The sequence below is a fragment of the Candidatus Pseudomonas phytovorans genome, assembly GCA_029202525.1.
GTDB classification, from domain to species: domain Bacteria; phylum Pseudomonadota; class Gammaproteobacteria; order Pseudomonadales; family Pseudomonadaceae; genus Aquipseudomonas; species Aquipseudomonas phytovorans.
In genome coordinates this window covers 4,953,463-5,184,148 of record CP119325.1, presented here as the reverse complement: position 1 = coordinate 5,184,148, position 230,686 = coordinate 4,953,463, and the positions used below count along the sequence as shown (strand labels likewise).

Here is a 230,686-nt window from a genome sequence, read left to right as displayed (position 1 = left end):
GTCCGCTACCTGTGCGCCGAATACGGCACAGAGCAGGGCTGGTATCTGGAAGACCCGCGCCAGCGCGCACTGGCCGACAAGTGGATGGACTGGACCACGTCGTCGTTCGCCGCACCGTTCCGCCCGCTGTTCTGGGGCCTGCTGCGCACCCCGGAAGACCAGCGCGATTGGGTGGCAATCAATGCCGCGCACAAGCAATGCGCCCAGTTGCTGGCCATTGCCGACGAAATCCTGGCCAAACAGCCTTACCTTTCCGGTGACCAGATCGGCATGGGCGACATCCCACTGGGTAGCTTCGTCTATGCCTGGTTCGAAATGCCCATCGAGCGCCCGGCCATGTACCACCTGGAAGCCTGGTACGAGCGACTGAAACAGCGCCCGGCCTACCAGGCTGCGGTGATGACTGCGCTGACCTGATCGAACACCACGGCTACTTCGATAGTCATTATCAATACACATGACTGTACTTGTGCGGCCCAGCCTTGCACCATGGCCGCACTCACTGCGCCAGTGATCTGCCCTGGCGTGTCCTGACCTTTTCACTCGGTACGTGACCCGCTATGAGTTCTGCCCTGTCCATTCGACAGCTGACCAAAACCTACGGCAATGGCTTCCAGGCCCTCAAAGGGATCGATCTGGACGTTGCCGAAGGCGACTTCTTCGCCTTGCTCGGCCCCAATGGCGCCGGCAAGTCCACCACCATCGGTATCCTCTCTACCCTGGTAAACAAGACCAGCGGCACGGTCAACGTGTTTGGCCATGACCTGGACCGCGAGCCTTCGGCGCTCAAGCGCTGCCTGGGCGTGGTGCCGCAGGAGTTCAACTTCAACCAGTTCGAGAAAACCTTCGACATTGTCGTGACCCAGGCTGGCTACTACGGTATCCCGCCCAAGCTGGCCAAGGAGCGCGCCGAGCAGTACCTGACCCAACTGGGGTTGTGGGACAAGCGCGACGTGCCGTCGCGGTCGCTGTCCGGTGGCATGAAGCGTCGCCTGATGATTGCCCGCGCCCTGATTCACGAACCACGCCTGCTGATCCTCGACGAACCCACCGCCGGTGTGGACATCGAGCTGCGCCGCTCGATGTGGAGTTTCCTCACCGAGCTGAACCAGAAGGGCATCACCATCATCCTCACCACCCACTACCTGGAAGAGGCTGAGCAGCTGTGCCGTAACATCGGCATCATCGACCACGGCACCATTGTCGAGAACACCAGCATGCGTCAGCTGCTGGGCAAACTGCATGTAGAAACCTTCGTGCTCGACATCAAGCAGGACCTGGCCAGCGCGCCGGTGCTGCAAGGCTATCCGTGCCGGTTGCTCACCCCGCACACCCTTGAGGTGCAAGTGGAAAAGGACATCGGTATTACCGCGCTGTTCGGCCAGCTGGCGCTGCAGAACATTGAGGTGCAGAGCCTGCGCAACAAGACCAACCGACTCGAGGAGCTGTTCGTGTCCCTGGTGGAAAAAAACCTGTCGAAGGTGGCCGTATGAGTGTGGAACTGCGCACCAACTGGGTCGCCCTGAATACCATCGTCTACCGCGAAGTACGGCGCTTTCTGCGCATCTGGCCGCAGACCCTGCTGCCGCCGGCGATCACCATGGTGTTGTACTTCGTCATCTTCGGTAACCTGATCGGCCGGCAGATCGGCGACATGGGTGGCTTCACCTACATGCAGTACATCGTGCCGGGGCTGATCATGATGTCGGTGATCACCAACTCGTACGGCAACGTGGTGTCGAGCTTCTTCGGCAGCAAATTCCAGCGTTCCATCGAAGAGCTGATGGTGTCGCCGGTCTCGCCGCACACCATCCTTGTCGGTTATGTGCTGGGTGGCGTGCTGCGCGGTTTGGCGGTGGGGGTGATCGTGACCATCCTGTCGATGTTCTTCACAGACCTGCAGGTGCATCACCTGGGCGTGACCGTGGTCGTGGTGCTGCTGACGGCTACCATCTTCTCGCTGCTGGGCTTCGTCAACGCGGTATTTGCGCGCAACTTCGATGACATTTCGATCATCCCGACCTTCGTGCTGACACCGCTGACCTACCTGGGCGGGGTGTTCTACTCGATCAACCTGCTGCCGCCATTCTGGCAGACCGTGTCGCTGGCCAACCCGGTGCTGCACATGGTCAACTCGTTCCGCTACGGCATCCTAGGGGTGTCGGATATCAGCATTGGCACGGCGATTACCTTCATGCTGGTCGCCACTGCGGTGCTCTACACGCTGTGCGTCCGGCTGCTGGTCAGCGGCCGCGGCATGCGTGCATAAGCAACGGAGCTTGCGCCGGCGCCACTGCCGGCCGATCCACCAGCGCCAGTACAGCAGGGTGGTGAAGTAGGCGGCCACGCCCAACACCACCCCGCATACCACCGAGCCTAGCAAGAACGGCTGCCAGACTGTCGCCAGCTGGTCGGTGATCCATTCGAAGGTCAATTCGTCAGGCAGGGTGCGCGGTGGAACCTGCATCAGCCACGCCCCGGTCATGTAGGTGACGAAGAACACCGGCGGCATGGTCAGCGGGTTGGTCAGCCACACCAGGCTCACGGCAATCGGCAGGTTGCCACGTACCGGAATCGCCAGCGCCGCCGCCAGCAGCATCTGCATGGGGATGGGGATCAGTGCCGCGAACAGGCCCACGCCCATGGCCCGTGCCACCGAATGGCGGTTCAGATGCCAGAGGTTCGGGTCGTGCAGCAACTTGCCGAAAAAGCGTAAGGACTTGTGTTCCCGAATGCTGGTCGGGTCCGGCATGTAGCGTTTGAAAAGTCGGCGCGGCATGTAGGCTCCCGGAGCGTTGATCCGGGCAGTATGCCCTGATTCCCGTTCAGCCTCGTTTAGAGTTTGTGACAATTATTGAGCAAGGTTTGCCGGTAATTGGGCTATGCCTCAGAAGGTGTTTTTGCTTCTGGAGCTCTACCTCATGCGCACAGGGATGTTTGCGCTCGCACTTGGGCTGTTGTGCCTGGGTTTTCTCCCCACATTGCCATCGGTCGGATGGCTGCTACTGCTGGCGGGCTGCGCCGTCGGCAGCCTGTTTACCCGAGTGTGGCCGCTGGGCATTCTTCTGCTGGGTTTGTGCTGGGCGTGCTGGTCTGCACAAGGGGCGCTGGATGATCGCCTTGCTCCCGCACTTGATGGCCGCACGTTGTGGCTGGAGGGGCGGGTGGTCGGCTTGCCGGCCCGAACTGCACAAGGTGTGCGCTTCGAGTTGGAGGCAGCGCACTCGCGCCGCGCCGAGTTGCCACAACGCCTGCAACTGAGCTGGTTCGACGGGCCGCCGCTGCGGGCCGGTGAGCAGTGGCGGCTGGCCGTGACCTTGCAGCGGCCGGGCGGGCTGCTCAACCCGTATGGGCCAGACAGAGAGGCGCAGTTGCTGGCGCGTCGCATCGGCGCTACCGGTACGGTCAAGAGTGGGCAGTTGCTGGCACCTGTAGACGGTGGTTGGCGCGACACGCTGCGCCAGCGCCTGCTGGCGGTCGAGGCCAATGGCCGGCAGGCGGCGTTGGTAGCGCTCGTGCTTGGCGACGGCGCGGGCCTGGCTCGGGAGGACTGGCAGGTGTTACAGGCCACCGGCACGGTGCACCTGCTGGTGATTTCCGGGCAACACATCGGCCTGGTGGCCGGTTTGCTGTATGGCCTGGTAGCCGGGCTGGCGCGTTGGGGGCTGTGGCCCGCCCGGTTGCCGTGGCTGCCTTGGGCGTGTGGCCTGGCCATGGCGGCGGCGCTGGCCTATGGCTGGCTGGCTGGTGCGGGTGTGCCGGTGCAGCGCGCCTGCCTGATGCTGGCGGTGGTGCTGCTGTGGCGCCTGCGTTTTCGTCATCTTGGGGCTTTTCTACCGTTGCTGTTGGCGCTGGTTACCGTGTTGCTGGTCGAGCCGCTAGCGGCATTGCTCCCCGGCTTCTGGCTATCGTTTGGCGCCGTGGCCACGCTTATCTATTGTTTCAGTGCCCGCTTGGGTGGGTGGCGGCCCTGGCAAGCCTGGACGCGCGCGCAATGGGTGATTGCCATCGGTTTGCTGCCGGTGCTGCTGGCCGTGGGTTTGCCTGTGAGCCTGACTGCGCCGCTGGCCAACCTGGTGGCGGTGCCGTGGATCAGCCTGGCAGTGTTGCCGTTGGCACTGCTGGGTACCTTGCTGCTGCCGCTGGGTGGGGCAGGGGAGCTGTTGTTGTGGCTGGCAGGCGGGTTGTTGGATGTGCTGTTCCGCGGGCTGGCGCTGGTGGCTCAGCAACGGCCGGCGTGGGTGCCGGCGGCCTTGCCATTATGGGCATGGTTGCTGGTCTGCCTGGGCGCATTGCTGGTGCTGCTGCCCCGTGGCGTGCCGCTGCGAGGATTGGGTGGGGTGATGCTGCTGGCCCTTTGGGTCCCCCGGGAGACGGTGCCGTTCGGGCAGGTCGAGGTCTGGCAGCTGGATGTCGGCCAAGGCTTGGCGGTGCTGTTGCGCACACGGCATCACAACCTGCTGTACGACGCCGGGCCGGCCAGGGGCGAAAGCGACCTTGGTGAGCGGGTGGTGCTGCCGACCTTGCGTAAACTGGGCGTGGCTAGCCTGGATCTGCTGCTGGTCAGTCATGCCCATGCTGATCATGCCGGCGGTGCTGCGGCCATACAGCGTGGTTTGCCAATCGGTCGGGTGATCGGTGGCGAAGCACTGGACGATGTCGAGCTGCAACATTGTGCCAGCGGCGAGCAATGGGAATGGGATGGCGTGCGTTTTTCGCTGTGGCGCTGGGCGGGTGGTCGGAGCAGCAATGACCGCTCCTGTGTGCTGCTGGTCGAGGCGCAGGGTGAGCGGTTGCTGTTGGCGGGTGATATTGAAGCCGGGGCCGAACGGGCCTGGCTGGCGGCAAACGATTCCCCTCGCGTCGACTGGCTGCAGTCACCGCACCATGGCAGCCGCAGTTCGTCCACCGAGGCGTTCATTCGCGCCACGGCGCCGCGCGGGGTGCTGATCTCGCGTGGGCGCAACAATAGCTTCGGGCACCCGCATGCGCAGGTGGTCGAGCGCTATCGTCGGCATGGGGTGAAGATGCATGACACGGCTGTGGAGGGCGCACTGCGGTTGATGCTGGGCGGGCAGGGAGAGATTGAAAGTGTGCGCGGACAGCGGCGGTTCTGGCGTGATGTTGTGGGTGGCTGACCTGGCCCTTTCGCGGGCTCGCCCGCTCCCACAGGTATTGCACTGAACCTGAGGTCGGTGCAGTACCTGTGGGAGCGGGCGAGCCCGCGAAAGGGCCGGCGCAGGTTGCAGGCCAATTCCCTGACCTCCGGCAGATGAGCCCTGGGCGCGCCTATGGTAGAGTGGCGGCCTTTTTCCGAAGGGGCGTTTACTGTGTGGGAATTGGTCAAGTCCGGTGGCTGGATGATGCTGCCGATCATTCTGAGTTCCATCGCCGCCATGGCTATCGTCGTCGAGCGCCTGTGGACCCTGCGCGCCAGTCGCGTCACCCCGCCGCACCTGCTGGGCCAGGTCTGGATGTGGATCAAGGACAAGCAACTGACCAGTGACAAGCTCAAGGCCCTGCGCGCCGATTCGCCGCTGGGCGAAATCCTCGCCGCAGGCCTGGCCAACTCGCGTCACGGTCGCGAAATCATGAAAGAGTGCATCGAGGAAGCCGCCTCGCGCGTCATCCACGAACTGGAGCGCTACATCGGTACCCTCGGCACCATCGCTGCCATGGCCCCGCTACTGGGCCTGCTGGGTACCGTACTGGGCATGATCGACATCTTCAGTGCCTTCATGGGCTCGCAGATGACCACCAACGCTGCGGTGCTGGCCGGTGGTATTTCCAAGGCGCTGGTTACCACAGCAGCCGGCCTGATGGTCGGTATTCCGGCGGTGTTCTTCCACCGTTTCCTGCTGCGCCGCATCGATGAACTGGTGGTGGGGATGGAACAAGAGGCGATCAAGCTGGTGGAAGTGATCCAGGGCGACCGTGAAGTGGAAGTGGCCGGAGGCAAGGCGTGAAGTTCCGGCGCAATCGCCAGCGCGAGAACGTCGACATCAACCTGGCGTCGCTGATCGACGTGGTGTTCGTGCTGCTGCTGTTCTTCGTGGTCACCACCACCTTTACCCGCGAGACCCAGCTACGCGTCGAGCTGCCTGAAGCCGCCAGCGCGGGGCAGGCGCCGGCCGACGAGGGCAAGCTGGTGGAAATCACCATCAGCGCCGAAGGCGTGTATTCGGTGAACAACCATCTGTTGCCCAAGAGCGACCTGGCCACCTTGAGCGAGGCCATCGAGCGCGAGTCGGGCGGTGACAACAAGCTGCCGTTGGCCATCAGCGCTGACGGCAAGACCCCGCACCAGGCTGTGGTTACCGCAATGGATGCCGCCGGCAAGCTCGGCTTCAGCCAGCTGCGCATGACCACCGTCGAGGCGGCCCAGGGCACGCCTTGATGGGTTTCGCCGACCGTTTGCTTGCCGCCTGGTACGCCGGGCACCCGGCATTGGCACTGCTGCGCCCGCTGGAGGCGCTGTACCGCCGGGTGGTCACGCGTAAGCGGGCACGCTTTCTCAGTGGCGAAAGCGCCAGCTACCGGGCGCCGGTGCCGGTTATCGTGGTGGGCAACATCACGGTCGGCGGCACCGGCAAGACGCCGATGATCCTCTGGCTGATCGAACACTGCCGCCAACAAGGGCTGAAAGTGGGCGTGGTCAGCCGTGGCTATGGTGCCAAGCCGCCACAGCTGCCTTGGCGGGTGCAGGCTGACCAGCCGGCCGATCAGGCGGGCGATGAACCGCTGCTGATCGTGCAGCGTACCGGTGTGCCGCTGATGATCGATCCCGACCGCTCCCGCGCCGTGCAGGCGTTGCTGGCCAGCGAACCGCTCGACCTGATCCTGTGCGACGACGGCATGCAGCACTATCGCCTGGCCCGTGACCTGGAGCTGGTACTGATCGACGCCGCCCGCGGTCTGGGCAATGGCCGCTGCCTGCCGGCCGGCCCTTTGCGCGAGCCCGCCGAACGCCTGCAGGGCGCCGACGCGGTGCTGTTCAATGGTGCCAGTGCCGATCGCACCGATGGTTTTGGCTTCTGCCTGCAGCCGTCCGTGCTCGTCAACCTGCGCAGCGGCGAGCGTCGCGCCCTCGACCATTTTCCCGCAGGTCAGCGCCTGCACGCGGTGGCCGGTATCGGTAACCCGCAACGTTTCTTCAATACCCTGCTGGGGCTAAACTGGCAGCCGGTGCCGCATCCCTTCGCCGATCATGCACAGTTCAGCGCCCAGAGCCTGGCCTTCAACCCGCCGCTGCCGCTGGTGATGACCGAGAAGGACGCGGTGAAATGCCGGGCCTTCGCCGCTGACGACTGGTGGTACCTGGCCGTCGAGGCGCAGCCCACACCGGCTTTCAGTGCCTGGTTCGACAGCCAGTTGCAGCGCCTGCTGCACAAGCCCTGAGCCCGTTTTCAATTTCCGGCCACCCGGCCTAAAGGAAGCCTCCAATGGACACCAAACTGCTCGATATCCTGGCCTGCCCGATCACCAAGGGCCCGCTCAAGCTCAGCGCCGACAAGACCGAGCTGATCAGCAAGGGCGCCGGCCTGGCCTACCCGATCCGCGACGGTATTCCGGTCATGCTGGAAAGCGAAGCGCGCACCCTGACTGACGACGAGCGCCTGGACAAATGAGCCTGGACTTCACCGTGGTGATTCCGGCCCGGCTGCGCTCCACGCGTTTGCCCGGTAAGCCGTTGTTGCTGATCGCCGGTAAGCCGATGGTGCAGCATGTCTGGGAGCAGGCGCGCAAGAGCGGTGCCAGCCGTGTGGTCATTGCCACTGATGACGCCAGTATCCTTGAGGCCTGCCAGGCTTTCGGCGCCGAAGTGCTGATGACCCGCGCCGACCATGAATCGGGCACCGACCGCCTGGCCGAAGTGGCCGCGCATCTGGGCTTGCCGGCTGACGCCATCGTGGTCAACGTGCAGGGCGACGAGCCGCTGATCCCGCCAGTGATCATCGACCAGGTGGCGGCCAACCTGGCAGCGCATCCGGAAGCGGGTATCGCTACTTTGGCCGAGCCGATCGTCGAGCCGGAAACCGTGTTCAACCCCAACGCGGTCAAGGTGGTGAGCGACAAGAACGGCCTGGCCCTCACATTCAGCCGTGCGCCGCTGCCTTGGGCCCGCGATGCCTTTGCCAAGGACCGCGACGTGCTGCCGGAAGGCGTGCCGTATCGCCGCCACATCGGCATGTACGCCTACCGTGTTGGTTTTTTGCAGGACTTCGTTGGCTGGGGCCCATGCTGGCTTGAGCAAACCGAAGCGCTGGAGCAGTTGCGAGCCCTGTGGCACGGCGTGCGCATTCATGTCGAGGACGCCATCGAGGCGCCAGCCGTGGGCGTTGATACCCCTGAAGACCTTGAGCGCGTACGGCGCTTGCTGGAGGCTTGATGCGCGTCCTGTTCGTCTGCCTGGGCAATATCTGCCGCTCGCCCACCGCCGAAGGCGTGTTGCGCCATCAATTGCAGGCTGCGGGGCTGGCTGACCGGGTGCAGGTGGCGTCTGCCGGCACCGGCGACTGGCATGTCGGCAAGGCGCCCGACAGCCGTACCTGCAAGGCCGCGCTGGCACGTGGCTATGACCTTTCGCCGCAGCGTGCCCAGCAGGTCAAGGCGGCGCATTTTGCCGAGTACGACCTGATCCTGGCCATGGACGAGAGCAATCTGAGCGATCTGCGCGCCCTGCGCCCGCACAGCGCGGTGGGTGAACTCGACCTGTTCCTGCGCCGCTATGGCTCAGTGCTGGATGAAGTGCCTGACCCTTACTACGGCGGTGCCGACGGCTTCGAGCAGGTGCTCGACCTGGTTGAGGTGGCGTGCCAGGCACTGGTGTTGGAAATCAAGGGGCGGCTATGAGCGTGCAGTGGCAGGAGCAGGTATCGCTGAAGCCGTACAACACCTTCGGCATCGACGTGAAGGCGCGCTACTTCAGCCAGGCGCAGGATGACCAGCAGGTGCGTCAGGCGCTGAACCAGGCGCAGCAGCGCGGCCTGTCGGTATTGGTCATTGGTGGCGGCAGCAACTTGCTGCTGACCCGCGATATCTACGCGCTGGTGCTGCACATGGCCAGCCGTGGTCGGCGGGTGCTCAGCGACGAGGGTGAACACATCGTGGTCGAGGCCGAGGCCGGTGAGCCGTGGCACGCGTTTGTGCAGTGGACACTGGCGCAGGGCTATTGCGGGCTGGAAAACCTCAGCCTGATCCCCGGCACCGTGGGCGCCGCGCCGATGCAGAACGTGGGCGCCTACGGGGTGGAAATCAAGGACGTGTTTGCCGGCCTTACTGCCCTGGACCGCGAGACGGGCGAGCTGCATGACTTCGGTTTGGCAGAATGTGCCTTCGGTTATCGCGACAGCCTGTTCAAGCGTAACCCCGGGCGCTGGTTGATCCTGCGCGTGCGTTTTGCCTTGAGCCGCACCCTGCAGGCCCATCTGGACTATGGCCCGGTGCGTCAGCGCTTGGCGGAGCAGGGCGTGGCCGAACCGACTGCACAGGCGATCAGTGATGCTATTTGCAGTATTCGCCGCGAAAAGCTGCCTGACCCGGTTGAGCTCGGCAATGCCGGGAGCTTTTTCAAGAACCCGGTGGTGTCGGCTGAGCAGGTCGAGCGTATTCGTGCGCATTATCCGGCAGTGGTGGCTTATCCTCTGGCCGATGGCCAGGCGAAGCTGGCGGCGGGCTGGTTGATCGAACAGGCGGGCTGGAAGGGCCATCGCGACGGTGATGCGGGCGTGCATCGCTTGCAGTCACTGGTGCTGGTCAACTACGGCCAGGCGAGCGGGGCGCAGATGCATGCGCTGGCCCGGCAGATCCAGGCGGATATCCTGGAACGGTTCGGCGTGGTGCTGGAGATGGAGCCTAACCTTTACTGATTCATTGCCTGTGCCGGCCCCTTCGCGGCTAAAGCCGCGAAGAGGCCGGCGCAGGCCAAACACCCGGCCAAGAAAAAGCCCCGCCAGTTCGCACTGGCGGGGCTTTTTATTCAGCCTTAGCTATCAACCGTGATGAGGCTTGTGCTCATCGGCGGCTTCGAGGGCTGGTTCGTCGGAGGCTGCAGCAGCTTCCTGTGCAGCTTTGGCAGCAGCCTCGGCCTCGCGCTTGCGGCGGCGCACTTCACGCGGGTCGTTCGGCGCACGGCCGTTGGCCAGCATGACGGTGGCAGCTTCTACCTCTACCTGGGCTTCGACCGGGGCAGGCTCAACCACTACCGGTGCAGGCTCGGCCACCACTTCTGGCTGGGCTTCGACAACTGGGGCTGGCTGCTCCGCAACCGGGGCAACTTCGATCACGGCCGGAGCCTGTTCGGCTTCACCGCCCTCGACAGCAGGGGCTTGCACCGGGGCTTCAACAGCCACGGGTTCGGCAACCACGATCGGCTCGACAACCGGTGCCTCTTCGACAACAGGCTGCGGAGCAACCTCGACTACTGGCTCGGCAGTTGCCTCGACCACGGCCACAGGATCGCTGACCGGTAGTTCGACCACTGGGGCCACGACAGTTTCTTCAGCCTTGGCTATAGCTTCTGGCTGCTCGACCTTTTCAGCTTGCTCGGCGGGTTGGGCGACTTCGCTGTTGTCAGTCTCGGCAACAGTGGCGACTTCAGCGGTGGCGCGCTCGGCCTGCTGGTTGGCCTGGGCTTCGGCATCGCTGCTGATGTTGCTGCTGGCAACGGCGGCAGTCACAGCCAGGCCTGCGGCCAGTTCGGCACCCAGCTCGGTGGCCTGGTGCTGTTGCGGCTGCTCTTCGCTGCCTTCTTCCTCGTCGCCGCCGTCGATCAGCTCGCCATTGGCGTTGCGCTGGCGCTCACGACGGTTGCTGCGACGACGCTGGCCACGGGAGCGGCGGCGCGGGCGCTCGCCATCGGTGCCTTCCTGTTCGTCTTGCAGCAGCTCTTCGTTCGGCAGTTGATCTTCGGCCACTTCGGCAGCCTGCTCGGCCGCTTCTTCGGCTACACGTGGCTGGCGCTCTTCACGCGGTGGGCGCGGAGCGCGTTCTTCGCGAGGGGCGCGCTCTTCACGCGGAGCACGATCTTCGCGAGGTGCACGCTCTTCACGCGGAGCACGATCTTCACGAGGTGCGCGTTCTTCACGTGGAGCACGTTCTTCACGGGCTACACGCTCCTCACGTGGCTGGCGCTCTTCGCGTTCAGCTGGCGGGGTGGCATCCAGCGGCTCACGCAGTTCGCGCACGCGCTCTTCGCCACGGTTGCTGCGGCGGTCTTCGCGCGGCTGGCGTGGGGTGCGCTCTTCGCGCGGTGCACGTTCTTCGCGTGGGGCGCGTTCTTCACGTGGCGCACGCTCTTCGCGCGGTGCACGTTCCTCACGTGGTGCGCGCTCTTCGCGTGGAGCACGGTCCTCACGTGGCTGGCGTTCTTCGCGCGGCGCGCGCTCGGCGCGTTCTTCACGCGGCTTGCGCTCTTCGTCACGACGGCCGTTGCGGTTGCGGGTCTGCTGGCGGCCGTTGCGGCGCTCTTCGTTGCGCGAGCTGCGCTCGGCGGCCGGTTTCTCGGCGACAACCGGAGCAGCAGCAGGCTCGTCCTTGCCGGCGAACAGGCTGACCAGCGACTTCACCAGGCCTTTGAACAGGCTTGGCTCCGGGGCGCTCGGGGCAGGGGCGGCCGGGGCGGCAGGTTGTGGCTCTTCAGCAACCGGGACTGGCGCGTTGGTACGGGCCGGTGCGGTCTTGACTGCTGCTTCCTGGCGAACCAGGGTGCGAGTGGCGGCCTGCTGCGGTGCCTCTTCGGTTTCGGTGGTGGCGATCTCGTAGCTGGACAGGTTGTTCAGCACTTCCGGGTTGTCGTCGCGCAGGCGCTGGACTTCAAAGTGCGGTGTTTCCAGGTGGTCGTTCGGCAGGATGATGATGCGCGCACGGGTACGCAGTTCGATCTTGGTGATCGAGTTGCGTTTCTCGTTGAGCAGGAACGCGGCCACCGGGATCGGCACTTGTGCGCGGACTTCAGCGGTGCGGTCCTTCAGGGCTTCTTCTTCGATCAGGCGCAGGATGGCCAGCGACAGCGATTCGACGTCACGGATGATGCCGGTACCGGAGCAGCGTGGGCAGACGATGCCGCTGCTTTCGCCCAGCGATGGGCGCAGGCGCTGACGGGACATTTCCAGCAGGCCGAAGCGCGAGATGCGGCCAACCTGCACGCGGGCGCGGTCGGCTTCCAGGCATTCACGCACACGTTCTTCCACCGCGCGCTGGTTCTTCGCCGGGGTCATGTCGATGAAGTCGATGACGATCAGGCCGCCAATGTCACGCAGGCGCAGCTGGCGGGCGATTTCCTCGGCCGCTTCCAGGTTGGTCTGCAGGGCGGTCTCTTCGATGTCGCTGCCTTTGGTGGCACGCGCCGAGTTGATGTCGATGGACACCAGGGCTTCGGTCGGGTCGATCACGATCGAGCCGCCGGACGGCAGGTCGACCACGCGCTGGAAGGCCGTTTCGATCTGGCTTTCGATCTGGAAGCGGTTGAACAGCGGTACGCTGTCTTCGTACAGCTTCACTTTGCTGGCGTACTGCGGCATCACCTGACGGATGAACGTCAGGGCCTCTTCCTGGGCGTCGATGCTGTCGATCAGCACTTCACCGATGTCCTGGCGCAGGTAGTCGCGGATGGCGCGGATGATGACGTTGCTTTCCTGGTAGATCAGGAATGGCGCGGCGCGGTCCAGGGACGCTTCCTTGATGGCGGTCCACAGTTGCAGCAGGTAGTCGAGGTCCCACTGCATTTCTTCGCTGCTGCGGCCCAGGCCGGCAGTGCGCACGATCAGGCCCATGTCGCCCGGCACGGTCAGGCCGTTCAGGGCTTCGCGCAGCTCGTTGCGCTCTTCGCCTTCGATGCGGCGGGAGATGCCGCCGGCACGCGGGTTGTTGGGCATCAGTACCAGGTAGCGGCCGGCCAGGCTGATGAAGGTGGTGAGGGCGGCGCCTTTGTTGCCGCGCTCTTCCTTCTCGACCTGGACGATGACCTCTTGGCCTTCGCTGAGCACTTCCTTGATGTTCACCCGGCCTTCGGGGGCTTTCTTGAAGTATTCGCGGGAGATTTCTTTCAGCGGCAGGAAGCCGTGACGTTCGGAACCGAAGTCGACGAAGGCGGCTTCGAGGCTGGGTTCGATGCGGGTGATCTTGCCTTTGTAGATGTTGGCCTTTTTCTGCTCACGCGCGCCGGACTCGATGTCCAGATCGTACAGACGTTGGCCGTCCACCAGGGCTACACGCAACTCTTCGGGTTGAGTTGCGTTAATCAGCATTCTTTTCATGTTGTACCGTCGGTTTCCGGGCTGCCGGAAACGGCGTTCGGCACACACGACGTATCACGGTCGGTGCCAAGGTGCGCAAAGGGTGGCCGGGCCACCCCCGTGTCGAGCGACGTTCGGCACCAGCCGGTTGCCCAGCCTGCCGTTGTCGCGACGACGCGTCCTGTTTGCTGCGGTGCCAACAAGGCCCCGGTGGCTTCGAATGGAGATCGAATCAACCAAGCGGGCCTTGTGCACTCAGTCAGGAGGAGGAATCAACCTTCAGCCGTGGACGCCCGGGGGCATCTGTTCAGGACCTTATCCGCTCGCCAACCGTCAGTGGGCTGGTGGCCGGACGCGGTGCTACACGGTCCGAGGGCTGTGCATCTCCACCCTGCACGTATCCCTGATAATTCGGGTGCTGCCGCGCGCTGAATCCGCAACGGGTTGCATTTTTCGCCAGCGCTGGTTCGACGCTGACGCCATTCATGTCCAAGGCAGGTATTTCCGAAGCATTCGCCGTGCGTTGCGTGGAAGCGACTTGCGGGCAGAGGGGCTGCGAAAAGAATCGGGTAAGCAGGTGAGACACCGCGCTTGTCGTTTTTTTTCGGTCTTCTCTACACAGCGCTGGTGGCGATTCCAGGCAATTCGGTAAACTGGCGAAAACCCCGTAGGACGGCCTCGCGTCCTGGAGAATTGCGAAGGTCAGGGACCGGCAAAGAGCCTGGTGCCGCTGGCCTGCCGCTTTTGGCGGCGTTCGCGACTATAGCAGCAATGATTAAGTGCTTCAATTCCATAAAAAATTGTTATGATCCCGCCATGACGACCAATACCCCTCCGACTTCCGGCGTTCAGCTGATCGAAGTCGCGCCGGAGCTTGCCGGCCAACGCATCGATAATTTCCTCATCACGGCCCTCAAGGGCGTGCCCAGAACCTTGGTCTACCGCATCCTGCGCAAGGGTGAAGTGCGGGTGAACAAGGGGCGGGTGAAGCCGGAGTACAAGATCCAGGCCGGCGACATCGTGCGGGTACCGCCCGTCCGCCTGCCGGAGCGTGACGAGCCGGCACCGGTGGCCCAGGGCCTGCTGCAGCGCCTTGAGGCAGCCATTGTCTACGAAGACAAGGCGCTGATCGTGATGAACAAGCCGCCCGGCATTGCCGTGCATGGCGGCAGCGGCCTGAGCTTTGGCGTGATCGAGGCGCTGCGCCAGCTGCGCCCGGACGCCAAGGAACTGGAGCTGGTGCACCGCCTTGATCGTGACACCTCCGGCCTGCTGATGATCGCCAAGAAGCGCAGCATGCTGCGCCACCTGCATGCCGCCCTGCGCGGCGATGGTGTCGACAAGCGCTATATGGCGCTGGTGCGCGGCCACTGGCCGACCGCGAAGAAGCAAGTGAACGCCCCGTTGCTCAAGAGCAACCTGCGCTCCGGCGAGCGCATGGTCGAAGTGAATGACGAAGGCAAGGAGGCTCTGACTCTGTTCCGTGTGCTGCGCCGCTTTGGCGAGTTCGCCACCATTGTCGAAGCCCGTCCGATCACTGGTCGCACCCACCAGATCCGCGTGCACACCCTGCATGCCGGGCACATGATTGCCGGTGACAGCAAGTACGGTGACGAAGACTTCAGTCGCGAAATCCGCGAGCTCGGTGGCAAGCGCCTGTTTTTGCATGCCTACGCGTTGACCGTACCGCTGCCGGACGGCGGTGAGCTGAAACTCGAAGCGCCTGTGGATGAAGTCTGGGCGAAAACCATTGAACGTTTGAGTGCGTCCTGATCCATGAACAACGGCTATGAGCTACTGATCTTCGACTGGGACGGTACCCTGGCCGATTCTATCGGGCGTATTGTCGAGGCCATGAATGCTGCCGCCGAGCGCGCCGGCGAGGCGCAGAGCAGCGATGACGCGGTCAAGGGCATCATCGGTCTGGCTTTGGGTGAAGCGATCCATACCTTGTACCCGCACCTGGCGCCTGTACAGGTCGAAGGCTTCCGTCAGCACTATGCCGATATCTACATGGCGCTGGACCAGCAGCCTTCGCCGCTGTTCGAGGGTGTGGTCGAATCGCTGGATGCCTTCCGTGCCGAGGGTTACCGCCTGGCGGTGGCCACTGGCAAGGCTCGTCGCGGGCTGGATCGGGTGCTCAAGGCCAATGGCTGGGAGCAGTTCTTCGACATCACCCGCGCTGCCGACGAAACCCGTGGCAAGCCGCACCCGTTGATGCTTGAGGAAATCCTCGGTCATTGTGGCGTCGAACCGGGGCGTGCGCTGATGATCGGCGATTCGGCATTCGACCTGCAGATGGCCAGCAATGCCGGCATGCATTCGGTGGCGGTGGGCTATGGTGCCATGTCGCTGCAGGCGCTGGCCGAGTTTGGTCCGCAGGTGTGCATCGATCATTTTTCCCAGTTGCGCGAGTGGCTGGATGGTTCCGCAACTCCACTTCCAAGGTAGGTGAGCATGGCAGATGAATGGAAAGCCCCCGAGGCCGAGCCGGAGGAGCGCGAAGAGCGCAAAAGCTGGAAGCTGCTGGAAAAGACCTTGCTGGCCAGCGTGCAGGAGCAGCGCCGGTCGCGGCGCTGGGGGATCTTCTTCAAGCTGCTGACTTTCGTCTATCTGTTCGGTGTCCTGGCCTTGTTCTCGCCATTGATGAACATGGACAAGGCGGCATCGCGTGGTGCCAGTCATACCGCGCTGGTCGAGGTGCGGGGGGTGATTGCCGATCAGGAGGCCGCCAGTGCCGACAATATCGTCAAGAGCCTGCGCGAGGCGTTCAAGGACAGCAAGACCAAGGCTGTGGTGATGCGCATCAACAGTCCGGGCGGCAGTCCGGTGCAGGCGGGTTACGTGTATGACGAAATCCGCCGCCTGCGCGCTGAGTACCCGGCCATCAAGCTGTACGCGGTAATCACCGACCTTGGCGCATCTGGCGCCTATTACATCGCCAGTGCTGCAGACGAGATCTATGCCGACAAGGCCAGCTTGGTGGGCTCTATTGGTGTTACTGCGGCCGGCTACGGCTTTGTCGGTACCATGGAAAAGTTGGGCGTGGAGCGGCGTTCCTACACGTCGGGCGAGCACAAGGGCTTCCTTGACCCCTTCTCGCCGGAAAGGCCTGAAGAGAAGCAGTTCTGGCAGGGTGTGCTGGATACTACCCACAACCAGTTTATCGCCATGGTCAAGCAAGGGCGCGGCGATCGCCTGAAGGACAAGGAGCATCCGGAACTGTTCAGCGGCCTGGTGTGGTCGGGCGAGCAGGCCAAGGATCTGGGTTTGGTGGATGGGCTGGGCAGTGCCAGCTACGTGGCGCGTGAGATTGTTGGCGAGAAAGAGCTGGTGGACTTCACTGTGCAGGAATCGCCGTTTGATCGCTTCTCCAAGCGTGTGGGGGCCAGCGTGGCTGAGCACTTGGCGATGTGGATGGGGTTCCAGGGCCCGCAGTTGCGCTGATTTGGGCTGAAAATGCTGGGGGCGCTTTGCGCCCCTTTCGCGACGCAAGGCCGCTCCTTCAGGTGATCGCGATTCCTTGTAGGAGCGGCCTTGCGTCGCGATGGGCCGCAAAGCGGCCCCAAAAATCTCAAGGAATAACCACCCCTTCCTTGGTCAGCATATCCACCAGTCGAATCAATGGCAGCCCGATCAGGCTGGTCGCATCGCACCCATGTGTGCTCTGAAACAAGCTCACCCCTAATCCCTCCGCCTTGAAGCTGCCGGCGCAATCCAGCGGCTGCTCCGTCGTGACATAGCGCTCCACGCGCTCCCGGCTCAGCTCGCGCATCGTCACAGTAAACGGCACGCAATCAACCTGGCACTGCCCGGTCGCGCTGTTCAGCAGTGCCAGCCCGGTCAGAAAGCTCACCTGCTGCCCGCTGCACTCCAGTAGTTGCTCACAGGCCCGCTCGAAGGTATGGGGCTTGCCCAGCACCTGTTCACCCAACACTGCAACCTGGTCCGAGCCGATGATTAAATGCCCGGGGTGGCTGCCTGCCAGCGCCTCGGCCTTTTGCCTGGCCAGGCGGCGCACCAGCTCTACGGCGGGCTCGTCATCCAGGCGCTGCTCGTCTATGTCGGGGCTTGCCCAGGTGAAAGGCAGGCGCAGGCGTGCGAGTAGTTCACGGCGATAGGCAGAGCTGGAAGCCAGTAGCAACGGAAGCATGGTAGACTCCTGATTCGGTTGAACTAATTCTATCACGCACGATGCCGCCTAATTTCCTTTGACAGGGGCGAGGGGCATCCCTAGAATGCTGCGCCTATGTTGAATGACCCGATTCCACCTCACGTTGACCCGCGCAAATTAGCCGATCGTGGCGTAACCCTTAACGGTTCGCTGCAACTCGCTGATTTGGAAAGACTCTGCGACCCGCTTTCCGACAATGTCGGTACGGTGCAGGCGAAGTTCGATTTTGAACGAGATGAACAGCACCTGGTGGTTATCCACACCGAGCTGAACGTCGAGGTCAAGATGGTTTGCCAGCGTTGTCTTGAGCTGGTCACCCTGCCGATCTACAGCGAATGTACATACGCTGTGGTGAAGGAGGGTGCGAATACCCAGTCGTTGCCGAAAGGCTATGACGTGCTGGAACTGGGCGAAGATCCTTTGGATCTGCAGGCATTGGTCGAGGAAGAGCTTCTGCTCGCCTTGCCGATTGTGCCTGCTCATCATCCGGAAGAATGCCAGCAGCCGGCGGGCGCAGACGAGCCCGATTCGAGCCAGGACGAGGTATCGCGGTCCAACCCGTTCAGTGTTTTGGCGCAGTTAAAGCGTGACCCAAACGTTTAGGAGTTAATCAATTATGGCTGTTCAGCAGAACAAAAAATCCCGCTCTGCCCGTGACATGCGTCGTTCGCACGACGCCCTGTCGGAAAACGCGCTGTCGGTAGAAAAAACCACCGGTGAAATTCACCTGCGTCACCACGTTTCGCCAGAAGGCGTATACCGTGGTCGTAAAGTGATCGACAAGGGCGCTGACGAGTAATCCTTGTCCGCTCAGATCATCGCGATCGACGCAATGGGCGGGGACTTCGGTCCCCGCAGCATTGTCCAGGCTAGCATTGCCTGCCTTTCGGCTACCCCCTCGCTGCACCTGACCCTCGTCGGTCAACCCTCTCTCCTAGAAGATCTTGTCAGTGGCCTTGCGGCTGCGGATCGTGCGCGCCTGCAAATTGTCGCCGCCAGTGAGGTGATCGGCATGGACGAGCGGCCATCCCAGGCGTTGCGGGGCAAGCCGGACTCGTCGATGCGCATCGCCCTCGAACTGGTGCGTGACGGCAAGGCCCAGGCCTGCGTCAGTGCTGGCAATACCGGGGCGCTGATGGCGCTGTCACGCTTTGTGCTCAAGACCTTGCCGGGTATCGACCGGCCAGCCATGGTGGCGGCCATTCCGACCCAGGCGGGTTACTGTCAGCTGCTCGACCTGGGTGCCAATGTCGATTGCACGGCCGAGAACCTCTATCAGTTTGCGGTGATGGGCTCAGTGGCTGCCCAGGCCCTGGGTGTGCATCGGCCGCGTGTGGCATTGCTGAACATCGGCACCGAGGACATCAAGGGCAACCAGCAGGTCAAGCTGGCTGCGAGCCTGTTGCAGAATGCCCGTGGGCTCAACTATGTAGGCTTCGTCGAAGGCGACGGGCTGTACCGGGGCGAGGCTGATGTGGTGGTGTGCGACGGCTTTGTCGGCAATATCCTGCTCAAGTCCAGCGAAGGCTTGGCGACCATGATCGGCGCGCGCATCGAACAGTTGTTCAAGGGTGGCGTGTTGTCGCGGGCGGCCGGGGCGATGGCCATGCCATTGCTCAAGCGCCTGCAGGCCGACCTGGCACCGGCGCGACACAACGGTGCGAGCTTTCTGGGCTTGCAGGGAATCGTCATCAAGAGCCATGGCTCGGCGGGTGTGCAGGGGTTTCAGAGTGCCATCCAGCGGGCGCTGATCGAGATTCAGGAAAATTTGCCGCAGCGCCTGCATGGCCGCCTTGAAGACCTGTTGCCTTAGGTATTTCGCCGATGAAGTGCTTAAATGTGACCGGTTGGTCTGCGTTTCCATCCAAGTTTTCAGATTCCGCGTCTGGCCTCGGGCTCGGCGCACTCTATCCGACGACAAGATCATAAGGGCTTGTTAAATGTCTGCATCCCTCGCATTCGTCTTCCCCGGTCAAGGTTCCCAGTCGCTGGGTATGCTCAAAGAGCTCGGCGCCGAGCAGCCAGTGATCATCGAAACCTTCAAGGAGGCGTCCGCCGCGCTCGGCTACGACCTGTGGAAGCTGACCCAGGAAGGCCCGGAAGAGCAACTTAACCAGACCGACAAGACCCAGCCGGCCATCCTCACCGCGTCCATCGCGCTGTGGCGCCTGTGGCTGGCAGAGGGTGGTGCCACCCCAGCCTTCGTTTCCGGTCATAGCCTGGGCGAATACACTGCCCTGGTTGCTGCTGGCAGCATCAGCCTGAAAGACGCCGTTCGCCTGGTCGAGCGCCGTGGTCAGTTGATGCAGGAGGCCGTGCCGGCAGGTCACGGTGCCATGGCTGCAATCCTTGGTCTGGACGACGCCGTCGTCGTGGAGATCTGCGCTGAAGCGGCTGAAGACCAAGTGGTCAGTGCCGTCAACTTCAACTCGCCAGGCCAGGTAGTCATCGCCGGCAACAAGGCCGCGGTGGAGCGTGCCATGGAGCTGTGCAAGGCCAAAGGTGCCAAGCGCGCCTTGCCGCTGCCGGTCAGCGTACCGTCGCACTGTGCCCTGATGAAGCCGGCTGCCGAGCGTTTCGCCGATGAGGTCAATGCCATCGATTGGAAGGCCCCGCAGATTCCAGTGGTGCAGAACGTCAGTGCCGCTATCGTAGTCGACCTCGATACGCTGAAAAAAGACCTGCTGGCCCAGTTGTATCAGCCGGTACGCTGGGTCGAGTGCGTGCAGACCCTGGCTGCCAACGGCGCGGTCAATCTGGTCGAGTGCGGCCCGGGCAAGGTCCTGGCTGGCCTGAACAAGCGTTGCGCCGACGGCGTGACCACCTACAACCTCAATACCCCTGACGCCGTTGCCGCCACCCGCGCGGCACTGGCCTGATTTGGAGAAGCTTGCATGAGCCTGCAAGGTAAAGTTGCACTGGTCACCGGCGCCAGCCGTGGCATTGGCCAGGCCATCGCCCTTGAACTGGGCCGCCAGGGCGCGACCGTGATCGGCACCGCCACTTCGGCGTCCGGCGCCGAGCGCATTGCTGCCACCCTGAAAGAGCACAACATCACTGGCACCGGCATGGAGCTGAACGTGACCAGCGCCGAATCCGTTGAAGCGGTGCTGGGTGCCATCGCCGAGCAGTTTGGCGCCCCGGCCATCCTGGTCAACAACGCCGGCATCACCCGCGACAACCTCATGCTGCGCATGAAGGACGACGAGTGGTTCGATGTGATCGACACCAACCTGAACAGCCTCTACCGTCTGTCCAAGGGCGTGCTGCGTGGCATGACCAAGGCACGTTGGGGTCGTATCATCAGCATCGGCTCGGTCGTGGGTGCCATGGGCAACGCAGGCCAGGCCAACTACGCCGCCGCCAAGGCTGGCCTGGAAGGTTTCAGTCGCGCCCTGGCGCGTGAAGTGGGCTCGCGTGGCATCACCGTCAACTCGGTGACCCCGGGCTTCATCGACACCGACATGACCCGCGAGCTGCCAGAAGCGCAGCGTGAAGCGCTGCAAACCCAGATTCCGCTGGGTCGCCTGGGCCAGGCCGACGAAATCGCCAAGGTGGTTTCGTTCCTGGCGTCCGACGGCGCAGCCTACGTGACCGGCGCTACCGTGCCAGTCAACGGCGGGATGTACATGTAACACTGCAACTCAATGTGACGGATTTCGTAAAAAAAGAGTCATACTGCGAGCCTAAAATCCGTTATAAAGCTGCAACCAGATTCCAGGCAGTGGGCAGGGTGTCTGCCTGAAAGTGCGTTTAGCTTGAAAAGCGAACGTCTTTCTATAAAATTAGCCACCGGCCAGCTGCCTGACATATGTCCATTAGGAGTGAAAACTAGGTATGAGCACCATCGAAGAACGCGTCAAGAAAATCGTCGCCGAGCAACTGGGCGTCAAAGAAGAAGAAGTGACTAATACCAAGTCCTTCGTCGATGACCTGGGTGCCGATTCGCTTGACACCGTTGAGCTGGTGATGGCTCTGGAAGAGGAATTCGAGACCGAAATCCCTGACGAAGAAGCCGAGAAAATCACTACCGTTCAAGCCGCTATCGACTACGTCAACAGCCACAAGGCCTAAGACGCTGTAGTCGTCGCTTCTTGACGAGAAAAACCGCACTGCCTTTGCCGGCGTGCGGTTTTTTCTTTGCGAACGCGCTGCTTTCTGGCGAGCCGGCTTCGCTCACCGCGCACCTAGAGCCTGTTGCCATTCCATTCCTGCGCTTGAATGTAATCGCAAGAGACTCTGTTATTAGAAAAGGAGAGTACTGTGTCGCGTAGACGCGTCGTGGTCACCGGTATGGGTATGCTGTCGCCACTGGGTACCGATGTACCGAGCACCTGGCAGGGCATTCTGGCTGGCCGCAGTGGCATTGGTCCGATCGAACACACGGATCTGTCTGCCTACTCCACCCGTTTTGGCGGCTCGGTGAAAGGCTTCGAGGTCGAGCAATACCTGTCGGCCAAAGAGGCCCGCAAGCTCGATCTGTTCATTCAGTACGGCCTGGCGGCCGGTTTTCAGGCGGTGCGTAATGCCGGCCTGGAAGTCACCGACGCCAACCGCGAGCGCATTGGCGTGGCCATGGGTTCGGGAATCGGCGGTCTGACCAATATCGAAGAAACCAGCCGCACCCTGCACGACTCCGGACCGCGTCGCATTTCGCCGTTCTTCGTGCCGGGTTCGATCATCAACATGATCTCGGGCTTCCTGTCGATCCACCTGGGCCTGCAGGGGCCGAACTACGCCATCGCTACCGCTTGCACCACCGGCACCCATTGCATCGGCATGGCCGCACGCAATATTGCCTACGGTGAAGCCGACGTGATGATCGCGGGTGGCGCCGAGATGGCTGCCTGTGGCCTGGGCATGGGTGGTTTTGGTGCTTCGCGTGCGCTGTCCACCCGCAACGACGAGCCAAGCCGGGCCAGTCGCCCGTGGGACAAGGGCCGCGATGGCTTTGTATTGTCCGACGGCGCTGGTGCCTTGGTGCTCGAAGAGCTGGAGCACGCCAAGGCCCGTGGTGCGACCATCTATGCCGAGCTGGTTGGCTTTGGCATGAGCGGCGACGCCTACCACATGACTTCGCCACCAGACACCGGCGAAGGCGCTGCCCGCTGCATGGCCAACGCCTTGCGCGATGCCGGCATCCAGCCGGAAGAGGTCAGCTACATCAACGCCCACGGTACCTCGACCCCTGCGGGCGACGTGGCCGAAGTGGCCGCGATCAAGCGTGTGTTTGGTGAGCATGCCTACAAGGTGGCGGTCAGCTCGACCAAGTCGATGACCGGCCACCTGCTGGGCGCTGCAGGTGCGGTGGAGGCGATCTTCAGCGTGCTGGCGATCAACAGCCAGATGGCGCCGCCCACCATCAACCTGGATGAGCCGGACGAAGGTTGTGACCTCGACTTCGTCCCGCACCAGGCGCGAAGCATGCCAATCGATGTGGTGTTGTCCAACTCGTTCGGCTTTGGCGGCACCAACGGCTCGCTGGTGTTCCGCCGGTTCGCCGGTTGATGCACAGCTGGGTCGATGGCCAGCCTGCGGCTGCAGTCAACCTGCAGAACCGCGGCCTGGCCTACGGCGATGGCCTGTTTGAAACCATCGCCGTGCGCGGCGGCCGGCCCAGCTTGCTGGACGGCCACCTTGCACGCCTGGCCCTGGGTTGCCAGCGCCTGAAGATCAGTGCCGACCTGGTGCTGGTGCGCGACGAGCTGCTGCGCTATGCCAGCCAGCTCGGTGAAGGTGTAGCCAAACTCATCCTTACCCGTGGTGACAGCCAGCGCGGCTACGCACCGGTTGCCGATGCCGCGCCGCGGCGTATCCTGCAGGGCAGTCCGTTACCCAGCTATCCTGTCGGGCATGCCGAGCAGGGCGTGCGCTTGTTCCAGTGCCAGACCCGGCTTGCGGAACAACCGCTGCTGGCCGGCCTCAAACACCTCAACCGCCTGGAGCAGGTGCTGGCCCGTGCCGAATGGCAGGACAGTGACCATGCCGAAGGCCTGATGTGTGACGGGCAGGGCAGGGTGATCGAAGGGGTGTACAGCAATCTGTTTCTTGTGCGTGATGGCGTGCTGTTCACTGCTGACCTTGGCCGTTGTGGTGTGGCCGGGGTGATGCGTGCTGCATTGCTGGAACAGGCCGCGCTGCTTGGCATCCCGGTACAGGTCGGTGACCTGTCTTTCGACGCGCTGGAGCAGGCAGATGAGGTATTTGTCTGCAACAGTGTTTACGGCATCTGGCCCGTGCGTGGCGTAGGCGCGCTAAACTGGTCGCCGGGCCCGCTCACCCGTAAACTGCAGGCCGTTGCCCGTACGTTACTGGAAACCTGAATTCGTGAGACGTAAATTCCTGCTACTGCTGGAAATGGGCTTGATCCTGGCCGGGCTGGCGCTTGGCTGGTCGGCCTGGAAGGTCAACTCGGTCCTGGAGCAGCCCTTGCACGTCACGCAGGAACGCCTGCTCGACGTGCCCAATGGCACCAACCCCAACCGCATGTTCTATCGCATGGAACAGGAAGGGCTGCTCGACGACGCCGTCTGGTTGCGCTTGTACTGGCGCTTCAACATGGCTGGCACTGCCCTGCACACCGGCGAGTATCGCCTTACCCCGGGCATGACGGTCGAACAGCTGTTCGACGCCTGGCGCCGGGCTGACGTGGTGCAATACAACCTCACCCTGGTCGAAGGCTGGACCTTCCGCCAGGTGCGCTCGGCGGTGGCCAGGCATGAAAAGATCAAGCACACCCTGGACGCCCTGTCCGATTCCGAGGTGATGGACAAGCTCGGCCACACCGGCGTGTTCCCCGAAGGGCGATTTTTCCCGGACACCTACCGCTTTGTGCGGGGCATGAGCGATGTCGAGTTGCTGCAGCAGGCCTACATGCGCCTGGACGAAGTGCTGGCAAAAGAGTGGGCCGAGCGCACCACCGACCTGCCGTATCGCGACCCGTATCAGGCGCTGATCATGGCCTCGCTGGTGGAAAAGGAAACCGGTATACCCCAGGAACGTGGGCAAATTGCCGGCGTATTCGTGCGGCGCTTGCGCCTGGGCATGATGCTGCAGACCGACCCGACGGTTATCTACGGCATGGGTGAGCGCTACAACGGCAAGATTACCCGCGCCGACCTGCGCGAACCGACACCTTACAACACCTATACCATCACCGGGCTGCCGCCCACGCCGATTGCCATGGTTGGCCGCGAAGCGATTCACGCGGCGCTCAACCCGGTCGGTGGCACCAGCCTGTACTTCGTGGCCCGCGGCGATGGCAGCCATGTGTTCTCCGACGACCTCGACGACCATAATTCGGCGGTGCGCGAGTTCCAGATCAAGCGCCGTGCAGACTACCGCTCCAGCCCCGCGCCGCAGCAGGAGGCGCAGCCCGGAACTGACGACGCCCAGCCCCCGGTGCCTGCGGCCGACGAGCCGGCTGCGCAGCCAGCACCCGAAGCGCCACCTGTGCAGGACGCCCCTGCAGGCGGCGCGCAAGCGGCCGAACGGCCGACGCCTGACGAACAACATTAAGGACTGCCTGTGAGCGGCTTGTTTATTACGCTGGAAGGCCCCGAAGGCGCGGGCAAGAGTACCAATCGCGACTACCTGGCTGCGCGCTTGCGCGAGCAGGGCCTGGATGTCGTGCTGACCCGTGAGCCCGGCGGTACGCCGCTTGCCGAAAAGGTGCGTGAGCTGCTGCTGGCCCCCAGCGATGAAAGCATGGCGGCCGACACCGAGCTGTTGCTGGTGTTCGCTGCGCGCGCCCAACACCTTGCGCAGGTCATCTGCCCGGCGCTGGCTCGCGGGGCAGTCGTGCTATGTGACCGCTTCACCTGCCGCCTAATTTCTCTTCTGAGTGGACGTAAACCTAGTCGGTTTTACTATAGCCCTTCTCAAGAAATGAGCGTTTTTGCCTGAAGCCCCGTAAATCAAGGGGTTTCGGTATCTAGATGGTTGAAACGTATAGATACTATGCATCAAATGCTCGAAAAATGTAAACCCCCACCTCTAAAACTCCATCGCGCATCCGAACGTAAACCCATTTAGCCCTGAAACCACTGGTGGAGCAGCCTTTGCCGTGTTGTCGACACGGCCAGGCCCAGTGAATACGGCAGCTGCAGGGTTTACGTTTTTCAAAATTCCGCTGTTTCGAAGGCTTAGGAGACTGAGGTGAGGAGCATTAGCTGATGCTATTTGAGCACCTTGGCGAGGTGTCGCTGCACGGTAGATTTCGACACGCCCAGCTCCTGGGCAATCTCAGAGTTCGACATGCCGGTCGCCTTCAAAAGGGGAGCACGTTCGAGTGCTTGCTGAACGTCGGGGGTAGCAGGTCGGCCACTGCGTCGCGCAGGCAGCGTAGTGATGGCCTCGATAGCACCATCCTGTTTGAGGGCGTCGAGCTTGGACGAGATCCGCTTGAGTGCTGCCTCGACAGTTTCGCCAGATTGAGCAGAGTGGGCGAGCAGGAGTAGGAGAGCGGCATCGACCTCGAGCAAGGAGGCCACGTTCGAAAGCGTCTCCATCGTCACGTTAGTGTTGCCACGCTCGATGCGATTTCTCGCTCTCCGACCGATCACGGTCAGATCGTCTTGCGTCATTTTTCGGCTTTGTCGCAAGGCTCTGACAACCGCCGCAAGGGCCTCGCTTAGTGACATGTTCGCCATCCGTAAAAGGCAGGATGTAGCCACATTGCGCCGACCCATAACACGCCCTATAATGCCCATTACGAATTGAAGGTAACTCCTCCGTACCCGCAAAAATCTTGCGAGGAAGCTCTGCACCCAAAATTTAGCTGGGTTAAACATATGCAATAAATTGACAAAAGTTGGATGCGGAGAAGTTGGTGCACTGCATCCGGGCGGTGGCGTCACGTAACAGCCTGGCAGCTTTGGCAGAATGGCGCGTTGCATTCATCGCTTAGTGATTGCTTTCGACTACGGTTTGCGTGTGCGAGTAGATAAACGGAAGGATAGGAAATATGTTCGTAGCTCATGAATCTTGGAGTTCAAGCGCATCTGCGCTGTTAGGCGAAGGCCACACATGCATGAGGATTGTGGAGTGGCAAAGCTTATATCACCTGTATCAAATAGTCGTGAATGAAGTGCAAAACGGAAAAAAGGTTGTGCGTCAATATTTTCTAAGTGATGTAGATGAGCTGGAAAACGTTCTTGAAAATCAGAGTGATGATTTTGAAGTGGCGGAGGTTTTGTTGCAGAGTCCTGGCTGGATGAATGGTAGTGGGGGCTGGGCTCTGAATAAGGTTCTGAGTTTGATCGTCGGGCGCGGGGAAAGCGGAGGTAAAGTCATCATGCATAAAGTAGGTGAGGGTGTGGTTTACACTTCGCCCGCTGGGGGTAAGATTGATACGCTCGAAGAAGAGGGCTTCAAAGTCCTTCTCTAAGTTTTGGTTAATTCGGTTGTGGTGGCTTTGCTTGGTTAACCGCTAGCGTTAAACAGCAGGCACGCTGCGCACGCTCGCGTGAAATTGCGAAATAGGCGGTGCCGTGAACGGTGCGAGACGAGATGCCGGATTCGGTTGGGAGTGCGTCATGAGTAGCTCAGTTCGACCACGGTTGATTAGCCCAAGCGATGTCGTTTTGTTTCTAGACTTTGACGGCGTACTTCATCCCGATGCTGCATTCCGTACCAAGTACGGGATCGAGTTGCGGGCAGCCGGGGAGTTGATGATGCATGCAGAAGTGCTGCAGGGCATTTTGGATGACTTCCCAAGAGTTCGTATCTCCCTATCTACATCTTGGGTTCGAATGCTCGGCTATCAGAGAGCGCGTGCGGCCTTGCCTGAGGGGTTACGAAATCGAACGGTATCCGCGACTTGGCATTCCCGAATGCGCGCTACGGCGAGGGAAGGGTATGACCTTTTTACTCGATATGAGCAAATTTGCGGTGCTGTAGCACGCGCTGGAATTACTCGGTGGGTCGCGATAGATGACGACCCAGATTTCAGTTGGCCTGATGGCGATCCTCGGTTGGTTCGTTGTGATCCTAATCAAGGGTTGGGAAATCAGTCGACGCAAGAAGAACTGCGAGCAAAGCTGGCGAAGCTGTTAAGCTGAACTCAATCGCACCAAGTAGACATTTCCTCCCTGTACAGGTGCTCGCTATCCTGTGCGCAGGGCGGCGGACTCAATCATGCTTTTCGAGGTTCCTGATGATCAAGAAGCGAGCTCCCCTTTCGACGCGTCATACGTTTGATGATCCAGCGGTCACAATGCCGCGCACCGTATCAAAGGCGATGGAAGCGAGTTTCGGAATTCCGATCACGGCATACCTGTCTGCAGCTGTATTCGGTGCAGGCGAGCTGTACATTGAGGGGTTCGTGTTTAAAGACAACGGTAAACGCTTCGATGATGGAGACAGGATTCGTACCTCAATCCTCATGTCGTCTCACACAGTCGAGGGTTACCTTGTTGTGCAGACTCTTAGAAGTACCTATGTGATTTGTGATTGGGCAGGCGTCCATGCAACTGATCAAACAGGACTCAAGCATTGATCAAGCGAATGCCTGCGTGGGGCTGGCTAAGTGATAGGTTCAAGCCAGCCGGCTTTCAGCCGTAGAAGCGATAGGTCAAATTACAGATGCTGCTGCATCACAAAGTACAGAGAAGATTTCTCAGAAACTCCTGACGACGGTGAATGCTTCCGAGGATCTTGTAATCGCGCTCGCAGTCCTGGCTAAGGCTGCCCGCATCCACCGAACCTAGGATATAGCCCTCGATTTTGTTCCTTGCCTGTCGGAGGTCAGATTCCGTTGTGCTGTTGTGAACATCATCAACAAGGCGTTTCCACCGGCGAACTTGGCTTTGGCCAGCCAAATCGTTAGAAAAACTAGGAGCGTGGAGCAATGTTTCGTAGTAACTCAAGACTGCTGGCGTGTTCAAGCGAGATCTCCACGAGATAAACGTGGAGCGATTTTATCATGCGTACACTCAATCGCCTGTAACTGCTCCGGCAAGGGCTGGCTCCTCTTGATTGGAAGCTCAAATCTGAGGATTGCGCGGTGGAGTCTGGTTAAGTTGAGACCGAAACGATGGAGCATTTGCGGAGGTAGATAATGAAAGTCACGCAAGCGGGTGAGCTCGATACGGTCATCGACGTGTTGTGCGATGTCTGCGGGATGTCTACACGAAAAGGCGAAGGCGAGCTTCAGTACGGCAAGATGCACGCCTCATGGGGCAGGGGCTCAACACATTGCGGCGAAATGTACGAACTTCATCTGTGCGAAACCTGCTTCTTTTCTCAAGTGGCGGAAATGAAGCGGAAGCGGTGGCTTGCCGTGATGTTCGATGAAGAAGGTGATGCGATTTTAGGTGATGAGGGTTACGGTCGGGTCATAGGAGCTACTCGAGATGGTGATGGCAAGCGTAGCTAACGGCTAAGCCGATCCTCATTAGGTCAAATTATGACTTGGCAATAATTATCGCTGAGGAATAATTTCTTCTAATTTTGGGCAGTGGGGCAATCGCCGACGGCCAGGATGCTTGAGAGAACTAGTGCGTGACCTACGGCACGGCTGTTGTGAACCGAGCCCAGGTTTACCTTGTCTCGGCCCTGCGGGCTTCCATCCTCACGCCTGCGCGCTCTGCTTGCTAGGCCGCTTCTCGGAGTAAGCGACCCTCTGAGCCTGGTGCAGTGTGGTCGTTATGGAAGCCAAGCGCAGCCTGCTCGCAAAGCGCCGCCCGGCTAACCGAATCCTCAGATCAACTGGATCAGTTTCCAATGCGCTCACGCTCATCAATCTTTCCAATCGTGGCATGGAGGTCGGCGATTCCAAGATCGAGAAGCGAAGGTGATATTGGTCTTCATCCGATGTTATGAAAGCTTTGTGTCATCTTCTTAATAACGCGCAATAGTGGGGAGCCGAGCCCGAGGAGAGACTGTGAAAAACAACACAGTGGAACCCATCCCATGCGCCTGGCCTCTTCTCGCCCTCTGACGCGCAGCTACTGGCTGCAGAGTTTGGAGGAAAACCTACAACCCACTTCGTCCTTGCAGGGCGAATGCAATGCCGACGTCGCTATCGTGGGCGGCGGTTTCGTGGGCCTGTGGACGGCGCTCACTCTTAAAGAGCGAGATCCCAACCTCAACGTCGTGATTCTGGAGCAGGACATTTGTGGCGGTGGGGCTTCCGGGCGCAACGGTGGGTTCGTCATGTCCTGGTGGCCCAAGATTGGCTCGTTGCTGAGTTTCTGCACCAGAGAACAGGCACTGTTCTTGGCAAATGCTGCTGAGCACGCCATTACGGAATTGGGTGAGTTTTGTGAGCAGCATCAGATCGATGCGCACTACGCTCGTAAGGGCTGGCTCTGGACGGCGACCACACCATCTCACATCGACAGCTGGAACAGCACGCTTGAAACGTGTGCTCGTCTTGGGGTCGCTCCCTTTGAGCGACTGCCAGGGGAATCTGTCGCCCATATGGCTGGCTCCGGCGTGCACTTGGCCGGGGTTTTTGAGCGTAGCAATGCCACGGTTCAGCCAGGTGCATTGGTTCGTGGTATGCGAGCGGTTGCCATCCGGGCCGGCATTCGCATCTTCGAACAGACGCCTGTTGAGAGCATCGAGCCGGGCAGCACGGTATGCCTGAAGTCCACCAATGGCCACGTGAACGCTCGTTCTGTGGTGCTTGCCAGCAACGCTTGGGCCGCATCGATCCCTGAGCTGGCCAGGCTGATCGTCCCAGTGAACAGCTCCATCGTGGTGACTGAGCCAATTCCATTGAAGTTGGAGCAGTTGGGGTGGACAGGACAGCAGTCGATCACCGACTCGCAGTTGATGGTGGACTACTACCGCACTACCCGTGATGGCCGGATCGCCTTCGGCAAGGGTACAGGAGCTTTGGCTTACGGGTCGCGAATTGACCACACCTTCAGTCAGCACGAAGAAAGCATAGCGCTAACGGAAGCTGACTTCCGTCGCACCTATCCGAGCCTAGCGTCGACTCCGCTTACGAGTTCCTGGTCAGGGCCGATCGATCGTACTTACGACAGCCTGCCGGTATTCGGCACCTTAGGCGGCAACCAGAACATCCATTACGGCATCGGTTGGAGTGGCAACGGCGTGGGCCCCAGTCGACTCGGTGGCCGCATCCTGGCGAGCCTGGCGCTAGGGATAAAGGACGAATGGAGTACTTGCCCACTGGTGGGGCGGAATTGCAAGACCTTCCCACCAGAGCCATTCCGCTACTGGGGCGGCAGCCTCGTCAGAAACGCCGTAATTCGCAAAGAGCGCGCTGAGATGAGCGGCGCTCGACCCTCGACCATTGACCGAATGCTGGCAGGGCTTGCCCCCGCCGGACTTGAAGACAAAGCCTGACCATACAGGAGCCAAAGACATGACCCCAATAGTAAAACGCCTTGCTGCCGATGCTGCGTTCTCAGCGTGGAAACCGGTCGCCCAACCCGAGGGTGACGTGGTCTCCCGAACCCGTCATGCACTTGATGAAGCAGTTGAAGACCCAGGTTTTTCGCTGGGTGTTTGGGAGTGCACGCCGGGCGCGTGGCGACGTCAGGTTCTGCAGGCGGAGTACAGCTACTTCGTTAGCGGAAAAGGCGTTTTCACGCCTGATGAAGGCGAGGTCATTCGCTTCCAGGCGGGTGACGCCGTTTACTTCGCGCCGAACACAACCGGTGTCTGGGAAATTGAGGAAACCGTTACCAAACACTACTTCATCGTCGGCTGAATGGCCTTCGCACCTCCCATAATTTCAATAAGAAAGGTCGCTATATGAGCGTGTTCGATATCATCGAGAATTCGCCCGTTTCCAAATTTCACCGCAAGTTACTGCTGGCTTGCTGCGGTGGCCCATTCCTGGACGGTTACATCCTCAGTCTGATTGGCATTGCGCTTATCGGTTTCGCCCATGACATCCCAGCCTCGCCAGTCGAGACTGGTCTCATCGGTGCCGCTTCGTTGTTGGGCATTTTTTTCGGTGCCACGGTGTTCGGAGCCGTCACCGACCGGATCGGTCGGGAGACAATGTACGCGCTGGATTTGACGGTATTGATCGTCGCCTGCGGTCTGAGTGCTTTCGTGACGGACGTTTGGCAGCTGATCCTCTTGCGATTCGTAATCGGCTTGGCTGTCGGTGCTGATTATCCAATTGCTACCTCACTGCTCACAGAGTTCACCCCGTCCAAACGTCGTGGCTTCATGATCGGCCTCTCGGGGCTTGCTTGGTCGGTCGGCGCGATGACTGCATTCGTGGTGGGTTATCTGGTAGTCAAATTCAGCGGCGATCACTCGCTGTGGCGCTGGATGCTGTTCAGTGGCGCAGTGGTCGGTCTGATCGTGGTGATCATGCGCCGTGGTATTCCGGAGTCGCCTCGCTGGCTTGCCAGCAAGGGACGAGTGCGAGAGGCGGAGGAGGTCATTCGCCAGGTGTATGGTAAGACGGTGAAGATCACTCAACATGACATTGATGAGCTCAATGATGGTGGGCGCCCACGCTCCATGCTGGCAGACCTGAAAATGATTTCTTCAGGTGGATATCTGAAACGCACGATCATGTGTGGTGTGCTCTATTTTGCTCAGATTACACCTCAATATGTGCTCTACACCTTCGGCGGCATGATCTTGATGTCAGCTGGTATCAAGGGTGTGAATGCGTCGACCTTGGGCGAGCTGCTGATCGCTACGCTGTTCGCTGTCGGCGTGATACCAGCGCTGAAGCTCGTGGAAACCTGGGGGCGTCGCCCTATGGTGCTAGTCCCGTTTGCGCTGATGGCTGTACCGCTTTTCGCGCTGGGGCTGTGGGCGGATGCGCCGGCCTGGTTCATTATCGGCGCTTTTGCGTTCTACGCCTTTGTGTCGGGTGGCCCAAGCATTCTGGAGTGGATCTACCCTAATGAGCTGTTCCCAACTTCTGTTCGGGCCACTGCGGTCGGTGTGGCGGTTGGTTTCAGTCGTATCGGAGCAGCGGCAGGCACATACCTGACGCCGGTTGGTATCGAGTCCATTGGCCTGCAAGCGACACTGATGATCGGTGCTGCAGTTACGCTGCTGGCATTCTTCGTTTGCCTAGCCTGGGCACCGGAAACCAAAGGCCGATCGCTGCAACAATCTGCGTCGCTGAACATGGCAACCTGATTGAACTCCTCAAGTACAGTTCTGGCTCGACGCCCAGCAGGCGTCGCTGCTAGGGTGGGATCTGAGTCCAGCGGTGTTGTTGGCAGCCTGTCATCAACGCCGCTGGGCGTTTCTGCATCCTCAGCCTGGCAGAGCATTACCATGTCTTTCAGCATTCAGGACATCATCGATAACGTATCGCTGCGCACACGTTTGCTGACGGGCATGGAAGGCACTCAGCGAACCTTGCGCTGGGCCCATGTATGTGAGCTGGCTGACCCAAGCGAATGGTTGGGGGAGGGTGATCTGCTGATGACCACGGGGATGGGCATACCCCGGGAGGTTGAGCAGCAGAGCGCCTATGTGACGCGAATATCCGACGCTAAAGTGGCTGGCATGATGATCGGGGAGAACATGCAGGCGCCGGATGATATCTCCGGTCTTCTAGATCAGGCATCGCTTTTGGGTTTTCCGGTGTTGATCACCCATTACTCCGTGCCCTTTTCCGCCGTCACGAAAGCCATTCTCGATGCCAGGCAGCAAACCGAAGATCAGCGTCGTCGTGCAGTGGTGCGGCTCTACGAGAGCGCTCGGATCGGATTACGACATCTCGGTTTGAACGGATTGTTGCTGAGGCTCTCTGCCGATGTAACAGCGGAGCTCTATCTGTTCGATACGCGCAGCTTGTGCCCATGGCAAGAGGGGCTCGAGTTCTTGCCGACGCGGTGGCACGAGGTGCTCAGCTCACGCGCACGACTCACCTATGATCTGACGCGCTGTCATGACGGTGACAGTGAAGCATTGGTCATGGCTCTCCCCGCGCTGCCAGAATGCGCGATCCTCGCAACGGGCGGCCAGTTGCTCGACTATGGCATCCTCCATCATATCGCCTCGGTGCTGGCAATCGAGCTGGAGCGTGTTCAGGGTGAGCACGAGCGGATGTTGCGACTGGGCTCAGAGTTGCTAGATGATCTTCTGAACATGCGGCTTACCGAGCGAGCAGCAATGGATCGTCTGGAGCAATTGAGCTGTCCGCCTAGCTCCTCGCACCTGGTACTTGCCCGGTTGGATCACGCCGCTCCGAACAATTGGCAGATGGAGCTGAGCCGGCAGAGCATGAAAATGCTGGCCAGGCAGGCGGGAGATGAACTGGTCATCTTGGTGGCCGATCCGTCAGTTTGCGAGTCGCTGCAAGCGATGCTGGGATGTAGCTTGGGCGTTAGTGCTGTGTTGGGGGCCGGGCTTAGGGCGCCTGAGGCACTACGAGAGGCTCGCCTTGCACTTGCACACTCTACGGTAGCTCGCAAAATCGTCGATTACGCCAATGCGTTGGACGAAGCATTCTGGCTACCCAGTGATCTGGAGCAAGCCAACAGGATGTACCGTGGAGTCATTGGTGGTCTGGCGGATTACGATGCGCAGAACGGTAGCCAGCTCATCCATACATTGCGGGTTTTCCTGGAGCAAAATCGCTCTTGGCAAAAGTCCTCGCAGATGCTGAACGTGCACAAACAGACATTGATCTATCGTGTGCGTCGGATCGAAGAAATTACCGGTCGATCATTGGACGACACAGAAGGGGTGGTGGCGTTGTGGATAGCGTTGCGGTCAATGGACATCGCAGTCGATGTCCAAATCGGCGCCATGAGCGCTACCACCAGGCTACAGCCCTGAAGCCAATTCGACTCGGAGGTGCAGGCGTCCTAGGGTCTAATGGCTCGTTTGTACACCGATTTCGATCTGCTCTTTGACCATGCGAACGCCGATCGGAGCTGCTTGGCTAAGGGTAGCCTAACGGCCTCGGCCGATTGCTTGCAGTTATTCAGACCAGCAATAACGTCGCAAGGACAACGCCGATGACGAGATGCTCGTAAAACCTACCAGTCATCTTTGAACCAGTGGTGGTGGCAGCGATGTTGGCTGCACCTCGCGCGGTTAAACACCACGCCTTTCCTGAGAGCGTGTTACTAGCGTGTAGCCCAGTAGCAGTGCACCGCATGCGTCCACTAAAGAGTCAATCCGCACCGTTTTGGTTCTTTTCTCGTTGTTGAGCCCTCCCTTTCCTAGCTAAGCGCGTGGCATCGGCTTGGCACGTGCTTTGCTATGTGATGATTGACCGAACGAACGTTCGAGCGGTTTCTACATTACTGAGCCATAGCACCGTGTCCTGGGAGATCTCAATGCCTACACCGCCAACCGTTGCCATTGTCGGAGCTGGGCCGTCTGGGTGCTTCGTAGCGCAGTTTCTAGAGAAGAAGTGGCCTGAAGCCGAGATTTCGATCTTTGAAGCTATGCCGGTGCCGTACGGGTTAGTGCGCTATGGAATTGCAGCTGACCATCAAGGTAGCAAAGGCGTTATTCAGCAGTTCGAGAGAATGTTTGAGAAGGGTAACGTCAAGTTTTTTGGGAACGTAAGCGTAGGGCGAGACATCGCTTTTCAAAAACTTGCTGAGTCTTTTGATGTTTTGGTTTTAGCAACCGGTTTGAAGCATGATGCGTCTCTGGACGTCCCCACCCACCCGCAGGCTTGTGTGATTGGCGCAGGGCAAATTCTGAAAGCGCTGAATGGATATCCTTTACATAGTCTGCCTAAAGATAATGATGGGCAGCTACGAGCACTTGGTCGCGATATTGCTGTGATCGGAAGTGGTAATGTAGCAATAGATTTTCTAAGGATGATTTCTAAGTCACGTCGCGAGTTTTCTGGCTCCGACGTGGCGGATGACATTCTTATGTCTCTGAAGGCATCAGGGTTGAAATGTATAAAGTTGTACAGTCGTTCTTCAGTTGCTCAAGTCAAGTGCGATAAGTCTATGCTTGAAGAGTTGTTAAGGCTTCCAAGTGTCAGTGTAAAATTCGCAGATGTACCTGACGAGGAAGGCGCTATACCTGATCTGCTTCGAGAATATAAGAGTAACTGTGTGGTTAATCAAGGGTCGCATATTGAAATTGAATTGATTTTTGATGTGCTCATGGAAGAAATAGACTGTATTGATGGGCGCACGATAATCAATAGTAAAGATAAAGTCACTGCAAAGCCACGGGTTGATGCATTCGATACGGTGGTGACCGCGATTGGATTCACCAACCCTGCCGGGCAAGACAAGTTAATTCCTGGGGATGAATGCGTAGGGGCCTCGGTATATAAGGTCGGCTGGCTGAAACGCGGGCCAAAAGGCACCGTGGCAGAAAATAGAAAAGATGCGAAGTCTGTGGTCGATCAAATCTGCCAAGATTACGAAGGCGGAATAAATAGAGCTGGAAAGACAGGCCGTGCCTCGATAATGCATGAGCTTTCACCAAACGTTGTTGATTATGACGGCTGGTGTCGTATTGATAAATATGAGCGAGAGAGCGCGGTTCAAGGGCGGTGTCGGAATAAACTTAGGGATCTGTTGACGATGATTAGAGTGGCGCGCGGCGATACTTGAGTGAGCCACGAGCGGAGAATGATTGGGAAGATCTGAATTAAAGGTGAATGTATGAACAACGTCCTGGTAACTTTTGGTACTGAAAGTGGCAATGCTGAAATGGCGGCTGATGACATCGCCGATATTCTCGGCGGTAAAGGTGTCGATGTATTGGTTCAGTCGATGGAAGATGTTAGCTCATCTGTATTGCTTGAGTACTCAACTGTCATTGTGTTGACCTCTACCTATGGTGAGGGCGATTTGCCTGAAACCACTATTCCCTTTTTTGACGTGCTGGATAACGAAAAGCCAGACCTCGGGAAAATTAAATTCTTCGCGTTTGGGTTGGGTGATAGCACTTACACCAATTACAATAATGCAATTAATATCATTTCCAATAAGTTGGTTGAGCTTGGCGCTACGCTTGGAGGGGAGGTCGGTCGTCATGATGCAGCGAGCGGCATGTCTCTCACTGCGGCAGCATCAGACTGGATTTGCAAGGTGTATCCATAACTAAATTTTGGAGATGACGTAATGAACATTACACATGAAGTTTTGCCTTGGGCGCATCCGGACTTTCGACGCAATCCTTACCCATGGTATGCCCGGCTGCAGCGAGATTATCCAATTTACCAAGAGAATGAACGGACTTTCGTTGTCTCTCGGTACGAAGATTACATAAAGTATGTTAAGCACCCGGCCATGAGTATGGTTGAACCTGACTGGGTGCAGCCTCATGTTTGGCATGTGTTCTTGGATACGATGTTGTTCTATGATCCACCCCAGCATACAACTATTCGGCGCCATACCAATAAATGGTTCACACCAAAATTGGTTAAGGAATGGGTAAAGCACACTGTTTATGTAACTGAGTTGGCACTTGAGGCAATCGGTGAGGATGGATATGTAGAAGCTCATCATCATATTTGCGTTGTCCCTACTCATGTAACCATGTGCAGAGTTTTAGGGGTTGCTGAAGATGACATTGATCTGGCTACTCTCAATTCTCTAAAAATCGTCGGAATGCAAACACCGGCAGCTACACAGGCTGACAAAGACCGGGCGAAACAAGGCTTCGAGTGGCTATTTGCAAAATGCCAATCGATGATTGAAGAAAAAAGGACGAAGCCAGGGGAAGGGCTTCTCGATGGGATGCTAAAGCTTGAGCAAGCAGGCGAAATGACCTACAAAGAGGTTATTCAGACTTTGGTATTGCTCTACTTCTCCGGATCTCCAAATCCAGCATACGTATTAGCTTCGATCCTGGAACACTTTGCAAGAGAACCTGCTCTGTACGATCTCTACCGTACAGAGCCTCAGTCCAGGGGGGCCATGATCAATGAGTTCATTCGCTTGAACCCACCTGAGCAGTCCTTTACACGCTATCCCACCGAAGAGGTAGAGATTCGAGGAGTGAAGATTCCTGCTGGGTCTTGCATTCGATTCATGACGGCGGCGGTGAATCGGGATGAGACTGTTTTCAAACGTCCTAATCGCTTCGACCACACAAGACCACAGGAAGCCAGTCAGCATGTTTCCTTTGGCATAGGCGTTCACGCGTGCGCTGGTCAGGTAATCAGTAGGGCGGAAATTGAGGCTACATTGGGTGTGATTGCTAGCAAGTATTCACGTATTGAGCTTGCTGAAGAACCTGTGACATTAAATGATGACCGCATTCGTAATTACATAACCCTGCCACTGATCTTCAAAATATAGGGTCTGGATCAGCATGGAAGCTTGATTTCTTATTCAAATGCTGGTTTTCGTGTCAATTATAAGGTGCGAAATGTGAAAAAGAATATCAAAGGCTGTCTGATATTTTTGAAAAGCTGCATAGCCGGTGTTACTGATATTTTGATTTCTGAAGTCTATGCAAATTTGCGGTGAAATAAATAATAACGTGGTGCCTCCTTTTCTGCCGAACTGACGTTAAATTTATACTTGTCGAGGATCGTTTTATGACGATAACTGCAGAGGTAGGGGGAGCAACTAGAGCTTCCGGTGAGGCGCGTAGTCGGCTAACGGGTCAAATGGGCGCTCTAAGTCTAGCGCTAACGGTGCTGGCTTTTTCTGCGCCGCTTACCACAGTCTCAGGTTACATACCTGTTGCGCTCATGTTTGGTGGTGTTGCAAGCCCGCTTGCATTTTTGCTTGTCACTGCAATGATACTGATTTTCAGTGTTGGGTATGTGACACTGAATACTACAGTTAAACGCCCAGGGGATTTCTATTCGTTTATAAGTCATGGCTTGGGTAAAGAAGCTGGGCTTGGATCTGGATTGATGGCTGCGGTTGCATATTTCCTGATTTTAACGGGAGTGGCTTCGTACTTTGGAGTGTCCTGTGCTGAGTTAAATCGCGAGATTAGTGGTGGAAGTTTACCGTGGTATTGGTATGCAATTGGGTGCTGGCTGGCGGTAGGAGTCTTAGGGTATTTAAATGTTGAGCTATCTGCAAAGGTGCTGACGTGGGTCATGATTGCCGAAGTTCTAGTGTGCTTAATTTTTGCCTTGAGTGTTCTCATTGGCGGGGAACCTAGTATTTCTCCAGCTGCTGCATTCGCGCCAAGTGAGCTCAACAAGCCAGATGTTAACTTGCCGTTTGCAATGCTTTTTGTGGTGTCTTTTTTCATGGGGTTTGAGGCTACGGCGTTATTTCGCGATGAGGTTAAACTGCCAGATACCACAATCCCAAAAGCGACCTATGGAGCTGTACTGTTCATTGGAGGGATTTACACACTTTGTGCGTTTGCCATGATTATGGCTTATGGAACCAGTGTCCAGAGTGTTGCATCTAACTCTCCTGCCTCGATGTTCACCGGCGCTTTTGCTAGGTTTTCTGAAGGGCCAGTGCACGTAATGATATCCGCCTTGATTCTCACTTCCTCATTTGCCTGTATTCTTTCGATCCATAATGTTCTTGCCCGGTACATGTATAATCTCGGGACGGACGGCGCACTCCCTAATTTTTTGGCTTCTGTTCACCCCAAGCATGGTTCGCCATACAAGGCTTCGTTTTCGGTTTCGGTGCTTGTTCTGATCGTCCTGATGCCATTCATCGCTTTAAGAGTAAATCCTGATCTTCTTTATGGTCAGCTTTCTGGTGTGGGCACAGCCGGCGTTATCTGTTTGCTGACCTTGGTCAATATTTCAGCTTTGATGTGGTATTTCACAAAGGGAAGATTTGCGAATGCAAGTTTCGTTAAGTCCTGCTTAGCTCCATCCATTTCAACTGTCTTCTTTGTGGGACTGATCGTCTTGGTGGCGGAAAACTTTGAGCTATTAGTCGGTGGGGAGCCTGGTGAGCGCGTATGGATGCTATATGGGATAATTTTCGTACAAGTAATGGGGATGGTTTTAGCTTCGTTCTATAAAAAAACTAAGCCAGAAACTTTTGCCAAGCTTGGTCGAGCCCACAATTGAAGGATTTGCCTCACGCTTGGGTGTGGGGTTTCACTCAGGCGTGATGTATGACTGGCAGTTGGTATGTGATAGTGTGCTAAGGTGAGTCGCGACTGTCTGAGCCGAGCACGATGGTAGGGAATTATGCGTAGCACTCAATATACTGTGAATATGCTAGAACGTCTCAAGGGTTACCTGAATACGTTCGACTGGAATGAGTTAACAAAAAGTAAGCAGGTTATCCTGGAGTCCTTCCTTAGAGTTGCTACGCTTGAGGGCATTTCTAATGTTTCCATGCGAAGTTTGGCTAGCGCAGCTGGCGTGAAACCTCCGACTATCTATTTCCACTTCCCTGAGGGGCGAGAGCAGATACTTTGTGCCGCGTTAAGGTGGCATTATAATAATTTCGCGCAAGCTTTGTGTGATGCAGTGCAAGAGTGCCGAACCCCTGAGGACTATTGGTCTGCACTGATCACGTTTCATGTTTCTCAACAATTGCGGCGCCCTGAGAACGATATGTGGGACGCGCTGATAGCGACTGATAGAATTGCTAAAGTTTTACCAGAAGCTCTTCGGTCTGAAGTCGACGATTGGGAAGATTTTTGTGATCACATGTATTTTGCCGTTGCGCAGGATCTGGTGGGCGCAGACTGTCCTAGAAACGCTCGCGCGCTGCGAAAGCTTGTAGATACTATAGGTGCCTGGTGGCACTGGGATGGAAGTGAAGAGGATTTAGATCGTGCGGTCGGCTATGTCTTAAATGCTTCTGAAAAGCTAATGAGGTAGTGTTTTTTTGTTTGGTTCTTCGATCGTGACTGTTAGTCAGGATGCCCATTTTAAGCGTCCTGACTAACAGTTGCCGTTTAACCAGAGACCACATTGGATCGCTTTTCTAGCAGTCGTGCTAGCGAGTAAATGAGGCATCCTGCAACCGCCATAGCTGCGCCCACGTAGCCCGTTGAAGTCCATCCCCATCCCGCATTGATCGCCTGACCGCAGATCCAAGGCCCTAAGGCGTTGGCGAAATTGAGCGCTGCATGGTTCGATGCCGCTACCAATGACTGGCCATGCTTGCTGATGTCCATGAGTCGCATCTGCAGGGCAGGCGTCAGTGCAACCATGCAGCCCAGCATGAGTGCACCGAAGATAATGCCGGTTACAGACTGGGACAGCAGTGGGAAGGCGAATAGAACTACAACGCTGAAAATCATCACCTGATTCACGGCGACGAATTTGTACTTATCGTATAGCCAGCCACCGGCATAATTACCGATCATGGTGCCCACACCGAAAACTGCGAGCATTGGTGCAATCCAGTTTTCGCCCAATTTGGTCACATGGAGCACGGTAGGAGCCAGATAGCTGTAGACACCGAACATGCCGGAGAAACCAATGGCGCCGATGGCCAGTGCGAGCCAAACCTGGGTGCTTTTGAACGAGGCGATCTCATTCCGGAAATTCATCCGAGCCTCTTGTTCCACCTCAGGGGCATGACGATACAGCAGTATCAAGCTCATTACGCTGAGGAGGGTAATGCTGCCGAATACCCACCGCCAGCCCATGGCTTGCCCGAGGAATGTGGCACCTGGTGCGCCTATAAGAATCGCTGCTGTGACCCCCATCAGAATCCTGCTGACTGCCTTGCCACGCTTGTTGAAAGGAGCCATGGATGCCGCAATCGTCGCAGCTACACCGAAATAGGCTGCGTGGGGGAATCCTGCGATAAGGCGCGAGAGCAGCAGTGTCTCGTAATTTGGCGCGAGCAGGCTGAGCGCGTTCGATACGGTGTAAATGCCCAGCAGGAACAGGATCAGATTACGTTTTTTGAGGTATACGCCAACCAGCACCATGATGGGAGCACCAATCACTACACCGAGTGCGTAGGCACTGATCAGATGGGCGACAGTTGTTTCAGGCTTAGCGAAGGCCGTGGATAGGTTTGACAGCAGTCCCATAACGGCGAACTCACCGGTGCATAACGAGAACACGCCGAGGATAAGGGCGAGCTCTACAAGCGCCTTCTGGCTTTTGAATATCGACAAAGTACACACCTCATACGGTAACGAGCAAAGCCGCACTCAAGAGATTGGATCTCTACGAGTACGGTTAGGTATTGGGTGCTAGCTGCCCCCCATCGCTCAAAGCTGGCTAAATAAATTAAGCGTGTTCCGGGCCTTGTCTGTTTTGTGCCTGTAACCTTTGCTCAGCGCGCACGTTAACATAACGAAAGGCATATATTGAAGATGTGATTGAAAAGTGACTGAACGGCATTTATTTTCAAGGCTGATAATGCGCTCTTATCAGAAATAATTTACCGGGTGTTTTTTGGGGCCGAGATTGCACAGTTAAATAATCTGGTTCTCTCGGCGTTTATTCTGTTGGAAGTTATATTAGGCGAATGGGGGTATCATATTTTCAGGTCTGCTTTCGATAGGCTGAGGTTGAGGATTTAAGCTTTCCTCAACAATCTCAATCCAATGCCTAACCGGTTTTTTTCGTGCTCCGCTGAGATGGGTCTGACAACCGATGTTGGCCGTGACGATCTCATCGGGATTGCCACTTTCAAGCGCTTTGAGCTTCTGGTCTCGCAGGCGCATTGATAGTTCTGGTTGTGTAATGGAGTAGGTACCGGCTGAGCCGCAGCACAGGTGGCCATCGGGTACCGAGGTCAATGAAAATCCAAAGCGAGTGAGAATGTCTTCCACCGCGCCACCTAATTTTTGTGCGTGCTGCAGCGTGCAAGGGCAGTGGAATGCGATGCGCTGACTTGCGCTTGGGTTCAAATTCTCAATCGACTCGGCCCTGATCACCTCAGCGAGGTCTTTGGTCAATGCACTGACAATTCGAGCTTTTTCGGCATATTCCTGGTCGTGCTCCAGCAAATGCCCATAATCACGGACGAATGCCCCACATCCGCTGGCCGTTTGCACGATCGCCTCAGCGCCCTGCTGGACTGCCGGCCACCAGCTATCTATGTTGCGCCGGGCACGTTCTAAGCCCCGTTCTTGCGCATTCAGATGGTAGTCCACAGCACCGCAGCAACCCGCTTCAGGCGCGCTTACCACCGAGATACCAAATTTATCGAGTACCCGGGCAGCTGCTGCATTGGTATTGGGGGACAGCGTGGGTTGAACGCAGCCCTCCAGCATCAGCACCTTGCGTTTATGGTGCCGGCGAGGCCGTTCTTTAGGCGGCTCGGGCAGCGGAGGGATTTTTCGCTTCAGGCTGCTTGGAAGTAAGGGTCTGAAAACCATCCCAGTCGAGCATAGTGCCTTGAACAAACTTGGGCGTGGTATCACCGTCCTGATGCCGGTTCTCAGCAGGCGCTGGGCAAGAGAGCGTGGAACCGCCTTCTCAACCACTTCACGACCGATATCTAGCAGGTTGTGGTATTGAACGCCCGATGGGCAGGTCGTTTCACAGTTCCTGCACGTCAGGCACCGATCAAGGTGTTCCTGTGTTTTGGCGGTTACTTCATTGCCTTCGAGAACTTGCTTAATCAGATAGATCCGACCGCGCGGCCCGTCGAGTTCATCGCCGAGCAACTGATAGGTTGGGCATGTAGCAGTGCAGAATCCGCAGTGCACACATGAACGGAGTATTTTCTCCGCCTCTTCTGCTCTGGGGAGCTCTTTGGCTTTTGGGCTAAGTACGGTTTGCATTGATTATCCTATGCCTCCGCGCTGATGCGGCCAGGGTTGAAGATGTTCTGAGGGTCGAACTGGTTCTTCAGATTCTTCTGATACTTCATCAGCGCCTTCGATACACGAGGGAGGGAATCATCACCTTGGGCGTAACACGTCGCATGCCCACCCGCTTGTTCGACTACTTCCCGGATCACCTGTGCACCCTCGTTAGTCTTGAGCCAGCGTTGAGCACCGCCCCAGTCCAGTATTTGCTTCCCTGGTAGGATGTAAGGCGAAATATTGCTAGGCAGAGAGATACGCCACAGCCCTTCCTGCCTCTTGAAAAAATCGGTGTCATGTTCGCGCAAGTCTCGCCAGTAGCTGTTCTCCAGCGACTCACCGCCCAGCATGCTCAGTGCCGACCTCACCGAACCTTCGCCACCCTCGATGCGTAGGTGCAGCAGAGAGCCATCGTGGCATGCAGCGCTGATCGGAATCGGTTGTTGTCCCCAGCGAGCGAGGTTCGCCAGAGCTTGCGCAGGATCCATGTCCAACGACAGGCTGGCACACGTACGCGGCTTGGGAAGTACTTTGAGCGAAACCTCGGTGATGACACCTAAGCAGCCAAAGCTGCCAGCCATGAGGCGGGAGAGGTCGTAGCCGGCTACGTTCTTCATGACCTCGCCACCAAACTTCAGGTGTTTGCCGTTCCCGATGATCACCCGGACGCCTAAGACGTAATCACGTACGGCGCCGGCCCAAGGGCGGCGAGGCCCTGAGAGCCCGCTGGCAACCATGCCGCCCACTGTGGCATCAGGGCCAAAATGAGGAGGTTCGAATGGGAGCATCTGGCCAGCGTGATCTAGCGCCGCTTCAATCTCCCATAGAGAAGTACCGGCGCGAGCAGTGATGACGAGCTCGGTCGGATCATAGTTAACGATGCCGCGATGGATACGGGTATCGAGGACTTCGCCCGCGACGTGCCCTCCCAGCATGTGCTTACTGTTGCTTCCCTGAATGCGTAGAGGGATATCCTCATTGAGCGCGTAGTTGACCTGCTCCAGCAGATCCGCGCTGTTGTCATGATCGTGCTGCATCAGAAGCGCTCCAACTCAGGGAAGGGCAGGTTGCCGTGGTGGATGTGCATCGAGCCGAACTCAGCACATCGATTGAGTGTTGGAATGTTCTTCCCTGGGTTGAGCAGGCCATGCTTATCAAAGGCGTGCTTCACCGCGTGCATCAGGGTGATCTCGTCCCCATTGAATTGAGCGCACATCTGATTGATTTTTTCTCGGCCAACCCCGTGTTCACCGGTGATGCTGCCGCCTACCTCCACGCATAGCTCAAGAATCTTTCCGCCTAACGCTTCGGCGCGTTCCAGCTCACCCTCTTGGTTGGCATCGAAGAGGATCAGCGGATGCATATTGCCGTCTCCTGCATGGAACACATTTGCAACGCGCAGCCCATAGGTATTGGAAAGCTCCTCGATTCCATTGAGAACTCGTGGAAGTTCACGGCGAGGGATCGTTCCGTCCATGCAGTAGTAATCGGGGGAGATGCGCCCCACAGCTGGAAATGCGTTTTTTCGACCTGCCCAGAAGCGCACGCGCTCTGCCTCATCCTTAGCCAGGCGCACTTCGGTCGCGCCGGCTAGCTCCAGGAGGGTTTTTACTCGGTCGCAATCTTCCTGGACATCGGCTTCTACTCCATCCAGTTCGCAGAGCAGCATGGCAGCAGCGTCTACAGGGTAGCCTGCGTGTATGAAATCCTCGCTGGCCCGGATAGAGAGGTTGTCCATCATCTCCAAACCGCCAGGAATAATTCCAGCGGCGATGATGTCCGCCACTGCCGCGCCCGCCTTTTTTACGCAGTCGAAGCTTGCCAGCAGCACTCGAGCGACCTGCGGTTTGGGGAGCAGTTTCACGGTCACTTCTGTGATAACGCCGAGCATACCCTCCGAGCCTGTGAACAGTGCCAGCAAGTCAAAGCCCGGGCTGTCCAAGGCATCGCTGCCTAGCGTCAGGGGTTCACCCTCGATTGTTAGTATCTCGACCTTGAGAATGTTATTGACGGTCAATCCGTATTTTAGGCAATGCACGCCACCTGCGTTTTCAGCGACGTTGCCGCCGATGGAGCAAGCGATCTGTGATGAAGGATCGGGAGCGTAGTAGAGACCATGGGATGCGGAGGCTTGAGAGATGGCCAGATTGCGCACACCCGGCTGTGCCCTCGCAAAACGCCCAAGAGGATTCACTTCGATAATTTGGTTGAAGCGAGCCATCACGAGTAGGATGCCTCGCTCATGTGGCAATGCACCGCCCGATAGACCGGTACCTGCCCCACGCGCTACGACGGGCACACGTAGCTCATAGCAAGTTTTCAGAATGGTCTGAACTTGATCGATCCTGGTCGGGATCACGACCAGCAAAGGCATGACTCGATAGGCCGATAGGCCGTCGCATTCGTAAGGTGTGAGCTCCTCGGTTGAGGAGAGTATTTCGAGGTCAGGCATGGCTCTGGACAGCTGGTCGAGCACCTGATTTTTGTCGATGTTGGGCAACGCACCATCGACACGCTCATCATGGAGAATGTTCATCGCGCACTCGTGTTCGGCTTTTGTTCTTGTGTGATTTCGGCCCCTGTTCGGAAGAAGTACATCAGGCAAAAACAGGAGTTAGTCCCACACTGCTCGGGTGCGACCAGCATGTCGATAAGAGAGCGATCTGGTACGACCAGTTTTTGAAGGCAACTGTCCGAAGTCCCTTTGGCTCAAGCCCTAGCAGGGATAGACTGAGGCACGTCTTCCTGCAACTTCAGGCTGGTAGTACCAGTTCATCAGGGGTCACGATGGAAAATTCGCACTCGGGCAAACAAGAAAAAACCCAAGTGGCAGACCAGGTCGCCGAACGTATTGAGCGGTTGATCGTGGATGGTGTGATCAAAGTAGGGCAGGCCCTGCCTTCCGAGCGCAGGCTCATGGCCAAAATGGGATGCTCACGTTCGGCATTGCGAGAAGGTCTACGGGTGTTGCGTGGTCGAGGTATCATCGATACGGAGCATGGGCGGGGCTCATTCGTTGCTGACCTTTCCAATACCTTGGCCACGCCACCGATGATGTACCTCTTCAGCTCTCAGCGTCGTACGCTGTATGACCTTCTGGAGGTACGGGCGCTACTTGAAGGTGAGTCGGCACGGCTCGCCGCGTTGCGAGCAACGGACGTGGATCGTTTGCTGATTCGCAAACGGTACGAGGAAATGCTGGCTGCTCACTCTGCCCCGCAAAACCATGACCCCAAAGAGCAGGCTACGCTCGACCATGCTTTCCATAGAGCAATCAGCGAAGCTTCTCACAACCCGGTGCTCGTCCATACGCTCCAGGGGTTGAGCGACCTGACCCTCAATACGGTTTTCGCGTCCGTGAATAACCTCTATTGCCGGCCTCCGCAAAAGCGGCAGATCGACAGGCAGCATTCTCGTCTTTATCACGCGGTAATTGAGCAACTTCCGGAGCAGGCTCAGCGTGCAGCACGCGACCATATCCACAGCATTAGGGACAGCCTGCGTGAAATCGAGGAAGAAGAGCAGAGGTTGGTGCGCTCGACGATGCGCCTGGAGGGATGGCACTGAATTGGCGTGCCTGGCAGCGTCTGGCGCGGTAGCGTGGTTTAAGAGAGCGGAATTTTAGGTCGCTTGGCTGAGCAGTAGCGCGGACTACTCCCCAGCCAAGCTGTCCCTTAGCGCTTATCGCGAATTGAGAAATTCGCCATATGCTCCAAGCCTTTGATCAACGCTGAGTGATCCCACTCGCCACCACCCAAAGCAACACAGGTGCTGAAGACCTGCTGTGCGTTCGAGGTGTTAGGCAGATTCAGACCCAGTTCCTTGGCACCTTGCAGAGCCAGGTTGAGGTCTTTCTGATGCAGGTTGATGCGGAAACCGGGGTCGAACGTCCCTTTGATCATGCGCTCAGCATGAACCTCCAAGATCTTCGATGAGGCGAAGCCGCCCATGAGCGCCTCGCGAACCTTGGCTGGATCTGCGCCATTTTTGGACGCAAACAGCAAAGCTTCGCTGACAGCCTGAATGTTGAGCGCGACGATGATCTGGTTGGCCACTTTAGCGGTTTGGCCATCGCCGTTGCCGCCGACGCGATTGATGTTTTTGCCCATTACGTCAAAGAGCGGATACGCCTGGTCGAATGCTGCTTGAGGGCCGCCGACCATGATGCTCAGGGTGCCGGCTTTCGCGCCGACTTCACCGCCCGATACTGGTGCGTCGAGATAGCTTGCACCTGTGGCGTTGATCTTTTCAGCGAATGCCTTGGTAGCAGTTGGAGAGATCGAGCTCATGTCGATCACGAGCTTGTTAGGGCTGATCCCTTCTGCAACACCGTTCTCGCCGAACAGGACGCTTTCGACCTGGGGCGTATCGGGAACCATCACGATGATGAACTCTGCTTCCTGGGCAACCTCTTTAGGGTTAGCCAGTCTGACTGCGCCGGCGCTGATGAGGTCATCCGGTGCGGAGCCGTGATGGGTCGATACGTAAATCTGGTGACCTGCTTTTTGCAGGTTCAAGGCCATGGGACGACCCATGATGCCGGTGCCAATGAAGCCGATCTTAGCCATGATTCATTCCTTGCATTTATGCAGTTCTGCATTTCAAGAGCGACGGCTCAGGCCGACCGCTCAATTGAAAGTGAATTGCTCAAATCACGTTATGGGTTTTCAGCCAGCTTAGGCCTGCCTCGGTGGTGGTCAGCGGCTTGTACTCTGCACCTACCCATCCCTGATAGCCGATTCGATCCAAGTGTTCGAACAGGAAGCGATAGTTGATCTCACCGGTACCGGGTTCATTGCGACCCGGGTTGTCAGCCAATTGAATGTGGTTGATCACGTTCAAGTTAGCTTCCATCGTGCTTGCCAGATCGCCTTCCATAATCTGCATGTGATAGATGTCGTACTGTAGGTACAGATTGTCACTCTGCACTTTGCTACGGATGTCGAGCGCTTGTTTGGTTGTGTTGAGATAGAAGCCCGGAATGTCTCGGGTATTGATCATCTCCATCACCAGGCGGATGCCAGCTGCCTTCAGCTTGTCAGCGGCATACTTCAGGTTGTTGATGAAGGTCATCTCCAACAACTCAGGGTCAATGCCCTGTGGCGCGATTCCCGCCAAGCAGTTGATTTGGCGGTTGCCGAGAACCTTGGCGTACGCGAGGGCGTTGTCCACACCGGCACGGAACTCGTCAACGCGATCAGGATGGCAAGCGATACCTCGCTCACCGTTGGCCCAATCGCCTGCTGGCAGATTAAAGAGCACCTGCGTAAGCCCGTGCTTTTCCAGCTGCTGCCAGATTTGCTCCGCAGGGAAGTCGTACGGGAACAGGTATTCAACGCCGGCAAAGCCGGCATTGGCTGCAGCACCGAAGCGTGCAAGGAAATCATGCTCGGTGAACAGCATAGAAAGGTTGGCTGCTAAACGTGGCATTTGGCTGTCCTCAAAAAACTCAGGAATTGCTCAGCGGCATGATCGAAGTCGGTGCATCGCTAGCGAATACCGCCAGCTCTTCGAACTCGTTGACTGCATCGATCTCTGTGCCCATGGAAATGTTGGTGACCCGCTCCAGGATCACTTCGACTACAACCGGCACGCGGTACTCTTGAGCCATGCGTTGTGCCTCTCTCAGAGCAGGGGCAATCTCAAACGGCTCGAACACGCGAATCGCTTTACAGCCCAAGCCCTCTACTACCGCGACGTGATCGACGCCGTAGCCATTGAGCTCTGGTGCGTTGATGTTCTCGAACGCCAGCTGAACGCAGTAGTCCATCTCGAAGCCGCGCTGTGCTTGACGAATCAGCCCCAAGTACGAGTTGTTTACCAAAACGTGGACGTACGGCAGATTGAACTGCGCGCCTACTGCCAGTTCCTCGATCATGAACTGGAAGTCGTAGTCACCAGACAGAGCGACGACTTGGCGACTTGGGTCAGCTTTAACTACGCCCAGCGCTGCCGGAATAGTCCAGCCCAGCGGGCCCGCCTGACCACAGTTGATCCAGTGACGCGGCTTGTACACATGCAGGAATTGAGCACCGGCGATCTGCGAAAGGCCAATGGTGCTGATGTAGCAGGTGTCTTTGCCGAATACCTGGTTCATCTCTTCGTATACGCGCTGAGGCTTGACCGGCACGTTGTCGAAATGCGTCTTGCGCTGCAGTGTGGCTTTGCGTTGCTGGCAGCTTTCCAGCCATGCCTGGCGGGACTTCAGCTTGCCAGCTGCTTTCCACTCGCGAGCGACTTCGAGGAACATGTCCAGTGCTTTGCCCGCATCGGAAACGATGCCAAGGTCAGGCGTGAAGACGCGGCCAATCTGAGTCGGCTCAATGTCGACGTGGACGAATTTACGGCCCTTGGTGTAGACGTCAACAGAGCCAGTATGGCGGTTAGCCCAGCGGTTACCGATACCAAACACGAGGTCGGATTCCAACAGGGTGGCATTGCCATAGCGGTGCGAAGTCTGCAGCCCCACCATGCCGACCATCTGTGCGTGGTCGTCAGGGATAGTGCCCCAGCCCATCAGGGTCGGGATCACCGGAACGCCAGTCAGCTCTGCGAACTCGACCAGCTTGTCACTGGCATCGGCATTGATAACGCCACCGCCGGAAACGATCAGCGGACGCTCAGCATCGTTGAGCAGGGCGAGCGCTTTTTCAGCCTGAATGCGAGTGGCACTTGGCTTGTGTACTGGCAGCGGCTCGTACGCTTCGATGTCGAATTCGATTTCGGCCATCTGTACGTCGAACGGCAAGTCGATCAGAACAGGGCCTGGGCGGCCAGTGCGCATCTCGTAGAATGCTTTCTGGAAGGCGTAAGGCACTTGGCCTGGTTCCAGAACGGTGGTTGCCCACTTGGTCACCGGCTTGACGATGCTGGTGATGTCGACGGCTTGGAAATCTTCCTTGTGCAGGCGGGCACGTGGAGCTTGGCCGGTAATGCAGAGAATAGGGATGGAGTCGGCAGCGGCACTGTACAGGCCGGTGACCATGTCGGTGCCGGCTGGGCCGGAGGTGCCGATGCACACGCCGATGTTGCCCGGGTTGGCACGGGTGTAGCCCTCGGCCATGTGCGAGGCGCCTTCAACGTGGCGTGCCAGCACGTGATCGATACCACCGACTTTCTGCAGGGCCGAGTACAGTGGGTTGATGGCCGCACCCGGAATGCCGAAAGCGGTATCGACTCCTTCGCGACGCATCACCAGGACGGCGGCATCGATTGCTCTCATTTTGGACATACTCTTTCCTCCAGGAAATCGATATATTTTTATAGGTAGCACCAGTCTGGATCAGCGGGATCCTCGGTTGAAGATCCCGAAATGAGTTTCTGTCGATATAAAAGGTATCGAATGGCACGTCTCACTGAGCTCCAAAGCTTCATTCAAATTGCGCAGAAGGGGAGCTTTGCGGCTGCTGCGTTGAGTGAGGGTGTAACGCCGGCGATGCTCGGTAGGCGGCTCGACTCCCTGGAAAAGCGCTTGGGCGTGAAACTGATGCATCGTTCAACCCGTGGCTTGCATTTGACAGAGCTGGGTGAGCAGCTATTGGAGCGTGCCAAGGATCTAGTGCGTGAATTTGATGAGATGGAAGCGAGCATCAGCAACAGCGCGAAACTGGTCAGCGGCAATCTCCTGGTTTCTGCCCCCGCTGCATTTGGTCGGCTGCACGTTGCTCCCCATGCGCTCGGGTTCCACCAGAATTTCCCCAACCTGAAATTGTCGTTCAACCTGACAGACAGCCTGGTCGACCTGGTAGGCGAAGGTTACGACCTGAGCATCCGGATCGGTTGGGTAACCGACCCGAACTACGTAGCGATCAAACTCTTCTCCAATCGCAGGGTGGTCTGCGGCACGCCGGAGTATTTCGAGAAGCACGGCAAGCCAACCCGCTTGGAGCAGTTGGTCGATCACAACTGCTTAGCCTTTACCTCGCAAGGTGGACAACCACGCGGCTGGACATTCCAGCGAGACGGTAAACAGATAGCGATGAGGGTAAGCGGAAGCATGGCCTGCAATGATGGCGAGCTGCTTTTCTCGTGGATGAGGCAGGGACTGGGGATCGGTTGGCGATCTACCTGGGAGATACATCGCGAATTGGAGAGTGGGGAACTCATAACGGTGCTGGATGAGTTTGCGTTGCCTGACTACGACATTCAGGCCGTGTATCCACAGCAACGCTTCCTTCCTGCCAAGGTGCGTCACTTCATCGATTACCTGAAAGAGGTCTATCAGAAGCCAGATTACTGGCTGTGAAAAAGGGGCGGATCAGATCCGCCCCGCACGCATTAATCCTTGAGCAGGAACGCGGCCTCAATCTCGACCGCCATGCCCGAAGGCAACGAAGATGCGCCAGTTGCTATACGCGCATGCTGGCCGGCCATGCCCAGTACTTTGGCAATCAGATCAGAGGCCGCATCCAGCACCTGCGAATGTGCCGTGAAGTCTTCCGCGCAGTTCACGACACCGGCCAAGCGTACAGCGGACACCACTTTGGATGGGTCATCACCTGTGGCATTTGCCAGATGGCTTATGATGTTGAGGGCGCAAAGCTTGGCGGCCTCTCGACCTTCCTCGATGGTGATATCTCGGCCTACTCGGCCAGAGTATTTCAGCTCGCCGTTCAAACGTGGAGCCTGGCCAGCAACGAAGAGGAAGTCGCCGGCTTTGATCGCAGGCACGTAGCTACCACGCGGCGGATTTACTGGAGGCAGCTCCAAGTTGAACTCACGCAGAGCTTCGGTGAAGGTTTTATAACTCATTTGATTTGTCTCCAGTCGCCTTGGTCGCCTTTCCAGTTGATAGAGTGGCCCATCGCACGCATCACGCTACCGCGCAGTGCTCTGACCATCCCTTCGTATTCGCGCATCGCGATGCCGTCATGAGCCGGCTCAGGCCCCATGAACATGCCATCAACACCGCCGTGAGCGATGCAGAGTTCGGTGCTACGGGTTTCAATTTCTGGTTCGTGGAACACAACCGGATTTTCCAGCAGAGCAGAAAGGGCTGCCACGATGCCGGTTGCACCCCAGTTCGAGATGTTGGAGATCACCAACCACTCTGCAGCTGTAACGGCACCTACGCCGCCACGACCTGGAATGCCGCAATCCACTGCTTTAGGTGAGAAGGTAGGCAGCTCCTTCTTGATGACACCCATCCCCAGTTCGTTACCGCCATCCCCGATAGCTAGGGTCATAAGCCCTTGCTTTTTGGCCGTGTTGAACAGGTAATCCAGGTCGCCGACCATGCCGTCCAGAGGGCGGCCACCTAGGCCGTGATACAGGCCGTTCACGTTGCAACCTGGGCGCTCGATGGAAAGCAGGAGCGAAGGTTGGGTGATGTTCAGAAGGTCATCGCTGGCTTGATGGCAAGCTTTCTTCTCCTTCGACACCGGTTTGATGTACACCGGACGCAGATACTCGATGTAATCGGCTTTACCCGACTCAGGCAGCAGGCGAGGGGCCAAGCCGGCGCCGCGACAGGTCGCCATCATCATCTCGACCCAATCTTCATCGATAACGATGACGGTCATCACGCCTAGACCCAGGAAAATAGCGCGGGCCAGCAAGGCCGCGCCGATAGGGCCATCGGTCTCTGGGACACCACCGCCTTCCGGGAACCCGGTTGCGATCGCAATCGGGCGATCCGGGTGAGATTTGGCAGCTTCGACGAGGCGCTCAGCGGCGCCCATGCAGCAGAAGCCTGGCTGATTTTTTTGCAGGGCTTCATACAGTTTGGAGATGAGACCGACGCCGGTGTAGTCGATCTTCATGAAGTCGTCGATGGTCTGCGCGACCCGTTGATATTGGGCGCTATCAGGCTTGAGCATAAGAGCTCCTTTCGCTTTTTAAGTGAATGCTTTAGTCGGCAGTGATGATTTCTGCGTAAAGCTCGGGGTCTACGTTGCCGCCGCTCAGCACGACTACGGTTGTACGGTTGCGGGTTTCAATACGCCCTTCAAGAACGGCGGCCAGACCTACGGCCCCGCCTGGTTCCAAGACGAGCTTCAACTTGTTATATGCAACCCGCATCGCTTTACGGACTTCGTCATCGGTGACGACCAAGCTGCCGGCAAGCAGGCGTTGGTTTATGTCGAACGTGAGGTCACCTGGGGTTACCACCTGCAGGGCATCACAGATAGATTTCGCACCTGGCGCGTTGCTTTCGCGCTTGCCGCTTGCCAACGAGCGAGCCAGCTCATCGAACCCTGCTGGTTCAACTGCGTAAACCTGCGTGCGCTCGTTTTTGGTACGAACAGCGGTAGCCAAACCCGCGATTAGGCCGCCACCGCTGCAAGCGGCGAGAACGCTGTCGGCCTCGATGCCCATCTCTTCGAGATCTTGCATGATCTCCAGGCCCACAGTGCCTTGGCCGGCGATGATGAATGGGTCGTTGTAGGGAGGAACCATGGTTGCGCCGGTGCGGTTAGCAATTTCGGCGCCGATGGCTTCACGGTCGTCCTTCTGGCGGTCGTAGAGAATGACAGTTGCGCCATTGGCCCGTGCACCTTTGATCTTGGCTTGTGGAGCATCAGACGGCATGATGATCGTCGCGGGGATGCTCAGGATACGAGCAACCGCCGACGTCGCAAGAGCGTGGTTACCTGAAGAGAAGGCAACCACCCCTGCGCGTTGTTGCTTTGCGGACAACTGAAGCAAACGGTTGCACGCTCCACGGAACTTGAAGGATGCAGTGCGTTGCAGAACCTCAGGCTTGAACAGCAGCCGACCGCCCACCAGCTCGTTCAGCTCTGGACTTTCCAGCAGGGGCGTTCGCGCCGCGTAATCTTGAATCCTGATTGCGGCTTCCTCGATGTCTTTCAATGTGGGAGGAAGCGGTCGGTCGCTGTTTTCAATACTGGACATGTCAATACCTTCTTATTTGTGAGCAAAAGCGCTCGCTCTCACGTTGGAAAAGAGTGTAAGAACGCGTTTCGAAAGCTGTAAATTAAAAAAAACTGCTCATGTTCGTTAAGGAAAGTTGAACAGATGTCCAGGGGTACTTATGAATACGAAGCTTCTTGAGACGTTTGTAGAACTGGCTCGCACGCCGCATTTGAGAAAACTCGCCGAGCGTCTACATGCCACGCCTTCAGCGTTGTCCATGAGGATGAAAAACCTGGAGGAGCAATTAGGGGTCGAGCTTTTCACCTCTGATAATAAAATGCTCTCACTGACCGAGGAGGGGAGGCGTCTATTGCCGTTTGCAGAAGCTGCGATATCGGCGCTGCAGGACTTTTTGGGCGCGGCTTCACAGTTGTCCGACATCGGCGGTGTGGTGCGGGTAGGGCTAATCGAGGCAGCTGTCTACACGTTGCTTCCCGAGCTCGTGAAGCGCACTAAAGCTGATCTCCCGAATGTCAACGTGACATGGGTGGTTGGGTTAACAGCAGATCTGATCGAGCAACTCAATCGAGGAGAGCTTGATCTGGTGCTTTCCTTGGACAAGCAGCCTCAAAACCCCTACGCGGTGGCGGAGCAACTGCTAACGCTTTCTACCAAGTGGGTCGGCAAGGCGGGTATTGCGAGCGATTTAGCTGACGAGTCGTTCATATTTTCGCACCAAATCTTAACGCCGATGAGCAATACGACGCCTTCTGACGACGCTGCTCGAACGGTACAGAAGCTCGCGTTCAAGTACGGGATTAGCCCTACCACCATCCAGCTGTCCTGCTCACCATCGATATCTGCGCTTATCACGTTGATTCGTAACGGAATCGGCATTGGTGTACTCCCTGCCATCTTGGTAAAAGAGCACCTAGCGAGCGCTGAGTTGGAGATCCTTCCGGTGACCGCGCCTCCCCCCATGATTATTCATCGATGGCACCTCACCAACGCAGGCCCGGCAACCCTGCGGGTTGCAGATCTGGCCTCAACCGTCGCTGCCGACCTGGAGGCGGGGCGGCGCGAGAGCTTGTGAACAGCTTCCGTATTAAGGGTGTACAGCGCGGTGATAGGGTGCGCAATTGTCTCTGATAACCACTCATTATCAGAGACAATAGGTAATGAAAATTTGACGTTATCGAAGGGTGGCGCGAGGATGATCTTCAGCGCGATGAGCACGCTCAACACGATGTTGGAATGTTGCATGGTAGGTTCGATTGACTCCGAACAGATCATCTGCATCTGTGTGCACTAAGCCGAGTATCCATCATAAAAACAAATTGTGGCGCTTCACTTGAGTAATCACTACTGCCGTTTACTAAAGTTGCGCTTACGAGTCGAGGAGAAAGGAAGAAATGGCTATGAGTATTGATGCTTCCGAAAGCGTCGGAGACGCTGCAGTCAGTCAGAAGAAATTGTCGGGTAACATGGGTGCGCTGAGTTTGGCTATGACTGTTCTGGCTTTCTCTGCACCACTTACTACAGTTGCGGGTTACATTCCGGTTTCTCTAGGCTTCGGAGGTGTGGCGAGCCCGCTTCTGTTTGTGCTGGTGGCTGCGGTCATGCTCTTGTTTGGTATAGGGTATATTGCGCTCAATAATATGGTTCGTAGGTCGGGTGATTTTTATTCATTTATTACTTACGGCTTGGGTAAGTCAGCTGGTCTTGGAGCAGGTTTAACAGCTGCGGTATCTTATTTTGTCCTTCTTGCAGGTATTACTTCTTACTTTGGCGTTGCATGCTCAGATTTCCACAGAAGCCTGACCGGGACAGCTTTCCCTTGGTATTATTATTCGTTAACCTGCTGGGCTGTCGTGGGTATCCTAGGCTATCTCCATGTGGAGCTTTCGGCCAAGGTTTTGCTTTGGGTTATGTTGTCTGAAATTGTGGTCTGCTTGGGTTTCGCGTTCGGTGTATTGAGTGTAGGTGGCGACACGGGTATGGCTGCATCGGCTCCCTTTTCACCGAGCGAGCTTTCCAAAGAAGGTGTGAATATTCCTTTTGCGATGCTGTTCGCTGTGTCGTTCTTCATGGGCTTTGAGGCGACCGCGCTGTACCGAGATGAAGTTCGAGATCCAGACAAAACCATCCGTCGCGCTACCTATGGCTCGATTATCTTCATCGGTGCGATGTACACCATCTGTGCTTATGCGTTGGTCACTGCATACGGGGATAGTGTGCAGCAAGTAGCCACCGAGTCTCCAGCCACTATGTTCTCACTGGCATTCAGCAAATACATTGATGGGCGATTCCAGGTAATCGTGACCATCCTGGTGCTGACCTCTGCCTTTGCCTCTTCTCTCTCTACCCATAACGTGCTTTCGCGTTACCTCTTCAACCTGGGTAATGATCGTGCGCTGCCGAAATTCCTTGGCAACATCCATGTGAAGCATTCCTCTCCGTTTGCAGCTTCGATGAGCGTGTCAACGATGGTACTTTGTGTTCTCATGCCGTTCATTATCATTGGTGCTAAGCCTGAGCTTCTCTACGGCCAACTCTCCGGAGTGGGTACCTCGGGTGTGATCATCCTGATGGCTGTGGTCAATCTCTCTGCTCTGACTTGGTTTGTGCGCAAAGGGCGTCACGATGGTGCCAGCTTTGCAAAGGCCTTCCTGGCCCCGATCATTTCGGGGGCCTTCTTCGTTGGCTTGGTGACTCTGGTGGCCTACCACTTTGACCTCTTGGTGGGCGGAGAGCCTGGTGAGCGCACGTGGATGCTGCTTTGCTTGATAGGGGTTCTTATTGCTGGTATGGGGCTGGCTCAATACTTCAAGGTCGCACGCCCTGAAGTGTATGAGCGATTGGGACGAAACCCGGCAGCTTGATGATGAAAAACGGAGCCCTAGGGCTCCGTTTTTTATACTCGCCAGTATTCCGCTGCTACCTTCTGTGCAAGCTGCGCAACCATCCTGTTGAGAGGCATATCTGCTCGCTCGATAAAGCTCGCAGTGAATGACATCACTGGCATCTCATGGGTTGAAGCTACAGTGTGAAGCTTACCGCTAGCGAGCTCATCAAACACGGCATGCTCTGGGATGGCTGCGATGCCGATGCCGTCAATCGTCATTTTTACGATCGAAGAAAGCGACGAGTTCGAGAAAAGTCGTACCTTATGAAGCCCTTTTCGGTCGAACATGTCCTTCAGCTGCCAGTACGGTCGAGTGTTTCTCGCGTAGGTGATGACTGGATACGATGCGATTTCTTCCAGAGTTAGTGGTTTGTCCCCCAGGTCTAGGTTGGGTGACTTGATCCAGCTCATCGGATAGCTACACAGCGGCAGATTCTCGGCGTTGCCGATGTTCACTGGGCCCATCAGTAAGGCGACGTCCAGGGTGCAGTCTGCGAGTCCAGTCGTCATGTTGGCCGTGCTGTCCACGACGACGTCCATGGTGATCTCGGGGTATTCCAGGCTCAGCTGCTTGAGCAGGTCGGAAAGCCAGGTATGAACAATGGTGTCGGAGGCTCCCAAGCTAACGCTGCCACTTAGCCCTTTACGACCTGCGACCGCTTCGACCATTTCGCTCTCAAGCGCAATCATGCGTTCTGCGTACGTGAGCAGCTCGCGCCCTTGAGCTGTGAGGAAGCATCCCCGCTTGTCCCGTTCGAACAATCGACCATTGAGTTGGCGTTCGAGCTGTGCAATCCGCGCTGACACTGCTGGTTGGGAGGTATGGAGCTTGTCTGCCGCTTTGTGAAAACCGCCTAGCTGCGCAACCGCGTAGAAGGTTTGAAGGCTTCGTAGATCGATCATGCCGCGCCTCTATCTTATTGTGTATTGCCGTGCGTGCGCCGCCGTAGACAGGTCGCCGTGCATCCCTCTGCTGATACGTTACCGCAGAAATCGAGGGAAATGCGCAGGGGCCGAGGCTTTTTTTGTAGGCCTCGTTCAGCCTCACCGATAAGAAGACGTTATCTCTGACAATCCGCAATCGCAATTGGACGTTATCAGCCTATCGCGAGACGATTGGGCTACGAGGCAGTCACTGCACCCTGGAGTCGCAAGCCTTCAGGACGCCCTCAGCGGTTGAGGGCGCTGGGTTGTGGCGCACAATAACGACAAGACAAGTTGCACTATTCAAATGAGGAGAAGTGGAATGTTCTCGCCGCATTTGCCCCGCGAGCGTTTGCTTGAAGCCTACCGCGCTATGCAAACGATCCGTAGCTTCGAAGAGCGTGTGATTAACGAGATGGGTACCGGTGATATCCCCGGCAGCACTCACCTCTATGCTGGCCAGGAGGCAAGTGCAGTTGGCGTATGCATGCACCTCACGGATGAAGACTACATCTCGTCGACGCATCGTGGTCACGGCCACTGTATCGCCAAAGGTTGCGATATCAACGCGATGATGGCCGAGTTGTTCGGTCGAGTAACCGGGACTTGCGGTGGCAAAGGTGGCTCCCAGCACATCGCCGATCTGCGCAAGGGCATGCTGGGTGCAAACGGTATCGTTGCCGGCGGCGCACCGATCACCTGCGGTGCAGCGTTGAGTTTGAAACTGCAGAAAACTGATCGTGTTGCGATCGCCTTCGCGGGCGACGGCGCCATGAACGAAGGGGCTATGGCTGAGAGCCTCAACCTCGCAAAAATCTGGATGCTGCCGATCATCTTCGTGATCGAAGATAATGGTTTTGGTGAAGCGACCGCTAACGAGTTCGTTTCCGCTGGTAGCTTTACCCGACGTGCCCAAGGTTATGACATCCCAGCTACCGAAGTAGATGGCACCGACGTCTTCAAGGTCTACACAATCGCCGGTGAGGCTATTGCTCGCGCCCGTGCTGGTGGTGGCCCGTCCCTGCTTCACATCAGTGTTCCTCGTTATTACGGTCACTACAGCGGTGACCCGGACACTTACCGTACGCCGGAAGAGAAGAAGATCATGCGTCAGGAACAAGACTGCCTGATCAAGTTCCGCGATAAGGTCGCTACTGAGTCCCTGGTGGACGTAGCTGCTCTGGACGAGATTGACGCAGAGGTGACAGCGGCTGTTAACGAATCCGTGGCGTTTGCACGCGCTTCCGAGTTCCCACCGCTTTCTGCTCTCACCACCGACGTCTACGTGAAGTATCTGTAAGGAGCGCACCATGGCTAAAATTTCTTTCCGTCAGGCGCTCAACGATGCTTTGCGCCTGGAAATGCAGCGTGATCCACGCGTAATCATGATGGGCGAAGACCTCACAGGTGGCGCCGGTGGTAACGGCGTTAAGGATGCTTGGGGTGGCGCGTTCGGTGTGACTCGCGGGCTGCTGGGCGAGTTCGGCCCAGATCGCATTCGCGATACCCCTATCAGTGAGACTGCCTTTATCGGTGCTGCAGCTGGTGCTGCGCTGACTGGTATGCGCCCGATCGCCGAGCTGATGTTTGTAGACTTCGCTGGTGTGTGTCTCGACCAAATCGTCAACCAGATCGCGAAGTTCCGCTACATGTTTGGTGGGCATGCTCGTTCGCCGCTTGTGATCCGTGCTACCTACGGGGCTGGTACCCGTTCTGCAGCCCAGCATACCCAAGCGTTCTATCCGATCTTCACTCATGTGCCAGGTTTGAAGGTGGTCATTCCATCTAACCCTTACGATGCAAAAGGGTTGCTGCTTCAAGCTATTCGGGATGATGACCCTGTCATCTTCCTGGAGAACAAGATGTTGTATGACACCATGGGTGAAGTTCCTGATGGGGCCTATACCGTCCCCTTCGGTGAGGCCCGAGTGGTACGCGATGGCAAAGATGTCATGATCGTAGCCATCGGCCGCATGGTTCACATTGCTGAGGAAGCAGCTCGCAAGCTGCAGTCCGAAGGTATATCTGCGTGTGTGATCGATCCGCGTACAACCTCGCCGCTTGATGAAGATACCTTGATGGACTTCGCCGAAGAGATCGGTCGGGTTGTCATCGTGGATGAGGCGAACCCGCGTTGCGGTATCGCTGCCGATATCTCGGCACTGCTGGCTGATAAATGCTTCGACTCGCTCAAAGCGCCGATCAAAATGGTCACTGCGCCGCACACTCCAGTGCCTTATGCCCCGAATCTTGAGGATGCATATGTGCCTAATGCCGAGGCGGTTATCCGCGCGGTCAAGTCGATCGTTAAGAGGTAAGCAGTATGTCGATTGAAGCAGTCACCATCCCCAAGTGGGGCATGACGATGACCGAAGGCATTGTCGCCGATTGGCTAGTAGCCGAAGGTGATGAGGTCTCCCGGGGCCAGGAAATCATCGAGGTAGAATCGACCAAAACCACCAATGCGGTGGAGTCGGCTGCAAGTGGCATTCTTCGTCGCATCGTCGTCCAAGTCGGTGATACCGCGCCGGTAGGGGCGCTTGTAGGCGTCATCGCCGATGCTTCAGTAAGCGATGAGGACATCGATGCCTTTATTGCTTCGTTCGCTGACGCCAACGGTGGAGCAGTTGAGGAAGATCCGAACGCGCCTGTCGTCAAGGGTGTAGACGTCGGTGACGGTCGTGTTGTGAACGTCCTGACCATGGGCGCAGAGTCGGACGAAAGCGTCGTCCTGATTCATGGCTTCGGAGGCGACCTCTCCACTTGGCTGTTCAACCAGGACGCGTTTGCGAAAGATTACCGTGTCGTCGCCGTAGACTTGCCTGGGCATGGCGCATCTACTCCGATCCAGGGCAGCAACGTCTTCGAGGATCTGGTAGGCGCCGTCGACCGTGCTCTCGAAACCGTAGCGCCGGGCAAGATGCACCTTGTAGCTCACTCATTCGGTGGTGCGGTTGCGGCAGCATTAGCTGCACGCCAGTCGGGTCGAGTGGCATCGCTGTCGCTGATCGCTCCTGTGGGCCTTGGTAAGCAGATCAACAAGACCTTCCTGGATGACTTCATCTCTGCAGAGCGTCGCCGTCCGTTGAAGGAAGTGCTTGAGCGTCTGCTGGCTGATCCGTCGAAGATCAGCAACGATATGATCGAGGGCACTCTGCGCTTCAAGCGTCTCGAAGGTGTGCCGGAGGCGCTCTCCGCTATCCGTGACACCATCGTTGACGCAGATGGCCAGCAGCGGCACTGGATTGCCGGCACCATCGCCGACTTCAATGGCCCGGTAGCCCTGATTTGGGGTCAAAAGGATCAGATTGTTCCGCTGCCAGGCGAACAGCAGATCCCATCGCGAGCCAAGCTGAAAGTAGTTAACGCCGTTGGGCACATGCCTCAGATGGAAGCCGCTTCGGAAGTTAATGCTCTGGTTCTGGATAACATCGCCCAAGCGAAGTGATCCACTACGCCATTGCTTCTGAGGGATGGCGTATATCAAATAATTCTTTATGAACGAGGTTTATATGACCGATCGTTTGGCGGGTAAGCTCGTCCTGTTAACAGGTGGCGTAGCTAATATCGGTTTGGCAATTTTGGAGTCCTTCGTTCAGGAAGGTGCAAAAGTTGCGATTGTTGATATTGATTCTGAGCGTGGTTCCAAAGTTGAACAGCGCTTCCCCAAGGCAGTAAAGTTTTTCCGTGCAGACTTGAGTAGCGAAACCGATATTCGTGCCGTAGTGGGTAAAGCGGCTGAGTGGATGGGCGGCCTCAATACGCTGTGCTTGAACGCAGGTATTCAGCTTTCGGGTAATGTTTCGGAATTTGCTACCGAAGCTTGGGATAAGGTTTTTGATATCAACGTACGGGCAAATTTCATTTTTGTTCAAGAAGCGTTGCCACATCTGCAAAAAGCCAAAAAGTCGTCGGTCGTCATGATGTCGTCCTTGGCTGGTAAGCGTGGTGCCCCCGGCCTCACTTGCTATTCGTCTTCCAAAGCTGCCGTAATTGGCATGGCCACTACCATGGCGATTGAGCTCGCCAAAGATGGCGTTCGCGTAAACGCCGTTTGCCCAGGATGGATTGATACCCCGTTCAATGGCCCTGTCATCGACTATATCGGCGGCAAAGAGAAACAAGAGGCGCTGATCAAATCCCTGATCCCGCTGGGGCGTCAAGCCACCGCTGATGAGGTGGCTCCGCTGTTCGTATTCCTGGCCTCTGACGAGTCTTCCTATGTAACTGCCCAGGCAATCAATGTCTGCGGCGGTGTTTACAGCTAATCCAAGGGAGAGACCAGATGATTATCAAACACGAACTCGCCATGGCAGCTTTGCAGGCCGGTATCAAACGCGCTAAGGAACTGGATCAACGTTCGTGCTTGTCGATCGTTGACGCGGGTGGTCACCTGGTCGGTTTCATTCGCGTTGAGGATGCTGCGTTCGGCACGATCGAAGTCGCTACCAACAAGGCCTACACCGCCGCTGCCTTGCGTAAGTCGACTGATACCTGGATGGCGATCACTCAGCCAGGGCAAGAGCTCTACGGGCTTGAGCGCTCCTGCGCGCGCCCCTTCGTGGTGTTTGGTGGTGGTCTACCAGTGACCATCAACGGAGAAGTGGTAGGGGGTGTTGGTGTTTCTGGTGGCCCAGAGGACGCCGACGTCCAAATCGCCCAAGCGATGGTTGATGTGCTGCAGGCTCAGTAAGCGACTGATTCGTACACGTAGGTGCCAGAATGGAACCAATTAAAGAAATGCAAGCGAAGTCTGCCGCTCAAGTGAGGCAGATGATCCGTGCTGGTGACCTAAGGGTTCCAACGAGCGGTTTCGCTGATGGCTTCATGCAAGCCAACTTGATGATCCTGCCCAAGCGTTTTGCGGATGATTTCAAAATCTTCTGCGACTTGAATCCCAAAAGCTGCCCGCTGGTTGCCATGGGCAAACCAGGCGATCCGTCTCTGCCACTCGCTGGTGAGATCGATATTCGGACTGATGTGGCGCGTTATCGTGTCTATCGTAACGGCGTGCATACCGAAACGGTTGATTCGCTGGTTGACCTGTGGCGGGATGATTTTGTGACATTTGCATTGGGCTGCTCGTTCTCGTTCGAGAACGCCATCCTCAATGCAGGCATTGAGATCCGGCATATCAGTGCGAATCGGAATGTGCCTATGTACGTCACGAATCTCCCAACTGAAGAGTACGGGCCTTTCAAAGGATCCATGGTTGTTTCCATGCGTGCCTTCCGCCCGAAAGACACCATCAAGGCGATCGTTCTGTCCGAGCGCTTCCCGTTGGCTCATGGTGCGCCGGTACACATCGGTGACCCTTCGCTGATCGGGATCACAGACATTGATCGTCCTGACTTTGGTGATGCACCCGTCTATCGCGAAGGCGACATTTTCGGCTTCTGGGCATGCGGTGTTACGCCTCAAATGGCGATCAAGCAAGCCGGCGTAGATATTGCTATCACCCACGAGCCTGGTTACATGCTCGTGACTGATCTGGCAGCAGACTCTCCCGATCTGTCTGTCGCTTAGTAGCACTGGAAGGGGGATTAGTGATGTCTGAGCATTTCGCAAAAGTCGTTTGGGCCGCAGTTGATCACAAAGAGAAGCCGGGTACCTATAGTCGTGACCTGGAAGTGATCTTTAGTGACACTGCAAAAGTTGAAGCTTCGGCGGCTTCAGATTATTTGGGCACAGCTGAAAAGGCGGATCCCGAGCAGTTGCTTGTGAGTGCTTTGGCCAGCTGTCATATGTTGTACTTCCTGGCCATATGCGAGGGGCAGGGATATGTGGTGTCCAGCTACAGCGATAATGCCAAAGGTATTGTAGCTAAGCGCGAAGAGGGTGGTTTTTGGGTTTCGGAGATTATTCTGAACCCTAAAGTAGAATTCAGCTCTGAGAAGCAACCGGATCGAAACGCCTTGGAGCGTTTACATCACCGTGCTCATAAAGGTTGTTTCATTGCCAATTCGATCAAGACTGTTGTTAAAGTCGAGATCGCCTAATAATCAAACGAGGAGTTAAGGAAATGGCAAAACTGTATGGTGTCGCTGTCACTCACTCTCAGCCGGGTAAAGAAGCCGAGCTCCAGAAGGCACTCCTGGGGTTGGTTGAGTACGCTAAAACCGAACCGGGTTTTGTGAAGTATGACCTTCACGTTTCCGAAGAAAATCCAGGCGTGTTTCTCTTCTATGAAATCTGGGATGATCAGAAGTCCCTGGATCTGCATGCTAACACCGATAACATGAAAGCGTTTGGTGAGAAGTATGGTCATTTGATCAAGTCCACCTCGTTCGCCAAGTACAAACTGCTGTAAATGCTTCGATTTGCCAACGTGATCTCCGATGGGTGTGCAGGCTAATGGTTAGAATCGATCTCAATAGCGACCTTGGCGAAAGCTTTGGCCCGTGGGCTATGGGCGACGATGCGTCAATGTTGGACATTGTCACCAGCGCGAACATCGCCTGCGGTTTCCACGCGGGTGATCCTGCGGGAATTCTTTCGGTGCTCAGAGAAGCTGTGAGTCGGGGCGTCACCATTGGAGCTCACGTTGGCTATCGAGACCTTGTGGGCTTTGGTCGCCGGATAATGGAGCCGTCCAGTTCCGAGTTGATAGGGGATGTCATCTATCAGATTGGCGCTTTGGAGGGGCTGGCCAAGGCTGCAGGTACGACCATCAGTTATGTGAAACCCCATGGGGCTCTTTACAACACGATCGCTAAAGACCGTCGTCAAGGCGCAGATGTGATTGCGGCCATCAAGGCGGTAGATCCGGAGCTGACATTGCTTGTCCTGGCTGGTGCTCCGATCGTTGATCAAGCGCGCGAAGCTGGACTACGTGTTGTCTGTGAGGCCTTTGCCGATCGTGCTTACAACCGAGACGGATCGCTGGTCAACCGTCGCATTACTGGTGCAGTGCTCCATGATCCTGAACTGATTACTCAGCGGATGCTGCGCTTGGTTCATGAGGGTGTAGTCGAGGCTGTGGACGGCAGCTTGGTGAAGTTGCAGGCTGATTCGATCTGTGTGCATGGGGACAACCCCGCCGCAGTGTCTACGGCCAAAGCTTTGCGAGAAGCTTTCGAAGCAAATAATGTCCTGCTGCGTAGTTTTGCAGTTGCGAGCGAGGGTTAATCGTATGTTCAAGACGCTGCAATTTCTTCCTGCGGGATCGAACCGCTTCATCGTTGAGCTTGATGATCTCGAATCGACCATCGCTCTCGGTGATGCGCTTCAATCTGCCCGCATTGAGGGCGTCATTGAAGTCATCCCTGGCGCAGTAACGCTCCATGTTTCATTCGATCCTTTCGTTACGACTGCACGGCAGTTGTACGCTCAAATTTCTTCCCTGACGCCACAAGCTGGCAGCAGTCGCTCCGGTGACCTGGTCGAGATCCCGGTGAGTTACGACGGCGAAGACCTTGAATTCGTTGCGGGGTATCTTGGCTGGTCGGTCGAGGAGCTAATTCGTCGCCACCGGGCCGCAACTTTCACCGTCGCCTTTACAGGGTTCGCGCCAGGGTTTGCTTACATGACCTGTGACGATCCTGAATTGGTTGTCCCACGTCGTGATAGCCCACGGGTACGTATCCCGGCGGGTTCGGTTGCGCTGGCTGGTCGCTTCTGTGGAGTTTATCCGTCCGACACTCCCGGAGGCTGGCAATTGCTGGGAACCACGGTAGTCCCGATGTGGGATGTGAACCGTGCGCAGGCCGCTCTGCTGAAGCCAGGTGATCGAGTTCGATTTACTGAGGCGACGGCGGATCAGGCACCAGGCGTCGTAGTGAAACCAAAGCCTTTCGCAGATGAAACTGTGGGTAACGGGTTCAAAGTCGTAGCTACTGACAGACCCTTGCTGTTCCAGGATTTGGGCCGTGCCGGTAATGCGCACCAGGGTGTTTCTCAATCCGGTGCTGCTGATTTGCATGCGCTTCGTCTTGCCAACGAACTGCTCGGAAATGACGAAGCAGCTGTTGCCCTAGAAGTAACCTATGGTGGTGCGACCTTCGAGGCAGAAATGCCTGTGACTCTGGCAGTGACCGGAGCACCAGTGCCTGTCGTTGTGACAACTGCACATGGTCGGCTAATTACCCTATCTACCGCTGTACCGATCGCTTTGGATGCAGGGGACACGCTAACGCTGGGTGTACCGCAGCAGGGTGTTCGTAGCTATGTTGCTCTGCGAGGCGGCTTGGCTGCGCCGAAGATCCTAGGTTCTGCCTCTACAGACACTCTGGCCAAAGTTGGGCCTGAGCCGCTCACTGCCGGCGCAGTACTCCAGGTTGCGGGTGATGTACGTGGATCGGTTTCTGCAGGACATTTGGCTGAGTCGAATCTCCCAGGAAGCGCCGATGTTGTCGTGCTCGATGTCGTGATGGGGCCGCGCACTGACTGGTTCACTCCTGAGGCCATCCGGACATTCACTGAGCAGGCCTGGACAGTCACGCCCGAATCAAACCGCATCGGTGTGCGACTTAATGGCGCCAGTGCGCTGACCCGGGAATGTGCGGATGAGCTGCCCTCTGAAGGTACATCCAGAGGTTCGATCCAAGTACCACGTAATGGCCAACCTGTGCTGTTCCTGGCAGACCACCCGCTCACAGGTGGCTACCCGGTGATTGCCGTGGTTGCCGAGCATCACCTTTCGCTGGCGGCGCAGATCCCGATCGGTGCACGCATCCGCTTTAACGCCATCACTGGCTTTGATCCGCAAGTAAAGGAAACAGAACGATGAAGAAGTTACTCATCGCAAACCGAGGTGAAATCGCAATCCGCATCATCCGGGCTGCGAAGGATTATGGTGTGACTTCCGTCGCTATCTATTCGGACGTCGACGCTTCATCCCTTCATGTAGAGCTTGCCGACGAAGCTTATGGTTTGGGGCCAGGCCGCCCAGCTGACACTTACCTCAACATCCAAAAAATTGTTGAAGTCGCCAAACGTGCGGGGGCGGATGCTGTACACCCAGGCTACGGCTTCCTATCTGAGCGAGCAGAGTTCGCACAGGCTGTGCTGGATGCCGGCTTGGCATGGGTTGGCCCATCGCCTGATGTGATTCGGGCGCTGGGCGACAAAGTTGAAGCACGACACATTGCCCAGGCTGTAGGCGCACCGTTGGTTAAAGGTACCCCTGGCCCGCTGGCAAACGCACGCGAAGCTATTGAATTCGCTAAAGAGGCAGGTTTGCCTCTCGCGATCAAAGCTGCATTTGGCGGTGGCGGTCGCGGCATGAAAGTCGCGCACAAGCTTGATGAAGTAGGTCAGCTGTTCGAGTCAGCGGTACGTGAAGCGACGGAAGCTTTTGGGCGCGGTGAATGTTATGCGGAGCAGTTCCTTGAGCAACCTCGTCACATCGAGGCCCAAGTGATTGCCGATACCCATGGCAACACCGTTGTGCTTGGCACGCGTGACTGCTCGCTGCAACGTCGTAATCAGAAACTGGTGGAAGAGGCGCCTGCCCCTTACATCTCTGAGACACAGCGCGCGTCTATCCATAAGGCTGCACGGGATATCTGCAGTAGAGCGGGTTACGTAGGGGCGGGGACTGTAGAGTTTCTGCTGTCTCGTAACGGTACGATTTCTTTCCTGGAGGTAAACACTCGCCTGCAGGTAGAGCACCCGGTAACCGAAGTCACTACCGGCGTTGACATCGTTGTCGAGCAGTTGCGTATCGCAGATGGACTGCAACTCTCAGTTCTGGAGACTCCGGAGCCTCGTGGGCATGCCTTTGAGTTTCGGATTAACGCCGAAGACCCTGGGCGTGGGTTCCTGCCGACCCCAGGTCGTATCGAAAAATTCCGACCGCCATCTGGGCCAGGCGTGCGCCTCGATACGGGTGTTGAGAGCGGTTCAACCATCCCCGGGCTGTATGACTCGATGATGGCAAAACTCATCGTCTTTGGTGAGACGCGTGAGGAGGCGGTTAAACGTGCCCGCCGAGCATTGTCCGAGTTTCAGATTGAAGGGGTGGCTTCGGTACTGCCTTTCCATCGGGCGGTTATGGAAGAAGAGAAGTTCAATGGCACCGCTGATTTTGGTGTTTACACGAACTGGATTGAAACAGAGTTTAAAGGGCTGCCTCCTGCAGGACGTGTAGATTACGTTGAGGATCAGTTGGTTCGATGTGTGGTTGAGATTGATGGAAAAATTCATCGCCTTGGCGTGCCGTCTGCCTTGTTCTCGTTTAACAAGACTGACAATACTGTCCCGGCTGTAACTAAGTCGGAGAATGCCAATTCTGTAGGCTCGCCTATTCCTGGGACGCTTCAGCAGTGGCTTGTTCAGGATGGAGATGCAGTTAGTAAGGGTGAAACAGTTGCGCTTGTCGAGGCGATGAAAATGGAAACGCAAGTGGTGGCCAAGCTGGATGGTAAAATAAAGATCTTGGTCGATGTGGGGTCTGCCGTTACACTCGGTGAAGAATTAGCGACAATTGAGCAAGATACTCACTAACTAACAGGTTAAGGTGATGCTGTGTAAGGCGGCATCACTAAATGAGATGTCCAGCATCTATTGAAGAATGCTGGGGTAGTTTAACAGAAGCAGGGCTTGATAATTAAACTCAGCCCTAGAGGAGTAAGGATCGTGAAAAAATATAATGTCGCACTGATCGGCACTGGCTTCATGGGTAAAGCCCATTCCATCGCTACTGCAGTAGTTCCAATCCTGTTCGGTGCCCCGGTCGAAATCGAGCGCAAAGTGGTCGTTGATATCGACGAAGAACTGGCTCAGAACGCTGCTAAGCAATATGGCTTCACCGAGTACGCCACTGACTGGCGTGACGTGGTGAACCGTCCAGACATCGACATCATCGATATCTGTACCCCGAACGATACCCATGCTGAGATTGCAATCGCCGCAGCTCTGGCTGGTAAGCACGTAATGTGCGAAAAACCGATGTCCATGACCGTTGAGGAAGCTCAGCGCATGCAGGAAGCCGCCCGGGAAACCGGCGTCGTTACCATGGTTTCCTACAACTATCGTCACACCCCAGCTGTTCAGATGGCTAAGCGTCTGATTGAAGAAGGTCGCATCGGTGACATCCTGAACTTCCGTGGCTACTACCTGCAAGACTGGGGCGCTGATCCTGAGCTGCCGCTGTCCTGGCGCTTCAACAAGGCCAAAGCTGGTTCGGGTACCCTGGGTGATATCGGTACTCATGTCATCGACGCTGCTCGCCTGCTGGTTGGTGAATTCGCTTCGGTTAACTCGATCGTGAAAACCTTCATTGCAGAGCGTCCTCTTCCAGCTGGTCGCTTCTTCGGCCCTGCTGGTCAGGCTTCGAGCGAGCGTGGCAAGGTTGATGTGGATGATGCTGCACTCACCATGATCAAGTTCGCAAACGGTGTATACGGCACTATCGAGGTGACTCGAAATGCGTGGGGCCACCACAACCAACTTGGCTTCGAAATCTACGGCACCAAAGGTTCGATCGCCTTCGACTATCAGCGCCTCAACGAACTGCGCGTTGCTTTCGCAGATGATCCTAAGGATGCTTTCGGTTTCCGCACCATTTACTCGGGCCCTCACCAGCCGTTCGGTGACAAGCTCTGGCCAGTTGCCGGTATGGGCCAAGGCTACATCGATATCAAATCGATCGAGTGGTACAACTTCCTGAAAGCCATTGCTGAGAACGGCAAAGCTTCGCCGAACTTCGATGACGGTCTGCAGATCGAGCGCATCGCAGACGCCATTCTGACCTCGGGTGTCAGTGGCGAGTGGGAGAACATCGAGCAGCCTGCTTGATATTGCACCGCTAGATTGAGGTGGGCGTGACTTGGTCACGCCTACCTTCTCCACCGCAAGATTTGACGCTGCAGGAGACTCTGAAATGAGTATCGCGGTTGGATTGATTGGTGCTGGTGTAATGGGTAAAGAGCATGGCCGCATCCTGTCCATGCATACCCCTAGTGCTCACTTGGCCGGCGTCTGCGATTTCGATCCTGACAAAGCTCGCGCCATTGCGGGGAAGGCGCGGATTTTTGCAGATCCCCTGGATCTGATAACTTCTAAAGAAATCGATGCGGTGCTGATTGCATCGCCTGACTCCACTCATGCTGACTTGGTTCAAGCGTGCATCGCCGCCGAAAAACCAGTTTTGTGTGAAAAGCCTTTGGCGATGAGCGCTGAGCAAGCGCGCCTGATCGTAGAGGCCGAGTGCCTTAAGGAAAAGGCTTTCGTTCAAGTCGGTTACATGCGTCGGTTTGATCCAGGTTACATCGAGCTCAAAAGGCTTTTTGAAGCCAATGCTGTTGGTAAGCCTGAAATTCTCCACAATTTCCATCGCAATCCGGTCGCTCCTGAATGGATGACCGGCGACATGCTCATCACCAATGCTTTCGTTCATGAGATCGATGTCATGCGTTGGGTCATGGATACCGAGCTTGAGGCTGTTCGCATCACGGTTGCGGAGAAAGGTGATCCGATGATGATCGTGACCCGCTTGGCGAATGGCGCGATGTCATCAACCGAATTGTACATGAACTGCAAGTTTGGCTATCAGGTACACGCCGAGTTAGTGGGTGAAGAAGGCACTATCTCTCTTCCTGAATTCTCAGCCCCAGTCATTAATAAATCAGGCCATCGGGCATCCCATGTGCCGCGTAACTGGATTCCTCGCTTTGTTACTGCCTATCAAGCTCAAACACGGAGCTGGATACAAAGTATTATTTCGGGCGTTCCGAACCATGGTGCGACAGCCTGGGATGGCTACATTACGACGCTAATCGCTGAACACTTGGCTGAGCGAAGTGGGACAGACCAGACCATCAAGCTCGAACTGCCACTTCGCCCTTCGCTCTACCGGTAAATATGATTATCTGAGTTGCGTTGGTGCTAAGCGGTTAGGCCGTTCTGTATTGCGCAGTTCTTCGAGGGTCTTAACGTGATTCGATATGCCGTAGTGGGAGCAGGCTGGATATCCCAGACTGCATTCATCCCCGCTGTCTCTCTATTAGAGAATTCCAAAGTAACAGCCATCGTTTCTGGTAGTCCGGAGCGTGCTCGTGAGTTGGCAAAAAAACATGATATTGATCATGTTTATGCTTATGAGGATTTTGATGAGCTGCTTGCAAGTGACATCGTTGATGCAGTGTACATTGCTGTCCCAAACCCACTGCACGCCACTTACGCGATCCAGGCAGCGAAAGCCGGGAAGCATGTGCTGGTCGAAAAGCCTATAGCCACATCTCTGCCCGATGCTGATGCCATGATATTAACGGCAAAAGCTGCAGGGGTTTCGCTGATGACGAGTTATCGACTGCACCATGATGTCGGCACCATTGCCGCATTCCAAGCCATTCGCGATGGGCGCATCGGTAAGCCAGTGTTCATGTCTGCGACATTCAGCTTCCAGAGCGATGCTGGAAATCATAGGCTGGACGTAGAGCATTGGGGAGGGCCATTGCAGGATATTGGCATCTACTGCATCAATGCTGCACGTCACATCTTTGAGGCTGATCCCATTGCAGTTTCCGCGATGAGTACCCGTCGATCTGACGACCCGCGCTTCGCAAATGTGGACGACTCTATCGCTGTCACGATGAGGTTCCCGGACAACCGTTTAGCCCAGTTTTACTGCAGCTTTGGTGCTTACCCAGTAGATAGTTACCAGATTGTGGGTACGGACGGGGTATTAAACATGGATCCTGGTTTCCGCTTCGAACAGTCCATGTCCATGGCTCTGAAAAGTCGGGATGAGAGCGAATACGTTCATTTCCCGCACTACGATCACTTCGCAGGTCAGATTGCTTACTTCTCGGATTGTATCGAGCAAGGAATAGAGCCGCAGCCATGTGGGGAAGAAGGTCTCGCCGATTTGGAGATCCTCTTCGCTATCGAAAGAGCAGCGGCTTCTGGTTTACCTCAGCAGTTGGCTCTCAAAAAGAGCAGGGCGCGCCCATCAGAAAAAACACTGCGGATGATCAAACGGGCAGTCGCCTGATCAATTCTTCATGCTATGAAGAATTTCTGAGTAAATAATAATAAGTGGAGAAGTTCCTTGTATATCGGAGTACCGTCGGAAACCGCTCACGGCGAATCGCGCGTCGCGGTAACCCCAGACACAGTAAAGCGGCTCGTAACGGCTGGACACCAAATCGTTGTCCAGAGCGGCTGTGGGCTGAAAGCTTCCATCACCGACAGCGCCTTTGAAACTGCCGGCGCCAAGATTGGTGAGGCTAGCGATGCTCTTGGGGCAGACATCGTTTTAAAGGTGGGTGCGCCTGCAGACCCTGAACTGGCTTTAATGAATGCGGGTAGCGTGCTCATCGGTATGCTCAACCCCTTCAACGATGAGCTGATTGGCAAGATGGCCGAACGCGGCATTACCGCTTTCGCCCTAGAAGCCGCGCCGCGCACCTCACGGGCACAAAGCCTAGACGTGCTGTCGTCGCAGGCTAACATCGCCGGCTACAAGGCGGTGTTGCTGGCCGCACACTACTACCCACGCTTCATGCCCATGCTGATGACCGCCGCCGGCACTGTCAAAGCTGCGCGCGTGCTGATCCTGGGCGCGGGCGTTGCCGGCCTGCAGGCCATCGCCACGGCCAAGCGCCTGGGCGCTGTAATCGAGGCGTCCGACGTACGCCCGGCAGTGAAGGAGCAGATTGAGTCGCTGGGCGCCAAGTTCATCGACGTGCCCTACGAGACCGACGAAGAGCGCGAGTGCGCCGAAGGCGTCGGCGGCTACGCCCGTCCCATGCCGGCCAGCTGGATGCAGCGTCAGGCACAGGCTGTCCATGAGCGTGCCAAGCAGGCGGACATCGTTATCACCACCGCACTTATCCCGGGTCGGAGGGCGCCTACTCTGCTGAATGCTGGAACCGTTGCGCAAATGAAGCCAGGTTCCGTGATCGTGGATTTGGCTGCCGCGCAGGGGGGCAATTGTCCTCTAACGGTAGCCGACGAGGTTATCCAAGAAAATGGCGTGACCATCATTGGCCCAACCAACCTGCCTGCCCAGGTAGGTGCCGATGCTTCGGCGCTTTACGCACGTAACCTGCTGGACTTCATGAAGCTGCTGTTCGACAAAGACGGCGCGCTGGTCATTAACCTCGAAGACGATATCGTCGCGGCCTGCTTGATGTGCCGCGATGGCCAAGTCGTCCGCAAGAACGGCTAAGGAGCACGACAATGGAAGACATGCTGATTTCCCATGGCATCTACAACCTGATCATCTTCGTGCTGGCCATCTATGTGGGCTACCACGTGGTGTGGAACGTCACCCCGGCGCTGCACACCCCGCTGATGGCAGTTACCAACGCCATTTCAGCGATTGTCATCATTGGCGCCATGTTGGCTGCCGCGCTGACTGTTACTCCTGCCGGGAAGATCATGGGTACCTTGGCCGTCGCTTTGGCTGCAGTAAACGTGTTCGGTGGTTTCCTAGTTACGCGCCGCATGCTGGAAATGTTTAAGAAGAAAACCAAAAGCGAAGGGAAGAAGTAACATGAGTATGAATTTTATAACGCTTCTCTACCTTGTCGCTTCGGTGTGCTTCATTCAGGCGCTCAAGGGGCTGTCGCATCCGACTACCTCACGTCGTGGCAACCTGTTCGGCATGATCGGCATGGGCATCGCCATCCTTACCACGGTTGGCCTTATCTACAAGCTGGGTGCAGGGATCGCGAACTCTGGTATGGCGTATGTGATTGGCGCCTTGCTGGTCGGTGGCACAGCGGGCACCATCATGGCCAAGCGCGTCGAGATGACCAAGATGCCGGAGTTGGTGGCCTTCATGCATAGCATGATTGGCCTGGCAGCGGTGTTCATCGCCTTGACCGGTGTTATTGAGCCTCAGTCCCTTGGCATCGTTGCCTCAATGGCGGATCCGATTCCTGGCGGCAACCGCTTGGAGCTTTTCCTTGGAGCGGCAATTGGCGCCATTACTTTCTCGGGTTCTGTGATTGCTTTTGGCAAGCTATCGGGTAAGTACAAGTTCCGACTGTTCCAGGGGGCGCCTTTTGTCTTCCATGGGCAGTTTAAGACCAACATGCTGGTGCTCTTCACCACCTTTGGTGTGGGTATCATCTACAGCACCACTGGTTTGATCGATGCCTTTATTCTCATGCTGATATTGGCATTCGTTTTGGGTGTCCTGCTGATCATCCCTATCGGTGGCGCGGACATGCCGGTGGTGGTGTCGATGCTCAATAGCTACTCGGGCTGGGCAGCGGCGGGCATTGGCTTTTCTCTCAACAACTCCATGTTGATTGTCGCCGGCTCCCTCGTGGGTTCCAGTGGCGCGATCCTGTCGTACATCATGTGTAAGGCGATGAACCGGTCGTTCTTCAGCGTGATTCTTGGTGGTTTTGGCGGTGATGCTGATGTTGGTGCGGAGCAGGGCACCAAGGAACAGCGCCCGGTAAAATCCGGTTCCGCCGATGACGCCACCTTCCTGCTGAGCAACGCTGACAGCGTGATCATCGTTCCAGGTTACGGTCTGGCGGTAGCGCGAGCCCAGCACGCACTGAAGGAGCTGACCGAGAAACTGACTCACCGTGGCGTTACAGTGAAGTATGCGATTCACCCCGTAGCGGGCCGCATGCCCGGGCACATGAACGTGCTGCTGGCCGAGGCCGAAGTGCCGTATGACCAGGTGTTCGAGATGGAAGACATCAACGCTGAGTTTGGTCAGGCCGACGTGGTTCTGGTGCTAGGTGCTAACGACGTGGTCAACCCTGCGGCGAAGAACGATCCAAAGTCACCCATCGCAGGTATGCCAATCCTGGAAGCGTTCAAGGCGAAGACCATTATCGTCAACAAGCGCTCTATGGCCAGTGGCTACGCTGGCCTGGACAACGAACTCTTCTACCTGGACAAGACCATGATGGTGTTTGGGGACGCGAAGAAGACGATCGAAGACATGGTAAAGGCTGTGGCGTGAGGTTAGGCCGTCAGTGCTGATAAGGAAAGCCTATCTAAAACCATCGTAAATGGCGATTGGACGCGTTCAGGTGGTTCGCTGATTATCAAGATGTCTCGCGGCGTCAGATATCAAGACGCAGTATGAACTTTGACGAAGAGAACTATATGAATAATTACAATGGTCGCGTAGTCATTATTACTGGTGCAGGCTCTGGTATGGGGAGGGCGATGGTTGAAGAGTTTGCCTCCCGCCAAGCATCAGTTGTTGCACTTGATATTAATCTGAAAGCCGCAGAAGAATCAGTTTCCAAAATTTCGAATACTGAACGTGGTTTTGCTTACCGCGTTGATGTCAGCGATCCTGTGAGTGTGCAGGAGGCTGTGGAGGCCGTAATTGCTAAGTGGGGACGAATCGATCTACTTTGCAATAACGCCGGTATTCTTGATGGGCATGCAACAGCGCATGAAGTGTCCATCGAGGAATGGAATAAAGTCATCGCCGTCAATCTAACCGGGCCTTTCTTGATGGCGCGGGCTGTCATCCCTCAAATGCTGAAGCAGAAGAAAGGCGCGATCATCAACACCTCCTCTACCTCCGGTTTCAGTGCTGCGGGTGGCGGGACTGCTTATACCGCCTCCAAGCATGGGGTGATCGGCCTGACTCGACAGTTGACCTTTGAATATGGGGCGAGTGGTATCCGAGTAAACACAATCTGTCCTGGTGCAACTGCTACTCCTCTTGCAATGGCAGATCCTGTAACCGCTCATTCGCCAGATATGCTGGCCGCCCTTGAGAAATTCCCTGCACGCCGTTGGTGTCAGCCTGGCGAGATTGCGAAGCTTGCAGCATTCCTCGGTGGCGATGAGGCAGATTTCGTTCATGGTAGTGAGTACGTAATGGATGGAGGCTGGCTGGCCGCTGCCCGAGATCCGTTCTAACAAACCGAGTATCCATTAGATTCATGCAAGGGTGAACACGATGTTTAGCAAGCGCGAATGGCCGGATTGCGGCATTGAAGGATTTCAGCGTGGTTTTGTGACCGTCGACGGCACGCGTATGCATTACGTGAGTGGCGGCAAGGAAGATGGGGAAGTGATGGTGCTGGTCTGTGGTTTCCCACAGAGCTGGTACGCGTGGCGGAAGGTGCTCCCAGCTCTCGGCAAGCACTTCCGCGTGATCGCGCCTGACCTACCTGGCCAGGGTGATTCTGATCGTCCAGCGAACTGCGATACCGCCAACATTGCTCGGCTGTTGCGGGGCATGATGGACAAAATCGGAGTAGATAAGCACTCCTTGATTACGCATGACATTGGCGCCTGGGTCAGCTACCCGTACTGCGCAAATTATGGTGACCAGGTGACTGGATGGGCCATCCTGGACTGCGGCATCCCAGGTATCAGCCTGCCGGATAACCTGCCGTGGGCTGGCAATGTGGCTTGGCGCACCTGGCACTGTGGCTTCCATAACCTCGTCGACCTGCCTGAAGCGCTGCTTGAAGGGCGTGAGCACATCTACCTGCAGTGGTATCTTCAACGTAAGGCCGCAATCCCTCAGATTTTCACCCAGGAGGATTTCGAAGAATATCTGCGCACGTTCAAACTTAATGGATTGAAGGGTGGGTTAGCTTATTACCGCGCGATGTCTGTCTCTGCAGAACAGAATCGTGAACTTGTGAAAAAAGGTAAGTTGCAAGTTCCAATCTTGGCCATGCGTGCGGATCAGGGATCAATGCCTGATCTTGTTACCGAGCTTCTGAACATTGCTACCAATGTCACTGGCACTATGGTTCAGAGTGGTCATTATATTCCGGAAGAGCAGCCGGAGCAGTTGGTTCACGAGCTCCTGAAGTATTTCGCCAAGTAGTACTCACAGTCTTTGTTGTCGCTCTTCGTTTGCTAGAAACCGGTTGGTTATCGGTTTCTAGCCTTTTTATTGCGCTGTCGATAGTCTGGCAAAAATCCCAATCTATGTATTGGCGCGTTTGGTCAGGTCGTATTGTCGTGCGAGCAAGCTTTGCTTTAGCTGTTTCCAGTGATCGCTTAATAATAATAACGGAGTGATAAATGAGAACTTTGAGGTTGGGCTCTATGAGTGGAGCGCTTTCGGCTGCGCTTCTGATGCCGGTCGACGCTTCGGCAGTTGAGTTTAATGGTTACATGCGTAGTGGTGTAGGAGGTTCTACATCAGGCGGTAAGCAAAGCTGCTTCATGCTCCCAGGTGCGCGATCTAAGTATCGACTCGGTAACGAGTGTGAGCAGTACATTGAGTTGGAGTTACGTCAGGATGTTTTGACGTTAGACGATGGGTCTGTTGTCAGCGTAGATGGTATGCTCCAAACGCAAACCAACTACAACCATACGCCCGCGTTCTCAGGCGACGATAGCTATACCCGGTTGAATCAGTCTTATATTGAATGGAGCAATATGCCTGCCTTGAACGGAGGCGCTCTCTGGGCTGGTCGAAGGTTCTACAAGCGTAGAGATATCAATATTTCGGACTTCTTCTATTGGGAGCAAAGCGCGACAGGCTTTGGTCTCGATCGTGTCCAGCTTGGCGATTACAAATATAGCTACGTATTTTCCCGGGAAGATAATGTCTTTCAGAAAGAGCTGATCACGCGCCAAGATTTCAACGTTGAGGGTTTTCAAACAAACCCAGGCGGAGAAGTAGAGGTCGGCGTAAGCTTTTTGAGAGCTCCGAGCAGAGAAAATACGCACGATGGATGGTCAGTTGCCATGCAGCATAAGCAAACTGACTTCCTCGGAGGTACGAATAAATTTGCTCTTCAATATGGTGAGGGGCCCGGTACGGCATTGGGTTTCACGGGGGATCCAGAGCTAGATGCCAGTAATCGAAGCTGGCGCGCAGTTGAGATTATTGATTGGCAAGTGACACGAAACTTTGGTGGGCAATTCAATATCCTTTATCAAAAGGACAAGCGCACTGACGATCAAGATCAGAACTGGCTTTCTGTTGGCATTCGACCAGTTTATGGGTTTACAGAGCATTTCAAGCTGGCCGTCGAGCTTGGTCGTGATCAAGTGACTGCGCCAGGAGGCACCAGAAAGCTGACCAAGTTTACCATCGCGCCCACTTGGTCACCATCAGGCCCTGGCTTCTGGGACACTCCAGAAGTACGTCTGTACTACACCTATGCTCGCTGGAACTCTGCGGCTCAACGAGCTGCGAACGAGATAGCGGCGGGCTCGGCGCTTTCGGATAGCGGCGCGTTCGGTAATGCTCTGCATGGTTCAAACTTTGGTGTACAGTTTGAATATGGGTGGGACTGATCGGAGTCGTAGTAACTTAAGCTATGAGTAGATTATAAGTTTAGCTCGTTACTATGTCGTGAGTATGAGCTGATATAAACATGGTCTAAAATTATCTCTCGGTTTTAATCGATGCCAGAGGCTAGCGTTCTTGTAGCCTCTGGCTTTGACGTTTCCAGTGGTGAAACCTCTGAGCTTTCATGTCTGATGTGAGCAAGGTCAGCTTAGGGATGTCATGAGCCTGGTGTTCTGATGCATTTCAGGGCACCATAGAAGTTTCATGTGGATGAGGGTTGATTAATTTATAAAATTCCTGCTAGTAGTCACCATGATTGATAATGTGAGGGAGTGCAATGCCAAATTGGAGTCGCTTGGAAATTAGTGATCATGATGATCCGCGCGTTTTAAAGGAGCAGTCTGTCGAAGATTACTCTCGCCATGTTGTGCCGTTGGCAGCTCGATCGGGGCGCTGGAGCTTGGCAATGGCGTCCTGGTCTGTGCTTAGCGCGTTATTTTATCTCTACATTAGTGTGGCTGTGGCGCAAGCGGTGGGGACGCAGAGTGCGATCATTGGTATAGGGTTATCAGTGCTTTTCTATGGCCTAATTAACTACATTATCTGCCAGAGGTCAATCAATAGTGGGCTTTCAGTCGCTTTGCTCTCAAGGGGCATATTCGGTAATTACGGTGCTGTAATTTCGTCACTGCTATTTGCCGTTACTGCGACTTACTACGCGGTTTTCGAAGGGTCGATTATTGCTGTTGCGCTTCAGCAATTCTTTTCACCGCACAGTGATATTCGATGGTGGTATTTATTGGTGGTAGTTTATGCGATGCCGCTTGTGTTAGGTGGGGTTCAGGCATGGATGGACAAATTAAACGGTGCTTTGCTTCCTCTATATATCGGTGGTCTTCTAATCGTAGTGGTGATGGCGGGCAGTCGTTTTGGATTCTCAACAAACTTTTTATTCATCCAGCCCTCAATTGATACCATAGTGCCGGGCTGGTTGTGGGCTTTTATTGTGTACATGGGTATCTGTGTCAATATGATGGTGACGGCAGAATTTTCTCGGTTTGGAAAGCCAGAGGATGCTAAGTTCCATGGTGTTGTAACATTTGGCCCAGTGTTTTATTTTGCGCTTTATGTGGTAAATGGGGTTGCCGGGATATTCATAATGGATACAGTATTCCCTGGCTTGAAAGCAAGCGAGCAAGGGATTGCCGAAGCAGTGCTTAAGTCATCCGGGGTGATTGGTCTGATTTTTATTATCATCAGCCAAACGCGAATCAATACTGCTAATTACTACATGGCTTCACTGAATATGGCTGGTTTTGCGGCCAGGGGTTTGAGGCTCAGATTGCCACGGGCTGTATGGGTTCTGTTCGTGGGCGCTTGCGTCTATTCATTGATGCTGACGAACGTCTTCAGTTATCTACTTAAAGCACTGGCTTGGCAGGGTGTTGCAGTGACTTCGTGGGTAGCTATTTTGATGACTCATTATGCCATTCATCGTGATTCAACCAGCGATGAGTTTCGTCCAGGTAGGGTGAAGTCGATGATGCCAGGCGCGTGGGCTATATTATTTTCTACCGGACTAGGTATCATCTTGATAGAGTTTGGTTCCAAAGGTACTTGGTATGTTGAGTTTGCCCCAATAATTATTTCTGTTGTTGCTGGGGCGAGCTACTGGTTGATTTCAAAGTCCGTACACAGCCAGAAACTCCGTAGGGCCACTGAGCCTAGAAATGAAGTGGCAGATGTATGGCATCAGCACATCAAGTGTCATGTGTGTGAGCGTTCTTACAGTGCCATCGAAATGGATGCTGATCCTTCAGCTAGCCAGCGGGCGATATGCATAGGGTGTGCTGAGGGCAATCAGGTATTTTTGCAAGCTGTTCAATCTGAGTCACAATCTCTAGCAGGGCTTTCTCAGGCTGTGCTTGATAAAAGAAATAGTTAGTATTTTAAAGTAGGGGCCTGATATTCAAGCCCCTGCTTGATTAATCTAAGTCTGTCCGAAGGCGTAGAGCGCTAGCTAGGATAATTAGTTACGTGATCCGGTTTCGCTTTAAGATAGCCTGTATGGCCAGAAGTTAAACCTGAGTTGCAGGCGTCAGCCACGACCGAAATTTTGAACAGCACCGTGGGTGTGATGAACCTTAAGTTCTGAAATGGTTGCCACACTGAAGTCGAGGCTTTTAGCTGGACTGCCTTATGGAGCATCGAGCGCAACTTTAATGATTATGGGATATTGAACCGCAAATTTTGGTGTCAGAGGGGCTGGAATGATCAAGGCGCGTTGATTATCGAGTCTCTGGACTGCGTGTTGATACCAGCGAATACCATGGCGCTGTCCAGCTTGATTTCATAGGCACCGCACTCAATCCAGCATTTTCGGCATCCCGCCGTGCACGTTTGAAGTAAATGAACAGCGCGGCAACGACTGTTTATGCAGGGGCATCGAAGAGTCACCCGTTTGGAAAGGCAGATTTAGAGGCGTCAGAGTTGAGGACGTAACTGGCTTGATGGTATAGGATGCTAAGTCTAAGTCAGCGAGGAACCACTATGTCACGTTTAGCCGAATACCGTCAGCTTGAGCAAAAACTGGCCCAGCAACTGGCTGAGCTCGAAGCCATGAAAGGCTCCGCTGAGCTCCTAAAAGAAATTGACTTCGAGACAAAGCTGCGTGATTTGCTTGCCAAGTATGGGTATAGCCTTCGTGACATCGTTGCTATGCTGGATCCGCAGGCTGGCCGCCGTACCGCCGCTCCCGTCACCGCTGAGAAAGCCCCTCGCCGGGCTCGTCAAGTTAAGGTCTATAAAAACCCGCACTCTGGCGAAGTTATTGAGACCAAAGGCGGTAATCATCGGGGCTTGAAGGAGTGGAAGGCAGAGTACGGCTCCGAAGTAGTTGAAGGCTGGGTAGCCAAGTAATAGCGATAGTTTGAGAAGACCTCCGCAACGCGGAGGTTTTTTTCAACCTGAGGATCGTCCAGGCCCAACCCAGACGGTTGGTGACGGGCTCGGATGCACGGCACCTGCTGCAGGCAGGGATTGCCTGTCTGGCGAGCGCCAAGGTTGCTCAGGTGCAGAGCAAGACAGTTTCCGTAGCTTAGCGAAGACGATGTCAGGGGTGAATTGTTCCGGAGCGAAGGAGCGAAGGAGGGATGGACTGGCGACGTCCGCAAATATTTTTCCAAGACTCCCTTTAAAATTTTTTTTGACGGACGGAGAATATATTTTGTAATCAACAAAAAGCAGCGAGCTCTCGGGCTCCCTCGCCATATCAGGCTTCACTGCTACCGCTTCCGCTGTTGCCATTCCTTCACGCTCTGAAATCCCTGTCTATTTTTTGATCATCAGCACGCGTTGAATCACCTGACTTTGGGTGGGAGGCTTGGTAAAAAAGTCGCTTTCTTCGGCCGTCAGGCCGGCTGGCTTTGCCTTCGTGCACAAATTTAGAGCTGCCCCCAATTTTTTGAGCTGAGACCGGGCAGGTTGCGATATGCAGGCGGCGCTGAAAACAAGTGGGTCGCACGAACGCAATTAGGTTGCTCGCATAGATCCCGAACAGCTTTGACAGTGCTTCTGCCCTGCAGGGAATCGGGTAGACGCCGGCGCACATGGAGGCCTTTTCATGCAGGACGACTACAAAACTCAGCTCACAAAAGCTACAGAAGGGCTGCACTACTGCGACTTGATCCTGACAGCCCAAGAGGCTGAGGATCTACGCGCGCTCGTGCAAGAACTGCAAGGGGCGGGGAGGTACCCTGGACTCAGCGGCGTGTTCAGAACGATCCTTGAAGAAACCTGGTGCAGTGACGAACCTTGGCCGACCATCTCATCACCAGCGACGCCCAGGCTTGATTGATGTCATTCCGGCTCCAGCGGGTGACTCTCAAGAATGCTGACTGTGATTCAGGCTATTGGAGAGCACATCAGAGCTAGCCAGGCCTAGGAAGCCAGCGGTATGCGCGATTCACGGGCAGACTGTTCCAAGCCCGGCATATCTCCATCGCGTTCCAATCTCTCAATTTCTGAGCGGAGGTCAATGAGTTCCGCTGCAGATCTACCAGACTCCTGGCTCAGGGTAAGAGTCAGCAATGTCAATGCGCTCAGTTCAAGCCGGTGGCTCACCTGTTCGAGTTTTTCCAGCGTTAGACTGGATCGGGCACCTTCCAATTTGGAAAGGAAAGTACGGCTGGTATCTCCGAAATCGCGCTGCGAGATTTTTCGCCTGGTGCGAAGCGTCCGCAGCACGATGGCGAATGATGACTTCAGTGACATGTACGGCTCCTCCGTATGACTTTCCTCAGTGATCTCGACACTGCAACCGCTGTTCACCTCGTAAGCTTCGCTGCCAGTTGGGCTAGGTGGCGCGTGAGTGGGCTCCATTCCGTCGAAGAACTGTTGATGCGTACAGTATAGCTCGCTAAGCTTGGCGGGAGAACATTTGTACTCTTGATGGTGGCGAGCGTGAACCTCGGAACACTTAAAGGCAACGATTTGTCGTGGTCGGTGTATCAGGTATGCCATGTTTTTCGATAGGTATGGGCCAGTCGCTCTATGAGGGTGTGTGCAGCAGGAGCAGGAGTGTTTGAGATCAACTGACCGGATGAAACATCGTGGCTATGGCTGCGCCTAATCGATGAGGAGTTTCGGGCAAAAGAAACTCGCTGCTGGGCGCGCAAGATCTATTACGGAGGGATGGCTTGATTGCCCCTATGAGGCCGAGAAATTGAGTGAAAGAAAAGCCTTCACCATATGATCTGAAGTAGCCATGCCCATTGGTAGCTGCGGTAGCTGCTCTGGGCTCGCGGCTCTAAGATTCTCCAGCAAATCGTCCCTGTTTTTGGTAGCCTCTTGCCACTACAATGCCCCTTCGAAAACGAGCACTGCGCCATGGAAGAGCAAGCCCCCCTGTATTGCGTTGCACTGCTAGGAACCGTCCCCGGGGGCCTAGCAGAGGAGCTCAAGAAAGAGATCGCAGTCCGCTTGAAAGACCTGGGTCTTAAGCTCGGCAAAGAAGTGAGTTTGTTCGAAGGCGACCTTGTTCGTTTCGACCCAGCCGTTGACAGGTGTAGCGCCGCTTTGTGCTTTAGCGCAAACGGAGGCGGCACTCCTCATAACGATGCCGCCGTTGGCCAACTGATCAAGCGTCGCGTCCCGCTTATCCCCGTAGCGACCTGTAAGGACAATTTCGCAGCTGAGTTTCCAGGAAAGCTGGGCGGCCTCAATGGCCTGGAAATGAAAGGTGGCTTGGGCAGCCTTGCTATGGCTCTGCTGGAGGGGGCATCGCTGCTTCCTAAACAGCGCCGGGTCTTCCTCAGCTACCGCCGCGTCGAGTCGACCAATGCTGCCCTGCAGCTTTACGCAGCCCTGTCAGCCCGTCAATACGACGTATTTCTCGACACGCATGACATTCTCCCTGGCGAACACTTTCAGGAGGTGCTGTGGCAGCGCCTGTGCGACTCAGACGTGATCGTCTACCTGGATACAAAGGAATACTTCGATAGCCGCTGGACAAAGCAGGAGTTCGCGAAGGCCACTATGCGAGGTTTGTGCGTGTTGCGGGTAGGTTGGCCAGGGGTTAGCTCGAAAGTAGAGCAAACGGCCTGTGGTGAAGTCCGTCTGTCCAGCAAGTCCCTGAATTCCTTCGGCCAGCTCGTAGACGCCAAGCTTACCCAGGTCATGGATATGGTCGAGATGCTGCGTACGAAAAGCGTTGCGCAGCGTTATTCCCGTCTCGTCAGTAAGCTTCGTAACTCGATCGAGGAGTACGACGGGGAAATCTTGGGCTATTCAGTACGGCGGAGTGTGATCGTGAAAGTCGCCGGTAAAAGGATTGTGGCCTACCCGGAGATGGGTGTTCCTACGAGCCATGCGCTGCATGAGGCGACCTTGGATTTCCATATGCTGCCTGTCGCCGTTGTTTACAACCAGGTGGGAATCAAGGATCGGAAGTGGAGAGCTCATATGGAGTGGTTGAACGAGTCAGTAACTGATCAGGTGCGATTGATCTCAACCGATGATGCTTGCTCGGAGTTCATTGAATGGCCTGACACCCATAACGTGGCTTGATCGTAGATCCGTGGAAAGCTGTGGATTTGACCAGCTCCTGTCGATCAAGCCTATGATGACTCATGACCAGTCAGAATTTATCGGAAACCATATATGAGCAGTATCTTCCTATCCGCCAGCGTCCCTAACATCGAGAGTCCCTATTACCTAAGATGCGATCCGGTACTGATCCAAGCCGCATTGCGCTCATTCCTATTCACGGTGATTGGCCGTAAGCACTTGGTTTTCGGTGGGCACCCGTCCATTTCGCCTTTGATCCTAGCCGTATGCGAAGATCTTGGGATCACCAATCAGAACGCGGTAACGATTTTCCAGAGCAAGCAGTTTTCGGGCGTCATCCCTGAAGATAATAAGAAGTTTGCCAATTTCATCGAAACACCCATTGGCAATGATCTTGGCCAAAGCCTATCCATCATGAGAGAGCAGATGTTTACCACTTATCGCTACGAAGCAGCGGTATTTATTGGTGGTAAAGAAGGTATCGTGACGGAGTACGAGCTTTTCAAGAAGCTCTGTCCAGACGCTAAGATTCTTGCGTTGAAAAGCCCAGGTGGCGCTGCGGCGGAAATTCAGAACATGCCTGCCAATGAAGACGATGAATTGCTCGATTATGTACGTGTATTCTCGGCTGGGCTTGGGCTTCATCATAAGCTGGATCGCCACCCTACTGTTCCCAAACGACGTGATTCTGGGACGCCTTCTCTAGGAGTATAAGTGATGCATTATGGATTTAATCTGAGCCTAGATCGTAATGATTTGGCAGTTTCGAAGGCGGTCGTTGAGGCACACACACAAAGTGTAGAAGCCAAGAGAGTTGATCTACGCAAATACCTGATGAGGGATGGCAGCAGCATCAGTGCTGAGTTGATCGCTGAGCACTTGTTTCCCAGGGTGAAGTGCGATGTCTTCATCTCTCATTCCTCAGATGACCAGGATATGGCGATTCAGCTAGCTTATGAGCTGAAGAAGAAAGGCATTGAAGCCTTTGTAGATTCCGTTGTGTGGGGTTCGGTATATGAGCTGCTTAGGGTAATCGACGATAACTACTCGAAAGTTGGTAGGAGTGAGAGTTACAATTACGAGCGCCGTAACGGGTCAACTGCCCATGTCTACATGACTTTGGTGACAGCTCTGCAAAAAATGATCATGCAGTCTTCGACTCTTTTATTCTTGAATACGGGCAACTCTATTTCTGTCAAGCACTCTGTTCAGGGTGAGAGTATGACCCACTCTCCTTGGATTCATATGGAGCTGATGTTTAGCCAGATGATGTGGGAGTTGGAGGGAGGGCCTATCTTTGATGCCGCAATGGAGTCGGCTACCGCTCCAGTTTTTCATAAAGCACCTACCTGGCATTTGAAAAGTGTGTCTTCGTCCAGATTTGTGAATTGGTTGAGAGAACGTCCCGAGTGGCAGAGTAAAACCGAGTTCAATAAGGCCATTCAAAGTCTCCACGCAAGTAAGAATTGAGTTTATAAATTGGATAGAAAGCTAAAACACCTGGAGTTCGTCCAGGGTGTTATCAATCGGTTGTCCACGAACTCCTTCCTCCTCAAAGGCTGGTCGGTGTTGCTGATTTCTGGACTTTTTGCGCTCGCAGCTGCTCAAGACAGCAAGGGTTTTGCTCAGTATGCTTTTGTGCCAGCCATAGCGTTGTGGGGTCTGGATGGCTATTTCTTGGCTTTGGAGCGTAACTATCGACGACTCTACGACAAAATCAGATTGCTTGAGCCGGATAACGTCGACTTTGCCATGGGGCTTGAAGTCAAAAATGGAAACATGGACTTCTTCAAGGCCGTTTTCTCCAAGACACTAATCATTTTTCATGGCTCTGTGTTCGGTTCGATCTTTGCTGCGACGCGCATCTTAGGGGCACCGGCAGCTTAGCAATCCGGATGGCTAAGAAATCAGTAAAGCCTAGCCATCCGGACAGCTTAGCAATGCCACCATTCTAAAAAATGAGTAGATACCGCTGACCCGTGTCGGCAACACCATAGGATAGCCAGCAATGCCCCTTGACCTTGGTACCTTACGATCTGCAGGCTCGCGCAGTCGTTATTACACCACCGCCTCGAACTCTCAGAATGCCCGTACGCTTGGCTACAGAACAGCGTTCTTGTGTCATAGCCATAAGGATCGAATAGCGGTTGAGGGGTTGCTGAAACTCTTCAAAGACCAAGGTCTCCATTTGTACGTCGACTGGATGGACAGCGAGATGCCAGAGCATACCAATGGCAACACTGCCAGGATGATCAAAAATAGGATTGTGGAGGCTGACCTGTTTCTATTCCTAGCAACCCCCAATGCCTTGGCGTCACGCTGGTGCCCGTGGGAAATTGGTTACGCTGATGGTGTAAAGAGCTATGACAGCATCTTCGTGATCCCCACCAAAGAACACGGGAAAACGTACGGAAATGAGTACGTCGATATCTACCGGCACATCGATGAGTCTCAACAGGGCAGCCTAGCTGCCTGGTATCCCGGAAGAACAAGCGGCGGTGTTGTCGCACGGTCTCTCTAAAACCGTGGCAGATCACGAACTAAGATAAGGACTATCCATGACGCCTAACATCTCCGAGTTTTCTTATGGCTATGCAGTGACCAACGAAGTTGTGAAGCTGCTGGGAAGCTCGATCGCCGCTGCACCGCAATTCCCGACGCTGTACGCTGAAGGTCAGGCGGGAGGAGGATATGATGTTAAGATTGTCGGTGGTATTCCGATTTTCTTGCAATTTAAGCTGAGTCATTACATGGCGCGGACAAATTGCAAAGAGCACGACCTGATGGGTGGGGCGTATTATCGCTGGCATCTGCATTCTCTCCAGCGATCAGATCAGCACAATTTACTCCTTGAGCTCGAAAGCAAAGGGAATCTTGTTGCCTACACAGCCCCGATTTTCCATGAGTGTGCAGAGTTAAATGCCCATTATCTGAATGATGCGATCCTCGATAATTCTATGGCATTTAAGCCTTCGGACATCGGGGAGATTACAGATGAAGAGAATCATTATGTCGTATTTAACCGGCGTGGCCCGGCATATCGCTGCTCAGATGATCCAGTCTCAGTCAAATTCAGTAAGTTGAGTGGGTTCCTCAATGGGCAGGTCAACATGCCTTCAACGGATCCTTTAGATGACGAGGGAGTGGTCAGGCTGGGGGAGGAAATTATTGAGGCGGTGGAGGGCGCGAAGGTGCGTCGGCTCAAGACTCAGTCAAGGCTGAAGGAGATCGACACCCAGGAGCTCAGCAGGGTTATCCGCGCACGCCCGTCGCTGGAAACGTTGTCGCTGATTTCTCGTACAGTCCTGGATTCTGAGTTGTTGATTGTCAATCCTCAATGGGGAAAATCCCGCTAAGCAGTGAGTGAAATGATGCTCATGCTTGAGGTAGATCCGCTCCGGAGTTAGCGGCAGGACTCACTAAGAAGCCCGATATAGAGCGTTTCGTGCCTTGATGAATTCAATTTGAGGTCGCCAGAATGGCCCATACTCAGTCCGACATCGTGCATGACGGTTATGCCTTTGGCAAAGCCTTGTATTACAGACTGAGGTGTGAGAGCGACCCAAGGCTTGCGCTTGAGAAAAATCGCTCTCGACCAATCGCCCAGCCACTTCAGTTCTGCTGGCAGTGTGCTACCTTCGATTTCTCTCACGGATGGTAAGGACGATAGCAATGGTTACAGGCAAGTCAATCAATAGTGTCAACAGAATCATTGCGCACTCGCATGGCGCCCACGAGATGCTGTTTGTGATCGAGCGAGACAAAGTCGATCAAGACGTTCAGGCGCGGCTGGCTATTGCTCACCTCGAAACAGACGGTGATTCGATCCTACCTGCGGTGATTGGAAAAATCAGCGAATTCAATGCTCGGGGCAAGGAGATCAAACGTCGAGATCTCCCGCTGATCAAAAAATCAGTTCCGCAATACCGAAGCTGGAAAGACTGGCATGGCCAAGAGCATAGCGGTGTGCAAATTCGAACAATGGATGTGTATCCCATTGACTTTGTTCGCCCGCCCATGGAGCACCTTTCTCTAAGCGTGATCGGTGGGAAGGAGTACATCGTGACTCGCCGGCTGAAAATCGATGAGCCGCCCGCAGAGCTGATTCACTTGGCGAACCTCATGCTCGAATTCTTCCAGGAATTTGAGATTTTCGACGTTGAGCGTCAGCGCATCGCTAAGGTGCAGGCACGTCAGTTGCAATGGGATCTGCTCCCCCCTGGGAAATACCCTTGGAAGAGTGCTGAGGCCATCGTAAAACCCTATCTGGCCGGTCTGCGGGCATCAGAGCAGGGGGTAATCGAACACCGGATAAGGGAGATCACTCGGTTCGAGCCTGATTTCTTTGCGACGGGCCGAGGGGGCTACCAAGGCTACTTCGTCTTCGGCTTTTCCACGCGTGGGATTTATCTCCTTGAAAGCTCACATCTGGATAACGCAACCTATAAGTTTGGTGAAGATTGGGAAGTCCTATCGACTCTGACCAAGGACGAGATCATTAACGGTGATCACGACCATCAACGTTTCATCCACGATAAAACCTGGGGGCGTAAGATCCGTCAGATGCTCGCCTACGCTTAGCGGGTGTTCGACCTCGTGCCATATCTTGCAACGGTTCGACCCCGAGTTGCCGTAATGGCCTTGAGGCCACTGGTCGTTGTATGTGGCCATTCGCGTCGGTAATGCTCGCGCGATCGCGTCCTCAGTGTTTTTGGTTGGGCTAATTGAGCGTTTGGATTGACATTGAAGCATATCGTCACCGGCACCGCTGACCTCACATGGAAAGGATTCTACTTTGAAGCTTCAGTTCGTTCGCATCTGTGGTTTTCAGTCGTTCGGTGCGGAACCAGTCACCGTTGATTTGGCCGACCTCACATTTCTGATCGGCCCCAACGGCTCCGGGAAGACAGCTACGCTCCAGGCGCTCTGTCGCCTCTTTTCGTTTGACCCCAATCAGCGGCGATTACGTAAGTCGGATTTTTTCGTCCCCCACGATGAAGTGGACGCTCCAGACCATCGAGCGCTTTGGATCGAGGCTGAGTTCACCTTCCCCGAACTCAGTGACGACGAGAACGAACACCCGACGATTCCAACGCACTTTGGGCACATGCGCCTCGATACCCCTGATGGTGTGCCTCGGGTCAGGTACCGCCTTGATGCAACGATTGGCATTGACGATGAAATCGAGCAGAGCCTCGTGTACGTTCTGGACGTGGATGAAGATGACGAGCCGGTCGACACCGCTCCGGTGCCCAGAGACGAGCGGAACTTCATTCAGGTTCACTACCTTCCGGCTCGTCGAGATCCGGCTGACCACATCGCCTATGGCGCGAACGCCTTGCTGGGGCGTTTGCTGCGAGCTGTGAACTGGTCGGAGCAGCGAGAGACAATCCAGCAACTCACCACAGATATTTCCCAGAGCCTTACTCAGAATGAATCGGTGCTCAGCCTCAGCGCAGGTCTGACCAAGACTTGGAAAGAGCTCCACAAGGGCCAGTTTTTCACGCAGCCGAGCGTGACCTTCATGGCCAACGAAATCGAGTCGCTGCTGCGCCATCTTTCGGTTTCGTTCTCCCCAGGGCATGGTGAGCAACTGGTCGATTTCTCACGGCTGAGTGATGGCCAAAAATCGATGCTTTACCTTTCGTTGGTTTTGTCGTCCCAGGCTGTCGGACGAGCGGTGCTGCATGGCAATGACGACTCATTTGACGCTGAAAAGCTGCGCCCTGCGGTGTTCACTATCGTTGCTTTGGAAGAACCAGAGAACAGCCTCTCTCCTCATTACCTGGGGCGGATCGTGTCATCCCTCAAAGGGTTGGTTGGCGACTCCAACTTTGCCGACTCTCAGGCACTCATAGCGACTCATGCCCCTTCGATGCTCCGGCGCGTAGATCCTTCGGCCATTAGGTATCTGAGGTTGGACGAGACCCGCTGCACGATGGTGACGAAGATTCGAATGCCACCCAATAAGAAGGGTGAGGCTTACAAGTTTGTAAGGGAGGCCGTACAGGCTTATCCGGAGGTCTATTTTTCCCGCCTGGTCATCCTGGGGGAGGGAGACAGTGAGGAGATAGTCCTGCCTCGGCTGTTGGCTGCAAAGGGGGTGATGGTTGACGAGGCAGCTATCACCATTACCCCGCTGGGTGGTCGCCATATCAATCACTTTTGGAGGCTGCTCAGTGGGCTCCAGATCCCCTACATCACTTTGTTGGATCTGGATGTGGCGCGTTTTGGCGGGGGATGGGGACGTATTAAATACGTTGCGACGGAGATGAAAAAGCACCGACCAGGTGATCTGTACATGACAGATGATGAGCTCAAAGACCTGCCAAATTGGAACGATTCCAAGATCAAGATTCTAGAGATCGAAAAGAATCCGGAATATGTATCCTACATTGCCGATCTGGAGCCTCTGGGGGTGTTTTTCTCAGCGCCAATGGATCTGGACTTTTCGATGCTCAAGGCTTATCCGCACGCCTATGGGTTGTCCCCTGAAGACCTAGTTGTCCCGAAACTGCCTCAGGTCAAATCAGTGCTCGGAGATAGCCACCATGATCGTTTTCAGTACTCTCTCAAAGAACGCAAGCATTTCATCGCTTACCACAAGCTTTTCAAGCTCGACAGCAAGCCAAAGTCGCATATCGAAGCGCTTTCAAAGCTGACAGATGATCAACTGCGAGCGGCCATGCCTGCTTCCCTAAATCGTCTAGCAGACTTCGTCATCGCCAAGATCGAAGGGCTTTCGGAATGATTTCCTCCGAGGACTGGAAACCCTCTGAGGGCATAATTTTGGAGCCAAATGCGGAGGCGGCGGTCAGGGAGATCAAACGGTGCGTGGCGCTGACAGCAGGCCCGGGCGCCGGCAAGTCTGAACTGCTCGCCCAGCGCGCTGACTTCCTGCTGACCACGGGGGCATGCCGGTACCCGAAGAGGATATTGGCCATTGCCTTCAAGGTGGACGCGAGCAATAACCTGAAGGAACGGGTGTGGCGGCGATGCGGGCCCGACTACGCCAGCCGGTTCGACAGCTACACGTTCCATGGCTTCGCGAAGCGGATTATTGAACGATTTCGCCCCGTTCTCACCGGCCACGATGCGCTAGACGCGGGTTTTCGAGTGGTGCCCAAAGGGAAGGCACACCCTGTCCAAACCGAGTTCGGACTTCTGATCCCGTTGGCTCTGAAGATCCTCGACGTCTATCCCATGGCAGTGAATGCCATCAGGCAAACCTACAGTGATGTGTTTCTCGATGAATTTCAGGACTGCACGGATGAGCAGTACGCGCTGGTCAGCAAGATTTTTGGTGGTACGGCGCGTCGGATCACTGCGGTTGGGGATGTGAAACAGAAAATCATGGGCTGGGCCGGCGCGCTTGACGGCGTATTCGGGAAGTTTGAAACGGATTTTTCTGCCACCCATCTCAACATCTACCGCAATTTTCGCTCGCAACCTCTGCTCCTCAGGCTGCAGAACGACCTCATCAAGGTGCTCGATCCCGGTTCTGAAATGCCCGCAGAGCTCTTGGGCGGTGAGGGGGGCGAGATCCTACTTCAGTCTTTCAAGGACTGCACCGACGAGGCCTTCAGCCTTGCCGATCAGATCAACACCTGGATCAACGTCGAAGGCGTTGCTCCCTCTGACATTGCAGTATTGGTTAGAAGCTACCCTGAGGCCTACACCGCCCGCTTAACCTCAGCGCTTGATGCTTTGGGTGTCGGTCATCGTAATGAAAATCAGATGCAGGACATCACCACCGAGCCCATTGCTTTGGTCATCGTGGATTTTCTGCTGTGCCTTTATGGCTCTCGTGAGCCGAAAGCCTGGACGAGGTTGCTGCGGCGGATCATTCCGGCTGATGACGACGAGCATGGTAGTTCCGTTCGAAACGATTGGAATCGGTTCATCAAGGAGGCGCGGAAGACTGCCGCAGCGGATCTCGCTGCGAAGAATTATGCTCAGAGGTGGACGCTGCTGAAGACGTTTCTATCAATGGTGGGTGTGAGCATGCTGACTGGCCTCTCCCATGATTACGAATCGCGTGATCGCTTGAAGGAAATCATCCGCGATCTCAAGAAATACATTGACGCGGCAATGGAGCAGGAGCCCGATTTACTCAAGGCTCTTGCGCAACTAGCTGATGATCGGTCGATCCGAATTTTGACTGTCCACAAAAGCAAAGGCCTTGAGTTTGATTCGGTCATATTGCTAGGTGTGGAGAAAGAGGCCTATTGGGGCAATGACACCCATGAAGTTCGATGCACTTTTTTCGTGGGTATTTCCCGCGCCAAGAGGCGTCTTGTGGTAACAACGGCAAAGACAAGAGACAAACTCGCCGACATAAGCAGTTGGAGAAACGTGCGCAGGCCACATGAAGAGTTTTTAGGCTACGTTGAGAAGTGGCAAACAGATGAAGGGTGAGCCGATCGACTAGGGCATAATTGAACTCTGTGAGTCAGATCGTATTGGAGAATATACGGAGTACGTCGTGATGTCAGTCGTTAAAATTTTCGAGTCGTAAGCACTATGCGATGGGTTCGTGAGAAAGAAGTTTCCCACCGAAGACACTGACGCTTGGCCGGAGACAACCGCTGAGTGCCATTATGATGACTCGCCTACCTAATGAACAAATGCTTTATCGCTTTATGTTTTCTGCTGACCTCGGCCTACACCCACGCTGGTGATTGGGAGGTATTCGGAGACTGGAAGGTCATGGCGCTTCATGGCGATATGGACACTGTCACCAAAGTTGTCGTTACAATCGGCTTCAACGATACGCCGAAGCTTGGATCACCCTTTGCCCCGAAAAATGATCTGACCATTGGATTCATCATTTACGGTGAACGGCTTGTGATCCTGAGCCCGTCCATTGGGTTCGTCGGTGAGATGTACTGGTCATCACGTGACTACGACCTTAGCAGCGTTTCGGTAGACGGGAAGAAAGCTGTTCGACTCACTCCAGTGGAAGATCCAGGGTCATGCAATAACGTCGCGAAGAATGGGGAAGCATTGCGACAAATGATGAATGACACGGCAGCTCGGATGCGGGTTGGATATACAGATGGGACGGCGTCCTTGAAGGGCTTCAAGGCCGCATGGGCCAGAGCCTTGAAGCTCAGTCGGGGATGAGTGTGATATCTCAGACCGATCATGATCACCCATGGCTCATCTCGCACAACCACACTGACGCCTAGATGAGCGAAGGCACTGCAGCAGGTTTCCTGTCTTAAGGGCCTCATGGTTGTAGAGGCCCACCTGGCAAACCTTGATCGCTCTGGGCCTAGGCGTTGCGCTTGCGAATCGAGTTTTCGATCCAGCGCTCCATGTTGGCATGGATGTCGGCGTACACGGCCTTGCTATCCCATCCTTGCGGCGTGATCAGCTCGACTTGGCTCGACAGCTTTCCTGTGCCGCAGTCGATCATATCGAACGGGTTTGGGCCGGGCCTGGATGGTTGGCTTTGAGTATCGAGAAGCTTGTCGATGCGGATACCGAGAACGCCCTTGCCAGCATTCCAGCCTTTGACGATCTCCTTAAGCACCCAAGGACGCTGAGCTGTCTCGGAGCCGACGAGAACCACGACGCAGCTTTTGCCTTTCATATTCTCATCGATCCAGGCCTCGATGGATGCTGCACCTTTGCGCTTGACCTCTTCCCACTCGTTGGGTCGGCAGACGTTCTGGCCTTGCAACGCGCCCATCTGGCGGATCTGGTGGGTGCGCCAGAAATCGTTGTTGAAGTGAAAACTGAAAAATACGTTTCTCGCCATCTGGTACATCCCTCGCAGTTAGGTGGTTAGTGAATGTACCCCGGCGCCTAAATGCTGGCAAACGGACATTTTTGTTGGAAGATCAAGCGAGCAGCGGTCGGCCTGGTTATGAACTGAACCCTATCTGCCGAACTTAAAAGGCTTGAAGTTGGCGGCACAAAAGCCGCTGGACGTCAGGCCTGCTGGCAGGCAAAGTCCGCATCACTTTAGTGGATACCTAATGAAGGGCAAGAGGCTGGATTATGGCATTTTTCACTCAGGCGGATGCGCGCGCTGCTGCGAAGCGTGCCCATGGCCATCGGAGCATCAAAGCGGTCATCACCGAGTCGCTGGAGTCCTACAAGGCAGCAACGAGCTTCGACATTTTCTTGTCTCATTCCAGCAGTGATGCGGAGCTGATAATCGGTATCAAAGCATTACTGGAGGAGAATGGGAAGCGCGTGTATGTGGATTGGGTGGACGATCCTGAGCTCGACCGCAGTCGTGTTACCAAGGACACGGCAGCCAGATTGCGCCATCGCATGGTGCAGTCAGAATCACTGTTCTATGTCGCTACAGATAACGCCACGAAGTCCAAATGGATGCCCTGGGAGCTCGGATTCTTTGATGGTTTGAAACGCAACAGGGTTCGGATCCTCCCAGTTCTAGCATCATCTAATCAGAGTTTCGATGGGCAGGAGTATCTGGGTCTTTATCCTGTCGTCTCAAAGGATGAGCTGGAGGTGGGTTCAAGTGCCAAGGATCTCAAGCAAGCGATGCGTATGCTGCAGGAGTCTGGCCGGTTCCCGCTGAGTGGAATTGGCAGGCCGCGCTTCTGAATTTGTAAGTGCTGCCCTATTGGAGGCCTTCCGCGAACTGAGAGCTTGGCGGGCCTTCAATGGAGGCCAATTTCAGCGAAATGAGGTGCAATCCAGATGCTCGACTCCGCCTCCATTAACATCGGCCGATCACAGTCAAACCTCAGCCAATAAGTATCGCAACCGCCAGCGGGTCATCAAAACGCCCTACGCTGACTGGTATGTCTCCCAGCGCGATCCTTCCTGATGCTCAGTCGATCTCGTCAATCCCCGAAGGGGCTAGTGCCGCTGTAAAATCCCTTGGAGGCAGTAACGGCCAGAACTGCCCCCAAGCGATTGCACAAATTTAAGGAGCGACACCTGGTGTTCAGGACGGTCATGGAATTGATTTTCTCAGTGAGCGTGGCTATGACGGTGTTCGCTGTCGTCTTGTTACCGTGCATCATCCTCTGCCTGGGAGTGCTGCTCGTACTAGGCATCGATGACAGATTTGTGAACCCTGTTGTGGCTTACGTCGCGTTCCCAGAGGCCGTTGTCATCAGCGGGTATCTGCTGCTTCGCTACTGGAGGCAAATCACCGAATTCGTGAGGTCGATTTCACCGTGACGCCTCTCGTGCTGATCCATCGATTGCTCGCGTTAGGCTCCCGCTGCGTCGAGTCAAGCTAATCGCTCACCTCCGCGATCATGAGTTCTACACAGGCGTCGCCAAAAATAGCGTATTAGAGGCTACGACTAGCAAATCAGATCTTCCGTTTACTTGTAATCGCCATATCATGATGATGATAAGATTTGCCTAAGCCTAAAAAGTATATTTGGGTGAGGCAGGTTAGCTGCCTCACAAGCCTCGGTGGTTGACAGAACTCAATTGGAAGCACTGAGTGCGATCAGTTACTGGAAAATGTCACCTCCGTGTTGTCGGTGTCGGTGTCGGTGGAAATGTGCGCAAAAACTTTACATCCGCTTGGAGGGGTTTTTTCCTCCCAAGAAGGTTTTCGTGAAGATGTAGTTGTAAGGCTGACATTGGAGAAGCGCAAGCCTTTTGGTGGGATTGATTCGCATGAAGTAACCCCGTACGCTTCAAGCGCTAATAATGAAAGAGTCAGATCAAATGGTGAAACTAATTCAAGCCCACTCCCAGGAAGATTCTCGAATTCACAAGAGTAATAAAATCCATACGTATCGATTTCGGAAGTCATCACGCTCACTAGCTTATCGCCACTAGTAACTGGGATTGGCTTAGTATTGCAAATTACCTTTACTTCCTTAGGTTTGTCTCGGGCGCCATTTACATACCAACTAGAAACCGTCCAGCCTCCTTTATTCCAAGCAAGCACAGGCTGCAAAATAGCCTTGTCTGTTGTGTTTTTGAGGCTGGTTTGTAATCCATTAAACAAAAAAATTACTTTCTGAGCGTCTTGTAGAGTAGGAGCCTCCGGAACAATAAGTTCGGAGCTAAAGCTGCTGATTCGTTCACTTGCTTGTGCACGATGTAGATCCAAGTCCCAGATAACTAATCCGGCGTAGCCATCCAGTTTGTAGCTTTCTTGTGAATTTTTTGAGAGTAACTGTTTAGGATTATCAAAAGAAGATTTTCCTGGGAACTCTGTGATGTTTTTCATCTGCGCCTCGTAGTTTAATTAAAGTCCACTAGAGAAAAGCCTGGGCTCAGAAAAACTCCCTGAGGACGAGGCTTGGCTATTGAAAAATAGTAGACGTTAAACCCAGAATGCAAAGTCCCCAAGGAGCAAAAGATGTAGTTACATAAGTCCTAGCTATCGAACTCTACAGGCTTAGTCGTATAATGGCTATATGTTATATAGCTAATGATTATTAGGGCGGCATTAATTAGATCTCACGCTTCACTGCACTTGTCAACCGAGCTGATTTTTTTGGGGCATGATTGTTATCAAGATCATTCAGGCGGGCTCCCCCAGTACGTGCCTTACGCCTTGATTCAGTTAGACATCGAATAGGTAAACTGAGCTGTCAGGTGATGCTCTGCTTTGAGGCTGGCAATAGACACTCAATGACCTAGTCTGTCGCGTTGGCGAGCAAATCAATGCGGTGATTCGAGATCCACGCTCATTAGAGTGCGTCATAGAGCTTGTGCTCATCTGGATTTAGTTTAGTGCCAATCGGCTGACAAGAATGATTACTTTTTGGATAACTGCTTGATTATATTGATAAATAGCGCTTTGCTGCTTCTCATCAAGCTTATTTCTTTTGGCTGAGACTCACTGACTCAATGAGCAGTTCTTGAAATTCACCCTTAAAACTACCCTGGCTTGCTTGACAGTCAGTTAGTGGTGGGCTAAGCCAGTAATGAGAAGTTCTGATCATCCTATCGCATAAGAGGCTACATTGATGACCACTCAAAAGAAAACCCCGAAAAAGCTGACTCGTAAGGAAGCTGAGATGGGCCTAGCCTATGACGTGGTGAAAAAATACGGATTGCCGCGTGGTGAGGTAGTCAAAATATTGAAAGAAAAGGGGGTTAATTCAAAAGTCATTGACGAACTGTCTACTAGGCTTGTCCCCTATGGTCATACACCTGTACAGCCGGGTGACAATTGACATGCTTTGGTCAAAAGAAAAAGCCCTATCTCATTATAATTATTTGTCGGGAGAATTAAATAATCCTAATGTTTTTTTTGAATCTAAAATAGGTGCAGATTTATGGATCGATGGCTACGATGCTTTGGCCTCAACGAATAGCATGCTGTTTTTGCACTACCTTGATATCTTTGAGAGTTTATATAAAGAGATTGCGCGAGCTGACGTCGAGCAAGCGACGGGGCTCTATAATGCTTTAGATAGCTTGCTGCTTGTATGTGCTGAGGCCGGTGAGGCAGAGTTTATGCACGCCTTGGCAGTGGGTATTTGCATAGCTAGTAGTCATGGTGTTGTTCCAAATATAGTTTCTAGTCAGGGAGTTATAATAAATGATACCGTAGTAACTCTGCTTAGCCCGAATTATCGAGCGATTCGTTTAGCGGCTTATAATTTGGGTGTGGTTATACGCTTTCAAGAAGAGCAAGACGACAGAAAGTTTTCCCCTCAAAGTTATAGGGTTTATTTTGGTCGGCCTTTGGCGGTCAAGGGGCGGTTATGGAAATGCCAATTTTATAACGTAGGGCACGAAGCCGGCCACATTGTATACTTTGGTGATGGCTACCTTTGCCGGTATGGTGATCAATACGAAACAGCCCAAGCATTTTTGGCCGCTGAAGAAAGTTTAATTGGTGTTGACTTGTTGATTTACTCAGAGTTAGCAAGATTTGGCCACAATCTACACTGCTTGAATGAATTCGGCGGCATAGACATTGCCACTGGAGAGCGTTTCGATCAGAGAGTGGCTATTGAGGTGGCCCAAGATAAAAACCTAACTCCCATCTTGCAAGATTTATTGCGACGAGTTGCTCTATTTGAGTTGGATGTACGTTTAGGTAGGTTGCCAAGTAAGGTTTGTCCCGATACTGAAGAGTTTGAAATCCTCGACAAATGGGTGGGGTATGCTGCTCGGCGTAAGCATATCGACGGCTCAATTGAGATGGCTGAAAATTTGTTCAGGAGAACTGATACTGAGTTTGGTGTAATTAGAAATATAAGGCTGTATCACTCAGATAATATGTCTCGCGCTCGAACCGATGTATTCCATCAAGGGGTGATTTACATGGATAGTGCTATTCCAGAAATAGACAAAAAAGCTAGGAAAAAAAATCTAGCACAGCACTCGAGAAGAAGGTCGCGAACTAAGGCTAATCCATAGAGGGAAAATTGTGGAAGTCTCAGAGGAGCTTGTATGGAAGATTGATTCAGTTGACGGTCATGTAGTGTCCGAGTGGAGGTTCAAGAATAGAGCAACTCCAAGTCGCACCTCTTTTTTTGGTTTTACTGAGTTTAATGCGCAGCCGGCTTTTATTAAGCTGGCGAATCCTGGTTCGCAGTATAATTCCACGCTAATTGAAAAAGAGATCGAAATCCTTAAAGCTCTAAATCACCTGAATGTCGTCAAGCCTCTTGCGTCGGGATGGCATAAATTTAGAACTATTTTGGATGATGTAATCAATGTCCCATATATTATTATGCCCGCGTATGCCTCTGATTTAGAAGATCTCATAATATCTAATGGCCTACGGAAGTGGGAGGATTTCATAATCATTGCACAGGAGGTTTTTGAATCTATAAAATATATTCATCAAGTCGGTGTAATACATGGTGATATCTGTCCTGCCAATATTCTGATTGGTGCTCAACCGCAGAAAGGCACTGCGAGTTTCAAGCTTTGTGACTTTGGTGCGAGTATAAAGATAGGTGAGTGTGTTTCGCTCCGTAGGGGCGCAATGTATTATCATACTCCACCAGATGAGCATTTGTCTTTTGGGTTTGATTGGTTTAGTTTTGGAGTATTGCTGTCGAGGCTGTCTTCGCGTGATGATATATGGCACTGGTTTATTTCGTCGCGAAATCAAGCGTTGACATTTCATCCATGGGTACCTGTCCCTGCCCAGGATGCGCTCACTGAGGCTATAAAATCTTTTACTAGCCATTGCCCTGGCGAAAGGGAGTCTTATTCGAATGTTTTTATAAGTTCAATTCGGGGCTGGAAGTAAGTCGTAACTCAAGGCGTGCACTCTGTAAATTAATTAAGCTATCCATGTGTGTTTTTATAAAAAGGTGGTGCTCGACTTCGTGAATAAATTGTAAAAGGGTGTGCTGTTGCGGTTTGCCTGAGTAGAAGCTGTAGTGGCAGCTAATTTGTGCCAGTAAATTCTTCGACAATGCGGGCGTGTTATGCATGCCGTTAAACTCAGGGGTTCCCGATAAAAGCAACGGGTCGTTCAGTTAGGCATTCCTCGCCACCACTACCTTGCCAAGCAGGCTGCGGTAAGCTAGTCAGCATTCATTTCACGCCATGGGTTTATTGGTTAGAAGTATATCGATCATTTTTCCCGACACTGAGTGCCGTTAGCCAGATTGCTCAGGCTGAGCTGGGCCTCGAGCTGCTGGCACATGAAGGGAGACGTCGTCGGTCAGCCCTTGATAACGCACGTTGAGGCCCTTGATCAAGTAGCGGTTAGTCCTATCAAAGTCCATGGCATCGTTCCCGCCATGGTTGCCAGAGCGGAACGTAATGAGGTTCATTTCCATAAGCAGGGTGATCGCAGGACTCACCGAGTGGCGACCCACACCCGTGTAGTCAGCGATCATGTCGTAGCTGATCACAGTCAAGCCGTCGCCCTTAGGATAGTCGCGGCGGCGCATGGCCAGTAGCAAGATGTAGATCTTGAGCGCCTGCAGTGAAACGCGCTTGTTGAAGCCAAAAGCCTTGAGCTTCACCAGCTTTGTTACCTTGTGCTCACTCGACTGATCTTGTTTCGGCCCACGGCCTTGGTAGAGCCAGCTTTTAGGGATCTTGGCGAACCCCTCATCCTCAAGCCATTTCTCGACATAGATCAGTGAGCCGTCCCTGGTCTTCCCAGTATCACGGCGAATGTACCCAAAGCTCTCAAGCACTTCGAGCGAGCGTGCAATCACATTCCGCGAATGTCCAACCAAGTCACAGAGCTCTGGATACGTCGTCTTGGCGATTCCTGTTTGGTAGTTCGCCCGGGTGCAGATGGCCAGATACACCTTCAGAGCAGCTAGGGAGGTGTTGACCGTCGCCAGGTCAACGTTCCCTTGGTCGTTCACCTCGCCGAACTTAACCAGTTCCTTAGACATCGCCCACCGATTAGGCATTTTTGCCCAGCGGAGATCAGGCTTTGGCGCACTCATTTACCGTTCCTCAACACTGCCAAGCTAAGGATCAATGTGACGCAAAGGGCCAAAATTAGTGGATTAGTCGAGTTAGCCGCCTCGACAAGGGCAATTAGGTTAGGCATGGCAATAGGCTCCGTTCCGTGATGAAGCAGAATTTACAGGGACGTGGCCGTCTGTATCTAGATATAGGCGCGTTTGTATGATGGCGTCTAGGCCACAGGATTAGCGGTTTCTAGAAGGCTATAGCGGAGGCCTATTAGTATTTTCTAAAGTGTTGCAATCAATCAAAAAATGCTTTTTGATGGCAAGGTTTTATTTTTGAAGTCGAAATCCAAGGATTGAAATGGCCGGCATCGATTTTCCTATCAACGAGCGGCAGCTGCAATTCCACCTAGAGGTGGCTGAGTGTGAAGTCCGAGTCTTGGCTCAAGCTGACGGCTACACCTTGCAGGTTGGGCATTCCGACCTAGCGCACACCCTGTTCACACAGCGCGGCAACCCTAGGGTGTTCAAGAATCTCACCACCGTAGCTGCCTTTCTGAAAGAGAGGGGGGTGAAGATCTTTTCGGTGATACTCGAGCAGATCGCGGCTGCTCCAGCCTCTGGAATCGAGGCCGAGTTCGAGAAGAGGTTTGTTGAAGCAATGAGTGGTGCCGAACCGCCCCGTCAGCGTCCGTCTCGTCGATCAATGGACTCGTTCAGCCTTGATAACGACTGGGAGGACGATGACGATCTGGTTTAGCAAGCTGCCGGCTTTCCCATGTGTGAGCAATCCCTAGCTAGGCAACAGACTGCGCCCGCACCTGGAAGCAGGCTATCGATTGCCCGTGGGCGATATAATGTGTAAGTCGCTAATACGGGCTCGAAGAAGCCGCCTATACCTTTACTCCAACAGGCTTCCTATCAGGATCATTGAAAGGACTCTATTAGCAAGTCGGTGCTCCGACAGAAAGCTACGCCGGCGTCGAATCGCGGATGTTCAGAAACATGAAACCGTGCCATGCAAGGCCAGAGGACGCTCTTGCCTCAGCTCAAGAGTATTGGTGTAATCCTCAACAGTTGTGCTAGCCTGAAAAGTTCTGCCGAGCAGGGCAAGCACGTACTAACGTGCTTCACCAGTCTTGATCCCAATATGAGCAGAAGTCGTCGCAAAACCCCGATACGCGGTATTACCTCAGCTGCAAGCGAGCGTTCCGACAAGCAAGCATGGCACTGTAGTTACCGTACAGCTGTACGCCGGCAGCTCGCGAATGATCCTGACTCTGAGCTCCCTCACCCTCGTCAATTTTCTGATCCTTGGCGCATGGCAAAGGACGGCAAATCCTATTACGGAGTGAGCCGACGCGACGAGAAGACTCTGAGGAAATGATCCTCGGCCCTGGCCTAGCCGCGCATTGATGGATTGTCGGCATTAGGAACGGATTGGTGCGGGGAGGGTGGGACGCGCTTAAAGGGCAGTTCACCGCAAGCCAACCGCAGAGTTACAGCAGGGTCTAAGGAATGATTTGGTTTCTCGGTGATGTGCATGGGCGTTTTGATCATGTCATTAGGCTGGTGAAGCTTCATCGCCCTGAGGCAGTGATTTTTCTTGGCGATCTTGAGTGCAGCTTGCCACTCGACACGATCCTGCGTCCGATCCGTGGTTTCACTGAGATCTGGTACATACATGGCAATCACGACACGGATCAATGGAGCTACTGGCACAATCTGCATGGCAGCGACTTCGCTGACCGTAGCCTGCATGGCCGTGTAGTGGAGATTGCTGGCCACCGCATAGCAGGACTAGGTGGCACCTTCGAGTCGCAAGTCTGGCTACCAGGTAGCCCTGATACCGGCGTCCAGAATTATGAGGACTTCCTCCAGCGCCTAGCTCTCAGGCCGCAGCATGCAGACATCGTTGCCACCAAAAAGCAGCACGCGCTTTCTGCTATCTACCCGGACGACTACTTCACGCTCGCTATGGAGAAAGCAGATATTCTGGTCTGCCATGAGGCCCCTAGCTGTCACCCATACGGCTACTCAGAGATCGATGATCTCGCCCAGGCAATGGGCGTGAAAATGGTCGTGCATGGGCATCATCATGATTCGCTGGACTACAAATCTGAGTGGCCCCGGCTAGGCTTCGAGGCGTATGGCGTTGCATTCCGGTCACTCATGGCAATCGACGGCTCGGTCATAAGCTGAGACATGAAGTGGTTTCCCGCTTCGTTGTAGCAATCGACGCTTCGGGCTCGCAGAGTCCGGCTGCTTCGTCTGCATTCCTTCTAGGCAGAGCGACCAGCGAGAGCAGCATACCGGATGCCAACCATTTAGCCGGAGGCTTTGTGCGATGGCCGAGTAGGGGCATGAAGAAACCCGCCGAAGCGGGTCTCATATTAATGTGGTTGTACCTACGGCTGGTAAACCCTCAGTCTTGCTCGTCGAAGACTTCTTCGTCTATGTCATCGTCAAGCTCGTTGTAATCTACATAATCAGTCATGGGCACGTCTTCCGTAGCGCAAGAAAAATAGCATAGACGGATTCTGTAGCTCGCGATAGCTTTCCCACTCCATCTTGAGGGCCCTTGGCGAGGGCGGATGGGCGCGTTCAGCGGTCTGCGCTACCTGTTCCCTTACCTCTTTTGAGCGGAAACAATGGGGGCGTGAGGTGCGACTGAATTTGCAGGCCCTTTCTCCCGGAGTAGCTGTGACGGGGAAGCAACGCCTCGAGTATTTGCGGTTCGGCCGGAGCCCTCTGGCGGGTGCTTGGACAAATCGAGCTCTAAAAGCCAGCTCTGATAAGGAACGTGGAATGACACTATGATCGCGGGATCCCGCCGCACCTCCTGTCACGAGCCTGGCAGCGGTGGACGATAATCGGGGTGTCCCTCGGTGCGCTCGCCGCAAGCAGAAGCCCAGAAGTATTTCGCATGATGCTTGTATACGTCAGTGGCGTCCGATAGGTCGAATGCCAGACCCTGAACCAAGCTCAACAGTAAACTCATGATTTCGAGATTGTCTTTGTAGAAGGACTCAATTTCGTCATCGGTCGCCCAAACCGACGGCCCACTGTCCTTGTCTTGTTGAGTCGGGGTATCTGATCCCACTATTGCTATCGGTGCATTTGGCAATTGCCGATGTGCGAGATGTTGGTGACGTAGAGTCCTTAGCCTCTGCAGAACCTCGTAGGCTGTTCCGTTCATGCTGTACTTATCGATCAGTTCAAGTACCTGATCCCGTTTGGGTGTGAGAGCCTCTCTCATGGCGTTAGGTGTGAATCTGGATTGAAGACCTATGCGGTCAGCTCGGAATTGAATTAGAGCTTCAAAGAATTTCTTATCTCGAAGGCGATCAGCGATCAGGCTCATCCTCACTGCTTGCTTGTTGGTGTCCCATACTCGCATCAGAGCCATTAGCAATTCACGACGTAGCGACAAACGAATGATCTCGAATGCATGTGCAGCATAGGAAGTACCGATGCGGGCATGAAGGGCGGTGTCATATGCAGCAGGCCGCCACGTCTCATGGAACATGACTGCCAGTTCGATCTCCTGCCTGGCAGTGTCGACACTACTCCTCACGCGCTCGATCTCTTGCTGGGTATCGTTCATCTCTGTCATCTATTAGCTAAATTATTCTGACCGAAACGCTCAAATATGACACAGTCTGGGCGATTTTTCGGAAACGCGGTCATGGGGCAGAAGCCCCAAGGGGGAGCGGCAAAGGTGGGTGAGGCGTTGCTGGAGTACATATGGGTCTAACGCCAAAGCTAAGGGGAGAGGGGGGCTGAAGTCGCCGTTTCGGCTCGAAGAGTCCGGCTCAGAACCGAGGGGCCTCGACGTGGGCCCCGGGTTGTTTACGTTGGCTTGAGGGCGACTAGGCCTCGCCATCATCCTCTTTCCAATCATCATCCTCGTCTTCATGAGTACCAGCCGCACTCATCAATTCATCTGACTCATCTAGGCCCTGGACGAAACGGCGCACCGTATGGGTAGGAGACTGAATCAGGTCTAAAGACTTCCCTTTGTAGACCATCATGATCACCCGAGCCATGTCGATGTAATACTTGTACGTCGTCTCCATCCTCTCATGTCCAAGCTGATCCATGATGACCTGTGCTGTAGCTGGGTACAGAACCTCCATTGGATCGGTAAGCAGCCTATCCCCAAATGTCGTAATGATGTGCTGTGTAGGCCACCAGTGTCTTGCCTGGTAGAAAACAATATGTGGCCGAAAGGCTTTGCCATCACTGATCAGTTTTTCCTTGGCGTCGTTCGTTCTTGACGCAATCATCTGCTCAGTGACCGGAATACCCTTTTTGTTCAAAAATAGAATGCTAGGAGGGCACTCATGCCCAAAGCGAGCCTTATAAAGCTTTTTCCGTACCACGTAATAGGGAATAATGTAGCTCTTTTCGAGTTCCTCTAGGTCTTCCATGTTGATAACGATGGAGCGATCCTTATTACCTTTGCTCTCCAAAACCATGTAATTGGTAGTAGGGCCCTTTTTGGTCATTTCTGAATAGGGGAGGATGTGTTTGTTGTCACCATTTCCTATGTAAGGAAATTTTATCAAATCCATTGGGCGCATTGCTGTGCCCAGTGCGAGCATGAACAAGCATGCGTAAACAGGGTCAGAGTATGCCTCAAGTAGCAGTTTGATCTCATCGTCAGTGATCAAAAAGTCGGAGCGGCGTTGACGGCTTTTTTTCTCGAGAACACGGATGTTGCTTGGGTCAATTTTAAGTCTGCTTGTTGCTTGGATGTAGCTCAGCATTTTCTCGGATCTAAAATTGGCCTGCCATGTTTTAAGCTGTACATCGACATTGCTTAGAAAGCCTTTGCCATTTAACCAATTGAAAAATATAAGCAGAAGCTTGGCGTCTTCCCAAGTGGTCTCAAGTGTCGGACTCAGTGCCATCTTGTCCAAGCGATCAGCCTGTCGTTGCACCTGCCAGCGCTCTATATCTGTGTTGTCGGCAAGCATATGGTACACGCCGAGTTCTTTTCCTTTCATCTTCTCCTGAGTCGAAAGAAAACGGTAGAACATAGATATAACTATGGCATATCGCCGAGATGTCTTTATGGATTGGCGGGTTTTCGCATAAAGGAACATATTTGGGTGGCTGAGTAGTACTTTTTTACCTTTCTGATGAGCGATCAGAATGCAATGTGTAACGTCGGCTGAGGTCGCGACGCTGTTGTACTCAATCAGCTTGGTGGAAATGGATAGCGTCATGGGAAGCCTTATGCACTTAGCGGAGGTTCAATCGCCCTGTTTGATTTTGTAAGTGACAACTGTGTCAAATCCCCACAACATATTGGGGGTGTCTGCAGTATCAGCACCTTTGATTTCCATAGGCGGAAGCGGAAATTTCTGGTAGATGAATACACGCTGGGCTTTCCGCTCGCTGTCTAAGCTTAAGTAGGGTGTATGGATGCTTTTTCTGAAGTCAGAGGGTAGATTCCGGATAAAGCTTTGAACCTCGCTACGGCTGAACAGAGGAAGCCTCACGATTAGGCTTAACTCTTCCTCTGTCGCTCTGTAACGATCAACAAAAGTTCTAAATCTTGAAATGTACCTGTCAGCGAAGATGACGACATGCACATTCGGGGTGTCCTGATATTTGTCGAGCTTTTCCCTAACCTTCTTGATCTCAGCAGATTTCGCTACCTCAAAATCCTCGAAGCTCATCCCCCGCTGGAAGGACACGCAAAGCGTTTCGATGTCCACGTCAAAGGCCAACTTGTCTTGCTGCGGCGTGCCGGACGTTTGAGCGCCGGTCGGGCCTCCAGGCAAGCTCAGCTTGAGTTCCAAGGCATGAATCTGCTTCAGCAACTCAGCGTTGTGCAGAGTCTGCTTCTCCAGCGCTATCCTCATCTTGTTGCTCTCCAGCAAGACCAGGTCAGCGTTCATTAGGGAGGTGATGTGCGAATTCTCAGCCTTCTCCAATGCTTTTACATGATCGACCATGAGCCGCTCGATACGCTCTAGGTACTTATTCTCCACAGCATTGATAGCCGTTTGGGTCTGGACTTGGGCCTTCTGTGCATTCCCGTTGGCAAGATCAGCCACATCACGCTTGCCCGCAATGTAAGGTTTCAAATCGCTGTAGTACCTATCCAGCGCTTGACGACTGATCCCTGCACGATCCGCAACATCTACCAGCTTCAGCCTGCCTCTGCCACCCGACAGATAGTGATCCAGGATGATATTCACGATCACCCCTCGACGATCGCTGCCATCACTACCAACAGACCCAACCCCGTCCAACCGGTTGCTACTCTCCTCAGTTCTGGGAAGGGCAGTGATGCTATTTGGCACATTTTTAAATGACACTAAGCGATTAGACATGCTGCACCTCAATAAGCTGCGACGCTGAATGACCAGTATCTTCTAGATTCTTAAGGTGGTATTGAATCGACGCGATGCGACGATGAAGTTCATGCTCCGCTCGCATATTTAGCTTACCCTGGGCCTTCTCAAGCACAGTCGTATAGAAGGTCGAGTTATCTTGCAATGCCTGCTTCGCGGTCTCCAATACAATTATTTTTCTGCAGTCAAGCTGGCAGTTAGATGGATCAGGCATGATCAGTTCACTTTCTACCTTCCTACCATGCAAGCAAGGCGGCAGGTTCATCTGGGTGAAATGTTCCCCTGTCAAGCAGTACGTACCCACTGCAGTCCTGCGCACAAACAGGGGCTCACCGGCTGCAAGAACGTGCGTGATATAGCTCATAAGCGAAAGCTTCAGTTGCTTCCCAGTAAAATCTTCAGGACGCTTGAAAATCTGCTCGTAAATCCGCTTTGCCGTATCGCCCGAATAACCGCCAAACTTAATGCCTGCCACAATTTCGTGGAACTCTCGGGTGTAGCTCTGCTCAATAGCGATGGCCACCGTCCGTACCATTAGGGGGTTTCGAGCAATGTAGCTTAGCGTCATGGCATAGCTTTTATGCCCAAACAGTGCCCGGATTATATCAATATTCCTCTCGTCGCGATTGATCAGGATCTCAGCAATCGTCTTTCTAAAGCGATGGCAGTGTAAACGCTCAATGGGTAACTCGGCCTTCAGTTGGTTTATCACTAAAATAACTATGCCAAGCACATCTTTTACGACGGATTTCGTAGAGGAGGTACTTTGGAATAAGTATCCAGCTTTGGCAAGATTACCAATATTTCGTGCGTCCTCGAATTTGCGAATCATATCCCCGACAAACTTCGGGATCGGTAACTTGTCTTCTTCTCCGTGGGTAGGGCTTGGCGCCGTCTTGCTGCGGATTATTCGAAGCCAATAGTCGCCCTTGGTATCCGTGGTTAAGTCAGAGAATTTCATAATTGCGAGCTCTGACTTTCGAGCTCCAGTAACCAGTGCGACAAGAATGAAAATAGCGCACCTGACTTTATCTAATGCTGCTGAGTAAGGTGCAACCCATGTGTAGCCGAAATTTTGTTTACCACCCTTCAGATGCTCTCTTATGTTGGGCTGCATGACGATCTTGTCGTCGATGATGATGGTCGTTTTATTTTCAAAATCTAAATCTCGGTTTGTTTTATTAATGAGGTTTCGATGGTGTAGTATTGTGCCGGACTCTATCAAATAATTTTTGAGGTCTATGAGTTTCGGTAGGGCTTCTTCTAGCCAGAACATTGAGTAATCGACTAGTACTTCAAGATCTTCCTCTGAGTAACTAACCCAAGCCTCCATCGTGCCTCTGAAGGCTTTCTGGAAGTACGTCTTCATGCGATCTCGAGACTCAATCTCCTCAAGCTTAACCTCTAGCCTGAGCTCTGCTGGAATGAGCCTGTGTTCGGATAGTTGTATCCACAGTCGGATAAGTTTGTAAAGCTCGAAAGCATGTGGGCGAGCACTAGCATCACTTGCGGCTTCAAGTGACTTAATGAGTATTGGTGCTGAGATCATTTTTATGTATTGAGGCTCAGCTGTAAGTTTGTTGGGCTCCAGGATGTACTGCTCAATCAGCCTGTAGTTTTGCCCGTAGCAATGAGTTGTTCGGTATGAGCGAATGAAACGAAATGGAGAGATTTCAGGTATTACGTGATATATCAAAGCCCGTTTCAAAGCGTTAGAGCCAGGAAGGATTCTATCGAATTTCACGTTGTTGGCGCCGGACTGTCTGCCGCGCTTTAAATGCCAGTTGGGATCAAGATAGTTGGAAGTATCACTAATCGGGAAATTTCCGTCTGTGGCTTCGAGCTTGTTCACAAGCGAGGTAGAAGGTACCAAAAGTTTGCATTCAGCCTCCTCCTGCAGAGCCTCAAGCTCTTCCAGCTCAGATTCCTCTTCATCATCATCCATATCTTGGAGTAGTAATTCATCGTCACTGAGATCTTCCGCGTCTTCAGTGAGGTCAGCGTCCTCTTCAATAGCAAGCGACTCGTCAAAAAGATGACCCTTTTTAGATGTCTTCATTTATTGCTCCACGCTTGCTAGTATTTTGGGTTGACGTGAGTTTGATGTTCTTGAGATGTGTGCTGAAGGGCAAGATGTTGCTTCACACATTGTAGTCTTCACTTTCGAAAATGATCTCAAGAATGCTCAGGTCGCTTGGCAGTAATGGGGAGTTATAACGCCTGTATCTCGCCGCAGCTTCGATTTCATCTTCATCGCCCCACTCGTCGAGAATAAACTGAATCACGTTTCGTTCAGCCGTAATGCGGGAGCTACCAGTATTAGTGTCACCATCCAAAAGCTCGCTCAAATGGGCCTCTCTTTCCATGAGGTAGGGCAGAGAATCCTCAAAGATGCGAATTTGGCTGCAAAAAATGCAGTGCTGGATAGCAAAGCACTTGCTGCCAGTGCTGGCAATAATTTCAGAGCCTAGCCAATCCGGATTTTCTTGATTGGCACACCCCCATAGCGGCTTATCTTTACCTGGGATGTGAAAGATCTTGAGCTTTGCAGATGCGTCAGCTTGAGCACGCTTTCCAAGTAGCCCCGTAAACTGTTTAGTGCGGAGCAGTGTAATTACTTCCTCAAGCTCTGAGCGCAAGCGCGATAGACGCTTTTCCTTGGCCGCGGCGGAGTTGTCGTAAAAGATGTCGGTGGTGTCGCGATCCTGATGGCCCATGGTCATCGAAAGCAAAGCTATAGGGTTATGCTTCTTTTTATACAGCAACCATGTTGGGCGCAGTCGGCCAGTTAGCTCAGATGTTCTGGTTAAACGTTTCCCATCCTCTGTAACCTCATACAGCTCAAGGAAGTGCTTCACGCCAAGGCCAAAAAAGTTTGGAAAAGCACTCGAGGTGTGTCGTCCTAGTCGGCACCACTCGCCCCAGCCCATCATGTGAAGGAATAAATAGTTGGGCCCCTTCATGGCTCCAGCTGGTGGTATTCTATCAAGTGGGTACTTGGCTAGCGGTTCGGAAAGCTCTCGCGCTATGTGAATTAGGTTGTAAAAACTAACCGGATCATCTGAGCGTGTTGGAAGGCTTATTCGCTTTGGAGCCTCGAACGGCTTTCCTTTGCCTTGCGAACGAAACTTTTCTGACCAGACTACTTTGATAGCTGATTCTACAGTGCCGGTCATGAAATGCTCAAAATCGTCTTTGTCGATATTAAGAGTCGTTTCTTTGTTCCAGCCGGATTGGAACATCATGAAAATCAGAATGGCGACCATGTCTACTCGGGTGGGGTAATACAGTCCCATCAAATCGTCAACGCTGCCCCGTTTGCCAGTAGCGTGCGGGTTATGGCCTAGGTATGCATGATACAATATCAGCTTGACGGGGCAGTCTTCGTGAACTGAATTAACGCCAGAGCTTTTATAGTTTTCTGTAATGTCTTTAAGGTCGTATTCGAAAGGGAAGCCATAATTAAGAAGAGTCTTTATAGCTCTCGGGTAGTCAATTTTCCAACTTGAAAATCCAATGGCAAACGGATTTTTATAACTTCCAAATGCGAAGTTGGAAATGTCTCGATCATAGATTTCCTTGAATGCACTAAAGTAGTATTTCTTTTCGCCGGCAGCGCGTAACTCAGGGTCGTCGCTTTCCTTTAGCCGTTTTTTAAGTAGTTCCTCGCCAAACCTTGTGCTTGGTGCGGGGTCATTGGACAAAAAATGCCTATACCAAGCGAAAATATTATGCTTAGTCGCTGGAGGCTTAACTGAATCCATGATTTCTTGAGCAGTGTATGGGAGAGCTGCTTCAGCTAACTTTCTGAACTCAAGCTTTTCTCGGATTTTTTCGACATGTGCAAGCAGCGCTTTCTCGAGCGTGTCAAACCCTTCGGGGCTTAGCGGAGGCCTTCCTTGTCGTTTACCGTTAGGTATTTTTGGTAGTTGAATCAGCGGGATTTTGCCGGTTTCTCTCGCGAAGCCCTGGATTGCGCCTTTCAACGCGACTACCGATGCTAGTGGGGTGCCTTGGTCTAAAATATAATTGATAAAGCCTACGAAGACCTCGACACTAAGATCGGATAGCGAATTTACTCGTAAAGGAGCGGGCTGGCCTTTATTGAATAGGTTTACGTAGTCCAGAAGGTGCTGAATCCCCGCCCTCAAAGTGTATGCCAATGTGGGATTGCGCTCAGGTGTGTACTCTCGGAAAATTAAGTCCAATGACTGACAAAGCGCTGAGTCGGCTCGATAGTTTGGGCTTAACACATAGCTGCAGGTAACCGATTTTCCACTTCGAGTGAGTACTGTGGGAAGCGTGGGCTTTTTGGAGCTGTCTCCTTCTCTATTGGAAACAGTTTGTTGGGAGTCGATTTGAAGCTTGTTGAACGCAGTCATCAGTTCTGTCCAAAAAATTACAATGGCTGGTTGATGACAGCATTAACGCTTGTTTGATGGCGTAGCCAGGCCTCTTCGACGCTCTTCTCTAAATCCCTCAGAGAACCATCGTTTACTATCAGTACATCCTCTGGAGGTTGCGCGATCCCATGCTCAGATGAGTGCTCATTGACCTTCTTGAGGTTCGGGCGGGTGATATGCCAGATTTGCCCGTTATGAGAGCGTAGGAACGCAGCCTCGTTCTCAAAGCGGATGTCTTTGAAAATGACCGTAGACGCTTCAGCAGGGATTTGGCCGCGTGGCTTGAGGGGTTCCACTGGGCGTGCATTTCGTCTCGAGTCGAAGTTAGGGTACATCTCATACGTATGGCGCTTGATTAGCTCTACAGCATCAGCAGGGGAGAGACCCCATACAGGATCTTGGATGGAAGATTTTTCCGCATCCAGTAGCTGCTCATCTGAGAGGTCGAAGAACGCTTTGGCCGCCAAGGTGAAAGGGCTATGGGCCTCTTTACCTTTCGCACCTGACGTTGAGCGGTGCTCGTCTACTGCCAGATGGGGAGGATTGATTTCACGATCTGCTCTCATCAGCCAGTGCTCTGGGTTATGATTGCGCATCCACTCGGTTCCAACGGTTTGGAAGAACTCTCTCGGCGAACGCCCCCACAACTCTATCGTTTTCTCCTTTAGGTCATCGCACCAGGTTTCCTCATCCGTCAAACCGAAGAGGGCTTGGCAACCGACTTTCAAGGGATCCGCCAGAGCGAAGGCGGCTACGCCTGGGTAGCTCAGGAGCATGGACGCTACGGTGTCTTTCCCTGACCTTGCCAGAGCCGCTAGGCCGATGATCGTTCTCACAGAAAACTCCTTGGTTCCGCGCCAGACCCCTGATTTTATTAGGGGTTAACGGCGTTTACGTTTTGTAGAAAAGGAAGATAACCCGACAGTGTTTACGTTTCAACAAAACCGAAAACAAGATGCCACCTATGCCTATCAGGGCGGTGGGCGCGGGTTGTCGGTCGAGCGTATCGCCACCCTGGAGCAATTCGTCCAGGGTGATCTGCGTCCGGACCTGACCTTGGTCTTCGACCTGCCGGTGGAGGTGGGCCTGGCCCGTGCTGCCGCCCGCGGTCGCCTGGACCGTTTCGAGCAGGAGGGCCAGGCGTTCTTTGAAGCGGTACGCCAGGCTTACCTGCAGCGCGCCCAGCGCGAGCCTCAGCGCTATACCCTGCTCGATGCAGCGCAAACGCTGGAGGCCGTGCAACGCGCCATCGATGTGCTTCTACCGGCGATTGTGGAGCGTTGCCGTGGCTGACGCCTACCCTTGGCAGCAGGCCCTTTGGCAGCAGCTTGCCGGCCGCAGCCAGCACGCGCATGCCTACCTGCTGCACGGGCCGCAGGGTATCGGCAAGCGGGCCATGGCCGAGCGCCTGATGGCCCGCCTGCTGTGCCAGCAGCCTCAAGGGTCGGATGCCTGCGGCGGGTGCAAGTCCTGCCTGTTGCTCAAGGCCGGCAGCCACCCCGATAACTTCGTGCTTGAGCCTGAAGAGGCCGACAAGCCGATCAAGGTCGACCAGGTGCGCGAGCTGGTGGCGTTCGTGGTGCAAACCGCGCAATTGGGCGGGCGCAAGGTGGTGCTGATCGAGCCTGTCGAGGCGATGAACATCAACGCCTCCAACGCGCTGCTCAAAAGCCTCGAAGAGCCTTCTGGCAATACGGTGCTACTGCTGGTCACGCACCAGCCAAGCCGCTTGTTGCCGACCATCAAAAGCCGCTGCCAGCAGGTCGCTTGCCCGCAGCCAAGCCCGGCCCAGAGCCAGGCCTGGCTGGCCGGTGCATTGCCCGACAGTGACGAGGCCGAGCGCGACGAACTGCTGACGCTGGCCGCCGGTTCGCCATTGATGGCGGTCAGCTTGCAGGCGCAAGGCGTGCGCGAGCAGCGGGCGCTGGTGACTGACGGGGTGAAGAAGCTGATCAAGCAGCAGCAATCGCCCAGCCAGCTGGCCGATGCCTGGAACGGCGTGCCACTGCTGCTGCTGTTCGACTGGTTCTGCGACTGGGCGCACCTGATCCTGCGCTATCAGTTGACCCAGGACGAGGAAGGGTTAGGCTTGGCCGATATGCGCAAGGTGGTGCAATACCTGGCGCAGAAGAGCCGCCAGGCCAAGGTGCTGGAGGTGCAGGCCTGGATTCTGCAGCAGCGCCAGAAGGTGCTGGGCAAGGCCAACCTCAACCGCGCCCTGCTGCTCGAATCGCTATTGGCTCACTGGCTGCAACTGCCGGGTACCCGTTGATTTTTCATTTTTAAGTGTGCTGTTATCCCATGCTCGTAGATTCCCATTGCCACCTCGACCGTCTTGACCTGAGCGCCCACCAGGGCTCGCTCGATGCTGCCTTGCAGGCGGCCCGTGAGCGCGGGGTCGGGCATTTCCTGTGTATTGGCGTCAGTGCCGAAAACGCCGGTGCAGTGAAGGCGCTGAGCGAGCAGTACGCCGATGTCGATTGCTCGGTGGGCGTGCACCCGCTTGACCTGGCGCCGGGCGAGACCCCTGCGCTGGAATGGTTGCTGCGTGAGCTGGCCCATCCACATGTGGTGGCGATAGGCGAAACCGGGCTGGATTATCATTATGAGCCGGAAGCTGCCGAGCTGCAGCAGGCTTCGTTCCGCCTGCACCTGGAGGCCTCGCGCCAGACTGGCAAGCCGGTCATCGTGCACACCCGTGCGGCACGTGCCGATACCCTGGCATTGCTGCGAGAGGCGAGCCTGCCGCAAGCTGGCGTGCTGCATTGCTTCACCGAGGACTGGGAGATGGCCAAGGCCGCGCTGGACCTGGGGTATTACATCTCGCTGTCTGGCATCGTGACCTTCCGCAATGCCGATGCCCTGCGTGAGGTGGCTCGTCAGGTGCCGGTCGACCGCTTGCTGGTAGAGACAGATTCGCCTTACCTGGCGCCTATTCCGCACCGAGGCAAGCCGAACCTGCCGCAGTATGTGCGGGAAGTGGCGGAGTATGTGGCTTCCCTGCGAGGTGCCAGCTATGAGCAGTTGGCGGAGCAGACTACGGCCAACTTCAAGCGGTTGTTCCCGTTGGCGCGGGTAGCCTGATGCTCGGCGCCTTGGTTGTGTGAGCGCCAGCAGGAAACACCCAAAAAAAACCCGGGTTCTGGGGGGGGAATCCGGGTTAAGACCATTAGGAGTAAAACAAAGGTACGCGGTCCCTGAGCACCTTTATCGGCGCGCCGCTCGGGGGGGATGCGCCGCACCAACACTTCAAGTATTGGTCAGGTTTGGCGCAGTGCCAGCCTATATTGGTCGTTTTTTAAACAAATTTGGAATACGCCGAGGTTTCAATCCTCCCGCAGCGTATGGCCGTAAGCATCGTGAAACACAGACATGCATGGATGATCCGTGCAATTTCTCGCAAGTTAGGCATAATAAACCGCTTCGATCGTCATCCAGTCCTTCCCATGCAGAAAGAACCTCGTAAGGTCCGTGAGTTTCGCCGTCGCGAACAGGAAATCCTCGATACCGCACTCAAACTGTTCCTCGAACAGGGCGAGGACAGCGTCACCGTCGAAATGATCGCCGACGCCGTGGGTATCGGCAAAGGCACGATCTACAAGCATTTCAAGTCCAAGGCGGAAATCTACCTGCGCCTGATGCTCGACTATGAGCGTGACCTGAACGAGTTGCTGCACTCGGCCGATGTCGACCGTGACAAGGAAGCCCTGTCACGCGCCTATTTCGAGTTCCGCATGCGCGACCCGCAACGTTACCGTTTGTTCGACCGCCTGGAAGAGAAGGTGGTCAAGGGCAATCAGGTGCCGGAAATGGTCGAGCAACTGCACAGCATCCGTGCCTCCAACTTCGATCGCCTGACCCAGCTGATCAAGGGCCGTATCAGCGAAGGCAAACTCGAAGACGTACCGCCGTACTTCCACTACTGCGCCGCCTGGGCGCTGGTACACGGCGCGGTAGCGCTGTATCACTCGCCGTTCTGGAGCAATGTGCTGGAAGATCAGGAAGGCTTCTTCCAGTTCCTGATGGACATTGGTGTGCGCATGGGCAACAAGCGTAAGCGCGACCCGGAACCGACCAACTGAAGCGTTCCGTCACTTCAAGTTGAAGCCGGCATTGTGCGGGGGCTTGCAAAAACCTGATTTATGAGTCAGGTTTCGCCTGCCCCTCATCATCCATGCCGGAGTCATTCATGATCGTCGATCGTCAAGGCAGGCGCTTTCGCAACCTGCGTGTCAGCCTGACGGCTGCCTGCAATTATGCCTGCACCTACTGCGTGCCAGACGGCAAGCGCCTGGTGGCGGCGCAGGACGAACTGTCGGCTGATGCCCTGGCCCGCGGCGTGGCTTACCTGATCGAAGCGGCCGGTATCGAGCGTTTGCGCATCACCGGTGGTGAACCGCTGGTCAGCCCGCGCCTGGATGCGTTCCTGGCCGCCGTGGCCAAGCTCGACCTCGACGATATCTCGCTGACCACCAATGGTCAGCTGTTGGCGCGCAAGCTGCCTCAGCTTCGGGCGGCCGGTATCCGTCGACTGAATGTTTCCCTCGACACCCTCGACCCTCAGGCCTTCCGCCACATTGCCAGGGGCGGCGACCTGGCCAGTGTGCTGGCAGGCATGGAGCAGGCCAGCTCGCTGGGCATGCAAATCAAGGTGAACATGGTGCCGATGCGCGGGCACAACCTCGACCAGGTGTTACCGCTGCTGGATTACTGCCTGCGGCGCGGCTTCGAGTTACGCTTCATCGAGCTCATGCGCATGGGCCACCTAGCCCGTGAGCACAATGCCTTTGTGCAGCAGTTCGTCGGCCTCGACCAGTTGCTGGCGCTGATCGGCGGCAAACATGGCTATGTACAAGTCGATGCACCGCTGGACGCCACAGCCTTGCGCTATCAGATCCCGGGCGTTGGTCACTTCGGCATCATCGCCAACGAGAGCGTACCGTTTTGCCGTACCTGCTCGCGCTTGCGCCTGTCCTCCACAGGCTGGTTGCATGGCTGCCTGTCCTCGGGCAATCGCCACTTCGTCGGTGACCTGCTGCAAAGACCACGTCATCAGGCATTGCCGGCTCTGCAGCGGCTGCTGGTCAAGGCGCTGGCAGACAAGCAGGACCTGGCGTTTTCCGGGGATGTGATGGTGATGAAAGTGATTGGTGGCTGAAGCTGGCGCAAAAGCTGCATCCGCCGGCTATTCGCCGGTTTTTCGTCGCCGGCCACTGGAGGAAAGATGCGTAGCCTGGTCTTGCTGCTGGCGCTGATGGCGCTGGGCGGCTGCATGAATGTCAGCGATATGGGCGAGGGCGTGCGCTACCACATGAGCGATGCCGGTCTGCTGGACCACAGCGATACCCGCCGCACCCTGTCGATCCGCCTGCAGCCCGATTCGTTCATCTTCATCGGCCAAGGTGCGTTCGTACCACCGGGCAAAGGGCCGGTGCCACGGCAAAACGCGGTGGCTGACGAGGCGTTCAAGAGCTTTGTCGAGTATTTCCCGCTGGTGCGCCGAGCCCAAGGCCCCCTGGGCCTGGAAGAAGCCATTGCCCAGGCGCGTTCGGTGGGTGCCGACTATGTGCTGTACACCCGCTTCGCCCGTACCGATGACCGCATCGGCAATGGCGATGAGTGGTATGACGAACAGGCCGTCGATCGCCTGGGCTGGGACAGTGGTGTGGTGCAGATGATGTTGATCGAAACCAATACCCGCTACCTGATCGACACCGCACGCATCAAGAGCCGTGGCGGTTTGTTGACGTTCCACGATAACACCCCGGAAGATTTGCTTGCTGCGCCGATGCGCGAGTACGCTCGTAGCCTTCTGGGTATGAGCGACTGAGGCAGGCGTGATGAGTGATTCCGGCAAGGCCAATGATCTTCTGGCACAGATCCCCAAGGCCCAAGGCCTGCCGCCGGTGCATCTGTGGAACCCGGATTTTTGCGGTGACATCGATATGCGCATCGCCCGCGATGGCACCTGGTACTACCTGGGCACGCCGATCGGGCGCAAGCCGATGGTGCGGTTGTTTTCCACGATCATTCGCCGCGATGGCGATGACTACTTCCTGATTACTCCGGTCGAAAAGGTCGGCATCCGCGTGGACGATGCGCCGTTCGTGGCTGTGGCGCTGGAGGTGCTGGGGGAGGGCGAGCAGCAAGTGCTGCGCTTTACCAGCAATGTTGAAGACCAGGTGGACGCCGGGCCGGATAACCCCCTGCGTGTGGTCATCGACCCCGTGACGCAAGAGCCGTCACCGTATGTGCTGATGCGCAGCAACCTGGAGGCGCTGATTCACCGCAATGTGTTTTACCAACTGGTGGAGCTGGCGGTGCCGCGTGATATCGACGGCGAGGAATGGTTGGGGGTCTGGAGCCAGGGCGTTTTCTACCCGATTGGACCTGGTAGCTGAGAGCTCTTTTGCCTGTACCGGCCTCTTCGCGGGCGCGCCCGCTCCCACAGGTACAGCGCAGCCCCAGAAGCCTGTGGAGAACTTGTGGGAGCGGGCGTGCCCGCGAAGAGGCCGGCACAGGCAGAATCGGCCTCCTGGTTTTTCTCCGGATTGGCCATTTGTCTCTCGCGCCCGGGGGCCTAACCTGCAGGTCATCGCCATTCAGGAGACGCCCCGCATGAAACGCCTAGCCATCTTCCTCTTCGCCCTGCTAGCCGCCCAAACCCCAGCCTGGGCCCACGGCGATGTTGCCGACCAGGTCAAAGTCCTGCAGCAACAACAACCCTCGAATGCCCCCGGCAAAACCGCTGTCATGCTTACCGTCAGCTACGCCCCAGGCGAAGCATCGCCCGCGCATCAGCACCCAGGCGCAGTCATGGCCTACGTGCTGGAAGGAGCAGTGGTATCGAAGCTCAACAACGACCAGGAAAAGACCTACAAGGCGGGCGAATACTGGTATGAAGCCCCAGGCACCGTGCACAGCGTGTCGCGCAACGCCAGCAAGACCCAGCCCGCCAAGCTGCTGGTCTGGAGCCTGGTGGACGAGGGCAGGCCAGTGACCGAACCACTGAGCCAATAAATCCGGCGCAACGAAAAAGCCCCCGGTTGCTTGCGCAACTGGGGGCTTTTCAGTGTTTGGCTCCGCGACCTGGACTCGAACCAGGGACCCAATGATTAACAGTCATTTGCTCTACCGACTGAGCTATCGCGGAATCTGCGCGTATCTTACTGACTGCCTGGGAGAAGTCAAGCCACTCCCAGGCAAATCAACAGGTTACAGCACTTCCACGATAGCCTTGGTCACCACGTGGATGTTGCTCTGGTTCAGCGCGGCAACCGCGATGCGGCCGGTGTCCAGCGCGTAGATGCCAAACTCGTTCTTCAGGCGTGCCACCTGTTCAACGGTCAGGCCCGAGTAAGAGAACATGCCCGCCTGGCGGCCAACGAAGCTGAAATCGCGGTTGGCGCCGTATTCGGCCAGCAGCGAAACCATCTGTTTGCGCATGCCGTGGATACGCACGCGCATCTCGCCCAGCTCGGCTTCCCACATCTGGCGCAGCTCGTCGCTGTTCAGCACGGTAGCCACGATGGTCGCGCCGTGGGTCGGCGGGTTGGAGTAGGTGGTGCGGATCACGCGTTTGACCTGCGACAGCACGCGAGTGCTTTCGTCTTTGTTTCCGGTGACGATCGACAGTGCGCCAACGCGCTCGCCATACAGCGAGAACGACTTGGAGAACGAGCTGGAAACGAAGAAGTCCAGGCCCGACTCTGCGAACAGGCGTACGGCGAAGGCATCTTCGGTGATACCGTCGCCAAAGCCCTGGTAGGCCATGTCGAGGAACGGCACATGGCCCTTGGCCTTGACCACTTCCAGCACGTTTTTCCAGTCGTCCAGGGTCAGGTCGACACCGGTCGGGTTGTGGCAGCAGGCGTGCAGTACCACGATCGAGCCGGATGGCAGGGCGTTGAGGTCTTCAAGCATGCCGGCGCGGTTGACGTCGTTGGTCGGCGCGTCGTAGTAGCGGTAGGTCTGCACCGGGAAGCCGGCCGATTCGAACAGTGCGCGGTGGTTTTCCCAGCTCGGGTCGCTGATGGCGACCACGGCATTGGGCGACAGGCGCTTGAGGAAGTCGGCGCCGATCTTTAGCGCGCCGGTACCGCCAACGGCCTGCACGGTGACCACGCGGCCAGCGGCCAGCAGTGGCGACTCGGCGCCGAAGATCAGTTTTTGCACGGCCTGGTCGTAAGTGGCGATGCCGTCGATCGGCAGATAGCCGCGCGAGGCGTGCTGGGCGGCACGCTGGGTTTCGGCTTCGATCACGGCGCGCAGCAGCGGAATGCGGCCTTCCTCATTGCAGTACACGCCAACGCCCAGGTTGACCTTGTCGGTACGTGGGTCGGCGTTGAATGCTTCGTTGAGGCCCAGGATAGGGTCGCGGGGTGCCAGCTCGACAGCGGAAAACAGGCTCATTGTTACCTTGGCTCTGATTGGAGAGTGATAGGACGTACACGCTCCAGCCGAATGCACTGAAGCGGTGCACAAACGGGGAGTCAGTATAGTGATACCGCCCGGTCACTGCGACACTCTGGCACAGCTTTTCCGGTTATTTGCGCAAATATTTTTCGACCATTGGTCCAATTGCCCGGTCCACTGTAACAAGCGCTGACAGCACGGCCTTGAAAGCGCCCCCGGATAGCCGCATTTGGGTATAGACTACTGGCTAAATTTACAGTTACTGCAGTACCGCGAGGTCCGACATGTCCGAGTTTCAGCTCGTCACCCGTTTTCAGCCGGCCGGCGACCAGCCCGAGGCCATCCGCCAGATGGTCGAAGGCATCGAGGCGGGGCTGTCGCACCAGACGCTGCTCGGCGTGACCGGTTCGGGCAAAACCTTCAGCATCGCCAACGTCATCGCCCAAGTACAGCGCCCGACGCTGGTGCTGGCGCCGAACAAGACCCTGGCCGCGCAGTTGTACGGCGAATTCAAGGCCTTTTTCCCCAACAACGCGGTGGAGTATTTCGTTTCCTACTACGATTACTACCAGCCCGAGGCCTACGTGCCGTCGTCGGACACCTTTATCGAGAAGGATGCCTCGATCAACGACCACATCGAGCAGATGCGCCTGTCGGCGACCAAGGCGCTGCTGGAGCGGCGCGATGCAATCATCGTCACTACCGTGTCGTGCATCTATGGCCTGGGCAGCCCCGAGTCGTACCTGAAAATGGTCCTGCATGTGGACCGCGGCGACAAGCTGGACCAGCGCGCACTGCTGCGCCGCCTGGCCGACCTGCAGTACACCCGCAACGAAATGGACTTTGCCCGCGCCACCTTCCGCGTGCGCGGTGATGTGATCGACATCTTCCCGGCCGAGTCTGACCTTGAAGCCATCCGCATCGAACTGTTCGATGACGAGGTGGAGAACATCGCCGCCTTCGACCCGCTCACCGGCGAAGTCTTCCGCAAGCTGCCGCGGTTCACCTTTTACCCCAAGAGCCACTACGTTACTCCGCGGGAAACCCTGCTGGAGGCGGTGGAGGGTATCAAGGAGGAACTCAAGGAGCGCCTGGAATACCTGCACAAGGCCAACAAGCTGGTGGAAGCGCAGCGCCTGGAGCAGCGCACCCGCTTCGACCTGGAAATGATCCTGGAGCTGGGCTACTGCAACGGTATCGAGAACTACTCGCGCTACCTGTCCGGGCGCCCGGCCGGGGCGCCGCCACCCACCCTGTACGACTACCTGCCAGCCGATGCACTGCTGGTAATCGACGAATCGCACGTCAGCGTTCCGCAGGTAGGCGCCATGTACAAGGGCGACCGTTCGCGCAAGGAAACCTTGGTCGAGTACGGCTTCCGCATGCCCTCGGCGCTGGACAACCGGCCGATGCGCTTCGACGAGTGGGAGGATGTCAGCCCGCAGACCATCTTCGTGTCCGCTACCCCGGGCCCCTACGAGGCCGAGCATGCCGGGCGCGTGGTGGAGCAAGTGGTGCGCCCGACCGGCCTGGTCGACCCCCAGGTCGAAATACGCCCGGCACTCACTCAGGTCGATGACCTGCTTTCGGAAATCCGCAAGCGTGTCGCAGCAGGTGAGCGGGTACTGGCGACCACACTGACCAAGCGCATGGCCGAGGACCTTTCTGACTACCTCGCCGACCACGATGTACGGGTGCGCTACCTGCACTCGGACATCGACACGGTGGAACGGGTGGAAATTATCCGCGACCTGCGCCTGGGTACCTTCGATGTGCTGGTGGGTATCAACCTGCTGCGCGAAGGCCTGGACATGCCAGAAGTGTCGCTGGTGGCGATCCTCGATGCGGACAAAGAGGGCTTCCTGCGTTCCGAGCGTTCACTGATCCAGACCATTGGCCGCGCTGCGCGTAACCTCAATGGCCGGGCGATCCTGTACGCCGACAACATTACTGGCTCGATGCAGCGGGCGATCGACGAAACCGAGCGCCGCCGTGAAAAGCAGATCGCTTTCAACGAAGCCAACGGTATCGTGCCCAAGGGCGTGGTCAAGGACATCACCGACATCCTGGAAGGTGCCACCGTGCCCGGTGCCCGCAGCAAAAAGCGCAAGGGTATGGCCAAGGCAGCAGAGGAGGCCGCCCGTTACGAGGCCGAACTGCGTACCCCGGGCGAGATCACCAAGCGTATCAAGCAACTGGAAGACAAGATGATGCAGTTCGCCCGTGACCTGGAGTTCGAGGCGGCGGCGCAGTTGCGCGACGAGATTACCCAGTTGCGCGAGCGGTTGATTACTAGCTGATCCCTGACGCCGTTCATTTGAACAACTGTTTTGCTCAAAATCTAAAAGTCGACGCGTTCCCTGTGAGAGCGGGCATGCCCGCGAACACCGGCTTTGCCGGTGCCATCCACCGAGTCGCCTTCTTCGCGGGCGCGCCCGCTCCCACAGGGGCTGCGTGGCTTGTAAGTCTGGCTTAATGAGCCTCCCCAGCCTTGAGCCCCTGCGGCAACTTGCGGGTCAACAGCACCGCCACCATGCTCACCGCCAACCCGATCCCGACAAAGTGAAACGCATCGTTGTACGCCATGATCATCGCCTGTTGGTGGGTGATCTCGCTCAATTTGCCCAGCGCCGCACTGTCATTGCCCAGCCGCTCCGCCAGTTGCGCCAGCCGCTCCGCCACCTGCGGGTTGCCAGGCACCACCGACTCCCTCAGGTAATCGAAGTACACCTTGGTCCGCGCATCCAGCAATGTAGCCAGCAATGCGATACCTATCGCCCCGCCCAGGTTACGCAGGATATTGAACAGGCTCGATGCCGACCCCGCATCCTGCGGCTGGATGTATGCAGTAGCGATCAGCGAAATGGTCACCATGATCATCGGCTGGCCCAGGGCGCGGATGATCTGAATATGGTTGAACTGTGGCCCGGCAAAGTCGGGGTTGAGTACCCCCGAACCGAAACTGGCGGCGCCGAACAGGCAGAACCCCAAAGCACACAGCAGCTTGGGTGACACCACCTTCATCAGTTGCGGCACCAACGGGATCAGGAACAGCTGCGGCACCCCCATCCACATGATCACTTCGCCGATCTGCAAGGCGTTGTAGCCCTGCACCTGCGCCAGGTACAGCGGCAGCAGGTAGATCGAGCCGTACAGGCCCACGCCCATCCCCAGGCTGGCAATGCTCGAAAGGCCAAAATTGCGGTTGCCAAGAATGCGCAGGTTGATCAGTGGGTGTGGCTTGGAAAACTGCAGGATGACAAACGTGATCAGGCTGACCAGGGCAACGCTGCCCAGGCCGACGATGAGGTGCGACTCCAGCCAGTCCTTGCGGTGGCCTTCCTCAAGAAACACCTGCAGGCAGCCCAATCCCAGGCCCAGGGTGACGATGCCGGCGTAATCGGTGCTTTTCAGCAGTTCCCAGTGCGCTTCTTTCTTCTCCAGCCCGTACAGCAGGCCGGCAATCATCACCAGGCCCGGCGGGATGTTGATGTAGAAAATGTACTCCCAGCCCCAGTTTTCGGTCAGCCAGCCACCCAGGGTGGGGCCGATGGAGGGGGCGAAGGTGGCGGTCATGGCGAACATCGCCATGCCTTTGGCGCGGTGGTGTTCGGGCAGCTTGATCAGTGTCAGGGTGAACGCCAGTGGAATCAGTGCGCCGCCGGTAAAGCCTTGCAGGGCACGGAACAGGATCATGCTCTCCAGGTTCCAGGCCATCGAGCACAGCAGTGACGACAGCAGAAACCCTGCGGAAACCCACACCGCCAGGCGACGCGCCGACAGCAACTGCACCAGCCAGGCAGTCAGCGGGATCATGATGATTTCCGCCACCAGGTACGAGGTGGAAATCCATGAACCTTCCTCCAGCGTCGCTGACAGTGCGCCCTGGATGTCTTTCAGTGACGAGTTGGTGATCTGGATGTCCAGCACGGCCATGAACGCGCCGAGCATCACACTCATCACCGCGATCCAGTCGCGCCGGGTGGGCTCGGCGGTGGGCCGCAGCAGTGTGTCACCGGCCATTGTGGCCTTCGCTTTCGCTGCGCAGGTCTATGGTGGCAGTCACCGACATGCCGGGGCGGATGCGCCCGTGCAGCGGGTTGTCGGCGCTGAAGGTGAGTTTGACCGGGATGCGCTGCACCACCTTGGTGAAGTTGCCGGTGGCGTTGTCGGGAGGCAGCAGGCTGAACTGCGCGCCTGAGGCGGCGAAGACACTGTCGACCCGGCCTTCGATGGGGGTGTCCGGGTAGCTGTCGAACAGCAGCTCGGCGCGCTGGCCAGGCTGCATATGGCCGATCTGGGTCTCCTTGAAGTTGGCCTGCACCCAGATGTCTTCGTCGGGAACGATCGACAACAGATAGGCACCGGCCTGCACCACCTGGCCATTGCGGGCACTACGCTGGCCGATGGTGCCGCTGATCGGTGCGCGGATTTCGCAGCGGGTCAGGTTCAGTTCGGCCTGGGCCAGGTCGGCGCGGGCATTGGCGATCTGTGCATCGAGGCGTTTGAGGTCGGCGTTCAGGGCGTTGACCTGCTGGCGCTGGCTTTGCAGGTCGGCGCGGGCCTTGTCGACCTGAGAGCCGGCGACATGGCTGTCTGCCGACAGGGTGGTGACCCGCTCTTCGGAGATGAAACCAGGCTTGCGCAGCTTTTCAGCACGGCTCAGGTCCACCCGAGAGCGGTCGAACGTGGCCTGGTTGGCTGCCACCTGCGCCTGCCCGGCGGCGATCAGGCTACCCTGCTGGGTCAGGCGGCTTTGCGCCTGTGCGAATTCCGCTTCGCGGGTGGCCAGGGTGGCGCGGGCGCGTTCAATCGCCAGGTCAAAGTCTGCTGCCTCCAGGCGCACCAGCAGGTCGCCTTTGTTGACGTGCTGGTTGTCCTCGACCGGCACTGCGTCGATACGTGCGCCCAGTTGGCTGGAGATACGGGTGATCTCGCCCTGTACGTAGGCGTTGTCGGTGCTCTCGTAATAGCGGCCCTTGAAGTACCAGTGGGCCAGGAAGGCGAGGGCGATGATGGCCACCAAGGTGAAGAAGACCAGCAGGCGGCGTTTGAGTTGGGCAGGCATGGGGACTATCGTTCCAGAAATGTAAGCAAATTTAACAGCTGCGCAGGGCTTGTCTACAAGTGACGTTCGCGCCATTGCTGGAGCCCGGTGCCTGCCTCCTGCTAACATCGCGCCTTTGTTTCATCTTCAGTTCGAGACCTTCCATGACCACCGTACGCACGCGTATCGCGCCATCGCCGACCGGCGACCCCCATGTCGGCACTGCCTACATCGCCCTGTTCAACTACTGCTTTGCCAAGCAGCATGGCGGTGAGTTCATCCTGCGCATCGAAGACACCGACCAGCTGCGCTCCACGCGCGAGTCGGAACAGCAGATCTTCGACGCCTTGCGCTGGCTCGGCATCGAATGGAACGAAGGCCCGGATGTGGGCGGCCCGCACGGCCCGTACCGGCAGAGCGAGCGTGGCGAGATCTACGCGAAGTATGCCAAGGAGCTGGTTGACGCCGGTCACGCCTTCTACTGCTTCTGCACCGCCGAAGAGCTGGATCAGATGCGTGCCGAGCAACAGGCCCGCGGCGAAACCCCGCGCTACGACGGCCGCGCACTGCTGCTGAGCGCCGAGGAAGTGCAGCGCCGCCTGGACGCTGGAGAGCCACACGTCATCCGCATGAAGGTGCCGAGCGAAGGTATCTGCGTGGTACCGGACATGCTGCGTGGCGATGTCGAGATCCCGTGGGACCGCATGGACATGCAGGTGCTGATGAAGAACGACGGCTTGCCGACGTACTTCCTGGCCAACGTGGTCGACGACCACCTGATGGGTATCACCCATGTGCTGCGTGGCGAAGAGTGGCTGCCGTCGGCGCCCAAGCTGATCAAGCTGTACGAATACTTCGGTTGGGAGCAGCCCAAGCTGTGCTACATGCCGCTGCTGCGTAACCCGGACAAGTCCAAGCTTTCCAAGCGCAAGAACCCGACCTCGGTGACCTTCTACGAGCGCATGGGCTTCATGCCTGAAGCGATGCTCAACTACCTGGGCCGCATGGGCTGGTCGATGCCGGACGAGCGCGAGAAGTTCTCGCTGGACGAGATGGTCGAGCACTTCGACCTGTCGCGTATTTCGCTGGGCGGCCCGATCTTCGACATCGAGAAGCTGTCCTGGCTCAACGGCCAGTGGCTGCGCGAACTGCCGGTCGAGGAATTTGCCGCGCGCCTGCAGAAGTGGGCATTCAACAGCGACTACATGATGAAGATCGCCCCGCACGTGCAGGGCCGGGTCGAGACATTCAGCCAGGTTGCGCCGCTGGGCGGGTTCTTCTTCGAAGGCGCGTTGAAGCTGGATGCCAAGCTGTTCGAAAGCAAGAAACTGTCGGCCGACCAGGTACGCCAGGTGATCCAGCTGATCCTGTGGAAGCTCGAAAGCCTGCGCCAATGGGAAAAAGAGCGCATCACCGGCTGCATCCAGGCCGTGGTCGAGGCGCTGGAGCTGAAGTTGCGTGATGCCATGCCACTGATGTTTGCCGCCATCACCGGCCAGGCCAGCTCGGTGTCGGTACTGGACGCCATGGAAATCCTCGGCCCTGACCTGACCCGTTATCGCCTGCGCCAGGCCCTGGACCTGCTGGGTGGCGTTTCGAAGAAAGAAAACAAAGAGTGGGAAAAGCTGCTGGCCTCCATCGCCTGATAAGGCCGTAAGCCGAACCCTGTGGGAGCGGGTTAACCCGCGAATGCTGCAATGAATTCACCATCGCATTCGCGGGTTAACCCGCTCCCACAGGTTCAAAGGGGCCTGAAGTAGCCGGGCAGGGCGGTAAGTGATTGTTATCTGTGAAAAAACTTTTGATTAATTTCAAAATTTCGTTTGACAGCCATGCAATCCGATCTTAATATGCGCCCCGTCCACAGCGATGAACGAAAATGAAACGCCAGGCACCCAGCCAGCGATTCAGTTCAGAGCGACATTGTGGGGCTATAGCTCAGCTGGGAGAGCGCCTGCATGGCATGCAGGAGGTCAGCGGTTCGATCCCGCTTAGCTCCACCAAATTCCGCTTGTCAGCCAAGGCTGATAAGCAAGACCGGGTCCAGCAACCGGGTCTTGAAGGTAAGAAGGTTCGTCCCCTTCGTCTAGTGGCCTAGGACACCGCCCTTTCACGGCGGTAACAGGGGTTCGAGTCCCCTAGGGGACGCCAGTTTTACACAAGCGATGTTTCATCATGTCGCTGGGCCGCGAGGCTAGAAATCCGGGGCTATAGCTCAGCTGGGAGAGCGCCTGCATGGCATGCAGGAGGTCAGCGGTTCGATCCCGCTTAGCTCCACCAATTTGCCGCGGTTCGCGTAAGCGGATCGGCACGAAGGTTACGTCCCCTTCGTCTAGTGGCCTAGGACACCGCCCTTTCACGGCGGTAACAGGGGTTCGAGTCCCCTAGGGGACGCCACTTTTTCCTGCGTTTTGCAGGGCTTAAAAAGGCTTGTCGATTATTGATGAGCCTTTTGTTTCGGGGCTATAGCTCAGCTGGGAGAGCGCCTGCATGGCATGCAGGAGGTCAGCGGTTCGATCCCGCTTAGCTCCACCATTTCTGCCAGGGTTCACGCATGTGAATCTTCGCGAAGGTTACGTCCCCTTCGTCTAGTGGCCTAGGACACCGCCCTTTCACGGCGGTAACAGGGGTTCGAGTCCCCTAGGGGACGCCATATTTACCCGCGTTTTGCGGGACTTTAAAGGCTCATTCGCTTATTGAATGGGCCTTTTGTTTTTTCTCTCTTGCAAAAAATTTCGCAGCTGACAAGCGGCGTGAAATTTCACTTGCCAAAAAAATATGATGAATATAATATTTCGATCATCATATTTTGATTGGCGAGTGCCTGATGAGCGACAAGAAGAGCAGAACCCGCGAGCGCATTCTGGAAGCTGCACGCAGTGCGCTGATCCAGCACGGCCCGGCCGAGCCCAGCGTTAGCCAGGTGATGGGGGCGGCAGGCCTGACCGTAGGCGGTTTCTATGCCCACTTCGACAGCAAGGACGAGCTGATGCTCGAAGCGTTCCGCCAGTTATTGGGCGAGCGCCGCGCCTTGCTCGCCCAGATCGACCCCAGCCTGGATGGTGCAGGGAGGCGGGCGCTGGCCAGTGCCTTCTACCTGTCGCGCAAACACCGGGATGCCGAAGTGCACGCTTGCCCGCTGCCGAATTCGCTGGGCGAGATGCAGCGCTTGCCGGAGGTCTTCCGCGAGGTATTGGCCGAGCACATCGAGCTGATGACCGCTGCCATGGTCGACTGTCCCGAAGATGCCGACAAGGCCCTGGCCGACCTGGCGCTGATGGTCGGCGGCCTTGCCCTGGCCCGTGCCTTGGGTACCAGTGACCTGTCTGACCGTATTCTGCGCGCCGCCAAATCGGCGGTGCTTTAACCCTGGAGCATGGCGATGACTACCCTGAGCTGGATTCGTGGTGTCAATGGCACCCTGGGCCGCCTGGCCCCCGAGCATGTCGCGGGCAAGATGCGCCGTGCTTTCATGACCCCACGCAATTTGCCGCCCCGGGATTGGGAGCTGCCCGTGCTGGCCAGCGCCGAGCGCATTACCCTGCGCTTCGGTTTGTCGGCCTTGCGCTGGGGCAAAGGCCCGACCGTGCTGCTGATGCATGGTTGGGAAGGGCGCCCGACCCAGTTTGCCGCCCTGATTGAAACCCTGGTCCTGGCCGGGCACACGGTGGTGGCACTGGAGGGGCCAGGGCATGGGCGTTCACCTGGCGAGCAGGCGAATGTAGTGCTGTTTGCCCGAGCACTGCTTGAAGCTGCCGCCGAGTTGCCGCCGCTGCGAGCGGTGATTGGCCACTCGATGGGCGGTGCCAGTGTGTTGCTAGCCTTGCAGATGGGGCTGCGCACTGAGGCAGCAGTCAGCATTGCCGCCCCGGCGCGGCTGCTGGGCGTGCTGCGTGGTTTTGCCCATCGCCTGGGGATGCCGGCGCGCGCGCGGGCGGCTTTCATTCGCCAGGTGGAGCGGGATGTGGGCATGCAGATCGCACGGCTGGATGTGACAGGCTACCAGCTGGAGTTGCCGGGGTTGGTGGTGCATGCTGCCGATGATGCTCTGGTGGCTGCCGATGAAGCTCAGGTAATCCATAAGGCCTGGTTCGATAGTCGCCTGATGCTGTTGGAGCAGGGTGGGCACCAGCGGGTGCTGTCCGATCCCCGGGTGGGTGACGCAGTGCTCGAGTTGCTGGCCCAGTCGGCTGCGCCAGCGCGGCAAAGCGCCTAGTTACAGGCCTGACGCGCTCCTACAGGGCCGCGTCAGTCTCACGGGGCTGGACATTACCCCACAGGTCGCTGCTAAATCCCCTTTTTTGCCAAGGAAGCGAACATGAGCTGGGACCTGGCAACACCCTTCGTCATCGACCTGCGCGTCGGCAGTGAGGATATCGACGGCCTCGGCCACGCCAACAACGCGGTCTACGTCACCTGGCTGGAGCGCTGCGCCTGGCGCCATTCCCAGCGCCTGGGGCTGGACCTGGCCGAGTACCGGCGCCTGGACCGGGCGATGGCGGTGGTACGCCACGAAATCGATTACCTGGCCGCCGCCTACGAGGACGACGAACTGCAACTGGCCACCTGGATTATCGACTGGGACCAGCGCCTGCGCATGACCCGGCGCTTCCAGCTCAAGCGCCCGCGTGACGGCGTAACCCTGCTGCGTGCGCAAACCACCTTTGCCTGCATCGAGCTGTCCAGCGGCAAAGCCCGGCGCATGCCAGCGGAATTCATCGACGGTTACGGCGCGGCGCTGATCGGCGCCTGAAACCCCGGCAATATTTGCTAGACTGCCGGCTTTTTCCGCCGAGACCCCGACATGCAAATTGCCCTGGCCCCCATGGAGGGGCTGGTTGACAACATCCTGCGCGACGTATTGACCCGCGTGGGCGGTATCGACTGGTGCGTCACCGAGTTCATTCGCGTGTGCGACCGCCTGCTGCCGGCGTCCTCGTTCGACAAGTTGGCGCCCGAGCTGCGCCAAGGTGCGCGCACGGCTGCCGGGGTGCCCATGCGCGTGCAGTTGCTGGGGTCGGACCCGGTGTGCCTGGCAGAAAACGCGGCGCTGGCCTGTGAGCTGGGTGCGCCAGTGATCGACCTGAACTTCGGCTGCCCCGCCAAGACCGTGAACAAGTCACGCGGCGGGGCGGTGCTGCTCAAAGAGCCTGAGTTGTTGCACGCCATCGTGCGTGAAGTGCGCCGCGCAGTGCCGGCGCATATCCCGGTGACCTCGAAGATGCGCCTGGGCTTCGACAGCCCCGACGGTGCGCTGGAATGTGCCACGGCGTTGGCCGAGGGCGGCTCGGCGCACCTGGTGGTGCATGCCCGGACCAAGGTCGAGGGCTACAAGCCGCCGGCGCACTGGGAGTGGGTGGCGCGGGTGCAGGATGTGGTCAAGGTGCCGGTGTTTGCCAATGGCGAGATCTGGACTGTGGATGACTGGCGGCGTTGCCGGGAGGTCAGTGGCGCTGAAGACATCATGCTGGGCCGTGGTCTGGTATCGCGCCCTGACCTGGGCCTGCAGATTGCCGCAGCGCGTGACGGTCGCGACTATCAGCCGATGAGCTGGGACGACCTGCTGCCGTTGTTGCGCGAGTTCTGGCGCCAGGCCCAGGCCAAGCTGTCGCCGCGCTATGCGCCGGGGCGGATGAAGCAGTGGCTGGCCATGCTGACCCGCAGTTACCCCGAGGCGGTGGTGTTGTTTGCCGAGTTGCGCCGGGAAGATGATTGCGCACGGATCAGCCGGTTGCTGGGGGTTGATGCAATGTCCTTCGAGGCTTGTGTTGCCTGATCCGGCCCTTTCGCGGGCGCGCCCGCTCCCACAGGTATCGCACCGGTCCTGAGGCCTGTGGTGATCCTGTGGGAGCGGGCGTGCCCGCGAAAAGGGCAACACCGATTTCAGATTTTTTCGGCTTGCCCCTTGAAAGCATTTCCCTCGGCCATATCTCTTGAGTACGCGATGCCGAAGTCGGGTCGCGTAATGACTTACTTGCTGAATCTCAGGAGTTTATGACCATGACTACCGCTTTCTCTCTCGCTCCACTGTTCCGCCATTCCGTTGGTTTCGACCGTTTCAACGACCTGTTCGAATCCGCGGCACGTAATGAGGCCGGTAGCAGCTACCCGCCCTACAACGTGGAAAAGCATGGCGAAGACCACTACCGCATTGTGGTTGCCGCAGCCGGTTTCCAGGAGCAGGACCTCGACCTGCAGGTCGAGAAAGGTGTCCTGACCGTGACCGGTGGCAAACGCGACAATGGCACCGCTGAAGTGACCTACCTGCATCAGGGTATCGCGCAGCGCGCCTTCAAGCTGTCGTTCCGCCTGGCCGACCACATCGAAGTGAAAGCCGCCGGCCTGGCCAACGGCCTGCTCAGCATCGACCTGCTGCGCATCGTGCCTGAAGAAGCCAAGGCCAAGCGCATCCCGATCAATGGCGACAAACCAGCGCTGAACTGATCGCGTAGCTGTGAAAAAGGGCATCCTCAGGGATGCCCTTTTTTGTGGCGCTGACGCGGTCAGTAATCCGCCGGTGCCTCCAGCAGCATCTTGCGAAACTCTGGCAACGGCAATGGCCGGCTGTGCAGGTAACCCTGGTACAGGTGGCAGCCCAGCCGTTCGAGAAACTCAAGTTGCTCGGTCAGCTCCACGCCCTCGGCAATCACGGCCAGGTCCAGGCTGCGGGCCATGGCGACAATGGCGCGGACGATTTCTGCGTCGTTGGGGTCGATCGGTGCATCGCGCACGAAGGTCTGGTCGATCTTCAGCGCATCGACTGGCAGGCGCTTGAGGTAAGTCAGCGAGGAATATCCAGTGCCAAAGTCGTCCATGGCAAAACTCACCCCGTAGCGCTTCAGTTCGCGCATCTTGCTGATGGTGTCTTCAAGGTTCTGGATGACGATGCCTTCGGTAATTTCCAGCTTGAGCATGTGCCGAGGCAGCTGGTAGTCGTCCAGGCTGCGCAGCACGCGCCCGACAAAGTCGTTCTGGCGGAACTGGCGTGGGCTGATGTTCACGCACAGGCTGAAATCATCAGCGTCGACCAGTCCGTCGTTCAGCATGCGTGCGCAAGCATCGCAGGCTTCGTCGAGTATCCAGCTGCCAACTTCCAGGATCAGGCCGCTTTCTTCCAGCACCTGAATGAATTGTGCGGGCGGTTGCTGGCCCAGTTGCGGGTGGTGCCAGCGCAGCAGCACCTCGGCACCGACGATGCGGTTGTCGCGGGCATCCACCTGTGGCTGGAAGTGCAGTGCCAGCTCGCCACGGGCCAAGGCAAGGCGCAGGTCGTTTTCCATGCGCAGGCGCTCGCTGGCGGCCTTCTGCATGGTGGTGTGGAACAACTGGGTGGTGTTGCGCCCGGAGTCCTTGGCCCGATAAAGGGCGATATCGGCACGCTTGAGCAAGTCGGCCGGGGTGGTGCCGTGGTCGGGGATCAGCGCCACGCCGATGCTGGGCGTTACCTGCAGGCGCTGGCCATCCAGTGACATGGGTTCAGCCAGCAGCTCACGCAGGGTGTCGGCCAGTTCGCGGACTTTTTCCTCCACCAGCTCACGGCTGCCCTCCAGGCCGCTGAGCAGTACCACGAACTCGTCTCCGCCCAGGCGGGCCACCGTGTCTTCCAGGCGCACACTGGCCTCCAGACGGGCGGTGATGATTTTCAGCACCGTGTCACCCACCGGGTGGCCCAGCGAGTCGTTGATGTGCTTGAAGTGGTCGAGGTCCAGGAACAGCAGGGCGCCGCGCAGGTTGTGGCGCTTGAGCAGGGCGATCTGCTGGCTCAGGCGGTCCATCAGCAGGGCGCGGTTGGGCAGGTTGGTCAGCGGGTCGTGGTAGGCCAGGTGGCGTATCTGTGCCTGGGCGTTCTTCAGCAGGCTGACGTCGCGGGCGGTCAGCAGCAGGCAGTCGACTTCGTTGAGGGTGATCGGCTCGACTGAGACTTCCACGGTAAGGATATCGCCGCGCTTGTTGCGCCCGAGCATTTCCCGGTGATGCACCCGGCCGCGTTCGCGCAACTCGGCCAGCAACGCGCTGCGCTGCTTGTCGTCGGCCCAGATGCCGATCTCGTACACCGTGTGGCCAACCACATCGCCAGCGCTGTAGCCGGTCAGGCGGCAGAAGCCATCGTTGATTTCCAGGTAGCGGCCGCTGTGGCGTTCGGTGATGGTGATGGCGTCGGGGCTGGAATGGAAGGCCTTGGCGAACTTCTCCTCGCTGGACTTCAGCGCCGCCTCGGCGCGTTGCTGCTGGGTAATGTCGCGCAGGGTGGTAACGCTGCAGGGCTGGTCGTCGACGGTGATCAGGCGGCTGGAGATCACACAGGTCAATGGCGCACCGTCGCGGTGGTTGACCACCACAGCGACGTTGCTCAGCGCCTGCTCACGGATGACCCGCTCGATACGTTGTGCACGCTCGATGGACTCGGCCCACAGGCCGATTTCCTCGGCGGTGCGGCCAATCACCTGGTCGCTGTCCCAGCCAAAGGTCTGGCTGAATGCCGGGTTGATCTCGATGAACTGGCCGGTATCCTGGCGGGTGACGCAGATCGGGTCGGGGCTGACCTGGAACAGGCTGGCAAACTTCTCTTCCGAGGCGCTCAGGCGCTGCTCACGCTCCACCTGGTCGGTAATGTCGAGCAAGGTGCCGGCCATGCGCAGCGGGTTGCCCTGCTCGTCGCGGTACAGCCGTGCGCGGCTTTCGATATAGCGCGAAATGCCGTTTTCCAGCTGCACCCGGTAGGTGATCTGGTAGTTGCCGGCGGGGCCTTCACGCAGGCTGCGGTAGGCCTGGCGCATCGAGTTGCGTTCCTGCTCCGGCACCCCCTCGAAAAACGCATCGAACGATTCGTGAAACGGCGTGGGCGGCAGGCCGTGCAGCTGCGCGGCGCGGGCCGAGCCGTAGAGCATGCCGCTGGGGATATGCCAGTCCCAGGTGCCCAGCTGCGCCGAGTCCAGGGCCAGGTCCAGGCGTTCCTGGCTGTCCTTCAGGGCCTGTTCGGCGCGCTTGCGTTCGGTGGTGTCGACGAAGGTGCTGATCAGGAAGGTCACGCCCTCCAGCTCGATGCCCTGGGTGCAGAGAATGCCGTCGTGCACCTTGCCGCTGGTGGCGCGGAACTGCACCTCCATGATCAGCGGGCCGCCGCTGGCGCGGGTCGACTCCATCACTTGGTGGCGTTGTTCGGGGTTGACCCACAGGCCCAGCTCCAGGCTGGTCTTGCCAATAACCTGGCTACCGGGCCAGCCGAACATGTCTTCGAAATGCTGGTTGACCTCGAAGATCATGCCGTCGTGGCGGCGGGTCAGCAGAATGGCGTTGGGGCTGAGGTGGAACAGCGTAGCGAAGCGCTTTTCCGAATTGATCAGCGCGGTTTCCCGCTCGCGCTGGCGGGTGATTTCGCGGATCACCCCGATCATCTGGGGCCGGCCATGCTGGTCGTGGGTCAGGCTGCCGTTGATCTCCAGCCAGTGCAGGCTGCCGTCCGGCCAGCGAATACGGTGGCGCATGGCCTGCTCCACCGGCTCGCCGTTGAACACCGCCTGGAACACCTGGCGCGTGCGTGCGCGGTCCTCCTCGGGCAGCAAGTCGAGGTAGTCGACATCGGCCGGCAACGGCCGCTGGGGGTCGAAGCCGAACAGGGCCTGGGTGCCCCGAGACCAGCTGACCCGGCCGCTTTCGATATCCCATAGCCAGGCCCCCAGGCGCGCGCCGTTGAGCGCGGCCAGCAGTTGTGGGGCGTTCTGCCAGGCCTGTTCCGACTCCTGGGGGTCGGCCGCAGGGATACGCGGCAGGCGCAAAAAGCGGTTTGCTGATTTGGGCATCGGTACCAGACCTTTGGCGTATGACGCGTCCTTGAATTGGAAATACCGGGCTGACGGCCGGTCAGGCGGGCCCTGCGTGGCTGTCGAGCAGGGCCATGAATGCCCTGGCCGCGTTCGACAGCGTACGCTCCGTATGCAGAATGTAGCCTAGCTGGCGCGACAGCTGTATGCCGGGCAAAGCGATGGGTGCAACCTGTTCGTCGAGCATAGTGCGCGGCAATACGCTCCACGCCAGGCCGATCGACACCATCATCTTGATGGTTTCCAGGTAGTTGGTGCTCATGGCGATGTTCGGCGTCAGGCCCTGGCTTTCGAACAGGCGCTGGACGATATGGTGGGTAAACGTGTTGCCGCCGGGGAATACCGCCGGGTGGCGGGCGACATCGGCCAGGCTGACCGCCTGGTTGTTGGCCAGCGGGTGCTCGGGGGCGGCGACGAAGTCCAGGGCGTCGTCCCACACCGGCACCGCCTTGACCAGGTGGTGCGGCTCGGGTGCCAGGGTGATCACGGCAATTTCGGCGCGGCCATGCAGAATCTCGTCGTAGGCCTGTTCCGAATCCATGAACTGAATATCCAGTGCCACCGCCGGGTATTCGCGGGTGAATGCCCGCAGCAGCGGCGGCAGGCGGTGCAGGCCGATGTGGTGGCTGGTGGCCAGGGTCAGGCGACCGCTCACAGCCCCGGTCAGATTGGTCAGCGCCCGTCGGGTATCATCAAGGACATTGAGAATCTGGTAAGCCCGCGGCAGCAGGGCGCGCCCGGCCTCGGTCAGGGTCACTTCGCGGCCCAGGCGGTCGAACAGCCGCACACCCAGCTGCTGCTCCAGCCCGGCAATGCGTTTGCTGATGGCTGGCTGGGTCAGGAACAGCCTCTCGGCAGCCCCGGAAAAGCTGCCGGTTTCGGCAATGGCAATAAAGGCACTGAGGTTGGCCAGGTCCATGAGGATGTATTCCTTTGGGTTATCCAAAGCATAAAAATTATGAATTTGAGTTATTCAATCTAACCCCATAGCATCGTCCATACAAGCCAAGGGGTTTTTGGCATAGAAAGACGCTGATGAGGAACAGTCTGATGGCTGGCAAAACGCTCTACGACAAACTCTGGGAAGCCCATGAGGTCAAGCGCCGTGATGACGGCTCGTCCTTGATCTACATCGACCGCCACATCATCCACGAAGTGACGTCGCCCCAGGCCTTCGAAGGCCTGCGCCTGGCCAACCGCAAACCGTGGCGCATCGACACCAACATCGCCACCCCCGATCACAACGTGCCGACCACGCCAGAGCGCAAGGGCGGGATCGAGGCCATCGTCGACCAGGTGTCGCGCCTGCAGGTGCAGACCCTCGACGAGAACTGTGACGAATACGGCATCACCGAATTCAAGATGAATGACGAGCGCCAGGGCATCGTTCACGTCATCAGCCCGGAGCAAGGTGCCACCTTGCCCGGCATGACCGTGGTCTGCGGTGACTCGCACACCTCCACCCACGGCGCCTTTGGTGCCTTGGCCCATGGCATCGGCACCTCCGAGGTCGAGCACGTGCTCGCCACCCAGTGCCTGGTCGCCAAGAAGATGAAGAACATGCTGGTGCGTGTGGAAGGCCAATTGCCGGCCGGCGTAACCGCCAAAGACATCGTGCTGGCCGTGATCGGCAAGATTGGCACCGCCGGCGGCAACGGCCACGCCATGGAATTTGCGGGCAGCGCCATTCGCGAATTGTCGATGGAAGGCCGCATGACCATCTGCAACATGTCCATCGAGGCCGGCGCCCGTGTGGGCCTGGTGGCCACCGACGCCATCACCGTTGCTTACGTTGAAGGCCGCCCGTACGCGCCGAAGGGGCAGCAGTGGGAACAAGCGGTCGAGTCGTGGAAAGACCTTGTGTCGGATGACGACGCTGTATTCGATACCGTGGTCGAGCTGGACGCTGCGCAGATCAAGCCGCAAGTCAGCTGGGGCACCTCGCCCGAGATGGTGTTGGCCGTCGACCAGCGCGTGCCAGACCCGGCTGCCGAGGCCGACCTGGTCAAGCGTGGTTCGATCGAGCGCGCCTTGAAGTACATGGGCCTGACCGCCAACCAGGCGATCACCGATATCCAGCTGGACCGGGTGTTCATCGGCTCGTGCACCAACTCGCGTATCGAAGACCTGCGCGCTGCAGCCGAAATCGCCAAGGGCCGCAAGGTAGCCGCTACCGTCAAGCAAGCCATCGTCGTGCCGGGTTCGGGCCTGGTCAAGGCCCAGGCCGAGCGCGAAGGCCTGGACAAGATCTTTGTCGAAGCCGGTTTCGAATGGCGTGAGCCAGGCTGCTCGATGTGCCTGGCGATGAACCCGGACCGCCTGGAGAGCGGCGAGCACTGCGCGTCTACCTCCAACCGCAACTTTGAAGGCCGTCAGGGCGCCGGTGGCCGTACCCACCTGGTCAGCCCGGCCATGGCTGCCGCTGCTGCGGTGACCGGCCACTTCATCGATGTCCGCGAGTTGATCCAAGGGAGCGCAGCATGAAAGCCTTTACCCAGCACACTGGCCTCGTCGCGCCGTTGGACCGTGCCAACGTCGACACCGACCAGATCATCCCCAAGCAGTTTTTGAAGTCGATCAAGCGCACCGGCTTTGGCCCTAACCTGTTCGACGAATGGCGTTACCTGGATGTGGGCCAGCCTTACCAGGACAACAGCAAGCGCCCGTTGAACACCGAGTTCGTGCTCAACCACGAACGCTACCAGGGTGCCAGCGTGTTGCTGGCGCGGGAGAACTTCGGTTGCGGCTCCAGCCGTGAGCACGCCCCGTGGGCGCTGGACGAGTATGGCTTTCGCAGCGTGATCGCGCCGAGCTTTGCCGACATCTTCTTCAACAACAGCTTCAAGAACGGCTTGCTGCCGATCATCCTCAGCGATGAGGAAGTGGACGAGCTGTTCAAGCAGGTCGAAGCCAACCCCGGCTACCAGCTGACCATCGACCTGCAAGCGCAGGCGGTGACCCGCCCGGATGGCAAGGTGTTGCACTTCGAGATCGATGCGTTCCGCAAGCACTGCCTGCTCAACGGCCTGGACGACATCGGCCTGACCTTGCAGGACGGCGATGCGATCAAGGCCTTCGAAGGCAAGCACCGCGCCGGGCAGCCTTGGCTGTTCCGTGATGCCTGAAGTATGTAGATGACAGTGCCGGCCTCTTCGCGGGCTCGCCCGCTCCCACAAGGGTTACGCGATCAATGTGGGAGCGGGCATGCCCGCGAAAGGGCCGGTACAGGCGACAAAAATCTAAAGGATTGAGACATGACCAACACCCAGCACACCGATGTGGTCCAACGCCAGTTCGGCGAACAGGCCAGCGCCTACCTCAGCAGCGCCGTGCACGCCCAGGGCAGTGAATTCGCCCTGCTGCAGGCCGAGCTGGCGGGGCAGGGTGCTGCCCGCGTGCTGGACCTGGGCTGCGGTGCCGGTCATGTCAGTTTCCACGTCGCCCCGCTGGTGGCTGAAGTGGTCGCCTACGACCTTTCGCATTCCATGCTCGACGTGGTCGCCAGCGCCGCCGCCGAGCGTGGCATGGCCAATATCACCACCGAGCGCGGCGCCGCCGAACGCCTGCCGTTCGCCGACGCTTCGTTCGAGTTCGTCTTCAGCCGCTACTCGGCCCACCACTGGAGCGACCTGGGCCTGGCCCTGCGCGAGGTGCGCCGGGTGCTCAAGCCAGGTGGCGTGGCGGCGTTCATCGACGTGATGTCGCCGGGCAGCCCGCTGCTCGACACCTACCTGCAAACGGTCGAAGTGCTGCGCGACACCAGCCATGTGCGCGACTACTCCGCCGCCGAATGGCAGCGCCAGGTCAGCGAAGCCGGCCTGCATGTGCGCAGCCACACGCGCCAGCCACTGCGCCTGGAGTTCACCAGCTGGGTCGAGCGTATGCGTACCCCAGAGCCGATGCGCGTGGCCATCCGCCAATTGCAGCAAGCCATGGGTGAAGAAGTACGGCAGTATTACCAGATCGAGGCCGACGGCTCGTTCAGCACGGATGTGCTGGTGTTGTGGGCCGAGCGTTAAGCACTTTTCGGTGGGGCCCGTTTGGCCGCACCGCGTGAATGGATAGAGGAAAGCATGAGCAAGCAGATTCTGATTCTCCCAGGTGACGGTATCGGCCCGGAAATCATGGCCGAAGCGGTCAAGGTGCTGGAGCTGGCCAACGACAAGTTCCAGCTCGGTTTCAGCCTGGCGCACGACGTGATCGGTGGCGCTGCCATCGACAAGCATGGTGTGCCGCTGGCCGACGAAACCCTGGAGCGCGCGCGCAACGCCGATGCTGTGCTGCTGGGCGCCGTGGGTGGCCCGAAGTGGGACAAGATCGAGCGTGACATCCGCCCGGAGCGCGGCCTGCTGAAGATCCGTTCGCAACTGGGCCTGTTCGCCAACCTGCGCCCGGCCATCCTCTACCCGCAACTGGCCGATGCCTCGTCGCTCAAGCCGGAAATCGTCGCCGGCCTGGACATCCTCATCGTCCGTGAGCTGACCGGCGGGATCTATTTCGGTGCCCCGCGTGGCCAGCGCGAGCTGGAAGGTGGCGAGCGCCAGGCCTACGACACCCTGCCGTACAGCGAAGGCGAAGTGCGCCGCATTGCCCGTGTCGGCTTCGACATGGCCCGCGTGCGTGGCAAGAAGCTGTGCTCGGTGGACAAGGCCAACGTCCTGGCGTCCAGCCAGCTGTGGCGTGAAGTGGTCGAAGACGTGGCCAAGGACTACCCGGATGTCGAACTGAGCCACATGTACGTCGACAACGCGGCCATGCAGCTGGTGCGTGCGCCCAAGCAGTTCGACGTGATGGTGACCGACAACATGTTCGGTGACATTCTGTCGGATGAAGCTTCCATGCTGACCGGTTCCATCGGCATGCTGCCTTCTGCGTCGCTGGATGCCGACAACAAGGGCATGTACGAGCCGTGCCACGGCTCGGCACCGGACATCGCTGGCCTCGGCATCGCCAACCCGCTGGCGACCATCCTGTCGGTGTCGATGATGCTGCGTTACAGCTTCAATCAGTCGGCTGCCGCCGAGGCGATCGAGAAGGCCGTGAGCCTGGTTCTGGACCAGGGTTTGCGTACCGGCGACATCTTCTCGGAAGGCTGCCGCAAAGTGGGTACGCAGGAAATGGGCGACGCAGTAGTCGCAGCGCTGCGGAATCTGTAATCTCTCTGGCCCGCCACCCCAAATTCCCGGTGGCGGCCCACTTTTAGCGAAGGTGTAGTTGCGATGAAACGTGTAGGTCTGATCGGTTGGCGCGGTATGGTCGGTTCCGTGCTCATGCAGCGGATGCTGGAGGAGCAGGATTTCGACCTTATCGAGCCGGTGTTCTTTACCACCTCCAATGTTGGCGGCCAGGGCCCGAACGTGGGCAAGGATACAGCGCCACTCAAGGACGCTTATTCGATTGAAGAACTCAAGACCCTCGACGTGATCCTGACCTGCCAGGGCGGCGACTACACCAACGAGGTCTTCCCCAAGCTGCGTGAAGCCGGCTGGCAGGGTTACTGGATCGATGCTGCCTCGTCCCTGCGCATGCAGGATGACGCCGTGATCGTTCTCGACCCGGTCAACCGCAAGGTCATCGACCAGCAGCTGGACGCCGGTACCAAGAACTACATCGGCGGCAACTGCACCGTCAGCCTGATGCTGATGGGCCTGGGTGGCCTGTTCGAAGCCGGCCTGGTCGAGTGGATGAGCGCCATGACCTACCAGGCGGCCTCGGGTGCCGGCGCGCAGAACATGCGTGAGCTGATCAAGCAGATGGGTGCCACCCACGCCGCCGTTGCCGATGACCTGGCCAACCCGGCCAGCGCCATCCTCGACATCGACCGCAAGGTTGCCGAGAGCATGCGCAGCGACGCCTTCCCGACCGAGAACTTTGGCGTGCCGCTGGCAGGCAGCCTGATCCCATGGATCGACAAGGAACTGCCGAACGGCCAGAGCCGTGAAGAGTGGAAGGCCCAGGCCGAGACCAACAAGATCCTCGGCCGCTTCAAGAGCCCGATCCCGGTCGACGGCATCTGCGTGCGCATCGGCGCCATGCGTTGCCACAGCCAGGCGCTGACCATCAAGCTGAACAAGGACGTGCCGATCGCCGACATCGAAGGCATGATCAGCCAGCACAACCCTTGGGTGAAGCTGGTGCCGAACCAGCGTGAAATCAGCATGCAGGAGCTGACCCCAACCAAGGTCACCGGCACCCTGAACATCCCGGTTGGCCGCCTGCGCAAGCTGAACATGGGCTCGCAGTACCTGGGCGCCTTCACCGTGGGTGACCAACTGCTGTGGGGCGCGGCCGAACCGCTGCGCCGCATGCTGCGGATCCTGCTGGAGCGTTGATCGTTCTGCTTTGACCAAAAACCCGCGCTGGCGACAGCGCGGGTTTTTTATTTCCTGAACGGCCTGCGGCCTGGGATTTTTTGTTTTGTAACAGCAGCGTCCTGCGATGGCAAAATGCCTAGATTAACGAGAAGTATTCTCATTATACTCGGCCTCCCCAGTTTGCCTGAGCATAGGAAAGTGCTGACGTGCTGGAACAACTCTTCAACGAACACGCCTCCACCTTGCACCGCTATCTGCTGCGCAAGAACTGCACGCCAAGCCTGGCGTCGGACATCGTCCAGGAAACCTTCCTGCGGTTGGCGCAGATGGATGGCGTAGAGCGGTTGCTCGCGACCCCGGCCTATCTGTTCCGCGTTGCCCACAACCTGATGATCGACCATCATCGCCGTTACGGCAGCAAGCGCTACGAAGCGGAGTCTGCGAGTATCTTCGATGGCTTGATCGATGAAGCCAGTTCGCCAGAGGACCAGGCCCTGGGTGCCCTGGAACTGGAACGCCTGCACGCAACCCTTGAGCTGCTGCCCGAGCGCACGCGCAACGTGTTCCTGCTGTGCCGGGTAGAAGGTATGACACACAAAGAGGCCGCCGAGTATTTACGGATTTCCACCAGCTCTGTACAAAAACACTTGGCCAGCGCATTGGCCAGGATTGGGCGAGGGCTTGAACCTGACCAGTAGACCAGGCACAAGCGCTGACCTGGCCGGGCTACCAGAAAAACACCAACAGGCAGCAAACACCGTACCGTGAACCCCTCAGAACCTGTTGACCCGATCGAGCGCAAGGCCGCCGATTGGGTCATGAAACACCGTCAAGGTCGCCTCGGCCCCGCCGAGCAAGCGGCCTATCGGCGTTGGCTGGAAGCCGACCCCCGGCATGCTGCGGTCGCTCAGCGCCTTGACCGCGCCTGGCAGGCCAGTGCAGCGCTGCGCCAGGGCTATGTGCGGCCACCGCGCCCGGCCCGTGCTGCCGGGCCGCTGGGCTGGCTACACGCTGTATGGCAGCGGCCCTGGGCCTGTGGTGGCGCACTTGGCGGATTGGCGATGGCCTGTTGGTTGTGGCTGGCGCCGCCATTCTGGGTGCAGGGCCTGGGCGCCGACTACCAGACGGGGTATGGCGAAGTGCGCCATGTCACGTTGGGCGATGGTAGCAAGCTTGTACTGGGCAGCCGCAGCATCCTCAGCGTTGCCTATGACGGCCAGCGCCGCACGGTGCGCCTCACACGCGGCGAGGCTGTCTTCAGTCCTTCACCCGTGGGTGAAACGGAGCCGCGCCCCTTCACCGTCAGCACGCCGGGGGCAAACATCACCGCCCGCGGCACTCGATACCTGGTTGCGGTCGACAAGGATGACCGCTCTGGCTGGGTCGGCGTGCTGCAGCACAGCGTCGAAATCAACCTGGTCTCCCGTGGTCTTGACGATGCGTCGGCGTCTGCCGTGCTGCAGCAAGGCGACAGCCTGTACTTCGGCCCGCATACCGGGCTCAAGCCCCTGGAGCAATCCCCGGAAGAACTCGCCAGCTGGCAGGAGGGCAGGGTGGTGCTGCGCCAGCAGACCTTGGCCCAGGCCGTCGAGCAGTTGGGGCGTTATCGCACCGGGTTGACGCTGGTGCGCGGCGAAGCGCTGCGGCGCCTGCCGGTGACGGCCGTGGCGCGGGTCGACCATGTCGATGACGCCCTCAAGCAGTTGGCCAGGCAGGCACATGCCCGGGTATTGGAGGTTCCAGGCGCATTGCTGATTTATTGATCTAAAAAAGTAATCTAATAGAACATATCGCTCTACTGCGTTTTCCGGCTTCGCACGTTACTGAATGCAAATAACTCTTATTTGTCTTTAGCTAGGGTGCTTGGAAACGATGTCAAAGGGAGCTTCAGGGCGTTTTGCCCATCAACGTGGAAAGCTGAGCCTGGGAATTCAGCTGGCACTGTTGGCTTGCTGCAGCGCCACGCCGGTACTGCCAGCCATGGCCGCCACCGACCCCGCTGCCGCTGCGCGCAGCCAGGGCGGCCAGTACCATCAGTTTGATGTGAAGGGTGGGGCACTTGAAGATGCCATGCTGCAGCTGGCACGCCAGGCGGGCGCCGAGCTCTACCTCACGGGTGATGCCTTCGCCGGCCTGTACGCCAACCCGGTGCAGGGCCGCTACTCTTTGGAAGGCGCGCTGCAGCAACTGCTCAGCGGCCTGCCGGTCAGCTTCAGCCTCAGCGGCGGTGCCGAGCGCCCGGTCATTCACCTGCAATCGGCCACCAGTGCCGGCAATGACGACCTGCACCCAACCTACGTCTACAGCCAGCGCGATGGCCGCACCCGGGACGAAAAGGGCTACAGCGACATCTACGATCAGGACATCTCCACCGTCTACGCCGGCAAGGAGCAGATCGAGCGCTACAAAGGCGCTGCGCCAGCCGACGTGTTCAAGGGCATGCTCAACGTGTACAGCGGCGATGCCCGCAACAGTGGCGCGCTGGACCCGAACGTACGCGGCATCCAGGGCCCTGGCCGGGTACCGCTGACCATCGACGGCACCGAGCAGGCGCTGACCGTGTACCGCGGTTACATGGGCGCCAACAACCGCAACTACATCGACCCTAACCTGATCGGTTCGATCAAGGTGATCAAGGGGCCGAATCTGGAGCGCAACGTCTACAGCGGCGTTGGCGGTGCGGTGGTGGCCAACACCCTGAGCGTCGATGACATTCTCAAGGAAGGCGAGGAGTTCGGCGGCGAGTTCAAGATCGAGGGTAGCAACAACTCGGTGTCGCCGAAGCTGCCAACCTTGATGACCGGGCAGATGCCGGGTGCGGACTACCAGTACATCCCGATCAACTCCTACTACGACCCGTCGCTGTACAAGCACCCACGCACCAGTAGCAGTAACGACTTGTTGTCGAGCGACGACAAGGCCTATCGACTGGCACTGGGTACCCGTCAGGAGCATTTCGACCTGATGGGCGCCTATGCGTATCGGGAAAAAGGCAATCACTACGCCGGCAAGAAAAAGAGCAGTTATTACTCCAGCGGCGAACTGGTCGACGGCAAATGGGACTATGTGCCGAACCTTGCCCGTATCTACAAACCCGGCGACGAAGTGCCCAACAGCTCCAGCAAGATGGAGTCGTGGCTGGGCAAGGCCACCTGGAAAATCGACGAAGGTCAGAGCCTGGAGTTTGGCTATCGCGCCACCGACTCGTTATATGGCGAGATCCTGCCGTCGCGCATTTCCTTCTTCACCCCGGGCAGTACTTACGATGCCGCGAACTATGGTGTGCCGCAGTGGCCGCTGAGCCATGTGGACAGCAAGGCCTATAACGTCGAGTACAAGCTCAACCCGGACGACAACCGTTGGGTCGACTTCTACTCCAACTTGTGGATGACGCGAACGGTCAGCGATACCTATAGCTCGGGTGGCGTGCCCAACGAAACGACGGCGCAGAACCGCGAGTTTCGCAATACGGCTGTGGCCAATGCCAAGCATGACCGCGCCGGCCTCACGGTCAGCAACAAGCTCAAGCTGCTGGACAGCCTGGACCTGACGTTGGGGGGCAGTTACCAGCATGAAAAACTGAGTTCGGGTGACGGCATGTTGGACCCGAGCACGTTAGGGGCAACTCGACTGTTTCCAAGGGCAGGGCGACGCGAGGAGCAGGAGTACAACTTCAACTTTGATTGGCAGCCGGTCTCCTTTGCACGGTTCACCGCAGGCGGGCGTTATTCCTCGTACTGGTCGTTCGACGACTTTCTCAGTAAGCGGCAGCGCGACACCGGTGTGACCACCCAGACTGTGGCAACCGGCAAAGAGCTCATCTATTACACGCGCAGAGACTTGTCCCAGGAAGAGTGGCGTGCAGCAGTGGATGAGAGCATCGCGGGGGACGCATGGATGTGGGACATGTTTGGCTTTACCGAGGAGCAGAAGCAGGCAGCCATTGAAGCGACTGAACGCGATACACCACGCTCGGTAGAGACCGAGCACAGGGCACACTGGGCACATGACGGAAAAGGGCGGTACCAGCGGAGTAATAACCCGTGCCTCGAGGCTGCGGCCACGGCAGATATCTATGGCTGTACCCCAAATTTGTATAGCGGTGCTGCAGATGCTGTAGACAGTGAAGGCAATCTGGTCAATCAAATCGAGGACACCTCGGCAAAGCATCGTAGGGACCAGGGTTGGGTGCCCAACCTCTCGGCTACGTTCTTTACCTCGGAAAATGGCCGGTTCTACTTGCGTTACAGCGAAGCGATTCGTTATCCGAGCATGTTTGAAAGTACCGTTGGCTTTTCTGCATCGCTGACGCCTTGGCAACTGGAGCCGGAACACGCCCATAACTATGAAGTGGCCTACATTCACAATCTGAGTGGTTGGCTCGGCAGTGAACAAGCGGATGTCAAGCTTACCTACTATCACAACACCACGGATAACGTCATCGAGCGCAGCCCGCAACTGGTGTTCTCCAATGTGGACAAGCAAACGACAGCAGGTATCGAGTTGCAAGGCAGGTACGACAATGGCGGTTTCTTTACCGACCTGAGCGTGGCGCATGTGCTTAAAAACAAAGTGTGCGATGAAAACTCGGCCATGCAACTTGATGCTACCGGCGGCATCGCTAATTGCGTCGATGATGGTTTTCTCGGTGGTTATCTGGTGGGCATGGCCATGCCTGAATGGTCTGCCAACCTGGCCTTGGGGGCACGGTTCCTGGATCGACGCCTGGAAGTCGGTGGGCGTGTCATTTATTACAAGGGGCACGACAGCAAATTTCATAACAACTACAGCGGCAATCCCATGGTTTCGTATTACCTGAATACGCCGTTGTCTTGGGATGACATTGTGACGTATGACGCGTATGTCAATTACAAAGTGACGGACGACGTCAGTGTCGAGTTGGTCGGCACCAATCTGAGCAATCTTTATTACCTGGACCCCCTCACGCGTTCGGCCATGCCCGCGCCGGGGCGAACATTGAAAATCGGTTTGACTGCAAACTTCTAAGGTGGAATGACTATGGACGGGTGAAAGCGCCGAAAGTCGGACGTGCTTTTGTGTTGGATACTATTAACTTATCAATGGATTATGAAATGAAAGCGTTCAATGTTTCCGTACTTGCAGTTGCACTCCTGGGCCTGGCTGGCATTGCGCAGGCTGACGTGTCCTCGGGGCAGAGCTACACGGGCTCCATCGTAGTGGGTGGTTCCCAAGGCAACTCTACCAATCACCCAGGTGAAGCGGGCGCGCCAGCCGTGGGTGTGACGGCATTTTACGGTGGTGCAAAAGTTGGTTTCAGCGGGCTCAAGAACATGGTTGCTGCTGATACCAATGGCGTAACCACCATTACCCCAGCCATGATGCCGCCTTCGCACTCTGCCCTCGGCAACTTCGACTTCAAGCAGGTTTCCACCCAGCAGGTCTACTTCGGCGAATGGTCGCAGAACGGCACCAACAACGACCCGACCCGTGTCGTCTACTACTCTGGCGACACCGCCGGGCGAGTACTGCCGACCACCAATGTTGCCTATGCAGTGCAGGGCATCAGCAACTACTCCGGTGCCAACATGATGTCGGGTGAGATGAATGCAACCTTTGGTGCTGCAGCGCCGAAACTCACGGGTTATGTCGGCAATAGCGCGCTGAGAGTCACTGTCGATGCCACCATCGACAAGACTAATGCATCCTTCTCGGGTACTTCCAAAGCCTCGAATCCTGCCAATAACGCGCAGCTGTCTGTGGGTACTACCCAAGGTAGCTTCTTCGGCGCCGGCGCTACTGCCTCCCTGGCCGGTATCGCCAAGTTCGCCGACCGCAACTACGATACCGCCTTCGGTGGCGTGAAGAAGTAAGCCGACCCGCTTGATGCTGGTCAGTTAAGTGCATCAGGGCCGCATTGCGGCCCTGATTGCTGCTATTTCAAGGCACCCCGAGAGCCGAGCAATGCCCCAGCCTTCACGCCTGCATTACCTGCTTCTGCTTTATCTCCCGCTTTCTCTCCCCTCCATCGCTCAGGCCGATCAGGACACCAACCTGCGCCTGAACCAGAGCATCGAGTACCGCGCCAACCGCCAGGAGCGCGAGCTGCTCAAGGACGAAATTGCCGGCACCACGCTGGTCATCGATGGCCAGACCTACCGGGTAGAAAACAACCTCGACGACCTGGGTCGCGCCCTCTATGTTTCGGTGCAGCGCCAGCAGTGGGCCGACGTGAACGCCTTCCGCGCCCGCTACGTCGCGTTGCCTGGCCACGACCCCATGCTGCTGGCCTACGCCGATGGCGCACTGGCCCGCTCGCGCGGCGATCTGGAGCAAGCCGAGGCGCACTACCGCCAGTTGCTGGCACTGCAGGGCAACTTTCTACCCGGCCAGCTGGAACTGGCCCGGGTGCTGTTCGAAAACCGCAAGGACCGCGAGTCTACCGAAGCCTTCCGCCAGATCAGCCAGAGCCTGGGCCCAGCCGATGCACGCAACCAGGGCCTGGGCAATACCGTCGACAGTTTCATCGACGCGCTGGACCACCGCGAAAGCTGGCAAGGCTCGCTGGCCATCGGCCCGACCTGGAACGACAACCTCAACCAGTCCTCGGAAAGCACCACCCACTACCAGCTGGAAACCAGCGACGGGGTGTACCTGGTCGAGCGCAAGATGCCCAAGGCGGTGTCGGCACAGGGCATCGACTACGAAGCCACGCTGAACAAGCGCGTTGCGCTGTCTGGCCACCATGGCGTGTTTGGCCGGGCGCTGGCCTATGGCCAGGCTTACGACAAAGAAGCCAAGTACAACGAAGACACCTTCATCGGCAACACCGGCTACAGCTATCAGGACGGGCGCAATCAGTACAGCCTGGGCCCACAGTTCGAATACAACCGCATTGGCAGCGACCCGATGTACTCGGCCTGGGGCCTGCGCGGTGAATGGATGCACAACCTTTCAGCTACCCGCATGCTCAAGCTGGAAGGCGAATACAAGGACATGGCCTACCGCCGCCAGGCCGCCGACACCTATGACGGCAGCGCGGCCTCGGTGTATGCGACCCTGTGGCAAGCGCTGCCGCAGCAGTGGGTGCTGTTCGGCGGTTTTGACCTCACCGACCGCAACACCAAGGATGCGACCGAGGCCTACTTCCAACGGGGCCTGCGCGTGGGCGTGGCCAAGGACTTCGACATCGGCCTGAGCACCGTGCTGTTCGCCTCCTGGCGTACCCGCCAGTACGACGCCTACAGCGCATTACTGGATGACCGGCGCCACGAAGAAGAACAGGGCTATACCTTTATCGTCAGGGCCCCCGCGTTGGCCTTCCACGACCTGGTGCCAAGTCTGACCTTCAAGTACAACAAGGTGAACAGCAACGTCGACTGGCTGTACAGCTGGGAGCGCAACAGCGTCAGCCTCAAGCTGGAAAAACAGTTTTGATGCGGGTGTTCGCCATGACATGTTCATCGCCTTTGAGATCGAGCGCCGCCCGCGCGGCGCTTCGCGGGGCAAGCCCGCTCCCACATTTGTTGCAACGTGCCATACCTGTCAGGCCATGGTTTTCAGCCTTGTCAGCCCGACCCGAACTCAAGCCTGGCGCCTCTACCGCTCCATCTGTCTCAAGCCCTGCACCAAGGCGGGGAACGCCTCTCCCACAGGCATGGCCACGTTGCAACAAATGTGGGAGCGGGCTTGCCCCGCGAAGCGCCGCGCGGGCGGCGCTCGATTTCATAGGCGATGCACATGTGATGGCGAACCCCTGCCAGCCCTGACGCAATCACCGTAGCCTCCCCCGACCAATGCGAGTAAAGTGCCGCTCCCGTTTCGCCTGAGGCAGCCAGCAGCATGAACCCTACATTCGATATCGCCGTCGTCGGCGCCACCGGCAGCGTCGGTGAAACCTTGGTACAGGTGCTCGAAGAACTGGCGTTCCCGGTCGCCACATTGCACCTGCTGGCCAGCATGGAGTCGGCCGGCAGCAGCGTGATGTTCGCCGGCAAGAAGCTCAAGGTGCGTGAAGTCGACAGCTTCGACTTTGCCCAGGTCAAGCTGGCCTTCTTCGCCACCGGCGCCGCCGTCAGCCGCAGCTTTGCCAACAAGGCGCTGCAGGCGGGCTGTACGGTCATCGACCTGTCCGGTGGCCTGGACGACGCCCTGGCCCTGGTGCCGGAAGCCAACGCCGAACGCCTGGCTGGCCTGGCGTTGCCGGCACGCATCGTCAGCCCATGCTCGGCCGCAGTGGCTCTGGCTGTCGCGCTGGCACCGCTCAAGGGCCTGCTCGACATCGAGCGGGTGCAGGTGATGGCATCGCTGGCGGTGTCCGCGCAAGGCCGCGAAGCGGTCAGCGAACTGGCCCGGCAAACCGCCGAGCTGCTCAATGCCCGGCCGCTGGAGCCGCGCTTCTTCGACCGCCAAGTGGCATTCAACCTGCTTGCCCAGGTAGGTGCCGTCGATGAGCAGGGCCATACCGCACTGGAGCGCCGCCTGGTCAGCGAGTTGCGCGTGCTGCTGGGCATGCCTGAATTGAAGATTTCCGTGAGCTGCGTTCAAGTCCCGGTGTTTTTCGGCGATAGCTTCAGTGTGGCCGTGCAGAGCCGTCGCCTGGTCGACCTGGAGGCGGTCAACCAGGCTTTGGACGCAGCCGATAGCGTCGAGTTGGTGGAGCGTGACGATTATCCGACTCCGGTTGGTGACGCAGTGGGCCAAGACGTGGTCTATGTTGGTCGTGTACGCCACGGTATTGACGAAGACCAGCAGCTCAACCTCTGGCTGACCACCGACAACGTGCGCAAGGGCGCCGCGCTCAATGCCGTGCAAGTGGCACAATTGTTGATTAAACAGATGCCGTAAAAGATACTGGCGAGCACTTTTGTCCTGCTCTGCTTGCAGGTTTCGGGACGATTCATACAAGGGAAGAGGTCATGCTTCGAATTCGCAAACTGGTTCTGGCCATGGCTGCAGCATCAGCGCTGTCGTCTGGCATGGCGAATGCGCTGGGCCTGGGGGAGCTGACCCTGAAGTCGGCACAGAATCAGCCGCTGGACGCCGAGATCGAGTTGCTCGACGTGCGCGACCTCAAAGCCGCCGAAGTGGTGCCGAGCCTGGCGTCGCCGGAAGAGTTCAGCAAGGCAGGGGTGGCGTTACCAACCTACCTCGAAGACCTGACCTTCACCCCGGTGATCAACCCCAACGGCAAGAGCGTGCTGCGGGTTACCTCCAGCCAGCCGCTGCCGGGGTCAGTGGTCAAATTCCTGGTCCAGGTGATGTGGCCGCAGGGCCGCCTGCTGCGTGACTACAGCGTACTGCTCGACCAGGCCAAGGCCCAGGGCGACAAACCGGCGGCGGGTAATGTTGCACCGGCGGTAACCGGTGCCAGCAACTACACCACCCAGCGCCGCGACACCCTCTGGCAGATCGCTGCAGGCAATACCCAGGGTGGCTCGATCCAGCAGACCATGATCGCGATCCAGGCGCTGAACCCGGACGCTTTCATTGGCAACAACATCAACCAGCTGAAGGTTGGCCAGGTGTTGCGCCTGCCCGACCAGCAGCAGATCCAGACCATTGCGCAGGGCGAGGCGAACAGCGAGGTGGCCGAGCAGTATGCCGCCTGGCGTGAAGGCCGCCGCCTGGGCCCGCGTGCCCGCCAGCTGGATGCTACCCGCCGCGGCGCCGCCGAAGCAGCCCCGGCGCGCATCGCCCAGGGCGACAACCTGCGCCTGGTCAGCCCGGGCAACCAGGCCGGTGCTGGCCAGGCCAAGGCGCTCAACGACAAGCTGGCAGTGGCCGAGGAAAGCCTGGACACCAGCCGCCGCGACAACGACGAACTCAAAAGCCGCATGACCGACCTGCAAAGCCAGCTGGACAAGCTGCAGCGGTTGATCGAGCTGAAAAACGACCAGTTGGCACGTCTTGAAGGCCAGGGCGCGGCCGCTCCGGCGGTGGCTGCTGCTACTCCGGCCCAGCCGGCAGCGGCAGCCCAGCCTGCGGTCAAGCCTGCACCTGCCGCCGCCGATACCGCGCCCAAGCCAGTGCCGGCCGCCAAGCCAGCGCCAGTCAGCCAGCCACACAGCGCACTTGACCAGGTGCTGAGCAACCCGTGGCTGCTTGGGTTGATTGCCGGCTCCAGCATCCTGGTGCTGGCCTTGTTGCTGTGGCTGCTGGCGCGCAAGCGCAAGGCCCAGCAGGAAGCTGAAAAGCACCTGCGCATGGCACGGGCGCTGGAAGAAGAGCAAGGCACAGGTTTCGACAACGATGCAGAGAGCCTCGACGGCGTCGAGGTCTCCGAGCCGAGCGTGACCCTGTCGCCAGCCGTGGTCGCCGCCTCGGCAGCCGCAGCGGTTGCTGCGGAAAAAATCGCAGAGCCTGAGCCTGAACCGCAAGCCGACCCGCACGGTGTGTTGCTGGCCGAAGTCGATCAGTGCCTGGCCGAAGGCCGCCTGAACCGTGCCGCCGAGCTGCTGGAGCCGGCTGTGGCTGCCGCGCCGGAGCGTGACGACCTGCGCCTGAAACTGATGGACGTTTACGCCCGCCAGGGTGACCAGAGCGCGTTCGTCGAACACGAACGCCAACTGCCGGCCAGCGAACAGAACACCGCTGAAGTCGCCGGGCTGAAAGAGCGTTACCCGGCCATGCTCGGCCTGGCCGCTGCCGGCCTGGGCGCGGCAGCACTGGCTGCCGAGATGGATGAGCAATACGTTCAGGAACTGCTGCACGATGAGCCTGAGGCGCCGGTGGTTGCCGATGTGGTGCCTGACGAAGTGCCAGAATTCGAACCGCAAGTCGAGGCGCAGCCGGAGGTTGTCGCGCAAGCGGAGCCCGAGATTGCGTTCGAGCCAGAGGCGGAACTGGATGCTTTCGATGAAGTGCCAATCCTCGATGTAGCTGGCCTGGAAGACCAGGGGCTGGGCGAGCAGGATCTGGGCGAGCAGGATTTGGACAGTGCCTTCGACCTGAGCCTGGGTGAAGACCTGCCCGAAGAAGACCCGCTGGCAGCACCGTTGTTTGACGAGCCCGCAGTGGCGGAACCTGTCCCCGATGAGCTGGTCATTGCCGAGCCTGTGCTGGACGAGCCGGAGCAGGAAGACGCTCAGCCTGAAGACGAGCCGTTCGCCGTGGATGCCGAACTGCAAGCCGACGCTGATGCCGATTTCGAGGCCATGCTTGCCCAGACCGAGGCGCAGCCTGCCGTAGACCTGTCTGATTTCGACCTCGATGTCAGCGAGCCGGTTGCACCGGCCGCCCCGGATGCAGTGGAAGAGGCCCCGGTGGACATCGCCGCCGAGCTGGCTGCATTCGACAGCGTGCCGGAGTTTGACCCGGTATCCGACTTCGACATGCCGTCAGACTTCGACCTGTCGCTGTCGCTGGAAGACGACTCGCCGGCCGCCAAGCGCTTTGCCTCGGAGCTTGATGACGTCAATGCCGAGCTGGACAAGCTGTCGCAGAGCCTCGAATCGCCCTCGCTGGAGCCGCACTTTACCAGCGAGGACGCAGCAGCCCAGCCGGAACCCGAGCCGCTGGACGACCTGGACTTCGACTTCTTCTCCGGCAGTGACGAGGTGGCCACCAAGCTCGACCTGGCTCGCGCCTACATCGACATGGGCGACAACCAGGGCGCACGCGACATCCTTGATGAAGTAGTCAAGGACGGCGACGACACCCAGCGCCAGGAAGCCGAGGACATGCTCTCCCGTTTGGTCTGAGGTAGCCTGCACCGGCCTCTTCGCGGGTAAACCCGCTCCCACAGGTCCTATACAGGGCTTGAATCTGTGAGGTCCCTGTGGGAGCGGGTTTACCCGCGAAGAGGCCCGCAAGCACGACACACATCCAACGGCAGCCCTACGAGGCTGCCGTTGTCGTTATAATCCCCGCCATTCCGTACACCCCACAGGTTTCATGCGCTTGGACATCATCGACACCGCTACCGCCGAATCCGCGGCCGCAGGCTACTCCCGAATCGCCCTGGGCGTGGAATACAAGGGCGCCCGCTACCGCGGCTGGCAGCGCCAGGCCAGCGGTGTGCCCAGTGTTCAGCAAGCGCTGGAAAAAGCGCTTTCCACGGTCGCCAACGAGCCGATTTCGGTCATTTGTGCCGGCCGCACCGACGCCGGCGTGCACGGCTGCGGGCAGGTCGTGCATTTCGACACCCGCGCCGTACGCGACGAGCGCGCCTGGACCATGGGCACCAATTTCAACCTGCCGCACGACATCAGCGTGGTCTGGTCGCGGCCAATGCCGGCGGACTTCCACGCGCGTTTCAAGGCCTGCGCCCGGCGCTACCGCTACGTCATCTACAACGACCCGATCCGCCCTGCGCACCTGGCCGAGGAAGTGACCTGGAACCACCGCCCACTGGATGTCGAACGCATGGCCGAAGCGGCGCAGTTCCTGCTCGGCACCCACGACTTCAGCGCCTTTCGCGCCAGCCAGTGCCAGGCCAAGTCGCCGATCAAGCACATCTACCACCTGCGCATTACCCGCCATGGCCAGATGATCGTGCTGGACGTACGCGCCACCGCCTTCCTGCACCACATGGTGCGTAACATTGTCGGTGTGCTGACGGCCATCGGCGCTGGCGAGCGCCCGGTGACCTGGGCGCGTGAAGTGCTGGAAGGGCGCAACCGCAGTGAAGGCGGGGTCACCGCCCATCCGTACGGGCTTTACCTGGTCAAGGTGGAGTACCCCGAGGCGTATGCGCTGCCCCAGCGTTACATCGGCCCACACTTTTTGACCGGCTACGACGCGTTGGCAGACTGACGGACGAAAAGTCATTTGCTAAGATCCGGCCTTTCACCGTAATCACCAGGGTTTGCGTTCCATGAGCAATGTTCGCAGCAAGATCTGCGGGATCACCCGTATCGAAGACGCACTGGCCGCTGCCGAAGCGGGTGCCGATGCCATCGGCTTTGTCTTCTATGCCAAGAGCCCGCGGGCTGTGGATGTGCGTCAGGCGCGGGCGATCATTGCCGAGCTGCCGCCGTTCGTGACCACGGTCGGGTTGTTCGTCAACGCTTCGCGCTGCGAGCTGAACGAGATCCTCGAAGTGGTTCCGCTGGACCTGCTACAGTTCCACGGCGACGAAACCCCGCAAGACTGCGAAGGCTACCACCGCCCCTGGATCAAGGCCCTGCGTGTGCGCCCGGGCGATGACCTGGAGGCCGCCTGCCAGCTGTACGCCGGCGCCCGCGGCATCTTGCTGGACACCTACGTGGCCGGTGTGCCCGGGGGAACCGGCGAGGCGTTCGACTGGTCACTGGTGCCGGCACACCTCAGCAAGCCCATCATCCTGGCGGGCGGGCTGTCGGCCGATAATGTCGGCCAGGCCATTGCCCAGGTGCGGCCTTACGCGGTGGATGTCAGCGGTGGCGTCGAACAGGCCAAGGGCATCAAGGACGCGGCGAAAATCGAGGCCTTCATGCAGGCGGTGAAACAGGCGTGATGGCAGATGTGACGGCTGGCTGCGCGCCATCGTCCATAGCTTTCGCAGCCCTGCGGGGCAGCCGCCTGTGGCGGCACAACAACCCATTAGCGGTGGAGTGGCACGCTGGCAGCCCCGGTGGCCGGTCCATCATCGTTACATAAAAGATTTTGAGCTCAAGGGCAGGGCAGGGCCGGTAACGCCGACCCCCGCTTGCCAATACTGGAGAAAGAAAGCATGAGCAACTGGTTAGTCGACAAACTGATCCCTTCGATCATGCGTTCCGAGGTGAAGAAGAGCTCGGTGCCTGAAGGCCTGTGGCACAAGTGCCCGTCCTGCGAGGCCGTGCTGTATCGTCCGGAGCTGGAAAAGACCCTGGATGTCTGCCCCAAGTGCAACCACCACATGCGCATCGGCGCACGTGCGCGCATCGATATCTTCCTCGACGCCGAAGGCCGTGCCGAGCTGGGTGCCGACCTGGAGCCGGTCGACCGCCTGAAGTTCCGTGACGGCAAGAAGTACAAGGACCGCCTGACCGGCGCCCAGAAGCAGACCGGCGAAAAAGACGCGCTGATCTCCATGAGCGGTACCCTGATGGGCATGCCGATCGTGGTCAGCGCCTTCGAGTTCTCGTTCATGGGCGGTTCCATGGGTGCCATCGTCGGCGAGCGCTTCGTGCGGGCAGCCAACTACGCCCTGGAGCACCGCTGCCCGATGGTCTGCTTCTCCGCCTCGGGCGGTGCGCGTATGCAGGAAGCGCTGATCTCGCTGATGCAGATGGCCAAGACCTCGGCCGTACTGGCACGCCTGCGCGAAGAAGGCATCCCGTTCATCTCGGTACTGACCGACCCGGTATACGGCGGCGTTTCCGCCAGCCTGGCGATGCTCGGTGACGTCATCGTCGGTGAGCCAAAAGCGCTGATCGGCTTCGCCGGCCCGCGTGTGATCGAGCAGACCGTGCGCGAGAAACTGCCAGAAGGCTTCCAGCGCAGCGAGTTCCTGCTGGAGCACGGTGCCATCGACCTGATCATCTCCCGTGGCGAACTGCGCCCGCGTGTGGCCCGCCTGCTGGCGCAGATGACCGGCCAGGACACCCCGGAGCAAGCGCGTGAGGCGGCTGCCGTCGCGTGATGAAACAACGATCCCTGGGCGAGTGGCTCGCCTACCTAGAGCAGTTGCACCCCTCGGCCATCGACATGGGCCTGGAGCGGTCGCAGAAGGTGCTTGCCCGGCTGGCGCTGGGCAAGCTGGCGCCACGCGTGGTGACGGTCACCGGCACCAACGGCAAAGGCTCGACCTGCGCCTTCGTGGCCTCGCTGCTGCGCGCCCAGGGGCTCAAGGTCGGCGTGTACAGTTCGCCGCACCTGTTGCGTTACAACGAACGGGTAGTGATCGATGGCCATGAGGCCAGCGATGAGCGCCTGTGCGAAGCCTTTGCCGCCGTCGAGGCGGCGCGGGGCGAAATTTCTCTGACCTACTTCGAGATGGGCACGCTGGCCGCGTTCTGGTTGTTCTATCAGTCGCAGCTGGATGCCGTGGTGCTGGAAGTCGGTCTTGGTGGCCGCCTGGACACCGTGAACGTGGTGGATGCCGACCTGGCCCTGGTGACCAGCATCGGCGTCGACCATGTCGACTACCTGGGCGATACCCGCGAGTTGGTGGCCTTCGAGAAGGCCGGCATCTTCCGCCCGGGCAAGCCAGCCCTGTGCGGTGACCTGGACCCGCCACAGCCGCTGCTGGACAAGGCCGCCGAACTGGCTGCGCCGCTGTTCCTGCGCGGCCGCGACTTCGACCTGGCCAGTGCCGATGACCGCTGGAGCTGGCGCGGTACTGCGGCGGATGGTGCGCAGGTAGCGCTGCATGACCTGCCTTTGCTCGACCTGCCCATGGAAAACGCCACGCTGGCCCTGCAGGCTTATCTGCTGATGGGGCTGCCATGGGATGCCGCGCAGGTTCGCCAGGCGCTGCTGGATACCCGCATCACCGGCCGCCTCGATCGCCGTCTTCTGACCTGGCAGGGCAAGCCGGTCGAGTTGCTGCTGGATGTGGGGCACAACCCCCATGCGGCAGAGTACCTGGCCCGACGCCTGGCGGCCCGTCCGCTCAAGGGGCGTCGCCTGGCGGTGTTTGGCCTGCTCGCCGACAAGGACCTGGATGGCGTTGTCGCGCCGCTGCAGGGCCTGGTCGATGACTGGGCTGTGGCGCCGCTGGATACCCCGCGTAGCCGCCCGGCTGCGGAACTGGCCACGGCCTTGACGAACCTCGGTGCTGCGGTGAAGTCTTATGCCAGCGTCGACGCCGCCCTTGAAGGGCAATGTGCGCAGGCGACGGCAGATGACCAGATCCTGCTGTTCGGTTCGTTTTTCTGTGTTGCCCAGGCGCTGGAATGGCTGGAGCGGCACGCCCAGGAGGGTGGAGTAGATGGCAGTGCTGGATAAAGGGATGAAACAGCGCATGGTCGGTGCGCTGGTGCTGGTGGCGCTGGCGGTGATTTTCCTGCCGATGCTGTTCACCCGCGAGGACGAGATGCGCCAGGTGCACGTCGAGGCTCCGCAGGCGCCAGCCATGCCAAGCCTGCCGGAAGTGAAGGTGGGGCCGGTCGCCGTGCCGGAGCCACAGGCCATTGCCGAAGAACCGCAACAGCCACCGGTGGTGGTCGACGAGTCCACTGCGCCGGCCGCTACGCCCAGCCAGCCAATCACGCCATCACCGCAGACCCAGGCGCAGGTACAGCCGGCCAGGCCGCAGGCGCCTGCACCCGCTCCGGCGCCCAAGGTAGAGGCCAAGCCTGCTGCCACGCCAGCGCCGGCTGCGTCGTCGAAAATCGACGTCAATGGCCTGCCGGTCAGTTGGTCGATCCAGTTGGCCAGCCTGTCCAATCGGGCCGGTGCCGAGAAACTGCAGCAAGCCCTGCGTAGCCAGGGCTACAACGCCTATATACGCGCGGCGGGCGGCATGAACCGGGTGTATGTCGGGCCGCTGATCGAGCGGGCAGAGGCCGAGCGCACCCGCGACGCCATCAACCGCAAGAACAGCCTCAAGGGCTTTGTGGTGCGCTTCCAGCCCGAGCGCAGCTAATTCAGGCTTTCGGCTTCTGCGCGATCCCTGTGGGAGCGGGCGCGCCCGCGAAGAATCCAGCGCGGTGCATGGCACCGGCTGCGCCGGTGTTCGCGGGCAAGCCCGCTCCCACAGGGATCGCGTCAGCTTTTAGATTTTGAGCAAGACAGTTGCCCTCACACCCAGATGGCGCTAATCGTCCGACATTCCGCTTACTCCCAGCCCGCCGCTCTGATAAAATGCGCCGCCTCAAACGTCTGCAGGCAGCACCGTGGCATTTACCTTGGTTGATTGGGCGATCATCGCGATCATCGCCGTCTCCACACTGATCAGTCTCAAGCGCGGCTTCGTCAAGGAAGCCTTGTCCTTGCTTATCTGGATCATTGCCGGTGCGGTTGCCTGGATGTTCGGCGGTTCGCTCTCGGTGTATCTTGAGAGCTATATCCAGACGCCGTCGATGCGCGTCATCGCTGGCTGCGCCATTCTTTTCGTCGCCACCTTGCTGGTGGGGGCCATGGTCAACTTCCTTGTCGGCGAGCTGATCCGTGTGACCGGGCTGTCCGGTACCGATCGTTTCCTGGGCATGGCCTTCGGCGCCGCGCGCGGGGCCTTGCTGGTAGTGGTGGCCATAGGCCTGATCAGCCTGGGGCCGGTTCAACAAGACACCTGGTGGCAGGAATCACGCCTGATACCACAATTTCTCTTGGTCGCCGACTGGTCGAAGAACCTGATCCTGGGTTTTGCCGGCCAGTGGTCGCCCAGTGGGCTGATCAGCGCTCCGGCTGATCTGCCGTTCAAGGAACAGTTGCTCGGGCCGGCAAAGCCCTGAGCGCTATTCACTCAAGTTTCGTCAAAGTAGGGGTTGCGTCGCATGTGTGGCATCGTCGGTATCGTCGGTAAGTCGAACGTCAATCAGGCGCTGTATGACGCGCTTACGGTCCTCCAGCACCGCGGCCAGGACGCTGCCGGTATCGTGACCAGCCATGACGGCCGGTTGTTCCTGCGCAAGGATAATGGCCTGGTGCGCGACGTCTTCCACCAGCGCCACATGCAGCGCCTGGTGGGCAGCGTCGGCATTGGCCACGTGCGCTACCCGACTGCGGGCAGCTCGACCTCGGCCGAGGCCCAGCCGTTCTACGTCAACTCGCCGTATGGCATCACCCTGGCTCACAACGGCAACCTGACCAACGTCGAGCAGTTGGCCAAGGAGATCTACGAGTCTGACCTGCGCCACGTCAACACCAACTCCGACTCGGAAGTGCTGCTGAACGTCTTCGCCCATGAACTGGCGGTGCGCGGCAAGCTGCAGCCGACCGAAGAAGATGTGTTCGCTGCTGTTTCCCACGTGCACAGCCGCTGCGTCGGTGGTTACGCCGTGGTGGCGATGATCACCGGTTACGGCATCGTCGGTTTCCGCGACCCTAACGGTATCCGTCCGGTGGTATTCGGCCAGCGTCACACCGACGAAGGCGTGGAATACATGATCGCGTCGGAAAGCGTGGCCCTGGACGTGCTCGGCTTCACCCTGATCCGCGACCTGGCGCCGGGCGAAGCGGTGTACATCACCGAAGAAGGCCAGCTGTTCACCAAGCAGTGCGCCGAAGCGCCAAAGCTGCAGCCGTGCATCTTCGAACACGTTTACCTGGCGCGCCCGGACTCGATCATCGACGGTATCTCGGTGTACAAGGCCCGTCTGCGCATGGGTGAAAAACTCGCTGACAAGATCATGCGCGAGCGCCCTGAGCACGATATCGACGTGGTCATTCCGATCCCGGACACCAGCCGCACCGCTGCGCTGGAGCTGGCCAACCGCCTGGGCGTGAAGTTCCGTGAAGGCTTCGTCAAGAACCGTTACATCGGCCGTACCTTCATCATGCCCGGCCAGGCCGCGCGCAAGAAATCGGTACGTCAGAAGCTCAACGCCATCGAGCTGGAATTCCGCGGCAAGAACGTGATGCTGGTGGACGACTCGATCGTGCGCGGCACCACCTGCAAGCAGATCATCCAGATGGCCCGCGAAGCCGGCGCCAAAAACGTCTACTTCTGCTCCGCAGCTCCGGCTGTACGCTACCCCAACGTCTACGGCATCGACATGCCGAGTGTTCACGAACTGATCGCCCACAACCGTACCACCGAACAAGTGGCCGAGTTGATTGGCGCCGACTGGCTGATCTACCAGGACCTGCCGGACCTGATCGACTCGGTCGGTGGTGGCAAGATCAAGATCGACCACTTCGATTGCGCGGTATTCAACGGTGAGTACGTCACCGGTGACATCGACGACGCCTACCTCGAACGCATCGAGCAGGCCCGTAATGACCTGGCCAAGGTCAAGACCCAGGCTGTCAGCGCGATCATCGACCTCTACAACAACTGATTCAGGGAGCGACGGCATGACGGATCAATGGGATGCCGGGCGACTGGACAGCGACCTCGAGGGTGTCGGTTTCGACACCCTGGCGGTGCGCGCCGGTCAAAACCGTACACCCGAGGGCGAGCACAGCGAAGCGCTGTTCCTGACCTCCAGCTATGTGTTCCGCACGGCCGCCGACGCGGCCGCGCGCTTTGCCGGTGAAACGCCGGGCAACGTCTACTCGCGCTACACCAACCCGTCGGTGCGTGCCTTCGAGGAGCGCCTGGCGGCCATGGAAGGCGCCGAACAGGCCGTGGGTACTTCCACCGGCATGGCAGCAATCCTGGCCGTGGTCATGTCGCTGTGCAGCGCCGGTGACCATGTGCTGGTGTCGCAGAGCGTGTTCGGCTCGACCATCAGCCTGTTCGAGAAGTACTTCAAGCGCTTTGGCGTGCAGGTGGACTACGTGCCACTGGTCGACCTCAATGGCTGGGAGAAGGCCATCAAGGCCAATACCAAGCTGCTGATCGTCGAATCGCCGTCCAACCCGCTGGCCGAGCTGGTCGATATCACCGCGCTCAGTGAAATCGCCCATGCCCGCGGTGCGATGCTGGTGGTGGACAACTGCTTCAGCACCCCGGCGCTGCAGCAGCCGCTGAAGCTGGGTGCCGACATCGTGTTCCACTCGGCCACCAAGTTCATCGACGGCCAGGGCCGTTGCATGGGTGGCGTGGTTGCCGGCCGCGCCGAACAGATGAAAGAAGTGGTGGGCTTCCTGCGTACTGCAGGCCCGACGCTCAGCCCGTTCAACGCCTGGATCTTCACCAAAGGCCTGGAAACCTTACGCCTGCGCATGCGTGCGCACTGCGAAAGCGCCCAGGCCCTGGCTGAATGGCTGGAGCAGCAGGACGGCGTGGAGAAGGTGCATTACGCCGGCCTGCCCAGCCACCCGCAGCACGAACTGGCCAAGCGCCAGATGAGTGGCTTTGGTGCGGTGGTCAGCTTTGAGGTCAAGGGCGGCAAAGAGGGCGCCTGGCGCTTCATCGACGCCACCCGGGTGATTTCCATCACCACCAACCTGGGTGACAGCAAGACCACCATCGCCCACCCGGCCACCACCTCCCACGGTCGCCTGTCGGTGCAGGAGCGTGAAGCCGCCGGTATCCGCGACAGCCTGATCCGCGTTGCCGTGGGCCTGGAAGACGTGGCTGACCTGCAGGCCGACCTTGCACGCGGGCTGGCTGCACTGTGATCGAAATCCGCGGCAGTACCCCGGGCCAGAATGGCCGGGTAGCCTTGGTTACCGGTGCCGCGCGCGGCATCGGCCTGGGCATTGCCGCATGGCTGATCTGTGAAGGCTGGCAGGTGGTACTGAGCGACCTGGATCGGCAGCATGGCGGCAAAGTGGCCAAGGCCTTGGGCGACAACGCCTGGTTCATCACCATGGACGTTGCCGACGAGGCCCAGGTCATTGCCGGGGTCTCCGAAGTGCTCGGGCAGTTCGGTCGGCTGGACGCGCTGGTGTGCAATGCGGCCATCGCCAACCCGCACAACCAGACGCTGGAAAGCCTGAGCCTGGCGCAATGGAATCGAGTGCTGGCGGTCAACCTCAATGGCCCGATGCTGCTGGCCAAACATTGTGCGCCGTACCTGCGTGCGCACAATGGGGCGATCGTCAACCTCACCTCTACCCGGGCGCAGCAGTCCGAGCCCGATACCGAGGCCTACGCGGCGAGCAAAGGCGGCCTGGTGGCCCTGACCCATGCCCTGGCCATGAGCCTGGGCCCGGAGATCCGCGTCAATGCCGTGAGCCCGGGCTGGATCGATGCCCGTGACCCATCGCAGCGCCGCGCCGCGCCGCTGACCGAGGCTGACCATGCCCAGCACCCGACGGGCAGGGTAGGCACGGTGGAAGATGTGGCGGCGATGGTTGCCTGGCTGTTGTCGCGTCAGGCAGCGTTTGTGACCGGCCAGGAGTTTGTGGTCGATGGCGGCATGACCCGCAAGATGATCTACACCTGAGTTTGGCGCTGTAAGGGAAGGGGACCGAAAAGGTCCCTTTCCTGTTTTTCCCTTTTTTGAAAAAAATTCAATGGGGCTATTGACTTAGCTTCGCCATCTGCGTAAATTTCGCGGCCTCAGCGAAGCAAACGCAACAAGCAACATCGCGAGGGTGATTAGCTCAGCCGGGAGAGCATCTGCCTTACAAGCAGAGGGTCGGCGGTTCGATCCCGTCATCACCCACCACTTCCTGAGATGTTCCTGCCGCTTGAGGTTTCGCAAGAAGCCGACAGCCAGAGAGGAACGCACTGCGCAGCGGTAGTTCAGTCGGTTAGAATACCGGCCTGTCACGCCGGGGGTCGCGGGTTCGAGTCCCGTCCGCTGCGCCATTTTATGTAACAGATGGGTGCCTTGCACCGGTCTGAGGCCACAAGGCAAATTGCCTGTGGCTGATCCCAGTTTCAATCGGGCGAAAGCCTGAACGATACGCAGCGGTAGTTCAGTCGGTTAGAATACCGGCCTGTCACGCCGGGGGTCGCGGGTTCGAGTCCCGTCCGCTGCGCCATCTTCGTTTCAAGGTCCCTAGAACACCTTGAAACAAACGCAAGAGAAGCGATCTAGTCATCGCTTTTTTTGTGCCTGCCCTGAGGCGAATTCGCCGGAAGGGTAGACCCAGGTTTCAATCGGGCGAAAGCCTGAACGATACGCAGCGGTAGTTCAGTCGGTTAGAATACCGGCCTGTCACGCCGGGGGTCGCGGGTTCGAGTCCCGTCCGCTGCGCCATCTTAGCCTCAAGGCCCTTTGAACGCCTTGAAGCACAAAAAAAGCGACCTTCGGGTCGCTTTTTTTGTTCCTGCGGCTGAGATTTCCCGGCCTTTACCCAGATTTACACCAACCTGACAGGTTCTTCACCGACCAGTGGTTCCTGTGCCTGCCTGCTGTGTTGCACAATAGGCACCTTCTCGACTTACCCGGAATTCGCAATGACCAGATCTTCCGTCTTTGGTGCGCTCGGGCTGGCCCTGGTGCTGGCGGGGGTGACCGGTTGTTCCTCGAAAAAAACCACCGTGTACGAACACGAGAACTTCGATGACTCGGGCACCTTCTCGCGCAGCTTTCCGGTGAGCGATGCCGGCTCTTGCGAGGCCGCCCGGCGTGCCTTGCTCAGCCAGGGCTACATCATCACCAACAGCGGCGCCAACCAGGTGGTGGGCAACAAGAGCTTCCAGCAGAACAGCGAGAACCACCTGCAGATCAGCTTCAACGTGACCTGTGCGCCGGATGTGAGCGACGAACAGCGCTCGACCATGTTCGCCAACGCCCTGCAGGACCGTTATGCGCTGAAAAAGTCCAACACCTCCGCCAGCCTGGGCGTGGGGGTGCTGGGTTCGGTATCGATGCCGATCGGCTCCAGCGACGACTCGATGGTCAAGGTGGCCAGCGAAACGGTGACTGCAGCGCAGTTCTATGACCGCTATTTCGCCCTGGTAGAGAGCTACCTGCCAAAACCCAAGCCTAAGAAGATAGAAAAGGCCAAGGTCGAGGCGCCCAAGGTCCAGAAGCCGGCGGTCGAGCTGGGGTTGCCTGAACAGGCAGCTGCGAGCCCGATTGCACCTGCTCCGGCTCCGGAAGCCGCACCTGTGGCGCAAGCCGCCCCTGAGCCTGCGGCGGCTGCTCCGGCCAGTGAGGCCGCCGCGACGTCGGTGGTGGATGACAGCCAGGGTTCGCAGCCGGTGGCGCCACCAGTTGAGGCGGCACCGATCCAGGTGCAGCAGGATGCCCAGCCAGCCGAGGCTGCGTCCCCCTCGCTTTGATGTGTCAGCGGTGCTGGCGGCTCACGCCCATAGTGCCAACAGGGCTGCCGCCAGCGCCGGAGGCATCACCAACATGCCGAGGCACAGGAAGCGCCACGCGCTGACATGCTCGCCCTCGCGGCGGATTGCCACCAGCCAGAGCAGAGTGGCCAATGACCCGGTAATCGACAGGTTCGGCCCCAGGTCGACACCAATCAGCAACGCCGCAGTGGTCTGCTGTGGCAGGGCCACCAGCGAACCCATCGACCCGGCTATCAGCCCCGCCGGCAAGTTGTTCATCAGGTTGCTGGCAATCGCTACGCCTACGCCGCCAACCCAGCTGGCGGTGACCGGCGCCTGTGCAGACAGCCCGGCCAGTGCCTGGGCAAGGCGTACGATCAGTCCTGTCTGGGCGACCGCTTCGACCAGTATGAACAGGCCTGCCACCAAAGGCAGGACGCCCCACGCCACATGGCGCATCACTGGCATCGGGCTGCGGCGTTGCCGCAGGTGGATCAGCGCCGTGGTCGTAACGCCGGCACAGAATGTGGGCAGGCCCAGCGCCCGGTCCAGCGCCGAGGCGCCCAGCAGCAAGGCGCCAGTGAGCACGATGCCCACTGCACACAGGCGCGCACCGGCGGTCATCGGCTGGGTGTCTACGTTGAGCGCCAGCGGCTGGCGGATCTGCCGGCGCTGGGTCAGCCGCAGTACCAGGTAGGTCAGGCTGATGGCCGCCAGCGACGGCAGGCTGAACTGCCTCAGCCAGTCCAGCAGTGGCGGCATCTGGCTACCGAAGACCACCAGGTTGGCCGGGTTGGAAATAGGCAACACAAAACTGGCGGCGTTGGCGATGAAGGCGCAAATGAACAGGTAGGGCAAGGGCTCTGCCTTGGCAGCCTTGCACGCGGCATACACCGCTGGGGTCAACACCACCGCCGTCGCGTCGTTGGACAGGAATACCGTGACCAGCGTGCCCACCATGAACACCAGATCAAACAGCCGTTGCCCAGAGCCCCGGGCATGCTGGACCGCGTAGCGTGCCAGCCAGTCGAACAGCTGCTCCTGGCGGGCGAGTTCGGCCAGCACCATCATGCCGATCAGGAACAGGTACACATCGCTGCCCTCGGCTACTGCAGCCAATGCCCTGCGGGGCGTGATCAGGCCAAGGCTTACGAGCAGCAATGCACCGCCCATGGCCCATACGTATTCCGGGATACGCCATGGGCGCAGAATGACGCCGCAGGTGGCCAGCACGGCCACCGTCCAGATGAGCAACGTGCTTTCGCTGAGAGGCATGGGATGTTCAGTTTCCTGAAGGTAAGGGTGACGGCAATGACGTGGTACGTGAGTGAGTTTCCGGCAGTGCCAGCAGCACCAGCGCAAAGGCGAACCCGGCAATGGCGGCCAGGGTCAGGAACGCAGCATCATAGCCCGCGGCCTGCACCACCAGCCCGGCGATGCCAGGGCTGAGCGCGGCGCCCAGCCCGAACACTGCTGTCAGCGCGCCGAGGCTGACATTGAAGCGGCCGGTGCCTTCGGTCAAGTCCTTGACCACAATAGGGAACAGCGCGCCGAAGATGCCCGCGCCGATGCCGTCGAGCAGTTGCACCCCCACTAGCCAGAACGGGTTGTCGGACACCACGTAGAGCGCTCCGCGTAGCGGCAGTATGAAAAACCGGCCAGCAGGAATGGCTTGCGCCCCCATTGCTCGGCCTTGGCACCCACCAAAAGCGCCATGGGCACCATGACCAGCTGTGCGGCGACGATGCAGGCAGACGTGAGCGGCGTGGCCAGGTGCAGGTTGACCTGTGAAAGTTTCTGGCTTACCAGCGGCAGCATTGCCGCGTTGGCCAGGTGAAACAGCGCACAGCACGCCGCAAACACCAGCAGTGCGCGCTTGGCTTTCGTGCGGTCGATCAACGCCCCTGCCGGCGTTTGCGCCACCAGGGCGGCGATACCGGCCAGGCTCATCACCAGGCCGATGCTCGCCGGCTGCCACTGATGCACAGTCGCCGACCTGGCTTTCATCCAGGGTGCTCAGAGCGGTGGTTTCACGCTCGCCGAGCTCGCTGACATCCTGGCCGCCAAACGGGGTAATACGATCGATTGTGCGCAGGGCGCGGCCATGGTCGCCGGCAAAATGGCGGAAATTCGGGCGAAGATCGGCGCGCTGCAAGCCACGTATGATCTTCTCGAGGGCGAGCGTGCCAGGCTCGTGGCCAGTGCCATTGCCACCGGTCTGACAATCCCTGAATTCATTTGCGCCGGCGCCTGACCGCTCGCGGTGGTAAAACATGCCGTTTGGCACACGAACGCGCCAAGCTGGCGCTGCTGGCTGCTGCGCGTTATCGCGTCTTTACTTGAACGATGGCTGCACAGCCAGATCATAAGCTTGTCATCATTCCTTCATGCCACCTGCTTAGCTTGAAGGCGACACCTACGAAGACAAAATGAGTAAAGAGGACGCAGGGCTATGGACGAATATCAGGAAGAACTGCTCGAAACCCAGGCTTACGAACTGGACACTCCGGAACCGGCCGACGACGCCACCGAGCTTTAACTCGCCCGCCGCTGGCTGCGTCGGAACTCCCCAGGCGTAAGGCCCGTCCAGCGTTTGAACGCGCGCTGGAAGGCTTCGGCCGAAGCGAACCCCAACAAGTACGCAATCTCGCCAAAGGCCAGCTCTGTATCACGGATATAGGTCTCGGCCAGGTCGCGCCGTGTTTCATTGAGCAAGTCGCGAAAGCGCGTGCCTTCCTCGGCCAGCTTGCGGCGCAGTGTCCAGGTTGGCATTTGCAGGTGCAGCGCCACTTCTTCCAGGTCTGGTTCACGGCCGCCATTGAGCAGCGGGCCCAGCAGGTGAGTAATGCGCTCGCCCAGGCTGCGCACCCGCGTAAGTTGCTGCATTTGTGTCTCGCACAGCTGCAACAGATGCTGCCAGGTGCTTGGGCAATGCCTGGGGTTGGTCAGCTGCAGGGTTGTGCGGTTTAGCCGCAGCTGGTTGCCCTCGGCCGCAAATTGTACAGTCGAACTGCACAGCACCTGATAACGCGCAGCATAGGCGGGGGCGGGAAATTCGATGTCCAGGCGTTCGGCCTGTACCGGCATACCCGCCAGATCGGCAAGCTGTGCCAGCCACCCGGCGAGCAGCGAGTCGACCACGAAACGGTTGTAGGCGTTGTAGGGGCTGATCGAGTAGAAGCGCAACCAGGCGCCCTGGGCATCTTCCTCAAAGCTGGAATGGCCACGGTAGTTGGCCGCGTACAGTGGCTCGAAACGCAGCAGGGTGCGCGCCGCTTCGCCCAGGGTCGGCGCCTGGGCGGCGGTGACCCCGGCCAGGCCGGCATGCGCAAGGCGGCTGAGGCGCCCCATATGCAGGCCCAGTGCGGGCTCACCGCTCAGCTCGATGGCTGCGTGGCCCAAGTGCATGTAACGGGGAATCGACAAGCGTGCGCCAGCCTCGGCAAGGCGTGGCACATCCAGCCCATAGCGGCTCAGCAGGGCCCCGGGGTTATGCCCCAGTTCGCGCAGTGCCTCGGTCAGCGGCTGGACAAAGCCTACCGAGAGGTCGCCCAGGCGCACGCGGGGGCGGGCCATGGGCCTACAGCCACAGGTTCAGCAGGCGGGCGCCATGGCTGGGAGTCCCCACCAGCAATTCGCCCGACTGGCGGGCAAAGCCCTGGCCGTCGCTGGCCTGCTCCCAGAACTGCCCGCGCATGAACACGCTCATGCTGCTGACGCTGGTTCCGGCTGCCTCGGTCAGGCGTTGCCATGCGCTCTGTTCGCTGACTTCGCCACGTTGCAGGGCAAGCCCGGCGCTGGCGTCCTGATGGCGATTGCCCCGCCAAGGCGCTTCCCAGCTGCCCTTGCCGCTGAGGAACACCGGGTTCGCGATCAGCTGTACCGCTTGTTGTGCCAGTTGCTGGTGGTTTTCCGGGTACCAGCTGTCACTGCCCACCAACACGCCCAGGCGCCCGGCAGGGGTTTGTATCACTTGCAGCGGTTGCTTGCGGCCATCGTGGACGTAGCGGCGGATCTCACTGTCGGGGAATTGCTGGCGCTGGGGTTGGCCCAGCAGTGAGCCATCACCGGCAAACACCAGGCTGCTGTTGAACAGCGGGCCACTGCCGACGTGCAGCACGCCCTGTTTCACGTAGGGCGCAGGCAGCACGATGGAGCCGGCCACCAGAGTGACGCCGAACTCCTTGGCCAGGCCGCCAAACAGCTGCTGGTAGTCCGCAGCCATCTGCTCGGCTTTCATGCGCAGGTGCGCATCAGCGCGCCTGTCGTCGCCGTCGGCGCCCAGCATGGCCAAGCCATAGCGCAGCGGGTTGCTCAGTTCCAGCCACTGCAAGGCCTCGTGGCTTTGCGTCACCTGATAAAGCTCGTTCTTTTCCCCGCGTGCCCACAGCCAGGTACCAATGTGCTCCGGCAGCACCACCACCGTGCGTGGGCTCACCAGCCCCTGGGCGCGCGCCTGCTCCAGGTAGGCTGCAAGCTTGCGGTGCAGGCGTTGCAGGTTCTGGTAGTCCCCCGGGTACAGCAGCGGCTCGACGCCGAGCAGGTTGCCGTGTTCGCCCGGTACACCATGGTTGAGGGCCAGCTCGACACGCAGGTCGGACAGGTAATGGCCTTCCGGGCGCTGTTGGGTCCAGAAGCCGTAGCCGCAGAGGGCAGCGATCATCACCAGCGCCAGGGCGCTTGCCAGGAGTTTACGCATGAAACAGGACGATGCCTTGAGAAACGAAGGTTCCCTAGGGTAGTCCCGCTGTACGTCAGGATCAATAAGTTGTCAGTTTCGATCATTGAGCCAATTCAAACGGCTGTTTAATGTCGCTGACAGACAAACGACGGGCCCCGCCGACCAGTGAGGTGCCCGCATACCGTGATCACGCCACCAGGGGACTTTTCCATGGCCGCCGACCGCTACCCGCACCTGCTTGCCCCGCTGGACCTGGGCTTCACCACTCTGCGCAACCGCACCCTGATGGGCTCGATGCACACCGGCCTTGAAGAGCGCCCCGGCGGCTTCGAGCGCATGGCCGCGTACTTTGCCGAGCGCGCCCGGGGCGGCGTCGGCCTGATGGTCACTGGCGGCATTGCGCCCAACGATGAAGGCGGGGTGTATTCCGGTGCAGCCAAGCTCAGCACCGAGGAAGAGGCCGACAAGCACCGCATCGTCACCGAAGCGGTGCACGCCGCAGGCGGCAAGGTCTGCCTGCAGATCCTGCATGCCGGGCGCTATGCCTACAGCCCACGGCAGGTGGCACCCAGCGCGATCCAGGCGCCGATCAACCCGTTCAAGCCCAAGGAGCTGGACGAGGAGGGCATCGAGAAGCAGATCGCCGACTTCGTCAATTGCGCGGTGCTGGCGCAGCGCGCGGGTTACGACGGCGTCGAGATCATGGGTTCGGAAGGCTACTTCATCAACCAGTTCCTCGCTGCCCACACCAACCACCGCACCGACCGCTGGGGCGGCAGCTATGAAAACCGCATGCGCCTGGCGGTAGAAATCGTCAGCCGGGTGCGCGGCGCGGTAGGGCCGAACTTCATTATCATCTTCCGCCTGTCGATGCTTGACCTGGTCGAGGGCGGCAGCACCTGGGACGAAATCGAGCTGCTGGCCAAGGCCGTCGAGCAGGTAGGCGCCACCCTTATCAACACCGGTATCGGCTGGCACGAAGCGCGTATCCCGACCATCGCCACCAAGGTACCGCGTGCGGCATTCAGCAAGGTCACCGCCAAGCTGCGTGGCGTGGTGAGCATTCCGTTGATCACCACCAACCGTATCAATACGCCGGAAGTGGCCGAAGCCGTATTGGCCGAAGGCGATGCCGACATGGTTTCGATGGCCCGGCCGTTCCTCGCCGACCCGGACTTCGTCAACAAGGCCGCGGCCGGCCGTGCCGACGAGATCAACACCTGCATCGGCTGCAACCAGGCCTGCCTGGACCACACCTTTGGCGGTAAGTTGACCAGTTGCCTGGTCAACCCGCGTGCCTGCCACGAAACCGAGCTCAACTACCTGCCCGTGCGGGCAGTGAAGCGCATTGCGGTAGTCGGCGCCGGCCCGGCCGGTTTGGCTGCGGCAACGGTGGCGGCCGAGCGAGGCCACGCGGTGACCCTGTTTGACGTCGCCAGTGAAATCGGTGGCCAGTTCAACGTGGCCAAGCGAGTGCCGGGCAAGGAGGAGTTCTTTGAAACCCTGCGCTACTTCCGCAACAAGGTGAAAAGCACCGGCGTGGACCTGCGCCTGAATACCCGTGTCGACGTAGAGGCGCTGGTGAGCGGCGGCTACGACGAGATCATCCTGGCCACCGGCATCGCACCGCGTACCCCGGCCATTCCTGGTGTCGAGCATGCCAAGGTGCTCAGCTACCTGGATGTGCTACTCGAACGCAAACCAGTGGGCAAGGCGGTCGCGGTGATCGGTGCGGGTGGCATCGGTTTCGATGTTTCCGAGTACCTTGTGCACGAGGGTGTCGCCACCAGCCAGGACCGTGAAGCGTTCTGGAAGGAGTGGGGCATCGATACTCGGCTGGAAGCACGCGGTGGCGTGGCCGGGGTCAAGTCCGAGCCGCATACCCCGGCGCGGCAGGTGTACCTGTTGCAGCGCAAGGCGTCCAAGGTGGGTGATGGCCTGGGCAAGACGACCGGCTGGATTCACCGCACCGGGTTGAAAAACAAGCGGGTGCAGATGCTGAACAGCGTCGAGTACCTGGGTATCGACGATGCCGGTTTGCACATTCGCGTGGCGGACGGCGAGCCGCAGGTGTTGCCGGTGGACAACGTGGTGATCTGCGCCGGGCAGGACCCGATGCGTGAGTTGCAGGACGGGCTGGTGGCGGCAGGGCAGTCGGTGCACCTGATTGGCGGGGCCGATGTGGCGGCCGAACTGGATGCCAAACGGGCGATCAATCAAGGGTCGAGATTGGCGGCTGAACTCTGAGATTGTCGGGGCTGCTTTGCAGCCCATCGCCGGCAAGCCAGCTCCCACAGGGTCCCCGCAGGCCTGAGGCGCTGTGCAAATACCTGTGGGAGCTGGCTTGCCGGCGATGGGGCGCAAAGCGCCCCCGAGATTTCCCTGTAAACTTCGATCCATGCATGCATTCGATCTCCCCCAAGCCCCCCTGCAACCCCTGAACCTGCCCTGGCTGCAACAAGCCGAAGTGCAGGCCGCCATCCTGCGCCTGGACCTGATCGACCCGCTGATCAGCGGCAACAAGTGGTTCAAGCTGCGCCACCACCTGCAGCAAGCCAGCGCCACTAATGCCCCGGGCCTGATCAGCCTCGGCGGCAACCATTCCAACCACCTGCACGCCCTGGCAGCCGCCGGCAAGCGCTTCGGCTTCGCCACTGCAGGCTTGCTGCGGGGTCACGCTCAGGACACACCCACTGTGCGTGACTTGCAGGCGCTGGGCATGGAGCTGCACTGGCTGGGCTACGGCGGCTACCGTACGCGCAACGAACCAGGATTCTGGGAGCCCTGGCAGGCACGCTACCCCGGCTGGCATTGCATCCCCGAGGGCGGCGGCGGGCCGGCCGGTGCGCAGGGCTGTGCCCTGATCATGCAGCAGGCCCGCGCGCAAATTGCCGCGCTGGGCTGGTCGGGCTACGACGCCTGGTGGCTGGCTGCTGGAACCGGTACTACCTTGGCCGGCTTGGTGCTGGCCGAGGCGGGCGCACATGGCGTACATGGCGCACTGGCGGTGCCCACGGATCATGGTGTGCCGGAGACAGTGGCAGCGTTGGTCGGGGCGCACGGCTACCAGCTACACGACGCTTGCCGTGGTGGTTTTGGCAAATTCGACGATGATCTGCTGGCCTTCATCGCCGAGTGCGAGCAGCACAGCGGTATACCGCTCGAAGCCCTCTACACCGGCAAGGCCCTGCTGGCCCTGCGTGATCAGGTCGAGGCCGGGCTGTTTGCGCCCGGCACCCGGCTGATCTTCGTGCACACCGGCGGCTTGCAGGGCCGGCGCGGTTACTTGTAGGGCAGCATGCGCAGCAGCGTGTTGTCGCGCTGCACGTAGTGGTGATACAGCCCGGCCAGCGCGTGCAGGCCGATCAACCAGTAACCCCAACTGCCCACGCGTTCATGCCAGCCTTTGATGAATTTGGCCTGGTCCGGGTCCGGGCCGATCAGGTGTGGCAGCTCCAGGCCGAAGAACGGTACAGGTTTGTCGGCGGCGCTGAGGATCAGCCAGCCGGCCAGCGGCATGCCGATCATTAACAGATACAGCGCCAGGTGCATCAGGTGCGCAAGGCCGGTCTGCCAGGCAGGCGGTTTGGGCACGATGGGCGGGGTCGGGCGGCTCAGGCGCACAGCCAGGCGCAGCCAGACCAGCACGAATACGCTGAGCCCGAGCATGAAGTGCAGGTCTTTCATCAGGTTGCGTTCGGCACTGTCCTTGGGGAACAGGCCGCGCAGTTCGATAAGCGCATAGACAGCGGCCAGCAGCACCAGCATCAGCCAATGCAGGGCGATGGACAGGCGCGCGTAGTGGGGCGCGGGGGTGGATGAAACCATGATCGGTCCTCGTCATCAGGTCAGAATGGCGCTCTTGCTGGCGCTCAGGTACCACTTTAGTGGTTACCGGGTACAAATCTTTGCGCTGGGTCTGTGAAAATTGTGTTGCCAGCACCGGCCTCTTCGCGGGCACGCCCGCTCCCACAGGTACTGCACAGTCTCCGAAACTTGTGCAGTACCTGTGGGAGCGGGCGTGCCCGCGAAGAGGCCACAACAGGCGACATCAATTATCGGGCAGATACGGCCAGTCATCAGCCACCAGAAACACCCGCTCCACTTCCTGCCAGGCGCCATCAGCATCAGGCTCCAGACGCACCAGCAACTGCGCCGGCGCCTGCCGCTCCAGCACATGCAGCCACGCCGCAAACTGTTCTGCGGTCCAGCACTCATCCGCTTCAACCCGCGCCGGCGCCAGCCAGGCATGCCGCTGCAACGGCTGCCAGCGCTCGCCTTCAGCCATCACCCAGTCCCGCCGCCGCATCCAGCGCCCACGCAAGTGCTGCGGGTTGGCGCCGGCTGGCGGCTCGGCATGTCCAGGCCACGGATAGAACAGGTAGCCCCCCAGCCACACGTGTGCCTGCACCTGTTCAATGCCCAGCCGGGCCAGCACCTCGCGGCTGTGTGCCCCGTTGGACATTGGCAACTGGTGCCCCTTCAGATGCGCAAGTTTGCTCCCCAGCCGGTCATGGCACCCTGGGCCCAGCCAGGCATGCGGGTCGTGCGCGGCGTCCTGCGGCCCCAGGTACAACTTGATCGCCAGTTCCAGGTGGTGCACACCGTCGCGGTCGCGCAGCACTACGTCCAGTTCGCCCAGGGTGCGCCCAGCGTCACGAATTGCCAGGTTGGCAGCCAACAGTTCGATGCCGGGCGCCTGGCTCAGGGCAAATTGCCACAGGCATTCGTAGTAGTGCCCCAGGCGTCGGCTGCCCAGTTTCGCCAGCCAGTCGCGCAACGGCTGGTCGTTGCCATCCAGCGCCCTCAACCACTGCTCCAGGTGCTGTGGCTGCTGCGCCCAGAGGCTGCCTGTCAGCGGGTGGCGCTGGGGGCAGGGCGGGGCGCTGAGCAGGGGCGGCGACAGCAAGGCCCAGGCCAGGTCGCGCACGGCGGGGCGGCGTAGCTGCCGAGGCAGGTCGTTGAGCAGGGCGAATGGCATCATCCAGCGAGCATAGCCGGTTTGCCGCTGCCCGGTGGTTTCGCCCATAATCGGTCCATCGTCACCCGTCGCAGAGCCCCGCAGGAGCCCCATGGAGCAATTTCGCAATATCGGTATCATCGGTCGCCTTGGCAGCTCGCAGGTGCTCGACACCATTCGCCGACTGAAAAAATTCCTCCTCGAACGGCACTTGCATGTGATTCTCGAGGACACCATTGCCGAAGTGCTGCCCGGGCACGGCCTGCAAACCTCCACCCGCAAGCTGTTGGGCGAGGTCTGCGACCTGGTCATCGTGGTCGGCGGCGACGGCAGCCTGCTGGGCGCCGCCCGCGCCCTGGCCCGGCACAATATCCCCGTGCTGGGCATCAACCGTGGCAACCTGGGCTTTCTCACCGACATTCGCCCCGACGAACTGGAAGAGAAGGTTGCCGAAGTGCTCGACGGCCACTACCTGGTGGAAAACCGCTTCCTGTTGCAGGCCGAGGTGCGTCGCCACCACGAAGCCATCGGCCAGGGTGATGCGCTGAACGACGTGGTGCTGCACCCGGGCAAGTCCACGCGCATGATCGAGTTCGAGATCTACATCGACGGCCAGTTCGTCTGCAGCCAGAAGGCCGACGGCCTGATCGTCGCCACCCCCACCGGTTCCACCGCCTACGCGCTGTCGGCCGGCGGCCCGATCATGCACCCCAAACTCGACGCCATCGTTATCGTGCCGATGTACCCGCACACCTTGTCGGGCCGGCCGATCGTGGTCGACGGCAACAGCGAGCTGAAGATCGTGGTGTCCAAGGACCTGCAGATCTACCCGCAGGTGTCCTGTGACGGCCAGAACCACTTCACCTGCGCCCCTGGCGACACCATCACGGTGAGCAAGAAGCCGCAGAAGCTGCGCCTGATCCACCCGCTGGACCACAATTACTACGAGGTCTGCCGTACCAAACTGGGTTGGGGCAGCCGATTGGGGAGCAGTGACGACTGATGCTCGATCCGGCGCGAAGTTTTGACATCATCGGTGACGTGCACGGCTGTGCACTGACCCTTGAACGCCTGCTCGACGCCCTCGGTTACAAGCGTGTGGCCGGCGTGTGGCGCCACCCGCGGCGCATGGCACTGTTCCTGGGCGATATCGTTGACCGCGGGCCACGCATTCGCGAGGCGCTGCACATCGTCCATGACATGGTCGAGGCCGGCCAGGCGTTCTGCATCATGGGCAACCACGAATACAACGCCCTCGGCTGGGTGACCCCGGCGCTGCCCGGCAGCGGTAAGGCCTATGTGCGCGAGCACACGCCACGCCATGCCCGGCTGATCGACGAAACCCTGACTCAGTTCGCCCACCACCCTGGCGACTGGCACGACTTCGTCAACTGGTTCTACCAGCTGCCGCTGTTGATCGACGCCGGGCGTTTCCGCCTGGTGCACGCCTGCTGGGACCCACGGTTGATCGAGCCGCTGCGCCAGCAATACCCCGATGCACGCATTGATGAACACTTCATCCAGGCCTCGGCGGTAAGCGGCAGTTTTGCCGACACAGTGTGCAACCGCCTGTTGCGTGGTACCGACATGCGCCTGCCGGACGGCCTGACCCTCACCGGCGGTGACGGCCTGACCCGCGCCTTCTTCCGCACCAAGTTCTGGGAAGAAGACCCGCAAACCTACGGCGACATCGTGTTCCAACCCGATGCCCTGCCCGAAGAGGTGGCCAGCGCGCCGCTCAGCCATAGCCAGAAAAATGCCTTGCTGCGTTACGCCGAGGACGAGCCATTACTGTTCGTTGGCCATTACTGGCGCAGCGGCCACCCCGCGCCTATCCGCCCCAACCTGGCCTGCCTGGACTACAGCGCCGTGCTCTACGGCAAAATGGTCGCTTACCGGCTGGATGATGAAACCCGCATCGACCCGCACAAGTTCGTCTGGGTCGACGTCGACCGCCCACAGGCCAACCAATGAACATTATCGAAGTGATGCGCCTCCCGCTGTCGGTCGACCTCAGCGGCTTCGTCCACCTGCTGCAGCGCCTGCAGGTGCCGCACCGGGTCAGCGAGGACGGCGACGCCCAGGTGCTCTGGGCGCCCGACACCCTCGTCGAAGATGTCCGCGAGCTCTACCAACGCTTTCCCGAAGGTAACGCCGACATCCAGGCAACTGATGCCCCTGTGGGAGCGGGCATGCCCGCGAATGCCCCAACACAGCCCTCCCTGACAGAACAGGCCAAAGCCTGCAAAATCACCACCCTGACCCTGCTGGCGTGCTTCATCGTCGCCGGCCTGACCAGCCTGGGCGACAACTTCACCACCATCAGCTGGTTCACCTTCCTCGACTTCCGCGTTCAGGGCGACTACCTGTACTTCAACTCGCTGGCGCAAACCCTGGACGCAGGCCAGTGGTGGCGCCTGGTCTCGCCGATGCTGCTGCACTTCGGTGTACTGCACCTGGCCATGAACAGCCTCTGGTACTGGGAACTGGGCAAACGCATCGAACTGCGCCAGGGCCCTTGGATGCTGCTGGGCCTGACCCTGCTGTTCAGCGTGGTGTCCAACCTGGCCCAGCACTACACCAGCGGGCCGAGCCTGTTCGGCGGCCTGTCCGGCGTGCTGTACGGCTTGCTCGGCCACATCTGGCTATTCCAGTGGCTGGCGCCCAACCGTTACTTCAACCTGCCCAAGGGCGTGCTGGTCATGATGCTTATCTGGCTGGTGGTGTGCCTGACCGGTGTGGTCGGCACCCTGGGCCTCGGCCAGATCGCCAACGCCGCCCATGTTGGCGGGTTGCTCATCGGATGCCTGACCGGGCTCTTGGGTGGGGCGCTGGCCCGGCGTAAACTGTCGGCTTGAATCAGGAGACACTATGTCCACTTTCGCGCAAATGATTGAAAACATTACCCCGGAAATCTACGAGAGCCTGAAACTGGCCGTGGAAATCGGCAAATGGTCGGATGGCCGCAAGCTCACCGTCGAGCAGAAAGAGCTGTCGCTGCAGGCCGTGATCGCCTGGGAGATGCAAAACCTGCCCGAAGACCAGCGCACCGGCTACATGGGTGTGCAGGAATGCGCGTCGAAGTCCGCGCCAATTGCCAACATTCTGTTCAAGTCGGACTCGGTACATTGATCGAACTCGCTCGTGGCTCGTTGAGCAAGATGTCGGTAAGCCTGCAGGCGCCCGTGGTGCAATACAGCTTCCGCCTGGATGACACGCAGGTGCCGGTCAACCCGTTGATCGGCCAGCGCCTGCGCCTTGAGTACCTCGGCGCCATTCACTGCAATCACTGCGGCAAACGCACCAAGACCAGCTTCAGCCAAGGGTACTGCTACCCGTGCATGACCAAGCTGGCCCAGTGCGACGTGTGCATCATGGCCCCGGAAAAATGCCACTACGACGCCGGCACCTGCCGTGAACCGTCGTGGGGCGAACAGTTCTGCATGACTGACCACGTGGTCTATCTGGCCAACTCGTCAGGGATCAAGGTCGGCATCACCCGCGCTACCCAGCTGCCCACCCGCTGGCTCGACCAGGGCGCCAGCCAGGCCCAGCCGATCATGCGCGTGGCTACCCGCCAGCAGTCTGGCCTGGTCGAAGACGTGCTGCGCAGCCAGGTGTCAGACCGCACCAACTGGCGTGCGCTGCTCAAAGGCGACGCCGAAGTGCTCGACCTGCCGGCCATTCGTGACCAGATCTTCGACGCCTGCGCCGACGGCCTGCGCGAGCTGCAGGGGCGCTTCGGCCTGCAGGCGATACAGCCACTGCCGGACGCCGAAGTGGTGCAAATGCGCTACCCGGTCGAGGCCTACCCAACCAAGATCGTCAGTTTCAACCTCGACAAGAACCCGGTGGTGGAAGGCACGCTGCTGGGTATCAAGGGCCAGTACCTGATCTTCGACACCGGTGTGATCAACATTCGCAAGTACACGGCCTACCAGTTGGCCGTGCTCCAGTAAAAAGGACCTGCACATGCGTACCGAACAACCGCAAGTGATCTACCTCAAGGATTACCAGGCGCCCGAGTACCTGATCGACGAGACGCACCTGACCTTCGAGCTGTTCGAGGACCACACCCTGGTTCACGCGCAACTGGTCATGCGCCGCAACCCGGACCGTGGTGCCGGCCTGCCGCCCCTGGTGCTCGACGGCCAGCAGCTGGAGTTGCTGCGCGCCGCGCTGGACGACCAGGAACTGCAGGCGAGCGATTACCAGCTCGCAGCCGACAGCCTGACGCTGCACCCCAAGGCCGAGCGCTTCACCCTCGACACCAGCGTGAAGATCCACCCCGAGAGCAACACCGCGCTGGAAGGCCTGTACAAGTCGGGCAAGATGTTCTGCACCCAGTGCGAGGCCGAAGGCTTTCGCAAGATCACCTACTACCTCGACCGCCCGGATGTGATGAGCACCTTCACCACCACGGTGATCGCCGAGCAGCATCGCTACCCGGTGTTGCTGTCGAACGGCAACCCTACAGGCAGCGGGCCGGCCGAGGATGGCCGCCACTGGGCAACCTGGGAAGACCCGTTCAAAAAGCCGGCCTACCTGTTCGCGCTGGTGGCCGGCGACCTGTGGTGCATCGAGGACAACTTCACGCGTCAGTCTGGCCGCGATGTGATGCTGCGCATCTATGTCGAGCCCGAGAACCTCGACAAGTGCGACCACGCCATGGTCAGCCTGAAGAAGTCCATGCGCTGGGACGAAGAAGTCTATGGTCGCGAGTACGACCTGGACATCTTCATGATCGTGGCGGTCAACGACTTCAACATGGGCGCCATGGAAAACAAGGGCCTGAACATCTTCAACTCCAGCTGTGTGCTGGCCCGTGCCGAAACCGCCACCGATGCTGCGCACCAGCGCGTCGAAGGCGTGGTCGCCCACGAGTACTTCCACAACTGGTCGGGCAACCGTGTCACCTGCCGTGACTGGTTCCAGCTGTCGCTCAAGGAAGGCTTCACGGTGTTCCGCGATGCCGAGTTCAGCGCCGACATGAACTCGCGCACGGTCAAGCGCATCGAAGACGTGGCCTACCTGCGCACCCACCAGTTCGCCGAAGACGCCGGCCCCATGGCCCACCCGGTGCGCCCGGACAGCTTCATCGAAATCTCCAACTTCTACACCCTGACCGTGTACGAGAAGGGCGCCGAAGTGGTGCGCATGGTCCGTACGCTGCTGGGTAACGAAGGCTTCCGCAAAGGCAGCGACCTGTACTTTGAACGCCATGATGGCCAGGCGGTGACCACCGACGACTTCATCAAGGCCATGGAAGACGCCAACGGCGTCGATTTTACCCAGTTCAAGCGCTGGTACAGCCAGGCCGGTACCCCGCGCCTGGAAGTCAGCGAGGCCTACGACGCTGGTGCTCAGACCTACAGCCTGACCTTCCGCCAGAGCTGCCCTCAAACCCCGGACAAGGCTGAGAAGCTGCCGTTCGTGATCCCGGTCGAGCTGGGCCTGCTGGACGCCGAAGGCAATGACCTGCCGCTGCGTCTGGCCGGTGAAACAGCTGCGGGCGCTACCAGCCGTGTGCTGTCGGTGACTGAGGCCGAGCAAACTTTCATCTTCGAGGGTGTCCGGGCCAAGCTGTTGCCGTCGCTGCTGCGCGGCTTCAGTGCGCCGGTGAAGCTCAGCTTCCCTTACGACCGCGACCAGCTGATGTTCCTGATGCAGCACGACAGCGACGGCTTCAACCGCTGGGAAGCGGGGCAGCAACTGTCGGTACAGGTACTGCAAGAGCTGATCGGCCAGCATCAACGCGGCGAAGCCCTGAAACTCGATCAGCGACTGATCACTGCCCTGGGCACCGTGCTCGGTAACGCGTCGCTGGACGCCGCCATGGTTGCCGAGATGCTTTCGCTGCCGGGCGAGGCCTATCTCACCGAAATCAGCCAGGTGGCCGACGTGGATGCCATCCACGCTGCCCGCGAGTTCGCTCGCCAGCAGATCGCGGCGCAGCTGTTCGACGCCCTGTGGGCGCGCTACCAGGCCAACCGTGAAGTGTCGCGCAGCACCGCCTACGTGGCTTCTGCCGAGCATTTCGCCCGCCGTAGCCTGCAGAACATCGCCCTGTCGTACCTGATGCAGAGCGGCAAGCCGCAGGTGCTGGAAGCGACCCTGGAGCAGTTCGATCAGTGCGATAACATGACCGAACGCCTCACGGCGCTGGCAGTGCTGGTCAACTCGCCGTTCGAAGCTGAGCGTGCCAAGGCCCTGGAAGCCTTTGCCGAGCACTTCAAGGACAACCCGCTGGTCATGGACCAGTGGTTCAGCGTGCAGGCCGCCAGCGCGCTGCCGGGCGGGCTGGCGCGGGTCAAGGCGCTGATGCAGCACCCAGCGTTCACCTTGAAGAACCCTAACAAGGTACGTGCGCTGATTGGTGCCTTTGCCGGGCAGAACCTGGTCAACTTCCATGCGGCGGATGGCTCGGGCTACCGCTTCCTGGCGGACCTGGTGATCAAGCTGAATGCACTGAACCCGCAGATTGCTTCGCGTCAATTGGCACCACTGACCCGCTGGCGCAAGTATGACGATGCGCGTCAGGCGCTGATGAAGGGCGAGCTGGAGCGGATTCTGGCGTCTGGCGAGCTGTCCAGTGATGTGTATGAAGTGGTGAGCAAGAGCCTGGCGTAAGCCCGGTAGACATTGGGGCCGCACAGCGGCCCCGGCTTTTTCAAGCCGACAACAAAACATAACACCCCGCCCGTTGTATCCCCGCCAACATCCCCGCTACAGTCCCTTCAAGCTATTGCAGGCCTCTAATTCAGCCTTTTCGCAGTACCTGCAATGCATTGACCCACCAACAAGAACACAACAAGGGGGCAGTCATGAGGGAGCAGATCAGTCGCAGGGCCTGGCCATTGGCAAGCGGTGCGCTGCTGGCGCTGGTGTTGGGGGTATGGGCCGACAGTGCCCAGGCCGCCGCAGCCGACGAATATTCCACCGAATCGGCCAAGGCCAGCCAAAGCCTGCTGATCGGCGCCACCCACGCGGGCAAACGCCTGGTTGTGGTGGGTGATCGCGGTCACATCCTGTTCTCCGACGACCAGGGCAACACCTGGACCCAGGCCCGGGTACCCACCCGGCAGTTGCTCACCGCCGTGTTCTTCCTCGATGACAAGCGCGGCTGGGCGGTCGGCCATGATGCGCAGATCCTCGCCAGCAGCGACGGCGGGGCGACCTGGACCAAGCAGTTCGAAGACCTCGCCCGTGAAGCGCCCCTGCTCGATGTCGCCTTCGTCGATACCCAACACGGCTTTGCCGTGGGTGCCTACGGCGCCTTGCTGGAGACCACCGACGGCGGCCAGCACTGGCACGACGTGGCCGAGCGCCTGGACAACCCCGACCAGTTGCACCTGAATGGTATCGCCCGGGTCCATGACGCCGGCCTGTTCATCGTCGGCGAGCAGGGCAGCATGTTCCGCTCCGCCGACAACGGCCAGACCTGGGCCAAGGTCCAGGGCCCCTACGAGGGCTCGCTGTTCGGCGTGATCGGCACTGCCCAGGCAAATACCCTGCTGGCTTACGGCCTGCGCGGCAACCTGTTCCGTTCCACCGACTTTGGTGACAGCTGGCAGCCGATCGAACTCAAAGCCGCGCGCGGTGATCTCGAATTCGGCCTGGCAAGCGCTACGCTTCTCGATGATGGCACCTTGGTGCTGGTCGGCAACGGCGGCAGCGTGCTGCGCAGTGCCGATGGCGGCCAGACCTTCAGTGTGTACAACCGTGCCGACCGCATCGCCCTGGCAGGCGTGAGCGGCCTGGCCAATGGCGGCCTGCTGCTGGTAGGGCAGGGCGGTGTACACCTGGCGGATGCCCAGGGTGCCGAGGGGGCGAGCCGATGACCAGCAGGGAGAGCATAACCATGCATCCGCACCACCAGGACAAGGCCACACTCCTTGAACGCCTGATCTTCAACAACCGCCCCGTGGTCATCGCCCTGTGCGTGGTGGTGAGCATTTTCCTGTTCTGGCAGGCCACGCAGATTCGCCCCTCCACCAGCTTCGAAAAGATGATCCCGCTGCAGCACCCGTTCATCGAGCAGATGATGGAGCACCGCAACGACCTGGCCAACCTCGGCAACACCGTGCGCATTTCGGTGGAGGCGGTGAATGGCGACATCTTCGACAAGGACTACATGGAGACCTTGCGCCAGGTCCATGACGAGGTGTTCTACATTCCCGGTGTCGACCGTGCCGGGCTGAAGTCGCTGTGGAGCCCCAGCGTGCGCTGGAGCGAGGTGACCGAGGAGGGCTTTTCCGGTGGCGAGGTGATCCCAAATACCTACAACGGTTCGCAGGACAGCCTCGACACCCTGCGCGACAACGTGCTCAAGTCCGGCCAGGTGGGGCGGCTGGTGGGCAATAACTTCAAGTCCAGCATCGTCGATGTACCGCTGCTGGAGAGCTACCCCGATCCGCAGGACCCAGGCAAGCAGGTGAAGCTGGACTACCAGCAGTTCTCGCACCTGCTGGAAGAGAAGATCCGCGACAAGTTCCAAGCGCAGAACCCCAATGTGAAGATTCACATTGTCGGCTTCGCCAAGAAGGTCGGGGACCTGATCGACGGCCTGGTGATGGTGGCAATGTTCTTCGGCATCGCCCTGGCCATTACCTGGGTGCTGTTGTACTGGTTCACCTGGTGCATCCGCAGCACCATCGCCGTGCTCATCACCACACTGGTGGCGGTGGTGTGGCAGTTGGGCCTGATGCACGCGGTGGGCTTTGGCTTGGACCCTTACTCGATGCTGGTGCCGTTCCTGATCTTCGCCATCGGCATTTCCCACGGGGTGCAGAAGATCAACGGGATCGCCTTGCAGTCGAGTGACGCCGACAACGCCCTCACGGCGGCCCGGCGCACCTTCCGCCAGCTGTTCCTGCCGGGGATGATTGCCATTCTCGCTGACGCGGTGGGCTTCATCACCTTGCTGATCATCGATATCGGGGTGATTCGCGAGCTGGCCATTGGTGCCTCCATCGGCGTGGCGGTGATTGTGTTCACCAACCTGATCCTGCTGCCGGTGGCCATTTCCTACGTTGGCATCAGCAAGAAGGCCATCGAACGCAGCAAGAAGGACGCCACCCGTGAGCACCCGTTCTGGCGCCTGCTGTCGAATTTCGCCAGTGCCAAGGTGGCACCGGTTTCCGTGACCCTGGCACTGGTCGCCTTCGCCGGTGGCCTGTGGTACAGCCAGAACCTCAAGATTGGCGACCTTGACCAGGGCGCGCCAGAGCTGCGGCCCGACTCGCGCTACAACCAGGACAACAACTTCATCATCAGCAACTACTCGACCAGTTCCGACGTGCTGGTGATCATGGTCAAGACCCCGTCGGAGCAGTGCTCGGTCCACTCGACCATGGCGCCGATCGACGAGCTGATGTGGACCATGCAGAACACCCCGGGTGTGCAGTCGGCGATTTCCCTGGTGACCGTGTCCAAGCAAGTGATCAAGGGCATGAACGAGGGCAGCCTGAAATGGGAAACCCTGTCGCGTAACCCGGACATCCTCAACAACTCCATCGCCCGTGCCGACGGCCTGTACAACGGTGACTGCTCGCTGGCGCCGGTGCTGGTGTTCCTCAACGACCACAAGGCTGAAACCCTGGAGCGGGTTACCGCTGTGGCCAAGGCGTTTGCCGACAGCCACAACAAGGAGGGCCTGCAGTTCCTGCTGGCGGCGGGCAACGCCGGGATCGAGGCTGCGACCAACGAAGTGATCAAGTCGGCCGAGCTGACCATCCTGATCCTGGTGTACATCTGCGTGGCGGTGATGTGCCTGATCACCTTCCGCTCGTTTGCCGCCACCTTGTGCATCGTGCTGCCGCTGGTATTGACCTCGGTGCTGGGCAATGCGCTGATGGCCTACATGGGCATTGGCGTGAAGGTGGCGACCTTGCCGGTGGTGGCGCTGGGTGTGGGCATTGGCGTGGACTATGGCATCTACATCTACAGCCGCCTGGAAAGCTTCCTGCGGGCCGGGTTGCCGTTGCAGGAGGCCTATTACCAGACCCTGCGCTCGACCGGCAAGGCGGTGCTGTTCACTGGGCTGTGCCTTGCCATTGGCGTATGCACCTGGATCTTCTCGGCGATCAAGTTTCAGGCTGACATGGGGCTGATGCTGACCTTCATGCTGCTGTGGAACATGTTTGGTGCACTGTGGCTGTTGCCAGCGCTGGCGCGGTTCCTGATCAAACCGGAGAAGATGGTGGGCAAGGAAGGGGGCTCGATTTTCGCCCACTGACCATAGGGGGCCGCTCTGCGGCCCATCGCCGGCAAGCCAGCTCCCACAGGTACAGCGCAAGCCTTCAGATTTGTGTGGTCCCTGTGGGAGCTGGCTTGCCGGCGATGGGCTGCAGAGCAGCCCCAAGGGTTATAATGCCAATTCATTTCTTGTTGGTACCACCATGTCCCCCCTAGCCACCGCCCTGCAGTCCTGCGACATGCTCCTGATCGACGGCCTGCACGCCTTCGATTTCACTGCCGACGAATCCGGCCTCACCGTCGAATGCATGGACGGCCGCCAGCTGCGCCGCTGGTCCTTCACCCCCGATGAAGTCGCCGCCGCTGTCGCCACCGGTGATGAATGGCAACTCAACGATGCCAACGGCGAGCATCGGCTAGTCTGTATGAGTGCCTTTCGTGCCCCGGATGATGACCAAGATGAACCGGACCTGGACGAGCCTGCTGACCGCTAGCCTGATGACCCTGACAATCAACGCCCACGGCGCGACCTTGCTGGTGGGCAGCTACACCGATGGCGCCAGCCAGGGCATTTACCGCTATCAGTTTGACGACAAGGCCGGCCAGATCGACCCCACGCCCCTGCAGGTGGTGAAGAGCGTCAGCCCTTCGTGGCTGGTCTTGTCAGCCGACCAGCGTCAGCTGTTCGCGGTGAATGAGACCCCGCAGGGCCATGCCAGCAGTTTCAGCATCAGCAGCAAAGGCGAAATCAAGCCACTCAACCAGGTGGCCACCCAGGGCGACGAGCCCACCCACGCGAGCCTCAGCCGTGACCAGCGCTACCTGTTCGTGGCCAACTACGCGGTCAACCCCAACCCCGGTGGCAGCCTGGTGGTGATCCCGGTGGCCAGGGACGGCAAGCTCAAGCCCGTGGTGCAACAGGCCCGGCACATGGCGAGCGGGGTCAACCCTGAGCGTCAGGCCGGTGCGCACGTGCATTCGCTGGTGCTGTCGCCGGATGGCCAGCACCTGTATGCCAGCGATCTGGGAGCCGACCAAGTGTTCATCTACCGCTACGACGGTGCCAGTGCGGACCACCCGCTGACAGCGGCGATACCTGCTTCCGTGGCCTTGCCGCCGGGCAGCGGGCCGCGTCACCTGCTGTTCGACGCCAAGGGCCGGCACGCCTACCTCACCCTGGAGATGAATGCCGAGGTGGTGATGTTCGATGTGCAGGACGGCAACCTGGTCGAACGCCAACGCCTACCTCTGACCGAGCGCCAGGAGGCAGCAGCGAAGGCCGCAGGTGGTTTGCACCTGTCGGCGGACGGGCGTTTCCTGTACGTGAGCAACCGCGGCACAGCCAATGAAATCGTCGTGTTTGGTGTGAGCAAGGACGATGGCCAGTTGGCGTTGTTGCAGCGTCGTTCGGTGGAAGGCGATCACCCCCGGGAATTTGCCCTGGACCCGAGTGACAACTTCCTGCTGGTGGCCAACCAGAAGAGCAACCAGATCGTGGTGATACGCCGCGACCCACGCAGTGGCAAGTTGCTGGAGACGGTGCAGACGCTGAAGCAAGATGCACCCTCGGACCTCAAGTTCATTGAGCGATATCGATAGGCGTGATAATCGGTAATGCCGCAATGAATTTTTGCCTGCGGCCTCGGCGGCGTAAGTTTGACCCAAGGCCCAAACGGGCCACCGTCTAACCACCGCCGTCGAGGTCAGCCCAGATGAACTTCAATCTCTTCCCGGTTATTGCCGCATCCGCCATTTCCGCCTCGGTCGTACTGCCAACGCATGCCCATGCCGACAGCAGCGGCAAGGCCGCCGCGACCCACAGCTACACCGAGCAGTACCTGCGCCAGAGTGCCAATTTCCATGCGGCCCTGAGTGGCAAGCATCACGCCTGATCCTGGCTCTGTCCCCTGTAAGAGCGTGTGAGCTACTTGGCCATTACTGACCTGTACAGCTCCGAAGCCAGCCACCCCTCCAGCCAGCTCCGCACTCGCGGATAAGCCGCCTCGGCGAACCACTGCGGTTCGACCCCGGCAAACTGGCGCATCAGGGGCAACAACGCGGCATCGGCAAGGCTCGGGTGATTGGCCAGCAGGTAAGCCCGGCCGTCAAGCAAACCTTCGAGCTCCGCCAGCCAGGCCTCGGCCTGCTGGCGGTAATGTTCGCGGGAATGCGCCGGGTAGCGCTCGGCATACTTGTAAAGGTTTACCTGCGCCTTGAACGTGCTGTCGTTGCGCGCAATCAACGCTTCAGCCTGCTCCGCCGCCGCCGGATCGGCCTTTAACTGCCAGTCCTGCGGGTCATTTTTCGCCAGTGCCCAGCGCATGATGTCCAGGCTCTCTTCCAGTACCCCGGCACCGGTATCCAGCACCGGCACTGTACCCTTGGGCGACAAGGCCAGCAGTTCTGCCGGCTTGTTCTTCATCGCCACCTCACAGATGTCCACCTCGCATCCGGCATAGCGCAAGGCCAGGCGCGCACGCATGGCCCACGGGCAGCGGCGGAACGAGTAGAGGATCACCCGCACACCTCCACATCACTCAGGCCATTGCCCTGGCGACGCACCTGGATCTGTACCGGGATGCGCTCGTGCATTTCTTGCACGTGGGAAATCACCGCCACCTTGCGGCCCTGGGCCTGCAAGCCGTCGAGGGCGTCCATGGCCAGTTGCAGCGACTCGGGGTCGAGGCTGCCGAAGCCTTCGTCGATGAACAGCGATTCGATGCGCAGGGTGCTGGAAGCCATCGAGGCCAGGCCCAGGGCCAAGGCCAGCGATACCAGGAACGTTTCCCCGCCTGACAGCGAGTGCACCGAACGCAGTTCGTCGCCCATCTCGGTGTCCAGCACCAGCAGGCCCAGGGCGCTGCCGCCGCGTTTGAGGCGGTAACGGCGGGCCAGTTGGCGCAGCTGGGTGTTGGCGTGGTGCAGCAGCAGGTCGAGGTTGTAACCCTGGGCGATCTTGCGGAACACATCGCCCGAGGCCGAACCGATCAGGGCGTTCAGGCGCGCCCAGCGTTGCCATTGCTGATGGGCCTGCTCGATTTCTGCCGCCAACGCCTGGTGTGCCTGCTGGCGACGCTGGTCGTCGGCCTGCTGCGCGCGCAGTTCCGCGCACTGTTGCTCGTGACCGGCCAGGCGCTCGCGCAGCTCGGTCAGGGCTTGCTGCAGGGCTTCGGCCGAAGTGTCCACGGTCATCAGTGCAGCGTGTTGTTGCAGGCGTTGTTCGCGTTCCTGCAGCAGCACGCGGCCCTGTTCGATGGCTTTTTCGGCGTTTTGCAGGTGCTGGCGCAGCTCCATCACTTGCGCATCATCCATGGCCAGCAGTCGATCCAGCCCGGCGTCGTCCAGTTCCGGGTGCTCACTGCGCCACTGTGCGATCTGCCCCTGCAACTGATGGCACTCGGCGTCCAGCGCCTGTTGCTGTTGGGCGTTGGCCTTGAACTCACTGGCCAGTTGTACACCTTGGGTGCGCAGCGCTTGCAGGTGCTGGGCGGTGTCGGCGTCGAGGACGCGGGCTTGCTCCAGCGTGGCGTCCATGTGCTGCTGCCAGGCCTCGGCGCTGGTGTGCTCACCGAGCAGTTCGCCGAGCGAAGCCAAGGCCTGCTGGCGTTGCTCGTCGAGAGCGGCCAGCTGCTGCTGCAACTGCTGCTGGCCTTGCACGCGCGCCTGTTGTTGGTCACGCAATTTGTCCAGCTGTGCGTGGCGGGCTTGCTGTTCTTCCAGTTCGTCCTTGCGCTGCTCCAGTTGTTGCAAGCGTTGGGCAATCTGCTGGTCGAGGGCTAGGAAGGCATTGGCCGGGTCTTCGTTGAGGGCTTTGAGAGCTGCCTCGGGCAATACGCCGGCCAGGTCGTTCAGGCCTTGCTGCAACTGCTGCTCATCGTTGGCCAGGGCTTGGTGCTGGTGCTCCAGGTGGCGTTGGGCCTGCTGCTGGGCGTCGTGGGCAGCTTGCAGTTGCTGGTTGAGGCGGGCGGCGTCTTTTTGCAGGGCGAGCAGGGCGCTCTGGCGCTTTTCGTCGTGGCCGATTTCTTCGTCCAGGCGCCGCAACTGGCCGTCGAACCAGGTACTACGGGCATTATCGTCCTGCGGGGCAATGGCCGGCCACAAGCTGTGCGCCTGTACCTGGGCCACCAGCGGTTGCAGCTGGTCGCCCAGTTGCTGCAGTTGCTGTTGGTAGTCCTTGAGCTGGGCATTGACCACACCCAACTGGGTACGCAGTTCCACCAGCTTGCTGTTGAGGGTTTCGACCTGTTTCTGTGCGGCGTCTTCTTCGGCCTGGTCATGGCGACCCAGGCTCTGCAGCAGCGCTTCGGGCTGGTGGAACGGGTGCTCGGCACTACCGCACACGGGGCAGGGTTCACCGTCGCGCAGTTGGCCGCGCAGTTCTTCGACGCTGGTATTGCGCGCCAGGCGCTGGCGTTCCAGCAGTTGGCGGGTGAGGTTCAGCGCTTGCTCGGCGGCTTCCAGCTCGGCCTTGGCGGCGGTGCCTTCGGCAATCAGGTGCTGGCGCTGCTGCATGGCCTGCTGCTGCCGTTCGCGCAGGGTGTTCAGCTGCTGGCGCAGCTCTTGCTCACGGCCATGCAGGCGCGACAGCTCTTCGACGGCGCGCTGCTGTTTGCGGTTGTCTTGCAGCATGCCGCCCAGCAGATCGATCTGCTCGGCCAGTGCCTGCGGTTCGGCCTTGGCTTCGCGGAACAGCAGGTCGTAGCTGTCGCGCTCGGCCTGCAAGTGCGCATTGGCCTGGCTGGCCTGGGCCTGCAGGCCGGGCAGTTCTTCACGGCCCTTGGCCAGGCGGCCACCGATCAGCATCACCTGCTTCAGCTGTGGCAGGTAGGCATGCCAGGCATTGGCCAGGCCCGCCAGGTGCTGGCTGTCGGCCAGTGCGGTGTCGATGTGGGCCAGTTGCTGCAGGCTGCGTTGCTGGTTGTCATCCAGCTGCTGTACCTGTTGCTGGCCATCGGCTACTTGCTGTTCAGCCTGTTGGCTGGCACTGCGCTGCGCTGCCAGCTCCTGGTCCAGGCGTGCCAGGTTGTCCTGGCTGGCGAAGGCCTGACGCAGGCGCGGTGCGTTTTCGCTGTGCCGGGCCTGGCTGTCGGCGAGCGCCTGGCGTGCGGTGTCTAGCGCCTGTTCGAGCTCGTGGGTGCGCACCTGCAGCTCGGCTTGCTGCTGTTGTTGTTCAGCGATCTTCGCGGCCACGGGTGCCAGTTGCACAGCCAGCGCCTGCTGGCGGTGAAACTGGTGACGCTGCGGGGCCAGGCGTTCCAGGCGAACGAGGTCCAGACGGGGTTCGGCCAGTTGCTGCCAGCGCTGCTCGGCGGCCTGAAGCGCGGTGCCGGCTTCGGCATGCTGGGCCTGCAGTTGGCCTTGTTCAGCCAGCCAGCTGCGTTGCTGTTCCAGCTGGCGCTCGCCGGCTTGGTCGGCCTTGAACTGCTGCTGCGCCTGCTCCAGGCGCTGGTCAAGGTCGGTGCGGGCTTCGGCGGCCATCGGCACCAAGTGGCTGGCGCGGTCCTTCAAGGCGTTGTGGACCTCGCCGGCTTCACGGGCCTTGCTGAAGGCACGCTGGCCCAGGCGGGTGTAGATGGCGGTGTTGGTGAGCTTTTCCAGCAGCTCGCTGCGTTCTTTGTCGTCCGCCTTGAGGAAGGCGCCGAACTCGCTCTGGGCCAGCATCACCGCGCGGGTGAACTGCTCGAAGTTCAGGCCAAGGCGGGCTTCGATCAGTTGCTTGTATTCGTTCTTGCCGCTGCCCAGCACCTGTTCGCTGTCCAGGTCGTAGAAGCTCTGGCGGCTGTGCTGCAGTTTGCCGTTGGCCTTGTCGCGGGCGCGGTTGGCTTCCCAGCGGGCGCGGTAGCGGCGGCCGTCGATGCCGACGAAATCGACTTCGGCAAAGCCACTGCCGGTGCCACGGCGCAGCAGGTTGCGCGGGTCGTAGGTGGGGATTTCACCGTCGGCGTCGGGCACCTTGGCCTCGCGGCCGATGTCGTTAAGGCGGGGCACCGTGCCAAACAACGCCAGGCACAGGGCGTCGAGCAGGGTGCTCTTGCCGGCCCCGGTAGGCCCGGTGATGGCGAACAGGCCAGCGCTGGCCAGCGGCTCGGCGGTGAAGTCAATTTCGATTGGACCGGCCAGCGATGCCAGGTTCTTCAGGCGAATGGCGAGAATTTTCATGGCTGCTCCTGTTCCTGCTGCACGTCCTGCAACAGCAGGGCAAAGTCGGCCAGCGCCTGCTCATCTGCGGGGTTGCCGTACGCCTGTTCCCAGGCGCGGCTGAACAGGTCCTGCGGGGTCATCTGGGCCAGCTCGACAAAGGCCAGGTCATCGTCTTCTGCGTTATTGCGGCCGGCGTACTCGGCGCCGATGCGAATCAGCCGCACGGCCTTGCCCTCAATTGCGGCTTCGATCTGCTGGCGCAAGTCGGGTTGCGGCTCGTCCAGTATCACCCGCACCTCCAGCCAGGGCTGGCGGTTGGGGTCTTCGAGCAGGTCGATCACCGGTAGCTCGGCCAGCTGTGCCAGCAGCTCGCCCAGCGGTGCCGGGCCAACCCGTTGCAGGGCCACGGCCCGTGGAATCGGGCGCGCTTCGACGCTGACCAGCTCGGTGCCGTCCAGCTCCACTTCCAGTACCTGGTGCGGGTAGTTGATTTCGGCAAACGACAGCGGGATTGGCGAGCCGCTGTAGCGGATGCGTTCCTCGCGGTTGACCTTCTGTGGTTTGTGCAGGTGGCCCAGGGCGACATAGCTGATGGCCTTGTCGAACAGCTTGGCCGGCAATGCCTCGGCGTTGCCGATGATCAGGCTGCGCTCCGAGTCCTCCGACACCGAGCCACCGGCCATGTGCGCATGGCTGATGGCGATCAGCGCCTGGTCTTTCTTGCGCTTTTTTTGCGCGGCGCTGATCAATTGCTGGTGCACCTGGGTGATGCCTTGCAGGTAGTCGTCGCCCAGGTTCGGGCCGGTGACCTCGGCCGGGCGCAGGAAGGGCAGGGCCAGGCACCAGGCGGCGACCTTGCCGCGGCCGTTGGTCAGCGGAATCAGCAGGCGCTCGGCATCCAGCTGGCCTTCGTCCAGCCAGTGCACACGGCCCAGGGCATGGGTGCGCAGGCGGCGCATGAGCGCGGCGGGCAACTCGATGCGCGAGCCGGAGTCGTGGTTGCCGGCGATCATCACAATGTCCAGCTTGGGCTGTTGCTCGTGGGCCTGAACGATGAAGTCGTAGAGGCGCTCCTGCGCTTTGACCGGCGGGTTGACCGTGTCGAAGATATCGCCCGCGATCAGCAGCGCATCGGGCTGGCGCAGGTGCAGCTGGCCGAGCAGCCAGTCAAGGAAACAGGCGTGTTCGAAATCGCGTTCCTGGCCGTGCAGGCTTTGGCCCAGGTGCCAGTCGGAGGTATGAAACAGACGCATGGATGACCTGTTGGTGTCGAGTCGAGCAAGCGAGGGCTTGGTTTGGGGATGGGTGTTGCGCAAGGGCCGTATGGTAACTCAAGCAGGGTTTGGGGTGCAGGATTGGGATAGGGATTGGGAGAGAGCCACCAGGTGCTTGCCACAAGGTTTTCAGCGCCTGTGAGATCGAGCGCCGCCCGCGCGGCGCTTCGCGGGGCAAGCCCGCTCCCACATTTGTTTCGGGCCAGTTACTCCTGCTGCCTCCGCACTCGCACCCTGGGTGCATGGCTGGAAAATGCAGAAAAGCAGAGGCGACACCTTCGATATCGAATGGAACAAACAAGGGGCCGCGCGCCAATGGCTCAGGCGGGATTGGCCCGAAACAAATGTGGGAGCGGGCTTGCCCCGCGAAGCGCCGCGCGGGCGGCGCTCGATCTCACAGGCGCTGCAAACCTTATGGTGAACACCCGGCCTACTTGGGATACAACGGCGGCAAGCTGCCATTCTCCCCGGCTGGCAACAACACCTGCTCAGCCGGCGGAATGGTGCCAATTGCCCGCCACAAGTCCTCACCCTGCCAATACTGCCCACTCTCGCTGTACAACGCCCCGTTCAACCCATCCAGCGCATCCGACAGCGGCACAAAGCGCGCAGCCATCTCGGCCAGGGTTTCCGGCTGTTGCCGGGCCCAGGCATCCAGCGCCTGGCGGGTGGCCTGGGGGTCGTTGGCCAGGCACGCACGCTTGAGGTCGTCCAGCAGGGTGCGTGGGCTTGGCCCGTTCTGCGCCGCACGCAGCACCGCCGGGCGCGAGCGGGCACGCCACCAGAGGGCGAAGCCCAGCACGGTAGTCAGTGCAAACACCAGGGTGGCCAGCTGCCAGGGCCACAGCGAGGTGCTGGCGCTGCTGTTGTCGCCCACCGGGGTGTCGGCGCTCAGCGCCGGGTTATCTTGCACGTTCAATGTGCGTGCAGGCAGGCTGCTGTGTTCCAGGTGGTCCTCACGGGTGTTCCACCAGGCCACTTCCAGTGCCGGCAAGGTCAGCGTACCTGCGTGCGTGGGCACCAGGGCTTCGCGCTCCTCGCGGTTGGCGGTCATGCCGCGCTCGCTGATTTCGTTGCGTAGCAGCGGCTGGTCGGGGTAGCGGCGCAGGCCGATGATTTCTGTGGCCGGCAGCGGTGGCAGCTGGGTGCTGGACAAGCCTTCGGCACGCAAGGTGATGTTGCGCGTCAACGAGTCGCCAATCTGCACCTGCTGGCTGCCCGGGTCGGGGTTCCAGTGCTCTTCCAGGGTCAGGCTGCGGGCTGGCAACCACGGCACGCCTATGGGCCAGGCTGCGGGAATCGGCCGCACGGTGAGGCGCAAGGGCAGCGAGCTGACCTGCACCTGGCGGCCGGTGCGGGCCGTACCGTTGGCCTGCGGGGCTTCGTCATTGCTGGCTGCAGCGGTGGCAGTGAACGTCAGTGGCGGGATGTCGAGGCTGCCGCTTTGCTGGGCATACACCGCATAGCGGGTTTCGATCACGCCGTGACGCACCCCGTTGATTTCTTTTTCATACGTGCGCGATTCGCCCAGTGGCTCGACCTTGGCGTTCTCCAGTTGCAGCGGGCTGAGGCTGCTGTCGTCGTATAGCGCCACCGAATGGTAGATGCGCAGGGTCAGCACGGCCTGGGCCTGAACGTAGACATCGTTGCTGTCGAGGGTCGCTTCGATGAACACTTGCGACGCGCTGTCCTGGCGGCTGGCATCGGCCTGCAGCACTTGCAGTTCGATGGCCTGGCTGTGCGACTGGCCCAGTTGCAGCTCGGGAATGCGCAGGCTGCCGCTGCGCCGGGGCAGCAGGGTGATGATCCAGCGGGTGCTGGCGCGGGTTTCGCCGTCCAGGGTGTGCAGGCTGTTCAGCTGGCGTGTGCCACGTACCTCGAAGTCGCCTTCAAGGGCGTGCAGGTCGGGTTTGCCGAACTGGGTGACGTCCTGGCTTTCCAGGGTCAGCTCCAGGCTCTCGCCGGCTTCAAGGCGGGTACGGTCAACGCTGGCTTGCAGCAGCGGCTCGGCTTGGGCCAGCACGGCCCATAGCAAGGTAAGAAGAAAGACGCCGAAGCGACTCATCGTGGGGTTTCCTGATGCAATTGCTGTTCATACCAGAATTTGCGCCGCAGCAGCTCCGCCGGGTTATCGGGGATCTCCCGCAGCCATTGTTCCAGGGCCTGGCGCTGTTCGGTGTCGAGGTTGGTCGATACCGGGCGCTGTGGCGGCTGGATGACATTGTCATCTGCACCCGCCTGGTTGCCGGGCGTGGCCTGGCTGTTATTGCTGCCTTCGCCGGGCTGTTCGGCGTTGGCTTGTTCGTCGCTACCGGGTGTGCCCTGGGCAGGGCTGCTGGCCGAGCTGCTGTTGCCCTCGGTCTCGCTGCCGGGTGTACCTTGGGCCTCGCTGTTGGCCGGCTGTTCCTCGGCCTTGGCCTCGCGCTGTTGCAGCAGTTGTTGCACCAGCGCCTGGTTGTCCAGCGCAGGTTGCAGGTCGGGCTGGCGCTCCAGGGCTTGCTCGTAGGCGTCCAGGGCGGCCTCCAGTTCGCCGCTGCGGGCCAGGGCATTGCCTCGATTGTAGTGGGCTGCGGCCGTATCGCCTTGGGAAAACGCTTCGGCGGCACCCGTGTAATCGCCGGCCTGGTACAGGGCCATGCCGCGCCACTGCGGGTTATGGAAGTGGCGAGCGGCGCTGGCCGGTCGGTTTTGTTCCAGCAGCCGCTGTCCTTGCTGGTCGGGGCGCAGCCACAAATCGTTGAACTCGAATGCTTGGCTGGGCTGCGGCAGGGCGAGCAGCAGCGGCAGGCAGAACAGCCAGCCGCGACGGCCGGCGCAGGCGGCCAGCAGCAACAATGGGATCAGTAGCCAGTAACCCTGGTCGGCCCAGCTGTCCAGTTGCAGGGTCTGGCCGTCATTGCGCGCGGTGCGCGGGTTGTCGAACAGGCCCAGGCCACGCAGGTCAAGGTCGTCGATGCGGGCATGCCGGTAGCGCCCGCCCGTACCGCTGATGAAGCCCTTGAGGCTGGCGCTGTCCAGCCGTGGCAGCAGGATACCGCCCTGGTCGTCCTTGAGGTACTCGCCGCTGGCCTGGCGCACCGGGGCGCCTTCGCGGCTGCCGATACCCAGCATCAGCAGGCTCGGGCCCTGGCGGCCGAGCGCCTGGCTGATGCCTTGGCGTTCCGGCGCGCTCAGCGACGAGCCGATCAGCAGCAGACGGCCTTGGCCCAGGCCACTCTGGGCCAGCAGGGCCAGGCCCTTTTGCACGGCCAGGTCGGCGCGTTGGCCGGGCTTTGGCATGATCGACGGGTCAATGGCCTCCAGCAGGTTGCGGGTGGTGGCCAGGTCGTCGGACAGCGGCACCAGGGTGTGCGCCGAGCCGGCATACACCACCAGCGCCGTCTGGCTGTCGCGGCGGTGTTCGAGCAGGTCGAGGACCTTGCGCCTGGCTTGTTCCAGGCGGTTGGGCGGGCTGTCTTCGGCGAGCATCTGCGGGGTCAGCTCCAACAGGATCACCAGCGGGTCCGCCGGTCGTTGGCGGCTTTCTTCCACGCGCTGCCAGCTGGGCCCGAGCAGGGCCAGGACCACCAGCGCCCAGGCCAGGCCCAGTGCTATCCACGGCAACTTGCTGTTGCTACCGCTGCCGCCGCCCAGCAGTACGCCATGGAAGGCGGGCGGCAAAATCATCTGCCAGCGCCCGGCGCGCTTGCGTCGGTGCCACAGCTTGTACAGCAGCCAGCCGAGCAGGGGTACGGCCAGCAACCACAGCGGGCGAAGCCATTGAGGCCACAGTTCGATCATCGCCGCCTCCTCAGGCGCAGGCGCTTGAGGCGCTGGCGCCATTCCGGGTGCGGCTGCAGGAAACGCGGTTTGCGCAGCAGGCGTTGCAGCAGGTTGTCGGGCCATTGCACGGCCACCACCAGCAACACGCTGAGCAGCAGCGCCAGGGCCAAGGGCCAGGCGTACAGGGCCTGGGCCGTGCGTGCCTGGGTCGGTTGCTGGGCTACCGGCTCCAGTTGGTCGAGGGTATCGCCGATGGCGTCCAGTTCGGCGCCGTCATGGGCGCGGAAGTAGGCGCCGTGGCTGATGTCGGCAATTTCCTTGAGTGAGGCTTCATCCAGGTCCAGGCTCGGGTTGAGGCCAAGCAGCCCGGGAGTACCACTGGCTTCGGGGTTGGCACCGATGCCGATGGTGTAGATGCGCACCCCTTCCTGGGCCGCCAGACGCGCAGCGGTCAGTGGGTGGATCTGCCCGCCGTTGTTGGCGCCGTCGGTGATCAGCACCAGTACCCGGCTTTGTGCCGGTCGCTGGCGCAGGCGCTTGACCGCCAGGCCGATGGCGTCACCAATGGCGGTGTTTTTGCCGGCAATGCCGATCTGCGCTTCGTCGAGGAAGGTGCGCACGGTGCGCCGGTCGAAGGTGAGCGGCGCCTGCAGGTAGGCCTGGCTGCCGAACAGGATCAGGCCCACCCGGTCGCCTTCACGGTCTTGCAGAAAATCGCCCATCAGCGCCTTGACCAGGTCGAGGCGGCTGATGTCTTCGTTTTTCCACTGCATGTCGGGGAAGTCCATCGACCCGGACACGTCCACCGCCACCAGCAGGTCGCGGCCGCTGGCGGCCACCGGCACCGGTTCGCCCAGCCATTGCGGGCGGGCAGCAGCGCACAGCAGCAACAGCCAGATGACCACGAATGGCGCCTGCTGGCGCCAGGTGGGCAGGTTGAGCCGTGCGCGGCGCCCGGCCAGGCCTTCCAGTTCGTTGAGGAAGCCTACCTTGAGCACCGGTTCGCCGCTGTCGGCGGCCGGCAGCAACAGGCGCGCCAGCCACGGCAGCGGCAACAGGGCGAAGACCCACGGCCAGGCCAGTTCAAACATGCTTGCGGATCCAGGTTTCAACGGCCTGGCTGAGCCCGACAATGGCCTTGTCGTCGAGTTTGCACTCGGGCTTGTAGGCGCCCTCGACCAGCACCATCCAGCGGGTCAGGCCGGCGGCCGGGCAGCGGTTGTCGAGAAATGCCAGCCACTGGCGGCCGTTCAGGGTATGGCTGTTGGCACCCGGGTAGTGGCTGCGGCACAGGCGTTTGAGCAGGGCGTTGATCTGTTGCAGCCAGGCGCCGGCCGGGGCGCCGTCGTAGGGGCGTGGCAGGCGCGCCAGTTCGGCCAGGGCTTCCACACGCACCGGGTCCAGGGGTTGTTCGGCGCGCACGATGCGGCGTTTGCCCGGGCGCCAGCGACGCAGCCGCCACAGGCCCCAGCACAGCAGGGGCAGCACAGCCAGCAGCAGCCACCAGCCGGGTGCGGGCGGCCACAGGCCGACAGGCGCGGGCTCGATCAGCGGGTGCAACTGGTCGAGCGGGTTCATGACGCGCTCCTTGGCCGTTGGGCGTTCAGGTACTCGCGCAGTTGCTCGATCATGTCGCTCTGGGTGCTGAGCGGCATCAGCACGACGCGCAGCTTCTGGGCCATCAGCTCCCAACGCTCGATACGTGCCTCGGCCTGCTTGCGATAGGCCTGGCGCAGGTTGGCGTCCAGGGTGTCGAGCTCCAGCTGCGCGCTGCGCTGGGCAAAGCGCAACAGGCCGGCGGCGGGCAGGGCGTGGTCGAGCGGGTCGGAGACGGGCAACAGCAGCAGGTCGCAGTGGCGCGAGAGCATGGCCAGGTGCTGTTCGCACTGTGCGGTCAACGAACGCTCGTCACAGATGACAATGGCCAAGCTCCCCGGGCGCAGTACTTCGCGCGCGCGGCGCAGGGCCAGGCCGAGGCTGTCGGCCTGTGGCACTGCTTCGGTGTGCAGCGACTGGTTGACCTTGGCCAGGCGGTTGAGCAGCTGCAGCAGGCTCTGCTTGCTGCGCCGGGGCTTGATTTCGTGGGGGTCGTTGTCGCCGAACACCAGCCCGCCGATGCGGTCGTTGTGGCCCAGCGCGGCCCAGCCGAACAGCGCTGCAGCCTGGGCCGCCAGTACCGACTTGAACAGCAGGCCCGAACCGAAGAACAGACGCTGGCTTTGCTCGACGAGGATGAAGATCGGCCGCTCGCGCTCTTCGTGGAACAGCTTGGTGTGCGGTTCCTGGGTGCGTGCGGTGACCCGCCAGTCGATGTTGCGCACATCGTCGCCGGCCTGGTAAACGCGCACTTGGTCGAAGTCCACCCCGCGCCCGCGCAGCTTGGAATGGTGCAGGCCCACCAGCGGGCTGCGCTGGCCAGGCTTGGAGAACAGCTGGATTTCGCGCACGCGGTGGCGCATGTCGATCAGCTCGGCAAGGCCGATGCGGATGCCGGGTTCGGCCAGCTGAGCGGTGGGCATGGGCTCAGGCAACGGCGACGACGTCGAGGATGCGCTGGACCACGCGGTCCTGGTCGATCCCCGCCGCCTCGGCCTCGAACGAGAGGATGATGCGGTGGCGCAGCACATCGAACAGCACGGCCTGGATGTCTTCGGGGCTGACAAAGTCGCGCCCGGCCAGCCAGGCGTGGGCACGCGCACAGCGGTCCAGCGAGATTGAGCCCCGCGGGCTGGCGCCGTAGGCGATCCAGTCGGCCAGCTCGGTGTCGAACTTGGCCGGGGTGCGGGTGGCCATCACCAGTTGCACCAGGTATTCCTCTACCGCGTCGGCCATGTACAGGCCGAGGATTTCCTTGCGCGCGGCAAAGATGGCCTGCTGGCTGACCCGGCGCTCGGGCTTGGTTTCGCCGCCCAGCGCTTCGCCACGGGCTTGCGCCAGGATGCGCCGCTCTACCGCAGCATCGGGGAAGCCGATTTTCACGTGCATCAGGAAGCGGTCGAGCTGGGCTTCGGGCAGTGGGTAAGTGCCTTCCTGCTCGATCGGGTTCTGCGTGGCCATGACCAGGAACAACGGCGACAGGTCGTAGGTGCTACGGCCCACGCTGACCTGGCGCTCGGCCATGGCTTCGAGCAGGGCCGACTGTACCTTGGCCGGGGCGCGGTTGATTTCGTCGGCCAGCACCAGGTTGTGGAAGATCGGCCCCTGCTGGAACACGAAGCTGCCGGTTTCCGGGCGGTAGATTTCGGTACCGGTGATGTCGGCCGGGAGCAGGTCGGGGGTGAACTGGATGCGATGGAACTGCGCCTCGATGCCTTCGGCGAGCTCTTTGATGGCCTTGGTCTTGGCCAGGCCCGGAGCACCTTCGACCAGCATGTGGCCGTCGGCCAGCAGCACGATCAATAGCCGCTCGACCAGTTTCTCCTGGCCTAGGATCTGGGAAGAAAGAAAGGTGCGCAGCGCGGTCAGCGCTTCACGGTGTTCCATCGGCGACGGTTCCTGGTATTGGGCCGCAGGCGGGGCTGGAGGCAGCTGCCCTGGCAAGGGGTGATACTTTAATCCATCCGGGGGGGCGGCTACCAATGGCGGCTGGGAAATTTATCCGTGCCGTGGGCCATGCCGATAAAGAAATGTCCTGCAAAAGGCTGGCCATAGACTGATGTTCTGCAGCGGCGCCCTGGCGCCTGCTTGTGCTTTTGACGCAAGCAGGAGCACAACGATGGAACTGAACAGCTGCAGTACGGCAACCGTTGCGCCGGTCACCTTACGGTTCGGCGTGTTTTTCGACGGTACGGGCAACAACCAGCACAATGCGATCCCGGCGGATGCGAGCGGCGGCACGGGCGCCAGTTATGCCAACGCCTTGAGCAATGTGGCCTTGTTGCATGCGCTGTACCCGGTGCAGGGGGCCGATACCGGCGGGGCGAAGGTGTTTCTGAAATGCTATGTGGAGGGGGTAGGTACCCTGGCCGGGGAGGCGGATGGCGCCTATGCCTCGGCCACCGGGCGTGGACACACGGGGGTGCAAGCGCGGGTTGCCGAAGCCTTGGCTGCGCTTGCCGGGCAACTGCGGGATTGGCGCCAGGCGCATCCGCAAGCCGTGCTCGCGCAGGTCGAGTTCGACTTGCTCGGCTTCAGCCGTGGGGCGGCGGCGGCGCGTCATATGGCGAATCTGCTGCACGATGACGGTGGCAGGCTGCTGCAAGTACCGTGCGCTATCACGGTTAACTTCATCGGCCTTTTCGACACTGTGGCGGCGATCATTGCGCCGTTGCAGGGCGATTTCGACCCTGCAGACGACCGCCATGGTGGCTTGCGTCTGGGCCTGGGTGCGGGCATTGCCCGGCACGTGGTGCAACTGGTGGCGGCGGATGAGCAGCGGCACAACTTCCCTCTGGTGAGCAGCGGTCACGACATCGTGTTGCCGGGTGTGCACTCGAACATTGGTGGGGGTTATCCCGAAACTTCACTGGAGCAGGTGCTGCTGTGCAAACCGCAGTCCCAGCGTGTGCCGCTGGGCGCCTGCGCTGACCAGACCCGCGCGTATGCCAACGTCAACGCATTGTTTGCTTCGGCGTTTGCTGGCTTGGGCGCGCAGGTGGTTAGCTGGGAAGAAGCGATTGCCGGTGGGCGGCACGACGAAGCGCAAAAGCAGGTGTATGCAGCGGTTTACCGGGAGCGGGAGGTGGCGGGGCAGCTTTCCCGTGTGTACCTGAGCGTGATGCGCGAGCTTGCAGTGCGTGCTGACGTGCCGTTTGAACCGTTGGGCGGGCAGGCTGAACATGGGCTGCCCGCTGAATTGCTGGAGATCAGCCGCAAGTTGCATGCGTTTGCCTTGGGTGAATGTGAACAGCCTGGGCTGACCGAAGATGAGCAGCGCTTGCTGCGCGACAGGTATGTGCATGCCTCTGCGAACTGGAATGCGCTGAAGGGGTTGCGCAACAGTGTGCTGGATGTACTGTTCATCAATCGGCCGGGGGCAGAGGGGCGAGTGGTGCATGCGAACCCGTTAGCTTGATCAACCTTGACCGGCGTCATCGCTTGCTTGCCGGCAAAAGGGCTGCAAAGCAGCCCTGGGGTCTAAACATGCTGGCGACGTTTCCTGGCTGAATACGCCTCCTGCGCCAGGGTCAGGAGTACGGTCAGCAACATGAACACCACCGAAGCAATGAAGATGCCTTCCGGCAGGCGCTGGTCGAGCATCCAGCCGAACGCAACAGGCCCGATGGCGCCGCCGATGTTGAAACCGGTCGAGACCAGCCCGAAGGTTTTGCCCTCGGCACCACGTGGTGCCGCCGCCTTCACCAGCATGTCCCGCGACGGCGCGATCACCCCCGTCAGCAAGCCGATCGCTCCCAGCACCGCCACCAATGCCCAGTCTCGCACCAGCCCAAGTGCCACCAGCGCAGTCAGCGCCGCCGCAAGGGCAAAGGCCAGTGCCGCCACCAGCCCATGGCGCCGGGTACGGTCAGCCAGCGCCCCGCCACACAAAACGCCCACCGCACTGCTGAGCAGAAACGCCGTGAGCGCTGTGTTGGCCCAGGCCAGGGTCAGGCCCTGGCCCTGGACCAGGGCGGCCACGGAAAATTTCTCGATGGCACTGGTGCTCAGGTTCAACAGGATGAACAACACCGTCAACACACAGATGGTCGGTGTAAACAAGCGTAACCTGCCCGGCGCTCCAGCAGGGCCGGCATCACGTTTGTTGCCATGCCCGGAAACCTGATAGACACCGCTGCCTGGCACCGAGATGAACAGCAGAGCGCCAACACCAACCATCGCACCCGCTGCCAAAGCGGTCTGTGTGCCGAACACAGTGGCAACGCCCAGAAACATCGCTGGCGTTATAGCCGAACCGAGGAAACCGGCGAACGTATGGATCGAGAACGAGCGCCCCAGGCGGCCTTGCTCAATGCCGTTGGCCAGCAATGCGTAATCGGCAGGGTGGTAAACACCATTGGCCAGGCCGGCCATGGCCATTGCTATCAGCAACACCGCATAGCCGGGGCTGACCGCCAGCAGCAGGAAACTGGCGCTGCCTAGCAGCAACCCGGCCTTGAGCACTTTGCGCGCACCGTAGTGGTCGACGGCATAGCCTAGCGGCGCCTGCACCAGGGCAGAGACGATGTTGAACACCGCGAGGGCCACGCCAAGCTCGACAAACCCCACGCCCAGCAGGCCGGGGAGTACGGGCAGCAATGCCGGGATCAGCATGATGTGCACATGGCTGACGAAGTGCACGGCAGCAATTTGGGTAAGCAGCTTGGGGCCAGCGTGGGGCATGTCGATACCTGTCGAACGGCGTGGGCATTTGGCGAGAGTAGGGGGGGGTGGTGAGCCTTCTACCGGGATGAACGGTTGACCCGAGGTAGTCGCCCGTTCAACACGGCATAGGCCAGCAGGCCAATGACCAGCCCCCAGAAGGCCCCGCCAATGCCGAACAGGCTGATGTTGGCCGCCGCCGCCAGGAAGGTGATCAGTGCCGCTTCGCGCGTGCGGGCATCGGCCATGGCGCTGGCCAGGCTGGCACCGATGGTGCCCAACAGGGCGAGGCCGGCCAAAGTGCTGATGAAGGTACCTGGCAAAGCCATGAACACACTCGCCAGAGTGACCCCGAACACCCCCACAAGGATGTAGCAGACACCGGCAGCAATCCCCGCCAGCCAGCGCTTGCCTGGGTCCTCATGGGCTTCCTTGCCGGTGCAGATGGCCGCAGTGATTGCGGCGATGTTGAAGGCATGCGATCCAAAGGGCGCCATCAGCAACGAGCCCAGGCCAGTGACCGCGACAATCGGGTTGGCGCTGGTCTTGAAGCCATCGTTGCGCAGCACCAGCATGCCGGGCATGTACTGGCCGGTGAGGGTGATCAGGAACAACGGCAAGGCCACGCTGAGGGCGGCGTTGAGGGAGAAGGTGGGCGTGGTGAGCACCGGTGAGGCGAACTCCAGGCGCAGCGCCCCCAGGCCAGCTTGCCCCTGCAGCAACAGGTAGCCCAGGCCCAGCAGCAGAATGCCGACCACGGCGTAACGGGCAGTGAAGCGTTTGAATGCCACATAAGCTGCAATCAGCAACCCTGCCAGGACCGGGTCTACCGACAGGCCGGCAAACGCGCCGATGCCGAACTGCAGCAGGATCCCCGCCAGCAACCCGGCGGCAATCCCTCCGGGGATGACCCGCACCAGGCGCTCAAAGCACCCGGTCAGCCCCAGCACCACGAAACCGGTGGCCGACAATATATAGGCACCGATGGCTTCGCTGTAGGGCACGCTGGCCAAGGCCGTGACCAAAAATGCGGCTGCAGGCGTGGACCAGGCTGTGATCACCGGTTCTCGGCTGTACCAGGACAGCACCAGGCCGCTGAGGCCGACACCGATCGACACGGCCCAGACCCAGGATGAAGTTAGCTCCGGACTTAACCCGGCAACCTTGGCAGCCTGGAACACCAGGATGAAGGTGCCGCCGTAGTTGACGATGACTGAGACGAGCCCGGCTATCAGAGGATGCAGGATGTCTTTCAGGTGTAGCGGGGTTGAAGAGCTTTGGATAGGCGCGTCCATGATTGCCTCGGATAGATGTCAGGTGAAGGAACAGCCCCAATGCTGCACTCGGCAGCCACCTTGAAACTGCACAGAACGTACTGATTAAGCGCAATCCCTGTGGGAGCGGGCTTGCCCGCGAACACCGGCGTAGCCGGTGCCATTTACCGTGTTGGATTCTTCGCGGGTAAACCCGCTCCCACAAAGCAATGCGAACCGCCTGCGAACTCAGTTACCTGCGTAACCCGTCAGCTCTACCAGCAGGCTTTGCAGGTAGCTGCTGCCTTGCGCATCCAGCTGTTGCAGGGGCAGGCGTGGCGCGCCGACATCCTGGCCGAGCATTTTCAGGCCGGCCTTGATGGTGGTGGGCAGGCCGCGGCGGGTGATGTACTCCAGCAGTTCGTACTGGCGATAGAACAGCGCGCGGGCTTCGCCCAGGTCGCCTTGCTGCACGGCGTCCCACAGTGCCAGGTTCAGTGCCGGGATCAGGTTGGGCGCGGCGGTGCACCAGCCTGTGGCGCCGGCTACCAAGGCTTCCAGGGTCAACGGGTTGCAACCGTTATAGAACGCCACCTGGCCATCGGTGGCCTTGAACAGGCGGTGCATGCGCTGAATGTCACCGGTGCTTTCCTTGACCATCGTCACATTGGGCACTTCGCCGAGAATGCGCAGGATCAGCTCCACCGACAGGTCGGTGCCGCTGGTGCCCGGGTTGTTGTAGAGCATGATCGGGATGTCGATGGCCGCGCCGACGGCTTTGTAGTGGGCGATCACTTCGGCTTCGGTGAGCTTCCAGTAGGAAATGGGCAGCACCATCACTGCCGTGGCGCCGCAGGCCTGTGCCAGGCGGGCGCGCTGCACGGTACGGGCAGTGGTCAGGTCGGAGACGCTGACCACGCTGGGCACACGGCCGGCAATGCGTGCCTGGCTGAAGCGCACCACGGTTTCCCATTCGCTGTCGGACAGGTAGGCCCCTTCGCCGGTGCTGCCCAGCGGGGCGATGGCGTGCACGCCGTCTGCGATCAGGCTGTCGATGGACGTGCCCAGGGCATCCAGATCAAGCGTGCCCTCCGCCGTGAAAGGAGTAATGGTGTAGCCGATAACGCCGCGAATTACAGGTGTAGACATGATCAGGCACCTCTGCCGTTGTTGAGTAAAGGGTACAGCTTCGATCAGCCCAGGCAGTCGCCATGGGCACGCAAGGCACGGCGCGCGTAGTAGCTGAACGCGGCGCCATGACGTTTGGGGGTGGAGATCCAGTCGTGGGCTTCCTTGCCCAGCGCTTCGGGGATGGGGCGGATGTCACCGGCGCCCATGGCCAGCAGTTGCATCTTGGCTGCGCGCTCAAACAACAGGGCCAGCACACAGGCTTCTTCGATCGAGCCGCCGGCAATCAGCAGGCCGTGGTGCGATAGCAGGATTGCGCGCTTGTCACCGATCGCCTTGGCAATGATTTCACCTTCCTCGTTGCCCACCGGCACGCCGGGCCATTCCTTGAGGAAAGCGCAATCGTCGAACAACGGGCACAGGTCCATGTGCGAGATGGCCAGCGGCACCTCCAGCATCGACAGGGCGGCGCTGTGCAGCGGGTGGGTGTGGATGATGCAGTTGACGTCGGGGCGGGCGCGGTACAGCCAGCTGTGGAAACGGTTGGCCGGGTTGGCCATGCCGCGGCCTTGCAGCACGGTGAGGTCTTCGTCCACCACCAGCAGGTTGGAGGCGGCGATTTCGTCGAAGCCCAGGCCCAGTTGCTGGGTGTAGTAGGTGCCAGGCTCCTGCGCCCGTGCGGTGATCTGCCCGGCCAGGCCAGAGTCGTGGCCGCCGTCGAACAGGATGCGGCAGGTGAGGGCGAGTTTCTGTCGGGCGCTGTAGGTGTTGTCGGCCAGCGCCGTCAGCATCTGCTGCTGGGCGAGTTTGACCAACTGGTCCTTGGGGGTGTGCATGGTGGTCGTCATGGGCGGTACCTGCCGAAGTGGGGCGGTTCTTGGCTGAGCGACGCGGGGTCGTCAGGACACATGGCGATCATAATGACACTAAGTGTCATATTCAAGTGATTCGTGACACAAAAGCGGATCGCTGTGTCCGTGCGATGTAGCCGGGTGGGAACCGGCCCAAGTATGAAAAGTGGAGGGAAGGGGGCAATGAGGTTGGAAGCTGCCGCGCAGGGTCAGCGAGTATTCGACATCCAGTGCGGGTCGATCTGGTCGTGCGCGGTAAGCGTTGCCTATAGCTATGGCATGCTATTAACGTGTAGCGGTTTTTTCAGGGATGAAACCATGACGGGCAAGAAACGGGTATTTCTGGGGTTCGCTGCAGCGCCGCTCATCGGTGGCGTGATGATGGGCGTGATCTTCAATGTGGTGACCTTTGTCGCCTTCGTGCGCAACCCGAAGTTGATGGCGGCGATGGTCCCGGGCGAAGGTTTTATGGCCATGCTCTTCTACCCGATCGGGTTCGAGATCGCTTTCTTGCTGCCGTGTTTGCTGCTGGGGCTGGTGGCGGTCCTGTTTGGGCTGCGGCGTACATTGCGTGGCTGTGTCAGCGCGGGCCTTGCAGGGGGCGGCCTTGCGATGCTGTGGACTCTGGGGATCATGGGGTTGCTGCAGCGGCCTGGTGAATACGAACTGATGCCCTCGCTGGGTGATGGTGTGATGATGTTCATCCTGGCAAGCCTGGCGTGTGGCTTGTCTGCATGCTTCGCCTTGCCCACGGTACAGGCAGACTCACCCGCCGAGCCACCGTTACCCACCTGAGCAGGGCCTTGAGAGCAGCAGGGGAAAGCCGTAGTATTGCGAACGATTTGCAACTGCGCTTTCTGCGTTACCTGAAGATGAGGGACCATCGTGTCTGCCCGCGAGCCTGTCGATGCGCTTTATCGTGACCATCACGCCTGGCTGTTGAACTGGCTGCAGCGGCGCCAGCCCTATGGCGACCAGGCCCGCGATGTTGCGCACGACACCTTCCTGCAAGTGCTGTTGCGCCCCCAGCAGATCGCCGGGCTGCGCCAGCCCCGGGCGTGGCTGAGCAGCGTGGCCAAGGGCCTGTTGATCGACCGCTTTCGTCGACAGAAACTGGAAGCGGCCTATCTGCAGGCAATCGCGCAACTGCCGGAAGCACAGGCGCCCTCCGCCGAGCGGCAACTGATGTTGTTGCAGACACTCATGCAGATTGATGCCCTGCTCGACGGCCTGCCTGCCAAAGCGCGCATGGCGTTCCTGTTGTCGCGCCTCGAAGGGTTGAGCTATCAGGACATCGCCATTCGCCTGGATGTCAGCCTCAGCAGCGTCGAGAAGTACATGGCCAAGGCCATTCGTCATTGCTATCAGATCAGCCACGAGCAATGACCGACAAGGTGCTCGACCAAGCCATCGACTGGCTGGTGAAGCTGGAGTCCTCTCAACACGCACCAGCGCTGTTGGCGGCCTGCCTGGCATGGCGTCAGGCCGATCCCCGGCACGAAGTGACCTGGCAGGCATTGCACGAAGCGCAAACCTGTTTTACCCAGGCGCGTGCACTGCCTGCCGGGGTGGCTATCAGCACGCTGGCCGAGCCAGGCCGCCGCGCGGCAGTGAAAACTTTGGCGCTGGGCCTGCTTGGCCTGGGCATGGCCGGTGGCACCCTGCAGCACACGCCTTGGCGCGTCAGCCTTGCCGACTACAGTACCCGCAGCGCAGAGCGGCGACGCTTCGAGCTGGCCGATGGCACCGTGTTAAAGCTCAACAGCCAGAGTGCGCTGGATGTGCGCTTCAGCCACATCGAGCGGCGGGTCGAGCTGCGCGAAGGGCAGGTGAATGTGAAAGCCGGCCCTGACCCGCTGCAGCGTCCTTTGTGCGTAAGTTCGGCGCAAGCCCGCTTCCTGGGGAGCGCTTTCGACGTTTGCCAGGAAAGCGGTCGCACGCGGCTCACCGTGGATCAAGGCACAGTCGCCATCCATCTGCCCGGTCAGCCTCCGGTACCAGCGCAGGCGGGGGAGCAGTTCATGGTCGATGGCGCAGGGGCGCGGCGCATCGAGCGGCCCACGTTCGAAGGCTCGGCCTGGACCCGCGGCCTGTTGATCACCCGGCAGATGCCGTTGCAGGAACTGGCCGGGCACCTGGCCCGCCAGCGCAAGGGTTGGGTGGGCTGCGATCCTGCCATTGCCGCCCTGGAAATCTCCGGGGTGTTTCAACTCGACGATACCGACAACGCCCTGCGCACGCTGGCCCATACGTTGCCTGTACGCCTGGTGTGGCGGACTTCACTGTGGGTACGCATGGTGCCTGCCTGAAAATGTGCCCGTCCCGTTACGGGTTTTTGCCGGCTTCTTCGACAAGAAGAAAAACCAGCACGTTTCAGGAGCCGCACCTCGATGGATTTGTTGTCCCGTTCTCGCCCTGCCTTGCTTGCCCAGGCCATCCTCATGGGGGCGGGTTTAAGCCTTTGCCAGCAAGTGCTGGCCGCGCCGCCCAGCCGGCACTACGACCTGCCCGCAGCGCCCTTGGGCCAGGCATTGGACCGTTTTGCCGAACACACCGGTATCAGCTTGCTCTACGACCCACAGTGGGTTGAAGGCAAGTACGCACGCGCGGTAGAGGGCCAGCTACCCGTCAAGTTGGCGCTCTACCTGCTCTTGGAGGGCACTGGCCTGACTGCAGAGCAGGCGGCGGATGGCAACTGGTCGTTGCAACCCGCCGCGCAGCAAGCCGGTGCGCCGTTGGCGTTGCAAAGCACCATGATCCAGGGCCAGGGCCTGGGTGAGGCCACCGAGAACACGGGCTCCTACACCACCGGCGCAACCGCAGTTGGCAGCAAGGTAGCCCAGTCGATCAAGGAAGTGCCGCATTCGGTGTCGGTGGTCACCCGCCAGCGCATCGAAGACCAGAACCTCACCACCCTGACCGATGCGCTGGACAAGACCACTGGCGTAACCCTGCAGAAGAACGGTGCTACCGGTTCATCGTTGGGCAACGACACCAACTTCTTCTCGCGTGGTTTTGCCGTGTCGAACATCCAGTTCGACGGTGGCGCGCCGATGGACACCGCGATCTCGGGCTACGGTTCGATCAGCCAACTCGACCTGGCCCAGTACGACCACGTGGAGTTTTTGCGCGGTGTCGATGGCCTGTACTCCGGTAGCGGCAACCCCGGCGGCAGCATCAACCTGGTGCGCAAGCGTGCCCTGGAGCATGACCAGCTGAAGTTTTCCGCCTCGGCCGGCAGTTGGGACACTTACCGCAGTGAGCTCGATGTCACCGGGCCATTGACTGAAACCGGCAATATCCGCGGCCGTGCAGGGTTGGCGTACCAGAACAACAGGTTCCACTACGATACGGCGAACATGGAAAAACACCTGTTCTACGGTTCGCTGGAGTTCGACCTCAGCGCTGACACCCTGCTCACCGTTGGTGGCAGTTACCAGGAAAGCGAAGGCATCCCCAACTTCGGCGGCCTGCCACGCTACAAGGATGGCGCCGACATCGGCCTGCCACGCAAAACCTCCTTCCTTGCCGGCTGGGGCTCGGTTGAAGAAAAAACCCGGCAGGCCTATATCAAACTCGACCACAGCTTCAATGATGACTGGATGTGGACCACCGACCTGACCTGGATGGACATGGATCGCGACGGCAATTCGTTGTTCGCCAATGGCGCGGTCGACCCGCTTACCGGCAGCGGCACCAGCTGGCTGAACTACCCGGCCAGAACGGGGCTGGAGCGCAAAGGCATCAACAGCTACGTGAAAGGCGGCTTCGATCTGTTCGGCTTGCACCATGACGTACTTGTAGGTGGCGACTATTCGCACTCGGATGGCTACACCGTGCAGCGCTGGGGCCTGCTCAACTTTACGCCGGTCGATATCTTCAACCCGTCCACCCCTGTTGACCCGGGCAGCACGCCGAACAAGACCCACGACAACACCACCGAGAAGTACGGCTACTACGGCATGACCCGGTTGGCACTGACCGACCGGACCAAGTTGATCCTCGGTGCTCGCGTGTCTACCTACAAGTATCGCGACACAGAGGTGTTCTTCGATGACTTCGGCAACGTGCTGGATGACCCTGCGCCTTACCATCGTGGGCTCAAGGAACAGGGGGTAACCACACCCTATGCCGGCCTGACCTATGACCTGACCCCTCAATGGACCACGTATGTCAGCTACGCCGAAACCTACAAACCGCAGTTTCTGCAGGTGGCGGCGGGTGGCAAGACACTGGATGCGGCTACGGCAAAAAATTATGAAATTGGCTTGAAAGGCCTGTTGTTCGATGAGCGGATCAATACCAGTTTTGCCCTTTACCGTATCGAGCAGGAAGGCGCAGCTATCCAGGACACTCGATACCCGCAAACCTATGGCGCTTCCAACTGCTGTTTCCTCAACCAGGGAGAAGTGGTCAGTGAAGGCTTTGATGCCGAAATCAGCGGCGAAGTGCTGACCGGGCTTCAGTTGTTTGCCGGCTATACCTACAACCACACGGTCGACAAAGCCAGTGATGACACGCGCTCCATCTACGCGGCTGTCACCCCCAAGCACCTGTTCAAACTGTGGGGGACATACCGGTTGCCCGGCGCGCTGGACAAATGGAAGGCCGGCCTGGGTGTCACTGCCCAGAGCAGTAACGGCCGCAGCGGCACAGTCACTCCCTATAATCCGGCCACCGGCCAATACAACGGCGAAACCCAGGACTTCAAGTTTGTCCAGGCTGGTTACGCCGTGTGGGCTTCGAGCCTGGAATACCAGATTGACCCGAATTGGGTGGCAGTGCTGAACGCCAATAATATCTTCGATAAGAAGTACTACCAGACAGTGGGCACCTCGGCCAACGGCAACTTCTACGGCGAACCGCGCAACTTCACCCTGACCGTGCGTGCAACCTACTGAGTCGTCGGCTGTACGACACGCAACTGCCTCGCCAACGGCGACATGAAAAGGCATTTCTGGTGACTATTTTCTTTGGTTGGTGCCATGATTCTTCGCGGACAAACCCGCACAGGGACCGCATCAGGGCTGACAGGCGCTTGTCACAAGATGTGCATCGCCTGTGAGATCGAGCGCCGCCCGCGCGGCGCTTCGCGGGGCAAGCCCGCTCCCACATTTGTTGCAACGTGCCATACCTGTCAGGCCATGGTCGCCAGCCTTTTCAGGCCGACTCGATTTCAATGCTGGCGCCTCTGCCGCCCCACCTGCCTCAAACCCTGCACCAGGGTTGGCAACGCCTCATTCTCAGGTATGGCCACGTTGCAACAAATGTGGGAGCGGGCTTGCCCCGCGAAGCGCCGCGCGGGCGGCGCTCGATCAAACAGGCGCTGAAAATGCTGCGGCAAGTACCAGTCAGCGCTTCGGCAACTTGCCCGGAACCACGGAATCTCCCACAGGCGCCAGACCGGTGCTCCTGCATCAATGGCTCATGCACCGATGCAAAAATCGTCCAGCCTGGTTGCCACATCCCCCAGTGGGTACTGCCGAAACGCACCTGAAATGGCACTGATCAGTTGCGCATCCCTGATCGGGTCCAACCCCGGAAAACGCTTGCCATTACCGTCAACGTCACAGATCAGCACGGACTCCACACTACCGTCGTTGTCCTGATACACCTGCCTGATTGCCCGAGCTTCCAGCGCCTTGTCGTCTTCGCTACGCAAAGCATGGTGAATGGCCAGGGCCGCGCCAAACGCCAGCGTCGGGGTTTCAATACCATGCTTGCGTGCGAGGTCGATGCTGCTGAAGATGCGTTCGTTGCGTTGAAGCTTGCGCAACGGGTCGCGCCCCACCCGGGCACAGGGGTCTTTGAACGAGGTTTTGCAGCGTTCCAGGAAGGTATCGGCAAACCGGCTGACCACTTCCGCCATCTGTGGGTACTCCGCCACCAGTGCAGGCCCGACTTCCTGGCGAATCAGGCGCTCGGCCAGTTCGCTCACGCGTGCATCGCCCATACCTTGGCCCACCGAATGATGGCCCAGCAGGCTGGCGTACCAGGCAACGATGGCATGCGGCCCGTTCCACAGGCGGTTCTTGATGACCTGGATCTGGGTGATGTCAGGCACCGTCTTCACCTGGCGCAGGCGTTCGAGCAGATCGCTGCCGTGCTCTACATACAGCGGCATGTCGGGTTCGCTGTTGAACAGGATCAGGTGCAACTGGCTCATCGCGCTGCTGGGCTGGGCAAAGGGCCTGAAGCGCCCGATCAGTCGTTCGTACTCAGGCATTGGCGTCGATGCGTTTTTGGCGATGGCCGGCTCGTCTTCCAGGCTGTTCTGGAAAATCTGCGACTTGATGCGCAGTTGTCGCACCAGTGCATCGTTGCTGAGCTTGGAGACAATGCGGCTGACCACTGTTTCGGCGAAGTGGGTCTTTTCCAGCACTTGCTGGCCGATTGCAGGCGGGCACAGCAATGCCAGCTCCGCTTGCACATGGCGGCGCACGAACGCAGCGCCGCCCACCTTGTTCAGCACGATCAGCAACGTCAGTTCACGGCCGCGTCGTTCAAAGCGTTGCAGCAACCCTTTGGCAATCACCTTCGCCTGGTTGCGGATGGCCTGCTCGGGCAGGCTCAGGCCGATAATTTCGGCAGTGGTGTACATGCCGATTACCGCGTCGTCATCGTCCAGGTCGATCATGCGTACATTGTCGATGGTCTGGTCGAACGAAGTGGCCCCGTAGCGCACGCTGTAACGGCCGAAGGCATTGACGCTTTCGCGAAGCATGCGCGAGCGCGTCGCGGCGATGATCTCACAAGGCCGGGTGTAGCCATCCCAGTGGGAAAAGACCTGCGTCAGGTAACCACCACCGATGGCGCCAAACCCATGAATGCCCACACGGAACTGGTTCATGGAAGCCGGGAAGCTTTCGTTCAGTTCGGGCATGCCGAGGTCTGGAACGCACTCGCTCAGATCAGCCAGGAATTCGGTCATGCTGCGGTAAGCCTTGAGCGCGCCTGCCCTGATCTCGGCGGCAGGTGGCTTGATGTCTTCGATCAGGATCGCCTGGCCTTCGGCACGCATGGCCGACAGCATGCCGTTCTCCGAGTCCTCGACCATGAAGCACTGGCCTGGCTCGCAATTGAGCGCGCGGGCGGCTTTCAGGAAAATCTCGGGGTGCGGTTTGCCCTGGCTGACTTCATCGCCGCAGACGGTGATGTCGAAGTACTTCAGCACATTGGCATTGATCAGGTATTCCTCGGCAATCGCACGGCGGCTGGATGTGGCCACCGCCATGGTCAAGCCTGACTTGCGCAGGCGCTCCAGCACCTCCATCAGGCCGGCCTTGATCGGTACGCCGTGATTGCGCACGTACTCCAGCTCAAGTTCATCCGCACGTTTGCGGATTTCGGCGTAGGGGAAGTCTTCACCGTTATGTGCCTTGGCCAGGGCCTCGGATTTCTTCTCGTTGAGGCCCAGCGAGCCAATTAACGTGTGCTCGCCCAGCTCTTTGCCAAAGATCTCCAGCGAGGCTTGCTTCAGTGTCTTGAAGCGCAAGCGTTCGGTGTCGAAGAGGGTGCCATCCATGTCGAAGATGGCGCTGAGAATCTGTTTACCTTGAAAGAAGAGCATTGCGTGTTGTCCCTGTGGGTGCGTCAGACATCTCGCCTGTAGCCAGCGAGTACGGCGTGTGAGCTGCAGCGTCGGCAGTCAGGTTGGGGGCACGCGTCTGTCGTGTGCACGCTCAGGCGTGACACAGAGATAAGGCGGGGCAGAGCGGGGAGTGCAGAGGAGATTTGCAAGCTTCGAGGCAAGGCGGGCGCCTTGTTTGGCTTTGATGTCACGCCCACTGGCTGCAGTTCGTTTTGCAGGCAGTGGGCGCAAGTAGCGATGGATACGTGTGATTCCAAGCATAAGGTGCTTTGCTTCCTGTCTGGTTGTGTCGTTGATCCTTTTTCAGCCTTGCACGTATGCGCGCCGCCATGCAAGGCTTGGGCTTCCGTGACAAGGTGAACCGCAATGACCCAAGCGACCGATCAGGCCTTCTATGACCGCGCCGATGCGCACATCGACCTGGCCAACCAGCAGATTGAAAAATTCGAAGACCTGGGCAAGGTGAGCGCCTCGCTGACCTTCGGCGCCGCGCGTTTCAGCGCCTGGATGAGCGCCCGCAGCTTCAAGAGCGGCGCGGAACTGGCGGCAGCCCGGGAGGAAATTTTGAAGTACTTCTGCGAGCAATACCGGATGATGCTCGAAGACAACGTGGATGAGCACATCGAGCATTTTGAACAACTTGTGCTGGGCAAGGACGCCTGACCTCGCCTGCCTGTGCAGCGGTGATTCAACGGTTGGGCCACTGCTGCAGAAGGATCGAAACGAACTTTTCCGCCGCAGGCGACAACGATGCGCCGCGCCGGTACACCAGCCCCAAGGTGCGACTGACCTGCGGCTCGATCAGCGGCACGCTGACCAGCGTCGGGTGGTCGGCGTCGGGCATGGCCAGGGTAGGCATGGCCGATACACCCAGCCCGGCCTCGACCATGCCCAGCGACGTGGACAGGTGTTGCACTTCGTAGAACCATTTGGGCCGCAGGTTGAGCCCGGACAACGCATGGTCCAGCAGCATGCGGTTGCCGCTCAGGCGGCCGACGCCGATCAGGCGGTAGTCAGCCAGCTCTGTCCAGGTAACGGATGCGCGGTTCGCCAGGGGGTGATCCCGCCTGCAGGCCAGTACAAAGTGCTCCTGCACCAGTGAGACAAACTCGATGTCCGGGTGCTGGCCACTCATCATGTTGATGCCGAAGTCGGCTTCGCCGCGCAGCACCGCTTCCAGCCCATCGTTGGCGCTGAGGTCCAGCAGGCGAATGCGGATTTTCGGGTATTGCTCGTTGTAATCGCGGATCACCGACGGCAGGAAGTAGAACGCTGCGGTGGGAATGCAGGCGAGGGTTACCTGGCCGGTCTGGCGTTCGGCCAGCTCACGGATGCTGAGGATCGAGTCTTCAAAATCATCCAGCAGTCGCCTGGCCTTGGGCAGGAAGTCGCGGCCCACGCTGGTCAGGCTGACCCGGCGGGTAGTGCGCTCCAGTAGCGAGGTGCCGAGGCCTTCCTCCAGCTTCTTGATCCGTCGGCTCAAGGCCGGTTGGGACAGGTGAAGTGCTTCGGCGGCCTCGTGGAAGCTGCCGAGTTCGGCGATTTTCACGAAAGATCGGATGTCTTGCAGCTCATATTCCATAAGAAGCTCTGCTACTCGCGCTGCGTCTGATTGATGTTTAAATTGCAATAATGGCTACGATATTTGCATTGGATTGATTTATCCATCCCTGTCACTCTTTTGTTCACAGCATCAATGATGTCCATTGATCAACAAGAGTGCAAAATCATGCAGCGAATTCCTTGCGTACTCATGCGCGGTGGTACCTCGAAAGGGCCGTTCTTCCACGCCTGGGACCTGCCTGCCAATGTGGTCGAACGCGACGAGTTGCTGATCAACCTGATGGGCTCCGGCCATGAGCTGGAAATCGACGGCATCGGTGGCGGTAGCCCGCAGACCAGCAAAGTGGCGATCGTCAGCCCTTCGTTGCATGCCGATGCTGATGTCGATTACCTGTTCGTTCAGGTGATGGTTGCCCAACGCCGTGTCGACACCGCGCCCAATTGCGGCAACATGCTGTGTGCCGTGGGCCCGTTCGCCATCGAACAAGGCCTGGTGAAAGGCGAGGACGGCAAGACCTTGGTTCGCATCCGCAACCTGAACACCGGTACCTTGGTCAACTCGCTGGTAGAGACCCCCGGCGGCATCGTGCGCTACGAAGGCCGCACGGCGATCGATGGCGTACCGGGCACTGCCGCCCCGGTGCACCTGACCTTCCTCGATGCAGTGGGTAGCAAGACCGGCAAACTGTTCCCCACTGGCGCGGCCACGGATGTGATCGATGGCGTGCCGGTGACCTGCATCGACATGGCCATGCCGATGATAGTCGTGCAAGCCAGTCAACTGGGGGTAACGGGGTCGGAAACCCCTGCAGAACTCGATGCCAATGCCCAGTTGCTGAAGCGCCTCGAAGCGCTGCGCCTGAAAGCCGGCAGGGCCATGGGCCTTGGCGACGTCAGTGGCATGGTCATCCCAAAGCCGGTGCTGGTGTCTGCGCCACGTTACGACGGCACGTTGCAGGTGCGTTACTTCATGCCGCACAACTGCCACCGCGCCTTGGCCATCACCGGGGCGGTAGGGCTGGCGACTGCCTGCGTCAGCGCCGGCACGGTCCTCGGCGATCTGCTTGGTGATGAGGCCCGGCAGTTGACCGAAGTGCGCCTGGAGCACCCGAGCGGCGGTATCGATGTGGCGCTGTCGCGCAGTGGTGCCGACGGCAAGACTACCCAGGTGTCGGTGGTACGAACCGCCCGGCGGCTCTTCTCAGGCTTTGTCTACGCCCCTACCTTGCGCAGGCTGGCAGGGTAGTCGAAGGCGGCCATGCCGCCAGTTCCATACATGCACAAAGCGCATCCGCACAATTTCAACAATGGTGATGCCTCATGAAACTCGCCAAATCGCTGTATTTCCAGATCCTCTGCGCCGTTTTGCTGGGTGTGTTGGTCGGCCACTTTTGGGCGCAACAGGCCGTGGCGCTCAAGCCCCTGGGTGATGCCTTCATCAAGCTGATCAAGATGATGATCGCCCCGGTGGTGTTCTGCACCATTGTCACCGGCATTGCCGGGATGACCGACAAGCGTTCGTTGGGGCGCCTGATGAGCAAGACGCTGCTGCTGTTCCTGGGCCTGACAGTGGTCAGCCTGGTGATCGGCCTGGCGGCGGTGTACCTGTTCGAACCCGGTGCGGGCATGAACATCGACCCTGCCACCCTCAGCACCGAAGGCCTCAGCCAGTACACCGCCTCGGCAGCCAAGCTGGGTGTGGTCGATTTCTTCATGCACATCATTCCCGATACGTTCATCGGCGCCTTCAACAAGGGCGAAGTGCTGCCGGTGCTGTTTATCGCCGTGCTCAGCGGTTTTGCCCTGTCGTCCATGGGCGACAAGGGCAAGCCTGTACTCGATGTACTGGAGTCGGCCTCGACCATGGTGTTCCGCATTTTCGGCTACCTGATGCGCTTCGCCCCGGTCGGTGCCTTCGGTGCGCTGGCCTTTACTGTCGGGCAATACGGCATCACCTCGCTGGGTGCCCTGGCCAAGCTGGTGGGTACGCTGTACATCGCCTGCGCGTTCTTCGTACTGGTTGTGCTGGGGGGCATCTGCCGTGCCCACGGCTTCAGCCTGTGGAAACTGCTGCGCTATTTCCGCGAGGAATTCCTGGTGGTGCTGGGTACTTCCTCCACCGAGCCGGTGCTGCCACGCATGCTGGAAAAGCTCGAAAAGCTGGGCTGCAAGAAAGGTGTGGTCGGCCTGGTGTTGCCAACCGGCTACTCGTTCAACCTCGATGGCACCGCCATCTACCTGTCACTGGCGGCCATCTTCATTGCCCAGGCGTGCAACATCGATATCACCCTGGGGCAGACGCTGACCATGCTGGCGATCATGCTGCTGTCGTCCAAGGGCGCGGCCGGGGTGACAGGCAGCGGTTTCGTTGCGCTGGCCTCGACCCTCACCGTGATTCACGACATTCCGCTGGCTGGCCTGGCCCTGCTGATCGGTGTCGATCGCTTCATGTCCGAAGCCCGGGCGCTGACCAGCCTTGCCAGCAATGCGGTGGCCACCGTGGTGATTTCGCTGTCCGAAAACGCCTGTGAACGGGACACCCTGCTGCGTACCCTGGATGGCGTGCAAGCCGAGCAGCCAGTTGCGCCTGCACCCGCCCAGGCTGCCTGGCCCGCAGAGCCACGGCGCCACAGCTGAACACCCGTCGCTTTACCCAAGCCTGACTTAAAATTCCACTCGACATCACCGCGATGCCGAGTGGGGTAGGGGGCTGCCTGCCCGGCGGGCGGCCACGCATAATAAAAACAAGAGAGAAAGACCATGCTCGCACTCCTGGGCCTGATCATGGTGGTGACGTTCACCTACCTGATCATGAGCAAGCGCCTGTCGCCTATCGTTGCACTGACCGTTGTCCCGATCGTTTTCGCCGTCATCGGCGGCTTTGCCCCCGAACTGGGCAAGATGATGCTCGACGGCTTGAAAATGGTCGCGCCATCGGCCGCGCTGCTGCTGTTTGCCATCCTGTTCTTCGGCCTGATGATCGATGCCGGCCTGTTCGATCCGCTGATCCGCAAGATCCTCAAGCGGGTAAACGGCGACCCGGTCAAGATCGCCATCGGCACTGCACTGCTGTCACTGCTGGTGGCGCTGGACGGCGACGGCACCACCACCTACATGATTACCTGTGCGGCCATGCTGCCGCTGTACAAACGCATCGGCATGAACCCGATGATTCTGGCCACGGTGTCGATGCTGTCGCTGAGCATCATGAGCGGCCTGAGCCCCTGGGGCGGGCCGGCGACGCGGGCCATCGCCGCGCTTGGGCTGGACGCCAGCGAGTACTTCATCCCGATGCTGCCGACCATGATCGGCGGTGCAGCCTGGGTGGTTTTCACTGCCTTCCTGCTGGGGCGCACCGAACGCCGGCGCATCGGCAACATCGCCCTGGAGTCTGGCGGTGGCAACTGCTACATCAAGGAAATTCTCGGCGACAACCCGTGCAAGCGCCCACGCTTGGCCTATGTAAACCTGGTGTTGGTGATCGCCGTCATGGCTGCACTGGTGATGGGGCTGATGCATGCCGCCATTTTGTTCATGATAGGTTTCGTCGCTGCGCTGATGATCAACTACCCACAGCTGGAACTACAGAAGGAGCGCATTCTGGCGCACTCGGGTAACGCCATGACCGTGGTGCTGCTGGTGTTCGCCGCGGGTATCTTTGCCGGGATTTTCTCGGGCACCAAGATGGTCGACGCCCTGGCGCAAACCCTGGTGGACTGGATTCCTAAAGAGTGGGGCCACTGGTTCCCGTTGGTGGTGGCGCTGACCAGCATGCCGCTGACCTTTGTGCTGTCCAACGACGCTTATTACTTTGGCGTGGTGCCGATCCTGGCCAATGCCGCAGCGGCCTACGGCATCGACCCGCTGGAAATTGCCCGCGCCTCGGTCCTCGGCCAGCCGGTGCACCTGATGAGCCCGCTGGTGGCTTCGACGCTGCTGCTGGTGGGCATGGTCGACCGTGACATCGGTGACTTCCAGAAGGCCACCTTCAAATGGGCCGTGCTCACCTCGCTGGTGATCACCGCGCTGGCCCTGCTTACAGGTGCTTTGTCGTTCTTCGTCTGAGCCCTGTTTGCGCACTTTCAAATAACAACAATAGAGTACCGATCATGTCCCGAGCTGTATTCCGTGGGGCCACCTGTGGCCTGCTTTGCGGCTGGCTGCCTGTTGCCGGCGCAGCTGGATTTATCGAAGACAGCACGCTCAAGTTGCAGCTACGCAATGTCTACTTCAATGAAAACTTCCGCGATGAGCAGGGCATGAGTACGCGCGCAGCCGCTACTGCCAAAAGTGAGCGGGTCGAATGGGCGCAGGGCTTTCTGCTCGACTACCAGTCGGGATATACGCCAAGTGCGCTGGGCGTGGGGTTCGATGCCCTCGGCCTGCTGGGTATCCGGCTCGACTCCGCTCGCGGGCGCAGTGGCACGGGCCTTTTGCCGGTGCATGACGATGGCCGTGCGGCGCAAGCGTTCGCCAGCGCCGGGGTAACGGCCAAGGCTCGCCTTGGCAAGTCTGTGCTCAAGCACGGCACGTTGCTGCCCAAGACGCCGGTGCTGGTCTACAACGATGCGCGGCTGCTGCCGCAAACGTATCAGGGCACGCAACTGACCAGTACGGATATCAGCGGGCTGGCACTGACAGCGGGGCAACTGGAGCGCTTCAAGCAGCGTGACTCATCGGATAGCACCGGCCTGTACCTGGATGGGTATGCGGGTGGCGAGTCGGGCGACTTCAACTTCGCCGGCGCCGATTATGCAGTGAGCAAGCAACTGCGCCTGAGCTACTTTCATGGTCAGCTGGAGCACTTCTATCGCCAGGATTTTGCCGGGCTGGTGCACGAGCTGCCGCTGGCCGGCGGGGTACTGACCACGGATCTGCGCTATTTCAAAAGCCGTGACAGTGGCGCCGCTGCTGGTGGCAACATCGACAATGACATGCTCAGTGGGCAGTTGGCCTATGCCCACTCCGGCCATACCGTTGGCGTCGGCTATCAGGTGCTCGATGGCGAAGCGGGGCTGCCGTACATCAGCGGGGCGACGGTGTATTCGTTCAGCAACGTTGGCATTGGCAAGTTCGTCGAGGAAGAAGAAAAGACCTGGATGGCCAGCTATGGCTACAACTTTGCGGCTGCCGGTGTGCCAGGGCTGACCTTCATGGCGCGCTACCTGAGTGGAGACAACGGCCGCTCGGGGGCAGAGGGCATCAAGGAGTGGGAGCGTGATGCCGAGATTGCCTACGTGGTGCAGGCCGGGCCGCTGAAAGGGCTGGGGGTGAAGTTGCGCAACTATGTCTATCGCTCGGATTTCGCCCGTGGGCGCGACAGCAACCGCTTGTACCTTACCTACGACGTTGCCATCTGGTGATGGCGCGGGCCGGATGGCATATCCGGCCCTGGCCCTGCCTGCGGTGCCCTGTTCAGCGGCGCAGCAGGCGAGACACCAGCAGCGTGACGCCAGCCGTGATGGCCAGCGCGGCGAACGGTTTTTCCTTGACGAACGAAGACACCGTGTCCAGGGCATCACCATAGGTCTTGGTCAGCTGGCCTGCGGCCTGGCGGCCATCGCCTTCGGCTTCCAGCGCCGGGTCTTCGACCAGTCGGCCTACAGCGCTCTGCGCCTTGCCTGCAAGGTTCTCTGCAACACCTTCGATCTGTTCGCGTTTCATGATGGCTCAGTTCCTTCCTGTAAGCGGCTCGGGTTAACAGCACAGGGTTAGGGCGGTGAAGGGCCGCAATGGTTCCAATCGGATCGCACATGGCTTGAAAAGGGTGAGGCTAGCGGGCTTTCTTCTCAAGGATGCGCGCCCCGGTACCTTCCTTGCCCAGCACATCCTCGGGGTTGCGCAGCGGGCAGTCTTCCAGCGACAGACATCCGCAGCCAATGCAGTTGTCCAGGCTGTCGCGCAACGCCTCCAGGGTGCGGATGCGGGCGTTCAGGTCCTCGCGCCAGGCCGTGGACATCTCGCCCCACTGCGCCGCCGTCAGTTTGCTGTTGGGCGCATAAAGGCTGAATGCCTGCTTGATTTCCTCCAGCGGAATACCGGTGCGCTGCGCCACCTTGATGATCGCCAGTGTACGCAGCACCAGTGAAGGATAGCGGCGTTGGTTGCCTGCGGTGCGGACGCTGGCGATCAGCCCCTTGGTTTCGTAGAAGTGCAGCGCAGACACCGCCACGCCGCTGCGCCTGGCCACTTCGCCCACTGTGAGCATTCGCGTGTTGTCCGCTGCCATGCCTGTTGACCTCAAGTTAAGTTTAGCTCTTATAGTCCTGCCCGATCTTCCCCGCAACCGCTTTCCCCATGATCGGAGCTGTGCATGAACAAACGGACGTTATTGGCCTGGGCCGGCGCTGTTGCCGGAGTGCTGGCCACTGCCTATGCGTTAGTGGGGAGCGGTTCGGCGCCACCTGCTGTGGCAGCGTGGCCAGCGACCAAGGTGGCGCTGGCCATGGCCGAGCAAGTGCCGTTGGCGCGGCAGAACTTCGCTTCGGGGGAGCTGGAAGCGGTCAATCAGGTGCAGGTGGCGGCCGAGACGGCGGGGCGTATTACCCGCATCGCCTTCGAGTCGGGGCAGGCAGTGGCTGTCGGGCAGTTGTTGGTGCAGCTCAACGACGCGCCCGAGCAGGCCCAGCGGGTGCAATTGCGGGCCAGGCTGCGTAACGCTGAAGTGGTGCTGCAGCGCAGCCGCAAATTGCGGGCAATGAATGCCGTGTCGCAGGAGCTGCTGGACAACGCCGCCACTGCTGTGGATGTGGCCCGCGGTGAGCTCCAGCATGTCGAGGCGCTGATCGCGCAGAAGGCCATCCGCGCGCCGTTTGCCGGCAAACTGGGTATTCGCCGGGTGCATCAGGGCCAGTACCTGGGCGCTGGTGAGTCCATCGTCAGCCTGGCTGATATCAGCCAGCTGCATGTGAATTTTGCCTTGGGCGAGCAGGCCGTACCTGAAGTGTTCGTCGGGCAAATGCTGGCACTGACAGTGGACGCGGTGCGCGGGCAAGATTTTCAGGCCAGAGTGGTGGCGGTCGACCCGGTGGTCAGCAAGGCGCGCCTGGTGCAGGTGCAGGCAGCCTTGCCGAACCCGCACGGGCAGTTGCAGCCGGGCATGTACGCCGCCGTGCGCCTGGATGCCGCGCAGTCGTCGACCGTACTGGCTGTGCCGGAAACCGCGATCACCTACACCGCCTATGGCCAGACAGTGTTCGTTGCAACCCAAACCCCGGCGCAGGGCACCCGGGTCAGCCGGGTGCGGGTAACCACCGGTGAGCGCTGGCAGGGGCGGGTGGAAGTGACCTCCGGCCTGGCGCCCGGTGACCGGGTGGTGGTGTCCGGCCAGTTGAAGCTGAGTGACGGCATGCCGGTCGAACCCGTGGCGCAGGACAGCCTGCAGGCCAACCTGGGAGGGCGCCAGCCATGAAGTTTACTGACCTCTTCGTGCGCCGCCCGGTGCTGGCGCTGGTGGTCAGCAGCCTGATCATCCTGCTGGGGCTGTTTGCCATGGGCAAGCTGCCGATCCGCCAGTACCCGTTGCTGGAAAGCTCGACCATTACCATCAGCACCGAGTACCCCGGCGCCTCTGCCGAGCTGATGCAGGGTTTCGTGACCCAGCCGATTACCCAGGCCGTGTCGTCGGTCGAAGGCATCGACTACCTGTCCTCGTCGTCGCAGCAGGGGCGCAGCCAGATCACCCTGCGCATGGTGCTCAACCGCGATTCGACCCAGGCGCTGGCCGAGACCATGGCCAAGGTCAACCAGGTGCGCTATCGCTTGCCGGAAAAGGCCTACGACCCGGTGGTCGAGCTGTCGGCAGGCGACTCCACGGCCGTGGCCTACGTGGGCTTTGCCAGCGACAGCCTGTCGATACCGGAACTGAGCGATTACCTGTCGCGGGTGGTGGAACCGCAGTTTTCCGGCATTGACGGCGTGGCCAAAGTGCAATCGTTCGGCGGGCAGCGACTGGCCATGCGCCTGTGGCTGGACAGCGAACAGATGGCCGGGCGCGGTGTGACCGCCGCAGATGTGGCGCAGGCAGTACGTGCCAACAACTACCAGGCCACGCCGGGCCAGGTGCGCGGGCAGTACGTGCTGGCCGATATCCAGGTAGACACCGACCTGACCCAGGTCGAGGACTTCCGGGAGCTGATCATCCGCAACGATGGCACCGACCTGGTACGCCTGCGTGATGTCGGCACTGTCGAGTTGAGCGCGGCGGCCACCCAGACCAGCGCCACCATGGACGGCAAGCCAGCCGTGCACCTGGGGCTGTTCCCCACGCCGAGCGGCAACCCGCTGGTGATCGTCGAGGGCATTCGCCAGTTGCTGCCGCAGATCCAGCAGACCTTGCCACCCGGCGTGACGGTGGCGCTGGCCTATGAGACCGCGCGCTTCATCGATGCTTCGATCAATGAGGTACTGCGCACCCTGGTGGAGGCGATGCTGATCGTGGTGCTGGTGATCTGGCTGTGCCTGGGTTCGCTGCGCAGTGTGCTGATCGCGGTGGTGGCGATTCCGCTGTCGATGCTGGGTGCCGCCGGCCTGATGCTGCTGTTCGGCTTCAGCCTCAACCTGCTGACCTTGCTGGCGATGGTGCTGGCCATCGGCCTGGTGGTGGACGATGCCATCGTGGTGGTGGAGAACGTGCACCGCCATATCGAAGAGGGCAAGTCGCCGGTCGCTGCGGCATTGGCCGGAGCGCGGGAAATCGCCGGGCCGGTCATTGCCATGACCCTGACCCTGGCGGCGGTGTATGCGCCGATCGGGTTGATGGGCGGGCTGACCGGCACGCTGTTCCGCGAATTCGCGCTGACCTTGGCGGGGGCGGTGATTGTGTCCGGCATCGTGGCGCTGACTTTGTCGCCGGTGATGAGCTCGTTGTTGTTGCAACCTGGTCAGCAGCATGGCGCGATGGCCAACATGGCCGATCGGTTGTTTGCTGCGGTGACTGGAGCCTATGGGCGGGTGCTGGCCTACACCCTGTCGCATCGCTGGATCAGCGGTGGTGTGGCGCTGCTGGTGTGCCTGAGCCTGCCCTGGCTGTACCTGCTGCCCCAGCGCGAGCTTGCCCCGCCCGAGGACCAGGCGGCGGTGCTGACCGCCATCAAGTCGCCGCAGCATGCCAGCCTGGACTACGTGGAGCACTTTGCCCTGAGGCTGGACAAGGTGATGAAGTCGATCAGCGAAACCACCGATACCTGGATCATCAACGGCACCGATGGCCCGGCCGCCAGCTTCGGTGGCATCAACCTCAGCGCCTGGCAGGCGCGCGAACGTTCCGCCGCACAGGTGCAGGCGCAGTTGCAGCAGGCTGTGGCAGATATCGAAGGCAGCAGCATCTTCGCCTTTCAGGTTGCGTCGCTGCCGGGCTCCAGTGGCGGCCTGCCGGTGCAGATGGTGCTGCGCAGCGCCCAGGATTACCCCGAGCTGTACCAGACCATGGAAGGGCTCAAGCAGCGCGCCCGCGACAGTGGCTTGTTCGCCGTGGTGGACAGCGACCTCGACTACAACAACCCGGTGGTCAAGGTGCGCGTCGACCGGGCCAAGGCGGCGAGCCTGGGCATCAGCATGCAGGCCATTGGCGAGTCGCTGGGTGTGCTGGTAGGCGAGCAGTACCTCAACCGCTTCGCCCTGTTCGGGCGCTCGTATGACGTGATCCCGCAGAGCATTCAGGACCAGCGCCTGACGCCAGCGGCGCTGAACCGTCAGTACGTGCGCGCCGAGGATGGCAGCCTGGTGCCGCTGGCCACCGTGGTGCACCTGGATATCGAAGTGGCGCCCAATCGCCTGTTGCAGTTCGATCAGCAGAACGCCAGTACCCTGCAGGCAATCCCGGCCCCGGGTGTGTCGATGGGCAACGCCGTGGCATTTCTCGAACGGCTCACCGCCGACCTGCCGCCTGGGTTCAGCCATGACTGGCAATCGGAATCGCGCCAATACGTGCAGGAAGGTTTTGCCTTGATGTGGGCATTTCTTGCCGCGCTTGTTGTGATCTACCTGGTGTTGGCGGCGCAGTATGAAAGCCTGGTCGACCCGCTGATCATTCTGGTGACCGTGCCGCTGTCGATCTGCGGTGCGCTGCTGCCGCTGGCCCTTGGCTGGGCCACGTTGAACATTTACACGCAGATTGGCCTGGTGACGCTGATCGGCCTGATCAGCAAACACGGCATCCTGATGGTGGAGTTTGCCAACGAGATTCAGGTGCGCGACAACCTCGACCGTGCTGCTGCCATCGTTCGTGCCGCGCAGATACGTTTGCGGCCGGTGCTGATGACCACGGCGGCGATGACCTTCGGCGTGCTGCCGCTACTGTTTGCCAGCGGCGCCGGGGCCAACAGCCGCTTTGGGCTGGGGGCGGTGATTGTGTGCGGGATGCTGGTGGGGACGTTGTTTACCCTGTTCGTGTTGCCGACGATCTATGCCTGGCTGGCGCGGGATCACAGGGTGGTGACGGTGCGCACCCGGCAGTTGCAGGAGGTGGAGCGGGTGTTGGGGATGTGAAGCGCAGAAGCAGGGCTATGCATTGTGGTCGTCGGTCAGGGCCATTAGGGCTGCTTCGCAGCCCATCGCCGGCAAGCCAGCTCCCACAGAAACGGCGCAGCGTTCAAGCCTGACGTAGTCCCTGTGGGAGCTGGCTTGCCGGCGATGGGCCGCGCAGCGGCCCCGAGTGCGCGATCAGGATGCAGAACGATCCCGGCGCATCTGGGTCACCAGGGTAAAGCGGTCATCCGGGTGCACGGTTTCAGACACCGCCATCAAATCACCATTCTCCTCGCGGTAATGGCGGATGATCTTCAACCCCGGTGAACCCGCCTCGGCCTTCAGTGCCCGGGCCATTTCCGGGGTCAGCAGCACTGCCCGCACCTGCTGATCGACCACCGCGATCGCCCGGCCATAGTGCTGCTCGATCAAGCCTGCGATCAGTTGGTCGGGGTGCTCGCGGGCCCGTTCGATCACCTCGGCATAGTCGCGCTGCGCGTATACATCGGTCCAGCACAGGGGCGCCGCATTGTGCGCGCGATCAACGCGAATGCTCGACACGCAGAAGTAATGCTCCCCCGGTACCAACCCCAACCGCGCCGCCTCGCTCAGGTCGGCGACAAAGTGGCGCACGTCCTGAATTTCCCGCTGCTGGGTTTCGGCCAGGTGGGCCAGGTCGGCCACGCTGGCCAGCGACTGCGAATAACCGCCGCGCGGGCTGCTGGCCTCGACCCGGGTACCCACTCGCTTGCGCCGCGATACCAGCCCCTGATTGAGCAACTGCTCGATCGCCGCGCGCACCGTATGCCGGCTGACACTGTACAGGTCGCACAGCTCGAACTCGGTCGGCAGCAGGCTGCCCACCGGGTAGCGGCCGCTGGCGATGCCTTCCATCAAGTCCTTTGCCACGGTGGTGTAGCGGGTCGGGTTCATACCTTTGGTCTGTCTCGCAAATTTCATCGGTTGACAGTGTATCAGTGACAGGGCAAGAATTATGTACGGACATAAACAATATGTCCGGTCAAAAAATAACATTTCAGGATCCCTGCCCATGTCCACCACCGTTTTCGATTCCACCCTGTTCCGCGACATGTTCGGCACCGCCGAAATGCGTGCGGTGTTCTCCGACAAATCGCTGATCGAGCGTTACATCGAAGTGGAAGTGGCCTTGGCCAAGGCCGAAGCCCGTTGCGGCGTCATCCCTGCCGAAGCCGCCGTGCAGATTGCCGAGCTGTCGCGCTACGAGGCACTGGACCTGGTGCTGATGCAGCACGAGACTGAAATCGTCGGCTATCCGATCCTGCCGCTGGTCGAGCAACTGTCGAAGCTGTGCGGCGAAGCTGGCCGCTACGTGCACTGGGGCGCGACTACCCAGGACATCATGGACACCGCCGTGGTCCTGCAGGTACGTGCCGCGCTGGCCATCGTCGAGCGCGATGTCCAGGCCGTGCGTGGCCTGCTGGCCGAGTTGGCACTGCGCTACCGCGACACACCGATGGCCGGCCGCACCCACCTGCAGCATGCGCTGCCGATCACCTTCGGCTACAAGTGCGCGGTATGGTTGAGCATGTTCGACCGCCATGCCGAACGCCTGGTCGAGCTGCGCCCGCGGGTGGAAGTGGGGCAGTTTGCCGGTGCCGCCGGTACATTGGCTTCGCTCGGCGACAAGGGCCTGGAAGTGCAGGCGGCGCTGATGGCCGAACTGGGCCTGGGTGTACCGCAGGCCACTTGGCACGTAGCCCGCGACGGCCTGGCCGAAACCCTGAACTTCCTTGGCCTGGTCAGCGCCTCGCTAGGCAAGGTGGCGCTGGACATCATGATGATGATGACCAGCGAACTGGGCGAAGCCTACGAGCCGTTCGTCAAGGGCCGTGGCGCCAGCAGTACCATGCCGCAGAAGCGCAACCCGATTTCCTGCGAGCTGATGTATGCCGCCGCCAAGGGCGTGCGCCAGCAGGCCGGGCTGATGCTTGATGCGATGATCCAGGACTTCGAGCGCTCCACCGGCCCGTGGCAGGCCGAATGGATTGCCATCCCTGAAGCCTTCGCCCTGACCGGTGCCTCGCTGGCGCAGGCGCGCTTCATGCTGGCCGGCCTGGACGTGCGTACCGAGCGCATGCGCAAGAACCTCGACATGACCCAGGGCCTGATCGTGGCTGAAGCGGTGATGATGGGCCTGGCCCCGGCGCTCGGCCGCCAGGTGGCGCACGACGTGGTCTACGCCGCCTGCCGCATGGCCAACGACCAGGGCATCAGCCTGCTGGAGGCGTTGAAGGCTCAGGGCGAGGCTACTGCGCATGTCGACCTAGCCACCTTGGAGCAACTGTGCGACCCGACCAATTATCTGGGCCTGGCGCCGCAGATGGTCGACCAGGCGCTGGCCCGCCCAGGCGCCGTCGCCCGCTGATCTGTAAGGGGCCCGGTCATGATCGAGCCCCGTCCTGTGCTTTTTTACAAGAACAATGAGAATACAGCCATGTCTTCCACTGCTAAAAAGCCGCTGTACAAGGACCTGACCTTCCAGGTCATTGCCGCGATGCTGCTCGGTATCGCCTTCGGTTTCCTTGCCCCCGAGCTTGCTGCCAAGTTCAAGATCCTCGGGGATATCTTTCTCAAGCTGATCAAGACCGCAGTCGCGCCGCTGGTGTTCTTCACCGTGGTTCACGGCATTGCCTCGGCGGGTGACATCAAACGCGTCGGCAAAGTCGGCTGGCGCGCACTGGTGTACTTCGAGCTGTTGTCCACCTTCGCCCTGGCGCTGGGCCTGCTGTGGGGCAACCTGATCAGCATCGGCTCGGGCATGCATGGCGCCCACGCCAGCAGTGCCGCCTCGGCTGCCGCCAGCGCAGCAGTCGCCAAAGGCCACGCGCCGGCTTCGACCATGGACTTCATCTACAACATCTTCCCGGACAACTTCGTCGGTGCCTTTGCCGGTGGCCAGTTGTTGCAGGTGCTGGTGATCGCGGTGCTGTTCGGCTTTGCCCTGCTGGCCTTGAAGCACGAGCGCCGGGCGGTGGTCGAAGATGGCCTGAACCGGGTGTCGGAATGCTTCTTCGAGTTCATCAACCTGATCATGAAGTTCGCCCCGCTGGGCGCATTCGGTTCGGTGGCCTACGCGGTGGGCAGCAATGGCTCGGCAGTGCTTATGTCGCTGGCCAACCTGGTGCTGATGTTCTACCTGGCGATCGCCTTCTTCCTGTTCGTGGTGCTGGGCGCCGTGTGCCGGTTGTCGGGGTTCAGCCTGTGGCGCTTTTTGAAGTACATCAAGGACGAGATCTTCATCGTGCTGGGGACCGCGTCGTCGGAAAGTGCACTGCCACGGCTGCTGCAAAAGCTTGAGCGCTTTGGCTGCTCCAAGCAGAGCGTCGGCCTGGTGCTGCCGACCGGCTATGCCTTCAACCTCGATGGCACCTCGATCTACATGTCGATGTGCGTGCTGTTCATTGCCAATGCCTACGGCGTGCCGCTGGGCTGGGAGCAGCAGCTGGGCATTCTGGCGATCATGCTGGTGACCTCCAAAGGCGCGGCGGCGGTGTCGGGTGGCAGCTTTGTGGTGTTCGCCGCCACGGTAACGGCCATTGGCGTGCTGCCGGTTGAAGGGCTGGCGCTGCTGTTTGGCGTGTACCGCTTCATGTCCATGGCCATGGCTACCTGCAACACCATCGGCAACAGCGTGGCGACGGTGGTGGTGGCCAAGTGGGCGGGGGAGTTTACCGAGCAGACAGCGCGTGAAGAGTATTCGCGGGTGCTGGGCAGGGCGCCTGGGGCGGTACTCTAAACACTGAACAGCGGGCATGACGCTAAGCAATTGGGGCCGCTTTGCGGCCCATCGCCGGCAAGCCAGCTCCCACAGGGACCGCGCAAACCTTGAGGTCTACACCGTACCTGTGGGAGCCCGGCTTGCCGGCGATGGGCTGCGAAGCAGCCCCAATGGCTGCCACTGTGATTTAACTGACTGGCCGTGTAAGACGGTAGTTTCGGTATCAAGTCTGCTGCCGGGTCCGAAGCAGCAATGCTGCGACTGCACACCCCACCAACGCCAGGCATGCCAGGTAGAACGCATCACTGTAGGCCATCAGGTACGCCTCTCGGCGAATGGTCCCCGCCAACCCCTCCAGCATCTGCTGCTGGTGCGGCAACCAGCTTTGCACTGTCTGGTTAAGCCGTTCCTGCACACCAGGTTCAAACACCGTCACCTGCTCGTGAATGCGCTCGCTATGAAAGCGCTCACGGGTCGCCACCAGTTGTGTCAGCCCGGCTGTACCGATCGCGCCGCCAAGATTGCGTAGCATCGAGAACACCGCCGAAGCGGACCCCGCCTCGCGCTTGTCCAGCCCGGCCACCGCCAGCACCGACAACGCCACCATGATGAATGGCTGGCCGATACCGCGCACCACCGTCGACGGGATGATCACGTTGTCGGCACTGTCGGCGCTCAGGCTTGCCCCCAGCCAGCAGCCCAGGGCCATGATCAAAAAGCCGCTGGCGACCATGAACTTGGCGCTGGTCCAGCCCATCAGCCGGGGCATCAACGGCGCCAGCAGCAGTTGCACCACGCCATAGGCGATCAGCGCCACGCCCACGTCGTGCGCGCTGAAACCCTGCAATTGCGACAGGTAGTTGGGCACCAGGAACACCAGGCCGAAGGTGGCGCCGCCAAAGACGAACATGGCCACACTGGCGACGCCGAAGTTGTAGCGCCCAAGCAAACGCAGGTTGATGAATGCGCGCTGGCCGAACAGCTGAGTCACCACAAAAACCACCAGGGCGATGCCGGCGGCCACGCTCATGGTGACGATGAACGGCGAGCCGAACCAGTCCAGCCGGCCACCTTCTTCAAGCACGATCTGCAGGCCACCCAGGCCGACGACCATGGCCGCGATACCCAGCCAGTCGCCCTTGCGCAACAGCTCAAGCTTCATCGGCCTGGCCTCGATCGACCAGCCGATGGCAAGCAGCAGTGCGATACCGGGGAACAACTGCAAGTAGAAGATCCAGCGCCATGAATAAGCATCGGTCAGCCAGCCGCCAATCGACGGCCCGGCTGCCTGTGCCACGCTATTGGCCAGGCTGAACAGTGCCATGCCCATGGCCATCTTGCTGGCCGGCAGTTCGGTGATGATCAGCTGGAACGACAGCGGGATCAGCACCGCGCCAGCGGCGCCCTGAACCACCCGAAGGGTAATCATCGCCTCCAGGTTGGGTGCCCACGAACAGGCCACCGAGGCCAGCAGAAAGATCAGCGAGCCGGTCCACATCACCCGGCGCAGCGAGAACACTTCAACCAGCCAGGCGGTCAGCGGAATCATCACGATTTCTGCCACCAGGTAAGCGGTGGAGATCCACGAGCCTTCTTCAAAGCTGGCGCCCAGCGAACCACGGATTTCCGGCAGCGCAGCGCTGGTGACATGCACGTTCATGCCGGCCATGAAGCAGCCGAGCAGGCCGCCGAGCACGGCAACCCAGGCACGCAGCGAGACCGGTTGTTCAGTGGTCATCGGCAACCTCGGCAGGGGGTGGTTATCACCGACATGCCGGGCAGCACGTGCGGGCCATCCAGCGGTCTGTCGAGCAGGATGCGCACCGGGAAGCGCTGGACGATCTTGGTGAAATTGCCGGTGGCGTTGTCCGACGGCAGCAATGCGAAGACATTGCCGGAGGCCGGCGAAAAACTGGCCACACGGCCATGCAGTGACTGGCCGGCGAAGCTGTCGACGCGGATTTCCACCGGCTGTCCAGGGCGCATGTGGGCCAGTTGGGTTTCCTTGTAGTTGGCCACCACGTAGGCCTGCTGCACAGGCACCACAGCCAGCAGCGGCTGGCCCGGTACTACATATTGGCCAGCGCGTACGCGGCGTTGGCCGATTACACCAGTGATGGGGGCACGGATCACGGTGTCCTGCTCATCCTGCTCGGCCAGTTGTTGGAGAGCCTGTGTCTGGGTCAAGGCGGCCGCACGTTGTTGCAGTTCGGCGTCGGTCTGGGCTGACAGGGCCTTGGCCAAGACCAGCCGTGCGTGTTGTTCGCGTAACGCGGCATGGGCGCCCTGCAGCGTGGCTTGCGCCTGGGCGGCCTGGGCGTTGGCGGTTTCCAGGCGTTGGGCGGTGGCTGCGTCATCGCGTACCAGGCCACGGTAACGCAGCACATCCAGTGCGCTGCGGCGCTGTTCGGCGGTGGCGCTGTGCACGGCCGCCTCCGCCTGCTGGATGGCATGCTGTTGCTGGTTGATCTGTGCGGATGCCACCTGCTGGCTGGCCCGGGCGGCGGCCAGTGCTGCCTGCGCCTCGGCCACACCGGCCTGGGCCTGGTCGAGGCGGGCGTGGTAGTCGCGGCTTTGCAGGCGTACCAGCACATCGCCGGCCTTCACCGGCTGGTCGTCCGCCACTTCGACCTTGGCCACATAGCCGGCCACACGGGGGCTCAGGGCCACCCAGTCGGCGCGGATGTAGGCATCGTCGGTGGTTTCCAGGTAGCGGCCGGTGGTGAGCCAGTAGCTGCCGAAGACGAGCAGGGTGATGGCTGCCAGGCTGCCGCCAGCGATGTAGGCAAGGCGGCGACGGAATCTGGCTGTGGCTTGCTGTGCAGTCTCGGCTGGTGCGGTTTGTTCTACGGCGACATTCATGTTCGGTTTCCATTCTCGATGTCAGGGGCTGCTTTGCAGCCCTTCGCGGGCACGCCCGCTCCCACAGGAACCGTGCAGCGGTTGCAGATAACGCGTTCCCTGTGGGAGCGGGCGTGCCCGCGAAGGGCCGCACAGCGGCCCCATTTGAATTGGCGTCTGCTACCAACGCCCACCCAGCGCGCGGAACAGGTTGACCTGCGCTTGCGCCAGCCGCCCTCGGGCCTCTACCTGGCTGGCCCTCAGGCGAATCAGTTCGCGCTCGCTGTCGAGCAGGGCCAACCCGTCCACAGTCCCGGCGCGGTAATTACCCTTGGCCAGGGCAAAACCACGCTCGCTGTGCCCCAGCGCCGCATCCAGTGCCTGCAGGCGCTGCCGCTCACCGTCGTAACGCGCCAGCGCCTGGCGCACGTCCTTCAGCGCGTTCAGCGCCACGCCGTGGTAGTGGGCCACCTGCGCCTGTTGCAAGGCCTCGGCCTTGCCAACCCGGGCGCGGTTGGCCTTGATGTTGGGGAACTCCCAGCGAATCAGCGGGCCAATGCCGAACATCACCGCACGACTGTCGCCAAGGTTGCCAAGGTGATGTTCCGACGACGTCAGCGAGGCGCCGAAGCTAACCTTTGGATACAGGTCCGCCCGGGCAATATCGGTCTCCAGGCTGGCAACCTGCAGTTCCCGCTCGGCCTGGCGTACATCCGGCCGGCGCTCCAGCAACTGCCAGCCATCGCCAACCGGCAGAGGCACCGACAAGCTGGGGATGGCTGCACAGGTGCTTGCCTCGGCCACGGACGGCTGGCCGCTCAGC

At 59.2% G+C, this 230,686-nt stretch carries 200 protein-coding genes, 11 tRNA genes and 3 pseudogenes (2 of these 214 running past the window's edge); 156 read left to right on the top strand and 58 right to left on the bottom strand.

Going from position 1 to position 230,686, the window contains the following annotated elements; translation table 11 throughout:
• The 3 genes from P0Y58_22795 to P0Y58_22785 form a co-directional block, all read left to right on the top strand.
• On the top strand, positions 1 to 417 hold the 3' portion of the coding sequence (locus tag P0Y58_22795; protein WEK29695.1) for a glutathione S-transferase. It extends 207 nt beyond the left edge of the window; 417 of the gene's 624 nt are visible here — the last part of the coding sequence; its start codon lies beyond the left edge, outside the window; it ends in the stop codon at positions 415 to 417.
• 143 nt (positions 418 to 560) lie between these two features.
• Positions 561 to 1,493 (top strand): ABC transporter ATP-binding protein, encoded by a 933-nt coding sequence (locus P0Y58_22790; protein ID WEK29694.1) that lies wholly within the window; start codon positions 561 to 563, stop codon positions 1,491 to 1,493.
• The gene (locus P0Y58_22785; protein WEK29693.1) at positions 1,490 to 2,269 is read left to right on the top strand and encodes an ABC transporter permease; all 780 of its coding nucleotides are present in this window, start codon (positions 1,490 to 1,492) and stop codon (positions 2,267 to 2,269) included. Before P0Y58_22790 ends, P0Y58_22785 begins: the two co-directional genes overlap by 4 nt.
• Here the strand turns inward: P0Y58_22785 and P0Y58_22780 are convergent.
• On the bottom strand, positions 2,153 to 2,779 hold the full coding sequence (locus P0Y58_22780; protein ID WEK29692.1) for a DUF2062 domain-containing protein: 627 nt from the start codon (positions 2,777 to 2,779) through the stop codon (positions 2,153 to 2,155). The genes P0Y58_22785 and P0Y58_22780 overlap by 117 nt on opposite strands.
• Positions 2,780 to 2,921: 142 nt before the next feature.
• On the opposite strand from P0Y58_22780, the gene P0Y58_22775 reads away from it, so the two are divergent.
• The 8 genes from P0Y58_22775 (at position 2,922) to murB (ending at position 9,869) form a co-directional block, all read left to right on the top strand.
• Positions 2,922 to 5,138, top strand: a complete 2,217-nt coding sequence (locus P0Y58_22775; GenBank protein WEK29691.1) for a DNA internalization-related competence protein ComEC/Rec2 — start codon at positions 2,922 to 2,924, stop codon at positions 5,136 to 5,138.
• 192 nt (positions 5,139 to 5,330) lie between these two features.
• Positions 5,331 to 5,966, top strand: a complete 636-nt coding sequence (locus P0Y58_22770; GenBank protein WEK29690.1) for a MotA/TolQ/ExbB proton channel family protein — start codon at positions 5,331 to 5,333, stop codon at positions 5,964 to 5,966.
• On the top strand, positions 5,963 to 6,397 hold the full coding sequence (locus P0Y58_22765; GenBank protein ID WEK29689.1) for a biopolymer transporter ExbD: 435 nt from the start codon (positions 5,963 to 5,965) through the stop codon (positions 6,395 to 6,397). Before P0Y58_22770 ends, P0Y58_22765 begins: the two co-directional genes overlap by 4 nt.
• A complete protein-coding gene (gene lpxK, locus P0Y58_22760) occupies positions 6,397 to 7,398 on the top strand; it encodes a tetraacyldisaccharide 4'-kinase (protein ID WEK29688.1) in 1,002 nt (333 codons plus the stop codon). The genes P0Y58_22765 and lpxK overlap by 1 nt, the downstream gene beginning before the upstream one ends.
• Before the next feature lie 44 nt (positions 7,399 to 7,442).
• Positions 7,443 to 7,628, top strand: coding sequence for a Trm112 family protein (locus P0Y58_22755; protein ID WEK29687.1), 186 nt, complete (start codon positions 7,443 to 7,445; stop codon positions 7,626 to 7,628).
• The gene (kdsB, locus tag P0Y58_22750) at positions 7,625 to 8,389 is read left to right on the top strand and encodes a 3-deoxy-manno-octulosonate cytidylyltransferase (protein WEK29686.1); all 765 of its coding nucleotides are present in this window, start codon (positions 7,625 to 7,627) and stop codon (positions 8,387 to 8,389) included. Before P0Y58_22755 ends, kdsB begins: the two co-directional genes overlap by 4 nt.
• On the top strand, positions 8,389 to 8,853 hold the full coding sequence (locus P0Y58_22745) for a low molecular weight phosphotyrosine protein phosphatase (GenBank protein WEK29685.1): 465 nt from the start codon (positions 8,389 to 8,391) through the stop codon (positions 8,851 to 8,853). The genes kdsB and P0Y58_22745 overlap by 1 nt, the downstream gene beginning before the upstream one ends.
• Positions 8,850 to 9,869 carry a UDP-N-acetylmuramate dehydrogenase gene (gene murB, locus P0Y58_22740; GenBank protein ID WEK29684.1) on the top strand — a complete coding sequence of 340 codons (1,020 nt, stop codon included), beginning with the start codon at positions 8,850 to 8,852 and terminating at the stop codon, positions 9,867 to 9,869. The genes P0Y58_22745 and murB overlap by 4 nt, the downstream gene beginning before the upstream one ends.
• Before the next feature lie 123 nt (positions 9,870 to 9,992).
• On the opposite strand, the gene rne is transcribed toward murB, so the two are convergent.
• On the bottom strand, positions 9,993 to 13,256 hold the full coding sequence (rne, locus tag P0Y58_22735) for a ribonuclease E (protein ID WEK29683.1): 3,264 nt from the start codon (positions 13,254 to 13,256) through the stop codon (positions 9,993 to 9,995).
• 795 nt (positions 13,257 to 14,051) lie between these two features.
• Here rne and rluC point away from each other — a divergent pair.
• The 3 genes from rluC to P0Y58_22720 are packed head-to-tail and all read left to right on the top strand — an operon-like array spanning position 14,052 to position 16,682.
• Positions 14,052 to 15,008, top strand: a complete 957-nt coding sequence (rluC, locus tag P0Y58_22730) for a 23S rRNA pseudouridine(955/2504/2580) synthase RluC (GenBank protein ID WEK29682.1) — start codon at positions 14,052 to 14,054, stop codon at positions 15,006 to 15,008.
• 3 nt (positions 15,009 to 15,011) lie between these two features.
• Positions 15,012 to 15,686 (top strand): HAD family hydrolase, encoded by a 675-nt coding sequence (locus tag P0Y58_22725; GenBank protein ID WEK29681.1) that lies wholly within the window; start codon positions 15,012 to 15,014, stop codon positions 15,684 to 15,686.
• Between the two features lie 6 nt (positions 15,687 to 15,692).
• Positions 15,693 to 16,682: a S49 family peptidase gene (locus tag P0Y58_22720; protein WEK29680.1), complete on the top strand. Its 990-nt coding sequence runs from the start codon at positions 15,693 to 15,695 to the stop codon at positions 16,680 to 16,682.
• 127 nt (positions 16,683 to 16,809) lie between these two features.
• Here the strand turns inward: P0Y58_22720 and P0Y58_22715 are convergent, their stop codons facing one another.
• Positions 16,810 to 17,388, bottom strand: a complete 579-nt coding sequence (locus tag P0Y58_22715; protein ID WEK29679.1) for a Maf family protein — start codon at positions 17,386 to 17,388, stop codon at positions 16,810 to 16,812.
• Between the two features lie 96 nt (positions 17,389 to 17,484).
• On the opposite strand from P0Y58_22715, the gene P0Y58_22710 reads away from it, so the two are divergent.
• The 10 genes and pseudogenes from P0Y58_22710 (at position 17,485) to tmk (ending at position 25,230) form a co-directional block, all read left to right on the top strand.
• A complete protein-coding gene (locus P0Y58_22710) occupies positions 17,485 to 18,012 on the top strand; it encodes a YceD family protein (GenBank protein WEK29678.1) in 528 nt (175 codons plus the stop codon).
• Between the two features lie 13 nt (positions 18,013 to 18,025).
• On the top strand, positions 18,026 to 18,208 hold the full coding sequence (gene rpmF, locus P0Y58_22705; GenBank protein WEK29677.1) for a 50S ribosomal protein L32: 183 nt from the start codon (positions 18,026 to 18,028) through the stop codon (positions 18,206 to 18,208).
• A 3-nt stretch (positions 18,209 to 18,211) separates the two neighbouring features.
• Entirely contained in the window at positions 18,212 to 19,222 is a 1,011-nt protein-coding gene (plsX, locus tag P0Y58_22700; GenBank protein ID WEK29676.1) for a phosphate acyltransferase PlsX, read from the top strand.
• 127 nt (positions 19,223 to 19,349) lie between these two features.
• Complete coding sequence (fabD, locus tag P0Y58_22695) at positions 19,350 to 20,288, top strand: ACP S-malonyltransferase (GenBank protein WEK29675.1); 939 nt, start codon at positions 19,350 to 19,352, stop codon at positions 20,286 to 20,288.
• A 15-nt stretch (positions 20,289 to 20,303) separates the two neighbouring features.
• On the top strand, positions 20,304 to 21,044 hold the full coding sequence (gene fabG / locus P0Y58_22690) for a 3-oxoacyl-ACP reductase FabG (GenBank protein ID WEK29674.1): 741 nt from the start codon (positions 20,304 to 20,306) through the stop codon (positions 21,042 to 21,044).
• A 202-nt stretch (positions 21,045 to 21,246) separates the two neighbouring features.
• The gene (gene acpP / locus P0Y58_22685) at positions 21,247 to 21,483 is read left to right on the top strand and encodes an acyl carrier protein (protein ID WEK29673.1); all 237 of its coding nucleotides are present in this window, start codon (positions 21,247 to 21,249) and stop codon (positions 21,481 to 21,483) included.
• A 189-nt stretch (positions 21,484 to 21,672) separates the two neighbouring features.
• The gene (gene fabF, locus P0Y58_22680; protein ID WEK29672.1) at positions 21,673 to 22,917 is read left to right on the top strand and encodes a beta-ketoacyl-ACP synthase II; all 1,245 of its coding nucleotides are present in this window, start codon (positions 21,673 to 21,675) and stop codon (positions 22,915 to 22,917) included.
• Positions 22,917 to 23,732, top strand: a complete 816-nt coding sequence (gene pabC, locus P0Y58_22675) for an aminodeoxychorismate lyase (protein WEK29671.1) — start codon at positions 22,917 to 22,919, stop codon at positions 23,730 to 23,732. The genes fabF and pabC overlap by 1 nt, the downstream gene beginning before the upstream one ends.
• Before the next feature lie 4 nt (positions 23,733 to 23,736).
• Positions 23,737 to 24,927: an endolytic transglycosylase MltG gene (mltG, locus tag P0Y58_22670; GenBank protein WEK29670.1), complete on the top strand. Its 1,191-nt coding sequence runs from the start codon at positions 23,737 to 23,739 to the stop codon at positions 24,925 to 24,927.
• 9 nt (positions 24,928 to 24,936) lie between these two features.
• Positions 24,937 to 25,230 (top strand): annotated as a pseudogene (tmk, locus tag P0Y58_22665) (dTMP kinase).
• 356 nt (positions 25,231 to 25,586) lie between these two features.
• Here the strand turns inward: tmk and P0Y58_22660 are convergent.
• Entirely contained in the window at positions 25,587 to 26,051 is a 465-nt protein-coding gene (locus P0Y58_22660; GenBank protein WEK29669.1) for a LuxR C-terminal-related transcriptional regulator, read from the bottom strand.
• 323 nt (positions 26,052 to 26,374) lie between these two features.
• Here P0Y58_22660 and P0Y58_22655 point away from each other — a divergent pair, with 323 nt between their 5' ends.
• From P0Y58_22655 to P0Y58_22595, 13 genes are all read left to right on the top strand, one after another.
• Positions 26,375 to 26,797: a hypothetical protein gene (locus tag P0Y58_22655; GenBank protein WEK29668.1), complete on the top strand. Its 423-nt coding sequence runs from the start codon at positions 26,375 to 26,377 to the stop codon at positions 26,795 to 26,797.
• Positions 26,798 to 26,945: 148 nt separating this feature from the next.
• The gene (locus P0Y58_22650; protein WEK29667.1) at positions 26,946 to 27,470 is read left to right on the top strand and encodes an HAD domain-containing protein; all 525 of its coding nucleotides are present in this window, start codon (positions 26,946 to 26,948) and stop codon (positions 27,468 to 27,470) included.
• A gap of 95 nt (positions 27,471 to 27,565) precedes the next feature.
• The gene (locus tag P0Y58_22645; GenBank protein ID WEK29666.1) at positions 27,566 to 27,907 is read left to right on the top strand and encodes a hypothetical protein; all 342 of its coding nucleotides are present in this window, start codon (positions 27,566 to 27,568) and stop codon (positions 27,905 to 27,907) included.
• Between the two features lie 561 nt (positions 27,908 to 28,468).
• The gene (locus tag P0Y58_22640; GenBank protein WEK29665.1) at positions 28,469 to 28,786 is read left to right on the top strand and encodes a hypothetical protein; all 318 of its coding nucleotides are present in this window, start codon (positions 28,469 to 28,471) and stop codon (positions 28,784 to 28,786) included.
• Between the two features lie 536 nt (positions 28,787 to 29,322).
• Positions 29,323 to 30,729, top strand: coding sequence for an FAD-dependent oxidoreductase (locus P0Y58_22635; GenBank protein ID WEK29664.1), 1,407 nt, complete (start codon positions 29,323 to 29,325; stop codon positions 30,727 to 30,729).
• Between the two features lie 19 nt (positions 30,730 to 30,748).
• Positions 30,749 to 31,096, top strand: a complete 348-nt coding sequence (locus tag P0Y58_22630) for a cupin domain-containing protein (protein ID WEK29663.1) — start codon at positions 30,749 to 30,751, stop codon at positions 31,094 to 31,096.
• A 44-nt stretch (positions 31,097 to 31,140) separates the two neighbouring features.
• Positions 31,141 to 32,502, top strand: coding sequence for an MFS transporter (locus P0Y58_22625; protein ID WEK29662.1), 1,362 nt, complete (start codon positions 31,141 to 31,143; stop codon positions 32,500 to 32,502).
• 141 nt (positions 32,503 to 32,643) lie between these two features.
• Positions 32,644 to 34,155, top strand: a complete 1,512-nt coding sequence (locus P0Y58_22620) for a PucR family transcriptional regulator ligand-binding domain-containing protein (protein ID WEK29661.1) — start codon at positions 32,644 to 32,646, stop codon at positions 34,153 to 34,155.
• Positions 34,156 to 34,661: 506 nt separating this feature from the next.
• Positions 34,662 to 35,912, top strand: a complete 1,251-nt coding sequence (locus P0Y58_22615) for an FAD-dependent oxidoreductase (protein ID WEK29660.1) — start codon at positions 34,662 to 34,664, stop codon at positions 35,910 to 35,912.
• Positions 35,913 to 35,963: 51 nt separating this feature from the next.
• Positions 35,964 to 36,404, top strand: coding sequence for a flavodoxin family protein (locus P0Y58_22610; protein WEK29659.1), 441 nt, complete (start codon positions 35,964 to 35,966; stop codon positions 36,402 to 36,404).
• Between the two features lie 21 nt (positions 36,405 to 36,425).
• Entirely contained in the window at positions 36,426 to 37,607 is a 1,182-nt protein-coding gene (locus tag P0Y58_22605; protein ID WEK29658.1) for a cytochrome P450, read from the top strand.
• Between the two features lie 242 nt (positions 37,608 to 37,849).
• Positions 37,850 to 39,313: an APC family permease gene (locus P0Y58_22600; GenBank protein WEK29657.1), complete on the top strand. Its 1,464-nt coding sequence runs from the start codon at positions 37,850 to 37,852 to the stop codon at positions 39,311 to 39,313.
• 123 nt (positions 39,314 to 39,436) lie between these two features.
• On the top strand, positions 39,437 to 40,078 hold the full coding sequence (locus P0Y58_22595) for a TetR/AcrR family transcriptional regulator (protein ID WEK29656.1): 642 nt from the start codon (positions 39,437 to 39,439) through the stop codon (positions 40,076 to 40,078).
• A 77-nt stretch (positions 40,079 to 40,155) separates the two neighbouring features.
• On the opposite strand, the gene P0Y58_22590 is transcribed toward P0Y58_22595, so the two are convergent.
• The 4 genes from P0Y58_22590 to glcD all read right to left on the bottom strand — a co-directional run bounded on the left by P0Y58_22590 (position 40,156) and on the right by glcD (position 45,514).
• Complete coding sequence (locus P0Y58_22590; protein WEK29655.1) at positions 40,156 to 41,334, bottom strand: MFS transporter; 1,179 nt, start codon at positions 41,332 to 41,334, stop codon at positions 40,156 to 40,158.
• A gap of 348 nt (positions 41,335 to 41,682) precedes the next feature.
• Positions 41,683 to 42,954: a glycolate oxidase subunit GlcF gene (gene glcF, locus P0Y58_22585; GenBank protein ID WEK29654.1), complete on the bottom strand. Its 1,272-nt coding sequence runs from the start codon at positions 42,952 to 42,954 to the stop codon at positions 41,683 to 41,685.
• A gap of 8 nt (positions 42,955 to 42,962) precedes the next feature.
• On the bottom strand, positions 42,963 to 44,015 hold the full coding sequence (glcE, locus tag P0Y58_22580; protein ID WEK29653.1) for a glycolate oxidase subunit GlcE: 1,053 nt from the start codon (positions 44,013 to 44,015) through the stop codon (positions 42,963 to 42,965).
• Positions 44,015 to 45,514 (bottom strand): glycolate oxidase subunit GlcD, encoded by a 1,500-nt coding sequence (glcD, locus tag P0Y58_22575; GenBank protein ID WEK29652.1) that lies wholly within the window; start codon positions 45,512 to 45,514, stop codon positions 44,015 to 44,017. Before glcD ends, glcE begins: the two co-directional genes overlap by 1 nt.
• A 251-nt stretch (positions 45,515 to 45,765) precedes the next feature.
• Here glcD and glcC point away from each other — a divergent pair, with 251 nt between their 5' ends.
• A complete protein-coding gene (gene glcC, locus P0Y58_22570) occupies positions 45,766 to 46,545 on the top strand; it encodes a transcriptional regulator GlcC (protein ID WEK29651.1) in 780 nt (259 codons plus the stop codon).
• Positions 46,546 to 46,652: 107 nt separating this feature from the next.
• On the opposite strand, the gene P0Y58_22565 is transcribed toward glcC, so the two are convergent.
• From P0Y58_22565 to gcl, 3 genes are all read right to left on the bottom strand, one after another.
• Complete coding sequence (locus tag P0Y58_22565) at positions 46,653 to 47,546, bottom strand: 2-hydroxy-3-oxopropionate reductase (GenBank protein ID WEK29650.1); 894 nt, start codon at positions 47,544 to 47,546, stop codon at positions 46,653 to 46,655.
• 79 nt (positions 47,547 to 47,625) lie between these two features.
• Positions 47,626 to 48,408: a hydroxypyruvate isomerase gene (hyi, locus tag P0Y58_22560; protein WEK29649.1), complete on the bottom strand. Its 783-nt coding sequence runs from the start codon at positions 48,406 to 48,408 to the stop codon at positions 47,626 to 47,628.
• 19 nt (positions 48,409 to 48,427) lie between these two features.
• The gene (gene gcl, locus P0Y58_22555; protein WEK29648.1) at positions 48,428 to 50,209 is read right to left on the bottom strand and encodes a glyoxylate carboligase; all 1,782 of its coding nucleotides are present in this window, start codon (positions 50,207 to 50,209) and stop codon (positions 48,428 to 48,430) included.
• 111 nt (positions 50,210 to 50,320) lie between these two features.
• Here gcl and P0Y58_22550 point away from each other — a divergent pair, with 111 nt between their 5' ends.
• Positions 50,321 to 51,223 (top strand): LysR family transcriptional regulator, encoded by a 903-nt coding sequence (locus tag P0Y58_22550; GenBank protein ID WEK29647.1) that lies wholly within the window; start codon positions 50,321 to 50,323, stop codon positions 51,221 to 51,223.
• 32 nt (positions 51,224 to 51,255) lie between these two features.
• On the opposite strand, the gene P0Y58_22545 is transcribed toward P0Y58_22550, so the two are convergent.
• Genes P0Y58_22545 through P0Y58_22535 form a run of 3 tightly spaced genes read right to left on the bottom strand, consistent with a single transcriptional unit; the run spans position 51,256 to position 53,832 of the window.
• The gene (locus P0Y58_22545; GenBank protein WEK29646.1) at positions 51,256 to 51,729 is read right to left on the bottom strand and encodes a RidA family protein; all 474 of its coding nucleotides are present in this window, start codon (positions 51,727 to 51,729) and stop codon (positions 51,256 to 51,258) included.
• Positions 51,726 to 52,796, bottom strand: coding sequence for a DUF4392 domain-containing protein (locus tag P0Y58_22540; GenBank protein WEK29645.1), 1,071 nt, complete (start codon positions 52,794 to 52,796; stop codon positions 51,726 to 51,728). Before P0Y58_22540 ends, P0Y58_22545 begins: the two co-directional genes overlap by 4 nt.
• A gap of 31 nt (positions 52,797 to 52,827) precedes the next feature.
• Entirely contained in the window at positions 52,828 to 53,832 is a 1,005-nt protein-coding gene (locus P0Y58_22535; GenBank protein ID WEK29644.1) for a threonine/serine dehydratase, read from the bottom strand.
• Positions 53,833 to 53,971: 139 nt separating this feature from the next.
• Here P0Y58_22535 and P0Y58_22530 point away from each other — a divergent pair, with 139 nt between their 5' ends.
• Together P0Y58_22530 and P0Y58_22525 are read left to right on the top strand one after the other, a co-directional pair.
• On the top strand, positions 53,972 to 54,886 hold the full coding sequence (locus tag P0Y58_22530) for a LysR family transcriptional regulator (protein WEK29643.1): 915 nt from the start codon (positions 53,972 to 53,974) through the stop codon (positions 54,884 to 54,886).
• A 325-nt stretch (positions 54,887 to 55,211) separates the two neighbouring features.
• A complete protein-coding gene (locus P0Y58_22525) occupies positions 55,212 to 56,675 on the top strand; it encodes an APC family permease (protein ID WEK29642.1) in 1,464 nt (487 codons plus the stop codon).
• 32 nt (positions 56,676 to 56,707) lie between these two features.
• On the opposite strand, the gene P0Y58_22520 is transcribed toward P0Y58_22525, so the two are convergent.
• A complete protein-coding gene (locus P0Y58_22520) occupies positions 56,708 to 57,601 on the bottom strand; it encodes a LysR family transcriptional regulator (GenBank protein WEK29641.1) in 894 nt (297 codons plus the stop codon).
• 343 nt (positions 57,602 to 57,944) lie between these two features.
• Here P0Y58_22520 and P0Y58_22515 point away from each other — a divergent pair, with 343 nt between their 5' ends.
• From P0Y58_22515 to P0Y58_22405, 23 genes are all read left to right on the top strand, one after another.
• On the top strand, positions 57,945 to 58,922 hold the full coding sequence (locus P0Y58_22515; GenBank protein WEK29640.1) for a thiamine pyrophosphate-dependent dehydrogenase E1 component subunit alpha: 978 nt from the start codon (positions 57,945 to 57,947) through the stop codon (positions 58,920 to 58,922).
• Between the two features lie 10 nt (positions 58,923 to 58,932).
• Positions 58,933 to 59,940 (top strand): alpha-ketoacid dehydrogenase subunit beta, encoded by a 1,008-nt coding sequence (locus P0Y58_22510; GenBank protein ID WEK29639.1) that lies wholly within the window; start codon positions 58,933 to 58,935, stop codon positions 59,938 to 59,940.
• 5 nt (positions 59,941 to 59,945) lie between these two features.
• Entirely contained in the window at positions 59,946 to 61,070 is a 1,125-nt protein-coding gene (locus P0Y58_22505) for an acetoin dehydrogenase dihydrolipoyllysine-residue acetyltransferase subunit (protein WEK29638.1), read from the top strand.
• 64 nt (positions 61,071 to 61,134) lie between these two features.
• The gene (locus P0Y58_22500) at positions 61,135 to 61,890 is read left to right on the top strand and encodes an SDR family NAD(P)-dependent oxidoreductase (GenBank protein ID WEK29637.1); all 756 of its coding nucleotides are present in this window, start codon (positions 61,135 to 61,137) and stop codon (positions 61,888 to 61,890) included.
• A gap of 17 nt (positions 61,891 to 61,907) precedes the next feature.
• On the top strand, positions 61,908 to 62,315 hold the full coding sequence (locus P0Y58_22495) for a heme-binding protein (protein WEK29636.1): 408 nt from the start codon (positions 61,908 to 61,910) through the stop codon (positions 62,313 to 62,315).
• Between the two features lie 29 nt (positions 62,316 to 62,344).
• A complete protein-coding gene (locus tag P0Y58_22490) occupies positions 62,345 to 63,148 on the top strand; it encodes a putative hydro-lyase (protein ID WEK29635.1) in 804 nt (267 codons plus the stop codon).
• Between the two features lie 23 nt (positions 63,149 to 63,171).
• Complete coding sequence (locus P0Y58_22485) at positions 63,172 to 63,621, top strand: OsmC family protein (GenBank protein ID WEK29634.1); 450 nt, start codon at positions 63,172 to 63,174, stop codon at positions 63,619 to 63,621.
• A gap of 23 nt (positions 63,622 to 63,644) precedes the next feature.
• Positions 63,645 to 63,932 carry a putative quinol monooxygenase gene (locus tag P0Y58_22480; GenBank protein WEK29633.1) on the top strand — a complete coding sequence of 96 codons (288 nt, stop codon included), beginning with the start codon at positions 63,645 to 63,647 and terminating at the stop codon, positions 63,930 to 63,932.
• 44 nt (positions 63,933 to 63,976) lie between these two features.
• Positions 63,977 to 64,750: a LamB/YcsF family protein gene (locus tag P0Y58_22475; protein ID WEK29632.1), complete on the top strand. Its 774-nt coding sequence runs from the start codon at positions 63,977 to 63,979 to the stop codon at positions 64,748 to 64,750.
• A 4-nt stretch (positions 64,751 to 64,754) separates the two neighbouring features.
• A complete protein-coding gene (locus P0Y58_22470; protein WEK29631.1) occupies positions 64,755 to 66,350 on the top strand; it encodes an urea amidolyase family protein in 1,596 nt (531 codons plus the stop codon).
• Positions 66,347 to 68,068, top strand: a complete 1,722-nt coding sequence (locus tag P0Y58_22465) for a biotin carboxylase N-terminal domain-containing protein (GenBank protein ID WEK29630.1) — start codon at positions 66,347 to 66,349, stop codon at positions 68,066 to 68,068. The genes P0Y58_22470 and P0Y58_22465 overlap by 4 nt, the downstream gene beginning before the upstream one ends.
• Positions 68,069 to 68,200: 132 nt before the next feature.
• Positions 68,201 to 69,361: a Gfo/Idh/MocA family oxidoreductase gene (locus tag P0Y58_22460; protein ID WEK29629.1), complete on the top strand. Its 1,161-nt coding sequence runs from the start codon at positions 68,201 to 68,203 to the stop codon at positions 69,359 to 69,361.
• Between the two features lie 85 nt (positions 69,362 to 69,446).
• Positions 69,447 to 70,424 carry a Gfo/Idh/MocA family oxidoreductase gene (locus P0Y58_22455; protein ID WEK29628.1) on the top strand — a complete coding sequence of 326 codons (978 nt, stop codon included), beginning with the start codon at positions 69,447 to 69,449 and terminating at the stop codon, positions 70,422 to 70,424.
• Between the two features lie 75 nt (positions 70,425 to 70,499).
• Entirely contained in the window at positions 70,500 to 71,558 is a 1,059-nt protein-coding gene (locus P0Y58_22450) for a Gfo/Idh/MocA family oxidoreductase (GenBank protein WEK29627.1), read from the top strand.
• A 57-nt stretch (positions 71,559 to 71,615) separates the two neighbouring features.
• Complete coding sequence (locus P0Y58_22445; GenBank protein WEK29626.1) at positions 71,616 to 72,737, top strand: Re/Si-specific NAD(P)(+) transhydrogenase subunit alpha; 1,122 nt, start codon at positions 71,616 to 71,618, stop codon at positions 72,735 to 72,737.
• 11 nt (positions 72,738 to 72,748) lie between these two features.
• A complete protein-coding gene (locus P0Y58_22440) occupies positions 72,749 to 73,063 on the top strand; it encodes an NAD(P) transhydrogenase subunit alpha (protein WEK29625.1) in 315 nt (104 codons plus the stop codon).
• A gap of 1 nt (position 73,064) precedes the next feature.
• Positions 73,065 to 74,501 carry an NAD(P)(+) transhydrogenase (Re/Si-specific) subunit beta gene (locus P0Y58_22435; protein WEK29624.1) on the top strand — a complete coding sequence of 479 codons (1,437 nt, stop codon included), beginning with the start codon at positions 73,065 to 73,067 and terminating at the stop codon, positions 74,499 to 74,501.
• 122 nt (positions 74,502 to 74,623) lie between these two features.
• Entirely contained in the window at positions 74,624 to 75,421 is a 798-nt protein-coding gene (locus P0Y58_22430) for an SDR family NAD(P)-dependent oxidoreductase (protein ID WEK29623.1), read from the top strand.
• 40 nt (positions 75,422 to 75,461) lie between these two features.
• Positions 75,462 to 76,346 carry an alpha/beta hydrolase gene (locus tag P0Y58_22425; protein WEK29622.1) on the top strand — a complete coding sequence of 295 codons (885 nt, stop codon included), beginning with the start codon at positions 75,462 to 75,464 and terminating at the stop codon, positions 76,344 to 76,346.
• Between the two features lie 224 nt (positions 76,347 to 76,570).
• Positions 76,571 to 77,773 carry a carbohydrate porin gene (locus P0Y58_22420; GenBank protein ID WEK33381.1) on the top strand — a complete coding sequence of 401 codons (1,203 nt, stop codon included), beginning with the start codon at positions 76,571 to 76,573 and terminating at the stop codon, positions 77,771 to 77,773.
• A gap of 350 nt (positions 77,774 to 78,123) precedes the next feature.
• On the top strand, positions 78,124 to 79,713 hold the full coding sequence (locus P0Y58_22415; protein WEK29621.1) for an allantoin permease: 1,590 nt from the start codon (positions 78,124 to 78,126) through the stop codon (positions 79,711 to 79,713).
• A gap of 605 nt (positions 79,714 to 80,318) precedes the next feature.
• Positions 80,319 to 80,687, top strand: a complete 369-nt coding sequence (locus tag P0Y58_22410; GenBank protein ID WEK29620.1) for a DNA binding protein — start codon at positions 80,319 to 80,321, stop codon at positions 80,685 to 80,687.
• A 703-nt stretch (positions 80,688 to 81,390) separates the two neighbouring features.
• Positions 81,391 to 81,624, top strand: coding sequence for a hypothetical protein (locus P0Y58_22405; GenBank protein ID WEK29619.1), 234 nt, complete (start codon positions 81,391 to 81,393; stop codon positions 81,622 to 81,624).
• A gap of 83 nt (positions 81,625 to 81,707) precedes the next feature.
• Here P0Y58_22405 and P0Y58_22400 read toward each other — a convergent pair whose 3' ends face one another.
• Positions 81,708 to 82,040, bottom strand: a complete 333-nt coding sequence (locus P0Y58_22400) for an XRE family transcriptional regulator (protein ID WEK29618.1) — start codon at positions 82,038 to 82,040, stop codon at positions 81,708 to 81,710.
• Positions 82,041 to 82,655: 615 nt separating this feature from the next.
• Here P0Y58_22400 and P0Y58_22395 point away from each other — a divergent pair.
• From P0Y58_22395 to P0Y58_22350, 10 genes are all read left to right on the top strand, one after another.
• On the top strand, positions 82,656 to 83,834 hold the full coding sequence (locus P0Y58_22395; GenBank protein WEK29617.1) for a toll/interleukin-1 receptor domain-containing protein: 1,179 nt from the start codon (positions 82,656 to 82,658) through the stop codon (positions 83,832 to 83,834).
• Between the two features lie 93 nt (positions 83,835 to 83,927).
• Positions 83,928 to 84,548 carry a hypothetical protein gene (locus P0Y58_22390; GenBank protein ID WEK29616.1) on the top strand — a complete coding sequence of 207 codons (621 nt, stop codon included), beginning with the start codon at positions 83,928 to 83,930 and terminating at the stop codon, positions 84,546 to 84,548.
• Positions 84,549 to 84,551: 3 nt separating this feature from the next.
• Positions 84,552 to 85,304 carry a hypothetical protein gene (locus P0Y58_22385; protein WEK29615.1) on the top strand — a complete coding sequence of 251 codons (753 nt, stop codon included), beginning with the start codon at positions 84,552 to 84,554 and terminating at the stop codon, positions 85,302 to 85,304.
• A gap of 9 nt (positions 85,305 to 85,313) precedes the next feature.
• On the top strand, positions 85,314 to 85,721 hold the full coding sequence (locus P0Y58_22380; GenBank protein WEK29614.1) for a hypothetical protein: 408 nt from the start codon (positions 85,314 to 85,316) through the stop codon (positions 85,719 to 85,721).
• Between the two features lie 121 nt (positions 85,722 to 85,842).
• Positions 85,843 to 86,355: a toll/interleukin-1 receptor domain-containing protein gene (locus tag P0Y58_22375; protein ID WEK29613.1), complete on the top strand. Its 513-nt coding sequence runs from the start codon at positions 85,843 to 85,845 to the stop codon at positions 86,353 to 86,355.
• A gap of 37 nt (positions 86,356 to 86,392) precedes the next feature.
• A complete protein-coding gene (locus P0Y58_22370) occupies positions 86,393 to 87,190 on the top strand; it encodes a hypothetical protein (protein WEK29612.1) in 798 nt (265 codons plus the stop codon).
• A gap of 316 nt (positions 87,191 to 87,506) precedes the next feature.
• Positions 87,507 to 88,415: a hypothetical protein gene (locus P0Y58_22365; GenBank protein WEK29611.1), complete on the top strand. Its 909-nt coding sequence runs from the start codon at positions 87,507 to 87,509 to the stop codon at positions 88,413 to 88,415.
• A 214-nt stretch (positions 88,416 to 88,629) separates the two neighbouring features.
• Entirely contained in the window at positions 88,630 to 90,585 is a 1,956-nt protein-coding gene (locus tag P0Y58_22360; GenBank protein ID WEK29610.1) for an AAA family ATPase, read from the top strand.
• Positions 90,582 to 92,252 carry an ATP-dependent helicase gene (locus tag P0Y58_22355; GenBank protein ID WEK29609.1) on the top strand — a complete coding sequence of 557 codons (1,671 nt, stop codon included), beginning with the start codon at positions 90,582 to 90,584 and terminating at the stop codon, positions 92,250 to 92,252. The genes P0Y58_22360 and P0Y58_22355 overlap by 4 nt, the downstream gene beginning before the upstream one ends.
• Before the next feature lie 201 nt (positions 92,253 to 92,453).
• A complete protein-coding gene (locus tag P0Y58_22350; protein ID WEK29608.1) occupies positions 92,454 to 92,960 on the top strand; it encodes a hypothetical protein in 507 nt (168 codons plus the stop codon).
• Between the two features lie 151 nt (positions 92,961 to 93,111).
• On the opposite strand, the gene P0Y58_22345 is transcribed toward P0Y58_22350, so the two are convergent.
• Positions 93,112 to 93,600: a TIR domain-containing protein gene (locus P0Y58_22345; GenBank protein ID WEK29607.1), complete on the bottom strand. Its 489-nt coding sequence runs from the start codon at positions 93,598 to 93,600 to the stop codon at positions 93,112 to 93,114.
• Between the two features lie 242 nt (positions 93,601 to 93,842).
• Here P0Y58_22345 and P0Y58_22340 point away from each other — a divergent pair, with 242 nt between their 5' ends.
• Together P0Y58_22340 and P0Y58_22335 are read left to right on the top strand one after the other, a co-directional pair.
• Positions 93,843 to 94,418, top strand: a complete 576-nt coding sequence (locus P0Y58_22340) for a toll/interleukin-1 receptor domain-containing protein (GenBank protein ID WEK29606.1) — start codon at positions 93,843 to 93,845, stop codon at positions 94,416 to 94,418.
• 357 nt (positions 94,419 to 94,775) lie between these two features.
• On the top strand, positions 94,776 to 95,003 hold the full coding sequence (locus P0Y58_22335) for a hypothetical protein (protein WEK29605.1): 228 nt from the start codon (positions 94,776 to 94,778) through the stop codon (positions 95,001 to 95,003).
• A 280-nt stretch (positions 95,004 to 95,283) separates the two neighbouring features.
• Here P0Y58_22335 and P0Y58_22330 read toward each other — a convergent pair whose 3' ends face one another.
• The gene (locus P0Y58_22330) at positions 95,284 to 96,018 is read right to left on the bottom strand and encodes a hypothetical protein (protein WEK29604.1); all 735 of its coding nucleotides are present in this window, start codon (positions 96,016 to 96,018) and stop codon (positions 95,284 to 95,286) included.
• A 745-nt stretch (positions 96,019 to 96,763) separates the two neighbouring features.
• Between P0Y58_22330 and P0Y58_22325 the strand changes: the two genes are divergently transcribed.
• Genes P0Y58_22325 through P0Y58_22315 form a run of 3 tightly spaced genes read left to right on the top strand, consistent with a single transcriptional unit; the run spans position 96,764 to position 99,012 of the window.
• Positions 96,764 to 96,973 (top strand): hypothetical protein, encoded by a 210-nt coding sequence (locus P0Y58_22325; GenBank protein ID WEK29603.1) that lies wholly within the window; start codon positions 96,764 to 96,766, stop codon positions 96,971 to 96,973.
• 1 nt (position 96,974) lies between these two features.
• A complete protein-coding gene (locus tag P0Y58_22320) occupies positions 96,975 to 98,168 on the top strand; it encodes a hypothetical protein (protein WEK29602.1) in 1,194 nt (397 codons plus the stop codon).
• A gap of 10 nt (positions 98,169 to 98,178) precedes the next feature.
• On the top strand, positions 98,179 to 99,012 hold the full coding sequence (locus P0Y58_22315; protein WEK29601.1) for a protein kinase family protein: 834 nt from the start codon (positions 98,179 to 98,181) through the stop codon (positions 99,010 to 99,012).
• 355 nt (positions 99,013 to 99,367) lie between these two features.
• Here P0Y58_22315 and P0Y58_22310 read toward each other — a convergent pair whose 3' ends face one another.
• A complete protein-coding gene (locus tag P0Y58_22310) occupies positions 99,368 to 100,177 on the bottom strand; it encodes a hypothetical protein (protein ID WEK29600.1) in 810 nt (269 codons plus the stop codon).
• Positions 100,178 to 100,505: 328 nt separating this feature from the next.
• Here P0Y58_22310 and P0Y58_22305 point away from each other — a divergent pair, with 328 nt between their 5' ends.
• Together P0Y58_22305 and P0Y58_22300 are read left to right on the top strand one after the other, a co-directional pair.
• Entirely contained in the window at positions 100,506 to 100,904 is a 399-nt protein-coding gene (locus tag P0Y58_22305) for a hypothetical protein (GenBank protein WEK29599.1), read from the top strand.
• 758 nt (positions 100,905 to 101,662) lie between these two features.
• A complete protein-coding gene (locus P0Y58_22300; GenBank protein ID WEK29598.1) occupies positions 101,663 to 102,346 on the top strand; it encodes a metallophosphoesterase in 684 nt (227 codons plus the stop codon).
• Between the two features lie 643 nt (positions 102,347 to 102,989).
• On the opposite strand, the gene P0Y58_22295 is transcribed toward P0Y58_22300, so the two are convergent.
• The 6 genes from P0Y58_22295 to P0Y58_22270 all read right to left on the bottom strand — a co-directional run bounded on the left by P0Y58_22295 (position 102,990) and on the right by P0Y58_22270 (position 111,754).
• The gene (locus tag P0Y58_22295) at positions 102,990 to 103,751 is read right to left on the bottom strand and encodes a hypothetical protein (GenBank protein ID WEK29597.1); all 762 of its coding nucleotides are present in this window, start codon (positions 103,749 to 103,751) and stop codon (positions 102,990 to 102,992) included.
• Positions 103,752 to 104,016: 265 nt separating this feature from the next.
• Entirely contained in the window at positions 104,017 to 105,378 is a 1,362-nt protein-coding gene (locus P0Y58_22290; GenBank protein WEK29596.1) for a site-specific integrase, read from the bottom strand.
• Positions 105,379 to 105,405: 27 nt separating this feature from the next.
• Positions 105,406 to 106,359 (bottom strand): hypothetical protein, encoded by a 954-nt coding sequence (locus P0Y58_22285; GenBank protein WEK29595.1) that lies wholly within the window; start codon positions 106,357 to 106,359, stop codon positions 105,406 to 105,408.
• Between the two features lie 127 nt (positions 106,360 to 106,486).
• Positions 106,487 to 108,574, bottom strand: a complete 2,088-nt coding sequence (locus tag P0Y58_22280; GenBank protein ID WEK29594.1) for a tyrosine-type recombinase/integrase — start codon at positions 108,572 to 108,574, stop codon at positions 106,487 to 106,489.
• An 82-nt stretch (positions 108,575 to 108,656) separates the two neighbouring features.
• Positions 108,657 to 110,897: a hypothetical protein gene (locus P0Y58_22275; protein WEK29593.1), complete on the bottom strand. Its 2,241-nt coding sequence runs from the start codon at positions 110,895 to 110,897 to the stop codon at positions 108,657 to 108,659.
• 17 nt (positions 110,898 to 110,914) lie between these two features.
• Complete coding sequence (locus tag P0Y58_22270; GenBank protein WEK29592.1) at positions 110,915 to 111,754, bottom strand: deoxynucleotide monophosphate kinase; 840 nt, start codon at positions 111,752 to 111,754, stop codon at positions 110,915 to 110,917.
• A 118-nt stretch (positions 111,755 to 111,872) separates the two neighbouring features.
• Between P0Y58_22270 and P0Y58_22265 the strand changes: the two are divergent.
• The 8 genes and pseudogenes from P0Y58_22265 (at position 111,873) to P0Y58_22230 (ending at position 117,938) form a co-directional block, all read left to right on the top strand.
• A pseudogene (locus P0Y58_22265) lies at positions 111,873 to 112,211 on the top strand (dTMP kinase).
• Positions 112,204 to 113,190, top strand: a complete 987-nt coding sequence (locus P0Y58_22260; GenBank protein WEK29591.1) for a DNA polymerase III subunit delta' — start codon at positions 112,204 to 112,206, stop codon at positions 113,188 to 113,190. Before P0Y58_22265 ends, P0Y58_22260 begins: the two are co-directional and overlap by 8 nt.
• A 29-nt stretch (positions 113,191 to 113,219) precedes the next feature.
• The gene (locus tag P0Y58_22255) at positions 113,220 to 114,002 is read left to right on the top strand and encodes a TatD family hydrolase (protein ID WEK29590.1); all 783 of its coding nucleotides are present in this window, start codon (positions 113,220 to 113,222) and stop codon (positions 114,000 to 114,002) included.
• 362 nt (positions 114,003 to 114,364) lie between these two features.
• Positions 114,365 to 115,000, top strand: coding sequence for a TetR/AcrR family transcriptional regulator (locus P0Y58_22250; protein WEK29589.1), 636 nt, complete (start codon positions 114,365 to 114,367; stop codon positions 114,998 to 115,000).
• Between the two features lie 107 nt (positions 115,001 to 115,107).
• The gene (locus P0Y58_22245) at positions 115,108 to 116,076 is read left to right on the top strand and encodes a radical SAM protein (GenBank protein ID WEK29588.1); all 969 of its coding nucleotides are present in this window, start codon (positions 115,108 to 115,110) and stop codon (positions 116,074 to 116,076) included.
• 66 nt (positions 116,077 to 116,142) lie between these two features.
• Complete coding sequence (locus tag P0Y58_22240; protein ID WEK29587.1) at positions 116,143 to 116,748, top strand: DUF4823 domain-containing protein; 606 nt, start codon at positions 116,143 to 116,145, stop codon at positions 116,746 to 116,748.
• 10 nt (positions 116,749 to 116,758) lie between these two features.
• Complete coding sequence (locus P0Y58_22235; GenBank protein ID WEK29586.1) at positions 116,759 to 117,319, top strand: DUF1285 domain-containing protein; 561 nt, start codon at positions 116,759 to 116,761, stop codon at positions 117,317 to 117,319.
• 217 nt (positions 117,320 to 117,536) lie between these two features.
• Positions 117,537 to 117,938, top strand: coding sequence for a cupin domain-containing protein (locus P0Y58_22230; protein WEK29585.1), 402 nt, complete (start codon positions 117,537 to 117,539; stop codon positions 117,936 to 117,938).
• A 57-nt stretch (positions 117,939 to 117,995) separates the two neighbouring features.
• Here the strand turns inward: P0Y58_22230 and P0Y58_22225 are convergent.
• Both P0Y58_22225 and P0Y58_22220 read right to left on the bottom strand, forming a co-directional pair.
• Positions 117,996 to 118,071, bottom strand: a tRNA-Asn gene (locus tag P0Y58_22225).
• Between the two features lie 62 nt (positions 118,072 to 118,133).
• A complete protein-coding gene (locus P0Y58_22220; protein WEK29584.1) occupies positions 118,134 to 119,330 on the bottom strand; it encodes an aspartate/tyrosine/aromatic aminotransferase in 1,197 nt (398 codons plus the stop codon).
• Between the two features lie 287 nt (positions 119,331 to 119,617).
• Between P0Y58_22220 and uvrB the strand changes: the two genes are divergently transcribed.
• The gene (gene uvrB / locus P0Y58_22215; protein WEK29583.1) at positions 119,618 to 121,633 is read left to right on the top strand and encodes an excinuclease ABC subunit UvrB; all 2,016 of its coding nucleotides are present in this window, start codon (positions 119,618 to 119,620) and stop codon (positions 121,631 to 121,633) included.
• Positions 121,634 to 121,805: 172 nt separating this feature from the next.
• Here uvrB and P0Y58_22210 read toward each other — a convergent pair whose 3' ends face one another.
• Together P0Y58_22210 and P0Y58_22205 are read right to left on the bottom strand one after the other, a co-directional pair.
• Positions 121,806 to 123,296 (bottom strand): MDR family MFS transporter, encoded by a 1,491-nt coding sequence (locus P0Y58_22210; GenBank protein ID WEK33380.1) that lies wholly within the window; start codon positions 123,294 to 123,296, stop codon positions 121,806 to 121,808.
• A 49-nt stretch (positions 123,297 to 123,345) separates the two neighbouring features.
• Positions 123,346 to 124,401 carry an HlyD family secretion protein gene (locus P0Y58_22205; protein ID WEK29582.1) on the bottom strand — a complete coding sequence of 352 codons (1,056 nt, stop codon included), beginning with the start codon at positions 124,399 to 124,401 and terminating at the stop codon, positions 123,346 to 123,348.
• Between the two features lie 143 nt (positions 124,402 to 124,544).
• On the opposite strand from P0Y58_22205, the gene gltX reads away from it, so the two are divergent.
• From gltX to P0Y58_22145, 12 genes are all read left to right on the top strand, one after another.
• Positions 124,545 to 126,026, top strand: a complete 1,482-nt coding sequence (gltX, locus tag P0Y58_22200; protein WEK29581.1) for a glutamate--tRNA ligase — start codon at positions 124,545 to 124,547, stop codon at positions 126,024 to 126,026.
• Between the two features lie 281 nt (positions 126,027 to 126,307).
• Positions 126,308 to 126,383, top strand: a tRNA-Ala gene (locus P0Y58_22195).
• Positions 126,384 to 126,455: 72 nt separating this feature from the next.
• Positions 126,456 to 126,531: transfer RNA gene (locus tag P0Y58_22190), tRNA-Glu, on the top strand.
• Between the two features lie 53 nt (positions 126,532 to 126,584).
• Positions 126,585 to 126,660, top strand: a tRNA-Ala gene (locus tag P0Y58_22185).
• Positions 126,661 to 126,701: 41 nt separating this feature from the next.
• Positions 126,702 to 126,777, top strand: a tRNA-Glu gene (locus P0Y58_22180).
• A gap of 62 nt (positions 126,778 to 126,839) precedes the next feature.
• Positions 126,840 to 126,915 (top strand) — tRNA-Ala (locus P0Y58_22175).
• Positions 126,916 to 126,957: 42 nt separating this feature from the next.
• Positions 126,958 to 127,033 (top strand) — tRNA-Glu (locus tag P0Y58_22170).
• 174 nt (positions 127,034 to 127,207) lie between these two features.
• A complete protein-coding gene (locus P0Y58_22165; GenBank protein WEK29580.1) occupies positions 127,208 to 127,747 on the top strand; it encodes a TetR/AcrR family transcriptional regulator in 540 nt (179 codons plus the stop codon).
• Between the two features lie 15 nt (positions 127,748 to 127,762).
• Positions 127,763 to 128,596 (top strand): alpha/beta fold hydrolase, encoded by an 834-nt coding sequence (locus P0Y58_22160; protein ID WEK29579.1) that lies wholly within the window; start codon positions 127,763 to 127,765, stop codon positions 128,594 to 128,596.
• Positions 128,597 to 128,698: 102 nt separating this feature from the next.
• The gene (locus P0Y58_22155) at positions 128,699 to 129,133 is read left to right on the top strand and encodes a thioesterase family protein (protein ID WEK29578.1); all 435 of its coding nucleotides are present in this window, start codon (positions 128,699 to 128,701) and stop codon (positions 129,131 to 129,133) included.
• 51 nt (positions 129,134 to 129,184) lie between these two features.
• The gene (locus tag P0Y58_22150; protein ID WEK29577.1) at positions 129,185 to 130,156 is read left to right on the top strand and encodes a tRNA-dihydrouridine synthase; all 972 of its coding nucleotides are present in this window, start codon (positions 129,185 to 129,187) and stop codon (positions 130,154 to 130,156) included.
• A gap of 224 nt (positions 130,157 to 130,380) precedes the next feature.
• The gene (locus tag P0Y58_22145) at positions 130,381 to 130,824 is read left to right on the top strand and encodes an Hsp20 family protein (protein ID WEK29576.1); all 444 of its coding nucleotides are present in this window, start codon (positions 130,381 to 130,383) and stop codon (positions 130,822 to 130,824) included.
• Positions 130,825 to 130,883: 59 nt separating this feature from the next.
• Here P0Y58_22145 and P0Y58_22140 read toward each other — a convergent pair whose 3' ends face one another.
• Positions 130,884 to 134,180: a PAS domain S-box protein gene (locus tag P0Y58_22140; GenBank protein WEK29575.1), complete on the bottom strand. Its 3,297-nt coding sequence runs from the start codon at positions 134,178 to 134,180 to the stop codon at positions 130,884 to 130,886.
• A gap of 61 nt (positions 134,181 to 134,241) precedes the next feature.
• Positions 134,242 to 135,120 carry a LysR family transcriptional regulator gene (locus P0Y58_22135; GenBank protein WEK29574.1) on the bottom strand — a complete coding sequence of 293 codons (879 nt, stop codon included), beginning with the start codon at positions 135,118 to 135,120 and terminating at the stop codon, positions 134,242 to 134,244.
• Between the two features lie 131 nt (positions 135,121 to 135,251).
• On the opposite strand from P0Y58_22135, the gene leuC reads away from it, so the two are divergent.
• The 26 genes from leuC (at position 135,252) to P0Y58_22005 (ending at position 163,136) form a co-directional block, all read left to right on the top strand.
• Complete coding sequence (gene leuC / locus P0Y58_22130; protein ID WEK29573.1) at positions 135,252 to 136,685, top strand: 3-isopropylmalate dehydratase large subunit; 1,434 nt, start codon at positions 135,252 to 135,254, stop codon at positions 136,683 to 136,685.
• A complete protein-coding gene (gene leuD, locus P0Y58_22125; GenBank protein WEK29572.1) occupies positions 136,682 to 137,326 on the top strand; it encodes a 3-isopropylmalate dehydratase small subunit in 645 nt (214 codons plus the stop codon). Before leuC ends, leuD begins: the two co-directional genes overlap by 4 nt.
• Positions 137,327 to 137,455: 129 nt before the next feature.
• Positions 137,456 to 138,220: a methyltransferase domain-containing protein gene (locus P0Y58_22120; GenBank protein WEK29571.1), complete on the top strand. Its 765-nt coding sequence runs from the start codon at positions 137,456 to 137,458 to the stop codon at positions 138,218 to 138,220.
• Between the two features lie 54 nt (positions 138,221 to 138,274).
• Positions 138,275 to 139,357 (top strand): 3-isopropylmalate dehydrogenase, encoded by a 1,083-nt coding sequence (gene leuB, locus P0Y58_22115; protein ID WEK29570.1) that lies wholly within the window; start codon positions 138,275 to 138,277, stop codon positions 139,355 to 139,357.
• A 63-nt stretch (positions 139,358 to 139,420) separates the two neighbouring features.
• Positions 139,421 to 140,533: an aspartate-semialdehyde dehydrogenase gene (gene asd, locus P0Y58_22110; GenBank protein WEK29569.1), complete on the top strand. Its 1,113-nt coding sequence runs from the start codon at positions 139,421 to 139,423 to the stop codon at positions 140,531 to 140,533.
• Between the two features lie 188 nt (positions 140,534 to 140,721).
• Positions 140,722 to 141,213, top strand: coding sequence for an RNA polymerase sigma factor (locus P0Y58_22105; GenBank protein ID WEK29568.1), 492 nt, complete (start codon positions 140,722 to 140,724; stop codon positions 141,211 to 141,213).
• Between the two features lie 66 nt (positions 141,214 to 141,279).
• Complete coding sequence (locus P0Y58_22100; GenBank protein WEK29567.1) at positions 141,280 to 142,278, top strand: FecR domain-containing protein; 999 nt, start codon at positions 141,280 to 141,282, stop codon at positions 142,276 to 142,278.
• A 109-nt stretch (positions 142,279 to 142,387) separates the two neighbouring features.
• A complete protein-coding gene (locus tag P0Y58_22095) occupies positions 142,388 to 145,522 on the top strand; it encodes a TonB-dependent receptor (GenBank protein WEK29566.1) in 3,135 nt (1,044 codons plus the stop codon).
• An 86-nt stretch (positions 145,523 to 145,608) separates the two neighbouring features.
• Entirely contained in the window at positions 145,609 to 146,367 is a 759-nt protein-coding gene (locus tag P0Y58_22090) for a hypothetical protein (protein ID WEK29565.1), read from the top strand.
• A gap of 91 nt (positions 146,368 to 146,458) precedes the next feature.
• Positions 146,459 to 147,931 (top strand): surface lipoprotein assembly modifier, encoded by a 1,473-nt coding sequence (locus tag P0Y58_22085; GenBank protein ID WEK29564.1) that lies wholly within the window; start codon positions 146,459 to 146,461, stop codon positions 147,929 to 147,931.
• 405 nt (positions 147,932 to 148,336) lie between these two features.
• The gene (locus P0Y58_22080; GenBank protein WEK29563.1) at positions 148,337 to 149,341 is read left to right on the top strand and encodes an aspartate-semialdehyde dehydrogenase; all 1,005 of its coding nucleotides are present in this window, start codon (positions 148,337 to 148,339) and stop codon (positions 149,339 to 149,341) included.
• 71 nt (positions 149,342 to 149,412) lie between these two features.
• Positions 149,413 to 152,196 carry a LysM peptidoglycan-binding domain-containing protein gene (locus P0Y58_22075; protein ID WEK29562.1) on the top strand — a complete coding sequence of 928 codons (2,784 nt, stop codon included), beginning with the start codon at positions 149,413 to 149,415 and terminating at the stop codon, positions 152,194 to 152,196.
• Positions 152,197 to 152,389: 193 nt separating this feature from the next.
• Positions 152,390 to 153,250, top strand: a complete 861-nt coding sequence (truA, locus tag P0Y58_22070) for a tRNA pseudouridine(38-40) synthase TruA (GenBank protein ID WEK29561.1) — start codon at positions 152,390 to 152,392, stop codon at positions 153,248 to 153,250.
• A 61-nt stretch (positions 153,251 to 153,311) separates the two neighbouring features.
• Positions 153,312 to 153,932: a phosphoribosylanthranilate isomerase gene (locus tag P0Y58_22065; protein WEK29560.1), complete on the top strand. Its 621-nt coding sequence runs from the start codon at positions 153,312 to 153,314 to the stop codon at positions 153,930 to 153,932.
• A gap of 216 nt (positions 153,933 to 154,148) precedes the next feature.
• On the top strand, positions 154,149 to 155,042 hold the full coding sequence (gene accD / locus P0Y58_22060) for an acetyl-CoA carboxylase, carboxyltransferase subunit beta (GenBank protein ID WEK29559.1): 894 nt from the start codon (positions 154,149 to 154,151) through the stop codon (positions 155,040 to 155,042).
• Complete coding sequence (gene folC, locus P0Y58_22055) at positions 155,042 to 156,349, top strand: bifunctional tetrahydrofolate synthase/dihydrofolate synthase (protein ID WEK29558.1); 1,308 nt, start codon at positions 155,042 to 155,044, stop codon at positions 156,347 to 156,349. The genes accD and folC overlap by 1 nt, the downstream gene beginning before the upstream one ends.
• Positions 156,333 to 156,989 carry an SPOR domain-containing protein gene (locus P0Y58_22050; protein WEK29557.1) on the top strand — a complete coding sequence of 219 codons (657 nt, stop codon included), beginning with the start codon at positions 156,333 to 156,335 and terminating at the stop codon, positions 156,987 to 156,989. Before folC ends, P0Y58_22050 begins: the two co-directional genes overlap by 17 nt.
• A gap of 250 nt (positions 156,990 to 157,239) precedes the next feature.
• Complete coding sequence (locus tag P0Y58_22045; GenBank protein ID WEK29556.1) at positions 157,240 to 157,797, top strand: CvpA family protein; 558 nt, start codon at positions 157,240 to 157,242, stop codon at positions 157,795 to 157,797.
• A 42-nt stretch (positions 157,798 to 157,839) separates the two neighbouring features.
• A complete protein-coding gene (gene purF / locus P0Y58_22040; protein ID WEK29555.1) occupies positions 157,840 to 159,345 on the top strand; it encodes an amidophosphoribosyltransferase in 1,506 nt (501 codons plus the stop codon).
• Between the two features lie 16 nt (positions 159,346 to 159,361).
• On the top strand, positions 159,362 to 160,573 hold the full coding sequence (locus P0Y58_22035) for an O-succinylhomoserine sulfhydrylase (protein ID WEK29554.1): 1,212 nt from the start codon (positions 159,362 to 159,364) through the stop codon (positions 160,571 to 160,573).
• Complete coding sequence (locus P0Y58_22030) at positions 160,570 to 161,343, top strand: SDR family oxidoreductase (GenBank protein ID WEK29553.1); 774 nt, start codon at positions 160,570 to 160,572, stop codon at positions 161,341 to 161,343. The genes P0Y58_22035 and P0Y58_22030 overlap by 4 nt, the downstream gene beginning before the upstream one ends.
• Positions 161,344 to 161,492: 149 nt before the next feature.
• Positions 161,493 to 161,568, top strand: a tRNA-Val gene (locus P0Y58_22025).
• Positions 161,569 to 161,634: 66 nt separating this feature from the next.
• Positions 161,635 to 161,711, top strand: a tRNA-Asp gene (locus P0Y58_22020).
• Between the two features lie 99 nt (positions 161,712 to 161,810).
• Positions 161,811 to 161,887 (top strand) — tRNA-Asp (locus tag P0Y58_22015).
• Between the two features lie 141 nt (positions 161,888 to 162,028).
• Positions 162,029 to 162,105 (top strand) — tRNA-Asp (locus P0Y58_22010).
• Positions 162,106 to 162,305: 200 nt separating this feature from the next.
• Positions 162,306 to 163,136: a DUF2242 domain-containing protein gene (locus P0Y58_22005; GenBank protein WEK29552.1), complete on the top strand. Its 831-nt coding sequence runs from the start codon at positions 162,306 to 162,308 to the stop codon at positions 163,134 to 163,136.
• 21 nt (positions 163,137 to 163,157) lie between these two features.
• Here P0Y58_22005 and P0Y58_22000 read toward each other — a convergent pair whose 3' ends face one another.
• Positions 163,158 to 164,411: an arsenic transporter gene (locus tag P0Y58_22000; protein WEK29551.1), complete on the bottom strand. Its 1,254-nt coding sequence runs from the start codon at positions 164,409 to 164,411 to the stop codon at positions 163,158 to 163,160.
• 7 nt (positions 164,412 to 164,418) lie between these two features.
• A pseudogene (locus P0Y58_21995) lies at positions 164,419 to 165,005 on the bottom strand (MFS transporter).
• Positions 165,006 to 165,132: 127 nt separating this feature from the next.
• Here P0Y58_21995 and P0Y58_21990 point away from each other — a divergent pair.
• On the top strand, positions 165,133 to 165,390 hold the full coding sequence (locus tag P0Y58_21990) for a MerR family DNA-binding protein (GenBank protein ID WEK33379.1): 258 nt from the start codon (positions 165,133 to 165,135) through the stop codon (positions 165,388 to 165,390).
• 281 nt (positions 165,391 to 165,671) lie between these two features.
• On the opposite strand, the gene P0Y58_21985 is transcribed toward P0Y58_21990, so the two are convergent.
• Positions 165,672 to 166,712 (bottom strand): AraC family transcriptional regulator, encoded by a 1,041-nt coding sequence (locus tag P0Y58_21985; protein WEK29550.1) that lies wholly within the window; start codon positions 166,710 to 166,712, stop codon positions 165,672 to 165,674.
• Positions 166,713 to 166,716: 4 nt separating this feature from the next.
• Positions 166,717 to 167,835 carry a carbon-nitrogen hydrolase family protein gene (locus P0Y58_21980; protein ID WEK29549.1) on the bottom strand — a complete coding sequence of 373 codons (1,119 nt, stop codon included), beginning with the start codon at positions 167,833 to 167,835 and terminating at the stop codon, positions 166,717 to 166,719.
• Between the two features lie 192 nt (positions 167,836 to 168,027).
• Between P0Y58_21980 and P0Y58_21975 the strand changes: the two genes are divergently transcribed.
• Together P0Y58_21975 and P0Y58_21970 are read left to right on the top strand one after the other, a co-directional pair.
• Positions 168,028 to 170,064: an NADPH-dependent 2,4-dienoyl-CoA reductase gene (locus tag P0Y58_21975; GenBank protein ID WEK33378.1), complete on the top strand. Its 2,037-nt coding sequence runs from the start codon at positions 168,028 to 168,030 to the stop codon at positions 170,062 to 170,064.
• 151 nt (positions 170,065 to 170,215) lie between these two features.
• A complete protein-coding gene (locus tag P0Y58_21970) occupies positions 170,216 to 171,109 on the top strand; it encodes a pyridoxal-phosphate dependent enzyme (protein ID WEK29548.1) in 894 nt (297 codons plus the stop codon).
• On the opposite strand, the gene P0Y58_21965 is transcribed toward P0Y58_21970, so the two are convergent.
• Both P0Y58_21965 and P0Y58_21960 read right to left on the bottom strand, forming a co-directional pair.
• A complete protein-coding gene (locus tag P0Y58_21965) occupies positions 171,100 to 171,645 on the bottom strand; it encodes a cytochrome b (GenBank protein WEK29547.1) in 546 nt (181 codons plus the stop codon). The genes P0Y58_21970 and P0Y58_21965 overlap by 10 nt on opposite strands.
• A 223-nt stretch (positions 171,646 to 171,868) precedes the next feature.
• Positions 171,869 to 172,846, bottom strand: coding sequence for a DUF1853 family protein (locus P0Y58_21960; GenBank protein WEK29546.1), 978 nt, complete (start codon positions 172,844 to 172,846; stop codon positions 171,869 to 171,871).
• A 43-nt stretch (positions 172,847 to 172,889) separates the two neighbouring features.
• On the opposite strand from P0Y58_21960, the gene P0Y58_21955 reads away from it, so the two are divergent.
• The 11 genes from P0Y58_21955 to P0Y58_21905 all read left to right on the top strand — a co-directional run bounded on the left by P0Y58_21955 (position 172,890) and on the right by P0Y58_21905 (position 184,866).
• A complete protein-coding gene (locus P0Y58_21955) occupies positions 172,890 to 173,780 on the top strand; it encodes an NAD(+) kinase (GenBank protein ID WEK29545.1) in 891 nt (296 codons plus the stop codon).
• Complete coding sequence (locus P0Y58_21950; GenBank protein WEK29544.1) at positions 173,780 to 174,751, top strand: metallophosphoesterase; 972 nt, start codon at positions 173,780 to 173,782, stop codon at positions 174,749 to 174,751. The genes P0Y58_21955 and P0Y58_21950 overlap by 1 nt, the downstream gene beginning before the upstream one ends.
• Positions 174,748 to 175,635 (top strand): rhomboid family intramembrane serine protease, encoded by an 888-nt coding sequence (locus P0Y58_21945; protein WEK29543.1) that lies wholly within the window; start codon positions 174,748 to 174,750, stop codon positions 175,633 to 175,635. Before P0Y58_21950 ends, P0Y58_21945 begins: the two co-directional genes overlap by 4 nt.
• A gap of 13 nt (positions 175,636 to 175,648) precedes the next feature.
• Positions 175,649 to 175,909, top strand: coding sequence for a DUF1315 family protein (locus P0Y58_21940; protein ID WEK29542.1), 261 nt, complete (start codon positions 175,649 to 175,651; stop codon positions 175,907 to 175,909).
• A complete protein-coding gene (locus P0Y58_21935; protein ID WEK29541.1) occupies positions 175,906 to 176,736 on the top strand; it encodes a DUF2797 domain-containing protein in 831 nt (276 codons plus the stop codon). Before P0Y58_21940 ends, P0Y58_21935 begins: the two co-directional genes overlap by 4 nt.
• A gap of 13 nt (positions 176,737 to 176,749) precedes the next feature.
• Positions 176,750 to 179,407 carry an aminopeptidase N gene (gene pepN, locus P0Y58_21930; GenBank protein WEK29540.1) on the top strand — a complete coding sequence of 886 codons (2,658 nt, stop codon included), beginning with the start codon at positions 176,750 to 176,752 and terminating at the stop codon, positions 179,405 to 179,407.
• 194 nt (positions 179,408 to 179,601) lie between these two features.
• The gene (locus tag P0Y58_21925) at positions 179,602 to 180,618 is read left to right on the top strand and encodes a YCF48-related protein (GenBank protein WEK29539.1); all 1,017 of its coding nucleotides are present in this window, start codon (positions 179,602 to 179,604) and stop codon (positions 180,616 to 180,618) included.
• Between the two features lie 20 nt (positions 180,619 to 180,638).
• The gene (locus P0Y58_21920; protein ID WEK29538.1) at positions 180,639 to 183,014 is read left to right on the top strand and encodes an RND family transporter; all 2,376 of its coding nucleotides are present in this window, start codon (positions 180,639 to 180,641) and stop codon (positions 183,012 to 183,014) included.
• A 163-nt stretch (positions 183,015 to 183,177) separates the two neighbouring features.
• Positions 183,178 to 183,468 (top strand): DUF5629 family protein, encoded by a 291-nt coding sequence (locus P0Y58_21915; protein WEK29537.1) that lies wholly within the window; start codon positions 183,178 to 183,180, stop codon positions 183,466 to 183,468.
• Positions 183,434 to 184,573 (top strand): lactonase family protein, encoded by a 1,140-nt coding sequence (locus P0Y58_21910; protein ID WEK29536.1) that lies wholly within the window; start codon positions 183,434 to 183,436, stop codon positions 184,571 to 184,573. Before P0Y58_21915 ends, P0Y58_21910 begins: the two co-directional genes overlap by 35 nt.
• A gap of 113 nt (positions 184,574 to 184,686) precedes the next feature.
• Positions 184,687 to 184,866: a hypothetical protein gene (locus P0Y58_21905; GenBank protein WEK29535.1), complete on the top strand. Its 180-nt coding sequence runs from the start codon at positions 184,687 to 184,689 to the stop codon at positions 184,864 to 184,866.
• A 32-nt stretch (positions 184,867 to 184,898) separates the two neighbouring features.
• Here the strand turns inward: P0Y58_21905 and P0Y58_21900 are convergent, their stop codons facing one another.
• The 9 genes from P0Y58_21900 to P0Y58_21860 form a co-directional block, all read right to left on the bottom strand.
• Positions 184,899 to 185,492 carry a glutathione S-transferase gene (locus tag P0Y58_21900; protein WEK29534.1) on the bottom strand — a complete coding sequence of 198 codons (594 nt, stop codon included), beginning with the start codon at positions 185,490 to 185,492 and terminating at the stop codon, positions 184,899 to 184,901.
• A complete protein-coding gene (locus P0Y58_21895) occupies positions 185,489 to 189,133 on the bottom strand; it encodes an SbcC/MukB-like Walker B domain-containing protein (protein WEK29533.1) in 3,645 nt (1,214 codons plus the stop codon). Before P0Y58_21895 ends, P0Y58_21900 begins: the two co-directional genes overlap by 4 nt.
• A complete protein-coding gene (locus P0Y58_21890) occupies positions 189,130 to 190,368 on the bottom strand; it encodes an exonuclease SbcCD subunit D C-terminal domain-containing protein (protein WEK29532.1) in 1,239 nt (412 codons plus the stop codon). The genes P0Y58_21895 and P0Y58_21890 overlap by 4 nt, the downstream gene beginning before the upstream one ends.
• 451 nt (positions 190,369 to 190,819) lie before the next feature.
• A complete protein-coding gene (locus P0Y58_21885) occupies positions 190,820 to 192,454 on the bottom strand; it encodes a BatD family protein (protein ID WEK29531.1) in 1,635 nt (544 codons plus the stop codon).
• Entirely contained in the window at positions 192,451 to 194,169 is a 1,719-nt protein-coding gene (locus P0Y58_21880; GenBank protein WEK29530.1) for a VWA domain-containing protein, read from the bottom strand. Before P0Y58_21880 ends, P0Y58_21885 begins: the two co-directional genes overlap by 4 nt.
• A complete protein-coding gene (locus P0Y58_21875; protein WEK29529.1) occupies positions 194,166 to 195,242 on the bottom strand; it encodes a VWA domain-containing protein in 1,077 nt (358 codons plus the stop codon). Before P0Y58_21875 ends, P0Y58_21880 begins: the two co-directional genes overlap by 4 nt.
• The gene (locus tag P0Y58_21870; GenBank protein WEK29528.1) at positions 195,235 to 195,729 is read right to left on the bottom strand and encodes a DUF4381 domain-containing protein; all 495 of its coding nucleotides are present in this window, start codon (positions 195,727 to 195,729) and stop codon (positions 195,235 to 195,237) included. Before P0Y58_21870 ends, P0Y58_21875 begins: the two co-directional genes overlap by 8 nt.
• Positions 195,726 to 196,670 (bottom strand): DUF58 domain-containing protein, encoded by a 945-nt coding sequence (locus tag P0Y58_21865; protein WEK29527.1) that lies wholly within the window; start codon positions 196,668 to 196,670, stop codon positions 195,726 to 195,728. Before P0Y58_21865 ends, P0Y58_21870 begins: the two co-directional genes overlap by 4 nt.
• 4 nt (positions 196,671 to 196,674) lie before the next feature.
• Positions 196,675 to 197,634: a MoxR family ATPase gene (locus P0Y58_21860; GenBank protein WEK29526.1), complete on the bottom strand. Its 960-nt coding sequence runs from the start codon at positions 197,632 to 197,634 to the stop codon at positions 196,675 to 196,677.
• Between the two features lie 232 nt (positions 197,635 to 197,866).
• Between P0Y58_21860 and P0Y58_21855 the strand changes: the two genes are divergently transcribed.
• A complete protein-coding gene (locus P0Y58_21855) occupies positions 197,867 to 199,165 on the top strand; it encodes a DUF2235 domain-containing protein (GenBank protein WEK29525.1) in 1,299 nt (432 codons plus the stop codon).
• Between the two features lie 62 nt (positions 199,166 to 199,227).
• Here the strand turns inward: P0Y58_21855 and P0Y58_21850 are convergent, their stop codons facing one another.
• The 4 genes from P0Y58_21850 to P0Y58_21835 form a co-directional block, all read right to left on the bottom strand.
• Positions 199,228 to 200,430 carry an MFS transporter gene (locus P0Y58_21850; protein WEK29524.1) on the bottom strand — a complete coding sequence of 401 codons (1,203 nt, stop codon included), beginning with the start codon at positions 200,428 to 200,430 and terminating at the stop codon, positions 199,228 to 199,230.
• A 59-nt stretch (positions 200,431 to 200,489) separates the two neighbouring features.
• Positions 200,490 to 201,704 carry a benzoate/H(+) symporter BenE family transporter gene (locus tag P0Y58_21845; protein ID WEK29523.1) on the bottom strand — a complete coding sequence of 405 codons (1,215 nt, stop codon included), beginning with the start codon at positions 201,702 to 201,704 and terminating at the stop codon, positions 200,490 to 200,492.
• Between the two features lie 207 nt (positions 201,705 to 201,911).
• Positions 201,912 to 202,811, bottom strand: a complete 900-nt coding sequence (locus tag P0Y58_21840) for a dihydrodipicolinate synthase family protein (protein ID WEK29522.1) — start codon at positions 202,809 to 202,811, stop codon at positions 201,912 to 201,914.
• Positions 202,812 to 202,855: 44 nt separating this feature from the next.
• Positions 202,856 to 203,638, bottom strand: coding sequence for an aldolase (locus P0Y58_21835; protein ID WEK29521.1), 783 nt, complete (start codon positions 203,636 to 203,638; stop codon positions 202,856 to 202,858).
• A gap of 186 nt (positions 203,639 to 203,824) precedes the next feature.
• Here P0Y58_21835 and P0Y58_21830 point away from each other — a divergent pair, with 186 nt between their 5' ends.
• The 4 genes from P0Y58_21830 to P0Y58_21815 all read left to right on the top strand — a co-directional run bounded on the left by P0Y58_21830 (position 203,825) and on the right by P0Y58_21815 (position 208,542).
• Positions 203,825 to 204,436, top strand: coding sequence for a hypothetical protein (locus P0Y58_21830; protein WEK29520.1), 612 nt, complete (start codon positions 203,825 to 203,827; stop codon positions 204,434 to 204,436).
• An 87-nt stretch (positions 204,437 to 204,523) separates the two neighbouring features.
• Positions 204,524 to 205,027, top strand: coding sequence for a sigma-70 family RNA polymerase sigma factor (locus P0Y58_21825; GenBank protein ID WEK33377.1), 504 nt, complete (start codon positions 204,524 to 204,526; stop codon positions 205,025 to 205,027).
• Positions 205,024 to 205,950 carry a FecR domain-containing protein gene (locus P0Y58_21820; GenBank protein WEK29519.1) on the top strand — a complete coding sequence of 309 codons (927 nt, stop codon included), beginning with the start codon at positions 205,024 to 205,026 and terminating at the stop codon, positions 205,948 to 205,950. Before P0Y58_21825 ends, P0Y58_21820 begins: the two co-directional genes overlap by 4 nt.
• 81 nt (positions 205,951 to 206,031) lie before the next feature.
• Entirely contained in the window at positions 206,032 to 208,542 is a 2,511-nt protein-coding gene (locus tag P0Y58_21815) for a TonB-dependent siderophore receptor (protein WEK29518.1), read from the top strand.
• A gap of 524 nt (positions 208,543 to 209,066) precedes the next feature.
• Here P0Y58_21815 and P0Y58_21810 read toward each other — a convergent pair.
• Complete coding sequence (locus tag P0Y58_21810) at positions 209,067 to 211,211, bottom strand: HAD-IA family hydrolase (protein ID WEK29517.1); 2,145 nt, start codon at positions 211,209 to 211,211, stop codon at positions 209,067 to 209,069.
• Between the two features lie 387 nt (positions 211,212 to 211,598).
• Here P0Y58_21810 and P0Y58_21805 point away from each other — a divergent pair, with 387 nt between their 5' ends.
• The gene (locus P0Y58_21805; GenBank protein ID WEK29516.1) at positions 211,599 to 211,895 is read left to right on the top strand and encodes a DUF3144 domain-containing protein; all 297 of its coding nucleotides are present in this window, start codon (positions 211,599 to 211,601) and stop codon (positions 211,893 to 211,895) included.
• Positions 211,896 to 211,920: 25 nt separating this feature from the next.
• Here the strand turns inward: P0Y58_21805 and P0Y58_21800 are convergent, their stop codons facing one another.
• Entirely contained in the window at positions 211,921 to 212,814 is an 894-nt protein-coding gene (locus P0Y58_21800) for a LysR family transcriptional regulator (GenBank protein ID WEK29515.1), read from the bottom strand.
• 147 nt (positions 212,815 to 212,961) lie between these two features.
• On the opposite strand from P0Y58_21800, the gene P0Y58_21795 reads away from it, so the two are divergent.
• The 4 genes from P0Y58_21795 (at position 212,962) to P0Y58_21780 (ending at position 218,158) form a co-directional block, all read left to right on the top strand.
• Positions 212,962 to 214,041 carry a 4-oxalomesaconate tautomerase gene (locus P0Y58_21795; GenBank protein ID WEK29514.1) on the top strand — a complete coding sequence of 360 codons (1,080 nt, stop codon included), beginning with the start codon at positions 212,962 to 212,964 and terminating at the stop codon, positions 214,039 to 214,041.
• 74 nt (positions 214,042 to 214,115) lie between these two features.
• Positions 214,116 to 215,432, top strand: coding sequence for a dicarboxylate/amino acid:cation symporter (locus tag P0Y58_21790; GenBank protein WEK29513.1), 1,317 nt, complete (start codon positions 214,116 to 214,118; stop codon positions 215,430 to 215,432).
• A gap of 123 nt (positions 215,433 to 215,555) precedes the next feature.
• Positions 215,556 to 216,860 carry a citrate:proton symporter gene (locus P0Y58_21785; protein ID WEK29512.1) on the top strand — a complete coding sequence of 435 codons (1,305 nt, stop codon included), beginning with the start codon at positions 215,556 to 215,558 and terminating at the stop codon, positions 216,858 to 216,860.
• A gap of 44 nt (positions 216,861 to 216,904) precedes the next feature.
• Positions 216,905 to 218,158, top strand: coding sequence for an OprD family porin (locus P0Y58_21780; protein WEK29511.1), 1,254 nt, complete (start codon positions 216,905 to 216,907; stop codon positions 218,156 to 218,158).
• 52 nt (positions 218,159 to 218,210) lie between these two features.
• Here P0Y58_21780 and P0Y58_21775 read toward each other — a convergent pair whose 3' ends face one another.
• Both P0Y58_21775 and soxR read right to left on the bottom strand, forming a co-directional pair.
• Entirely contained in the window at positions 218,211 to 218,459 is a 249-nt protein-coding gene (locus P0Y58_21775) for a CsbD family protein (protein WEK29510.1), read from the bottom strand.
• 109 nt (positions 218,460 to 218,568) lie between these two features.
• The gene (gene soxR, locus P0Y58_21770) at positions 218,569 to 219,024 is read right to left on the bottom strand and encodes a redox-sensitive transcriptional activator SoxR (protein ID WEK29509.1); all 456 of its coding nucleotides are present in this window, start codon (positions 219,022 to 219,024) and stop codon (positions 218,569 to 218,571) included.
• A gap of 84 nt (positions 219,025 to 219,108) precedes the next feature.
• Here soxR and P0Y58_21765 point away from each other — a divergent pair, with 84 nt between their 5' ends.
• Together P0Y58_21765 and P0Y58_21760 are read left to right on the top strand one after the other, a co-directional pair.
• Positions 219,109 to 220,206 (top strand): efflux RND transporter periplasmic adaptor subunit, encoded by a 1,098-nt coding sequence (locus tag P0Y58_21765; protein ID WEK29508.1) that lies wholly within the window; start codon positions 219,109 to 219,111, stop codon positions 220,204 to 220,206.
• Positions 220,203 to 223,283 (top strand): MexW/MexI family multidrug efflux RND transporter permease subunit, encoded by a 3,081-nt coding sequence (locus P0Y58_21760; GenBank protein ID WEK29507.1) that lies wholly within the window; start codon positions 220,203 to 220,205, stop codon positions 223,281 to 223,283. The genes P0Y58_21765 and P0Y58_21760 overlap by 4 nt, the downstream gene beginning before the upstream one ends.
• A 174-nt stretch (positions 223,284 to 223,457) precedes the next feature.
• Here the strand turns inward: P0Y58_21760 and P0Y58_21755 are convergent, their stop codons facing one another.
• A complete protein-coding gene (locus P0Y58_21755) occupies positions 223,458 to 224,195 on the bottom strand; it encodes a GntR family transcriptional regulator (GenBank protein WEK29506.1) in 738 nt (245 codons plus the stop codon).
• Positions 224,196 to 224,313: 118 nt separating this feature from the next.
• Here P0Y58_21755 and P0Y58_21750 point away from each other — a divergent pair, with 118 nt between their 5' ends.
• Both P0Y58_21750 and P0Y58_21745 read left to right on the top strand, forming a co-directional pair.
• A complete protein-coding gene (locus tag P0Y58_21750; GenBank protein ID WEK29505.1) occupies positions 224,314 to 225,669 on the top strand; it encodes an adenylosuccinate lyase family protein in 1,356 nt (451 codons plus the stop codon).
• A gap of 69 nt (positions 225,670 to 225,738) precedes the next feature.
• Entirely contained in the window at positions 225,739 to 227,040 is a 1,302-nt protein-coding gene (locus P0Y58_21745) for a cation:dicarboxylase symporter family transporter (protein ID WEK29504.1), read from the top strand.
• 205 nt (positions 227,041 to 227,245) lie between these two features.
• Here the strand turns inward: P0Y58_21745 and P0Y58_21740 are convergent, their stop codons facing one another.
• The 3 genes from P0Y58_21740 to P0Y58_21730 all read right to left on the bottom strand — a co-directional run.
• The gene (locus tag P0Y58_21740) at positions 227,246 to 228,760 is read right to left on the bottom strand and encodes a DHA2 family efflux MFS transporter permease subunit (GenBank protein ID WEK29503.1); all 1,515 of its coding nucleotides are present in this window, start codon (positions 228,758 to 228,760) and stop codon (positions 227,246 to 227,248) included.
• The gene (locus P0Y58_21735; protein WEK29502.1) at positions 228,757 to 229,884 is read right to left on the bottom strand and encodes an HlyD family secretion protein; all 1,128 of its coding nucleotides are present in this window, start codon (positions 229,882 to 229,884) and stop codon (positions 228,757 to 228,759) included. The genes P0Y58_21740 and P0Y58_21735 overlap by 4 nt, the downstream gene beginning before the upstream one ends.
• Positions 229,885 to 230,043: 159 nt before the next feature.
• Positions 230,044 to 230,686: the 3' portion of a TolC family protein gene (locus P0Y58_21730; protein ID WEK29501.1), read on the bottom strand. 776 nt of this gene lie beyond the right edge of the window; the window shows 643 of its 1,419 coding nt (coding positions 777–1,419); its start codon lies off the right edge, out of view; its stop codon occupies positions 230,044 to 230,046.

Bases quoted from the DNA above. Each gene is read 5' to 3' on its own strand.
- P0Y58_21755 (WEK29506.1), bottom strand. From the start codon at position 224,195: ATGAACCCGACCCGCTACACCACCGTGGCAAAGGACTTGATGGAAGGC.
- P0Y58_22455 (WEK29628.1), top strand. From the start codon at position 69,447: ATGAGTATCGCGGTTGGATTGATTGGTGCTGGTGTAATGGGTAAAGAG.
- P0Y58_22490 (WEK29635.1), top strand. From the start codon at position 62,345: ATGGAACCAATTAAAGAAATGCAAGCGAAGTCTGCCGCTCAAGTGAGG.
- P0Y58_21805 (WEK29516.1), top strand. From the start codon at position 211,599: ATGACCCAAGCGACCGATCAGGCCTTCTATGACCGCGCCGATGCGCAC.
- P0Y58_21870 (WEK29528.1), bottom strand. From the start codon at position 195,729: ATGAACCCGCTCGACCAGTTGCACCCGCTGATCGAGCCCGCGCCTGTC.
- fabD (WEK29675.1), top strand. From the start codon at position 19,350: ATGTCTGCATCCCTCGCATTCGTCTTCCCCGGTCAAGGTTCCCAGTCG.
- P0Y58_22310 (WEK29600.1), bottom strand. From the start codon at position 100,177: ATGAGTGCGCCAAAGCCTGATCTCCGCTGGGCAAAAATGCCTAATCGG.
- P0Y58_21885 (WEK29531.1), bottom strand. From the start codon at position 192,454: ATGAGTCGCTTCGGCGTCTTTCTTCTTACCTTGCTATGGGCCGTGCTG.
- P0Y58_22535 (WEK29644.1), bottom strand. From the start codon at position 53,832: ATGTCCAGTATTGAAAACAGCGACCGACCGCTTCCTCCCACATTGAAA.
- P0Y58_22780 (WEK29692.1), bottom strand. From the start codon at position 2,779: ATGCCGCGCCGACTTTTCAAACGCTACATGCCGGACCCGACCAGCATT.
- rne (WEK29683.1), bottom strand. From the start codon at position 13,256: ATGAAAAGAATGCTGATTAACGCAACTCAACCCGAAGAGTTGCGTGTA.
- P0Y58_22725 (WEK29681.1), top strand. From the start codon at position 15,012: ATGAACAACGGCTATGAGCTACTGATCTTCGACTGGGACGGTACCCTG.
- P0Y58_22600 (WEK29657.1), top strand. From the start codon at position 37,850: ATGACGATAACTGCAGAGGTAGGGGGAGCAACTAGAGCTTCCGGTGAG.
- P0Y58_21790 (WEK29513.1), top strand. From the start codon at position 214,116: ATGAAACTCGCCAAATCGCTGTATTTCCAGATCCTCTGCGCCGTTTTG.
- P0Y58_21875 (WEK29529.1), bottom strand. From the start codon at position 195,242: ATGTTTGAACTGGCCTGGCCGTGGGTCTTCGCCCTGTTGCCGCTGCCG.
- P0Y58_22435 (WEK29624.1), top strand. From the start codon at position 73,065: ATGAGTATGAATTTTATAACGCTTCTCTACCTTGTCGCTTCGGTGTGC.
- P0Y58_22505 (WEK29638.1), top strand. From the start codon at position 59,946: ATGTCGATTGAAGCAGTCACCATCCCCAAGTGGGGCATGACGATGACC.
- P0Y58_21745 (WEK29504.1), top strand. From the start codon at position 225,739: ATGTCTTCCACTGCTAAAAAGCCGCTGTACAAGGACCTGACCTTCCAG.
- P0Y58_22650 (WEK29667.1), top strand. From the start codon at position 26,946: ATGAGTAGCTCAGTTCGACCACGGTTGATTAGCCCAAGCGATGTCGTT.
- P0Y58_21835 (WEK29521.1), bottom strand. From the start codon at position 203,638: ATGACGACCACCATGCACACCCCCAAGGACCAGTTGGTCAAACTCGCC.
- P0Y58_22525 (WEK29642.1), top strand. From the start codon at position 55,212: ATGAGTATTGATGCTTCCGAAAGCGTCGGAGACGCTGCAGTCAGTCAG.
- P0Y58_21905 (WEK29535.1), top strand. From the start codon at position 184,687: ATGAACTTCAATCTCTTCCCGGTTATTGCCGCATCCGCCATTTCCGCC.
- P0Y58_22255 (WEK29590.1), top strand. From the start codon at position 113,220: ATGCTCGTAGATTCCCATTGCCACCTCGACCGTCTTGACCTGAGCGCC.
- P0Y58_21765 (WEK29508.1), top strand. From the start codon at position 219,109: ATGAACAAACGGACGTTATTGGCCTGGGCCGGCGCTGTTGCCGGAGTG.
- P0Y58_22350 (WEK29608.1), top strand. From the start codon at position 92,454: ATGAACAAATGCTTTATCGCTTTATGTTTTCTGCTGACCTCGGCCTAC.
- P0Y58_22095 (WEK29566.1), top strand. From the start codon at position 142,388: ATGTCAAAGGGAGCTTCAGGGCGTTTTGCCCATCAACGTGGAAAGCTG.
- P0Y58_21940 (WEK29542.1), top strand. From the start codon at position 175,649: ATGTCCACTTTCGCGCAAATGATTGAAAACATTACCCCGGAAATCTAC.
- P0Y58_22160 (WEK29579.1), top strand. From the start codon at position 127,763: ATGACTACCCTGAGCTGGATTCGTGGTGTCAATGGCACCCTGGGCCGC.
- P0Y58_21980 (WEK29549.1), bottom strand. From the start codon at position 167,835: ATGCGTAAACTCCTGGCAAGCGCCCTGGCGCTGGTGATGATCGCTGCC.
- folC (WEK29558.1), top strand. From the start codon at position 155,042: ATGAAACAACGATCCCTGGGCGAGTGGCTCGCCTACCTAGAGCAGTTG.
- glcC (WEK29651.1), top strand. From the start codon at position 45,766: ATGGAAAATTCGCACTCGGGCAAACAAGAAAAAACCCAAGTGGCAGAC.
- P0Y58_22250 (WEK29589.1), top strand. From the start codon at position 114,365: ATGCAGAAAGAACCTCGTAAGGTCCGTGAGTTTCGCCGTCGCGAACAG.
- P0Y58_22405 (WEK29619.1), top strand. From the start codon at position 81,391: ATGCAGGACGACTACAAAACTCAGCTCACAAAAGCTACAGAAGGGCTG.
- P0Y58_22640 (WEK29665.1), top strand. From the start codon at position 28,469: ATGAAAGTCACGCAAGCGGGTGAGCTCGATACGGTCATCGACGTGTTG.
- P0Y58_21740 (WEK29503.1), bottom strand. From the start codon at position 228,760: ATGACCACTGAACAACCGGTCTCGCTGCGTGCCTGGGTTGCCGTGCTC.
- P0Y58_22410 (WEK29620.1), top strand. From the start codon at position 80,319: ATGTCACGTTTAGCCGAATACCGTCAGCTTGAGCAAAAACTGGCCCAG.
- P0Y58_21785 (WEK29512.1), top strand. From the start codon at position 215,556: ATGCTCGCACTCCTGGGCCTGATCATGGTGGTGACGTTCACCTACCTG.
- P0Y58_22370 (WEK29612.1), top strand. From the start codon at position 86,393: ATGACGCCTAACATCTCCGAGTTTTCTTATGGCTATGCAGTGACCAAC.
- P0Y58_22165 (WEK29580.1), top strand. From the start codon at position 127,208: ATGAGCGACAAGAAGAGCAGAACCCGCGAGCGCATTCTGGAAGCTGCA.
- P0Y58_21910 (WEK29536.1), top strand. From the start codon at position 183,434: ATGAACCGGACCTGGACGAGCCTGCTGACCGCTAGCCTGATGACCCTG.
- P0Y58_21820 (WEK29519.1), top strand. From the start codon at position 205,024: ATGACCGACAAGGTGCTCGACCAAGCCATCGACTGGCTGGTGAAGCTG.
- P0Y58_21890 (WEK29532.1), bottom strand. From the start codon at position 190,368: ATGCGTCTGTTTCATACCTCCGACTGGCACCTGGGCCAAAGCCTGCAC.
- P0Y58_22000 (WEK29551.1), bottom strand. From the start codon at position 164,411: ATGCCTCTCAGCGAAAGCACGTTGCTCATCTGGACGGTGGCCGTGCTG.
- P0Y58_21735 (WEK29502.1), bottom strand. From the start codon at position 229,884: ATGAATGTCGCCGTAGAACAAACCGCACCAGCCGAGACTGCACAGCAA.
- P0Y58_22595 (WEK29656.1), top strand. From the start codon at position 39,437: ATGCGTAGCACTCAATATACTGTGAATATGCTAGAACGTCTCAAGGGT.
- P0Y58_22425 (WEK29622.1), top strand. From the start codon at position 75,462: ATGTTTAGCAAGCGCGAATGGCCGGATTGCGGCATTGAAGGATTTCAG.
- P0Y58_22240 (WEK29587.1), top strand. From the start codon at position 116,143: ATGCGTAGCCTGGTCTTGCTGCTGGCGCTGATGGCGCTGGGCGGCTGC.
- glcF (WEK29654.1), bottom strand. From the start codon at position 42,954: ATGCAAACCGTACTTAGCCCAAAAGCCAAAGAGCTCCCCAGAGCAGAA.
- P0Y58_22320 (WEK29602.1), top strand. From the start codon at position 96,975: ATGCTTTGGTCAAAAGAAAAAGCCCTATCTCATTATAATTATTTGTCG.
- pabC (WEK29671.1), top strand. From the start codon at position 22,917: ATGCACAGCTGGGTCGATGGCCAGCCTGCGGCTGCAGTCAACCTGCAG.
- P0Y58_22090 (WEK29565.1), top strand. From the start codon at position 145,609: ATGAAAGCGTTCAATGTTTCCGTACTTGCAGTTGCACTCCTGGGCCTG.
- glcD (WEK29652.1), bottom strand. From the start codon at position 45,514: ATGAACATTCTCCATGATGAGCGTGTCGATGGTGCGTTGCCCAACATC.
- P0Y58_22530 (WEK29643.1), top strand. From the start codon at position 53,972: ATGAATACGAAGCTTCTTGAGACGTTTGTAGAACTGGCTCGCACGCCG.
- P0Y58_22205 (WEK29582.1), bottom strand. From the start codon at position 124,401: ATGCCTGCCCAACTCAAACGCCGCCTGCTGGTCTTCTTCACCTTGGTG.
- P0Y58_22145 (WEK29576.1), top strand. From the start codon at position 130,381: ATGACTACCGCTTTCTCTCTCGCTCCACTGTTCCGCCATTCCGTTGGT.
- P0Y58_22465 (WEK29630.1), top strand. From the start codon at position 66,347: ATGAAGAAGTTACTCATCGCAAACCGAGGTGAAATCGCAATCCGCATC.
- soxR (WEK29509.1), bottom strand. From the start codon at position 219,024: ATGGCAGCGGACAACACGCGAATGCTCACAGTGGGCGAAGTGGCCAGG.
- P0Y58_22615 (WEK29660.1), top strand. From the start codon at position 34,662: ATGCCTACACCGCCAACCGTTGCCATTGTCGGAGCTGGGCCGTCTGGG.
- P0Y58_21840 (WEK29522.1), bottom strand. From the start codon at position 202,811: ATGTCTACACCTGTAATTCGCGGCGTTATCGGCTACACCATTACTCCT.
- P0Y58_22290 (WEK29596.1), bottom strand. From the start codon at position 105,378: ATGACGCTATCCATTTCCACCAAGCTGATTGAGTACAACAGCGTCGCG.
- P0Y58_22545 (WEK29646.1), bottom strand. From the start codon at position 51,729: ATGAGTTATAAAACCTTCACCGAAGCTCTGCGTGAGTTCAACTTGGAG.
- P0Y58_22610 (WEK29659.1), top strand. From the start codon at position 35,964: ATGAACAACGTCCTGGTAACTTTTGGTACTGAAAGTGGCAATGCTGAA.
- P0Y58_22385 (WEK29615.1), top strand. From the start codon at position 84,552: ATGCATTATGGATTTAATCTGAGCCTAGATCGTAATGATTTGGCAGTT.
- P0Y58_22080 (WEK29563.1), top strand. From the start codon at position 148,337: ATGAACCCTACATTCGATATCGCCGTCGTCGGCGCCACCGGCAGCGTC.
- P0Y58_21975 (WEK33378.1), top strand. From the start codon at position 168,028: ATGGCCGCCGACCGCTACCCGCACCTGCTTGCCCCGCTGGACCTGGGC.
- P0Y58_22135 (WEK29574.1), bottom strand. From the start codon at position 135,120: ATGGACCTGGCCAACCTCAGTGCCTTTATTGCCATTGCCGAAACCGGC.
- P0Y58_22630 (WEK29663.1), top strand. From the start codon at position 30,749: ATGACCCCAATAGTAAAACGCCTTGCTGCCGATGCTGCGTTCTCAGCG.
- glcE (WEK29653.1), bottom strand. From the start codon at position 44,015: ATGCAGCACGATCATGACAACAGCGCGGATCTGCTGGAGCAGGTCAAC.
- pepN (WEK29540.1), top strand. From the start codon at position 176,750: ATGCGTACCGAACAACCGCAAGTGATCTACCTCAAGGATTACCAGGCG.
- fabG (WEK29674.1), top strand. From the start codon at position 20,304: ATGAGCCTGCAAGGTAAAGTTGCACTGGTCACCGGCGCCAGCCGTGGC.
- P0Y58_21920 (WEK29538.1), top strand. From the start codon at position 180,639: ATGCATCCGCACCACCAGGACAAGGCCACACTCCTTGAACGCCTGATC.
- murB (WEK29684.1), top strand. From the start codon at position 8,850: ATGAGCGTGCAGTGGCAGGAGCAGGTATCGCTGAAGCCGTACAACACC.
- acpP (WEK29673.1), top strand. From the start codon at position 21,247: ATGAGCACCATCGAAGAACGCGTCAAGAAAATCGTCGCCGAGCAACTG.
- P0Y58_22005 (WEK29552.1), top strand. From the start codon at position 162,306: ATGACCAGATCTTCCGTCTTTGGTGCGCTCGGGCTGGCCCTGGTGCTG.
- P0Y58_21760 (WEK29507.1), top strand. From the start codon at position 220,203: ATGAAGTTTACTGACCTCTTCGTGCGCCGCCCGGTGCTGGCGCTGGTG.
- P0Y58_22295 (WEK29597.1), bottom strand. From the start codon at position 103,751: ATGAACGATACCCAGCAAGAGATCGAGCGCGTGAGGAGTAGTGTCGAC.
- P0Y58_22540 (WEK29645.1), bottom strand. From the start codon at position 52,796: ATGCTCAAGCCTGATAGCGCCCAATATCAACGGGTCGCGCAGACCATC.
- P0Y58_22280 (WEK29594.1), bottom strand. From the start codon at position 108,574: ATGAAGACATCTAAAAAGGGTCATCTTTTTGACGAGTCGCTTGCTATT.
- P0Y58_21750 (WEK29505.1), top strand. From the start codon at position 224,314: ATGTCCACCACCGTTTTCGATTCCACCCTGTTCCGCGACATGTTCGGC.
- P0Y58_22375 (WEK29613.1), top strand. From the start codon at position 85,843: ATGCCCCTTGACCTTGGTACCTTACGATCTGCAGGCTCGCGCAGTCGT.
- P0Y58_21950 (WEK29544.1), top strand. From the start codon at position 173,780: ATGCTCGATCCGGCGCGAAGTTTTGACATCATCGGTGACGTGCACGGC.
- P0Y58_22420 (WEK33381.1), top strand. From the start codon at position 76,571: ATGAGTGGAGCGCTTTCGGCTGCGCTTCTGATGCCGGTCGACGCTTCG.
- P0Y58_22790 (WEK29694.1), top strand. From the start codon at position 561: ATGAGTTCTGCCCTGTCCATTCGACAGCTGACCAAAACCTACGGCAAT.
- P0Y58_22785 (WEK29693.1), top strand. From the start codon at position 1,490: ATGAGTGTGGAACTGCGCACCAACTGGGTCGCCCTGAATACCATCGTC.
- P0Y58_22550 (WEK29647.1), top strand. From the start codon at position 50,321: ATGGCACGTCTCACTGAGCTCCAAAGCTTCATTCAAATTGCGCAGAAG.
- P0Y58_21810 (WEK29517.1), bottom strand. From the start codon at position 211,211: ATGCTCTTCTTTCAAGGTAAACAGATTCTCAGCGCCATCTTCGACATG.
- P0Y58_22440 (WEK29625.1), top strand. From the start codon at position 72,749: ATGGAAGACATGCTGATTTCCCATGGCATCTACAACCTGATCATCTTC.
- P0Y58_22520 (WEK29641.1), bottom strand. From the start codon at position 57,601: ATGATCGATCTACGAAGCCTTCAAACCTTCTACGCGGTTGCGCAGCTA.
- P0Y58_22245 (WEK29588.1), top strand. From the start codon at position 115,108: ATGATCGTCGATCGTCAAGGCAGGCGCTTTCGCAACCTGCGTGTCAGC.
- P0Y58_22475 (WEK29632.1), top strand. From the start codon at position 63,977: ATGGTTAGAATCGATCTCAATAGCGACCTTGGCGAAAGCTTTGGCCCG.
- P0Y58_22075 (WEK29562.1), top strand. From the start codon at position 149,413: ATGCTTCGAATTCGCAAACTGGTTCTGGCCATGGCTGCAGCATCAGCG.
- P0Y58_22400 (WEK29618.1), bottom strand. From the start codon at position 82,040: ATGTCACTGAAGTCATCATTCGCCATCGTGCTGCGGACGCTTCGCACC.
- gcl (WEK29648.1), bottom strand. From the start codon at position 50,209: ATGTCCAAAATGAGAGCAATCGATGCCGCCGTCCTGGTGATGCGTCGC.
- P0Y58_22625 (WEK29662.1), top strand. From the start codon at position 31,141: ATGAGCGTGTTCGATATCATCGAGAATTCGCCCGTTTCCAAATTTCAC.
- P0Y58_21925 (WEK29539.1), top strand. From the start codon at position 179,602: ATGAGGGAGCAGATCAGTCGCAGGGCCTGGCCATTGGCAAGCGGTGCG.
- P0Y58_21830 (WEK29520.1), top strand. From the start codon at position 203,825: ATGAGGTTGGAAGCTGCCGCGCAGGGTCAGCGAGTATTCGACATCCAG.
- P0Y58_22355 (WEK29609.1), top strand. From the start codon at position 90,582: ATGATTTCCTCCGAGGACTGGAAACCCTCTGAGGGCATAATTTTGGAG.
- P0Y58_22275 (WEK29593.1), bottom strand. From the start codon at position 110,897: ATGACTGCGTTCAACAAGCTTCAAATCGACTCCCAACAAACTGTTTCC.
- P0Y58_22495 (WEK29636.1), top strand. From the start codon at position 61,908: ATGATTATCAAACACGAACTCGCCATGGCAGCTTTGCAGGCCGGTATC.
- P0Y58_22660 (WEK29669.1), bottom strand. From the start codon at position 26,051: ATGTCACTAAGCGAGGCCCTTGCGGCGGTTGTCAGAGCCTTGCGACAA.
- P0Y58_22065 (WEK29560.1), top strand. From the start codon at position 153,312: ATGAGCAATGTTCGCAGCAAGATCTGCGGGATCACCCGTATCGAAGAC.
- asd (WEK29569.1), top strand. From the start codon at position 139,421: ATGAAACGTGTAGGTCTGATCGGTTGGCGCGGTATGGTCGGTTCCGTG.
- P0Y58_22510 (WEK29639.1), top strand. From the start codon at position 58,933: ATGGCTAAAATTTCTTTCCGTCAGGCGCTCAACGATGCTTTGCGCCTG.
- P0Y58_22395 (WEK29617.1), top strand. From the start codon at position 82,656: ATGGAAGAGCAAGCCCCCCTGTATTGCGTTGCACTGCTAGGAACCGTC.
- P0Y58_22655 (WEK29668.1), top strand. From the start codon at position 26,375: ATGTTCGTAGCTCATGAATCTTGGAGTTCAAGCGCATCTGCGCTGTTA.
- P0Y58_22480 (WEK29633.1), top strand. From the start codon at position 63,645: ATGGCAAAACTGTATGGTGTCGCTGTCACTCACTCTCAGCCGGGTAAA.
- P0Y58_21845 (WEK29523.1), bottom strand. From the start codon at position 201,704: ATGGACGCGCCTATCCAAAGCTCTTCAACCCCGCTACACCTGAAAGAC.
- P0Y58_22325 (WEK29603.1), top strand. From the start codon at position 96,764: ATGACCACTCAAAAGAAAACCCCGAAAAAGCTGACTCGTAAGGAAGCT.
- rluC (WEK29682.1), top strand. From the start codon at position 14,052: ATGACGACCAATACCCCTCCGACTTCCGGCGTTCAGCTGATCGAAGTC.
- P0Y58_22635 (WEK29664.1), top strand. From the start codon at position 29,323: ATGCGCCTGGCCTCTTCTCGCCCTCTGACGCGCAGCTACTGGCTGCAG.
- P0Y58_21985 (WEK29550.1), bottom strand. From the start codon at position 166,712: ATGGCCCGCCCCCGCGTGCGCCTGGGCGACCTCTCGGTAGGCTTTGTC.
- P0Y58_22155 (WEK29578.1), top strand. From the start codon at position 128,699: ATGAGCTGGGACCTGGCAACACCCTTCGTCATCGACCTGCGCGTCGGC.
- P0Y58_22330 (WEK29604.1), bottom strand. From the start codon at position 96,018: ATGAAAAACATCACAGAGTTCCCAGGAAAATCTTCTTTTGATAATCCT.
- leuB (WEK29570.1), top strand. From the start codon at position 138,275: ATGAGCAAGCAGATTCTGATTCTCCCAGGTGACGGTATCGGCCCGGAA.
- purF (WEK29555.1), top strand. From the start codon at position 157,840: ATGTGTGGCATCGTCGGTATCGTCGGTAAGTCGAACGTCAATCAGGCG.
- P0Y58_22710 (WEK29678.1), top strand. From the start codon at position 17,485: ATGTTGAATGACCCGATTCCACCTCACGTTGACCCGCGCAAATTAGCC.
- P0Y58_22230 (WEK29585.1), top strand. From the start codon at position 117,537: ATGAAACGCCTAGCCATCTTCCTCTTCGCCCTGCTAGCCGCCCAAACC.
- P0Y58_22085 (WEK29564.1), top strand. From the start codon at position 146,459: ATGCCCCAGCCTTCACGCCTGCATTACCTGCTTCTGCTTTATCTCCCG.
- P0Y58_21850 (WEK29524.1), bottom strand. From the start codon at position 200,430: ATGCCCCACGCTGGCCCCAAGCTGCTTACCCAAATTGCTGCCGTGCAC.
- lpxK (WEK29688.1), top strand. From the start codon at position 6,397: ATGGGTTTCGCCGACCGTTTGCTTGCCGCCTGGTACGCCGGGCACCCG.
- P0Y58_22645 (WEK29666.1), top strand. From the start codon at position 27,566: ATGATCAAGAAGCGAGCTCCCCTTTCGACGCGTCATACGTTTGATGAT.
- P0Y58_22120 (WEK29571.1), top strand. From the start codon at position 137,456: ATGACCAACACCCAGCACACCGATGTGGTCCAACGCCAGTTCGGCGAA.
- P0Y58_21915 (WEK29537.1), top strand. From the start codon at position 183,178: ATGTCCCCCCTAGCCACCGCCCTGCAGTCCTGCGACATGCTCCTGATC.
- P0Y58_21860 (WEK29526.1), bottom strand. From the start codon at position 197,634: ATGGAACACCGTGAAGCGCTGACCGCGCTGCGCACCTTTCTTTCTTCC.
- P0Y58_22565 (WEK29650.1), bottom strand. From the start codon at position 47,546: ATGGCTAAGATCGGCTTCATTGGCACCGGCATCATGGGTCGTCCCATG.
- P0Y58_22470 (WEK29631.1), top strand. From the start codon at position 64,755: ATGTTCAAGACGCTGCAATTTCTTCCTGCGGGATCGAACCGCTTCATC.
- P0Y58_21815 (WEK29518.1), top strand. From the start codon at position 206,032: ATGGATTTGTTGTCCCGTTCTCGCCCTGCCTTGCTTGCCCAGGCCATC.
- P0Y58_22605 (WEK29658.1), top strand. From the start codon at position 36,426: ATGAACATTACACATGAAGTTTTGCCTTGGGCGCATCCGGACTTTCGA.
- P0Y58_22755 (WEK29687.1), top strand. From the start codon at position 7,443: ATGGACACCAAACTGCTCGATATCCTGGCCTGCCCGATCACCAAGGGC.
- P0Y58_21880 (WEK29530.1), bottom strand. From the start codon at position 194,169: ATGATCGAACTGTGGCCTCAATGGCTTCGCCCGCTGTGGTTGCTGGCC.
- P0Y58_21855 (WEK29525.1), top strand. From the start codon at position 197,867: ATGGAACTGAACAGCTGCAGTACGGCAACCGTTGCGCCGGTCACCTTA.
- P0Y58_21865 (WEK29527.1), bottom strand. From the start codon at position 196,670: ATGCCCACCGCTCAGCTGGCCGAACCCGGCATCCGCATCGGCCTTGCC.
- P0Y58_22305 (WEK29599.1), top strand. From the start codon at position 100,506: ATGGCCGGCATCGATTTTCCTATCAACGAGCGGCAGCTGCAATTCCAC.
- P0Y58_21895 (WEK29533.1), bottom strand. From the start codon at position 189,133: ATGAAAATTCTCGCCATTCGCCTGAAGAACCTGGCATCGCTGGCCGGT.
- accD (WEK29559.1), top strand. From the start codon at position 154,149: ATGAGCAACTGGTTAGTCGACAAACTGATCCCTTCGATCATGCGTTCC.
- P0Y58_22515 (WEK29640.1), top strand. From the start codon at position 57,945: ATGTTCTCGCCGCATTTGCCCCGCGAGCGTTTGCTTGAAGCCTACCGC.
- truA (WEK29561.1), top strand. From the start codon at position 152,390: ATGCGCTTGGACATCATCGACACCGCTACCGCCGAATCCGCGGCCGCA.
- P0Y58_22365 (WEK29611.1), top strand. From the start codon at position 87,507: ATGGTTACAGGCAAGTCAATCAATAGTGTCAACAGAATCATTGCGCAC.
- P0Y58_21775 (WEK29510.1), bottom strand. From the start codon at position 218,459: ATGAAACGCGAACAGATCGAAGGTGTTGCAGAGAACCTTGCAGGCAAG.
- P0Y58_21945 (WEK29543.1), top strand. From the start codon at position 174,748: ATGAACATTATCGAAGTGATGCGCCTCCCGCTGTCGGTCGACCTCAGC.
- P0Y58_22345 (WEK29607.1), bottom strand. From the start codon at position 93,600: ATGGCGAGAAACGTATTTTTCAGTTTTCACTTCAACAACGATTTCTGG.
- leuD (WEK29572.1), top strand. From the start codon at position 136,682: ATGAAAGCCTTTACCCAGCACACTGGCCTCGTCGCGCCGTTGGACCGT.
- P0Y58_22720 (WEK29680.1), top strand. From the start codon at position 15,693: ATGGCAGATGAATGGAAAGCCCCCGAGGCCGAGCCGGAGGAGCGCGAA.
- gltX (WEK29581.1), top strand. From the start codon at position 124,545: ATGACCACCGTACGCACGCGTATCGCGCCATCGCCGACCGGCGACCCC.
- P0Y58_21970 (WEK29548.1), top strand. From the start codon at position 170,216: ATGCATGCATTCGATCTCCCCCAAGCCCCCCTGCAACCCCTGAACCTG.
- P0Y58_21960 (WEK29546.1), bottom strand. From the start codon at position 172,846: ATGGGCGAAACCACCGGGCAGCGGCAAACCGGCTATGCTCGCTGGATG.
- hyi (WEK29649.1), bottom strand. From the start codon at position 48,408: ATGCCACGTTTAGCAGCCAACCTTTCTATGCTGTTCACCGAGCATGAT.
- P0Y58_22775 (WEK29691.1), top strand. From the start codon at position 2,922: ATGCGCACAGGGATGTTTGCGCTCGCACTTGGGCTGTTGTGCCTGGGT.
- P0Y58_22300 (WEK29598.1), top strand. From the start codon at position 101,663: ATGATTTGGTTTCTCGGTGATGTGCATGGGCGTTTTGATCATGTCATT.
- P0Y58_22050 (WEK29557.1), top strand. From the start codon at position 156,333: ATGGCAGTGCTGGATAAAGGGATGAAACAGCGCATGGTCGGTGCGCTG.
- P0Y58_22140 (WEK29575.1), bottom strand. From the start codon at position 134,180: ATGCCCAAATCAGCAAACCGCTTTTTGCGCCTGCCGCGTATCCCTGCG.
- P0Y58_22715 (WEK29679.1), bottom strand. From the start codon at position 17,388: ATGCTTCCGTTGCTACTGGCTTCCAGCTCTGCCTATCGCCGTGAACTA.
- P0Y58_22150 (WEK29577.1), top strand. From the start codon at position 129,185: ATGCAAATTGCCCTGGCCCCCATGGAGGGGCTGGTTGACAACATCCTG.
- P0Y58_21965 (WEK29547.1), bottom strand. From the start codon at position 171,645: ATGGTTTCATCCACCCCCGCGCCCCACTACGCGCGCCTGTCCATCGCC.
- P0Y58_22235 (WEK29586.1), top strand. From the start codon at position 116,759: ATGAGTGATTCCGGCAAGGCCAATGATCTTCTGGCACAGATCCCCAAG.
- P0Y58_22500 (WEK29637.1), top strand. From the start codon at position 61,135: ATGACCGATCGTTTGGCGGGTAAGCTCGTCCTGTTAACAGGTGGCGTA.
- P0Y58_22035 (WEK29554.1), top strand. From the start codon at position 159,362: ATGACGGATCAATGGGATGCCGGGCGACTGGACAGCGACCTCGAGGGT.
- P0Y58_21800 (WEK29515.1), bottom strand. From the start codon at position 212,814: ATGGAATATGAGCTGCAAGACATCCGATCTTTCGTGAAAATCGCCGAA.
- P0Y58_22340 (WEK29606.1), top strand. From the start codon at position 93,843: ATGGCATTTTTCACTCAGGCGGATGCGCGCGCTGCTGCGAAGCGTGCC.
- P0Y58_22220 (WEK29584.1), bottom strand. From the start codon at position 119,330: ATGAGCCTGTTTTCCGCTGTCGAGCTGGCACCCCGCGACCCTATCCTG.
- rpmF (WEK29677.1), top strand. From the start codon at position 18,026: ATGGCTGTTCAGCAGAACAAAAAATCCCGCTCTGCCCGTGACATGCGT.
- P0Y58_22390 (WEK29616.1), top strand. From the start codon at position 83,928: ATGAGCAGTATCTTCCTATCCGCCAGCGTCCCTAACATCGAGAGTCCC.
- P0Y58_22430 (WEK29623.1), top strand. From the start codon at position 74,624: ATGAACTTTGACGAAGAGAACTATATGAATAATTACAATGGTCGCGTA.
- P0Y58_21795 (WEK29514.1), top strand. From the start codon at position 212,962: ATGCAGCGAATTCCTTGCGTACTCATGCGCGGTGGTACCTCGAAAGGG.
- leuC (WEK29573.1), top strand. From the start codon at position 135,252: ATGGCTGGCAAAACGCTCTACGACAAACTCTGGGAAGCCCATGAGGTC.
- P0Y58_22485 (WEK29634.1), top strand. From the start codon at position 63,172: ATGTCTGAGCATTTCGCAAAAGTCGTTTGGGCCGCAGTTGATCACAAA.
- P0Y58_22620 (WEK29661.1), top strand. From the start codon at position 32,644: ATGTCTTTCAGCATTCAGGACATCATCGATAACGTATCGCTGCGCACA.
- P0Y58_22335 (WEK29605.1), top strand. From the start codon at position 94,776: ATGGAATTGATTTTCTCAGTGAGCGTGGCTATGACGGTGTTCGCTGTC.
- uvrB (WEK29583.1), top strand. From the start codon at position 119,618: ATGTCCGAGTTTCAGCTCGTCACCCGTTTTCAGCCGGCCGGCGACCAG.
- P0Y58_21955 (WEK29545.1), top strand. From the start codon at position 172,890: ATGGAGCAATTTCGCAATATCGGTATCATCGGTCGCCTTGGCAGCTCG.
- kdsB (WEK29686.1), top strand. From the start codon at position 7,625: ATGAGCCTGGACTTCACCGTGGTGATTCCGGCCCGGCTGCGCTCCACG.
- P0Y58_21780 (WEK29511.1), top strand. From the start codon at position 216,905: ATGTCCCGAGCTGTATTCCGTGGGGCCACCTGTGGCCTGCTTTGCGGC.
- P0Y58_22745 (WEK29685.1), top strand. From the start codon at position 8,389: ATGCGCGTCCTGTTCGTCTGCCTGGGCAATATCTGCCGCTCGCCCACC.